206 protein-coding genes and 4 tRNA genes (2 of these 210 cut by a window edge) are annotated in these 225,944 nt (G+C 64.8%); 93 read left to right on the top strand and 117 right to left on the bottom strand.

All coding sequences use genetic code 11. From position 1 onward, the window contains the following. On the bottom strand, positions 1 to 515 hold the start of the coding sequence (locus JQ616_RS09470; RefSeq protein ID WP_212013895.1) for a glycosyltransferase. The gene continues 2,314 nt to the left of window position 1, outside the view; 515 of the gene's 2,829 nt are visible here — the first part of the coding sequence; it begins with the start codon at positions 513 to 515; its stop codon lies off the left edge, out of view. Positions 516 to 708: 193 nt separating this feature from the next. Further along, on the bottom strand, positions 709 to 1,311 hold the full coding sequence (locus tag JQ616_RS09465) for a beta-1-3, beta-1-6-glucan biosynthesis protein (protein ID WP_212013893.1): 603 nt from the start codon (positions 1,309 to 1,311) through the stop codon (positions 709 to 711). 245 nt (positions 1,312 to 1,556) lie between these two features. Between JQ616_RS09465 and JQ616_RS09460 the strand changes: the two genes are divergently transcribed. Beyond that, a complete protein-coding gene (locus tag JQ616_RS09460) occupies positions 1,557 to 3,185 on the top strand; it encodes a beta-(1-6) glucans synthase (protein WP_212013891.1) in 1,629 nt (542 codons plus the stop codon). Here JQ616_RS09460 and JQ616_RS09455 read toward each other — a convergent pair. Together JQ616_RS09455 and JQ616_RS09450 are read right to left on the bottom strand one after the other, a co-directional pair. Then, positions 3,145 to 3,525, bottom strand: coding sequence for a hypothetical protein (locus JQ616_RS09455; protein WP_212013890.1), 381 nt, complete (start codon positions 3,523 to 3,525; stop codon positions 3,145 to 3,147). The two genes, JQ616_RS09460 and JQ616_RS09455, sit on opposite strands and share 41 nt — an antisense overlap. Positions 3,526 to 3,621: 96 nt before the next feature. Continuing rightward, positions 3,622 to 5,022: a hypothetical protein gene (locus JQ616_RS09450; protein WP_212013889.1), complete on the bottom strand. Its 1,401-nt coding sequence runs from the start codon at positions 5,020 to 5,022 to the stop codon at positions 3,622 to 3,624. A 181-nt stretch (positions 5,023 to 5,203) separates the two neighbouring features. Between JQ616_RS09450 and glmU the strand changes: the two genes are divergently transcribed. Then, on the top strand, positions 5,204 to 6,562 hold the full coding sequence (gene glmU / locus JQ616_RS09445) for a bifunctional UDP-N-acetylglucosamine diphosphorylase/glucosamine-1-phosphate N-acetyltransferase GlmU (RefSeq protein ID WP_212013888.1): 1,359 nt from the start codon (positions 5,204 to 5,206) through the stop codon (positions 6,560 to 6,562). A gap of 172 nt (positions 6,563 to 6,734) precedes the next feature. After that, positions 6,735 to 7,529, top strand: a complete 795-nt coding sequence (locus JQ616_RS09440; RefSeq protein ID WP_212013887.1) for an adenylate/guanylate cyclase domain-containing protein — start codon at positions 6,735 to 6,737, stop codon at positions 7,527 to 7,529. A gap of 183 nt (positions 7,530 to 7,712) precedes the next feature. Here JQ616_RS09440 and JQ616_RS09435 read toward each other — a convergent pair whose 3' ends face one another. Next, complete coding sequence (locus tag JQ616_RS09435) at positions 7,713 to 7,967, bottom strand: hypothetical protein (protein ID WP_212013886.1); 255 nt, start codon at positions 7,965 to 7,967, stop codon at positions 7,713 to 7,715. A gap of 72 nt (positions 7,968 to 8,039) precedes the next feature. Next, entirely contained in the window at positions 8,040 to 9,254 is a 1,215-nt protein-coding gene (locus JQ616_RS09430) for a sensor domain-containing diguanylate cyclase (protein ID WP_212013885.1), read from the bottom strand. A gap of 217 nt (positions 9,255 to 9,471) precedes the next feature. Here JQ616_RS09430 and JQ616_RS09425 point away from each other — a divergent pair, with 217 nt between their 5' ends. The 5 genes from JQ616_RS09425 to JQ616_RS09405 all read left to right on the top strand — a co-directional run bounded on the left by JQ616_RS09425 (position 9,472) and on the right by JQ616_RS09405 (position 14,976). Then, positions 9,472 to 9,645 carry a hypothetical protein gene (locus tag JQ616_RS09425; protein ID WP_212013884.1) on the top strand — a complete coding sequence of 58 codons (174 nt, stop codon included), beginning with the start codon at positions 9,472 to 9,474 and terminating at the stop codon, positions 9,643 to 9,645. Then, positions 9,642 to 9,821 (top strand): hypothetical protein, encoded by a 180-nt coding sequence (locus tag JQ616_RS09420; protein WP_212013882.1) that lies wholly within the window; start codon positions 9,642 to 9,644, stop codon positions 9,819 to 9,821. Before JQ616_RS09425 ends, JQ616_RS09420 begins: the two co-directional genes overlap by 4 nt. Before the next feature lie 212 nt (positions 9,822 to 10,033). Continuing rightward, on the top strand, positions 10,034 to 11,860 hold the full coding sequence (gene glmS / locus JQ616_RS09415) for a glutamine--fructose-6-phosphate transaminase (isomerizing) (RefSeq protein WP_212013880.1): 1,827 nt from the start codon (positions 10,034 to 10,036) through the stop codon (positions 11,858 to 11,860). 95 nt (positions 11,861 to 11,955) lie between these two features. Beyond that, positions 11,956 to 12,738 (top strand): DUF502 domain-containing protein, encoded by a 783-nt coding sequence (locus JQ616_RS09410; protein ID WP_212013878.1) that lies wholly within the window; start codon positions 11,956 to 11,958, stop codon positions 12,736 to 12,738. Between the two features lie 138 nt (positions 12,739 to 12,876). Continuing rightward, positions 12,877 to 14,976, top strand: a complete 2,100-nt coding sequence (locus JQ616_RS09405) for a toll/interleukin-1 receptor domain-containing protein (protein WP_212013876.1) — start codon at positions 12,877 to 12,879, stop codon at positions 14,974 to 14,976. Positions 14,977 to 15,046: 70 nt separating this feature from the next. Here the strand turns inward: JQ616_RS09405 and recG are convergent, their stop codons facing one another. Beyond that, the gene (gene recG / locus JQ616_RS09400; protein WP_212013874.1) at positions 15,047 to 17,155 is read right to left on the bottom strand and encodes an ATP-dependent DNA helicase RecG; all 2,109 of its coding nucleotides are present in this window, start codon (positions 17,153 to 17,155) and stop codon (positions 15,047 to 15,049) included. Positions 17,156 to 17,298: 143 nt separating this feature from the next. On the opposite strand from recG, the gene JQ616_RS09395 reads away from it, so the two are divergent. Beyond that, entirely contained in the window at positions 17,299 to 17,589 is a 291-nt protein-coding gene (locus JQ616_RS09395) for a succinate dehydrogenase assembly factor 2 (protein WP_212013872.1), read from the top strand. Next, positions 17,586 to 21,104: a transcription-repair coupling factor gene (gene mfd / locus JQ616_RS09390; protein ID WP_212013870.1), complete on the top strand. Its 3,519-nt coding sequence runs from the start codon at positions 17,586 to 17,588 to the stop codon at positions 21,102 to 21,104. The genes JQ616_RS09395 and mfd overlap by 4 nt, the downstream gene beginning before the upstream one ends. A 121-nt stretch (positions 21,105 to 21,225) precedes the next feature. On the opposite strand, the gene JQ616_RS09385 is transcribed toward mfd, so the two are convergent. The 3 genes from JQ616_RS09385 to JQ616_RS09375 all read right to left on the bottom strand — a co-directional run bounded on the left by JQ616_RS09385 (position 21,226) and on the right by JQ616_RS09375 (position 25,867). Then, positions 21,226 to 22,452 carry a GGDEF domain-containing protein gene (locus tag JQ616_RS09385; protein WP_212013868.1) on the bottom strand — a complete coding sequence of 409 codons (1,227 nt, stop codon included), beginning with the start codon at positions 22,450 to 22,452 and terminating at the stop codon, positions 21,226 to 21,228. Between the two features lie 106 nt (positions 22,453 to 22,558). Beyond that, positions 22,559 to 24,112 (bottom strand): AMP-binding protein, encoded by a 1,554-nt coding sequence (locus tag JQ616_RS09380; RefSeq protein WP_212013866.1) that lies wholly within the window; start codon positions 24,110 to 24,112, stop codon positions 22,559 to 22,561. An 18-nt stretch (positions 24,113 to 24,130) separates the two neighbouring features. After that, positions 24,131 to 25,867 carry an extracellular solute-binding protein gene (locus JQ616_RS09375; RefSeq protein ID WP_249136678.1) on the bottom strand — a complete coding sequence of 579 codons (1,737 nt, stop codon included), beginning with the start codon at positions 25,865 to 25,867 and terminating at the stop codon, positions 24,131 to 24,133. Between the two features lie 373 nt (positions 25,868 to 26,240). Between JQ616_RS09375 and JQ616_RS09370 the strand changes: the two genes are divergently transcribed. Then, positions 26,241 to 27,077: an invasion associated locus B family protein gene (locus JQ616_RS09370; RefSeq protein ID WP_212013864.1), complete on the top strand. Its 837-nt coding sequence runs from the start codon at positions 26,241 to 26,243 to the stop codon at positions 27,075 to 27,077. Positions 27,078 to 27,414: 337 nt separating this feature from the next. Beyond that, the gene (locus JQ616_RS09365; protein ID WP_212013861.1) at positions 27,415 to 28,689 is read left to right on the top strand and encodes an MFS transporter; all 1,275 of its coding nucleotides are present in this window, start codon (positions 27,415 to 27,417) and stop codon (positions 28,687 to 28,689) included. A 47-nt stretch (positions 28,690 to 28,736) separates the two neighbouring features. Here JQ616_RS09365 and hspQ read toward each other — a convergent pair whose 3' ends face one another. Further along, on the bottom strand, positions 28,737 to 29,069 hold the full coding sequence (hspQ, locus tag JQ616_RS09360) for a heat shock protein HspQ (RefSeq protein ID WP_021081543.1): 333 nt from the start codon (positions 29,067 to 29,069) through the stop codon (positions 28,737 to 28,739). Between the two features lie 121 nt (positions 29,070 to 29,190). Here hspQ and JQ616_RS09355 point away from each other — a divergent pair, with 121 nt between their 5' ends. Then, entirely contained in the window at positions 29,191 to 30,144 is a 954-nt protein-coding gene (locus JQ616_RS09355; protein WP_212013859.1) for an AEC family transporter, read from the top strand. Here the strand turns inward: JQ616_RS09355 and JQ616_RS09350 are convergent. Next, on the bottom strand, positions 30,141 to 31,337 hold the full coding sequence (locus JQ616_RS09350) for a UbiH/UbiF family hydroxylase (protein ID WP_212013857.1): 1,197 nt from the start codon (positions 31,335 to 31,337) through the stop codon (positions 30,141 to 30,143). The two genes, JQ616_RS09355 and JQ616_RS09350, sit on opposite strands and share 4 nt — an antisense overlap. A gap of 133 nt (positions 31,338 to 31,470) precedes the next feature. Here JQ616_RS09350 and pcsA point away from each other — a divergent pair, with 133 nt between their 5' ends. The 3 genes from pcsA to JQ616_RS09335 all read left to right on the top strand — a co-directional run bounded on the left by pcsA (position 31,471) and on the right by JQ616_RS09335 (position 33,978). Continuing rightward, the gene (pcsA, locus tag JQ616_RS09345; protein ID WP_212013855.1) at positions 31,471 to 32,199 is read left to right on the top strand and encodes a phosphatidylcholine synthase; all 729 of its coding nucleotides are present in this window, start codon (positions 31,471 to 31,473) and stop codon (positions 32,197 to 32,199) included. Then, positions 32,196 to 32,921: a TerC family protein gene (locus tag JQ616_RS09340; protein WP_212013853.1), complete on the top strand. Its 726-nt coding sequence runs from the start codon at positions 32,196 to 32,198 to the stop codon at positions 32,919 to 32,921. The genes pcsA and JQ616_RS09340 overlap by 4 nt, the downstream gene beginning before the upstream one ends. An 82-nt stretch (positions 32,922 to 33,003) precedes the next feature. Beyond that, positions 33,004 to 33,978 (top strand): quinone oxidoreductase family protein, encoded by a 975-nt coding sequence (locus JQ616_RS09335; protein WP_212013851.1) that lies wholly within the window; start codon positions 33,004 to 33,006, stop codon positions 33,976 to 33,978. A 130-nt stretch (positions 33,979 to 34,108) separates the two neighbouring features. On the opposite strand, the gene JQ616_RS09330 is transcribed toward JQ616_RS09335, so the two are convergent. Next, on the bottom strand, positions 34,109 to 35,305 hold the full coding sequence (locus JQ616_RS09330; RefSeq protein WP_212013848.1) for an acetylornithine transaminase: 1,197 nt from the start codon (positions 35,303 to 35,305) through the stop codon (positions 34,109 to 34,111). A gap of 306 nt (positions 35,306 to 35,611) precedes the next feature. Here JQ616_RS09330 and JQ616_RS09325 point away from each other — a divergent pair, with 306 nt between their 5' ends. Beyond that, on the top strand, positions 35,612 to 35,908 hold the full coding sequence (locus tag JQ616_RS09325) for a hypothetical protein (RefSeq protein ID WP_212013847.1): 297 nt from the start codon (positions 35,612 to 35,614) through the stop codon (positions 35,906 to 35,908). A gap of 186 nt (positions 35,909 to 36,094) precedes the next feature. Next, positions 36,095 to 36,418, top strand: coding sequence for a potassium channel family protein (locus tag JQ616_RS09320; RefSeq protein WP_212013845.1), 324 nt, complete (start codon positions 36,095 to 36,097; stop codon positions 36,416 to 36,418). 413 nt (positions 36,419 to 36,831) lie between these two features. On the opposite strand, the gene JQ616_RS09315 is transcribed toward JQ616_RS09320, so the two are convergent. Together JQ616_RS09315 and JQ616_RS09310 are read right to left on the bottom strand one after the other, a co-directional pair. After that, the gene (locus tag JQ616_RS09315; RefSeq protein ID WP_212013843.1) at positions 36,832 to 37,998 is read right to left on the bottom strand and encodes an HlyD family secretion protein; all 1,167 of its coding nucleotides are present in this window, start codon (positions 37,996 to 37,998) and stop codon (positions 36,832 to 36,834) included. A 1-nt stretch (position 37,999) separates the two neighbouring features. Then, entirely contained in the window at positions 38,000 to 38,356 is a 357-nt protein-coding gene (locus JQ616_RS09310) for a DUF3302 domain-containing protein (protein WP_212013841.1), read from the bottom strand. Positions 38,357 to 38,707: 351 nt separating this feature from the next. Between JQ616_RS09310 and JQ616_RS09305 the strand changes: the two genes are divergently transcribed. Together JQ616_RS09305 and JQ616_RS09300 are read left to right on the top strand one after the other, a co-directional pair. Further along, positions 38,708 to 39,115, top strand: coding sequence for an MAPEG family protein (locus tag JQ616_RS09305; RefSeq protein ID WP_212013839.1), 408 nt, complete (start codon positions 38,708 to 38,710; stop codon positions 39,113 to 39,115). Between the two features lie 208 nt (positions 39,116 to 39,323). After that, a complete protein-coding gene (locus tag JQ616_RS09300; RefSeq protein WP_249136598.1) occupies positions 39,324 to 40,274 on the top strand; it encodes a hypothetical protein in 951 nt (316 codons plus the stop codon). A gap of 18 nt (positions 40,275 to 40,292) precedes the next feature. Here JQ616_RS09300 and rimO read toward each other — a convergent pair whose 3' ends face one another. Further along, entirely contained in the window at positions 40,293 to 41,618 is a 1,326-nt protein-coding gene (gene rimO, locus JQ616_RS09295; RefSeq protein ID WP_212013837.1) for a 30S ribosomal protein S12 methylthiotransferase RimO, read from the bottom strand. A 118-nt stretch (positions 41,619 to 41,736) separates the two neighbouring features. Here rimO and JQ616_RS09290 point away from each other — a divergent pair, with 118 nt between their 5' ends. The 3 genes from JQ616_RS09290 to JQ616_RS09280 all read left to right on the top strand — a co-directional run bounded on the left by JQ616_RS09290 (position 41,737) and on the right by JQ616_RS09280 (position 43,897). Further along, positions 41,737 to 42,327, top strand: coding sequence for an ANTAR domain-containing response regulator (locus JQ616_RS09290; protein ID WP_074130515.1), 591 nt, complete (start codon positions 41,737 to 41,739; stop codon positions 42,325 to 42,327). Next, complete coding sequence (locus JQ616_RS09285; protein ID WP_212013835.1) at positions 42,324 to 43,481, top strand: CmpA/NrtA family ABC transporter substrate-binding protein; 1,158 nt, start codon at positions 42,324 to 42,326, stop codon at positions 43,479 to 43,481. Before JQ616_RS09290 ends, JQ616_RS09285 begins: the two co-directional genes overlap by 4 nt. 263 nt (positions 43,482 to 43,744) lie before the next feature. Continuing rightward, the gene (locus JQ616_RS09280; protein WP_212013833.1) at positions 43,745 to 43,897 is read left to right on the top strand and encodes a hypothetical protein; all 153 of its coding nucleotides are present in this window, start codon (positions 43,745 to 43,747) and stop codon (positions 43,895 to 43,897) included. A 74-nt stretch (positions 43,898 to 43,971) separates the two neighbouring features. On the opposite strand, the gene JQ616_RS09275 is transcribed toward JQ616_RS09280, so the two are convergent. The 4 genes from JQ616_RS09275 to pxpB all read right to left on the bottom strand — a co-directional run bounded on the left by JQ616_RS09275 (position 43,972) and on the right by pxpB (position 47,179). Further along, entirely contained in the window at positions 43,972 to 44,403 is a 432-nt protein-coding gene (locus JQ616_RS09275) for a hypothetical protein (protein ID WP_212013831.1), read from the bottom strand. A 150-nt stretch (positions 44,404 to 44,553) separates the two neighbouring features. Next, positions 44,554 to 45,327 (bottom strand): LamB/YcsF family protein, encoded by a 774-nt coding sequence (locus JQ616_RS09270; protein WP_212013829.1) that lies wholly within the window; start codon positions 45,325 to 45,327, stop codon positions 44,554 to 44,556. An 89-nt stretch (positions 45,328 to 45,416) separates the two neighbouring features. Beyond that, the gene (locus tag JQ616_RS09265) at positions 45,417 to 46,451 is read right to left on the bottom strand and encodes a biotin-dependent carboxyltransferase family protein (protein WP_212013827.1); all 1,035 of its coding nucleotides are present in this window, start codon (positions 46,449 to 46,451) and stop codon (positions 45,417 to 45,419) included. Next, on the bottom strand, positions 46,448 to 47,179 hold the full coding sequence (gene pxpB, locus JQ616_RS09260; RefSeq protein ID WP_212013825.1) for a 5-oxoprolinase subunit PxpB: 732 nt from the start codon (positions 47,177 to 47,179) through the stop codon (positions 46,448 to 46,450). Before pxpB ends, JQ616_RS09265 begins: the two co-directional genes overlap by 4 nt. 214 nt (positions 47,180 to 47,393) lie before the next feature. On the opposite strand from pxpB, the gene JQ616_RS09255 reads away from it, so the two are divergent. Continuing rightward, positions 47,394 to 48,092 carry a ribonuclease activity regulator RraA gene (locus tag JQ616_RS09255; protein WP_212013823.1) on the top strand — a complete coding sequence of 233 codons (699 nt, stop codon included), beginning with the start codon at positions 47,394 to 47,396 and terminating at the stop codon, positions 48,090 to 48,092. A gap of 23 nt (positions 48,093 to 48,115) precedes the next feature. Continuing rightward, positions 48,116 to 48,520, top strand: a complete 405-nt coding sequence (locus JQ616_RS09250) for a (R)-mandelonitrile lyase (protein WP_146985948.1) — start codon at positions 48,116 to 48,118, stop codon at positions 48,518 to 48,520. A gap of 69 nt (positions 48,521 to 48,589) precedes the next feature. Here JQ616_RS09250 and JQ616_RS09245 read toward each other — a convergent pair whose 3' ends face one another. The 9 genes from JQ616_RS09245 to JQ616_RS09205 form a co-directional block, all read right to left on the bottom strand. Further along, positions 48,590 to 49,402: a DUF2147 domain-containing protein gene (locus JQ616_RS09245; protein WP_212013822.1), complete on the bottom strand. Its 813-nt coding sequence runs from the start codon at positions 49,400 to 49,402 to the stop codon at positions 48,590 to 48,592. Between the two features lie 178 nt (positions 49,403 to 49,580). Beyond that, positions 49,581 to 50,354, bottom strand: coding sequence for a transporter substrate-binding domain-containing protein (locus tag JQ616_RS09240; protein WP_249136597.1), 774 nt, complete (start codon positions 50,352 to 50,354; stop codon positions 49,581 to 49,583). A gap of 51 nt (positions 50,355 to 50,405) precedes the next feature. Further along, entirely contained in the window at positions 50,406 to 51,086 is a 681-nt protein-coding gene (locus tag JQ616_RS09235) for a hypothetical protein (protein ID WP_212013820.1), read from the bottom strand. Positions 51,087 to 51,166: 80 nt separating this feature from the next. After that, positions 51,167 to 52,591 carry an amidase gene (locus JQ616_RS09230; RefSeq protein WP_212013819.1) on the bottom strand — a complete coding sequence of 475 codons (1,425 nt, stop codon included), beginning with the start codon at positions 52,589 to 52,591 and terminating at the stop codon, positions 51,167 to 51,169. A 69-nt stretch (positions 52,592 to 52,660) separates the two neighbouring features. Next, positions 52,661 to 53,650 (bottom strand): hydroxyacid dehydrogenase, encoded by a 990-nt coding sequence (locus JQ616_RS09225; protein WP_212013818.1) that lies wholly within the window; start codon positions 53,648 to 53,650, stop codon positions 52,661 to 52,663. Between the two features lie 29 nt (positions 53,651 to 53,679). Further along, entirely contained in the window at positions 53,680 to 54,780 is a 1,101-nt protein-coding gene (locus JQ616_RS09220; protein WP_212013817.1) for an ABC transporter ATP-binding protein, read from the bottom strand. A gap of 4 nt (positions 54,781 to 54,784) precedes the next feature. Beyond that, positions 54,785 to 55,696, bottom strand: coding sequence for a carbohydrate ABC transporter permease (locus JQ616_RS09215; protein WP_212013816.1), 912 nt, complete (start codon positions 55,694 to 55,696; stop codon positions 54,785 to 54,787). Continuing rightward, positions 55,696 to 56,634, bottom strand: a complete 939-nt coding sequence (locus tag JQ616_RS09210) for a carbohydrate ABC transporter permease (protein WP_212013815.1) — start codon at positions 56,632 to 56,634, stop codon at positions 55,696 to 55,698. The genes JQ616_RS09215 and JQ616_RS09210 overlap by 1 nt, the downstream gene beginning before the upstream one ends. Before the next feature lie 116 nt (positions 56,635 to 56,750). After that, positions 56,751 to 58,091 carry an ABC transporter substrate-binding protein gene (locus JQ616_RS09205; RefSeq protein WP_212013814.1) on the bottom strand — a complete coding sequence of 447 codons (1,341 nt, stop codon included), beginning with the start codon at positions 58,089 to 58,091 and terminating at the stop codon, positions 56,751 to 56,753. A gap of 452 nt (positions 58,092 to 58,543) precedes the next feature. Between JQ616_RS09205 and JQ616_RS09200 the strand changes: the two genes are divergently transcribed. Continuing rightward, positions 58,544 to 59,302 carry a Spy/CpxP family protein refolding chaperone gene (locus JQ616_RS09200; RefSeq protein ID WP_433995961.1) on the top strand — a complete coding sequence of 253 codons (759 nt, stop codon included), beginning with the start codon at positions 58,544 to 58,546 and terminating at the stop codon, positions 59,300 to 59,302. A gap of 368 nt (positions 59,303 to 59,670) precedes the next feature. Here JQ616_RS09200 and JQ616_RS09195 read toward each other — a convergent pair whose 3' ends face one another. Genes JQ616_RS09195 through JQ616_RS09185 form a run of 3 tightly spaced genes read right to left on the bottom strand, consistent with a single transcriptional unit; the run spans position 59,671 to position 62,702 of the window. Next, on the bottom strand, positions 59,671 to 60,072 hold the full coding sequence (locus tag JQ616_RS09195) for a VOC family protein (protein ID WP_212013813.1): 402 nt from the start codon (positions 60,070 to 60,072) through the stop codon (positions 59,671 to 59,673). A 24-nt stretch (positions 60,073 to 60,096) separates the two neighbouring features. Further along, the gene (locus tag JQ616_RS09190) at positions 60,097 to 61,284 is read right to left on the bottom strand and encodes an acyl-CoA dehydrogenase family protein (protein ID WP_212013812.1); all 1,188 of its coding nucleotides are present in this window, start codon (positions 61,282 to 61,284) and stop codon (positions 60,097 to 60,099) included. 11 nt (positions 61,285 to 61,295) lie between these two features. Then, positions 61,296 to 62,702, bottom strand: coding sequence for an MFS transporter (locus JQ616_RS09185; protein WP_212013811.1), 1,407 nt, complete (start codon positions 62,700 to 62,702; stop codon positions 61,296 to 61,298). 218 nt (positions 62,703 to 62,920) lie between these two features. Between JQ616_RS09185 and JQ616_RS09180 the strand changes: the two genes are divergently transcribed. Further along, positions 62,921 to 63,220, top strand: coding sequence for a PilZ domain-containing protein (locus JQ616_RS09180; RefSeq protein ID WP_249136596.1), 300 nt, complete (start codon positions 62,921 to 62,923; stop codon positions 63,218 to 63,220). A gap of 86 nt (positions 63,221 to 63,306) precedes the next feature. Then, the gene (locus tag JQ616_RS09175) at positions 63,307 to 64,038 is read left to right on the top strand and encodes an adenylate/guanylate cyclase domain-containing protein (RefSeq protein ID WP_212013809.1); all 732 of its coding nucleotides are present in this window, start codon (positions 63,307 to 63,309) and stop codon (positions 64,036 to 64,038) included. Between the two features lie 146 nt (positions 64,039 to 64,184). Here JQ616_RS09175 and JQ616_RS09170 read toward each other — a convergent pair whose 3' ends face one another. Beyond that, positions 64,185 to 66,254 (bottom strand): ATP-dependent helicase, encoded by a 2,070-nt coding sequence (locus tag JQ616_RS09170; RefSeq protein WP_212013807.1) that lies wholly within the window; start codon positions 66,252 to 66,254, stop codon positions 64,185 to 64,187. A 124-nt stretch (positions 66,255 to 66,378) separates the two neighbouring features. Here JQ616_RS09170 and JQ616_RS09165 point away from each other — a divergent pair, with 124 nt between their 5' ends. Beyond that, on the top strand, positions 66,379 to 66,636 hold the full coding sequence (locus tag JQ616_RS09165) for a hypothetical protein (RefSeq protein ID WP_212013805.1): 258 nt from the start codon (positions 66,379 to 66,381) through the stop codon (positions 66,634 to 66,636). Between the two features lie 161 nt (positions 66,637 to 66,797). Here JQ616_RS09165 and JQ616_RS09160 read toward each other — a convergent pair whose 3' ends face one another. Together JQ616_RS09160 and JQ616_RS09155 are read right to left on the bottom strand one after the other, a co-directional pair. Next, positions 66,798 to 67,052, bottom strand: coding sequence for a hypothetical protein (locus JQ616_RS09160; protein WP_212013804.1), 255 nt, complete (start codon positions 67,050 to 67,052; stop codon positions 66,798 to 66,800). Between the two features lie 84 nt (positions 67,053 to 67,136). After that, complete coding sequence (locus tag JQ616_RS09155) at positions 67,137 to 67,337, bottom strand: DUF3072 domain-containing protein (RefSeq protein ID WP_249136594.1); 201 nt, start codon at positions 67,335 to 67,337, stop codon at positions 67,137 to 67,139. A 115-nt stretch (positions 67,338 to 67,452) separates the two neighbouring features. Between JQ616_RS09155 and JQ616_RS09150 the strand changes: the two genes are divergently transcribed. After that, positions 67,453 to 67,719, top strand: coding sequence for a hypothetical protein (locus tag JQ616_RS09150; protein WP_212013803.1), 267 nt, complete (start codon positions 67,453 to 67,455; stop codon positions 67,717 to 67,719). 127 nt (positions 67,720 to 67,846) lie between these two features. Then, a complete protein-coding gene (locus JQ616_RS09145) occupies positions 67,847 to 68,065 on the top strand; it encodes a hypothetical protein (RefSeq protein WP_212013802.1) in 219 nt (72 codons plus the stop codon). A gap of 14 nt (positions 68,066 to 68,079) precedes the next feature. On the opposite strand, the gene JQ616_RS09140 is transcribed toward JQ616_RS09145, so the two are convergent. Continuing rightward, complete coding sequence (locus JQ616_RS09140; protein ID WP_349629974.1) at positions 68,080 to 70,245, bottom strand: hybrid sensor histidine kinase/response regulator; 2,166 nt, start codon at positions 70,243 to 70,245, stop codon at positions 68,080 to 68,082. Positions 70,246 to 70,327: 82 nt separating this feature from the next. On the opposite strand from JQ616_RS09140, the gene JQ616_RS09135 reads away from it, so the two are divergent. The 5 genes from JQ616_RS09135 (at position 70,328) to JQ616_RS09115 (ending at position 82,401) form a co-directional block, all read left to right on the top strand. Then, the gene (locus JQ616_RS09135) at positions 70,328 to 76,618 is read left to right on the top strand and encodes a HAMP domain-containing protein (RefSeq protein ID WP_433995960.1); all 6,291 of its coding nucleotides are present in this window, start codon (positions 70,328 to 70,330) and stop codon (positions 76,616 to 76,618) included. 16 nt (positions 76,619 to 76,634) lie between these two features. Next, positions 76,635 to 78,128, top strand: a complete 1,494-nt coding sequence (locus tag JQ616_RS09130; RefSeq protein ID WP_212014768.1) for a sensor histidine kinase — start codon at positions 76,635 to 76,637, stop codon at positions 78,126 to 78,128. Between the two features lie 70 nt (positions 78,129 to 78,198). Further along, on the top strand, positions 78,199 to 79,356 hold the full coding sequence (locus JQ616_RS09125) for an HlyD family secretion protein (protein WP_212013801.1): 1,158 nt from the start codon (positions 78,199 to 78,201) through the stop codon (positions 79,354 to 79,356). After that, positions 79,353 to 80,966 (top strand): DHA2 family efflux MFS transporter permease subunit, encoded by a 1,614-nt coding sequence (locus tag JQ616_RS09120; RefSeq protein ID WP_212013800.1) that lies wholly within the window; start codon positions 79,353 to 79,355, stop codon positions 80,964 to 80,966. Before JQ616_RS09125 ends, JQ616_RS09120 begins: the two co-directional genes overlap by 4 nt. Before the next feature lie 91 nt (positions 80,967 to 81,057). Further along, positions 81,058 to 82,401 (top strand): PQQ-dependent sugar dehydrogenase, encoded by a 1,344-nt coding sequence (locus JQ616_RS09115; RefSeq protein WP_212013799.1) that lies wholly within the window; start codon positions 81,058 to 81,060, stop codon positions 82,399 to 82,401. 119 nt (positions 82,402 to 82,520) lie between these two features. On the opposite strand, the gene JQ616_RS09110 is transcribed toward JQ616_RS09115, so the two are convergent. After that, positions 82,521 to 82,778 carry a hypothetical protein gene (locus tag JQ616_RS09110; RefSeq protein WP_212013797.1) on the bottom strand — a complete coding sequence of 86 codons (258 nt, stop codon included), beginning with the start codon at positions 82,776 to 82,778 and terminating at the stop codon, positions 82,521 to 82,523. A 183-nt stretch (positions 82,779 to 82,961) separates the two neighbouring features. Between JQ616_RS09110 and JQ616_RS09105 the strand changes: the two genes are divergently transcribed. After that, complete coding sequence (locus tag JQ616_RS09105; protein WP_212014766.1) at positions 82,962 to 83,780, top strand: aminoglycoside phosphotransferase family protein; 819 nt, start codon at positions 82,962 to 82,964, stop codon at positions 83,778 to 83,780. A 12-nt stretch (positions 83,781 to 83,792) separates the two neighbouring features. Here the strand turns inward: JQ616_RS09105 and JQ616_RS09100 are convergent, their stop codons facing one another. Together JQ616_RS09100 and JQ616_RS09095 are read right to left on the bottom strand one after the other, a co-directional pair. Next, the gene (locus tag JQ616_RS09100) at positions 83,793 to 83,960 is read right to left on the bottom strand and encodes a hypothetical protein (protein WP_016847764.1); all 168 of its coding nucleotides are present in this window, start codon (positions 83,958 to 83,960) and stop codon (positions 83,793 to 83,795) included. 85 nt (positions 83,961 to 84,045) lie between these two features. Further along, complete coding sequence (locus JQ616_RS09095; RefSeq protein ID WP_212013795.1) at positions 84,046 to 84,516, bottom strand: winged helix-turn-helix transcriptional regulator; 471 nt, start codon at positions 84,514 to 84,516, stop codon at positions 84,046 to 84,048. Positions 84,517 to 84,662: 146 nt separating this feature from the next. Between JQ616_RS09095 and JQ616_RS09090 the strand changes: the two genes are divergently transcribed. After that, on the top strand, positions 84,663 to 85,583 hold the full coding sequence (locus tag JQ616_RS09090; RefSeq protein ID WP_212013793.1) for an alpha/beta fold hydrolase: 921 nt from the start codon (positions 84,663 to 84,665) through the stop codon (positions 85,581 to 85,583). Between the two features lie 22 nt (positions 85,584 to 85,605). Here JQ616_RS09090 and JQ616_RS09085 read toward each other — a convergent pair whose 3' ends face one another. Further along, on the bottom strand, positions 85,606 to 86,238 hold the full coding sequence (locus tag JQ616_RS09085; protein WP_212013791.1) for an SGNH/GDSL hydrolase family protein: 633 nt from the start codon (positions 86,236 to 86,238) through the stop codon (positions 85,606 to 85,608). A 203-nt stretch (positions 86,239 to 86,441) separates the two neighbouring features. Then, positions 86,442 to 86,531, bottom strand: a tRNA-Ser gene (locus JQ616_RS09080). Between the two features lie 84 nt (positions 86,532 to 86,615). Between JQ616_RS09080 and JQ616_RS09075 the strand changes: the two genes are divergently transcribed. Then, on the top strand, positions 86,616 to 87,086 hold the full coding sequence (locus JQ616_RS09075) for a low molecular weight phosphatase family protein (protein WP_249136591.1): 471 nt from the start codon (positions 86,616 to 86,618) through the stop codon (positions 87,084 to 87,086). Here the strand turns inward: JQ616_RS09075 and JQ616_RS09070 are convergent, their stop codons facing one another. Beyond that, entirely contained in the window at positions 87,087 to 87,512 is a 426-nt protein-coding gene (locus JQ616_RS09070) for an NUDIX domain-containing protein (protein ID WP_212013790.1), read from the bottom strand. An 863-nt stretch (positions 87,513 to 88,375) separates the two neighbouring features. Between JQ616_RS09070 and JQ616_RS09065 the strand changes: the two genes are divergently transcribed. Then, positions 88,376 to 89,305, top strand: coding sequence for a septal ring lytic transglycosylase RlpA family protein (locus tag JQ616_RS09065; RefSeq protein WP_212013789.1), 930 nt, complete (start codon positions 88,376 to 88,378; stop codon positions 89,303 to 89,305). Between the two features lie 18 nt (positions 89,306 to 89,323). Here the strand turns inward: JQ616_RS09065 and JQ616_RS09060 are convergent, their stop codons facing one another. Beyond that, positions 89,324 to 90,259: an alpha/beta fold hydrolase gene (locus tag JQ616_RS09060; RefSeq protein ID WP_212013788.1), complete on the bottom strand. Its 936-nt coding sequence runs from the start codon at positions 90,257 to 90,259 to the stop codon at positions 89,324 to 89,326. Between the two features lie 162 nt (positions 90,260 to 90,421). Between JQ616_RS09060 and JQ616_RS09055 the strand changes: the two genes are divergently transcribed. The 8 genes from JQ616_RS09055 to JQ616_RS09020 all read left to right on the top strand — a co-directional run bounded on the left by JQ616_RS09055 (position 90,422) and on the right by JQ616_RS09020 (position 98,441). After that, positions 90,422 to 91,681, top strand: a complete 1,260-nt coding sequence (locus JQ616_RS09055; RefSeq protein ID WP_212013787.1) for a D-alanyl-D-alanine carboxypeptidase family protein — start codon at positions 90,422 to 90,424, stop codon at positions 91,679 to 91,681. Between the two features lies 1 nt (position 91,682). Next, positions 91,683 to 92,369, top strand: a complete 687-nt coding sequence (gene tmk, locus JQ616_RS09050; RefSeq protein ID WP_212013786.1) for a dTMP kinase — start codon at positions 91,683 to 91,685, stop codon at positions 92,367 to 92,369. Then, on the top strand, positions 92,366 to 93,406 hold the full coding sequence (locus tag JQ616_RS09045) for a DNA polymerase III subunit delta' (RefSeq protein ID WP_212013785.1): 1,041 nt from the start codon (positions 92,366 to 92,368) through the stop codon (positions 93,404 to 93,406). The genes tmk and JQ616_RS09045 overlap by 4 nt, the downstream gene beginning before the upstream one ends. 87 nt (positions 93,407 to 93,493) lie before the next feature. Beyond that, on the top strand, positions 93,494 to 95,476 hold the full coding sequence (gene metG, locus JQ616_RS09040; RefSeq protein WP_212013783.1) for a methionine--tRNA ligase: 1,983 nt from the start codon (positions 93,494 to 93,496) through the stop codon (positions 95,474 to 95,476). 14 nt (positions 95,477 to 95,490) lie between these two features. Beyond that, a complete protein-coding gene (locus JQ616_RS09035; RefSeq protein WP_212014762.1) occupies positions 95,491 to 96,282 on the top strand; it encodes a TatD family hydrolase in 792 nt (263 codons plus the stop codon). Beyond that, the gene (locus JQ616_RS09030) at positions 96,279 to 97,085 is read left to right on the top strand and encodes an MBL fold metallo-hydrolase (RefSeq protein ID WP_212013781.1); all 807 of its coding nucleotides are present in this window, start codon (positions 96,279 to 96,281) and stop codon (positions 97,083 to 97,085) included. The genes JQ616_RS09035 and JQ616_RS09030 overlap by 4 nt, the downstream gene beginning before the upstream one ends. 149 nt (positions 97,086 to 97,234) lie before the next feature. Further along, positions 97,235 to 97,993 (top strand): nitroreductase family protein, encoded by a 759-nt coding sequence (locus JQ616_RS09025; RefSeq protein ID WP_212013779.1) that lies wholly within the window; start codon positions 97,235 to 97,237, stop codon positions 97,991 to 97,993. Continuing rightward, positions 97,974 to 98,441, top strand: coding sequence for a MarR family winged helix-turn-helix transcriptional regulator (locus tag JQ616_RS09020; RefSeq protein ID WP_212013777.1), 468 nt, complete (start codon positions 97,974 to 97,976; stop codon positions 98,439 to 98,441). Before JQ616_RS09025 ends, JQ616_RS09020 begins: the two co-directional genes overlap by 20 nt. Before the next feature lie 180 nt (positions 98,442 to 98,621). Here the strand turns inward: JQ616_RS09020 and JQ616_RS09015 are convergent, their stop codons facing one another. From JQ616_RS09015 to JQ616_RS09005, 3 genes are read right to left on the bottom strand one after another with little or no spacing between them, the layout of a single operon-like run. Beyond that, positions 98,622 to 100,271 carry an acyl-CoA synthetase gene (locus JQ616_RS09015; RefSeq protein WP_212013776.1) on the bottom strand — a complete coding sequence of 550 codons (1,650 nt, stop codon included), beginning with the start codon at positions 100,269 to 100,271 and terminating at the stop codon, positions 98,622 to 98,624. Positions 100,272 to 100,295: 24 nt separating this feature from the next. Next, positions 100,296 to 102,182: a TRAP transporter large permease gene (locus tag JQ616_RS09010; RefSeq protein WP_212013775.1), complete on the bottom strand. Its 1,887-nt coding sequence runs from the start codon at positions 102,180 to 102,182 to the stop codon at positions 100,296 to 100,298. Between the two features lie 22 nt (positions 102,183 to 102,204). Continuing rightward, entirely contained in the window at positions 102,205 to 103,224 is a 1,020-nt protein-coding gene (locus JQ616_RS09005) for a TRAP transporter substrate-binding protein (RefSeq protein ID WP_212013774.1), read from the bottom strand. Between the two features lie 400 nt (positions 103,225 to 103,624). Between JQ616_RS09005 and JQ616_RS09000 the strand changes: the two genes are divergently transcribed. The 3 genes from JQ616_RS09000 to JQ616_RS08990 all read left to right on the top strand — a co-directional run bounded on the left by JQ616_RS09000 (position 103,625) and on the right by JQ616_RS08990 (position 106,902). After that, positions 103,625 to 104,872 (top strand): DUF763 domain-containing protein, encoded by a 1,248-nt coding sequence (locus JQ616_RS09000; RefSeq protein WP_212013773.1) that lies wholly within the window; start codon positions 103,625 to 103,627, stop codon positions 104,870 to 104,872. Between the two features lie 352 nt (positions 104,873 to 105,224). Beyond that, positions 105,225 to 106,064 carry a tetratricopeptide repeat protein gene (locus JQ616_RS08995; RefSeq protein WP_212013772.1) on the top strand — a complete coding sequence of 280 codons (840 nt, stop codon included), beginning with the start codon at positions 105,225 to 105,227 and terminating at the stop codon, positions 106,062 to 106,064. After that, positions 106,024 to 106,902: a retroviral-like aspartic protease family protein gene (locus tag JQ616_RS08990; protein WP_212013771.1), complete on the top strand. Its 879-nt coding sequence runs from the start codon at positions 106,024 to 106,026 to the stop codon at positions 106,900 to 106,902. Before JQ616_RS08995 ends, JQ616_RS08990 begins: the two co-directional genes overlap by 41 nt. A gap of 188 nt (positions 106,903 to 107,090) precedes the next feature. Here JQ616_RS08990 and JQ616_RS08985 read toward each other — a convergent pair whose 3' ends face one another. Next, positions 107,091 to 107,897, bottom strand: a complete 807-nt coding sequence (locus tag JQ616_RS08985; RefSeq protein ID WP_212013770.1) for an enoyl-CoA hydratase/isomerase family protein — start codon at positions 107,895 to 107,897, stop codon at positions 107,091 to 107,093. 74 nt (positions 107,898 to 107,971) lie between these two features. Between JQ616_RS08985 and nthA the strand changes: the two genes are divergently transcribed. Genes nthA through JQ616_RS08970 form a run of 3 tightly spaced genes read left to right on the top strand, consistent with a single transcriptional unit; the run spans position 107,972 to position 109,634 of the window. Then, the gene (gene nthA, locus JQ616_RS08980; RefSeq protein WP_212013768.1) at positions 107,972 to 108,601 is read left to right on the top strand and encodes a nitrile hydratase subunit alpha; all 630 of its coding nucleotides are present in this window, start codon (positions 107,972 to 107,974) and stop codon (positions 108,599 to 108,601) included. Beyond that, positions 108,598 to 109,257, top strand: coding sequence for a nitrile hydratase subunit beta (gene nthB, locus JQ616_RS08975; RefSeq protein ID WP_212013765.1), 660 nt, complete (start codon positions 108,598 to 108,600; stop codon positions 109,255 to 109,257). The genes nthA and nthB overlap by 4 nt, the downstream gene beginning before the upstream one ends. Next, positions 109,257 to 109,634, top strand: coding sequence for a nitrile hydratase accessory protein (locus tag JQ616_RS08970; protein WP_212013764.1), 378 nt, complete (start codon positions 109,257 to 109,259; stop codon positions 109,632 to 109,634). The genes nthB and JQ616_RS08970 overlap by 1 nt, the downstream gene beginning before the upstream one ends. A 335-nt stretch (positions 109,635 to 109,969) precedes the next feature. On the opposite strand, the gene queC is transcribed toward JQ616_RS08970, so the two are convergent. Next, positions 109,970 to 110,698, bottom strand: a complete 729-nt coding sequence (gene queC / locus JQ616_RS08965) for a 7-cyano-7-deazaguanine synthase QueC (RefSeq protein WP_212013761.1) — start codon at positions 110,696 to 110,698, stop codon at positions 109,970 to 109,972. A 128-nt stretch (positions 110,699 to 110,826) separates the two neighbouring features. Between queC and mazG the strand changes: the two genes are divergently transcribed. Then, positions 110,827 to 111,687, top strand: coding sequence for a nucleoside triphosphate pyrophosphohydrolase (gene mazG, locus JQ616_RS08960; protein WP_212013759.1), 861 nt, complete (start codon positions 110,827 to 110,829; stop codon positions 111,685 to 111,687). A gap of 188 nt (positions 111,688 to 111,875) precedes the next feature. Here mazG and mgtE read toward each other — a convergent pair whose 3' ends face one another. The 9 genes from mgtE to dusB all read right to left on the bottom strand — a co-directional run bounded on the left by mgtE (position 111,876) and on the right by dusB (position 124,350). Further along, complete coding sequence (gene mgtE, locus JQ616_RS08955) at positions 111,876 to 113,246, bottom strand: magnesium transporter (RefSeq protein ID WP_212013757.1); 1,371 nt, start codon at positions 113,244 to 113,246, stop codon at positions 111,876 to 111,878. 153 nt (positions 113,247 to 113,399) lie between these two features. Beyond that, a complete protein-coding gene (locus JQ616_RS08950) occupies positions 113,400 to 114,575 on the bottom strand; it encodes an FAD-dependent oxidoreductase (RefSeq protein ID WP_212013755.1) in 1,176 nt (391 codons plus the stop codon). 35 nt (positions 114,576 to 114,610) lie between these two features. Beyond that, positions 114,611 to 116,005 carry a GTPase HflX gene (gene hflX / locus JQ616_RS08945; RefSeq protein WP_212013753.1) on the bottom strand — a complete coding sequence of 465 codons (1,395 nt, stop codon included), beginning with the start codon at positions 116,003 to 116,005 and terminating at the stop codon, positions 114,611 to 114,613. An 11-nt stretch (positions 116,006 to 116,016) separates the two neighbouring features. Beyond that, positions 116,017 to 116,265 (bottom strand): RNA chaperone Hfq, encoded by a 249-nt coding sequence (hfq, locus tag JQ616_RS08940; protein ID WP_006020546.1) that lies wholly within the window; start codon positions 116,263 to 116,265, stop codon positions 116,017 to 116,019. A gap of 367 nt (positions 116,266 to 116,632) precedes the next feature. Continuing rightward, positions 116,633 to 118,003, bottom strand: a complete 1,371-nt coding sequence (locus tag JQ616_RS08935) for a sigma-54-dependent transcriptional regulator (RefSeq protein ID WP_212013751.1) — start codon at positions 118,001 to 118,003, stop codon at positions 116,633 to 116,635. Between the two features lie 17 nt (positions 118,004 to 118,020). Next, complete coding sequence (locus JQ616_RS08930) at positions 118,021 to 120,546, bottom strand: sensor histidine kinase NtrY-like (protein WP_212013749.1); 2,526 nt, start codon at positions 120,544 to 120,546, stop codon at positions 118,021 to 118,023. A 178-nt stretch (positions 120,547 to 120,724) separates the two neighbouring features. Then, a complete protein-coding gene (ntrC, locus tag JQ616_RS08925; protein WP_050419700.1) occupies positions 120,725 to 122,167 on the bottom strand; it encodes a nitrogen regulation protein NR(I) in 1,443 nt (480 codons plus the stop codon). A 9-nt stretch (positions 122,168 to 122,176) separates the two neighbouring features. After that, a complete protein-coding gene (locus JQ616_RS08920; RefSeq protein WP_212013747.1) occupies positions 122,177 to 123,352 on the bottom strand; it encodes a two-component system sensor histidine kinase NtrB in 1,176 nt (391 codons plus the stop codon). Further along, a complete protein-coding gene (dusB, locus tag JQ616_RS08915; RefSeq protein WP_212013745.1) occupies positions 123,349 to 124,350 on the bottom strand; it encodes a tRNA dihydrouridine synthase DusB in 1,002 nt (333 codons plus the stop codon). Before dusB ends, JQ616_RS08920 begins: the two co-directional genes overlap by 4 nt. A 286-nt stretch (positions 124,351 to 124,636) precedes the next feature. Between dusB and JQ616_RS08910 the strand changes: the two genes are divergently transcribed. The 3 genes from JQ616_RS08910 (at position 124,637) to JQ616_RS08900 (ending at position 127,002) form a co-directional block, all read left to right on the top strand. Continuing rightward, the gene (locus JQ616_RS08910) at positions 124,637 to 125,833 is read left to right on the top strand and encodes a bifunctional 2-C-methyl-D-erythritol 4-phosphate cytidylyltransferase/2-C-methyl-D-erythritol 2,4-cyclodiphosphate synthase (protein WP_212013743.1); all 1,197 of its coding nucleotides are present in this window, start codon (positions 124,637 to 124,639) and stop codon (positions 125,831 to 125,833) included. Between the two features lies 1 nt (position 125,834). Beyond that, positions 125,835 to 126,437, top strand: a complete 603-nt coding sequence (locus JQ616_RS08905; protein WP_212013741.1) for a CinA family protein — start codon at positions 125,835 to 125,837, stop codon at positions 126,435 to 126,437. Between the two features lie 172 nt (positions 126,438 to 126,609). Continuing rightward, complete coding sequence (locus JQ616_RS08900) at positions 126,610 to 127,002, top strand: BA14K family protein (RefSeq protein ID WP_212013739.1); 393 nt, start codon at positions 126,610 to 126,612, stop codon at positions 127,000 to 127,002. 85 nt (positions 127,003 to 127,087) lie between these two features. On the opposite strand, the gene JQ616_RS08895 is transcribed toward JQ616_RS08900, so the two are convergent. The 3 genes from JQ616_RS08895 to lipA all read right to left on the bottom strand — a co-directional run bounded on the left by JQ616_RS08895 (position 127,088) and on the right by lipA (position 129,132). Further along, the gene (locus JQ616_RS08895) at positions 127,088 to 127,555 is read right to left on the bottom strand and encodes a type II toxin-antitoxin system RatA family toxin (RefSeq protein ID WP_212013738.1); all 468 of its coding nucleotides are present in this window, start codon (positions 127,553 to 127,555) and stop codon (positions 127,088 to 127,090) included. Further along, a complete protein-coding gene (locus tag JQ616_RS08890) occupies positions 127,555 to 128,094 on the bottom strand; it encodes an AAA family ATPase (protein ID WP_212013737.1) in 540 nt (179 codons plus the stop codon). Before JQ616_RS08890 ends, JQ616_RS08895 begins: the two co-directional genes overlap by 1 nt. 78 nt (positions 128,095 to 128,172) lie before the next feature. Next, complete coding sequence (gene lipA, locus JQ616_RS08885; RefSeq protein ID WP_212013736.1) at positions 128,173 to 129,132, bottom strand: lipoyl synthase; 960 nt, start codon at positions 129,130 to 129,132, stop codon at positions 128,173 to 128,175. Positions 129,133 to 129,264: 132 nt separating this feature from the next. Between lipA and JQ616_RS08880 the strand changes: the two genes are divergently transcribed. Further along, on the top strand, positions 129,265 to 129,870 hold the full coding sequence (locus JQ616_RS08880) for a DNA-3-methyladenine glycosylase (protein ID WP_212013735.1): 606 nt from the start codon (positions 129,265 to 129,267) through the stop codon (positions 129,868 to 129,870). A gap of 15 nt (positions 129,871 to 129,885) precedes the next feature. On the opposite strand, the gene JQ616_RS08875 is transcribed toward JQ616_RS08880, so the two are convergent. The 8 genes from JQ616_RS08875 to JQ616_RS08840 all read right to left on the bottom strand — a co-directional run bounded on the left by JQ616_RS08875 (position 129,886) and on the right by JQ616_RS08840 (position 137,933). Then, positions 129,886 to 132,753: a valine--tRNA ligase gene (locus tag JQ616_RS08875; protein WP_212013734.1), complete on the bottom strand. Its 2,868-nt coding sequence runs from the start codon at positions 132,751 to 132,753 to the stop codon at positions 129,886 to 129,888. Between the two features lie 161 nt (positions 132,754 to 132,914). Next, positions 132,915 to 133,664: a PopZ family protein gene (locus JQ616_RS08870; RefSeq protein ID WP_212013733.1), complete on the bottom strand. Its 750-nt coding sequence runs from the start codon at positions 133,662 to 133,664 to the stop codon at positions 132,915 to 132,917. A gap of 335 nt (positions 133,665 to 133,999) precedes the next feature. After that, the gene (locus tag JQ616_RS08865) at positions 134,000 to 135,382 is read right to left on the bottom strand and encodes a TolC family outer membrane protein (protein WP_212013731.1); all 1,383 of its coding nucleotides are present in this window, start codon (positions 135,380 to 135,382) and stop codon (positions 134,000 to 134,002) included. A 215-nt stretch (positions 135,383 to 135,597) separates the two neighbouring features. Continuing rightward, on the bottom strand, positions 135,598 to 136,263 hold the full coding sequence (locus JQ616_RS08860; RefSeq protein ID WP_212013729.1) for a protein-L-isoaspartate O-methyltransferase family protein: 666 nt from the start codon (positions 136,261 to 136,263) through the stop codon (positions 135,598 to 135,600). A gap of 122 nt (positions 136,264 to 136,385) precedes the next feature. Beyond that, a complete protein-coding gene (locus JQ616_RS08855; RefSeq protein WP_076859518.1) occupies positions 136,386 to 136,565 on the bottom strand; it encodes a hypothetical protein in 180 nt (59 codons plus the stop codon). A gap of 137 nt (positions 136,566 to 136,702) precedes the next feature. Beyond that, positions 136,703 to 136,777: transfer RNA gene (locus JQ616_RS08850), tRNA-Asn, on the bottom strand. 255 nt (positions 136,778 to 137,032) lie between these two features. Further along, complete coding sequence (locus JQ616_RS08845; protein WP_349629973.1) at positions 137,033 to 137,395, bottom strand: hypothetical protein; 363 nt, start codon at positions 137,393 to 137,395, stop codon at positions 137,033 to 137,035. A 52-nt stretch (positions 137,396 to 137,447) separates the two neighbouring features. Beyond that, positions 137,448 to 137,933: a DUF1772 domain-containing protein gene (locus tag JQ616_RS08840; RefSeq protein WP_212013727.1), complete on the bottom strand. Its 486-nt coding sequence runs from the start codon at positions 137,931 to 137,933 to the stop codon at positions 137,448 to 137,450. A gap of 91 nt (positions 137,934 to 138,024) precedes the next feature. Between JQ616_RS08840 and JQ616_RS08835 the strand changes: the two genes are divergently transcribed. Together JQ616_RS08835 and JQ616_RS08830 are read left to right on the top strand one after the other, a co-directional pair. Beyond that, positions 138,025 to 138,672 carry a TetR/AcrR family transcriptional regulator gene (locus tag JQ616_RS08835; protein WP_212013725.1) on the top strand — a complete coding sequence of 216 codons (648 nt, stop codon included), beginning with the start codon at positions 138,025 to 138,027 and terminating at the stop codon, positions 138,670 to 138,672. Between the two features lie 316 nt (positions 138,673 to 138,988). Then, the gene (locus JQ616_RS08830; protein WP_024584196.1) at positions 138,989 to 139,171 is read left to right on the top strand and encodes a hypothetical protein; all 183 of its coding nucleotides are present in this window, start codon (positions 138,989 to 138,991) and stop codon (positions 139,169 to 139,171) included. 43 nt (positions 139,172 to 139,214) lie between these two features. Here JQ616_RS08830 and JQ616_RS08825 read toward each other — a convergent pair. From JQ616_RS08825 to JQ616_RS08795, 7 genes are all read right to left on the bottom strand, one after another. Next, positions 139,215 to 139,288: transfer RNA gene (locus JQ616_RS08825), tRNA-Cys, on the bottom strand. Between the two features lie 54 nt (positions 139,289 to 139,342). Next, positions 139,343 to 140,068, bottom strand: a complete 726-nt coding sequence (locus JQ616_RS08820; RefSeq protein WP_212013723.1) for a tRNA-uridine aminocarboxypropyltransferase — start codon at positions 140,066 to 140,068, stop codon at positions 139,343 to 139,345. Positions 140,069 to 140,103: 35 nt separating this feature from the next. After that, positions 140,104 to 143,208: an efflux RND transporter permease subunit gene (locus JQ616_RS08815; protein WP_212013722.1), complete on the bottom strand. Its 3,105-nt coding sequence runs from the start codon at positions 143,206 to 143,208 to the stop codon at positions 140,104 to 140,106. Continuing rightward, entirely contained in the window at positions 143,205 to 146,333 is a 3,129-nt protein-coding gene (locus JQ616_RS08810) for an efflux RND transporter permease subunit (protein WP_212013721.1), read from the bottom strand. Before JQ616_RS08810 ends, JQ616_RS08815 begins: the two co-directional genes overlap by 4 nt. Positions 146,334 to 146,381: 48 nt before the next feature. Then, positions 146,382 to 147,839: an efflux RND transporter periplasmic adaptor subunit gene (locus JQ616_RS08805; protein ID WP_212013720.1), complete on the bottom strand. Its 1,458-nt coding sequence runs from the start codon at positions 147,837 to 147,839 to the stop codon at positions 146,382 to 146,384. Further along, positions 147,829 to 149,298: an efflux transporter outer membrane subunit gene (locus JQ616_RS08800; protein ID WP_212014758.1), complete on the bottom strand. Its 1,470-nt coding sequence runs from the start codon at positions 149,296 to 149,298 to the stop codon at positions 147,829 to 147,831. Before JQ616_RS08800 ends, JQ616_RS08805 begins: the two co-directional genes overlap by 11 nt. Before the next feature lie 134 nt (positions 149,299 to 149,432). Further along, positions 149,433 to 149,936 (bottom strand): hypothetical protein, encoded by a 504-nt coding sequence (locus JQ616_RS08795; protein ID WP_212013719.1) that lies wholly within the window; start codon positions 149,934 to 149,936, stop codon positions 149,433 to 149,435. On the opposite strand from JQ616_RS08795, the gene JQ616_RS08790 reads away from it, so the two are divergent. Continuing rightward, positions 149,914 to 150,948: a cysteine synthase A gene (locus tag JQ616_RS08790; protein ID WP_212013718.1), complete on the top strand. Its 1,035-nt coding sequence runs from the start codon at positions 149,914 to 149,916 to the stop codon at positions 150,946 to 150,948. The two genes, JQ616_RS08795 and JQ616_RS08790, sit on opposite strands and share 23 nt — an antisense overlap. Positions 150,949 to 151,057: 109 nt before the next feature. Here JQ616_RS08790 and JQ616_RS08785 read toward each other — a convergent pair whose 3' ends face one another. The 4 genes from JQ616_RS08785 to JQ616_RS08770 are packed head-to-tail and all read right to left on the bottom strand — an operon-like array spanning position 151,058 to position 155,573. After that, positions 151,058 to 151,798 carry an amino acid ABC transporter ATP-binding protein gene (locus JQ616_RS08785; RefSeq protein ID WP_249136587.1) on the bottom strand — a complete coding sequence of 247 codons (741 nt, stop codon included), beginning with the start codon at positions 151,796 to 151,798 and terminating at the stop codon, positions 151,058 to 151,060. An 11-nt stretch (positions 151,799 to 151,809) separates the two neighbouring features. After that, complete coding sequence (locus JQ616_RS08780; RefSeq protein ID WP_212013717.1) at positions 151,810 to 153,330, bottom strand: amino acid ABC transporter permease; 1,521 nt, start codon at positions 153,328 to 153,330, stop codon at positions 151,810 to 151,812. After that, positions 153,327 to 154,532: an amino acid ABC transporter permease gene (locus JQ616_RS08775; protein ID WP_212013716.1), complete on the bottom strand. Its 1,206-nt coding sequence runs from the start codon at positions 154,530 to 154,532 to the stop codon at positions 153,327 to 153,329. Before JQ616_RS08775 ends, JQ616_RS08780 begins: the two co-directional genes overlap by 4 nt. Before the next feature lie 24 nt (positions 154,533 to 154,556). Next, positions 154,557 to 155,573, bottom strand: a complete 1,017-nt coding sequence (locus tag JQ616_RS08770) for an amino acid ABC transporter substrate-binding protein (protein WP_212013715.1) — start codon at positions 155,571 to 155,573, stop codon at positions 154,557 to 154,559. 330 nt (positions 155,574 to 155,903) lie between these two features. Here JQ616_RS08770 and metC point away from each other — a divergent pair, with 330 nt between their 5' ends. The 5 genes from metC to JQ616_RS08745 all read left to right on the top strand — a co-directional run bounded on the left by metC (position 155,904) and on the right by JQ616_RS08745 (position 161,713). After that, positions 155,904 to 157,100, top strand: a complete 1,197-nt coding sequence (metC, locus tag JQ616_RS08765; protein WP_212013713.1) for a cystathionine beta-lyase — start codon at positions 155,904 to 155,906, stop codon at positions 157,098 to 157,100. A 287-nt stretch (positions 157,101 to 157,387) separates the two neighbouring features. Beyond that, on the top strand, positions 157,388 to 158,191 hold the full coding sequence (cpaB, locus tag JQ616_RS08760; RefSeq protein ID WP_212013711.1) for a Flp pilus assembly protein CpaB: 804 nt from the start codon (positions 157,388 to 157,390) through the stop codon (positions 158,189 to 158,191). A gap of 13 nt (positions 158,192 to 158,204) precedes the next feature. Next, on the top strand, positions 158,205 to 159,674 hold the full coding sequence (locus JQ616_RS08755; RefSeq protein ID WP_433995959.1) for a type II and III secretion system protein family protein: 1,470 nt from the start codon (positions 158,205 to 158,207) through the stop codon (positions 159,672 to 159,674). A gap of 30 nt (positions 159,675 to 159,704) precedes the next feature. Continuing rightward, positions 159,705 to 160,448 carry a CpaD family pilus assembly protein gene (locus JQ616_RS08750; RefSeq protein ID WP_212013708.1) on the top strand — a complete coding sequence of 248 codons (744 nt, stop codon included), beginning with the start codon at positions 159,705 to 159,707 and terminating at the stop codon, positions 160,446 to 160,448. Beyond that, the gene (locus tag JQ616_RS08745) at positions 160,445 to 161,713 is read left to right on the top strand and encodes an AAA family ATPase (protein ID WP_212013707.1); all 1,269 of its coding nucleotides are present in this window, start codon (positions 160,445 to 160,447) and stop codon (positions 161,711 to 161,713) included. The genes JQ616_RS08750 and JQ616_RS08745 overlap by 4 nt, the downstream gene beginning before the upstream one ends. A 27-nt stretch (positions 161,714 to 161,740) precedes the next feature. Here the strand turns inward: JQ616_RS08745 and JQ616_RS08740 are convergent, their stop codons facing one another. Together JQ616_RS08740 and JQ616_RS08735 are read right to left on the bottom strand one after the other, a co-directional pair. After that, positions 161,741 to 162,565, bottom strand: coding sequence for a tetratricopeptide repeat protein (locus JQ616_RS08740; protein WP_249136585.1), 825 nt, complete (start codon positions 162,563 to 162,565; stop codon positions 161,741 to 161,743). 143 nt (positions 162,566 to 162,708) lie between these two features. Next, positions 162,709 to 162,954: a PilZ domain-containing protein gene (locus JQ616_RS08735; RefSeq protein WP_021079298.1), complete on the bottom strand. Its 246-nt coding sequence runs from the start codon at positions 162,952 to 162,954 to the stop codon at positions 162,709 to 162,711. Positions 162,955 to 163,222: 268 nt separating this feature from the next. On the opposite strand from JQ616_RS08735, the gene JQ616_RS08730 reads away from it, so the two are divergent. Beyond that, complete coding sequence (locus tag JQ616_RS08730) at positions 163,223 to 164,905, top strand: Na/Pi cotransporter family protein (RefSeq protein ID WP_212013706.1); 1,683 nt, start codon at positions 163,223 to 163,225, stop codon at positions 164,903 to 164,905. Positions 164,906 to 165,028: 123 nt separating this feature from the next. Here JQ616_RS08730 and JQ616_RS08725 read toward each other — a convergent pair whose 3' ends face one another. The 7 genes from JQ616_RS08725 to JQ616_RS08695 form a co-directional block, all read right to left on the bottom strand. Then, on the bottom strand, positions 165,029 to 166,840 hold the full coding sequence (locus JQ616_RS08725; RefSeq protein ID WP_212013705.1) for a M23 family metallopeptidase: 1,812 nt from the start codon (positions 166,838 to 166,840) through the stop codon (positions 165,029 to 165,031). A gap of 146 nt (positions 166,841 to 166,986) precedes the next feature. Further along, the gene (locus tag JQ616_RS08720) at positions 166,987 to 167,325 is read right to left on the bottom strand and encodes a lipid-A-disaccharide synthase N-terminal domain-containing protein (RefSeq protein WP_212013704.1); all 339 of its coding nucleotides are present in this window, start codon (positions 167,323 to 167,325) and stop codon (positions 166,987 to 166,989) included. Next, the gene (locus JQ616_RS08715; protein WP_212013703.1) at positions 167,325 to 168,104 is read right to left on the bottom strand and encodes a glycosyltransferase family 2 protein; all 780 of its coding nucleotides are present in this window, start codon (positions 168,102 to 168,104) and stop codon (positions 167,325 to 167,327) included. The genes JQ616_RS08720 and JQ616_RS08715 overlap by 1 nt, the downstream gene beginning before the upstream one ends. Positions 168,105 to 168,173: 69 nt before the next feature. Continuing rightward, a complete protein-coding gene (locus JQ616_RS08710; RefSeq protein WP_212013701.1) occupies positions 168,174 to 169,019 on the bottom strand; it encodes a phosphatase PAP2 family protein in 846 nt (281 codons plus the stop codon). A 1-nt stretch (position 169,020) separates the two neighbouring features. Then, positions 169,021 to 170,763 (bottom strand): ArnT family glycosyltransferase, encoded by a 1,743-nt coding sequence (locus JQ616_RS08705; RefSeq protein WP_212013699.1) that lies wholly within the window; start codon positions 170,761 to 170,763, stop codon positions 169,021 to 169,023. Positions 170,764 to 170,845: 82 nt separating this feature from the next. Continuing rightward, complete coding sequence (pbpC, locus tag JQ616_RS08700; protein WP_212013697.1) at positions 170,846 to 172,960, bottom strand: penicillin-binding protein 1C; 2,115 nt, start codon at positions 172,958 to 172,960, stop codon at positions 170,846 to 170,848. Continuing rightward, positions 172,957 to 178,176 (bottom strand): alpha-2-macroglobulin family protein, encoded by a 5,220-nt coding sequence (locus tag JQ616_RS08695; protein ID WP_212013695.1) that lies wholly within the window; start codon positions 178,174 to 178,176, stop codon positions 172,957 to 172,959. The genes pbpC and JQ616_RS08695 overlap by 4 nt, the downstream gene beginning before the upstream one ends. Positions 178,177 to 178,466: 290 nt before the next feature. Here JQ616_RS08695 and JQ616_RS08690 point away from each other — a divergent pair. From JQ616_RS08690 to JQ616_RS08675, 4 genes are all read left to right on the top strand, one after another. Next, positions 178,467 to 178,543 (top strand) — tRNA-Arg (locus JQ616_RS08690). A 178-nt stretch (positions 178,544 to 178,721) separates the two neighbouring features. Beyond that, positions 178,722 to 179,447 carry a hypothetical protein gene (locus JQ616_RS08685; RefSeq protein WP_212013694.1) on the top strand — a complete coding sequence of 242 codons (726 nt, stop codon included), beginning with the start codon at positions 178,722 to 178,724 and terminating at the stop codon, positions 179,445 to 179,447. 1,578 nt (positions 179,448 to 181,025) lie between these two features. Next, the gene (locus JQ616_RS08680) at positions 181,026 to 181,433 is read left to right on the top strand and encodes a Zn-ribbon domain-containing protein (RefSeq protein ID WP_249136584.1); all 408 of its coding nucleotides are present in this window, start codon (positions 181,026 to 181,028) and stop codon (positions 181,431 to 181,433) included. A gap of 208 nt (positions 181,434 to 181,641) precedes the next feature. Next, positions 181,642 to 181,947 carry a hypothetical protein gene (locus tag JQ616_RS08675; protein ID WP_212013693.1) on the top strand — a complete coding sequence of 102 codons (306 nt, stop codon included), beginning with the start codon at positions 181,642 to 181,644 and terminating at the stop codon, positions 181,945 to 181,947. Here JQ616_RS08675 and JQ616_RS08670 read toward each other — a convergent pair. The 3 genes from JQ616_RS08670 to JQ616_RS08660 form a co-directional block, all read right to left on the bottom strand. Beyond that, entirely contained in the window at positions 181,944 to 182,579 is a 636-nt protein-coding gene (locus tag JQ616_RS08670) for a 2-dehydro-3-deoxy-6-phosphogalactonate aldolase (RefSeq protein WP_212013692.1), read from the bottom strand. The two genes, JQ616_RS08675 and JQ616_RS08670, sit on opposite strands and share 4 nt — an antisense overlap. Positions 182,580 to 182,589: 10 nt before the next feature. Continuing rightward, on the bottom strand, positions 182,590 to 183,504 hold the full coding sequence (locus JQ616_RS08665) for a 2-dehydro-3-deoxygalactonokinase (RefSeq protein ID WP_212013691.1): 915 nt from the start codon (positions 183,502 to 183,504) through the stop codon (positions 182,590 to 182,592). A 215-nt stretch (positions 183,505 to 183,719) separates the two neighbouring features. Beyond that, entirely contained in the window at positions 183,720 to 183,935 is a 216-nt protein-coding gene (locus JQ616_RS08660; RefSeq protein WP_212013690.1) for a hypothetical protein, read from the bottom strand. Positions 183,936 to 184,188: 253 nt separating this feature from the next. On the opposite strand from JQ616_RS08660, the gene JQ616_RS39630 reads away from it, so the two are divergent. Next, on the top strand, positions 184,189 to 184,320 hold the full coding sequence (locus tag JQ616_RS39630) for a hypothetical protein (RefSeq protein ID WP_283812628.1): 132 nt from the start codon (positions 184,189 to 184,191) through the stop codon (positions 184,318 to 184,320). 76 nt (positions 184,321 to 184,396) lie between these two features. On the opposite strand, the gene JQ616_RS08655 is transcribed toward JQ616_RS39630, so the two are convergent. Both JQ616_RS08655 and JQ616_RS08650 read right to left on the bottom strand, forming a co-directional pair. Further along, complete coding sequence (locus JQ616_RS08655; protein ID WP_212013689.1) at positions 184,397 to 184,684, bottom strand: hypothetical protein; 288 nt, start codon at positions 184,682 to 184,684, stop codon at positions 184,397 to 184,399. A gap of 142 nt (positions 184,685 to 184,826) precedes the next feature. Continuing rightward, a complete protein-coding gene (locus tag JQ616_RS08650; RefSeq protein WP_212013687.1) occupies positions 184,827 to 185,003 on the bottom strand; it encodes a hypothetical protein in 177 nt (58 codons plus the stop codon). Between the two features lie 186 nt (positions 185,004 to 185,189). On the opposite strand from JQ616_RS08650, the gene JQ616_RS08645 reads away from it, so the two are divergent. Both JQ616_RS08645 and JQ616_RS08640 read left to right on the top strand, forming a co-directional pair. After that, a complete protein-coding gene (locus tag JQ616_RS08645) occupies positions 185,190 to 185,414 on the top strand; it encodes a hypothetical protein (protein WP_212013685.1) in 225 nt (74 codons plus the stop codon). A 205-nt stretch (positions 185,415 to 185,619) separates the two neighbouring features. Beyond that, on the top strand, positions 185,620 to 185,976 hold the full coding sequence (locus JQ616_RS08640; RefSeq protein WP_212013683.1) for a DUF6481 family protein: 357 nt from the start codon (positions 185,620 to 185,622) through the stop codon (positions 185,974 to 185,976). Between the two features lie 56 nt (positions 185,977 to 186,032). On the opposite strand, the gene JQ616_RS08635 is transcribed toward JQ616_RS08640, so the two are convergent. Next, entirely contained in the window at positions 186,033 to 186,281 is a 249-nt protein-coding gene (locus JQ616_RS08635; RefSeq protein ID WP_212013681.1) for a pentapeptide MXKDX repeat protein, read from the bottom strand. Between the two features lie 317 nt (positions 186,282 to 186,598). Here JQ616_RS08635 and dctP point away from each other — a divergent pair, with 317 nt between their 5' ends. The 3 genes from dctP to JQ616_RS08620 are packed head-to-tail and all read left to right on the top strand — an operon-like array spanning position 186,599 to position 189,527. Then, positions 186,599 to 187,621: a TRAP transporter substrate-binding protein gene (gene dctP / locus JQ616_RS08630; RefSeq protein WP_212013679.1), complete on the top strand. Its 1,023-nt coding sequence runs from the start codon at positions 186,599 to 186,601 to the stop codon at positions 187,619 to 187,621. Further along, complete coding sequence (locus JQ616_RS08625; protein ID WP_433995963.1) at positions 187,621 to 188,172, top strand: TRAP transporter small permease; 552 nt, start codon at positions 187,621 to 187,623, stop codon at positions 188,170 to 188,172. The genes dctP and JQ616_RS08625 overlap by 1 nt, the downstream gene beginning before the upstream one ends. Then, the gene (locus JQ616_RS08620; protein WP_212013676.1) at positions 188,169 to 189,527 is read left to right on the top strand and encodes a TRAP transporter large permease; all 1,359 of its coding nucleotides are present in this window, start codon (positions 188,169 to 188,171) and stop codon (positions 189,525 to 189,527) included. Before JQ616_RS08625 ends, JQ616_RS08620 begins: the two co-directional genes overlap by 4 nt. 30 nt (positions 189,528 to 189,557) lie before the next feature. Here the strand turns inward: JQ616_RS08620 and JQ616_RS08615 are convergent, their stop codons facing one another. Further along, entirely contained in the window at positions 189,558 to 189,695 is a 138-nt protein-coding gene (locus tag JQ616_RS08615) for a hypothetical protein (RefSeq protein WP_212013675.1), read from the bottom strand. Between the two features lie 87 nt (positions 189,696 to 189,782). Next, positions 189,783 to 190,631, bottom strand: coding sequence for an SMP-30/gluconolactonase/LRE family protein (locus tag JQ616_RS08610; RefSeq protein WP_212013674.1), 849 nt, complete (start codon positions 190,629 to 190,631; stop codon positions 189,783 to 189,785). Between the two features lie 301 nt (positions 190,632 to 190,932). Between JQ616_RS08610 and JQ616_RS08605 the strand changes: the two genes are divergently transcribed. Then, the gene (locus tag JQ616_RS08605) at positions 190,933 to 193,140 is read left to right on the top strand and encodes a lytic transglycosylase domain-containing protein (protein WP_212013673.1); all 2,208 of its coding nucleotides are present in this window, start codon (positions 190,933 to 190,935) and stop codon (positions 193,138 to 193,140) included. A gap of 181 nt (positions 193,141 to 193,321) precedes the next feature. Here JQ616_RS08605 and JQ616_RS08600 read toward each other — a convergent pair whose 3' ends face one another. From JQ616_RS08600 to JQ616_RS08550, 11 genes are all read right to left on the bottom strand, one after another. Beyond that, a complete protein-coding gene (locus JQ616_RS08600; RefSeq protein WP_212013672.1) occupies positions 193,322 to 194,290 on the bottom strand; it encodes a tripartite tricarboxylate transporter substrate binding protein BugD in 969 nt (322 codons plus the stop codon). 78 nt (positions 194,291 to 194,368) lie between these two features. Then, on the bottom strand, positions 194,369 to 195,610 hold the full coding sequence (locus JQ616_RS08595; RefSeq protein ID WP_212013670.1) for a threonine synthase: 1,242 nt from the start codon (positions 195,608 to 195,610) through the stop codon (positions 194,369 to 194,371). A gap of 177 nt (positions 195,611 to 195,787) precedes the next feature. Next, positions 195,788 to 197,209, bottom strand: coding sequence for a dihydrolipoyl dehydrogenase (gene lpdA / locus JQ616_RS08590; RefSeq protein ID WP_212013669.1), 1,422 nt, complete (start codon positions 197,207 to 197,209; stop codon positions 195,788 to 195,790). Positions 197,210 to 197,226: 17 nt separating this feature from the next. Further along, entirely contained in the window at positions 197,227 to 197,469 is a 243-nt protein-coding gene (locus JQ616_RS08585; protein ID WP_212013668.1) for a hypothetical protein, read from the bottom strand. Beyond that, positions 197,470 to 197,646, bottom strand: coding sequence for a hypothetical protein (locus JQ616_RS08580; protein ID WP_212013667.1), 177 nt, complete (start codon positions 197,644 to 197,646; stop codon positions 197,470 to 197,472). 12 nt (positions 197,647 to 197,658) lie between these two features. Further along, positions 197,659 to 199,017: a pyruvate dehydrogenase complex dihydrolipoamide acetyltransferase gene (locus JQ616_RS08575; protein ID WP_212013666.1), complete on the bottom strand. Its 1,359-nt coding sequence runs from the start codon at positions 199,015 to 199,017 to the stop codon at positions 197,659 to 197,661. Between the two features lie 2 nt (positions 199,018 to 199,019). Beyond that, entirely contained in the window at positions 199,020 to 199,325 is a 306-nt protein-coding gene (locus JQ616_RS08570; protein WP_024583574.1) for a DUF5076 domain-containing protein, read from the bottom strand. Positions 199,326 to 199,330: 5 nt separating this feature from the next. Next, positions 199,331 to 200,719 (bottom strand): pyruvate dehydrogenase complex E1 component subunit beta, encoded by a 1,389-nt coding sequence (locus tag JQ616_RS08565; RefSeq protein ID WP_212013665.1) that lies wholly within the window; start codon positions 200,717 to 200,719, stop codon positions 199,331 to 199,333. Positions 200,720 to 200,764: 45 nt separating this feature from the next. Next, entirely contained in the window at positions 200,765 to 201,784 is a 1,020-nt protein-coding gene (gene pdhA, locus JQ616_RS08560; protein WP_212013664.1) for a pyruvate dehydrogenase (acetyl-transferring) E1 component subunit alpha, read from the bottom strand. A 159-nt stretch (positions 201,785 to 201,943) separates the two neighbouring features. Next, entirely contained in the window at positions 201,944 to 202,261 is a 318-nt protein-coding gene (locus tag JQ616_RS08555; protein WP_212013663.1) for an FtsB family cell division protein, read from the bottom strand. A 101-nt stretch (positions 202,262 to 202,362) separates the two neighbouring features. Next, positions 202,363 to 202,914 carry an NADPH-dependent FMN reductase gene (locus tag JQ616_RS08550; protein WP_212013662.1) on the bottom strand — a complete coding sequence of 184 codons (552 nt, stop codon included), beginning with the start codon at positions 202,912 to 202,914 and terminating at the stop codon, positions 202,363 to 202,365. 270 nt (positions 202,915 to 203,184) lie between these two features. On the opposite strand from JQ616_RS08550, the gene JQ616_RS08545 reads away from it, so the two are divergent. Then, the gene (locus tag JQ616_RS08545; protein WP_212013661.1) at positions 203,185 to 204,300 is read left to right on the top strand and encodes a D-alanine--D-alanine ligase family protein; all 1,116 of its coding nucleotides are present in this window, start codon (positions 203,185 to 203,187) and stop codon (positions 204,298 to 204,300) included. A 23-nt stretch (positions 204,301 to 204,323) separates the two neighbouring features. Here JQ616_RS08545 and JQ616_RS08540 read toward each other — a convergent pair whose 3' ends face one another. Then, positions 204,324 to 205,463 (bottom strand): zinc-binding dehydrogenase, encoded by a 1,140-nt coding sequence (locus JQ616_RS08540; protein ID WP_212013660.1) that lies wholly within the window; start codon positions 205,461 to 205,463, stop codon positions 204,324 to 204,326. Between the two features lie 48 nt (positions 205,464 to 205,511). Continuing rightward, entirely contained in the window at positions 205,512 to 206,795 is a 1,284-nt protein-coding gene (gene eno, locus JQ616_RS08535) for a phosphopyruvate hydratase (protein ID WP_212013659.1), read from the bottom strand. 179 nt (positions 206,796 to 206,974) lie between these two features. Here eno and queF point away from each other — a divergent pair, with 179 nt between their 5' ends. Together queF and JQ616_RS08525 are read left to right on the top strand one after the other, a co-directional pair. Then, complete coding sequence (gene queF / locus JQ616_RS08530; RefSeq protein ID WP_212013657.1) at positions 206,975 to 207,451, top strand: preQ(1) synthase; 477 nt, start codon at positions 206,975 to 206,977, stop codon at positions 207,449 to 207,451. 103 nt (positions 207,452 to 207,554) lie between these two features. Further along, positions 207,555 to 208,223 (top strand): hypothetical protein, encoded by a 669-nt coding sequence (locus JQ616_RS08525; RefSeq protein WP_157113474.1) that lies wholly within the window; start codon positions 207,555 to 207,557, stop codon positions 208,221 to 208,223. A gap of 1 nt (position 208,224) precedes the next feature. On the opposite strand, the gene JQ616_RS08520 is transcribed toward JQ616_RS08525, so the two are convergent. Then, positions 208,225 to 209,433, bottom strand: a complete 1,209-nt coding sequence (locus tag JQ616_RS08520; protein ID WP_212013655.1) for an MFS transporter — start codon at positions 209,431 to 209,433, stop codon at positions 208,225 to 208,227. Positions 209,434 to 209,448: 15 nt separating this feature from the next. Then, positions 209,449 to 210,306: a 3-deoxy-8-phosphooctulonate synthase gene (gene kdsA / locus JQ616_RS08515; protein ID WP_212013653.1), complete on the bottom strand. Its 858-nt coding sequence runs from the start codon at positions 210,304 to 210,306 to the stop codon at positions 209,449 to 209,451. Between the two features lie 166 nt (positions 210,307 to 210,472). On the opposite strand from kdsA, the gene JQ616_RS08510 reads away from it, so the two are divergent. After that, positions 210,473 to 210,808 carry a PAAR domain-containing protein gene (locus tag JQ616_RS08510; RefSeq protein WP_212013652.1) on the top strand — a complete coding sequence of 112 codons (336 nt, stop codon included), beginning with the start codon at positions 210,473 to 210,475 and terminating at the stop codon, positions 210,806 to 210,808. Positions 210,809 to 210,879: 71 nt separating this feature from the next. On the opposite strand, the gene JQ616_RS08505 is transcribed toward JQ616_RS08510, so the two are convergent. Continuing rightward, the gene (locus JQ616_RS08505; RefSeq protein ID WP_212013651.1) at positions 210,880 to 211,107 is read right to left on the bottom strand and encodes a hypothetical protein; all 228 of its coding nucleotides are present in this window, start codon (positions 211,105 to 211,107) and stop codon (positions 210,880 to 210,882) included. 120 nt (positions 211,108 to 211,227) lie between these two features. After that, positions 211,228 to 211,554, bottom strand: a complete 327-nt coding sequence (locus JQ616_RS08500; protein ID WP_212013650.1) for an NIPSNAP family protein — start codon at positions 211,552 to 211,554, stop codon at positions 211,228 to 211,230. Positions 211,555 to 211,807: 253 nt separating this feature from the next. On the opposite strand from JQ616_RS08500, the gene JQ616_RS08495 reads away from it, so the two are divergent. The 3 genes from JQ616_RS08495 to JQ616_RS08485 all read left to right on the top strand — a co-directional run bounded on the left by JQ616_RS08495 (position 211,808) and on the right by JQ616_RS08485 (position 214,627). Then, positions 211,808 to 212,482 carry a response regulator transcription factor gene (locus JQ616_RS08495; RefSeq protein ID WP_212013649.1) on the top strand — a complete coding sequence of 225 codons (675 nt, stop codon included), beginning with the start codon at positions 211,808 to 211,810 and terminating at the stop codon, positions 212,480 to 212,482. After that, positions 212,479 to 213,858 carry a sensor histidine kinase gene (locus tag JQ616_RS08490; protein WP_212013648.1) on the top strand — a complete coding sequence of 460 codons (1,380 nt, stop codon included), beginning with the start codon at positions 212,479 to 212,481 and terminating at the stop codon, positions 213,856 to 213,858. Before JQ616_RS08495 ends, JQ616_RS08490 begins: the two co-directional genes overlap by 4 nt. 103 nt (positions 213,859 to 213,961) lie before the next feature. Then, on the top strand, positions 213,962 to 214,627 hold the full coding sequence (locus JQ616_RS08485; RefSeq protein WP_212013647.1) for a class I SAM-dependent methyltransferase: 666 nt from the start codon (positions 213,962 to 213,964) through the stop codon (positions 214,625 to 214,627). 19 nt (positions 214,628 to 214,646) lie between these two features. Here the strand turns inward: JQ616_RS08485 and JQ616_RS08480 are convergent, their stop codons facing one another. Then, entirely contained in the window at positions 214,647 to 216,278 is a 1,632-nt protein-coding gene (locus tag JQ616_RS08480) for a CTP synthase (RefSeq protein ID WP_212013646.1), read from the bottom strand. Between the two features lie 167 nt (positions 216,279 to 216,445). Beyond that, the gene (gene secG, locus JQ616_RS08475; RefSeq protein ID WP_212013645.1) at positions 216,446 to 216,838 is read right to left on the bottom strand and encodes a preprotein translocase subunit SecG; all 393 of its coding nucleotides are present in this window, start codon (positions 216,836 to 216,838) and stop codon (positions 216,446 to 216,448) included. 205 nt (positions 216,839 to 217,043) lie between these two features. Between secG and JQ616_RS08470 the strand changes: the two genes are divergently transcribed. Together JQ616_RS08470 and JQ616_RS08465 are read left to right on the top strand one after the other, a co-directional pair. Then, positions 217,044 to 217,610, top strand: coding sequence for a helix-turn-helix domain-containing protein (locus JQ616_RS08470; RefSeq protein WP_212013644.1), 567 nt, complete (start codon positions 217,044 to 217,046; stop codon positions 217,608 to 217,610). Between the two features lie 3 nt (positions 217,611 to 217,613). Continuing rightward, entirely contained in the window at positions 217,614 to 218,150 is a 537-nt protein-coding gene (locus JQ616_RS08465; RefSeq protein WP_212013643.1) for a GNAT family N-acetyltransferase, read from the top strand. Here JQ616_RS08465 and tpiA read toward each other — a convergent pair. Then, complete coding sequence (gene tpiA / locus JQ616_RS08460) at positions 218,147 to 218,899, bottom strand: triose-phosphate isomerase (RefSeq protein ID WP_212013642.1); 753 nt, start codon at positions 218,897 to 218,899, stop codon at positions 218,147 to 218,149. The two genes, JQ616_RS08465 and tpiA, sit on opposite strands and share 4 nt — an antisense overlap. 252 nt (positions 218,900 to 219,151) lie before the next feature. On the opposite strand from tpiA, the gene JQ616_RS08455 reads away from it, so the two are divergent. From JQ616_RS08455 to moaC, 4 genes are all read left to right on the top strand, one after another. After that, positions 219,152 to 221,053, top strand: a complete 1,902-nt coding sequence (locus tag JQ616_RS08455) for a peptidylprolyl isomerase (RefSeq protein WP_212013641.1) — start codon at positions 219,152 to 219,154, stop codon at positions 221,051 to 221,053. Between the two features lie 70 nt (positions 221,054 to 221,123). Continuing rightward, positions 221,124 to 222,137: an anthranilate phosphoribosyltransferase gene (gene trpD, locus JQ616_RS08450; protein WP_212013638.1), complete on the top strand. Its 1,014-nt coding sequence runs from the start codon at positions 221,124 to 221,126 to the stop codon at positions 222,135 to 222,137. Positions 222,138 to 222,149: 12 nt separating this feature from the next. Further along, positions 222,150 to 222,971, top strand: a complete 822-nt coding sequence (gene trpC, locus JQ616_RS08445) for an indole-3-glycerol phosphate synthase TrpC (RefSeq protein WP_212013636.1) — start codon at positions 222,150 to 222,152, stop codon at positions 222,969 to 222,971. A 4-nt stretch (positions 222,972 to 222,975) separates the two neighbouring features. Beyond that, a complete protein-coding gene (gene moaC / locus JQ616_RS08440; protein WP_212013634.1) occupies positions 222,976 to 223,497 on the top strand; it encodes a cyclic pyranopterin monophosphate synthase MoaC in 522 nt (173 codons plus the stop codon). Positions 223,498 to 223,506: 9 nt separating this feature from the next. Here the strand turns inward: moaC and JQ616_RS08435 are convergent, their stop codons facing one another. Then, positions 223,507 to 223,671 carry a Flp family type IVb pilin gene (locus JQ616_RS08435; RefSeq protein ID WP_212013631.1) on the bottom strand — a complete coding sequence of 55 codons (165 nt, stop codon included), beginning with the start codon at positions 223,669 to 223,671 and terminating at the stop codon, positions 223,507 to 223,509. 359 nt (positions 223,672 to 224,030) lie between these two features. On the opposite strand from JQ616_RS08435, the gene JQ616_RS08430 reads away from it, so the two are divergent. Further along, positions 224,031 to 225,944, top strand: partial view of a bifunctional diguanylate cyclase/phosphodiesterase gene (locus JQ616_RS08430; RefSeq protein WP_212014754.1) — the 5' portion only. Its footprint extends 819 nt past the window's final position; only the first 1,914 of its 2,733 coding nucleotides appear in the window; its start codon is at positions 224,031 to 224,033; the stop codon falls past the right edge of the window.

Genomic DNA, 225,944 nt, shown 5'->3' with positions numbered 1-225,944 from the left:
TGAAGGCGCTGCGCCTCCTCGCGCAGGATCCGCTCGGATTCCTCAGGCGGCACGCCGATCTCCGGAACCGTTCCAAGGTTTTCCAGCGGGACCTGCTCGCCGCGGAACACGGTTTCGTTGCCGACCACGATGCCGATGACGTTGCTGTTGCGCTTGGCCAGGTTGATCGCGGCGTCGATCTCGCGATTGTTGCGGTTGGCGTCCTTGTCGATCCACGCGCCGACGGTGACCTTCATGCCGAACTCGGCCGCAACCGGAGGCACCAGTTCGTTGCCTTCGGTCGATGAATAGAGGCGGACCGCTTTCGTGAGCGTGGAGAGCTTTCTGAGGTCGGCGCGCACCTTCTCGGTGTCGGCAGCGACGTCAGCGACGGTATGGCCTGACTCGAACGGGGCGTAGGACAGGCTCGGCAGCGTGCCACGGAAATCGGGCGCCGACTGCTTCTCCTGAAAGAGACCCCACAGGGCGGCGTGGGCGGCGGTGACAAGCAACAGGACGGCGACGACGGCGCGCATCGCGGTTAAACCATACGGGGCCTGAGATTGAGGACTAAGCGAACCCGTCCCCTGGGTTCGACCAATATCACGGCGGAGGGAAAGATATCTCCGCCATCCGATTTAACAACTGGTGTGCCGCGATGGCGTTTTAAGGGCGCAAGCCGTTCCAGCCGCGAAAAAATCGCGGCCGGAGCCCGGTCGCGCGACGCGGCTATTTCGACGTCGGCGCGGGTGTGGCCGACGGGGTCGGCGCAGGCGAGGGCGATGCCGCCGGAGCGGGCGCGGCGTTGCCGGCGGTCGACGGTGCCGGGCTCGGCGCTGCGGCAGCTGCCGCGGCCTGCGGCTGGGCGCCCGGGTTGATCCAGCAGGCGTGGATCCGGCCGTCGAGGCTGCCGCGCACCTTGTCGTCGATCTGGGCGCCAAACCGGGTCAGGCAGCGGAACGCGGCCTGGACGTGGCCGCCGGGGCAGCCGAACCGGTCATAGAGGTCGAGATGGCGGAACGCGGTATCGAGGTCGTCGTTCCACATCAGGCGGACCACGCGGCGGCCGAGCCACACGCATTCCGGGTTGCCGGCCGGGCCGTTGATCGCCTGCTGGGCCTCGCCGAATTCCTCGACCTTGCGCTGGTTGGCCTCCCGCGCCGCGTTGGCATTGGCGTCGGCCTGGTTTCCAGACTGCTGTTTGGCCTGGTCGGGCGGATTGGGTGTGCCGCTCTGGGCGAACGCGCCGCCCGCCCCGACAAGGAGCGTAAGGCCGGTTACGGCAAGGTGGCGCAATGCGGTGTTCTTCAACTCAAGCAGCCGTCGACGCATGTATTCCCCGATAATGTTCCTGCCCCCGCGGGATCATCCTAACGGCTCGCGTGATGCCGTCCAAATAGGTCTCCAGTGCGGCGGAGACTCTGGCGGAGTCAGATGACTGGAATTTGGTATTTTGTCCAGCAAACTCACAACTTTATCGATCCGGCGTGAAACTGTCGCAGGACAACCATGGTATTGACCTAATCCCGCTCTTGGCAGATGGGCTGTGACCGGCTAATTCGACGGTCCCCCGGAGGATGGAACCGATTTCGCTTCGTACGCCACTGGCGCTTCTCCTGATCTCGCTCGCTGTGATTGCTTCCGTGTGGTGGTGGCTCGCCACGCCGATCACGCTCGCGCGCGCGCCGATCGATCCGGCCGCAAAGCTGCAATGCGTGTCCTACACGCCGTTCCGCGGTGCCCAGACGCCGCTTGATCCCACCACCCAGATTCCGGTCGAGCAGATCGAGCAGGACCTCGCAGATCTCGCCAAGGTCACCGATTGCGTGCGGACCTATTCGATCGAGAACGGCCTCGACCAGGTGCCCGGCGTGGCGGCCAAGGTTGGGTTGAAGGTGATGCAGGGCATTTGGCTCAGCAGCAACCGCTTCAAGAACCTGCAGCAGATCGCCATCGCAGTCCGCCTCGCCAAGGAATATCCTGGAGTCGTGACCTCGCTGATCGTCGGCAATGAGGTGCTGCTGCGCGGCGAGATGACGGCCGCCGATCTTGCCGGCAACATCCGCGCGGTGAAAACCGCGGCGGGCAATATCCCGGTCACCTATGCCGATGTCTGGGAATACTGGGTGAAGAACCGCGAGATTTATGACGCGGTCGATTTCGTCACCATTCACATCCTGCCGTATTGGGAGGACATTCCGGTCAAGGCCAAATACGCCGCGGCGCATGTCGACGATATCCGCAAGCGGATGGCGGTGACGTTCCCCGGCAAGGAGATCCTCATCGGCGAGACCGGCTGGCCCAGCGCGGGACGGATGCGGGAAGGCGCCCTGCCGTCGCGCACCAACCAGGCGCGGGTGGTGTCCGAGATCCTCGACCTCGCCAAGCGTGAGGGCTTTCGCGTCAACCTGATCGAGGCCTATGACCAGCCCTGGAAGCGCAAGCTCGAGGGCACCGTCGGCGGCAATTGGGGCTTGTTCGACTCGATCAAGCGGCAAGTGAAGTATCCGCCAGGCGTAGCGATCAGCAACTATCCCGACTGGAAGCTGCAGATGGCCGGCGGCATGGCGCTGTCGGTCGTCACCTTCCTGGTGGCCTGGCTGACGCTGCGGCGCCGGCCCTGGACGCCGCGGCCGTCGGCCTGGATCGCGGTCGGCATTTCGGCGACCACGGCAGGGACGCTGCTCGGGATCGCCGGCGACAAGATGTATTACGAGAGCTACGGCTTCAGCGGCTGGCTGCATTGGGGCGTGCTGCTCGCGGCAGGCATTGCCGCGCCGTTATTGACCGCGCATGCGCTGATCGCCGGGCGCTCGCTGCCGACCTTCCTCGAACTGGTCGGGCCGCGCGACTATCGCGGCAAGGGCATGTTCGGCGCGGTGCTCGCGATCGTGCTGGCGGCGACCACGGTGATCGCGGCCGAAACCGCGCTCGGTTTCGCCTTCGATCCGCGTTACCGCGATTTCCCCTATGCCTCGCTGACCATGGCCGTGGTGCCGTTCGCGTTGCTGACCATGCTCAACCGTCCGAAGGAAGGCGTCCGGCCGATCGCGGAATCCGTGTTTGCCGGTCTGCTGACGATCGCGGCCGCCTACACCATCTTCAACGAGGGAACGATCAACTGGCAGTCGGACTGGACCTGCGTGATGTTCCTGCTGCTGGCCGCTACGCTGTGGCGGGCGCGGGCCGCGCAAAGCCCAGGATAAACAGTCCGATCGCAAGCCCCGACAGCACGACGTTGTAGAGCACGATGCCGAGCCCCGCGGCGACCAGGCCGGCGGTGAGCAGCACGATCGACGGCCGCGTCAGATTCAGGAGCGCGATCACCAGCGCCGCGATTCCGAACACCGAGTTCTTGAACAGCACGGTCGAGAGCGCGCGCGCCTTGCAAAGCAGGCTCTGCGTGCCGGCGTCGCAGGCCAGCGCAACCGGCGAGAATTCGATGGCCAGATAGCGCACATAGAACGCGTAGCCGACGGTGACGAAGCCCACGACCATCAGGAACTGGACCTGATAGGGGGAGAGGCGGAACGGAGGTTTTGTCATCGCGGCACTATGGTCGGGAACGGGGTCGGGGACAAGGCTCGGTGCCAACAGCGAAATCGGTTGAGAATTTGTCCGCAATCCATTGGCTTAGCGTGATCATTGGCTATTGCGCCGGAACATCGAGGAGAGCGTCGAAGGCTCCGGCTTCTTGTCCTCGGCGACGGGCTGCTGCGGCGGCGGGGGCGCGCGCTTCGGCACGAACCGTCGGTGCGGCAAGGCCGGCCTGGCTGCGGCGGGCGGCTCGGTGAGGGCCAGCCGCTGGCCGTCATAGATCGCGGTCTCGCAGGTCCGCTGCACCAGGCTGAGGCCGGCGCAGATTTTGGCGGCGGTGCCGGCGTCGTTCAGCGGTCCGGCCACGAGGCGCAGCTGCATGCCGAGCCCGCTGCTGTTTTCCTTGATCACGATGATCGGCTTCAGCGCGGCCAGCGGAGCGTTGGCCTTGGACTTCAGCAGGCCGCGCCACAGCGCGCGCAGTCCATTGACCGAATTTGCGGTGCCGAGGTCGACGCCGAATTCGGTGCGCTGGATCTGCGCCTTCGGCGCGTCCGCCTCGTCCTCCGCATCGGCGTCGGGATCCGCCTTGATCACCGGCGGCGGGTTCGGCGCCACGCCGACATCGCTCGCGATCGGCGGCTTGGCCGTTTCGGCCGGCTTGCTCGCAGCAGGATCGAGTGATGCCAGCTGAGGCTTATCAGTCAGCGGCTTGTCCATGACCGGCATGGCGGACGGCGGCGCAGCGTCTTTGGTGTCCACTGCGCTGGACACAGCTGCGGTGCTCATTGGACTGGCAACGGACGGAGCGGCGGCCGAAGCCGGCGGCGCATTGTCGGAGGCTGGCGGCTTCTCCGCGCCGACTTGCGGCTTCGGCGCTGCGGGCACTGGTTTCTTGTCGGCGGCAGGCTTTTCAGCCGCAGCAACGGGCTTTTCGATCGCTGCGGGCGGCTTGCTGTCGGCAGGTGCCGGCACCTTGTCGGCCGTTGGCGGCTTGTCCGATGCGGCAGGCGGTGTTGTCGCAACAGCGGCGAGCGTCGGTGCCGAGGTTGCCTGTGCCGAACTGGTCGGCGTGGGCGGTGTACCGGGCGCTGGTGCCGACGGCGATGCGGCGGATGCTGGAGCCACCGGCTGCCTGGCAATCGTGCCGGTCACGGAGTCCATTCCTTGCTCCAGCGTCGTGACCCGCGAATAGAGCCGGTCGCGGTCGCCGTTGAGCGTATCGATCGCCGACGCCAGCCGACGGGTCTCGTTGTGGCTCTCCTTCGCCAATGTCTGCAACTGCTGGGCCTGGCGCGTGATATCGGACGCGGCAATCTGGTCGCGCTTCAGCGTCAGCGCCGACTGGTTGGCCATCACGGCGACGGTGACGGCGCCGACCGCAGCCATGCCCCACGACCCGAGCCGCCATAGCATGCGACGATCGAAAGCATCCTCCTCGGCCAAAAAGCCGGAGCTGCTCTCGGTGTCGAATTCCGCCGCCAGATTGTCGCGATCTTTGGCCAAAGCCCGCTTGGCCCTCCTCAAGGCCCGCCGAATCACGAGGCAAAGATTAACAGGAAATGGACCGGGAACTTGAATCCGGAGCGCCCCGGAGGCGAATCGGTTTCTTCTGGCGGGGAAAACAATTAAAGACGGCCTCGAACAAAGCCTGGCGCAGCGAACTGCGCGACATCGAGGATTGCGAATGACTGCGCGAACCAGCCTGACAGTGGTGCTTGCGGCCGGCGAGGGCACGCGGATGCGCTCGTCGCTGCCGAAGGTGCTGCACCCGGTGGCCGGGCAGACGCTGCTGGCGCATGTGCTCAATGCCGCCGCCTCCGGCGAGGGATCGCAACTCGCGGTCGTGATCGGCCCCGACCATGAGGCGGTCGCCGCCGAGGCACGCCGGGTGCGGCCCGACGCACAGACCTTCGTGCAGCGCGAGCGGCTCGGCACCGCGCATGCCGTGCTGGCCGCGCGCGAGGCGATCGCCCGCGGCACCGACGACCTCCTGGTCGCGTTCGGAGACACGCCGCTGATCTCGGCCGAGACCTTTGCGCGGATGCGCGCGCCGCTGCGCGAGGGCGCAGCGCTGGCGGTGCTCGGCTTCCATGCCGCCGACCCGACCGGCTACGGCCGCCTGGTGGTCGAGAACGGCAGACTGGTCGCAATTCGCGAGCACGCGGAGGCCAGTGCCGAGGAACGCAAGATCACGCTGTGCAATGCCGGCGTGATGGCGTTCGACGGCAGGACTGCGCTCGCGATCATCGAGAAGATCGGCAATGCCAACGCCAAGAGTGAATTCTATCTGACCGATGCCGTGACGATCGTCAGGCAACTCGGACTGGAGGCCGTCGTGATCGAGACCAGCGAAGACGAAGTGCGCGGCATCAACACCAAGGCGCAGCTCGCCGAGGCCGAGGCCGTGATGCAGGCGCGGCTGCGCAAGCAGGCGCTCGAGGCGGGTGTGACCCTGATCGCGCCGGAGACCGTCTATCTCGCCGCCGACACCAAGTTCGGCAAGGACGTCGTGATCGAGCCGTTCGTGGTGATCGGTCCGGGTGTCTCCATCGACGACGGCGCCGTGATTCATGCCTTCTCGCATATCGTCGAGGCCCGCATCGGCAAGCAGGTGTCGGTCGGTCCCTATGCGCGGCTGCGACCCGGCACTTCGCTCGGCGATGGTGCGCGGATCGGCAATTTCGTCGAGACCAAGGCCGCGACGCTCGAGGCCGGCGTCAAGGTCAACCATCTCTCCTACGTCGGCGACGCCCATGTCGGCGCCAATTCCAACCTCGGCGCCGGCACCATCACCTGCAACTATGACGGCTTCCTCAAGCACAAGACGCTGATCGGCGAGGGGGCCTTCGTCGGCACCAATTCGTCGCTGGTCGCGCCGGTGACGATCGGCAAGGGCGCCTATATCGGTTCGGGCTCCGTGATCACCAAGGACGTCCCCGACGATGCGATGGCGCTCGAGCGCAGCGAACAGTCGATCCGCGAAGGCGGCGCCGCGCGCTACCGCGCGGCGAAGCTGAAGGCAAAGGCGGCGAAGGGGAAGTAGGCGTTCGGCATCACGGCCATCTCGAGACTAGATCGCCGTCGTCCCGGCATTGGTGCTCGATCGATTGCGCAACTGCCGGCAGCCCGCGAACCACTCCTGTTGCCAACGCCGGAATGTCTGACTACGCTTGCGGTGGTAAGCCCCAAGCGCTCGTTCGACCGGCCGGACGCTCATGCCCAAATTCCTTCGCATCGGAGTCCATCAGTCGAACGTGTCCGGATACACGTCGAAGGCCTGGTGCATTCGACGCACCGGCTCGACGGTTCTCCTGAAATGGGGCGCGGTGGAGGTTCATGGCGCCGGAGCCGGGCGCAAGGTCTACTGGACGTTTCCACCGCAGGAAAAGACCATCCGCTGCCGCACGGTGCAGCGTGCCCAGGACTACACCAAGGCCGCCATCGCGCGACGGCGCAGCCATCGCTATGAACCTCTGACCGGAAGCATCGCGAACCGGCGCCGGACCGCAGACCGGGACTCACAGCTCAAGCAGGCCCTCGCCACGATCCTCTATGTCGATATCGTCCGATCCACCGAAAAGGCGGCGCGGCTCGGCGATACGCGCTGGGCGACGGTGATGAATCATTACTATGTCGCTGTACGCAGGGAGCTGAAGGCCATGCGGGGCAAGGAAGTCGTGACGACGGGGGACGGCCTGCTGGCAACGTTCCGCGCGCCGATCGCGGGGATCCGTTGCGCCACCGCGATCCGCGACGCCGTGCGCACGCTCGGGCTCGAGATCAGGGTCGGGCTGCACGCGGGCGAATACAAGGTGAGCGGGGCGGAGGTGATCGGTCTCGCGTTTCACATCGGCGCGCGTGTTGCTGCGAAGGCGCGGGCCGGCGAGGTGCTGGTCTCGAGCGCGGTGAAGGATCTGATGGCGAAGTCCGAAATCCGCTTCAAGGACCGCGGCGCGCACCAGCTCAAGGGCGTGCCCGAGCGCTGGCGGCTCTACCTGGTCGAGCATTGAGCGGAGCGAGGCAGCCCTCGGACGTCGCGGAACTCATCCGTGCCACGCGAACTATCCTCGCGTCATTCCGGTGCGACGCGTCAGCGTCGAGCCCGGAATCCATTGGACGTCAGAGCAAATGGTGAAATGGAGTCCGGGCTCTCGCTTCGCGAGCCCCGGAATGACGATGGGGAGAGGCCGTGCCTACCGCGCGGCCAGGATGCGCTGCCATAGCGTGCCGCCGAGCACCTTCCAGCCGAGATAGAAATACAACGCGATCAGCGCAAACAGCAGCAGCGCGGGAGCGCCGGTCAGGGCGAAGCCGTCTTTCGTGGTTTGGCCGGTAGCGATGCCGATGGCATAGCCGCCGCCGAAGAACACGGTGAGGAAATCAAGGAAGCCGGCCAGGCCGCGGCGCCAGAACGGTTTTGCGAGGGGCGGTGGTTGATCGCTCGGCATCGCTGAGTCCTCATTCGGGCTACGGGCAGGAATGACGGCAGGAAGGTCGCCCATCTGCCGCAAAGGCGCGACTCAGGTGAACGCGACCTCGATCCGGTTGTCGGCTTTTCCTGTGATCCGGCACGCCCGCGACAGCTCGTCGGCGGCGATGGCGAGCTTGAACTGATCGGGGATGCCGGACGTGGACAGCACCTCGATGGTCGCCGTCTCGCGCGACAGTCCACGCACCGTACAGTCGATGGTGGAATGGCCGGCATTGAAGCTGATCGTACCGGCCTTGAACACGCGCCGCGCGGTCGGCGCAATCGACGGCGCCCGATCCACCCAGGCGAGCGCCTGATTGCGGCCGCCCTGCTTGGCGCCGTACATCGCAAGATCGGCGTTGCGCAGCATGTCGTCGAAGCAGTTGCCGGGCGACAGCGCCGCGCCGCCGAGGCTGCAGGTGACGCGGATCGCGCCGGCCGGCGTCTCGACCCGGGTCGCAGCGACTGCTGCGCGCACCTTCTCGAGCACGCCCATCGCCTGGTCGAGCCCGGTGTGCGGCAACAGGATGCCGAACTCTTCGCCACCGAGCCGGCCGATCGTGTCCGAGCCCCGCAGCGCGCAACGTGCAGCATCCGCGACCGCCGCCAGCACCATGTCGCCGACGGCATGGCCGTAGGTGTCGTTGACCGACTTGAAGTGATCGACATCGAGCACGGCGCAGGCGAGTGGACTGGCGTGCCGTGTCGCCAGCGCGGTCAGCCGTTCACCTTCACCGCGGAAGGCACGCCGTGACGAACAGCCGGTGAGGCCATCCTGCATTGACAGATTGCGCAGCATCAGTTCGTCGACGGCAATGGCCGCAAGATCGCATAGCATGCCGACGGCGTCGGCATCGAAGTCGCGCGGGCTGGTATCCATCGCGCACAATGTCCCGACCACCGCGCCGGATATCTTGAGCTGCGCGCCGGCATAGAAGCGAATATGCGGCTTGCCGTGGACGAACACGTTGTCGGAAAGGCGCGGGTCGCGCAGCGTATCCGCGATGACGAGCGGATGGTCCTGCGCGATCGCAAGGTTGCAGAGCGCGGGTCCGCGCGCGGTCTCGCGGTCCTGCATGCCCTCGGAGGCCTTGAACCACTGCCGATGGCCGTCGATCAGCGTCAGCGTCGACATCGGCACGCGAAAGATTTTCCGGCACAGCCCGGTCAATCGGTCAAAAGCGAGTTCGCTCGGCGTGTCGAGGATGTCGAGTTCCGCGAGCACATCCAGGCGCTGCGTCTCACGATCGTGCGTGGTTTGCATCAGGGTACCTCCGGCGGCGGCACCCTCTCTGAAAGGCGTTAAAGACGCGTTGACGCGATCCAATCGGTTTGCCGTCGGCGGTTTCACGGGCCTTAGACAACGCCGACTAAGAGTGCTGCATGCAAAAAATTGCTGCTGTCTTTCTGTTCGGAATGTTTTGCAGTCTGGTTGCCTATGCCAGCGGCGAACGGCTTTATCAGTGGACCGAGACGGGCCATTGGCCGTGTATCGGAAGATGCTCGGAGGATCGGATTTCGTCTCTTACACCGACGATCCGTTCAGCTTTCTGCGCCTGTTCGGTTTGAATTTCTATCTGCTCAAGATGGGGTTGCTCGGCATGTTGATGGCGTACCGCGAAATGTGGCTCCGGGCGCAGGGATGGGAACCGTGAGCGACGGCCTGATCCGCTTCCTGGTTGAAGCATTGGTCGAGGCGGTCTTGACCAAGACCGGCCGAGGCCTGTGGGGTCTCTTCGGGCTGCGGCCGCACGACCTCGTGTCGATGTTCAGTGGAGTGATATTCTGGACCGTTGTGGGCATATTCGCTTACGCCAGGATGCATGGGTGAAGCTCAAAGCCCGGCTGCGGACGACCGTTGCTGCTACCGCACTCTTGCCAAAATAGTTAGCCCCGATTAACCAGCCTTTCGCGTCAACCTTGCCGCTTAAGATTGTCGCAATCGGCAATAATTATTGAGTATCTTGCGGCCGGCGATTCCCGTTAAGGGACCGTGTCGCTGCTTCGGCAAATTTTCGGCGATTTTTGGGGACATTGAACCGCATGTGCGGCATCGTCGGCATTCTTGGACGCGCTCCGGTCGCGGAGCAATTGGTGGATTCGCTCAAGCGGCTCGAATATCGCGGCTATGATTCCGCAGGGGTCGCGACGCTGGAAAACGGCGGCCTGGCGCGGCGCCGCGCCGAGGGCAAGCTGAAAAATCTCGAGGCCCGGCTCGAGGCCAAGCCGCTCGGCGGCCATACCGGCATCGGCCACACCCGCTGGGCCACCCATGGCCGGCCGACCGAGAACAACGCGCATCCGCACGCCACCGAACGCGTCGCCGTGGTGCATAACGGCATCATCGAGAATTTCCGCGAGCTGCGCGAGGAGCTCGAGGCCAAGGGTGCGGTGTTTGCGACCGAGACCGACACCGAGGTCGTGGTGCATCTGGTCGACGATCTGCTCAAGGGCGGCGTCGCGCCGGTCGAGGCGGTGAGGGCGGTGCTGTCGCAACTGCGGGGCGCCTTCGCGCTCGGCTTCATCTTCGCCGGCGAGGACGATCTGATGATCGGCGCCCGCAACGGCCCGCCGCTCGCGATCGGCCACGGCGACGGCGAGATGTATCTCGGCTCGGATGCGATCGCGCTCGGGCCGTTCACCGATACGATCAGCTATCTCGAGGACGGCGACTGGGTGGTGCTGAACCGCAAGGGCGCCACGATCTACGACAAGGACAACGCCATCGTCCATCGCGAGGCGATCAAGCACACCACGGCGACTGCGCTGGTCGACAAGGCGAATTATCGCCACTTCATGGCGAAGGAGATTCACGAGCAGCCGGAAGTGGTCGGCCACACGCTCGCGCGCTACGTCGACATGGCGACCGAGCGCGTCATGATGCCGGTCACGCTGCCGTTCGACTTCAAGGACATCCAGCGCATCTCGATCACGGCCTGCGGCACCGCGAGCTATGCCGGATTCGTCGCGAAATACTGGCTGGAGAAGCTGGCGCGGGTGCCGGTCGAGCTCGATGTCGCCTCGGAATTCCGCTACCGCGAGGCGCCGCTGCGCAAGGGCGACCTTGCGATCTTCATCTCGCAGTCCGGCGAGACCGCCGACACGCTGGCGGCGCTGCGCTACGCCAAGTCGCAGGGCGCCCACACGCTCTCGGTCGTCAACGTGCCGACCTCGACGATCGCGCGTGAGAGCGAGACCGTGCTGCAGACGCTCGCTGGTCCCGAGATCGGCGTCGCCTCGACCAAGGCATTTACCTGCCAGCTGATGGTGCTGGCCTCGCTCGCGGTCGCCGCCGGCAAGGCGCGCGGCGAACTCTCCGATGCCGACGAGGCCAAGCTGGTGCATGGCCTGGTCGAAATTCCGCGGCTGATGTCGGAAGCGCTGACCACTGAATTGCAGATCGAGAAGCTGGCGCGCGAGATATCGAAATCGCGCGACGTGCTCTATCTCGGCCGCGGCACCAGCTATCCGCTGGCGCTGGAAGGCGCGCTGAAGCTGAAGGAAATCTCCTACATCCACGCCGAGGGCTATGCCGCCGGCGAGCTCAAGCACGGGCCGATCGCCCTGATCGACGAGCACATGCCGGTTGTGGTGATCGCGCCCTACGACAAGGTGTTCGAGAAGACCGTCTCCAACATGCAGGAGGTCGCCGCCCGTGGCGGCAAGATCATCCTGATGACCGACGCCAAGGGCGCAGCGGAGGCCACCATCCAGTCGCTGGTGACGATCGTGATGCCCGACATGGGGGCGACCTTCGCGCCGATGGTCTATGCCGTGCCGGTGCAGCTGCTCGCCTATCATACTGCCGTCGTGATGGGCACCGACGTCGACCAGCCCCGGAATCTGGCCAAATCGGTCACGGTCGAATAGTCGCAAGCCGGGCCGGTACGCGGCCCTTCAAAAATGTGCTGGAATGGCTTAGCTGGGTGGTGGAGTACGGCCGCTTCGACGACCCTGGAACCGCAATGACCTCCGATCAAGTGCCTCCTGACCCGTCTGGCGAATTGCATCCGGACCACCCGCGCGGGCTGATGGCGCGTTTTCGCACCTACTTCCTGACCGGCCTCGTGGTGGCCGGGCCGGTTGCGATCACCCTGTATTTGACCTGGTGGTTCGTGAACTGGGTCGACAATCTGGTTCGCCCGTTCGTTCCGACGGCCTACCGGCCGGAAACCTATCTGCCGTTCGGGCTGCCCGGTTCCGGCCTGATCGTCGCGGTCATCGCGCTGACGCTACTTGGTTTCCTCACCGCCAACCTGATCGGCCGCACCCTGGTCGATCTGGGCGAGCGGCTGCTCGGCCGGATCCCCGCGGTGCGCGCGATCTATCGCGGCCTGAAGCAGGTGTTCGAGACGCTGTTCTCGGGCAACGGCTCGAGCTTCCGCCGTGTCGGCCTGGTCGAGTTTCCCTCGCCCGGCATGTGGTCGATCGTGCTGATCTCGCAGGCGCCGAACGCCGAGCTCGCAGCCAGCCTGCCCGGCGAGGAGGAGCATATCTCGGTGTTCCTGCCATGCGCGCCGAACCCGACCACCGGCTTCTTCTTCTACGTGCCGAAGAGCAAGATCATCGAGATCGAGATGAGCACAGAGGATGCCGCGACGCTGATCATGTCGGCCGGCGTGGTGCAGCCAGGCTCCACCGATCAGAAGCGCGCCGCGGCGCTCGCCGGCATGGCGAATGCCGCGCGCATTGCCAACCAGGCCTCGCTACAGCCCGCCACACAGCCGGCACCGGCGAAGGTAGAGTGAAGCGGTAAAGTACGCGGCGGCGGCTCGCCGACGTCGCGATCGGTCGATTCTCGTCCCGCGCCAGGCTGGTGCTGAAGCTCCGGCTGGGGCAGAATTCATTCGACCGATTCAGCAGCGACCGTACGCGGTAGTGCGAGAATGCCAGATGACCAGCAGTCGCCGATTGAAGTCACGCGTCAGGCGCTCTCCGACGTAGTCGCGACCTTGCGGGAGTTTCCGCAGGACTGCAGACTGGACTCGACTGTCCCACCCGGTTTGGATGGCGTTACGCTTTCCACGTTATTGAACTTTCCCGCCGCTGCCGAAGCGCTCAATCGCATGCGCAGGCGCTGGCCGCCAGGCTTCTACAGCCTATTCGTCGCCGTGAGTTCGCTGATTCCCCAAATTCTCCAGATGTATGGCTGGCGCCCCGACGCGCTGCGCCAGCCGGGCCGCGTCATGGCGGCAGCGCTGGCCGACCCAAACCTGCGTCAGCTGATCGTCACGACCGGACAGGTGGCGAACGAGATGCGCGAAGCCGACGTCGGCGAGCAGCGCGCCGAGCAAAATCCAATTATGTTCGGGATTGGAAGGACGCCGCAGACGTTGATGCACCATATCGCCGCCGAGGTCGTCGCACGTGGCACCCCGTTCGGCCGAATGTTGCAGGTCATGCTTGGTCCCGAATCCCCCAGCATCCTCGGAAACCCCAGCGAAAAGGGGATTGGCAATATGCAGCCGCACGAGTTTTCGCGGGTGGGGTGGCCTAAGCTGTCACATATCTCCGATCAGATCGAGATCGAGCACGAGCTCACAGCTGCGTCGGCGCCTGGCAACGCGGCTGCACAAGTCGCCAAGTGTATGGTTGGCCTCTGCTGGTCGATGGCAGCAATGGCAAGTCTCGTTCAGCCAGGCATCTTCATCGCCGAGGCCGACCCGCATTTGTCTTCGAACCGCAACGGACAGCTGACGATCTCGTATGGTCGCGGTACGCATCTTTTGATCAACTACCAGCCGGCATCGATGATTTCTGTCGTCGAGATTTGCCTTGCCGCTCTGGCCGAGCCGGATATCACGGCATGTGACCTGATGTGGATGGCTGCGGGAGCTGCGACGACAGAGTTCGTTCGGGCGGGAACAGGTGCCGACCCTGTCGCACCACGCAGCTCGCTCTATGACACGTTCCTCAGCCATCGCGGCCTCGATGCGAAGTCGAGGCTCGCACACGCGCTTCGTCAACATGGCGAGCCTCGCCGCGTCTTTCTCGACTGCCTCACAATGCCACACGGGGTGATCAATCGTGCCTTCGTCTTCGGAAGCCTCGCGCGATCGAAGTCGGTGATGGTGGTGGATACATCGAACTTCTCCGGCTCGGCATGGTGCCGAAAGGAATTGTGGTTCTCCGAGATCCTTGGTCGTCATGGACGGTTGCAACTAACGAGGGAAACGCTCGACAAGACGCTTGAGCTGTTGGCGCGGACAGATTCGTCAACAGAGGAATCCGAGCCGCGACATGGGGAAGAGGAGTTTATCTACCGGATCGCACCCCGAATTATGCGGGACTTCGATTATGAGCTGCGCGCGCCCAACCGCGCGAGCGCCAAAAGCAAGGGACTTGATGTTTCGTTGCTTGCGCCGGTCGAAGGGTTGATCGGGCGCGCTGACGTCGCTGCGTCGGTACTAGCCGAGACCGTCCTGGGCATGCTTCGCGAGGTTACTTCGACACCCGCAAGCGAGGAACGAAACGATCTTTGGTGCGCGGCATTACAGCTGACGCTTGCAGCAATTGGTCCTGAGGTGCGGGCACGTTCGAAAATGGAGGTGCGGGGCGGGGTCGATCGCTTGAACGCGCTGGTATCCCGTATTCTGAGCAAGGACATCCAGAACCACCCGGTCTTTCAGGCGGCTGCTCCGCGCTACCTCGCACTCGTGGCGTCGGTCGTCCTGATTGATCTCGCGGGATTCGCCCTTGACCAGATCGCGGTCGACGTCATCGAGAAGCTGACCAATGGGGTTGCCTTTCTGCACAACCAAACGCTCGTGCTCGATGTGCGTGACCCGGGCCCGAAACGCGATTTGCATTTCCGGCTTCTGATGGCGGCTATCCGCTCCAATTTAGGAGGGCTCACAATCCTGCAGACGGCGGCCGATCCCGTGCATGAACTCGAGATTGATGGCGAGACGCTTTCGGTACTGCCGTGTGTGACGCTCTATCCGGGCATGGAGGACCTGTTCGCGGAGGCGCACGGGTCTTCGTAAGAGGTCCGCTGGGCTGAGATCTGCTGCGACGGGATTGGTTGCTGACCAATCAACAAGGGGGCCTCGCCAGCTAGCCCGCGCCGATCAGCGGCACGGCCTCATCGCGTTCGTAGAGGTAGAGCAGGACGCGCAACGCTTCGCCGCGTTCACCCTTCAGCTTCGGATTGTCCTTCATGATCCGCAGCGCCTCGTCGCGGGCCTGGGTGATGAGCTGGCCATGCACCTCGGAGCGCGCGATGCGATAGCCGGGCAGGCCGCTCTGGCGGATACCGAGCACGTCGCCTTCGCCGCGCAGCTTGAGGTCTTCCTCGGCGATCCGGAATCCGTCCGTGGTCTCGCGGATCACTTTCAGCCGCGCCTTCGACATCTCGCCGAGCGGCTCCTTGTAGAGCAGCAGGCAGGTCGAGGCTTCCGAGCCGCGGCCGATGCGGCCGCGCAGCTGATGCAGCTGCGCGAGGCCGAAGCGCTCGGCGTTCTCGATCACCATGATGGTTGCCGCCGGCACATCGACGCCGACCTCGACCACGGTCGTCGCGACCAGCAGCCCGATCTCGTGCGCGGCGAATTGCGCCATCACGCGATCCTTCTCGGTGCCCTTCATCTGGCCGTGCACCAGGCCGACGCGATCGCCGAACCGCTGCTGCAGCGACTCGAACCGCTCGGTGGCGTTGGTGAGATGCTCGGTGCCCTCGGCTTCTGACTCGTCGACCAGCGGGCAGATCCAGTAGACCAGCTTGCCGGCGTCGAGCGCGCGGCCGACGCCGTCCATGACGTCCTCGATCCGGCTCATCGACACCGTGCGGGTTTCGATCGGCTGGCGGCCGGCGGGCTTTTCGCGCAGCTCCGAAACGTCCATGTCGCCGAAATAAGTCAGCACCAGCGTGCGCGGGATCGGCGTGGCGCTCAGCACCAGCACGTCGACGGCTTCGCCCTTCGACGTCAGCGCGAGGCGCTCGCGCACGCCAAAGCGATGCTGCTCATCCACCACGGCGAGCGCCAAGGCCTTGTAGATCACGTCGTCCTGGATCAGCGCATGGGTGCCGACGAGCAAGTCGATCTCGCCGGCCTCGAGCCGTGCCAGCAGCTCGCGGCGCTCCTTGCCTTTCTCGCGGCCGGTGAGAATGGCGACGCGCATTCCGGCACTTTCCGCGAGCGGCGCGATAGTCTTGATGTGCTGACGCGCCAGGATTTCGGTCGGCGCCATCAGCGCCGCCTGCTTGCCGGCTTCGGCGACGGCGGCGGCCGCGAGCAGCGCCACCACGGTCTTGCCGGAACCGACATCGCCCTGCACGAGGCGCAGCATCCGCACCGGCTGTTGCAGGTCGGCGATGATGGCCGCAACCGCGTCCTGCTGCGACTTGGTCAGCGCATAGGGCAGAGCATCGATGATCTTCCTGCGCAGATGGCCGTCGCCGGCGTTGCGCACGCCCGCCGGGCGGCGCAGCGTGGCGCGGATCAAAGCGAGTGCGAGCTGGCCCGCGAGCAGCTCGTCGAAGGCGAGCCGCGACCAGAACGGGCCGTCGGGCAGGATGTCGGTGAGCTCGACCGGAACATGGACGCGGGTCAGCGCCTCCCGGATCGGCGGGAAGTTGCAGCGGCGCAGCACCTCGGGGCTGATCCATTCCGGCAGCTCCGGCAGCTTGGTCAGCGCCTGCGCGATCGCCCGGCGGAGCGAGCCGATCGCCAGCCCCTCGGTCAGCGGATAGACCGGATCGATGCCGGAGAGCTTTGCAAAGCCGGCCTCGTCGACGACGCGGTCGGGATGCACGATCTGCGGGATGCCGTCATACATCGCCAGCGTACCGGAGACGTAGCGCTTCTCGCCGACCGGCAAGAGCTTTTCGACATAGCCGGGCTGGGCGCGGAAGAAGGTCAAGACCACATCGCCGGTGTCGTCGCTGGCATAGACCAGATAGGGCGCGCGCGAATTGCGTGGCGGAGGCGGGCGATGGCGGTCGACGGTGACCTCCAGCGTCACCATGGTTCCGACCACAGCGTCGCGGATCTTCGGCCGGGCGCGGCGGTCGATCACGCTCGCGGGCAGATGGAGCAGGAGATCGACCAGCCGCGGCGTCTCGCTGCGGTCGAGCAGATAGCGCAGCAGCTTGTCCTGCTTCGGGCCAACCCCCTGGAGGGTCGTGACCTGGGCAAACAGCGGATTGAGCAGGGCTGGGCGCATCGGTGTCCTTTACACACGACTCACGTCATGCGCGCAAGGAAACCCCAAAAGCCGGCGAATGAGGGCTGACATCGGGCACCGCCATCGCTATATCAAGCGCGCCCGGCACGTCCGGGCTTTTGGCGTTCGAATGGATTTGGGACATGACGGGATCGACACGATCGAGCCACGGGCTCGATGACCGCCGCAAGCGGCTTTTGTTTCGCTGCTGGCACCGCGGCACCCGGGAGATGGACCTGATCCTCGGCCGCTTTGCCGATGCCGAGATCGCCGGCCTGTCCGATCAGGAGCTCGGCGAGCTCGAGCATCTGATCGAGGTGCCGGATCCCGACCTCTATGCCGCGCTGACCGGCGACAAGGTGCTGCCGGCCGAATACGCCACTGCGCTGTTTGCCCGCATCAAGGCGTTCCGGGTCGCGGATCCCAGCGCATGAAGCAGCCGATGAAATCGCCGGCGGCGATGCTCGCGCCCGGCCGGGTGCTGACCATCGCCAATGTCGCCGAAGGCGCCGAGGGGCTGGTGATCTCCGATCTCGCGCGCGCCATCGCCGCGCAGCCGAAGCGATCGGCGGTCAGCCTTGCCGTGGTGTGCCGCGACGGTGCACGGATGCAGCAGCTCGCCCGCGCGCTGGAATTCTTCGCGCCTGATATCGCCGTGATGCAGGTTCCGGCCTGGGACTGCCAACCCTATGACCGCGTCTCGCCGCATTCCGGCATCCTGGCGCAGCGTCTCACCGCGCTGGCCAAGCTGTCGCGCCTGGTCGGTAGCGACAAGCCGATGATCGTGCTGACCACGGTGAACGCCGCCGTGCAGCGCGTGCCGGCGCGCGACCAGGTCGCAGCGCAAGCGCTGTCGGTCGCGCCCGGCAACGTGGTGCCGATGGACTCGGTGGTCGCCTGGCTCGAGCACAATGGCTACACCCGCTCGTCCACGGTACGCGAGCCCGGCGAATACGCCGTGCGCGGTGGCATCCTCGATCTGTTTCCGGCCGGCCTCGAGCAGCCGGTGCGCTTCGACTTCTTCGGTGACTCACTCGAGTCGATCCGCACGTTCGATTCCGAAACCCAGCGCACGCATTTGGACATGCGCGGCCTCGACCTGGTGCCGGTCTCGGAATTCCAGCTCACGACCGAGACCATCCGCCGCTTCCGCATGGGCTATGTCGCAGCCTTCGGCGCGCCCGGGCGTGACGACCAGCTCTATGAGGCGGTCTCGGAGGGACGGCGCCATCCCGGCATGGAGCACTGGCTGCCGCTGTTCCAGGAGCGGATGGACACGCTGTTCGATTATCTCGACGGCGCCACGATTGCGATCGAGCCGCAGGGCGAGGACGCCGCGCGCGAACGCTTCACGCAGATCGCCGACTATTACGACGCGCGACGCGAGGCGCTGGAGCATCCCGGCAGCGGCGCGATTTACAAGCCGCTGCCGCCGGACAAGCTCTATCTGACCGAGGCCGAGTGGACCAAGCTGCTCGGCGAGGCGCCGCTGGCGCGGCTCACGCCGTTCGCCGTGCCCGAAGGCACGCCGGACGTATTCGACGCCGGCGCGCGGCAGGGCCGCAATTTCGCGCCGGAGCGCGCCGACACCAATGTCAACGTGTTCGAGGCCGTGGTCGGCCATATCGGCGCGCTGCAGTCGCAACGCAAGAAGGTCATTGTCACGCTGTGGAGCGAGGGCTCGCGCGACCGCATGGGCGCGATGCTGCGCGACCACAAGCTGCTCAACACCACCAGCGTCAACACCTGGCGGATCGTGCAGGCGACGCCGCGCAACGAGACCATGCTGGCCGTGCTCGGCATGGAGTCCGGGTTCGAGACCGACGAATTCGCTGTCATCAGCGAGCAGGACATTCTCGGCGACCGCCTGGTGCGGCCGCGCAAGGCGAGCCGCAAGCTCGACAATTTCATCTCGGAAGTGACGAGCCTTGCGACCGGCGATCTCGTCGTGCACGTCGAGCACGGCATCGGCCGCTTCGTCGGCTTGCAGACGCTGGAAGTCTCCGGCGCGCCGCATGACTGTCTCGAACTGCATTATGCGGCGGAAACCAAGCTTTTCCTGCCGGTCGAGAACATCGAGCTGCTGTCGCGCTATGGCTCCGACAGCGCCAATGTCGAGCTCGACCGTCTGGGCGGCGGCGGCTGGCAGGCGCGCAAGGCGAAACTCAAGAACCGCATCCGCGAGATCGCGAGCGAGCTGATCAAGATCGCCGCCGAGCGGCAATTGCACGAGGCGCCGAAATTCCCGCTGCAACCGCATGTCTATGACGAGTTCTGCGCGCGCTTCCCTTATGACGAGACCGAGGACCAGTTGGGGGCGATCAATTCGACCTTGAAGGACCTCGAGATCGGCCGCCCGATGGACCGGCTGATCTGCGGCGACGTCGGCTTCGGCAAGACTGAGGTGGCCCTGCGTGCGGCGTTCGCCGTGGCACTGGAAGGCAAGCAGGTCGCGGTCGTGGTGCCGACCACGCTGCTGGCACGGCAGCACTCGCGGACTTTCACCGAGCGCTTCAAGGGCTTCCCGGTCAATGTCGCGCAAGCCTCGCGGCTGGTCTCGACCAAGGATTTGAACCAGACCAAGAAGGGGCTCAGCGACGGCAGCGTCGACATCGTCGTCGGCACCCACGCGCTGCTCGGCAAGGCCATCAAATTCAAGGATCTTGGCCTCCTGATCGTCGACGAGGAGCAGCATTTCGGCGTCAGCCATAAGGAGCGGCTGAAGCAGCTCCGCGCCCAGGTCCATGTGCTGACGCTGTCGGCCACCCCGATCCCGCGCACGCTGCAACTGGCGCTGACCGGCGTCCGCGAGCTCTCGATCATCGCCTCGCCACCGGTCGATCGCCTCGCGGTGCGCACCTTCGTCGCGCCGCACGATCCGCTGATGATCCGCGAGGCGCTGCTGCGCGAGCGCTACCGTGGCGGGCAGGCGTTCTACGTCGTGCCGCGGATCGAGGACCTCGCCGGCGTCAAGGATTTCCTCGACAAGAACGTGCCGGAGATGAAGGTCGCGGTCGCCCACGGCCAGATGCCGCCGACCGTGATCGAGGACATCATGTCCGCGTTCTACGACGGCAAGTACGACATCCTGCTCTCGACCACGATCGTGGAGTCCGGTCTCGACATCCCGAACGCCAATACGCTGATCGTGCACCGCGCCGACATGTTCGGCCTCGCCCAGCTCTATCAGCTGCGCGGCCGCGTCGGCCGCTCCAAGCTGCGCGCCTATGCGCTGTTCACGCTGCCGGCGCAGCAGAAAATCACGGCGCAGGCGGAGCGGCGGCTCAAGGTGCTGCAATCGCTGGAGACGCTGGGCGCCGGCTTCCAGCTCGCCTCGCACGACCTCGACATCCGCGGCGCCGGCAATCTGCTCGGCGAGGAGCAATCCGGCCACATCAAGGAAGTCGGCTTCGAGTTGTACCAGTCGATGCTCGAGGAGGCGATCGTCAACCTCAAGGCCGGCGTCGCCGAGCCCGCCGCCGACCGCTGGTCGCCGCAGATCACGATCGGCATGCCGGTCCTGATCCCCGAGGACTACGTCAACGACCTCAGCGTGCGGCTGTCGCTGTATCGGCGCCTTGCCGATCTCGACACCGACGAGGACATCGACGCCTTCGCTGCCGAAATGCGCGACCGCTTCGGCGTGCTGCCTGACGAAGTCCGCTACCTGTTCAAGGTCGCGGCGATCAAGGCCTATTGTCGCCGCGCCAATGTCGGAAAGGTCGATGCCGGACCGAAGGGCGCCGTGATCGCATTCCGCGACAACAGCTTTGCGCATCCGGAGCGGCTGGTGACCTTCATCCGCCAGCACGGCCAGGCGGCCAAGGTGCGGCCCGACATGAAGGTGGTGTTCTTCCAGGAGTGGGACACGCCGGAAGAGCGGCTCGCCGGCACGACGGAGATTTTGCGACAGCTCGCCAATCTCGCGGAGAGCAAGAAGGCGGCGTGACACAACTCTCTCGGCGTCATTGCGAGGAGCGGAGCGACGAAGCAATCCATCGTTCCGCGCGCAGGGATCGATTGCTTCGCTTCGCTCGCAATGACGATGCGGGTAGTTCGCTGTCGTAACGCTACGACGCCGCGCGCTCCGGCGCCGCGAACAGACGCCCCAGCAACGACAGCGCGGAATCACCCGGCATCAGCGTTGCGACGCTGACGGCCGGCTCGGCTCTGACGTCGCGGCGGCCGTTCTGGGTGTGGCGCATCACGCTGGCGAGGCGCCGCGTGATTGCCTGGGCGTTGCGCAGGTCGGTGCCGGCGAACGCCACCACCAGCGAGCGGTCATCGTATACCGCGCCGAAATCGGCCTGGCGCATCAGCCGGCTGATGATCCGCGCGCCGTCGAATTGCGCACGCGGCTGCGTGTTGTCGAAGGTGAACCGCGCCACCGAGAGCGCGCCGCCGCGCTCGGAGGTCTGGTAGACGGCGGTTGCGAAGTCGCGCTCGAACGCGGCCTTGGTGAGCAGGCCGGTGCGCGGATCGAGCAGGCCCTTGGCGTCGATCGCCTTGAGCATACGGCCGAGCCGCGCCTCGAAGGCGTGCTGGCGGATCATCGGCAGCGCCATGTCGGCGACGCGGGTCGGACCCGCGGTGACGATCTCGAGATTGGGCAGTTCGTAACGCGGCGCGAGCTCGCCCGAGGCAACGATCACCGGCAACGGGCGGAATCGGACATCCTCGGTCAGCACGGTCAGGAACGCATCCATCACGCGCGGCGTGAAGCCTTCGGCCAGCACGATACCGTCGATGTCGCGGCTTGAGAGATGCTTGGCGGCGGCCTCGATGCTGAGCGCACCGACCACGCCGGCGCGTTCGCCCAGCGCAACGGACAGCGTCGGGTAGGCGCCGCCGCGGCCGATCAACAGCGCAGTGGCTTCGCCGATGGGATCGATATCGGACATCGCGATCGGAGCCGGCGGCACCAAGCGGCGCATCACGGTCGCATGCAGCGCCCGAACCCGTAAGGACGCGTTGAGCCGGGCGACCAGGCGGTCCGGCATCCCCTTCTGCTGGAAGAACGCGATCACGGTGTCAGGCAGGGTGGTCGCCGGATCGATCGCGATCAGCGGCAGATAGGGCGCGCGGGCGGCAGCGCGCTTGGCCAGCCCCGCCAGGGTGACGAAGTCGACGCCCTCGGCGGCTGCGATGATCGCTGCCGGCTTGACCTGCTCGATAGCCCGTCCGACCTCGTTCCAGTCGGTGACCACGACCGGGAACAGCTTTGTCTCATCGAGGGCGGCGGCGAATGGCGGCTTTGCCGACGCCGATACGATGAGGACCGGACCTTGTTGAGACATTCGAACGCTCGAAACCAATGCTTCAGATCAGCAACGGCTGCGATGCTAGTGGGCATGGCTTAATGCGGCGTCAACACAATGCTAAGACTAACGCAATGATAAGATTTTAACTCATCCCGGCGCCGTTGCGGTCGCGAAACGCCTCGACCATCAATGGGTTAAGCCCAAGTTCTGTGAGGGCGTCGCGGGCTCGTGCATTGTCCTGCGCCCGTCCGGCCAGCCGGTGGCCGCTGAGGCGGTCCGGTAATGCCGTGAGCAGCGCGCCCTGGCCGAGGCGGCGTGACCACTCCTGCAACTCCCCGGCATGGAAACGATAGCCGCCGACGGTCATCACCCCCGACGGCGGCGCGGTGATGTTGATGGCGCCGGTCGCGCGATCGACCCGCGCGGCGTATTCGGTGTCGACGTAATCGCGCGGCGGCGGCGCGATCAGGGTGTCGGCGGGCGGTGGCGGCGGCGCATAGGCGGCGACCGGCACCATCGGGCCGCGCAGGCCGAGCGTGCCCTTCGGCGTCAACAGGATCTCGCCGGCGATCGATGCGCCGGGCGCTTCACGTGGCGCGCTGTGCGGACCGGGCTTGATCGCGGCCGGCGCGCCGTCCTCCGCGCTGCGGCGGGCGCCGAACAGCCCGGCCTCGCCGAACAGATAGACGTCGGTCAGGGTCACCCGCCGCGCGGTCCAGTGCGCACTGGAGGCAACCTGCTCCGGCGTGCGCCAGAGGCCGATCACGTTGCGCAACGAGGGCAGGCGCTCCGACAGGCCGCGCTCGTCGAGCCGCAACGCGAGCTGCGCGGGGGCGATCAGCGTGTCGCAGGCGTGGTCGTTGAACTGGGTCTCGAACGCGTCCTCGTCGAACGGGTGATGCATGACGAGCGTGCCGCCCGACAGCAGCCAGGTCACCAGCGATGCGCAGATGCCGGCAAACGACATCGGTGCGAATGCCGACATGATGGTCGCACCCTGCGGCAGGTCGCTCTCCAGCGACATCGCAAGCCCGCCGGCGATCAGGCCGAAATGGGCACGCGGCACCGGGCGGAAGCCGTCGCTGGTGACGTCGAAGGAGATCAGCGCCGGCTTGCGGCCGTCCTCGATCATGCGGCGCGTGGTCCGGGAGTCCTGCTGGATCGCCTCGTCCAGTGACGACATGCCTTCGGGCAGATCGGCTCCGAAGCCGCAAACGTGACGGATCGAGAACGCTTCCGCCGCGGCATTCATCGCGATGTCGGCATAGGAGACGCCGTCGATCTTGCTGCACGTGACGATCGCCCGCGCCGCGGTGCGGTTAAGGACGGACGTCAGCTCGGCCTGCCGCCACAGCAGCGGCAACGGCACCACCACCAGGCCGACGCGATGGGCGGCGAGGACGGTCAGGGCAAATTCGATCGTCGAGGGAAGCTGAACCGCGATCACCGAGTTGGCCGGCAACCCGATATCGACGAAGTGGGCGGCGATCGCCGAGATCGCGCCGTCGGCCTGGGCATAGGTCAGGCGCTTGTGGGTCTGGCCGGTGATGCGCTGCTTGTTGAGCGGGTCGACCAGCGCCAGCGCGTCGGGTTGCCGCGCCAGCGTGCGTTTGAACAGGGTATCAAGCGTTGGCGAGGTGATCGACTGGTTCACAGGTTCAACGTCGGTTGCATCGCTTCGATCGGACCGGGTCATGCCGCGTCGCCTGGTCGATCATCTGGATTGCGCGCCGGGCTTCTGCCACCAGGTCTCCGGCAGGTAGCCCGTCAGCGCATTGGTCGAAGGCCGTTCTATCCGATTCCAGCGCGCGTTCCATTGCTCTCCCGAGTTAAATAGGGGGATAGCGTAGAAGCCCGACATCAGGGCCCGGTCCAGCGCGCGCACCGCCGAGATGAAGGCGGGCTGCTCCCGCGCCGCCAGCAGAGCCGCGATCATGGCGTCGATCGCCGGATCCTTGGCGCCCATGTAATTCCTTGTGCCCGGCACGTCGGCCGCCTGGCTGCCCCAGTAGAACCACTGCTCGTTGCCCGGTGACAGCGACTGGTCCCAGCGAATGGGGACCATGTCGTAGTCATAGGCGACCCGGCGCTGCTCGAACTGCACCGCGTCGACCACCCGCACCGCGACGTCGATGCCGGCCCGCTTCAGGTCGCGCTGATAGGCAAGGGCAATCCGCTCATGCTCGCGGGTCGTGACCATGATCTCGAAGCGGAGCGGCGTCCCGGTCGATCGCTGCTTCAACACCGTGCCATCGAGCGCGTAGCCGGCGTCCGCCAGGAGCTTGAGCGCATCGCGGAGAACGGTGCGGTCGCGTCCCGAGCCGTCGGTGACGGGAAGGTGGTAGCGGCCCTCGAGGATGTCGGGGGCAATGTGCGACAGATACGGCTTGAGCAGGTCGCGCTCGCGATCGTCGGCGGGGCGGCCATAAGCGGACAATTCCGAACCGGCGAAATAGCCGCCCGAGCGCGAATACAGTTCAAAATAGTAATTGCGGTTGATCCATTCGAAATCGAACAGCATCAGCAGCGCCTGGCGCACCCTTACGTCGGCGAATTTCGGCCGCCTGGTGTTGAACACCAGATATTCGGATGGCGCCGGCGTGCCGATCTTGATCGGATCGCGGATCACGTCGCCGCTCTTGACCGCCGGGAAGTCGTAGCCCTCGTGCCAGCGCAGCGGCTCGGGCTCGGTCCTGAAGTCGTACAGGCCGCGCTTGAACGCCTCGAACTGGCCGTTGGCGTCGCGGTAATAATCGAGCCTGATCTCGTCGAAATTCCACATGCCGCGGTTCACCGGCAGGTCGCGCCCCCAGTAATCGGGGTTGCGGATGAAGGTCACGCTGGCACCGGGCTTGACGTCCGTGACGCGGTACGGACCGGTGCCGATCGGCGGCGCGAGCGTCGTCTCCTCGAATTTGGCGACGTCGGTGGCATGGCGCGGCAGGATCGGCATCAGGCCGAGAATCAGGGGCAGCTCGCGGTCCGCGACGCCGCCGAAATCGAACCGCACCGTGAGTGGGTCGAGCACCTCGGTCTTTGCGACTTTCGAATAATATTGGTGATGCAGCGGACGGCCGTGATCGCGCAGCAGCTCGAGCGAGAACACCACGTCGTCGGCCGTAACCGCGTGCCCGTCGGAGAACCGCGCGCGTGGATCGATGTGGAACGTCACATAGCTTCTGGCATCGTCGGTCTCGACGCTGCGGGCGAGCAGGCCGTACAGCGTGAACGGCTCGTCATTGTTCCGCACCATCAGGCTTTCGTAGACATAGCCGCGCTCATAGGCGTAGCCCCTGAGCTGCTGCACGGCGAGACCCCTGACGATCAGCGGATTGAGGCTGTCGAAAGTGCCTTCCCTGGGGCTCAGCACCAGGCGGCCGCCCTTGGGCGCGTCCGGATTGGCATAGGGCAGGTGGGTGAAGTCGGCCGACAGCGCGGGGGCGCCGTGCATCGCGAGGGCATAGCTCTCGGCCGCCGCCGCGGGGGCAAGCCCGCTCGCCAGCAATGCCAAGAGTGCCAAAACAAACGGCAAGACGAGCCGGTCGACGCGCCCGGGAACACGTGTGTGAGGTGCGGGATTTGATTCGCGAAACGCCACGTCCGAGGGTTTATCACAGGGCGCTGAAACCCGTCGTCACATAGGCGCAAATACGCTTGTCGGCATTGATCTTTCCGCGCGCCGCTGTATTGAAGGCGTGCAATTGGATAGGCGGGAACGCCAGTCACGTATCCGCCTCAATTGACTAGGAGACAGCCGCCCAAACGGCTATGTGTCGGCGCCTGCAGCGGTTTCGGGCGCTGCCGTTCAGAAAGGGTTTTCCGCAATGAATTTCCGTATCTTGGCCGCCCCGGTCCGGCCGCATGGGCGAATTGTTGCCCTGATGGCGGCGACGGCATTCTCTGCAGCGCTCCTGGTTCCTGCCGCTCAGGCCCAGCAGCCGGCAGCGCCCGCGGCACCGAAGGCAGCGCCCAAGGCGGCACCCAAGGCAGCTCCGAAGGCGGCGCCGGCTCCGGCAGCCCAGGCGCCAGCAGCCCCGGCACCGGCCGCAGGTCAGGCCCCCGCTGCGGCCGCCGGCCAGCAGCCAGCCCAGGATCAGCAGATCCAGCTGATCTACGCCCCCTGGACCAAGTTCTGCCTGAAGGGTCAGGAAGCCAACGCCAAGCAGGTTTGCTTCACCGGCAAGGACGGCCGCATCGAGTCGGGCCAGCCGGTGATCGCCGCCGTGATCATCGAGCCGGAAGGCGAGCCGAAGAAGATCCTGCGCGTCACGCTGCCGCTCGGCATGCAGCTCGTGCACGGCACCCGCATCATCGTCGACGGCAACCCGCCGCAGCAGGCGCCCTATGTGATCTGCTTCCAGAACGGCTGCATGTCCGACTATGAAGCAACCCCCGAGCTGATCGCCAACATGAAGAAGGGCCAGAACCTCGTGGTTCAGGCGATCAATTCGAACGGCGCGCCGCTGACGCTGCCGCTGCCGCTCAACACCGAGTTCGCCAAGGCCTATGACGGCCCGCCGACCGATCCGAAGGTGTTCGAGGAGAACTCGAAGAAGCTGCAGGAAGAGTTGCAGAAGCGCGCCGAAGAGCAGCGCAAGAAGCTGGAAGGCGCGGGCGGTGGCGCTGCGCCGGCAGCTCCGGCCAACCCGGCTGCCAAGTAAAACGTTCGATCACGCGTTCAAGAAAACGCGAGATCATCGCAATCGAAAAGGCGCCCGCGAGGGCGCCTTTTTTGTCATGCGATACCGACTGGCTGATGGCAGCCTGCTGCGCTGGTGATCGTGCGCATCGTGTGCGATGTTCAACCAAGGGTACAGTGGTTGCGTCGCGCCGTGAGCGCGGACCGTCAGTGCCTTATCCGGACAAATCCGGCGTCGCAGCACAATCATAAATCCGATACGGGAGGCCAGACGAAAGCGCGGTAAGCGCCTTCGATGCGCAGACGCGCGTGGTTGTTCGTGACCGCTGGCCGCCATTCGCAGTCATGGAAGTCGCGCAATGTCCCAGCAAGTCAGCACGCAGCGTCGGGAACCGCTCTCCCGGCTCACAGAGCCGCCGGTCGCCGCTCCTGCGGTCGATGCTGGTATCCGCGTCAACCAGGACAACGTCCCCGGCGCATTTCATCCGGGCATCGTCCATCTTGCGCTGGCGATGGGCGGGTTCGCGATCGGCATCGCCGAATTCGCGACCATGAGCCTGCTGCCGTTCTTCGCCCACGATCTCAACATCAGCGAACCCCAGGCCGGTCACGCGATCAGCGCTTACGCGCTCGGCGTCGTGGTGGGTGCGCCTGTCATTGCCGTGCTGTCGGCGCGCATGACGCGGCGGAATCTCCTGATCGCGCTGATGGGCTTCTTCGCGCTGATGAACGGCCTGTCGGGGCTCGCGCCCGACTATCACACCATGCTGGTGCTGCGCTTCCTCTCCGGACTGCCGCACGGCGCCTATTTCGGCATCGCCATGCTGGTCGCGGCATCGCTGGTGCCGATGGATAAACGCACGGCGGCGGTCGGCCGCGTGATTCTCGGCCTCACCATCGCGACTACGATCGGTGTGCCGCTGGCCAATGGGGTGGGGCAGGTGATCGGCTGGCGCTGGGCGTTCGCGATCGTGGCCGGCCTCGCGCTCTTGACCGCCATCCTGGTGCTGATCTTCGCGCCGCGCGATGCCGCCAACACCAATGCAAGCCCGCTGCGCGAATTGTCGGCGCTCGGGCGCAAGCATGTCTGGCTGACGCTGGCGATCGGCGCGATCGGTTTCGGCGGGCTGTTCTCGGTCTACACCTATCTGGCCTCGACCATGCTGGCGGTGACGCACACGTCTCCGGCGCTGGTGCCGGTGACGCTGTGCGTATTCGGCGCCGGCCTCACCGCCGGCAACCTCATCGTGCCGCGCTTTGCCGACCGCGCGCTGATGGCGACCGCGGGCGGGCTGTTGCTGTGGTCGGCCGCGACGCTGGCGCTGTATCCGCTGGCGGCCACCAATTTCTGGACGCTGAGCGCCGACGTATTCCTGATCGGGCTCGGCGGCGCGCTCGCCACCGTGTTGCAGACCCGGCTGATGGATGTCGCGGGCGAGGCGCAGAGCCTTGCTGCCGCGCTCAACCATTCCGCCTTCAACGTCGCCAATGCGCTCGGTCCGTGGCTCGGCGGAATGGCGGTCGCGGCAGGCTATGGATGGACGTCAACGGGTCTCGTCGGCGCGGGACTGGCGCTGGCAGGCTTTGTGGTCTGGGCGATTGCGGTGGCGCTGGCCAAACGTGAGGGCGTGTGAACGTGTCCGCGCGAATGCCGCAGCATTCGCCGGACCGGGGGCGCGCGTCAGTTCAGCGAGGGATTGCGCGGACGGTAGCCGCCCGACTTGTCCTTGATGAAGATCTCCGCCACCTGCGAATGTCGGATCGGCTCACCGGACTCGTCGGGCAGCAGGTTCTGCTCCGAGACATAGGCGACGTACTCGGTCTCCGAGTTCTCAGCGAGCAGGTGATAGAACGGCTGGTCCTTGTGCGGCCGCATGTCCTCGGGGATCGACAGCCACCATTCCTCGGTGTTGTTGAACTCCGGGTCGATATCAAAAATCACGCCCCGGAAGGAGAACACCCGGTGACGGACGATCTGCCCGATCTGGAATTTGGCGGTGCGCGCTTTGATCATGGTTCGTCGATAGACCAACATTGTGGCCGATGCTAGGGGCTAAGGCTCGAATTAACCCCCGGTTTACCGATTCCAGCCCTGCAAAAACGACCCGAAATCCGGCCGAGAAACTACTTTCAGAATGATCGATATCCTCAATCTGGCGTTGCCGTATTTCGGCTTGATCTTCATCGGCTACGCGTGCGGAAAAGCCAGGGGTTTGCCCGAGAGCGGGCTCGCCTGGATGAATTTCTTCCTGCTTTACGTTTCGTTGCCCGCGCTGCTGTTCGGGATCATGTCCAAGACCCCGTTTGCGGAGCTGAACAACCCGCCATTCCTGATCGCCACCACGCTCGGCACCGTGCTCGCGTTCTTCCTGGCGATGGTCGCGGGCAAGCTGATGGGACGCCTGACGCTGCGCGAGGCAACGCTCGCCGGCCTGTCGGGCGCCTACGGCAATATCGGCTATATGGGCCCGGGCCTCGCGCTCGCCGTGCTCGGCGCCAAGGCGGCGGCACCGACCGCGCTGATCTTCTGCTGCGACAGCATCTTCCTGTTCTCGATCGTGCCGCTGCTGATCGAGCTCACCGACCGCGACCATCCCTCGCTGCTGCACGCATTCGGCGTGGTGCTCAAGCAGATCGTCCAGAACCCGCTGATCATGTCGGCGGTGTTCGGCGCGCTGGTCGCCGCATTTCACATTCCGATCCCGGTCGCACTCGACCGCACCATCCAGTTCCTGCAGAACGCCGCCGCGCCGACGGCGCTGTTCGTGCTCGGCATCACCGTGGCGCTGCGGCCGTTCGAGCGGGTGCCGTGGGAGGTGCCCGGCGTGGTCGCGATCAAGCTCCTGATCCATCCGCTGCTGGCCTTCGGACTGATGCTGCTGTTCGGTCCGTTCGCGCAGCCCTGGGCCGCGACCGCGGTGCTGATGGCCTCGCTGCCGCCGGCGCTCAACGTGTTCGTGATCGCACGGCAGAACGACACCTGGATCGAGCCGGCCTCGGTCGCGGTGCTGATCGGCACCTTCGCTTCGGTGGTCACGCTGACCAGCGTGATGTGGTTCATCCAGAGCGGACGGCTGGTGTTCCCTTAGGGGGAAGACGACCGCCGCCAGGACGGCGCGAGGCCCTCGCGCATCGCGAGCCGCCGCAGCGGGCCGAACGCGCCGAGCAGATGCAGACCGGCAGCGCGTGCCGTCTGCACGCCGAGGAAGTCGCTGAGCAGCGAGCGGTTGGCGATGTCGATCGCCCAGGTTCGGCTGGCAACGTCCGGCCGCCGCGCCGCCTGGTAGCGCGCCAGTACGTTTGGCGCGCCGGGATCCTCGCCGCGGCCGATCGCCTGGCCCGTGATCTCGGCGATATCGGCGGCGTCGCGTAACCCCATGTTGAGGCCCTGCGCGCCGATCGGCGGCAGCACGTGGGCGGATTCCCCGACCAGCGCGATCCGGTCCTTTGCAAATTGCCGCGGCCGCTCGATCGCGAGCGGAAACACGTGACGGCCGGCCTGGACCTCGACGCGGCCGAGGATCGAATGCGACTGCCGCTCCGCCGCGGCTGACAACTCATCGTCGCCGAGCGCCTTGAGCCGTTCGGCCTCCTTGGGCGAGGAGACCCAGACCACGCTGGACCGGTTGCCAGCGAGCGGCACGAACACGCAGGGGCCGTGCTCGGTATGAAACTCGGTCGAGATGTTCTGATGCGGCCGGCTGTGCGTGATGTTGAAGGTGAGGGCGGACTGCCCGAGCTCACGGCTCGTCACCTCGATGCCGGCGGCCTCGCGCGACAGCGAATTGCGCCCATCGGCGCCGACCACGAGCCGGGCGCGAAGTGATGGGCCCTGCCGCGTCACCACGGTGACCTCGGCATCATCGGGCTGCACCGAGGCGGCCTCGTCGTCGAACCGGGTCAGCGCCGCCATCTCGGCGGCACGGTCCTCGAGGGCTGCGACCAGCGCGCGATTGTCGATGTTGAAGCCGAACTGCTCGCGGCCGATCTCGTCCGACGAGAACCGCACCTCCGGCGCGCGGATCAGGCGGCCGGTGTCGTCAACCAGGCGCATGGTCTTGAGCGCTGCGGCCTTGTCGCTGCAGCGCCGCCAGACGTCCAGTCGCTCTAGGATCTCGGTGGAGGCGCCGAGCAGCGCGGTGGTCCGGTTGTCGGCATAGGGCAGGCGGCGCGCCAAGAGCGCGGTCCGCGCGCCGGCGTCGGCAAGCGCAATCGCAGCCGTCAATCCGGCCGGGCCGCCGCCTATTACGATAACGTCATAATCCTGCGAGCTGTCGTTCATATCAGGACATTTGACATGCTTGGCCCGATTTTCAAGTCATCGGTAACCACCAAGAGTTTCCAACGCTTTGCGCGGCGGAACGCCGCAAGACCGCATATGCAAAGGGGGCCGATTCCTGATAGCACTTCGGCCGATGGAGCCCTCGAGCCAGCCCGATGCGTTGCCAGAACGGATGCGGACCGCCGCATTCTCCGTTCATATTTTCACGGCGCTCGGCGCCGGGGTCGCGCTGCTGGCGATGCTGGAAGCCGTGCGCGAGCACTGGGCCAACATGTTCGCCTGGCTCGGGGTGGCATTGATCATCGACGGGATCGACGGCCCGCTGGCGCGCCGGCTCGACGTGGTGCGGTTGCAGCCGAACTGGTCGGGCGAGGTGCTCGACCTGGTGGTCGATTTCGTTACCTATGTGTTCGTGCCGGCCTATGCGATCACCGCGAGCGGCATGCTGCTGCCGCTGGCCGCGCCGATCCTCGGCATCGGCATCGTGGTCTCCAGCGCGCTGTATTTCGCCGACCGCCGCATGAAATCCGACGACAATCATTTCCGCGGCTTTCCGGCGCTATGGAATGCAGCGGCATTCTATCTGTTCCTGTTGCATCTGCCGCCGGTGCTGTCGACCATCGTGGTCGCGATCCTGATCGCACTGACCTTCGCGCCATTCCACGTGCTGCACCCGTTCCGCGTGGTGCGGCTGCGCTGGCTGACGCTTTGGCTGCTCGGCGCCTGGGCGCTGCTCGGGATGTACACCCTCGCCAATGATTTCGTGGTCGGCCCCTCGATCACCTTCGGTCTCTGCGCCATTGCCGTCTACATCGTCGGCAGCGACACCGTGATCCGCCGGATGAAAGCCTTCAGAGCATGATGCAATTGATCACCAGCCCGGAAGCCTGGGCTGCGCTGTTGACCCTGACTGCGCTCGAGATCGTGCTCGGCATCGACAACGTCATCTTCCTGTCGGTGCTCGTCTCGCGGATCCCGCAGCCGCAGGCCAACCGTGCGCGGCAGATCGGCCTGCTGCTGGCGCTGGTGTTCCGCATCCTCCTGCTTAGCGTCCTGGTCTGGCTGATCGGACTGACGCAGCCGGTGATCACCATCTCGAGCGTCGCGCTGTCCTGGCGCGACATCATCCTGATCGGTGGCGGCCTGTTCCTGATCGCCAAGGCGACCCACGAGATCCACGCCGAGGTCGAGGCGCGTGACGCCGAGGAGCAGGACAAGCCGAGCCCCAACGCGTTCTTCTGGGTGATCGTGCAGATCATCATCATCGACCTGGTGTTCTCGCTGGACTCGATCATCACCGCAATCGGCATGGCGCAGGACATCGAGATCATGGTCGCGGCGGTCGTGATCGCCTGCGTGATCATGTACATCTCGTCCGGGCCGGTGGCGCGGTTCGTGGCGGAGCATCCGACCACCAAGATGCTGGCGCTGGCCTTCCTGGTGCTGATCGGCGTGGCGCTGGTGGCCGACGGTTTCAAATTCCACATTCCGCGCGGCTACATCTATTTCGCGATCGCGTTCTCGGCCGCGGTCGAGATGTTCAACGTGCTGGCCAAGCGCAACCGCAAGAAGCCGGCACACTAACCCGGTTCCAGGCGGCTTGGTTGACAAGCCAGCGCCGTTGGCCTTCGCTTGCCTGGCGCTGATATCTGAGGGGAGCGACGACATGACCAAGGCTGTGCGCGTGCACAAGGTAGGGGGCCCGGAAGTCCTGACCTATGAGGACGTCGAGGTCGGCCCGCCGGGGAACGGCGAGGTCCGGATCCGCCAGCATGCGGTCGGGCTGAACTTCATCGACGTCTATTTCCGCACCGGCCTCTACAAGGCGCCGGGCCTGCCGTTCATCGCCGGCAACGAGGCCGCGGGCGAGGTTTTGGCCGTCGGTCCGGGGGTGACCAATTTCCACCCCGGCGATCGCGTCGCCTATTACTACAACCTCGGCGGCTATGCCTCCGAGCGCGTCATCCCGGCCGACAAGCTCGTCAAGCTGCCCGACCACATCACCTATGAGCAGGGCGCCGTGCTGATGCTCAAGGGGCTGACGGTCTGGTACCTGCTGCACAAGACCTTCAAGGTCGAGCAGGGCCATCGGGTGCTGATCCACGCCGCGGCCGGCGGCATCGGACTGCTGGCCTGCCAGTGGGCCCACGCGCTCGGCGCGCATGTCATCGGCACCGTCGGCTCGAAGGCCAAGGCCGATCTCGCGCTCGCCAATGGCTGCGACCACGTCATCCTCTACAACGAGGAGAACTTCGTCGAACGCGTCAAGCAGATCAGCCGCGGCGAGCTCTGCGACGTGGTCTATGACGGCGTCGGCAAGACCACCTTCCCGGGATCGCTGTCGTGCCTGCGGCCGCGCGGCCTGTTCGTCTCGTTCGGCAATGCGTCGGGCCCGGTGCCGCCGTTCCCGCTCGCTGAGCTCAACAACCACGGCTCGCTGTTCGCGACGCGGCCGAAGCTCAACGACTATGTCGGCACCCGCAAGGAATTGCTCGAAGGCGCCGACACGCTGTTCGCCGCCGTGATCAATGGCAAGCTGCACGTGCCGATCAACCACGCCTATGCGCTGAAGGATGCGGCCAAGGCGCATATCGACCTGGAGAGCCGGGCGACCACCGGCGCGGCGATCTTGCGGCCGTAAGTCTCGCCGTCATTGCGAGCGAAGCGACTTGTCCGCCGAGTCCTTTGGCGAAGGCGGAAGCAATCCATCTTTCCACCAGGGATAGATGGGTTGCTTCGTCGCTTCGCTCCTCGCAATGACGTTCGGGGTGCTACGCCACCCGTCTGGCCGCACCGACCTTCGTCAGCACCGTGTCCAGGCAGTCAATGACAGCGGAAATCTCTTCCCGCGTGACGTTGAGCGCCGGCATGAAGCGCAGCGTGTCCGGCTGCGGCGAGTTGATCAGCACGCCGGCCGCAAACGCCTCGGCAACCACGGCCGCACCGATCGGCATCTTGAGGTCGAGTGCGAGCAGCAGGCCGCGGCCCCTGATCTCGCCGAGCCCATGCCGCGCCGACAGCCGCTGCAATTCGCGATCGAGCAGCAGCCCGGCATCAGCAACCGATTTCAGGAAATCGGGCTTGCCGATCTGATCGAACACGGCAAGGCCGGCAGCGCACATCAGCGGATTGCCGTTGAAGGTGCCGCCCTGATCGCCGTGATCGAAGCACGAGGCATGTTCGGTCGCGAGCAGAGCTGCGAGCGGCACGCCGCCGCCGATGCCCTTGCCGAGCGTCATGATGTCGGGTTCGATCCCGGCATGCTCGTAGCCGAACAGCTTTCCGGTCCGGCCCATGCCGGTCTGGATCTCGTCGACGATCAAGAGCAGGCCGCGCTGCTGCGTCAGCGCCCGCAACTCCCTGAGAAACTGATCCGTCGCGGGCCAGACACCGGCTTCGCCCTGGATCGGCTCCAGCATGACTGCCACCGTCGAAGCGGAGATCAGCTTCCGCACCGACTCGATGTCGTTCAGCCGGGCCTTCCGGAAGCCCGACACCTTCGGCTCAAACAATGGCTCGAACGCCTTCTTGCCCGAGGCCGACATGGTCGCGAGCGTGCGGCCGTGGAAGCCGCCTTCGAAGGTGATGATCTCGTGCGCGCCGTTCTTGTACTTGGCGCCAAATTTCCGCGCGAGCTTGATCGCGCCTTCATTGGCCTCCGCGCCAGAGTTGGCGAAGAACACCTGGTCGAAGCAGCTGTTCTCGACCAGCGCCTTTGCCAGTTTCAGGCTCGGTTCGTTGTAGAACGCCGGGCTCGGCGTCAGCAGCCGCCGGGCTTGCGCAGCCAGCGCGTCGGCTATCGCCGGCGACGAATGGCCGAGGGCGTTGACGGCCCAGCCCTGCACGAAATCGAGGTAGCGATTGCGGTTGCTGTCCCAGAGGTACGAGCCGGCGCCGCGCACGAACACGACCTCGGGGCGAGCGGTGATGTCCATCAGCGCGTCGAACGGTTGGGTGGCGTCTATCATATCGATCTCCTCTGGGGTCAGTGTGGGGAAAGGGCAAGCCGAAAAGCGAGAAGGCCGCGCTTTGGGGCGCGGCCTTCTCGAAAACCCTGGCTGATTTAGCTAATCAGCGGCGGCATCGGACACGGCGCGACCCATCATCGTCGTTGCGACGACGCTGGCAGATGGCGCGGCGGTTGGTCCGGTTCAGCTTCATGGCGCAGGGCCATACAGCCGAAGGGGCGGCGGTGTCAAGCCGGAGGTGATATCGCGCGCAACCGGCTCGCGGAGCGTGTTAAGGTGCGACGAGGCAATCTTGGAGGTGGCATCGTGATCAAGCTGCTGATCGAACGAGATCTTCCGGCCAATTTCGACGTGACCGACGACGCGCAGGCGGCGCGTCATGCGCGGATTGCGCTGGATGCCATCATCGCGACGAAGGGCAAGATGCACTGGATCTGCACCTATGCGACTGACGACCGCAAGCTGTTTGGACTCGTCGTGGTCGACAGCGAAGAGGTCATCGATGCCTATGTGCGCAATGCGGGCATCGGCAGCTCGGTGCGCATCCATCGCGTGCTGCGTACGCTCGACCCGGCACTCGCAGCTCCGGCGACGACCAACTAGGGCGCGTACTCATAAACTGGGCTGCCCGCTTACAGGAGCGAAGCAGACACTCAGACTGACATGAGGGATGTCGCCTTGTGACCCAAAGCTGACTTCTTTTGATATAGGTCAAGACCTCCGGAAAGTGTGTATCGGTACTTAAGCCCCACGGATGACATCCGTTATCAGAGCGTTTGGGGGCGAGGCATGGCAACCGATGCGGAGCTGAGACGGCGCTTTTTCCGGCATTTTTGGAATCACTTCCGCGTCGTTTGGCCGATCATGTCAGGTTTGGTCGCGTTCCAGCTGGCACTTGGCGCGGTGATCGGAGTCCTCGAACGCTGGTCGGTGAGCGAGATGATCTATTTCACGTTCGTGACCGCCCTCACGATTGGTTATGGGGATTTGGCCCCGAAGCGCATGAGCTCGCGGATGATAGCCTTGGCAATCGGCTTCTCCGGGATACTGCTGACCGCCCTTATCGCTGCGCTCGGCGTGCGCTCCCTGCAAGAGGCGGCCAAAGACGAATAGCCTGTCGGGTCACCGTGAGGAAGCGCCGTGAACTGCTCGCGCGAGCTGGCCCTTGCAAGTATCGTTCAGGCTCGCGATCGCGGATTTCAGGCAAACCGCAAATTCTGCCTCTTGCCGCTCAACGCTCGCGCACCGTTGCTTGATGGAGGCACTGCATTCCTTGTCAAACTCGTCAACCTCCGTGAACTTGGCAAGGGTCACCAAGCATGGAGTTGAGACCTCGTGAACATGCTCCCTCATACATCCAAGGAGGCGGCCATCTCCCGGTTCAATCCCGGGGCACAGCTTTCTGAAGTCGGCTATGCAAGCTCCAACGTCCAGCTTTTGCGCGATCGCACCTGATGTCCACAATGCCAAGATGGTGCCGATCGGCAGAATGATCCTTCTGAGCATGTCCAACACTCCATCCTCGGTCAATGGCCGTGGCCACCGCCACTGCCTTCGCCCTCTTCGGTGAACACGTAGTTTTCCCAACTGCGGATGCGGAGGAGGATCATGCGGAGCAACGACAGGCCCTCCATATGCTCGGTGTAGATGGCGATCTGACAAGCAGCCCCGAGGGGTAAGTTATAGCCGCTGACATCATCAGTCAGATTGATCGTGGCAAGAGCCCGGCCGCCCTCCGGAAGGCTGCCGACATCGATCAGCGTGCCCGAGGGCGGGAGCTGCCCGGTTGGAATGGCATCGATGACCGTTCCGACTTTGCCTCTGAAGACACGACCCGGAACGGCAGCAAACGCGACCTCCGCTCTATCGCCACTTTTGACGCGTTGCAGGGAGTTCTGCCAGAACGCACCCGTCAACGCCTTGTCCTTTGGATCGGTGTTGACGAATGCCATGACCGGCTTCAGGGGGATCGGGACCACGTACATGCCGGGCCGCAGCGTGACCTGGGTGACAAATCCGTGGGAAGGCGCACGCGTGACCGTTTGGTCGAGATCGAATTGAGCATCACTCAGTTCAGCGGCCAACCGGGCGACGGACGTGTTAACGCCGCCGATGTTCGATGTGTAAGCCAACCGCGCGCGATCCTCTTCGGCTTGAGCCCCGACCGTGCTTTGCTTCGCGGTATCGAGATTGCGTTGGTAGGTATCCAGCGTCGCTTGGGCTATCACTTGCTTGCTAAAAAGCTCGGCCTGACGGTCGTAATTGTCTTGCGCCAATTTTTGTTGCGCGGCGGCGCGATCCTTGTTTGCGGTGGCTTGATCGAGCGATGCTTTCAACTGGCGGACATTCTGTTCTGCTTCCGCAAGCGCGGCCTTCCTCTCGTCCACGACATACTGGTACGGCTTCGGATCGACCTTGAACAGAACGTCGCCTTCCTTAAGCGGCTGGTTTGGCGCAACCGGTACCTCGACTACGCGGCCTCTTACGCCGGGTATGATCGGAGTGACCGTAAAATAAATTCTGCCGTTCTTTGTGTAGGGATGATTGTAGTTCATGGCCAGCAGCAACAGCGAGATTCCGAATAAGCCCACCAGCACCGCGGTCATCAGCGTCCATTGATTGACGGGGATCTTGAAGATCTTGAAGATCGCGATGCACAACGCCACGTAAAGCAGGCAGAGCAGGATTTCCATGTCACTCACTCGTTCCTGTCTTGACCTTCACGGCAGCCTCGAGCTTGTCGAGACGCTCATGCAATTTCTTGATGTCGCCTTCCACGGCAGCTTCGGCGGCCGGCGATGAAAATCCCCATCCGCGCTCGGGACGATACGCCATGGCCCAAATCCAGAGGAACGGCCACAACACGTGCAGCATAAAGAGACTGACCCACCCGGCGGCATGAATGGCGTCTTCATGAGGATGGTGACGGGATCTCGCAATCTGCGCCGGAATGTCATGGATTGCGATGACGCCATAGAACATCATCACGATGATGAAGAGCAGCAAGCCCAACGCGAACCAGTTCAGGCCAGGATCAAGGTTATCGAACATCCGGCTGTCTCGCCCTCTGCATGCAAATGTCCGCCACGAGCCTGCGACACCGTCACCGATCTCCCCTTGATTCAGGTCAACGCGCTAAGCGGAAGCATTTCCCACAGCCAAGAATGGCTCAGCTGGACTGACCTATTTGCCGCGCGACTGAGTCTTCGAGCCACGAGCGAACATGTCTGCAATTGGCCCTTAGCCGACATACACAAGCGCGCCTCCTTTGTCCGCTTCTGACGGTAATGCTGACTTCGTTCGGCGAGCGGATTTATGAGTACACGCCCTGGTGTTTCATTGATTTTGACTCTTCGGGTGTAGCTGGACAGGCGCAGCGGAGTTTGTCGCGGGGGGGGCGCCATGAATAATCTCGATATCATTCGGCCCGCGATCGTGTTGGCGTTGTTCACGTTGGCGGTTTTGCTTCTGATGGGGATCAGGAGAGGCCTGTCCAAGGAGACGACCGCAGACGACTACCGGTTCGGCGAATCGCATCGGGTGCCGCCTTCGGTCAGCGTCGTCAACCGCAACTACATGAACCTGCTGGAATTGCCGGTCCTGTTCTACGCGGCCAGTCTCCTGATCCTCATCCTCCAGAGGTCCGACACCGTTTTTGTGGGACTGGCCTGGACCTATGTTGCGCTACGCATCGGTCACAGCGCTGTCCATCTGACGTACAACCGGGTCCTTCATCGGCTGCTGATTTTCGTGGCGAGCAATGTCGTGCTCGTCGTCATGTGGCTTCGCATCCTGTTCATGACCTGGTGAAGACAATCGACCGTCTGCTCACCGCAAATGGCTGCTGCCTGCTCGGCTCCTCTTGCCACAGCGGTGGCTGAGCGCGACTTCATCTCCGTACCTCACGGTGACGGTCTCGCCGACCTCCAGCAATGCAAGAGGAACAGGGGAGGTAAAAGGTTTTGCCGGTCGCGCTTGATCTGCTATTCCGGTTGTGGGAAATGCCCGGAGCAACCACTTGGCTGCATCGATCCAATTTCACGAATTCTGCGCGATCCCGACGCTGCCGGGTTTCTCGATCGTTAGGAAAGACGTGGCGAATGACGGTTCGCTACTATTCCTGTTTGCCGAAACGTCCGGCACCAAATCCCTGTTTGAGACCTACAAGCGAGGTATTGGGGAATTTCCGCGAACGCGAACAGAGGTGCCCGCGCGCCTTTGTCTCGTGAGAACGACGTCAGAAACTTCGCAGACGATCGAACTTCCCTCACTCAATTTGACCTTTCCCCACGTCGACATCTTCCCCGATGGGCGAGTCCTCGTCGCCGGGCCGCGATGCGCATGGCGGGGCGAAGGCGATTTCGACTTGAACGGTGCGATCATTCAGCCTGAGACCGGGACGACAACACGGATACTTCTGGGCGATGGCATAAGCTCCGCGCAGATCGACGGCCTGGGGCGAATCTGGGTCGGTTATTTCGACGAAGGCGTGTTCGGCAATTTCGGATGGGGTGGAATGAATGGGGCGGCGCCTGTCGGAGCCGCGGGGCTGGTTTGTTTTTCGGATTCGGGTGAGAAACTCTGGGAGTTTCCCGAGAGATCAGCTCGCGCGATCTCCGATTGTTATGCGCTCAACGTGTCCGGCACCGATGCCACGGTCTTTTACTATACCGATTTTCCGATCTGTACGATCGGCGAAGGCTACAAACTGACATTCCGCAAGACGAATCTGGCTGGTTGCAATGCACTTGCTGTCTCCGAAACCGAAGCTCTTCTCTCGGGCAAGTATAACGACCCGCCGGATGCCGCATATCGCGGCAAACTGACCCCACACGAGTTGTCCGATATCAAGCGACTGCGCATGATTATGCCGGATGGATCAGTCCGATCCGAAGGCCAGCTAACGGCGCGCGGCAACTCATTCTACCATTTCGACGCCGAAAAGGTCTGCTGTCTCAGCCTTGACTAGTGCGGCAGCGTATCCGCGTCAGAATCCCGCGACGCTGCCGTGCAGATCGTATTCGTCGGAGCGCTCGATCTTGGCGGTGACGATCTCGCCGACCTTGAGCGGACGACGACTGGTGAGATAGACGGCGCCGTCGATCTCGGGTGCATCGGCCTTTGACCGACCCTTGGCGACCGTCGGGCCGACCTCGTCGATGATCACCTGCTGGCGGGTGCCGACCTTGCGCTTCAGGCGTCGCGCAGAAATCTTCTGCTGCCGGGCCATCAGCGCATTCCAGCGCTCCTGCTTGACCTCGTCAGGCACGGCATTGCCAATCGCGTTCGACGTAGCGCCGGCGACCGGCTCATATTTGAAGCAGCCGAGACGGTCGATTCCGGCTTCATCGAGCCAGTCGAGCAAATAGGCGAAATCGGCATCGGTCTCGCCGGGGAAGCCGACGATGAAGGTCGAGCGCAGCGTCAGCTCGGGACACTGCTCGCGCCATTTCTGGATCCGCGCCAGCGTCTTCTCCTGTGCCGCCGGGCGCTTCATCGCGCGCAGCACGTCGGGGCTCGCATGCTGAAACGGGATGTCGAGATAGGGCAGCACCTTGCCCTCGGTCATCAGGCCGATGACCTCGTCGACATGCGGGTAGGGGTAGACATATTGCAGCCGCACCCAGGCACCGAGCTCGCCGAGCTCCTTGGCGAGGTCAAAGAATTTCGCGCGCACGCTGCGATCCTGCCACGAGCTCTCGGCATATTTCAGGTCGACGCCATAGGCCGAGGTATCCTGCGAGATGACGAGCAATTCCTTGACGCCGGCCTTCACCAGCTTTTCGGCCTCGCGCAGCACGTCGTTGGCCGGCCGCGACACCAGGTCGCCGCGCAGCTTCGGAATGATGCAGAAGCTGCAGCGGTTGTTGCAGCCTTCGGAAATCTTCAAGTACGCGTAGTGGCGCGGCGTCAGCTTGACGCCCTGCGGCGGCACCAGGTCGAGATGCGGGTTGTGCGCCGGCGGCAGCGCGCGGTGCACGGCGTCCAGCACGCTCTCATATTGCTGCGGCCCCGTGATCGACAGCACGCCGGGGTAGGCGGCCTCGATCTGCTCCGGCTCGGCGCCCATGCAGCCGGTGACGATGACCTTGCCGTTCTCGGCCATGGCCTCGCCGATCGCCGCCAGCGACTCCTGCTTGGCGCTGTCGAGGAAGCCGCAGGTGTTGACGATGACGATGTCGGCGCCATCATGCTTGCGCGCGAGCTCATAGCCTTCCGCGCGCAGCCGGGTGATGATGCGCTCGGAATCGACCAGCGCCTTGGGGCACCCCAAGGACACAAAGCTCACTTTCGGCGTGGCGGCCTCTTGCATATCTCTGAATCTGCCTGATTGATGGGCAGGAGCTAGTCCCAATTGCCGAGAATTACAACCCTTTCCCGGGCCTTCCGGCATGATATGGATGCGATTGCCGGGTTCTTAAGAGTTGTCGATGAGCGCTGAATCGTCTCCCAAGATCGTCATAGTCGACGAGAGCCCGATCCGTGCGGCCATCCTGGAGGAGGGACTTCGGGAGGCCGGCTATACGGACGTGGTCCATATCAGCGAGATGCAGAGCTTGCTCTCGCGGATCTACGCGCTCGACCCCGATATCATCGTCATCGACCTCGAGAACCCCAGCCGCGACGTGCTGGAACAGATGTTCCAGGTCAGCCGCGCGGTCCGCCGGCCGATCGCGATGTTCGTCGACCAGAGCGACGCGGCCTCGATCCAGGCCTCCGTGGAGGCGGGCGTCTCCGCCTACATCGTCGACGGGCTCAAGAAGGAACGGATGAAGCCGATCCTCGATCTCTGCGTCTCGCGCTTCAACGCCTTCGCCAAATTGCAGGACGAGCTTGACCGCACCAAGCATGCGCTGGAGGAGCGCAAGGTGATCGACCGCGCCAAAGGCATCCTGATGAAGGTGAAGGGGCTGACCGAGGAGGAGGCCTACGTGCTGATGCGCTCGACCGCGATGCGCGAGAAGAAGAAGATCGGCGAGATCGCGCAATCGATCCTGACGGCGTCGGAGCTGCTCAAATGACCACACCCTTGCGCATCGGGTTCATTCCGCTGGTGGACGCTGCCGCCCTGATCACCGCCGTCGACAAAGGCTTTGCCGCGACTGAGGGCCTCGACGTCACGTTGGTGCGGGAAGTGTCGTGGTCGAACGTCCGCGACAAGCTCAATATCGGCCTGTTCGACGCCGCCCATCTGCTGGCACCGGTTGCGATCGCCTCGAGCCTCGGGCTCGGCCACGTCAAGGTGCCGATCACAGCCCCCTTCAATCTCGGGCTCAACGGCAATGCCATCACGGTGTCGCCGGCGCTGCACGCGGCGCTGATGGATGAGCTCGACGGCGACCGCTTCGACCCGATGGCGACCTCGCAGGCGCTGGCCCGTGTGGTCGCGAAGCGGCGCAAGAGCGGGGCCGAGCCGTTGACCTTCGGCATGACCTTTCCGTTCTCGACCCACAATTATCAATTGCGGTTCTGGATGGCGGCCGGCGGCGTCGATCCCGACGAGGACGTCCAGCTCGTGGTGCTGCCGCCGCCCTACATGGCCGACAGTCTCGCCAACGGCCATGTCGACGCGTTCTGCGTCGGTGCGCCCTGGAATTCGATCGCGGTCGATCTCGGCATCGGCCACATCCTGCATTTCGTCTCCGACATCCTGCTCAGCGCGGTGGAGAAGGTGCTGGCGGTGCGCCAGAGCTGGTCGGAGAAGCATCCCGATGTCGTGGCGTCGCTGGTACGCGCGCATCTGCGCGGCGCCGAGTTCATCGAGCAACCGGAGAACCGCGGCGAGGTGGCGCGCATCCTCAGCTCACCCGAACGGATCGGCGTCGATGCCAGCGTCATCCAGCGCACGCTCGACGGCCGGCTGAAGATCTCGCCCGACGGCACCATGCGTGAGAGCAGCCGCTATCTGCTGGTCGGGCGCGAGGCAGCAGCGCGGCCCGATCCGGCGCAAGCGGCCTGGCTCTACGCCCAGATGGTTCGCTGGGGCCAGACGCCGTACCGGCCGGAGGCGCTGAAGGCCGCGATGGCCGTGTTCAGGCCCGACCTCTACGACGCCGCGTCAGGACGCCCGCCAGGCGCCTCCCACGCCATCGGCGCGTTCGCTGGTCCGCCGTTCGATCCGGTCGACGTCCCGGGCCATCTGGCGGCCTTCAAGATCGGGCGCTGGAAGCCCTGAACGCGGCGGAGCGGCCGCCACTGCTTTACCTCCGGCTACTTTGCATGGGGTTGTTTTCGAGATTTTCGGTACTTGCGGGACTGGCGCGGGTTCCCGGCGCCTCGAATTGCAACGAATAAGATTCTCGGGGCAACCCGCGAGGAAGAATATTCCTCTGGGAACCAGGTTCCCCGAGGGTGTGGCGTCACTATTTTTGCCACCCGCTTGAATTGCGTCGCGAACGATATTCCATATGCCCGAGAATGGGGCGTTGGAGATCGACCATGCGCGAGCTATCGGCGGAAGCCCGCCTGCACTTTTACGCGCGACACGTTTCAAGGAAGTCCGGGACCGGCGTTCACACCGCGGCGCTGTACAGCGCTTTTGCGGTCATCGCAGCCATCGTGTTCGGCACGCTGTCCGTCCACCCGTTTTGAGGCCCTGAGAGAACTGCAAAACCGCCGTCTGATGTCCTCAGGCGGCGGCTTTGTTTTGGCTGAATGCTGATGGCTCAGTAGCCGTAGCCGCGACCATACCCGTAGCCATAACCATAACCATAACCACCACCGCCGCAGGTGTTGCAGGTCTGCTGAACCGGCGCGTAGTACGAATAGCCCGGCGAGACCATCTGGGTGTGCTCCTGCGTGGCGTATTGCGGCGCGATGCGCTCATAGGCGACGCCTTCAGGCGCGACCATCACCGTCTTCGGCACCATCACGGTACGATACTGCGCCGGCGTACGATGCGCGATGACGCGGCCCGGCGACACCATCACGGTTTCCTGCACGGTGCGATATTGCGGCGGCACCGTCTGCACTTGGTAGCAGGTCGTGCAGGGCTGGGGCGGCGGCGTATAGCAGCTGTAGCAGCCGGCGGACGCGGCGCCGGTGAAGGCGACGGTGGCAACCGCGGCAATTGCGAGGGAGAGGCTGGTGCGGAACATGCTTTGGTACCCAATTTCCTGAGAGGACAATCAAAGGCTCGGAAGCTGCACCTAGCAATCAAACGGCAAGTTTGGGTTTAAGAAGACTCTTAACGGAATCTAAAAGGGCCGGCGCGGCGGCCGGCCCTTGCTGACTGATGTGTGGATGCCTCAGTGCGCAGTCTTGAACGGCGCAACCGTGATGCCCGCCTGCTTCAGCGCTGCGCGCAGATCGCGCGCGATCTCGACGGCGCCATGCGTGTCGCCGTGGATGCAGACGGTATCGGTCTGCATCTTGATCACCTTGCCGGTGACCGAGACAACCGCGCCATCCTGCACCATCCGCACCACGCGCTCGGCGATCGCCTTGGGATCGTGCAGCACTGCGCCCGGCTTCTTGCGCGACACCAGATTGCCGTCGTCCTCATAGGCGCGGTCGGCGAACACTTCATGCGCCATCCGCAGATTGGCAGCTTCGCCCGCGCGCACCAGCTTCGAGTTGGCGAGCACAACGAAGATGAGATTGCGGTCGACCGCCTTGATGGCATTGGCGATCGCCCTTGCGGTCATGTCGTCCTCGCAGGCGACGTTCGAAATCGCGCCATGCGCCTTCACATGGGTGACCTTGTGGCCGGCCGCGGTCGCGATCGCCTGCAACGCGCCGATCTGGTAGGCGATCAGGTTCTCGATCTCCGACGATGTCAGTCCCGGCATCGGGCGGCGGCCAAAGCCATGCAGGTCGCGATAGCCGGGATGAGCACCGACACTGACGCCGCGCGCCTTCGCGAGCTCGACTGTCTTCCTCATGATGTCTGCATCGCCGGCATGAAAACCGCAGGCGACGTTGACCGAGGTCGCAAGCTCGATCATCGCGGCGTCATTGCCCATTTCCCAGGGCCCAAAGCTTTCGCCGAGATCGCAATTGAGGTCGATGGTTGAGGTCATGACATCAGATCCGATTATTGTTCGTGTTGGCTCTACTGCTTGAGCATGATCTTGTCGGAAAACCGCTTCGCACTTTTCCGGATCATGCTCTATGGCACTGCAACTTGCCAGGTCGCGGCGTCCATTGCGCTGACGGCCTGACCTGCGACGTTTGCATCCCTCAACGCCTCGATGTTGAGACCGAAATCCTCGATGCCGCGGAGGCGGTCGGGCAGAGACCGCAGCAGTTCGTGGAACGTCTTCGCTTCCGCCTGCGCCTCTGCCATCGTTACCGCCTTGAAGCGGAACGGCCGGCCGGCCGAGATCTGCGCGAAGCGGCCGAAATCGGCCGTGATCACGGTCGCGATCTTCGGATAGCCGCCGCTGGTGCCGCGGTCGGGCATCAGCACGATCGGCTGGCCGTTGCCGGGCACCTGGATGCTGCCGTTCACAGTGCCGTCGGAGACGATGTTGTGGCCATCGCGATGTTTTATCACCGGGCCTTCGAGCCGGTAGCCCATGCGGTCGCTGGTGGCCGAGATCTTCCACTCGCTGTCTGTGAACAGCTTCTTGTTGTCTTCGGCGAACTCGTCGTCCTGCGGGCCGAACAGGATGCGGATCGGCGCGTCGGCGGCTGCCGGCAATTCGATGCGGTGCTCGGGCGAACCACTCGCGGCTTGTGTCTTCAATTCGTCGCCGCTTTGTAGCGGCCGCGTGTAGGGGCTGCCGAGCCCGGCGCGGGCATTGACGGCAAGACTGCCGAACATCGGCTCACCTTCAATGCCGTGCTCGATCGCGAGATAGCTGAACGATCCGCCGCGCGCGAAGCCAAGGTTGAGCGTCTCGCCATCTGCGAGCGTCGCCGAACTGTCGAACGCAACCGGCCGACCTCCGATGTCAGCATTGCGCGGCGCGCCGGCGAGCCCGACGCGCACGGCGCCGCCGCGCGCGGTAAACGTGGCGCCGAACGGGCCGATCTCGACCGCGGCAGCGAAGGGCTGATTGCCGACCAGCGTGTTGGCGGCGGCCAGCGACAGCCGGTCCATCGCGCCGCTCGGCACCAGGCCATAGCGCTGCGAGCCTGGACGACCCGCGTCCTGCACCGAGCTTGCGGGACCAATCGAGGTGACGACGAGCTTGCTCATGGCGTCACCAGTTCTGCGACGAATTCGCCGGCCTCGGCGGCGCGGTCCTGTTCGGCAAAGGTCTTGGCGTCGATCGCCGTGAAGGTGATGGCATCGCCCGGCTCCAGCAGGAAGGTCGGGTCGCGATGCAATTGGTAGGTCCTCACGGGAGTGCGGCCGAGCAGGTGCCAGCCGCTCGGACCGGCCAGGCACTGCACGCCGGTCTGGATGCCGCCGATCGAGATGGTGCCGGCCGGGGTCAGCAGCCGCGGGTCCTTGCGCCGAGACATGTGCAGGAATGTCTCCAGCCCGCTGAGATAGGACCAACCCGGCGTGAAGCCGATCATGGCGACGCGATAGTCGCCGGCGACGTGGCGCGCGACGATGTCATCCGGCGTGGTGTGGAGTGCCTTCGCGACATCCTCGAGGTCGATGCCGTGCTCGCCGCCATAGGTCACGGGAATACGCCAGCGCCGCGTTCCGGTCTCGGTCGGCAGCGCCCTGGCGGCGCGTGCCAGCAACTGCTCGCCGAGCGCATCGAAGCCGATATGCACGGGATCGTAATGCACCAGCAGCGAGCGGTAGGTCGGCACGGTCTCGGTAATGCCGGCGATCGGCTCGGCCGCGATCACGCGGTCGAGCGCAAGCACCCGCCGGTTGGCGGCGTCATCGATGGTGCGGCTGAATTCCACCGTGACGGCGCTGTCGCCGCTCGGCAAAAGGCGGGGAGGACTTAAGGGTTCGGCCATTGGATCAAGCAGGCTTCGGTCGCCATCAAGCTAGCGTGTTTCGAGGCAAAACGGAATTCGCTTCGTGCAAAATGATGCAGCAACTTCAATAAATTAATCAGCACGCCGGCGATAAATTCAGATGATCGCAGGATTTTCGTTCAGCCCTTGACGCAACGCCTTTGCCCGGCAACATGCGCCGGTCTTTTTCCTCCCATCGGAGCAAGCTTTCCAGATGTCACTGTCCACTGAGGCGATCGCGACGCTGTCGCACGTGTCCACCGCCACCATCACCACGGTCCTGCTCAAGAAGGGCCTGCGCAACATCTGGATGCGCGGCACCAAGCCGCTGAAGCCCGGACAGAAGCGGCTGGTCGGACCCGCCTTCACGCTGCGCTTCGTGCCGGCCCGCGAGGACCTGGCGACGCCGGAATCCTGGTCGTCGCCGATCTCGACCCGCACCGCGATCGAGGCGATGCCGGCGGGCTGCATCGCCGTGGTCGATGCCATGGGCATCACCGATGCCGGCATTTTCGGCGACATTCTCTGCGCGCGCATGGTCAAGCGCGGGGTGACGGCACTGATCAGCGACGGCGTGGTGCGCGACGTCGAGGGCGTGCTCGGCACCGGCCTGCCGGTGTGGTGCGACGGCTACGCCGCGCCGCCGTCGGTCGCAGGCCTGACCTTCGTCGGCTGGGGCGAACCGATCGGCTGCGGCGGCGTTGCCGTGTTTCCGAATGACATTGTCGTGGCCGACCAGGACGGCGCGGTGCTGATCCCGCAGGCATTCCTCGATCACGTGCTGGCCGAAGGGCCGGAGCAGGAACGGATGGAAGCCTGGATCGTCAACGAGGTGAACAATGGCGCCCAGCTGCCCGGCCTCTATCCGATGAATGCCGAGACCAAGGCGCGCTACGCCGCGACCAAGAAATAACGTCAAGAGAGGGAGGTAACCCCATGGATATCCACGTTTCCGGCTCGCGGCCGACCCGCCGCGCGCCGAAGGAGAACTTCACCGGCAGCGTGCTGCAGGACCCGATCAACATGGCGCCGGCACCGGCACGGCTGAACGCCTCGCGCGTGTCGTTCGAGCCCGGCGCACGCACCGCCTGGCACACCCATCCGCTCGGGCAGACGCTCTATGTGATTTCGGGCATCGGCCGCGTGCAGGCCAAGGGCGGCCCGATCCGGGAAATCCGCCCCGGCGACGTGGTCTGGATTCCGCCGAACGAGAAGCACTGGCACGGTGCGTCGCCTGATAACAGCATGACCCATATCGCCATGCAGGAGGCGCTCGACGGCGTCTATTCGACCTGGATGGAGCACGTCACCGACGAGGAATATAACGGCAAGGTCGGCTGATACGCAGCTGCGAGCTCAAACGAAAAGCCCCGCTCCTGAGCGGGGCTTTTGCTTTTTGCGCGGCGTCGATCAGTTCGTCCGCGTCCAGGTCTGGCCACCGCAGAACATGCCGCCGAATGCGCAACCCTGGACACGCAGCGTGTCCGGGCTCTTCATCGCGATGGTGGAATCGTAGCTGCTGCCGCTGTTCGGATCGAAGATGCGGCCGCTCCATTTGTCCTTGCCGGGCTTCATGTTGATCAGAACCTGCTCGCCATTGGCGTTCGACTTCTTGTCGACCGAGTAGCCGCAGAGATTGGCGCCGCATTGCTCGATGCGGACCTTGCCTTCCTTCTCTTCGGTCAGCCAAAGGCCGAGCGGCGAATTGGCAGCTTGCACCGGGTTCGCTGCCGGCTTGGGTGCAGGCGCGTTCGGCGGAGCGGCACCAACAGTTGGCGCGGTGACGAGCTTTGCCGCCGGCGCAGCGTCCTGCTGCACAGCGGGCGGAGCGGGTGGTGGTGACGGTGTGGTCGCTGCTGTCGCCGAAGGTGGCAGCGGCGCGACGGCTGCGTTGGCAGGTGCAGTCGTTGCCGCTGGTGTCGGGGCAGCAGTCTGATCAATGGTCGCCGCAGCAGGCGCTGGCGCCGCAGCGGGTGGAGCAGCCGGCGCGGCTTGAGAGTCCGTCTTGGCTTCCTTCGGAGCCGTCTCGCGCTTCTGCTCGGCGTCCTTGCTCCTGACACGCTTGGTGTGGCGGCCGGTATTGTCGTAGACGCCGGGGATCGAAACCGTGCCGCGATCGGGATCGATGCGGATGGTGCGGCCGCCGTAGTCGAATGTGTATTGCGCCTGCGCTGCGGCCGTGCTCGCGAGCACAAGCGTGGCGATCGCCAGAAGCTTTCTCATCTCGACCTCCGCCGCAGGGAACCCGGTTCGCAAGGCTATCCGGTGACCGCCTCGCTGAACGTGTCCCAAATCACGGTCAGAACATGAGTCGTGCCCTCGCGGTTGAGGTTCAAATCCCTGGATCGCGGTCTGGTTTCAGGCCATGCAGCAAATTATGCGCGTGTGTGTTTGACGCCGGCTATTCGAACCACGCGGCATAGATCTTTGCGTAGCTGCCATCTTCGCGCGCGATATGAAGCCACTGGTCGACGAACGCTTTCAAGGCGACGTCGCGCTGCATCCAGTAGGCTTTTTCGGCGAAGTCGAACGGCTTGTCGGGATGCACGGCGCAGAGCACGCCGGGATGCAGCTTCTGCTGATAGCGCGTCTCGGACGCGTCGGTCATCATCAGGTCGGCATCACCCTTGGCGATCTCGTCGAAGATCCTGGTGTTGTCGTTGAATACGCGGATGTCGGCGGCCTTCACATGGGCGCGTGCGAAGCGCTCATTGGTGCCGCCGGGGTTGACGATGACCCGGGTGCCGGGCTTGTCGATCTCGGCGATGGTGTCGTACTTGCCTTGGTCAGCGCAGCGCGCGATCGGTGTCTTGCCTTCGCGCATGATCGGGGTCGAGAACAAGCCCTTCTTCTGCCGGTCGTAGGTGATGGAGATGCCGCCCATCGCGATGTCGAAATCGTCGGCTTCAAAATCCTTCATCATCTGCGGCCAGGATGTCGGCACGAACTCGACCTTGACGCCGAGCGCCTTGCCGAGCGATTGCGCCATATCGACGTCGAAGCCGCGGAACGTCGTGGTCTCCTTGTCGAGCGCGGTGAAGGGCAAATAGTCGCCGGTCATGCCGACGCGCAGCGTGCCGCGCTTGACGATTTCATCGAGCCGGGACGGCGTTGACTGCGCATGCGCAGCGGACAGGAGCAAGGTGAGAGCGAGTCCGACGAGCGCGCGAAACATCGAAATTATCTCCATCCGTGTTTTTTGCGATGCCTACGAGCGCGTGGTGTCTCAGGCTTCGTTGTTGTCCTTGCGCGCCTGAAGGGCGGTCGCGGTGCGGCTGATGATCTCGTGCCTGAAATGCTCGAAGCGGCGGCGCGCTTCGGCCTCGCGATCGTCGACGAATTTGATCGCGGCGTCCCTGTCCATCGGGCCGTTGACCAACGGGGTCGATCCTTCGCCGACGGTTTCGTCGACAAAGTATCGGCCGCCGTCCTCGCGCACCGTCCAGCGAAAGCGCAGCGCGGCCATCGGACCTGGGCCTGACTTAGAATAGCCGTTGGCCTCGATCGGTTGGGGCGGCGGGATCGGCTCCGGCTCGCTCGGCTCTGGCTCGCTCAGCGCCGCTTCGACCGCTGCGGGTTCGACGACCTCAGGTTCGCGAGCCTCGGGTTGGCTTGGCTCCGGCTGTTCGGCAGGCTCGGACTGTTCAACCGGCGGCGGCTCGACCGCCGAAGGCGCGGCCGGTGCGGCCTCGGTGGATACGGTCGTAATGGACACGGTCTCCACGGTAACGATCTCCACCGATGTCGGTAGGGGCGGCGGCATCGCGATGGAGACCGGCCGCTCCTCGGCGGGCTCGGCTGCCTTGTCCGACGTCTTGTCGGATGATTTGGCCTTCTCGGGAGGCGTCGTCGTCTGATCGAGAATGCTCGCGATCGCGGCGAGCGCATTGTCGGTCGGGTCACTCACGGTTCGGCCTCCCAGGCATGACGCCGACGGAATCGCGCCGACGCCGTTCCTATCTACCTGATCTGACTATCCTTTGTCAGCTAGGCGCAGACCGGCGGGCGCCGGTCCTTCCAGGGCCGGACCTGTTCGAGCTGGCCGGCGAGGCGGAACAGCAGGCCTTCCTCGCCGAGCTTGGCTGCGAACATCATGCCGAGCGGCAATCCGGCCTTGTTCCAGGCCAGCGGCACCGACATCGCCGGCTGGCCGGACATGTTGAACATCGAGGTGCCCGGCATGTAGCGGCGCAGCACCGGCGCAATGTGGGTGAGGTCCTCGGACATCGTGTTCAGCTCGCCGAGGCGAAGCGGCGGCGCGCACAGTGTCGGGCTGAGGAAGATGTCGCAGCCCTCGAAGAATGTCGCGAGCCCGCGCGAGATCTGGAATGCAGCAAGCTGCGCCGCGACGTAATCGGCCGGGGTCATCTTGGCCGAGTTCTGACCGCTGGCGAGCGTCAGCCGCTCGACATCGTCCGACGTCAGCGTGCGCCCGACGCGCTGCTCGAGCAGGCGGATCGTCAGCGCTGTGTTGCCGCCGACGATCGTCGTCATGGTTGCTGCCGGATCGGCCGCAAGCGGCGGGGCTCGCTCCTCGACATGATGGCCGAGGCCCGCCAGCAGCTTGGCGATGTCGCGGACCGAAGCGGCGATCTCCGGATCAATGGCGTCGCCATAGGGCGACTTGTCGGTGAAGCTGATGCGCAGATGACCGGGATCGCGGCCGACTTCCTGCGAGAACGGCCGCTCCGGCGCCGGTGCGACGTAGAGGCTCGACGGCTCGGGCCCGTGGATCGCATCCATCATGACCGCGCTGTCGCGGACGCTGATGCTCAGCACATGGCCGACGGAGAAGCCGCCCCAGCCTTCGCCGCGATCCGGACCGCAGGGGTTGCGGGCGCGCGTCGGCTTCATGCCGAATACGCCGGAGGCGGAGGCGGGGATTCGGATCGAGCCGCCGCCGTCACTGGCATGTGCGACGGGAAGGATGCGTGCAGCGACCGCTGCACCGGCGCCGCCCGACGAGCCGCCGGAGGAGTGTTCAAGATTCCAGGGATTGCGGGTCGGACCGAACAGACGGGATTCCGTGGTCGGCATCAGCCCGAATTCCGGGCTTGAGCTTTTACCAAAGATCGTAAGCCCGGCGTCGAGGAAGCGCTGCGCCAGCGTGCCGTTGTGGTCGGCGACGAAGTCCTTCAGCAGGCTGGCGCCAGAGGTGGTGCGTGTGCCCTCGAGCAGATCGAGATCCTTGAGCAGGAACGGCACGCCGGTGAAGGGGCCATCAGGCAAACCCTTGGCGATCTGGCGCTCGGCGTAGTCGTAATGCTTGACGACAACCGCGTTGATCTTCGGGTCGACCGCGGCCGTGCGGGCGATCGCCTCGTCGAGCAATTCCTTCGCGGTCACGTCCTTCTTGCGGACGAGCTCGGCGAGACCGACCGCATCGTAGTTGCCGAATTCCTTGAAAGCCATGTGCATGCTCCGCATCGCCGGGCCGATCTTGCGGGATCGGCCACAGCGCAAGTGAGGAAGGCTGAAAGCTCAGCCGAGGACGTCCTGGTTGATCACGTTCTGGCGCAGCGGTTTGCCGTCCAGCACGCTCAGGATATTGCGCGCGGTCTGCTCGCTCATGCGATCGACCGCCTCGACGGTCACACCCGCCACGTGCGGTGCCATGATCACGTTGGGCAAAGCGTGCAGCGGCTGGCCGACCGGCGGCGGCTCGACCTCGAACACGTCGAGGCCGGCACCGGCGAGCTTGCCCGACACCAGCGCGTCGTGCAGCGCCTTCTCGTCGACGATGCCGCCGCGGGCGGTGTTGATGAGATAGGCGGTCGGCTTCATCAGGCGGATCCGCGCCGCGTTGAACAGGCCGACGGTTTCGGGATTCTTCGGGCAATGGATCGTGACGAAATCCGCTCGCGGCAGCGCCGCCTCCAGGCTCGGCACCGCCTCGCAGCCGGCCGCGGTGATCTCGCTCGCGGGCTTGTAGGGATCGTACACCAACACGTTCATTTCCATCGCCAGGCAGCGCTTGGCGGTGCGGGTGCCGATGCGGCCAAAGCCCACGATCAGCACGGTCTTGCCGTAGAGATCGAACGGCAGCACGCCGAGGCGGCTCGCCCAGGTGCCATCCTTGACCATCGAATGCATTTCCTGCGCGCGCTTGGCCAGCGTTAGCATCATGAACAGGGCCTGCTCGGCGACCGACGGCGAGTTCGCGGTGCCTGCGACCATCAGCGGCACCTTGCGGGCAGATAGCGCCGGCACGTCGACGGCGTCATAGCCGACACCGATCCGGGTCACCACCATCATGCCCTTGGATGCTTCCAGCTCGGCTTCGCCGAACCGGGTGGCGCCAAGTGCGACGCCATGGACCGGCGCGTGCTGCTCCAGCATCGCCTGAAAGTCCTTGGCCGAGATCAGGTTGGGAAATTCGATGAGTTCTACGTCGTCCCGCTCGTTGAGGAGCACCCGCGCTCCGGGAGACAGAGTCTGGGTGATGAAGATCTTCTTCTTGTTGGTGGCCATTTCCTGCCCTTGAGGTATCTTGTACGCCGTCAAAGGACGGCGCCGGTCACCTCGTTTAGCAAATGCATATTGTTGAGGTCCACAGCCAATCGGAGCGGGCTGCCATCCTGGGCGCCGGCATTGGGACTGACCCGACCGCAGACCTGGCTGCCCTCTAGCGTGAAATAGACCAGGGTCTCCATGCCCATCGGCTCGGTGACGTCGAGCATCGCATCGAACGGTTCGACGCCGGGCTCGGCATGCGGCCGCGCCTCCAGGACATGCTCGGGCCGGATCCCCAGCAACAATTTGTCGCTGCGCGAGAGCGCCTGGTAGCGGGCGGCGCGCGCCGGCGGCAGCGTGAAGGCGAGCCGGTCGGTCAGCCGCACGTTGAGCTTGCCGCCGACATCCTCGAGCCGGCACGGCACGAAATTCATCGCGGGCGAGCCGATGAAGCTTGCGACGAACTTGGTCGCCGGCTTGTGATAGAGCTCATTGGGCGTACCGATCTGCTCGATCTTGCCGTGGTTCATCACCACCACGCGGTCGGCCAGCGTCATCGCCTCGACCTGGTCGTGGGTGACGTAGACCGTCGTGGTGCGGACCTTCTGGTGCACCTTCTTGATCTCGATCCGCATCTGCACGCGCAGCTTGGCGTCGAGGTTGGAGAGCGGCTCGTCGAATAGGAACACCTTCGGATTGCGCACGATCGCCCGTCCCATCGCGACGCGCTGGCGCTGGCCGCCGGAGAGCTGCTTCGGCTTGCGGTCGATCAGGTCGGTGATGTCGAGCATGCGGGCGGCTTCCGTCACCCGGCTCTTGATCTCGGCCTTGGGGTAGTTCTTCAGCCGCAGCCCGAACGACATGTTCTCGGCGACGGTCATGTGCGGGTACAGCGCATAGTTCTGGAACACCATCGCGATGTCGCGATCCTTCGGCGGCACGTCGTTGACGACGTCGCCGCCGATCATGATGTCGCCGTCGGAGATGTCCTCGAGGCCGGCGATCATCCGCAGCGTCGTCGACTTACCGCAGCCGCTCGGACCAACCAGCACCACGAACTCATGGTCGGCGATGTCGAGGTCGATGCCGCGCACCGCCTCGACCTCGTCGTAACGTTTCACCACCTTGCGCAAGCTGACGTCGGCCATAAGTTCAACCCTTTGTCGCACCGGCGGTCAGGCCGGCAATGTAGTAGTCCATCAGGAAGGCGTAGATGATCAGCGGCGGCGCAGCGCCGAGCAGGGCGCCGGTCATGATCTGTCCCCAGTTGAAGACGTCGCCCTTGATCAGGGTGGTGATGATGCCGACCGGCAGCACCAGCTGGTCGGTCGAGGTGGTGAACACCAAGGGATAGAGGAACTGGGCCCATGACACGGTGAAGGCGAAGATCGTCGCCGCGATCAGGCCCGGCAGCGCGACCGGGATGAAGATCCGGGTCAGCGTCTGGAACCAGCTCGCGCCGTCGATGATCGCGGCCTCGTCGAGCTCCTTCGGGATCGAGGCGAAATAGCCGATCATGATCCAGGTGCAGAACGGCACCGTGAGCGTCGGATAGATGAACAGCAGAACGTACCAGCGATTGACGAGCTGTATGCCGGTCCAGTCGCCGAACACCGCGAACATCTTGAACAGCGGAATGAACAACAGGCTGTCGGGGATCAGATAGGTGAGGAACACTCCGGTCGCGAGCGTCGCCGAGCCCCAGAACTTCATCCGCGCCAGCGCAAAGGCCGCCGGCACGCTGATCAGCATCGTGATGGTGACCACGATGATGGAGACCCAGGCCGAATTCCAGAAGAAGCGCAGGAATTGGTTCGACGTCAGGAGCTCAATGTAGTTGCTGAATGTCGGATGGTAGACCCACCACGGATTGGTCGCCGCTGAAATCTCCGCGCTGCTCTTCAGCGACGTGATCAGCATGTAGAACGGCGGTACCAGCGAGAAGATCGCAAACAGCGTCAGGAAGAAATAGGACCAGCGCAACGCCCAGGTCCGATCGCGGCTCATGCTGCCGTATTTGACCTTGCGGGTCGGGCCCGATTTGTCGATCGTCACCGTGCTCATCAGGATTCATTCCCGCGTTTGGTGATGTCGCGCAGGATGAAGATCGCCGCGACCGCGAGGATCGGCACCATGAACAACGAGACGCTGGCGCCGAGCGGAATGTCGCTGCCCTCGATGCCGACGCGGAACGCCCAGGTGGCGAAGATATGGGTGTGGTCGAGCGGCCCGCCCGCGGTCAGGATGCGCACGATGTCGAAATTGGCGAAGGTCACGATCAGCGAGAACAGCGTGGTGATCGCGATGATGTTGCGCATCATCGGCAGGGTCACGTACCAGATCCGCTGCCACCAATTGGCGCCGTCGATCGCGGCCGCTTCATAGAGCTGCTCGGGCACCGATTTCAGCGCCGCCAGATACATGATCATGAAGAACGGCGCGCCGTACCAGACGTTGACCAGGATCACCGAGAAGCGCGCCCACATCGCGTCGCCAGTCCACGGGATCGGCCCGATGCCGAAGAACGACAGTGTGTAGTTGAAGGCGCTGTAGGAGGGGTCGAACAGCCACAGCCAGGCCAGCGTGCTCATGGCCGGCGGGATCACCCATGGCACCAGCAGCATGCCGCGCCACTTGCGCTGCTTGTTGGCTGGGACGTTGTGCACGAAATGCGCGACGATGAAGCCGATCAGCGCCTTGAAGACCACCGCGGAGATCGCGAAAATGCAGGATTGCTTGACCACCAGCCAGAAGGTTTCGCGCTTGAACAGGAATTCGAAATTGCCGAAGCCGACGAACTTCGTCATCGCCTTGTTCAGCGTCGCGAGGTGCACCGAGTAGATTGCCGGATAGATCACCAGGATGGCGATCAGGAGGATCAGCGGCAGGGTCATCAGGAACGCCGACATCGACTTGCGCCGCAGCGCATTGCGAAGCCCGACGCGCCTTCGTCTTGTCTGAGCCGCAGCTGCGCGGTTGGGTTGGAATGCGACATCAACCATAACGCTGGTCCCTCGCGCGGGTTGGTTGCAGTTCGTGCCGGCTTTGCGGCTGGGATGTGGCAGCGAGAACTCGCACGGCCGGCCCGATCGGCCGGCCGTGCGGGGCTCGCTTGTCGTCAGCTTCGCATGAAGCCTTCACACTCGCCCTCGGCCCAGGCGAGGGTCTTTTCCATGCTCTCACCCTGATAGTATCGCAGGCACATCTTGGTCAGAGTGGCCTGGAAGTAGATCTGCTGAGCGATCTTGGGCGGCGCCGGCGAGGCCGCTATCGACAGCGTTTGGTGCTTGTAGGGGTTCGGGTAGTGGTAGAGCGTGCCCTTCGGCGGCCCTTCCTCCGCCCAGACCTTCAACGTCGTGAGCTTTTCGTAGGCCGGCAGATCATAGCCGCCGCTCGCGACCACCATCTTCTCGATCGATGCAGGTTGCGACAGGTAGGACAGCAGGCTCTTTGCCGCCTCCTTGTTCTTCGAGAACGACCAGATCGACCAGAAGAACGGCAGATAGGGTGCGAAGCGGCCCTTTGGCCCCGCCGGGAACCCGTGCGTCCAGCATTGCTCCGCGACTTGCGGCGCATCGCGCTTGGCAACCGCCCACGCGCTCGGCGGGTTCAGGATCATCGCGCCTTTGCCTGCGACCAACCATTTGTTGTTGGAGGCGTCGTCCCATGCGGCAACATCGGGCGGCAGGAAGGCGATCAGCTTCTTGTAGTAGTCGAGCGCCTGGCGCACCGCGTCGGTCTTGACGGTGAGGTTGCCCTTGGCGTCGACCAGTTGGGCGCCGAACGACTGGAAGATCGCGCCGGCCGTGTCGACATTGTCGCTGGTCTCGCCGAGACCGATGCCGAACGGGAAGCCGGCCTTGTGACAGGCTTCAGCCGCCTTGAGGAACGTATCGAGGGTCCAGTTGTCCGCCTTCGGGGGGCTTCCGGCCGGATACATCTCCTGCACGTCGATGCCGGCATACTTCTTCATCAGGTCGATGCGCGAGCAAGGGCCCTTGATCTGGCTGCCGACGCTGGCGGGAACGCCGAGCCATTTGCCGTCGGCCTGGCCGAGATATTTCACCGTGCCGTTGACGTCGCCGTTCAGCTTGATGAGCGGGTCCATGATGTCGTTGACGGGCTCGAGCAGCTCGGCATTGGCCTGCGGCCACCAGGTCGGCATCTGGAAAATATCGTGACCGGATTTCGCCTGCGCTTCGGCGGCGATGGTCACGATGTTCTTGTTGCCCTGGCTGGTGATGTAGTCGAGTTGGACCTCGACCTTCTCCTTGGCAGCCCATTCATTGACCAGCTCGGTGGAGGCGCTGTTCGCGCCCGGCACCCAGTGATCCCAGAAGCCCATCGAGAGCTTTCCGGCTGCGTAGGCGCCACGGACGTAGGGGGCTGTGATGAGCGCCGCCGATGACAGCGCTGTCGCTGCAACGAATTCTCGGCGCGAAAGCTTCTTCCGTGACATGGCAATTCCCTCCCTGGTCGCCAACGGACAAAAGACTTTTGAATCCCGTTGTTGTTTTTGTGCGTCGCGTTCGCGCGACGTCGGGGGATTTCGTTCACACCAATCAGAACAGAATTGCTTGCGGCTGTCGAGAAACGAGATGCCTATGCCACGTAGTACTAACGTTGTGGTCAAATTGCAGGCAGTGTCGTCAGCGCCATCGCAATTGCAGGCGCTTTCCTGCGCTTCTCGCAATCATGCTGCGACGCACGCGAGATTTGGCACAGCCGCGTTCGCAGGCGGTGCGCGGTTGAGCCGCAGGTTTCCGGCGAGGCTCGATCGAGCTGTGTTCCGTCATGTTGATGCCCCGCGCGACCGATAGACTTGCCGAAGCTGGAAACGATAAAGTCCGGATTCGACGAACTACCCCCGCATCAAACGTGCAATCCACCATCGATCACGGAGATCCGATCATGCTCATCCCGGTAGCGAAGCTGCGAGCACAATGGAGGTTGTGCGCCGCGGTTGGGGCCGCCACCGTCACGCTGCTCGCAGTGCCTCATATGGTCGATGCACAGATCGTGCAGGGCGTCGAGAAAGGCGCGCGCGAGGGAAACAAGGCCGCCGGACCGGTCGGTGGCGTTCTGGGTGGCGCGATCGGCGGTGTGGTCGGGGTGGTGACCGGTGTGACCGGGGTGTTCACCGGCAACAATGCCAACAACGCCAACCCGAATGCCGCCGGAGGCAACAATGCACAGACACCGGCGGCCGGCGCCAAGCAGGGCGCCAAGGCCAGCAAATCGGCCAAGGCCGCCGCCAAGGACAAGGGCGGCAAGCAGGCGCCGACCGTGCTGACCCAGGCGGGCGCACCGCAGCTCACGGCCGAACAGATCGTTGCCAACAGCGACGCCAACATCGAGCGGATCAAGAAGGAACTCAACCTCACGCCGGAGCAGGAGAAGAATTGGGCCGGCTTCAACAGTGCGATGCACTATCTCGGCCACAATGGCGCCGATCGCCTCAACCTGCGCATTGCGCGGGCACAACGCGATCCACCCGATGACATCATCGAGCAGATGCGCAACGAGGCCCAGTTCCTCAACGACCGCGCGGGCGATCAGCGCAACGTTGCCGACGCCGCCGAGCCGCTCTACGCCAGCCTCGACGACAAGCAGAAACAAATCTTCATCAACGAAATGGTCCGCCTGAGCCACGAACGTGGGCTCGACTAGAGCCATTTCCGTTCCGATCGGAACGAGAGCTGTCGGCTCTTGTTCTGACGCGTTCTCATTACGCGAACGGAGATCCACTTCGCTCGAAAGCACTCGAAGGAGCTGTCTCCGGCGAAGTGGGGACGAATAGCCGGGCCACCATGCCCTGGGGTAGGTTAAAGGCGCAGCACCCGGCTATTCTGCCGCAGCGGCGCGGCCCGGTTAATTCGTCATTCAATGTTGAAGAAAAACGGACCGGATCACGCCCGAGTGATGGCCGAGTCGGGGCCTTGTCGGGAACCGATTGCGCGACTTGAAAACTGGCCGGCAAACGCGCCGACCAATTGTCGAGCAGATCAGTTCAGCGCGGCGGCTTAGCCCTTGTCGGCTCAGCTCTTCGGGAAGTTCAGCTCCACGCCGACGCCGTCTGGATCGTAGAGGAATATCTGGGTGTCGCCGGTGCGCGGCACGATCTGCTCGCGGAAGCTGACATTGCTGGCCTGGAGACGCTTGCGTACGCCGTCGACGTCGGTGGCGGCAAAAGCGATGTGGTCGAGGCGGCCGGTGTCCTCATATTTCTTCTCGGTGCCGCGCACCACGATGCCGTCGCGCGGCTTGCGGGTGCCCATCAAATGGACCGTGGCCTGGCCGCCGGAATAGAGCCAGTAGCCCGGAAAATCGAGCGGCGGTCGATCGCCATTCTCCAGCCCGAGCACGTCGCAATAGAACCTCTTGGTCTTCTCCAGATCCTGCGGCTCGATGGTGAAATGCTGCAGTCCGCCCAGTGGCATGGTTCTTCTCCTTGAGAATTGAGATTAGACGAAGCTGAGGTCGGCCTCGACGCCGAGCATCCAGGCGCCGACGGTCTCGAAATGGCTGAAGCGGCCCTGCAATTGCTGGGTCACGGTGTGGATGTCGCGGAAGCGGCGCTCCAGCGGATGGCCGTCGAAGATCGCGGTGGCGCCGGCGGTGTTGTAGGCGAAGTCGACAGCTTCCTTGGCCTTGTGGATGGCGTGCGTCGCGGCCATCCGGATCGTCATGCGCTGTGCGACCGTGATGCTGTGGCCGGCGACCAGATCTTTCCAGATGTCGGCCATCGACTGCAGCAGGAAGGTGCGGGCGGCGCGCAGATTGACTTCGGCCTGGGCGAGGCCGGACTGCACCACCGCATTGTCGCGCAGCGTCTTCGTCATTCCGCGCGGCACCTTGTTGCGGGCGACGTCGACGAAATTGTCCAGCGCGCTGCGGGCGATGCCGCTGGCAACGCCCGCAAAGCCGATCTGATAGCAGGTGTGGTTACTCATCCGGTACAGCGGACCGTTCTCGCGGCACTCGCGGTCGAACTCACGGATGATCGAATGATCCGCGCGGACGAAGAAATCATCCAGTGCGAACTGGTCGCTCGCCGTGCCACGCAGCCCGACCGTATTCCAGATGTCGGTCCATGCGACGTCTTGGGTCCGCACCAGCATGGTGCGCTCCAGTTGCTCACCATTGGCGTCGCGGCGCGGCGAGCCGTCCGCGGCGTAGATCGGGCAGTGGGCGCCGAGCCAGGTGGCATGCCGTCCGCCCGAGGCAAACGACCAGACCCCGGTGACGCGATAGCCGCCCTCGCATTCGACCGCCTTGACCTTCGGGCCGGGACCCCAGGCCAGCACGGCACGCGGGTCGGCAAACACCTCCTGCGCGACCGGCAAATCGAGATAGGCCGCCGACATCGCGCAGCCGCCGGCCTGGCTCAGGCACCACGCGGTCGAGGCGTCGGCCTTGGCGATGGCTTCGATGACATGGAAGAAGGTGACGGGATCGGTCTCGATCCCGTCGGTCGAACGCGGCAACAGCAGCCGGAACAGCCGCGCCTCATGGAGTCGGTCGAGCAGATCGGGCGGCAGGCGGCGCGTCGTTTCGATCTCGTTGGACGCCGCAGCAACCGCGTCCCTGACGGCCTCGGCGCGGGCGATCACGTCACGATCGCCCGCAAGATCGGCTGAAGTCACGTTCATGTCCGTCTCCCTCAGGCGCGCCGGATGGTGGCGGAGGCCGCGACGTCAGCCGTCACGTTGAGCTCCTTGTCGATCTGCTCGATCGACTTGCCGCGGGTCTCGAGCCCGAAGAACAGATAGACGGCGCCCGCCATCAGGAACCAGCAGCCGAGATAGACGAAGGCGGTCGGGATCTGGGTCAGCGGCACATCCGGCTTGAGGTAGTTGTTCGAGCCGACGATCAGGGCAAGCCCGACCGGCCCGATGATCTTGCCGATGCCGCCGAAGCCGTAAGCCGAGCCCATGCCCGTAGTGCGCAGATGCGACGGCCAGACCTCCGCCGCATAGGGCCCGACGATCGCAAAGCCGCCGTCGGCGAAGAAGAAGGCGGCCCCCAGCAGCAGCCAGAACGCCGACATGCCGAACAGCGTGGCGTCGTAGTGATAGCCGGCAATAATCGTCAGGGCGCCGGCACCGAGGCCGAGCAGGCCGCCGGCAACGCGACGTCCCAGCAGTTCCGAGAACCAGGAGAACGATATCCGGCCGAGGAAGCCGGTGACGCTGAGCAGGATCATCATCTTGGCGGCCTCCTGCGGCGTGACCTTCAGGAGCAGCACGAACAATGCGGGCGCCCACAGCGTGATGCCGTAGACGCCGGTCTGGGCGCCGGCATTGCCGAGCCAGGACACGATCAGGCTGCGCGGATATTTGAACAGGTCGAACCAGCTGGTCTTGACCACTGGACCTGCGTCGGCCGCGCTCGGCAGGGGCAGTTCGGACGGCTCGACCTGGAGCGCCCAGGCGAGCGACTTGCGGGCTTCCTCATAGCGTCCTTGCCGGCACAGCCAGCGCGGCGATTCCGGAACCCAGAGCCGGACCAGCAGCACCAGGACCGCCGGCAGCACGCCGATCGCAAACAACAGCCGCCACTGGTCGGTGCCCATGATCGCTCCGAGCACCGCGCCGAGGCCGACGCCGAGCGGGATCACGCAGGTGACGAGCCCGCCGACCCAGCCACGCTTGTGCGAGGGCATGAACTCCTGCACCAGCGGCAGGTCGACGCAATACAGGCCGCCGACGCCGGTGCCGACGAAGAAGCGCAGGATCGCCAGATAAACCCAGCCATTGTCGGGGGTGAAATAGAGCAGGCCGGTCGCGATCGAGAAGTTCAGCACCGTGCCGATGAAGACGATGCGGCGCCCGATCCGGTCGGCGAGCCAGCCCCAGAGATAGGCGCCGAGGATGGCGCCGATACCCGAGCTCATCAGCACCGTGGCCGACTGGCCGAAAGTGAGTTTCCAGGGCCCGATCAGGAAGGCGAGCACGAAGCCGATCAGGAAGTAATCGAAGAATTCCAGCGCATCGCCGATGATGGCGGCCGCAAGGATCTTGATCTGGTTGCCGGTCAGAGTCGTCCGGCGATCGAGAATCTCGAACATGGCGCGTCTCCCCATGGCGCCTGTTCATTGTTCTTGGAGCGTGCGTCGCGCCAGCGCATCGCCCATGAGATGAAGCTATCCTTGCGTCGCCGCGAACGGCAAGCCCGCGCCGACGCGGACCTCATCTGCACGGACGCGATAAGCAATTCGGCCTACTGCTACGCACAAATCCTGGTGCGAAAGCCCGAAGTGAGCAGCAGCAGCCGTTGACTCCGGCAATGCCGATCGCCCACGTTTGCGTGAACAAAGCTTGGGGGGCAAGCCGGGTGGACGAAAAGCGCAGGCATCCGCGAACCGAGGTCAATGAACCCGGCTATGTCTCGTCGGGCGGTTCGGTCATGCACTGTACGATCGTGAACATCTCTCCGGACGGAGCGGCCATCGAGGTCGAGAATCCGGCCTTCGTCCCGCACAGATTCCGCCTGGTGATGGCCAACGACGCTTCTGTCGTCCACGAGTGCCAGGTGATCTGGAGCAAGAAGACGCGGATTGGCGTGAGTTTCATCAAGCCGGCCTGAGCGCGGCAATCTGGGTTGGGGACGCCCATGGTCGGCCGTGCTAGGGTGAGGTGGGTTTCGTTGCTGGAACAGCAGGTGATACGCCGATGACTCCGGAACCTGCATCGATCTGCCTCGGCTGCTGGCAAAACCTGCACATGCCGATCCCGCTGCGCGGCCCGCTGTCGGCGCCGTTCCGCCTGTTCGGCGTCAAGCCGAGCCGCATGAACCCGAACGTGTGCACGATCTGCGAGATGGCGTTCTCGAAGATCATGAAGGCACGCGCCGTGACCATCGACGCCACCATCCTGTTCGCCGATCTGCGCGGCTACACCACGCTGACGCAGACCATCGGACAGGACGGGCTGACTTCGCTATTGGATGCGTTCTACGACGACTGCGCCGCTGCGATCTGGCGTTACGACGGCATTCTCAACAAGACGATCGGCGATGCCGTGTTCGCGATCTTCAATTTTCCGGTGCGGCGCGACGATCACGCGATGCAGGCCCTGCTGGCCGCGCGCGACATCCAGCGCCGTTTCCAGGACAGGCGCGACGCGCTGGCGCGGACGATCGGCGCCGGCGACATCGAGCTCGGTATCGGAATCGGAATGGATAGCGGTGACACCAATTTCGGTGAGTTCGGCCAAGCCCATCGCGACCTGACGGCGGTCGGCACCGTGGTCAATCGCGCGGCACGCGCCCAGGCGATCGCGAAATCCGGCGAGATCCTGGTCACATCAGCCGTGCGGGAACGAACCCGTGACATGGTCACGGCAGCCGGCTCAGATTACACGCTGAAGGGCTTCGACCAGCCCGTCACATTGTTTCCTGCGTGAATTGACGCGGCGCAAAAAAAGACGGCTCCAGTGCGGAACACCGCGCCGAAGCCGTCTGGGATGGTCGTTTGCCGATTACGAACAGCTCCTCAACGCGAGGCCGGCGGCTTCGTTCCGGGTTACTTGAAGAATCTTTCGGGCCGGCGTCAGCGCCACATCCCGCGCATCCGGGCGCCGATGTCGATCGGCGGCGCTCGGTTGGCGGAAGCGGCTTGCGCGGCGGCGGCCCGCGGCCAGCTGGTCCGCTCAAACATCGGCAGCAGCCGTTCCGGGATGAAGCGGGTGCGTGAGGCGTACATGTGGCGGTCGCCCTTGGCTGTCTGGCCGTGGACGAAGAAGCGCTGCGGCACCATCAGATGCAGGTCGTCCTTGGCGCGGGTCATCGCGACATAGAGCAGGCGGCGCTCCTCCTCGAGCTCCGCCGATGTGCCGGCACCGAGATCGGAGGGCATGCAGCCGTCGACCACATTGAGCACGTAGACCGATTTCCATTCCTGCCCCTTGGCGGAGTGGATGGTCGACAGGATCAGGTAGTCCTCGTCGAGCAGCGGCACGCCGGCCTGATCGCTGGTGGCGTCGGGCGGATCGAGCGTCAGCTCGGTGAGGAAGCGTTCGCGTGACGGATAGCCACTGGCGATCTGCTCGAGCTGGATGAGGTCGGCGCGGCGTACCTCGCTGTCCTCGTGGATGCGATCGAGATGCGGCTCGTACCAGAGCCGCGCGCGCTCGATGTCGACAGGCCATTCCGAGTAGCGGAGGTTCTCGATCGCCTCGACGAACAGCCGCCAGTCGGCGCCGGCGCGCGGCGGGGCGGGCAGCGCCGCAAGTGCGGCAATCGGATCGGCGGCTTCAGCCATGTGGTCGAGCACGCGCTGCGCCGAGGCCGGCCCGACGCCGGGCAACAGATGCAGGATGCGAAAGCCGGCGACCCGGTCGCGCGGATTGGCGGTGAAGCGCAGCAACGCCAACATGTCCTTGACGTGCGCAGCATCGAGGAATTTGAGGCCGCCGAATTTCACGAACGGGATGTTGCGGCGGGTCAGTTCGACCTCCAGCGGTCCGCTGTGCGACGAGGTGCGGAACAGCACCGCCTGGTGCTTCAGCAGCGCGCCTTCCTCACGGTTGGCCAGCACCTGCTCGACGATGTAGCGCGCCTGATCGGCCTCGTCGCGGATGGTGACCAGCAGCGGCTTGCGGGTCGAGGTCCGGTCGGTCCAAAGATTTTTGGTGAAGCGCTCCTTGGCGAGCGAGATCACGCCATTGGCGGCCGACAGGATCGGCTGGCTCGAGCGATAGTTGCGATCGAGCGTGACGATTTCGGCCGCCGGGCTGAACTGGGTAGGAAAGTCGAGGATGTTGCGCACGGTGGCGGCACGGAACGAATAGATCGACTGGGCGTCGTCGCCGACCACGGTGAGCCCGCGTCCCGCAGGCTTGAGCGCGAGCAGGATCGAGGATTGCAGGCGGTTGGTGTCCTGATATTCGTCGACCATCACGTGATCGAAGCGGCCGCCGATCTCCTCGGCAAGCGTGGTGTCCGTCACCATCTGGGCCCAGTAGAGCAGCAGGTCGTCGTAATCGAGCACGTTCTGGCGCTGCTTGGCTTCGACATAGGCCGCGAACAATTGCTTCAACTCGCCGGCCCAGCCGGAGCACCACGGGAAGAACTGCCCGAGCACGGCCTCGATCGGCATCTCCGCGTTCACGCAGCGCGAATAGATCGCAAGGCAAGTGCCTTTGGTCGGGAACCGGCTTTCGGTGCGGGAGAAGCCGAGATCGTGACGAACCAGGTTGATCAGGTCGGCGGAGTCCTCGCGGTCATGGATCGTGAAGGCCGGGTCGAGCGCGATCCGCTCGGCGAATTCGCGCAACAGCCGCGCGCCGATGCCGTGAAACGTGCCGGCCCAGTTCAGCGCATCGGTCATGACCGAGGCGCGATCGCCGAGCACGCGTCGCGCGATCCGCTCGACGCGGCCGGCCATCTCGGCGGCTGCCCGACGCGAAAAGGTCATCAGCAGGATACGGCGCGGATCGGCGCCGGCTAAGATCAGATGCGCGACGCGATGGGCGAGGGTGTTGGTCTTGCCGGAGCCGGCGCCCGCGATCACCAGCAGCGGCGCGCCCACGATGCAATCCTTGCCGACGCCATGCTCGACGGCGCGGCGCTGCTCGGAATTGAGCGCATCGAGATAAGCTGTGTTGGCAAGGTCAGGCACGAATCACCCCCATGAAACGCTAGATGAAACGCTAACAGACATTGCGATTCCGTGGGGCCGGTGCAGCGGCGCGGGAGCGGAGAAATTAGATTGACATTAACGCCGCGCGGCGCACAACCGCGCCATGGGTGACGTTTCCAAATCCGACACGCCGCTGAAGGCGACATTCAAGGTGCGGCTCAACGGCGAGACGGTGACGCTCGCGACCGTCGGCCAGGCTCACCGTTTCATCAGCAATCTCAGCGCCGTCGAATGGATGGAGTTCCGCTCACTGCATGACGACGCGTTGGTTGCGCTGGAGCGCGCGGCCGGGAACGCGATGCTGACGGTGCAAGCCACCAACGCGCTGCGGACGCTGTTCGTCCGCGCAAAGCTACTCTGAAAAGAAATGGGCCGCCTTGGCCCTCCGAGGCGGCCCGAAAGTGCGGCCGATGCGCATTGCGCACCCAGCCGTCGCGTGTACCGCCGTTACCTTGTTTGCGGCCATAACGGAGAGGGCCTTACGCAGCGACCGCCGATTCGGCTGTAGCTGCAACAGCACAATCAGGGGCCAACGTCGTCGGCGAGCCGGTCATACACAAGGGCGGAGCGCATGTTCATCGTTGCGATCCTCAGATAGCTCGGTTCGCGCATGGCGTTGTTGAACATCATGATCGCGGTCTTCCAGTAGCCGCGCTCGCGCTGATCGAGGCTCAGCGCAGATAGATAGTCCGCGGCATCGCCGACGGTTGCGAGCGTACGACCGTCCTTCAGCACGATCGGGAACGCCAGCGGCGACCGCTTCTCCAACTCCAGCACGTGACGTTCCCCCCAAGGCGAAGCAGCAATAGCAGAACTGGCTGCGCCGCCATATCGAAGCCTTGAGGGAGGTGGGGCGGCGGCTCAGAAAGAATCCGCCAGCGCGATCTCGGCCTTCAAGGCGTCGATGCGCCGGTCGGCTTCCTCGGACGTCAGGTCACGTGCGTACTGGTTGGGCTGATAGGCCTCCTCGGCGAGGCTCCTCAACCGGAGCCCCTGGGCACGGGTCATCAGCCCGCCAAGGCGCTCCGCAACCCCGCCATATCTCACCGCTGCCATGCTCATCGCTCACCTCGCTTGCTGGATCGTGACTTGACAATATGTTCTATTTTTGTTCTAACAAGCCATGGACAACAAAATCAATGAAATTCGCCGGAAGATCAGCACGTTGCGGGCTGAGATGACCCTGGTCGAAGCGTCGATCCGGGATCAGGTCAATCACGACCTCGATTGCAGCGAAGCGTCATACCGGCTGATGGCGATGCGCGCCGAAGTGACCGAGCTGATTGGCCGGTGGAAGGCTGCCGGCGGCGGTGACCAGCTCCCGACGGTCAGGGAGCGGCTGAGCCGAAGCTACGCCGATCGTCCCGCTGCGACGCTCAAGTCGGACGGGAGCAAGCCCGGCAAGGGGAGGCCCGCAGCAGGCCAGAGCCATGCGCGAACCTGATCCGGACCGGGTGCAGCCAGGCATCTGGCACGGTCGCGCATCTGAATAGGTTTCCGGGCTGGAACCCGAACCGCGGGATCTGCATTTTCTTGTGGTGAGAGCCAACACCATAGCATCGCCCAGCGCCATGATCGCCGATCCGACCGCGCCACCGCGGGCATCGATGAATGACGATCGCAGTCCGCTGCTGACGCTGATCGCCTGCATCAGCTGCGTCAGGACGATGCGGCTTGAGAGCAGCTCTCCGGGGAACGAGGGCAGGGATATTCTCCAATACCGCTGCGAGCAGTGCAGCCGCATTGAACGGGTGCTGTTGGTGCGGCGAACCTGGCCGGCGGACCGCTAGCCCTCAATTTGGACTTACGAGCGCGCTCTCGCCTTTCTCGGCGCATCTGCAGGTGGATCGATCGCGCCCGACGCGTTCCCGGATCGTTGCCCCGTCAGCTTCGAGAGTTCGCGGCTAAGATCGTGAATGTGGTACGGCTTGCGCAGCACTGGAAAGTCGGACCGCACGTCACGCGCACTCTCGCTGTAGCCTGTCGTCAGCAGGATCGGCAGATCGGGCTTCCTGTCCCGGATCGCGCGCGCCAGCTTCAACCCATCCATCCGGCCGGGCATCACAATGTCGCTGAACACCACATCGATCCCGTTCGCGTCGATTTCCGACAAGGCCGCCTCTGCGTTCGACGCCCAGCGCACGGTGTAGCCGAGCTGCTCAAGCAGGCCGGTGCTCGCATCGGCGACGGCTGGATTGTCCTCGATCAGCAGGACCGTGGCGGAGCCGTGCACGCTGTTGCCCGCGGTCGTACCCGTCGCAGCCGCGGTCCCGCGCGGGAGGTAGATGCTGACCTGCGTGCCCTTGCTGAGCGTGCTTGTGATCTCGACCCGGCCGTCGGCCTGGTGCGCGAAACCGTGGACTTGGGACAGCCCAAGTCCGGTCCCTTTGCCGACCGGCTTGGTGGTGAAGAACGGATCGAACACCTTGCTCAGCACATCCTGGGGAATGCCTTCTCCGGTATCGGCGACGCTGACAGCCACCTCTGTGGTTTCGGGTACGTTGCGGGCCGTGACGGTCAGCGTACCGCCGCTAGCCATCGCGTCCCGTGCGTTAACGACAAGGTTGATCAGCGCGGTCTCAAATTCGGTCGGGTCGACGAAAACCGGCCAGAGATCCGGATCAAGCTCCATGTTAAACTCGATCGCGCCGCCGAGCGCGCTGCTCAGCACTTCACGCACCGCGCTGATCCTGTCGGCGACATCGATGGTCTGCGGGTTGACGCTCTGGCGGCGCGCAAAGGTGAGCAGCTGGCTGGTCAGGGATGCAGCGCGCTCGGATGCGGTTTCGATCGCGCTCAGTGCAAGCCGGCCGCGCTCGCTCGTCACCTCGCGCCTGATCCGGTGTAGATTGCCCGAAATGATCATCAGAAGGTTGTTGAAGTCGTGCGCCACGCCGCCGGTCAATTGGCCGAGCGCATCCATCTTCTGCGCTTCCGCAAGCTGACGCTGTACCTGATCGAGCTTCTGTTGCGCCTCGCGCCGTTCGGAAATGTCGCGCGTAATCTTGGCAAAGCCGACCAGATTGCCGTCGCTGTCGCGGATCGGATCGATCACGACGCTTGCCCAGAAGAACGAACCGTCCTTGCGGACCCGCCAGCCATCCTCTTCGTAATGCCCGGTCTCTTCCGCAATCTTGAGTGCGCGGGCCGGCTTGCCCGCGGCCTGATCAGCCGGCGTGTAGAACCGCGCGAAGCTCTGGCCGATGATCTCGCCGGGCGAATAGCCCTTGATGCGTTGGCCGCCGGCGTTCCAGTTGGCGACGATGCCGGCCGGTGTCAGCATGTACAGCGCGTAATCGGTGACGTTGCTCACCAGCAGGCGGAACTGGCTTTCGCTGGCCTCGAGATCCGCGCGAGCCTGCAGGCGCTCGGTGATGTCGCGGGTGACCATGGCGTAGCCGACCAGCTTGCGCTTCTCGTAGATCGGATCGATCACCACCGAAGCGTAGAAGAGCGATCCGTCCTGGCGGACGCACCAGCCCTCGGCCACGGCATGCTTTTCCTTTCGCGCCATCTGCAGGGCCTCCGCGGGAAGACCCGATGCGCGATCCTCTTCAGGATAGAAGACCGAGAAGTGCTGGCCGAGGATTGCCTTGGCCGGATAGCCGGTGATGCGCTCGGCGCCCTTGTTCCAGTGGATCACCCGCCCATCGGGGCCGAGGGTGCAGATCGCATAATCAATCGCCCCTCCGGCCAACAGCCGGAATCTGCGCTCGCTCTCGAAAATGCCCCGCTTGAGCTGGTCTGATTTCTTAATCATCACCAATCCTGCCAACGCCCGGAACGTTCCGGCGAGGCCAATGTTCCAATGCGACCAGATCTGCCGATGACGGCCAAGCAATACGATCGGCTTACGCAACCGCGCAAAAAGTTCCAACCCGGATCGGAACTTTTGGTTCCATTCACCATTAAAGTACTCGGTTTGCGTCACAAATCCCGGGTTTGGCGTTTTCCCGCTTGAATCAATCAAGGGCAGTCATTCTTATGGTCACACTGGCTTTTCCGAGTCCTTGGATCCTTGGGAATCTTGGCCAGCGCGTAGGGGAAATTCCATGACCGATCTCGGTTCGCCGCCTCGTCCCCGTGCTGATACCCGCCGCGCCCAATCATCCAACGGAAGCCTCGATTCCTCGCACGATCTGCTGCAGTCCCTGCAAGCGATGCGCGGCGGCGACTTCTCGGTCCGGATGCGCGGCGACTATCTCGGGATCGACGGCAAGATCGCGGACGCCTTCAACGAAATCGCGGCTGCCAATGAGCGCATGGCACAGCAACTGGCGCGCGTCGGACAAGTGGTCGGCCGCGAGGGACAGACCCGCCAACGCGTCAATTTCGGCCTCGCCAGCGGCGCCTGGGCCGACATGGAGAGTTCGGTCAACACGCTGATCGACGACCTGCTGTGGCCGACCCGCGAAGTCACCCGCGCGGTCGCCGCGGTGGCGCAGGGCGACCTGCTGCAAACCGTGCAGCTCGACGTCGAGGGCAGGCCGCTGCGCGGTGAATTCCTGCAGTCGGCGAACATCGTCAACACGATGATCAAGCAGCTCTCGGTGTTCACCTCGGAAGTGACGCGCGTCGCCCGCGAAGTCGGCACCGAGGGCAAGCTCGGCGGCCAGGCCCAGGTGCCGGAGGTGACCGGCGTCTGGAAGGACCTGACCGAGAGCGTCAACTCGATGGCCAACAATCTGACCGGCCAGGTCCGCAACATCGCCGAGGTCACGATCGCCGTCGCCAACGGCGACTTGTCGAAGAAGATCACGGTCGACGTCCGCGGCGAGATCCTGCAGCTGAAGGAAGCCATCAACACGATGGTCGATCAGCTGCGTTCGTTTGCATCGGAAGTGACGCGCGTGGCGCGCGAGGTCGGCACCGACGGCAAGCTCGGCGGCCAGGCGATCGTGCCCGGCGTCGCCGGCACCTGGAAGGACCTCACCGACTCGGTGAACGCGATGTGCGGCAACCTGACCGCCCAGGTCCGCAACATCGCCAACGTGACCACGGCGGTGGCGCGCGGCGACCTGTCGCGCAAGATCACGGTCGATGTCAGCGGCGAGATCCTCGAGCTGAAGGACACCATCAACACGATGGTGGACCAGCTCAACTCGTTCGCCTCGGAAGTGACGCGCGTGGCGCGCGAGGTCGGTACTGAAGGCAAGCTCGGCGGCCAGGCCCAGGTGCCCGGCGTCGCCGGCACCTGGAAGGATCTGACCGACAACGTCAACTTCATGGCGTCGAACCTGACCGCCCAGGTCCGCAACATCGCCGACGTCGCGACCGCGATCGCCGGCGGCGACCTGTCCAAGAAGATCACGGTGAACGTGTCGGGCGAGATCCTTCAGCTGAAGGAAACGCTCAACACCATGGTCGACCAGCTCAACGCGTTCGCCTCGGAAGTGACGCGCGTGGCGCGCGAGGTCGGCACCGAAGGCAAGCTCGGCGGCCAGGCCAACGTGCTCGGCGTCGCCGGCACCTGGAAAGATCTCACCGACAACGTCAACTTCATGGCCTCGAACCTGACCGCGCAGGTTCGTAATATCGCGGGTGTGACCACCGCGGTCGCCAATGGCGACTTGTCGAAGAAGATCACGGTCGACGTGCGCGGCGAGATCCTCGAGCTGAAGGACACCATCAACACGATGGTGGACCAGCTCAACGCCTTCGCGGGCGAAGTGACGCGCGTGGCGCGCGAAGTCGGCACCGAAGGCAAGCTCGGCGGCCAGGCCGAGGTGCGCGGCGTCGCCGGCACCTGGAAGGATCTCACCGACAGCGTCAACTCGATGGCCTCGAACCTGACCGCGCAGGTCCGCAACATCGCCGAGGTCGCGACCGCGGTGGCGAAGGGTGACCTGTCGAAGAAGATCACAGTGAACGTGTCGGGCGAAATCCTTCAGCTGAAGGAAACGCTCAACACGATGGTGGACCAGCTCAACGCCTTCGCGGGCGAAGTGACGCGCGTGGCGCGCGAGGTCGGCACCGACGGCAAGCTGGGCGGCCAGGCCGAGGTGCCCGGCGTCGCCGGCACCTGGAAGGATTTGACCGACAGCGTCAACTCGATGGCCGGCAATCTGACGGCTCAGGTCCGCAACATCGCCGAAGTCGCGACCGCGATCGCCGGCGGCGACCTGTCGCGCAAGATCACGGTCGACGTGCGCGGTGAGATCCTTCAGCTGAAGGAGACGCTGAACACGATGGTCGACCAGCTCAATCGCTTCGCCGGCGAGGTGACGCGCGTGGCGCGCGAGGTCGGCACCGACGGCAGCCTCGGCGGCCAGGCCAACGTGCCCGGCGTCGCCGGCACCTGGAAGGATCTCACCGACAACGTCAACTCGATGGCCGGCAATCTGACTGCCCAGGTCCGCAACATCGCCGAGGTGACCACCGCCGTGGCGCGCGGCGACCTGTCGCGCAAGATTACGGTGGACGTGAAGGGCGAAATCCTCGAGCTGAAAAACACCATCAACACGATGGTCGACCAGCTCAACGCCTTCGCCGGCGAGGTGACGCGCGTGGCGCGCGAGGTCGGCACCGAAGGTAAGCTCGGCGGCCAGGCCGAGGTGCCCGGCGTCGCCGGCACCTGGAAGGACCTGACCGACAACGTCAACTTCATGGCGTCGAACCTGACCGCCCAGGTCCGCAACATCGCCGAAGTCGCGAGCGCGATCGCCGGCGGCGATCTGTCCAAGAAGATCACGGTGGACGTCCGCGGCGAGATCCTGCTGCTCAAGGACACCCTGAACACGATGGTCGAGCAGCTGCGCTCGTTCGCCGCCGAAGTGACCCGCGTGGCGCGCGAGGTCGGCACCGAAGGGCGGCTCGGCGGTCAGGCCGTGGTGCCCGGGGTCGGCGGCACCTGGAAGGATCTGACCGACAACGTCAACCTGTTGGCTGCGAACCTGACCACCCAGGTCCGCAACATCGCTGAAGTCACCACGGCCGTGGCGCGCGGCGACCTGTCGCGCAAGATCACGGTCGACGTGAAGGGCGAAATCCTCGAGCTGAAAAACACCATCAACACGATGGTCGACCAGCTCAACGCATTCGCGGGCGAGGTGACGCGCGTGGCGCGCGAGGTCGGTACCGAAGGCAAGCTCGGCGGCCAGGCCGAGGTGCGCGGCGTCGCCGGTACCTGGAAGGACCTCACCGACACCGTCAACGTCATGGCGGCCAACCTGACCGAGCAGGTGCGCGGCATCGTCAAGGTGGTGACCGCGGTCGCCAATGGCGACCTGAAGCAGAACCTGACGGTGAAGTCGAAGGGCGAGGTGGCCGCGCTCGCCGACACCATCAACAACATGACCGAAACGCTTGCGACCTTCGCCGAACAGGTCACCAGCGTGGCGCGCGAAGTCGGCGTCGAAGGACGGCTGGGCGGTCAGGCTAACGTGCCCGGTACCGCTGGCACCTGGAAGGACCTCACCGGCAACGTCAATTTGCTGGCGGCCAACCTGACCTCGCAGGTGCGCGCGATCGCGGAAGTCGCGACCGCGGTGACCAAGGGCGACCTGACGCGCTCGATCCAGGTCGACGTGCGCGGCGAAGTCGCCGAGCTCAAGGACAACATCAACACCATGATCGGCAACCTCCGTCTCACCACGGAGCGCAACACCGAGCAGGACTGGCTGAAGACCAACCTGGCGCGTTTCACCAACATGCTGCAGGGTCAGCGCGATCTCGCGACCGTCGGCCGCCTGCTGCTGACCGAGCTGGCGCCGCTGATCAACGCGCATATGGGCGTGATCTACCAGGTCGACAATCCCGAGAATGCCCAGCTGCGCCTGCTGTCGGCCTACGCCGGCGACAGCAGCAATCCGCATCCCCAGATCGTCCAGTTCGGCGAGGGACTGATCGGTCAGTGTGCGCTCGACAAGCGCCAGCGCCTCGTCTCCGACATTCCCGGCGACGCGGTACCGATCAATTCGGCGCTGATGCGGATCATGCCGAAGAACCTCGTCGTGTTCCCGGTGCTGTTCGAGAACCAGGTCAAGGCGGTGATCGAGCTGTCCTCGATCTCGTCGTTCACGACCTCGCAGATCACCTTCCTCGAACAGCTCACCGACAGCATCGGCATCGTGCTCAACAGCATCGAGGCCACGATGCAGACCGAAGCCTTCCTCAAGCAGTCGCAGACACTCGCCGGCGAATTGCAGACCCAGCAGAAGGAATTGCAGCAGACCAACGACCAGCTCGAGCAGAAGGCGCAGCAGCTCGCCGAACGCAACGTCGACGTCGAGCGCAAGAACCAGGAAATCGAGCAGGCCCGCCGCGCGCTGGAAGAAAAGGCGACCGAGCTGTCGCTGACCTCGAAGTACAAATCCGAGTTCCTCGCCAACATGTCGCACGAGTTGCGCACGCCGCTGAACTCGATCCTGATCCTGGGCCAGCAGCTCACCGAGAACCCCGACGGCAACCTGACCGGCAAGCAGGTCGAATTCGCCCGCACCATCCACGGCGCCGGCACCGACCTCTTGAACCTGATCAGCGACATTCTCGATCTGTCCAAGATCGAGTCCGGCACGGTGACGGTCGACGCCGAGGAGATCCTGACCTCGAGCCTGCTCGAGACCGTCGGGCGACCGTTCCGGCATGAGGCCGAGAACCGGCATCTCTCCTTCAGCATCGATGTCGACGGCAATCTCGCGCGCAGCATGGTGACCGACTCCAAGCGGCTGCAGCAGGTGCTGAAGAACCTGCTGTCGAACGCGTTCAAGTTCACCGCAGATGGCGGCGTCAGCCTCACCGTGTCGGCCGCGCTCGGTGGCTGGAGCGCCGAGCATCCAATCCTCAACGCCGCGCCCGCCGTCGTGGCGTTCGAAGTGTCGGATACCGGCATCGGCATTCCCCAGGACAAGCAGAAGCTGATCTTCGAGGCGTTCCAGCAGGCCGACGCCGGCACCAGCCGCAAATACGGCGGCACTGGTCTTGGATTGGCCATCAGCCGCGAGTTGGCGGGCCTGCTCGGCGGCGAGATCCATCTGCGCAGTGCAACCGGCAAGGGCTCAACTTTCACGCTTTATCTGCCGCTGAAATATGCCGGACCATCGGCCGCGTTGCGGCCGCAGGCTCAGCCGATACAAATGCCGCACACCTCGGCGCCGTCGCTGCAGGCGGCAGGCGTGCAGGAACGTGTGATCGAGCAGCTTCCGGACGACCGGCTCGATCTCGAGCCCGGCGACACCATCCTGCTGATCGTCGAGGACGACCCGCATTATGCGCGGGTGCTGATCGATCTGGCGCGCGACAAGGGCTTCAAGGTGCTGGTCGCAAGCCGAGGCGCCGAGGCGCTTGACCTCGCCAAGCAATTCCAGCCGAGCGCGGTGTCGCTCGACGTCTTCCTGCCCGACATGCTGGGCTGGACCGTGCTGAGCCAGCTCAAGCACAATCCGCTGACCCGGCACATCCCGGTCCAGATCATTACCCTCGACGAGGATCGCCAACACGCATTGGCGCGCGGCGCATTCTCCTTCGTCAACAAGCCTACCACGACGGAAGGCGTCAGCGCGGCGCTGTCGCAGATCAAGGAATACGCGAGACCGCGCCGCAAGCGGCTGTTGATCGTGGAAGACAATGCGGCGGAGCAGCTCAGCATCACCGAGTTGCTCGGGCACGAGGACATCGAGATCGTGACCAGCGCCACCGGAGCGGGGGCGCTGTCGACCTTGCGCGAACATCCCTGCGACTGCGTCGTGCTCGATCTGCGGCTGCCCGACATGAGCGGCTTCGACGTGCTGGATCAGATCCGCAAGGACGAGACGCTGTCCAATATTCCCGTTGTCGTGTTTACGGGCCGGGAACTTTCGGCAGAGGAGGACGCGGAACTGCACACCATGGCGCGCAGCATTGTCGTCAAGGGCGTGGAGTCGCCGGAGCGTCTGCTCGACGAAACGTCACTGTTCCTGCACCGTGTGATCACGGAATTGCCCGTCGAAAAACAGAGGATGCTGGAGAAGCTCAACAGTTCCGACGAGGATCTGATTGGCAAGACCGCGCTCCTGGTCGACGACGACGCCCGCAACATCTTCGCGCTGTCGAGCGTGCTGGAGCGGCGAGGTATGAAGGTGTTGACTGCGACAACAGGTCACGAGGCGATCTCGTTGGTCGCGTCCAATCCGAAGATCGCGATCGTGCTGATGGACATCATGATGCCGCAGATGGACGGTTACCAGACCATCGGCGCGATCCGGCAAGATCCCGCCTTTGCGCGGCTGCCGATTATCGCGCTGACCGCGAAGGCGATGAAAGGCGACCGCGAGAAATGCCTGGAGGCAGGCGCATCCGACTATCTGGCGAAACCCGTGAACACCGAGCAACTGCTGCTGGCGATCCGCATGTGGCTGCACCGCTGATCGGCGATCGAACATGATGGACCATGAAAAGGTAAACATCCTTCTGGTCGATGACCAGCCGGCCAAGCTGCTGGCCTATGAGGTCATCCTGAAGGAGCTCGGCGAGACGCTCGTCGCGGCGTCGTCGGGCCGCGATGCGCTCGAGTTCCTGCTCAAGAACGAAGTCGCGGTGATCCTGGTCGACGTCTGCATGCCTGAGCTCGACGGCTTCGAGCTCGCGGCGATGATCCGCGAGCATCCGCGCTTCCAGAAGACCGCGATGATCTTCATCTCGGCAATTCAGGTCAGCGATATCGACCGGCTGCGCGGTTACGAGATGGGCGCGGTCGATTACGTCCCGGTGCCTGTTGTGCCCGAGGTGCTGCGGGCCAAGATCCGCGTGTTCGCCGAGCTCTACCGGAAGACACGGCAGCTCGAACGCCTCAACGCCGAGCTCGAGGACCGCGTCCGTGCGCGCACCGCCGAGCTCGAACAGTCGACCACCCGGTTGGTCGAAAGCGAGGCGCGTCGCAGCATGGCGATTGCCGCGGGTAAAATGGGTTCGTGGGACTGGGACTGGGTCAACGGCGACTGGATGTGGGACGAGGGCCAATACAAGATCTTCGGCGTCGATCCCAAGACCTTCGCGCTGACATCGGACAACATCCAGGGGCTGTTTCATCCCGAGGATGTCGAAGAGCTGCGGCAAGCCTGGGCCGGGTTCGGCAACGGGCAGACCTCCTATGAAGCGGAATTCCGCGTCATGCGACCGGATGGCGAGGTGCGCTGGTGCGTCGGCACGGCGGCGGCGACCAGCGACCGGAACGGCAGGGTGGTGCGGGTAAGCGGCGTGACCGTCGACATCACCGATCGCAAGAAGGCCGAGGAACGGCAGAGCCTGTTGACCCGCGAGGTCGACCATCGTGCCAAGAACGCGCTCGCGCTGGCGCAATCGATCGTGCGGCTGACGCGCGCGCAGAACGTCACCGCCTATGTGCGGGCGGTCGAGGGCCGCATCACGGCGCTGGCGCGGGTTCACACCGTGCTGTCGCTCTCGAGCTGGCAGGGGGCTGAGATCCGACGGCTGGTGACCGAGGAGATCGCGCCTTATTCCGAGGCCGGGCAGATCCAGATCGCGGGCGCCGAGGTACAGTTGCAGCCCGCGACCGCGCAGACATTGGCGCTGGCGCTGCACGAGCTCGTCACCAACTCCGCCAAATACGGCAGCCTGTCGGTGCTGCCAGGCCGGCTCGCGATCACCTGGGAAGTGCAGGACGACACGCTGATCCTGGCCTGGGTGGAGTCCGGCGGGCCGCCGGTGACCAAGCCGAAACAGAAGGGCTTTGGCACACGGAGCGTGATCGCCAGCATCGAGACCCAGCTCGGCGGACGGGCCGATTTCGATTGGCACGTCGAGGGCCTGGTGTGCCGGCTGACAGTTCCCCTCAAGGTGCTTGTTGGAGATACTCCGGCTTTCCGCGACCCCTCGACCGCCGGACGCAAGCCCATGGTCAGTTCCAGGGCCGTTTAGCAGGAACCGAGCGTCCGGCGCTGCGGTTAACGAGGGCTGATCGCTCCCGTTCGTAGCCTGAGGTGCTGCCGTGGATGCCCAAACCCGAGAGCGCGGGCCGTCCGTTGAGGAACCGCGGCAGCCTGAACACGCTCCAGAGCAAAAGGCGCGGCCGGACCGCGTATCGTCCGCGCAGCCGGACACCGACCGCAAGCCGTCGATGCGCGACCGGCTGCGCGAACACTGGATTCTTGCCACAGCCGGCGCCTGTCTGCTCCTGCTCGCGCTCGTTGGTGGCGGCGCCTACTGGCTCAACATCCGGCACTATGAATCGACCGATGACGCGTTCGTCGCTGCGCGCAGCTTTGCCGTCGCGGCAAAAGTCGGCGGCTATGTCGTCGAGGTCCCCGTTACCGACAACCAGCACGTCAATGCCGGCGATCTCCTCGCGCGGATCGATGAGCGCGACTACAAGATATCAGTCGATCAGGCCAGCGCGCAGGTCGCGGTCGCCGAGGCCAACATCGCCAACGTCCAGGCGCAGATCGACAGCCAGCAGGAGCAGATCAAGGAAGCCAAAGCGCAGGCGCAACAGGCCGACGCGCAACTGAAGTTTGCCGAGCAAGAGGCCGCCCGCGCCCAAGATCTCGTCGAGAAGGGGGCAGGCACGGTGCAGCGCCAGCAGCAGACACGCTCCGACCTCGACGCTCAACAGGCCAATGCGAGCCGTGCGAGGACGGCAGTGACCGCGGCCGAGCTCGGCGTCAAGACGCTCGACGCGCAACTCAAGAGCAGCAAGGCATCGCTGGAGCAAGCGCAGACGCAGCTCGATCAAGCCAAGCTGAACCTGCAATACACCCGCATCACTGCGGCGCAGTCCGGGCGCATCGTCAAGCTGAGCGGCGCGGTCGGCACTTTTGTCGCGCCGGCACAGAGCGTCATGATGCTCGTGCCTGATGAGGTCTGGATCACCGCCAACTACAAGGAAACGCAACTCACCGACATGCGCCCGGGCCAGCCGGTCGAGATCAGGATCGATGCTTATCCGGGACGCAAGCTCACCGGTCACGTGGCTTCGGTTCAGCCGGGCTCGGGCACCGCGTTCAGCCTGCTGCCGGCCGAGAACGCGACCGGGAATTTCGTCAAGGTGGTGCAGCGCGTTCCCGTGAAGATCGTGGTCGACAACTGGCCTGACGATGTGCCGGTCGGGCCGGGCATGTCGGTCGTGCCCTGGACCAGGGTGCGATGAGCGATGTCGCCGCAGGCGGCGGCGCGGCCTGGTCGCCGGAGCGCTCGGCTGCCGGCGGACACAATCCCTATCTGATTGCCTTCGTCGTCTCGATCGCGACGTTCATGGAGGTGCTGGACACCACGATCGCCAACGTCGCCTTGCGCCACATTGCAGGCGGGCTCGCCGTCGGCATCGACGAGAGCACCTATGTCATCACCAGCTATCTCGTCGCCAACGCCATCGTGCTGTCGATCTCCGGCTGGCTGTCGACCGTGATCGGCCGCAAGCGGTTCTACATGATCTGCGTTGCCACGTTTGCCTTCGCCTCGCTGCTGTGCGGTTTGGCCTGGAGCCTGGAGGCGCTGGTTCTGTTCCGGATCATCCAGGGCCTCGGCGGGGGCGGGATGGCGACCAGCGAGCAGGCGATCCTCGCCGACTCGTTTCCGCCGGCCAAGCGCGGCCAGGCCTTTGCGATTTACGGCGTCGCGGTGGTGGTGGCTCCCGTGATCGGACCGACGCTCGGCGGCTGGATCACCGACACCTATACCTGGCACTGGATCTTCCTGATCAATGTGCCGATGGGCCTGATCTCGCTGTTCCTGGTCGGGACCTTGGTCAAGGAGCCGTCCGGCGCCGAGGAGGAGCGCAAGGAATTGCTCAAGGGCGGCCTGCGCGTCGACTATATCGGCTTCGTGCTGGTCGCGATCGGGCTCGGCTCGCTTGAATTCGTGCTGGACGAAGGTCAGCGCAAGGACTGGTTCGGGTCCGACATGATCACGGGCTTCGCATTGGCGTCGGCGGTTTGCCTGATCGCGCTGATCCCCTGGGAGCTGACGCGCAAGGATCCGATCGTCGACCTGCGCCTGCTCGGACGGCGTCAGTTCGGATCATGCTTCCTGGTGATGCTGTGCACCGGTGCGGTGCTGATCTCGTCGACGCAGCTGATACCGCAATTCTTGCAGACCGAGCTGAATTATACCGCGCTTCTTGCCGGGCTTGCGTTGTCGCCCGGCGGCATCGTCACGCTCATCCTGATGCCGGTGGTTGGCAGCCTCATCAGCCGCGTGCAGCCGAAATATCTGATCGCACTCGGCGGCTGCATTGTCGCGTTCTCGATGTGGCATCTGACCGGGCTGAACGGCGACATCACCTATGGCTATGCGGCGCTGGCGCGCATCTTCCTCTCCGCGGGGCTTCCGTTCCTGTTTCTGCCGGTCACGACCGCGTCCTATGACGGCGTTCCGCCGGACAAGACCAACCAGGCCTCGGCTCTGATCAATGTCGCCCGCAATATCGGAGGTTCGATCGGCGTCGCGCTGGCCCAGACGGCGCTGGCGCAACGCCAGCAATTCCACCAGAGCCGGCTGATCGAGCACGCCGCGCCGTCCGACCTCGCGTACCAGCAGACCATTGACACGATGACGCGCTATTTCCAGGCGCAGGGGTCGAATGCATCGGATGCCGCGGCTCAGGCGATCGCCTGGGTGGGCCAGACCTTGCAGCGGCAGGTCGATCTCCTTGCTTACATCGACGTGTTCTGGATGCTTTCGATCATCGGCCTCGTGATGATCCCGCTCGCCTTGATCATCAAGCCGGTCGATCTCACGGCATCGCGCAAAGGACATTGAGGGACACGAAAGCAGACGACATTGTGAATGCGGACAGCGGTCGAACCGCGCTATGAATTGCGTGGCTGATTGGATTTCACGCGAGGAGCATATGCATAAAGCAAAACTTGCCGGCGCTGGTCTGTCGGTCCTCATCCTCGCAGCGATCGGTATCACCCGGGCAGGCGCCGAGCCGGTGCTCAAGGGCGCGGAGGCGTTCGGCGACTGGCAGCGCGACAAGCCCGGCACGGTGCGCCTGATCACACCGCAGGACTTGCCCAGACCGGGTGCTACGGCCTCCAGCAGCAATTCGTCGCGCGTGATGCAGAGGCCTGCCTCCGCGGTGCCGCAGGTGCCGGCGGGGTTCAAGATCGAGCTGTTTGCGAGCGGGTTGAGCGGCCCGCGCATCATCCGGACCGCACCCAATGGCGATATCTTCGTTGCGGAAACCGGCCCCGGCCGCATCCGCGTCTTGCGCAGCGAGAGTGGCGCCAGCAAGCCTGCTACCAATGAAGTCTACGCCACCGGATTGAACCGGCCGTTCGGCGTCGCGTTCTTCCCGAGCGGCGATAATCCGCAATGGCTCTATGTCGCCAACACCGACAGCGTCGTGCGCTTTGCCTATCGCAACGGCGATCTCAAGGCGCAGGGAAAGCCCGAGACGGTCGTCGCCAATCTGCCGCATGGTTATGGCCACTCCACGCGTGACATCGTGTTCACGCCTGACGGCAAGCGGATGCTGGTGTCGGTCGGCTCCGCCGGCAACGCAGGCGAGGGGCTTGGCCAGCCGCCTGGCGGCATCGAGGCCTGGAGCCGCGACCACGCGCTTGGTGCAGCGTGGGGAGCCGAGACCGACCGCGCCGCGGTGCTCGCCTTCGATCCCGACGGCAAGAACCAGAAGCTGTTCGCCACCGGGATCCGCAACTGCGTGGGGCTCGCGATCCAGCCCGGTAGCGGCACGCCCTGGTGCTCGACCAACGAGCGCGACGGCCGCGGTGACAACCTCGTGCCTGACTATGTGACGCGGATCCGCGAGGGCGCGTTCTATGGCTGGCCCTGGTACTATATCGGCGCCAACGAGGACCCGGCCCATGCCGGCGCGCGTCCCGATCTGAAGGACAAGGTCACTGTCCCCGATGTGCTGTTGCAGGCGCACTCCGCCTCGCTTGGCCTGACCTTCTACACCGGCGGCAACTTTCCGTCCGAGTATCGCGGCGATGCCTTTGCCGCCGAACATGGTTCGTGGAATCGATCCAAGCGCACCGGCTACAAGGTCATTCGCATTAGACTGAAGGACGGCGTGCCGACCGGCGAGTATGAGGACTTCGTCACCGGCTTTGTCATCGGCGACAATGAGGTCTGGGGCCGCCCGGTCGGCGTGACCGTGGCGCGCGACGGCGCACTCTTGGTCTCCGAAGATGGCAACGGCACGATCTGGCGCGTCAGCCACGACTAAAGCGCGATGAGATCAGGCTGAAGCGTCATCGCGCTTTAGATTCTTGTTTAAGCATGATCTTTTCGGAAAACCGCTTCGCACTTTTCCGGATCATGCTCTAGCCGTTCGATCGGCTGCCGCTATCCCAGTCCGTCCTTGAGGCCGTATTCCTCGTAGATCGTGAGCGGGTCGGTATCCGGAGACAACCGGCACTTGGCCTGCGCCAGATGCAGCGTGACGGCGCCGGCCTCGCATCTCGCGGTCAGGATTTTCCGGACATCCTCCATATGCGCGCGCGGCTGATGCCTTGACGGCAGCTGTTCAAGCGCAACCAGCGCCGTGGCCAAGGCCTCCGTGACCACCCACTCGTCGTGTCCGGTTATTCCCTTTCGCGGCATCGCCACATCCTCCGTCATACCGGCTGCGACATTGTAGCGCGAGAAGGGTGGGGGCTGTCATCAGCCAACATGGGCAGGGTCGCAGGAAACTGCCGCGATGCGCCGCAGGGAACCAGCATGGCAACGCGCGCAGGCTATGATTAGAACGGCGGTCACGTGCCTTCATCCCAATCAGCCAGCCAGATGTTCGAACCCTATCTCTCGGCCTGGAGCCTCGTGCCCGACGGCGATCCGATCGTAACCCATGCTGCACGGTTGCTGCCGGTGCGGCGGCACGGTGAGCCGGCCATGCTCAAGCTCTCGCACGAACCGGACGAACGCCTCGGCGCCCTGGTGATGCAATGGTGGGATGGAGATGGTGCGGCGCGCGTCCTTGCCCGTGACGGCGAGGCGCTGTTGCTCGAACGGGCGATGGGTTCGGCCTCCCTTAGCGAAATGGCGCGAACCGGCCGCGATGACGAGGCCTGTAGAATTCTCTGCGCAACCGCCGAGCGGCTTCATGCCCCGCGCGGGAAACCACAGCCGGACCTGACGGCACTCACGTCCTGGTTTCGCGAGCTATGGCCCGCAGCGAGGACGCATGGCGGCATCCTGAACCGATCGGCCGAGATCGCTGAAGCGCTACTCGGCGATCAGCGCGAGATCGTGGTGCTGCATGGCGACCTGCACCATGACAATGTGCTGGACTTCGGCGCGCGGGGCTGGCTCGCGATCGATCCGAAGCATCTCGTCGGCGAGCGCGGCTTCGACTTCGCCAACATCTTCACCAATCCGGATCTTGCCGATCCGGCGCGGCCGCTCGCAACCGAGCCCGGACGGTTTGCACGGCGTCTCGACGTTGTCGTGGAAGCAGCGCGGCTCGATCGCCGACGCCTGCTGTCATGGATCGTCGCCTGGACCGGCCTGTCGGCGGCATGGTTTCTCGGCGACGGTGACCCGCTCGCCGAAATCGACCTGAAGATTGCAAGGCTTGCCGCAGCCGAGCTCGACCGGATGGCGTAGGGCGCGCAGCGGCTATGCCGCCGCGGCGCTCGCTCCACTCAGCGACACGCTCAGGATTCGCCACTTCGATATGTCGAAGAAGTAGGCGGCCTTGATGCGCGCGGAGGCGGGATCCGGCGCTTGAATCGCCGTGTGGAATTGCCGCGTGCCATCGCTCAGCGAAATCCGGAATGTCTGCATTGGTCGAACCTCCACGCGCCGATGCTGCGGCAAGGAGGGTTAAGATCCGGTTGCTGTCGGCGACGCGCGAACGTTGCGTCGCTTGTTATGCGGTCGCGTTTGAGCGCAACGCCGGCGGCAGCTGCACCATCGTGTCTTCGGCGCCAACGACGCGTCCGTCCTGGGCGCGCAACTCGAGCCGCCGCACCGGCAGCCCGTTCTTCTTGTCGACCAGCAGCACATGCGCCTCGTCGGGGTCGAAGAAGAAATCCTCGCCCCATTGCCGGAGCGCGACCAGGAGAGGGAAGAGCCCGCGTCCTTTCTCGGTCAGCACATATTCCTGATACGGGCTGCCGTCGGCCGCGGGCACCGTCTCCATGATGCCGTGCGCGAGAAGATTGCGCAGCCGGGCCGAGAGGATGTTCTTGGCAAGCCCGAGGCTCTTCTGAAATTCGCCGAACCGGCGCAGCCCATCGAACGCATCGCGGACGATCAGAAGCGACCACCAGTCGCCAATCGCATCCAGCGGCCGGGCCACGCCGCACAAGGACTCGCTGTGGCTCACTCTCTTGGCCATCGTGCTTCGCCTGACGTTTCCTGGTGTCGCGGGTCGATCGGCCCGGCGTCACAGCCGCGTCCTATCGTCAGCCCGATATATCGGTTGCAAATTAAAACCTCAAGCGATACACGGTGGTTTCAAGTTAAAACCTCATGAGGTTCGCCATGATCCAAGCCGACGCCACGTTCGACGGCAGCTTTCCGTTCGCGCCGCATTTCAGCGCGGCTCCGGGCTTCCAGATGCACTATCTCGACGAAGGCCCGCGGGACGGCGAGGTGGTGCTGTGCCTGCACGGCGAGCCGACCTGGGGCTATCTGTTCCGCCACCTGGTGCCGGTGCTGAGCGCAACCCACCGTGTGGTCGTTCCGGATCACATGGGGTTCGGCAAGAGCGCGACGCCGGCGCAGCGCAGCTATTGGCTGCAGGACCATGTCGACAATCTCGAAGCGCTGGTCCTCGCGCTCGACCTCACCGGCATCACCCTCGTCATGCATGATTTCGGTGGCCCCGTCGGCATGGGGTTCGCCGCGCGCCATCCGGATCGGATCCGGCGCATCATCTCGGCCAACGGGCCGACGCCGTTCGGGCAGCGCGACCTGTTCGAGCGTGTCGTCGCAAACGCCGAGGTCTCGCCCTGGTTTCAATGGATCGCCAGAGCCGAGGCGAATGGTGAGCTCGAGCCGGTGCTTGGACAGCTCGGCTTCAACATCCTGAGCACGCTGAAACTCAACGGCTTCGAGAACAACGCCGTCATCACCGACGCCTGGCTCGCGGCCTACGGCGCGCCCTTCGCGCGTCCAGCCGATTGTCTCGGCGCGATCGGGTGGGCCAAGGGCTTTGCCACCGGTGCACACACATTCGCGGCGCCCGATCCCGCTGCCGACCGTTTGATCCGCAGCAAGCCCGCGCTCGCGATCTGGGGCGAGGCGGACCGCACGCTGCGCGCCGAGCATTTCCTGCCGCTGTTTTCCGCGATCTTCCCGGCGGCCCCGGTCAGGCGTCTTGCCGGTGTCGGGCACTACTGCTTCGAGGATGCCCCGCAGGAGCTCTCCGGCCTGATCGCGGAGTTCGTCCGGCAGACGTGAGACGTGTCCGATCGAAGGCGCATCACATGGTGCATTCCGCCGAGATCGCTGCCTCGAGCGCCGGCACCCAGGCCTTGTACGCGGCAGCGGTGAAGTGAATGCCGTCTGACATCTTCGCGCCGGACGGCAGATGCGGGTCAATGAAGCGAATGTTGCGCGCGACTGCGGCCACTTCGATCGCCTGATTGGTCGCGCCGTCGGCCGCGACGGCAATCGCCACCAACGGTCGCGTCGACAGCGGCTTGACGGTATCGATGAGGTCGGCGAAGTCGCGTTGCGCCGTTGGCGATCCGGCATCGTTCGCGCCGACTGCGAGGACGAGCAGGAACGCGCCCTGGTCCTCCAGCAGACGCGGGGCAAGCTGCTTTGCATCCCGGATGGTCTGACCGCCAACGCCGGCATTGATCACCGGACGTCCGCAAAGCTGCCGCGGCAACGGAGCCATTTCAGTGATGCTGTCGCCAAGCACCACGATCGGTGCTGTCGCACCGGTGAGCGCGGCCCGGATCATGAATTCGCGCACCGCGGCATGATCGTGAAAGCGATGTTGGGACACCTCACCAAAGCGAGTGCGCATCCGCTGCAGTTCAGTGAAGGAAGCGACAAAGCCAACCAGAAAAATGATGGCCAAAACCCAGGGAAGCGCGCGACGCATTGCGTCTCGGACGTAGCATCGCGGCGAAAGCCCAAGCAATGTTTGGAAACAACCGCAACGTTCACGTTTCGCGGAACGCGCTTCCAAAGAGGTTGCCGGATACAGCAGCGCGCAGCCCGTTACCGTTTGGTGCGGCCATCCATTTGATGTTGGGTGATCGCGTTGGCAGCGGCTCTGCGCCCATAGGAGTCGTGCGCAGAGACTGGCGGAAGGGGTGGGATTCGAACCCACGGTACCCTTGCGGGCACGCCGGTTTTCAAGACCGGTGCCTTAAACCACTCGGCCACCCTTCCGGATCGATCTGATCAGGCCCTTACCGTAGGGCGGCGCCGAACGCAACGCGAACTTGGCAAGAACACTGGTGTCGGATAGGTCGTTTGCTCGGTTCACCGGCAGCCAACAGACTGAATTTGAACATGAAGCGTGTCCTTTTCCTTTGCACCGGCAACTACTACCGAAGCCGATATGCAGAGGAGCTGTTCAACCACCTTGCAATGACCGAAAACCTGCCGTGGCGCGCATTCTCCAGGGGCGCGGCCGAACGGGGTTCGCCCGACAATGTCGGGCCAATGTCAGTCTTCGCCGATGACCGCCTCCGCGCGGAGGGCATCGTTCCGGAAGGCGCAACGCGCTATCCGCAGCCCTGTTCGTTGGCCGATTTCGACGGTGTCGACCTCGTGATCGCGCTCAAGGAGGCGGAGCACCGTCCGCTGATCGAGCGCCGGTTCCCTGAAGTCGCCGACAGGGTGACGTATTGGCACGTCGACGATATCGATGTTGCCCATCCCGTGGTCGCGCTGGCGATGCTCGACGATCTCGTCCGCGAGTTGGTGTCGTCCCTCGGATGATCACGTGCGATTCAGGAAGATCGCCAGCGCATACTCCGCAGGGCGCGCGAGCAAGCCGCTGATCCGTTCGAGGTCGTCGATGGCGACGATCTCGAGGCGGCCTTCGGTCACGGTCAGCTGGTCGACAGGCACGTCGCGGGCGAGGAACACCTCGCCGTGCAAGGTACCGCCTGGGGTTACATGATCCGGTCCGGAATACCGGCCGATCAGCTCGAACCGCTCAGGCGGCAGATAGTAGCCAATCTCCTCGTGGATCTCGCGAACGACGCATTCCAGGAAGCTCTCGGCACCTTCGCGCCGGCCACCAAACAGGCTGATCTTTCCGCGGTCGGAAACGTGGGGGAGGTCGTCACGCCGCTGCAGGAGCAGCCGGCCATCCGTGCTGATGAGGAGCGCGGACGTTCCCTCTCTTACCGGGCCGGTCATCCGTCAGTCGTCTCCCTGCGAACGTGCAGCGTGCACGATGCGTGAGGCCGGGAGAAGACAGCGCATCCGCCATGCCGACGCGATCTCGGGCAAGACAGGTCGCAGATCGCCGGGCTTATGCCGGACCGGTATTATGGGGATTTCGGGATTGGCGCCGACCACCGGTCGGCGAGGGATGCCTGTCGTCGCGCGAGCGCGGATCGCGCCCAGAGCATCGCGCGTTCAGCCGAATGCGAACGCCAGCAGGCTGGAGCACAGCAGCACGAGGCTTGCTGCGGTCAGGGTTAGGAACCCGTCGGAGACCAAATCGTGATTACGCATGATACACCTGCTTTCAACCGATGCTCATCCGAATTGATTAAAGCTTTCCGAACTTCACTCCTGGAAAGAGGTGACGCGTCCTTCCGCCTTTCAACGGACCGTCAGGCCCGGTACCGATAGCCTTCCACGGCATGCGCCAAGAAGATCGCCGCACTCACCAGGCCCATCACCGCTGTAACCGTCTCGATCATCGCAAACTTCCTTTGCGCCCCACGCGGAGGAGAAAACGATTGCAGCCTTGCACAGTCAAAAAGATTCAATTGTTGGAATCCAAGATGCCCCCCGACTGATGATTTGCTGCAACAGTGTGTCTGATCGCGGGACAGGCGAGGGCGTTTTGCAGGGAATGCGGTCCGTAGAACGACGGAGGAGGCGCAACAGACCATTCACCAAGACGCCACCGCCGGACGGCTCTCCCCATTTCCGCCGTGTTCCGGTTGCGATATCTTCACCATCCGGTGCGGAGGTGGGCCGCACAGTGACAGAATCGTTCCCAGCGCTTCGAAGTAGGTGCGGGGCCGGCAGAATGGTACTTGGGGCAGATGGGGACTAGACGGCCAGATTCGATGATCCGGACGGCGCGCAGCGCCGCTGCGGTGGCGACGTGCCTCGTCCTCGCCAATTGCGCCAACACAAACCTCGCCAGCCGGGTCGATCCCAAATACGGCGTGTCGTCGAGCCCGCGGGTCGTGGCGCTGGGCGATCCCGTGCCGAAGGGCGGCGGCACCTATCGCGTCGGCAAGCCCTATGTCGTGGCCGGCCGCACCTATGTGCCGGAGGAAAACGAGAACTACCGCGCCGAGGGCATGGCGTCCTGGTACGGCGATGATTTCCACGGCCGCCTGACCGCCAATGGCGAGGTGTTCGACATGGGCTCGCTCACGGCCGCCCATCCGACATTGCCGATGCCGAGCTACGCGCGGGTCACCAATCTCAGCAACGGCCGGTCGCTGATCGTCCGCGTCAATGACCGCGGCCCGTATCACGGCAATCGCCTCATCGACGTCTCGAACAAAGCCGCCGAACTGCTTGATTTCAAAGGCAATGGCGTCGCCCGCGTCCGCGTCGAATATGTCGGCCGGGCCCCACTCGAAGGCTCCGACGACCGCCAGCTGATGGCGACGTTGCGCACCGGCACGCCGGCGCCGTCACCGTCGATGGTCCGTGTCGCCTCGGCACGTCCATTCTTGCCCGAAATGTCGTCCTCGTCGGGCCGGGTCCGCGGCGATGTCCCGCTGCCCGAAGGGCGGCCGTACAGCCTCGGCAACACCCAGGCCGACTACGCTTCGGCCAACGCGACGTCCGAAATGTCGGCCTCGAGCCGGTCGCACCGCCGCGTCGCGAACAATCAGCGCGAAGTCTCCTACGAAGGCGACCCGCGCTATGCGGCAACCCCGAGCCCGGCAGCCGCCTATGTGCCGATCGACGCGCGTGGCCCCGCCGAAGTGCTGAGCGGGCGCGGGCTCTACTGAATCAAATACTTCCTCTGATCACTTCAGAAACGCGATCAGCGCCGCGTTGACCTCGTCGGGGCGTTCCTGCTGGATCCAGTGGCCGGCGCCCTCGATGATCAGCTTCTGCTTGAGGTTCGGCAGCACGCGCTCCATGTCCGCGACCCGCTTGGCGCCGATCAGCCCGGTGATGACCGAATCGTTCGAGCCGGCGATGAACAACGACGGCTGATGGATCTGCGCGTCCTGCCAGGGCGCGGTCAGCTCCCAGTTGCGGTCGAGATTGCGGTACCAGTTCAGGCCGCCGCGGAAGCCGGACTGCCGGTAGCCCTCGGCGAATTCGGCGATGTCGGCCTCGGTGATCCAAGCCGGCAGCGGCATCCCGGTCGGCAGCTTGCCGAGGAAGCCCTTGGCTTCGTCGACGAACATCGAGCTCGGGTCGGAGACGCCGCGCCCGAGCACCAACCGCATGGTGTGGGCGATGTCGCGCTCGAACTCGGCCTCGGCCACGCCTGGCGGCTGGAAGTACTGCCAATAGAAATTGGTGATGCCGCTTTCGCGCAGGGTTTCCAGCGGACGGCCGCGGCCGCGGAACGGCGGGGGCACGCTAAGGCCGGCAACTTTGGTGAAGACATCAGGACGGAACAAAGCCGCGTGCCAGGCGACGGGCGCGCCCCAATCGTGGCCGACGATGACAGCCTGCTTCTCGCCGAGTGCAGCGACAAGTGCGACCATGTCGCCGACGGTGTCGAAGATCGTGTAGGCGCCGACGTCAGCCGGTGCGCCGGTCCGGCCGAAGCCGCGCATGTCGGGGGCCGCGACCCGAAAGCCTGCCGCGGCGAGCGCTGCGATCTGGTGCCGCCACGAATAGGACAGTTCCGGCCAGCCGTGACAGAGCACGACCAAGGGGCCTTCGCCTACCTCGCGCACGAACATGTCGATGCCGTTGGCGGAAATGGTGCGGGAGGATGACATTCGCGTTTCCGCCTTGTTTGCCGGTTCTGCTGTCGCTAGCTGGTTCCGAAGATACGGACGTTCATTGCCGCCGGCAATCCAGCCGGTCGTGCACAAGCGCTGAAACCTCAGTTGTTTGCGGTACTTCCAGCTGTTAGAACGCAGTCTTTCAGGACATCGCCGATGCCAGCCCCAACCGCAGTTCCCCGCACGTTATCAGCTCGCGCCGGGCGGTACTGGCGCGGCCTGGTCGCGGCTGCGGTCGCGCTGGCGATCGGCTGCGGCGGCGTGGTCTACGCCGCCAACAACAGCGTCCAGGGCGCCAAGAAGGAAGAGGGCGGGTTCGACGGCGATGCGCCGACCGCGATCCTGGTCGAGGCTTCCTCGGGCAGCGTGCTGTTCGAGAAGAACGCCGACGAGCTGCGGGCGCCGTCCAGCATGATGAAGCTGATGACCGCCGAGGTGGTGTTCGACGCCATCAAGAAGGGCGACATCAAGCTGACGGACGAGTACCGGATCAGCGAGAACGCCTGGCGGCGGGGCGGCGCGCCATCCGGCACCTCGACGATGTTCGCGGCGATCAACAGCAAGGTCTCGGTCGACGACCTCCTGCATGGCGCGATCATCCCGAGCGGCAACGATGCCTGCATCGCGCTCGCCGAAGGCATTGCCGGCAACGAGCATACGTTCGCGACCGACTTCATGACCAAGCGCGCCCGCGAGCTCGGCATGACCAAGTCGACGTTCGGCAATTCCAACGGGCTGCCCGATCCCGCCAACAAGATGACGGTGCGGGAACTCGCGGTGCTGGCGCGGCACATCATCCTGACCTACCCGGAACGGTACAAGCTGTTCGGCGAGAAGGAATTCACCTGGAACAAGATCCGCCAGCAGAACCGCAATCCGCTGCTGAATGCCTTGCCGGGCGCCGACGGGTTGAAGACCGGCTACACCAAGGAGGGCGGCTACGGCATGGTCGGCTCGGCGGTGCAGAACGACACGCGGCTGATCGTGGTGGTCAACGGCCTCGAGGATTCCGAAGATCGCGCCACCGAAGCCAAGAAGATGCTGGAATGGGGGTTCCGCAGCTTCGAGACCCGGGTCCTGATCGCGGCCAATCAGCCGGTCGGCTACGCCCGGGTGTTCGGCGGCGAGAGCCGCTCGGTCAAGCTCGTGAGCCCCGATCCGATCAAGGTGATGGTGTCGAAGAACGGCAACGACAAGCTGCTCGCGCGCGTCATCTATAATGGCCCGGTCAAGGCGCCGATCACGGCCGGCCAGAAGATCGGCGTGGTGCGCGTCTGGCGCGGCGCCAATGTCGCGGTGGAGACGCCGGTCTACGCTGCGGACGCAGTCGGCACCGGATCGACGATGCGCCGTGCGCTGGACGGTGCCCAGGAGCTGGTGATCGGAATGTTCCGCGCAGGCGTCGAGAAGCTCTGACATGGCGGAAGCAGCACTCCAACGGCCGAGCTTGCGCGGTCGCTTCATCACCTTTGAGGGCGGCGAGGGGTCCGGGAAATCGACCCAGATCCGCAAGCTCGCCGAGCGGCTCGATACCGCCAAGCTGCGCGCGATCGTGACCCGCGAGCCCGGCGGCTCGCCCGGCGCGGAGATCATCCGTCACCTCGTGCTGTCAGGGATGGGCAAGCTGCTGGGGCCCGAGGCCGAGACGCTGCTGTTCGCCGCCGCGCGCGACGACCATGTCCGCACCGTGATCCTGCCGGCGCTGAACCAGGGCATCTGGGTGCTGTGCGATCGCTTCTTCGATTCCACCCGCGCCTATCAGGGCCAGCTCGGGCAGGTGTCGGCCGGCCTCGTCAATGCCATGCAGCGCGTCACCATCGGCGATCTCAAGCCCGATCTGACCTTCATCCTCGACGTGCCGGTCGAGATTGGTTTGCAACGCGCCGCCGCGCGCCGCGGCAACGCGACCGCCGATCGCTTCGAGGCCGAGGGCATCAAGTTCCATCAGGATTTGCGCGACGCGTACCGCCGGATCGCGGCCGAAGACCCGGAGCGCTGCATCCTGATCGACGCCACCCCCGATCCGGACACGGTCACGGCCAGCATATGGGCCGCGCTGCGCGAGCATCTGCGTGCAACACTCACGGCGGACAGTCCGGCATGAGCGCGCGCAAGGTCGAACAGGAGAGCCCGGCTCGCCATCCGCGCGAAACGTCCGATCTGTTCGGGCACCGCGAGGCGGAGAGCACCTTGCTCGATGCCTATCGCAGCGGGCGGATTCCGCACGCCTGGCTGATCGGCGGCGCGCAGGGCATCGGCAAGGCGACGCTGGCCTACCGCATGGCGCGCTTCGCGCTGGCGTTCCGCAATCCGAAATCGTCCCAGGTCCAAGCGGCGCCGACGCTGCGGGTCGATCCCACAGATCCGGTGGCGCGGCAGATCACGGCGGGCGCCCATGGCGGGCTCCTGGTGCTGGAGCGCGGCCTCAACGACCGCGGCGTGATGCGCACCGTGATCACGGTCGACGAGACGCGGGAGACGATCTCGTTCTTCGGCTCGACCGCCGCGGTCGACGGCTGGCGCGTCTGCATCGTCGACACCGTCGATGAGCTCAATCCCAACGCTGCGAATGCGCTGTTGAAAATCCTCGAGGAGCCGCCGCAGCAGTCGCTGTTCCTGCTGGTCAGTCACGCACCGTCGCGGGTGCTGCCGACCATCCTGTCCCGCTGCCGCAAATTGCTGCTGCGACCACTGGAGACCGATGATGTCGTGCGCGCAGCCGCTGCCGCAGCCGATATCGACGCTGAGGATCCCGCGCTGCTGGAAGCCGCGGCAGCCTCAGAGGGCAGCGTCGGGCGGGCACTCTCGCTGCTCGGCGGCGACGCGTTGAAGCTGCAGCAGCGCACGGCCGCGCTGCTGGCGACGTTGCCGAGCGTCGATCCGCGCGAGCTGCACGCGCTGGGCGACGCGCTCGGCACCAGCGACCGCGTCGCGCTCGCCGCCTTCATCGACAGCATCGACCGCTGGATGAGCGAGCGCATGCGCACCGGCGACGTCAATGCCAATCTGCCGCGCCTTGCACGGCTGGCGGAGGTATGGGAAAAGATCGTCCGCGCCGCGCGCGATACCGAAGCCTACAATCTGGAGCGCAAGCCGCTGGTTTTCTCGGTGTTTTCGATGCTCGCGGACGCGACCCGATAGACACATCGTCTCACAACACGTCGGTCTGAAAACATCTGTCTGACGACACTCCCGACAATCTCGTTTCGATCTGCAAAGGATTCCGTGGTGGCGCCCGCTAAGAAGAAATCGTCGAAGAAGTCCAAGAAGACGAAGAAGGCATCGCCCGCTCGCGCGACCCGGAAAACCGCGGCGAAGTCACGCGCGGCCAAGAAGGGTGGGCGCGTCACCAAGACGGCGAAGAAGGCCGCCAAGGCCAAGACGGGAGTCAAGAAGTCGGCAGCGAAGAAGGCTGCCAAAAAGACCGTGAAGAAGGCTGCGAAAAAGACGGCCAAGAAGACGGTCAAGAAAGCTGCCGCCAAGGCCACCAAGGCCGCGCCGAAGCAGGCAGCCGCAGCGACCGTCGCACCGGTTGCGAAGAAGCCCGCTCCGCCGAAGGCTCCGGCTGCCGAGAAGGCGCCGAGACCGGCAGCGGTTCGCGCGCCGAAGCCGCCCAAGGCCGCAAAGCCCGCCTCGGCGGCTTCCGCATCCGCTTCGGCTCTCCCCGCAGATCGCGGCAACGCCTACTACATCACGACCGCGATCGCCTATCCGAACGGCCAGCCGCATATCGGTCACGCCTATGAGGCGATCGCGACCGATGCGCTGGCGCGCTTCCAGCGGCTCGACGGCAAGGATGTGTTCTTCCTGACCGGCACCGACGAGCACGGCCAGAAGATGATCCAGACCGCGCAGGGCGAGGGGATGACGCCGCACGATCTCGCGACCCGCAACGCCGCGCGATTCAAGGAGATGGACGAGCGGCTCAATGTCTCGTTCGACCGCTTCATCCGCACATCTGAACCTGCTCACCACAAGTCGGTACAGGAAATCTGGCGCCGCATGCAGGACAATGGCGATATCTACATCGACGCCTATGCCGGCTGGTACTCGGTGCGCGACGAGGCCTATTACGCCGAGGATGAGACCACGGTCGGCGAGGACAATGTCCGTCGCGGCCCGCAGGGCACGCCGGTCGAATGGGTCGAGGAGAAGAGCTATTTCTTCAAGCTCTCGGCCTACCAGGACAGGCTGTTGCAGCTCTATGAGAGCCAGCCCGATTTCATCGGCCCGGACTCGCGCCGCAACGAGGTGATGAGCTTCGTGCGCGGCGGGCTGAAGGATCTCTCGATCTCACGTACTACCTTCGACTGGGGCGTCAAGGTTCCCAACGACCCCGAGCATGTGATGTATGTCTGGGTCGACGCGCTGACCAACTACATCACCGGCGTCGGCTATCCCGACGAGAGCGACAAGCATTGGCGCTACTGGCCGGCCGACGTGCACATCATCGGCAAGGACATCATCCGATTCCACGCGGTGTACTGGCCGGCCTTCCTGATGTCGGCCGGCATCCCGTTGCAGAGGCGGGTCTATGCGCACGGCTTCCTGTTCAACAGGGGCGAGAAGATGTCGAAGTCGGTCGGCAATGTGGTCGATCCCTTCAATCTGGCCAACCAGTACGGCGTCGACCAGGTGCGCTACTTCTTCCTGCGCGAGGTGCCGTTCGGCCAGGACGGCAACTACAACCACGAAGCCATCGTCGCGCGTATCAATGCCGATCTTGCCAATGATTTCGGCAACCTGGCGCAGCGCTCGCTGTCGATGATCGCCAAGCAGCTCGGCGGCGTGCTGCCGGAGCCCGGCGAATTCAGCGACAACGACAAGGCGATCCTGGCGCAGGCCGACGCCATGCTGGAGACGTCGCGGACCGCGATGGCCACGCAGCAGATCCATCAATGGCTCAATACGGTCTGGGCCGTGGTCGCCGAGGCCAATCGCTATTTTGCCGGCGAGGCGCCGTGGGCGCTGGCCAAGACCGATCCGGCTCGCCAGAAGACGGTGCTCTACGTTACCGCCGAAGTCGTGCGCCAGATCGCGATCATGGCGCAGGCCGTGATGCCGGAGTCCTGCGCGAAGATGCTCGACAGCCTCGGCATCCCGGCGGATGCGCGCGGCTTCACGGCGATCGCGGAGCGGATCAAGCCGGGCACGGCGCTGCCGGCGCCGGTCGGCGTGTTCCCGCGCTACGTGGAACCGAAGACCGAATGAGCGGTTCGAAATTCATGCTGGTCGACAGTCACTGCCATCTGGATTTTCCTGACTTCGCCGATGATCTCGACGGGATCGTCGGACGCGCCGAAGCGGCCGGCATCGGCCGCATGGTCACGATCTCGACCCGGGTGAAGCGGCTCGGCGGCTTGCTTGCGATCACGGAGCGCTTTCCCGACGTCTACTGCTCGGTTGGCACCCATCCGCATCATGCCGACGAAGAGGACGGCATCCCGGCCAGCGAGCTGATCGAGCTGACCAGGCATCCGAAGGTCGTGGCACTCGGCGAGGCCGGGCTCGACTATTTCTATGAGCACGGTTCGCGCGAGGCGCAGGAGCGCGGCTTTCGCGCGCACATCGCGGCTGCCCGCGAAACCGGCTTGCCGCTCGTGATCCACACCAGGGAGGCCGACGAGGATTGCGGCCGCATCCTGGAGGACGAGGTCGCGAAGGGGCCGTTCAAGGCGGTGCTGCACTGCTACACCGGCGGGCGCGAGCTCGCGATGAAGGCGATCGCGCTTGGGCTCTCGATCTCGTTCACGGGCATCCTGACCTTCAAGAAGTCCGAAGCGCTGCGCGCACTGGCGGCGGAATTGCCCGCGGACCGCATCATGGTCGAGACCGACGCACCGTATCTGGCGCCCGGCAAATTCCGCGGCAAGCGCAACGAGCCGTCCTATGTCGTCGAGGTCGCCAAGGTGCTCGCCGAAACCCGCGGCGTCTCCCTGGAGGAGATCTCGCGGCAGACCACCGAAAACTTCTTCCGGCTGTTCTCCAAGGTGCCGGCGCCGAAGGTTGCTGCATGACGCTGACACTGACCATTCTGGGCTGCGGCTCGTCCGCCGGCGTGCCGCGCCCGGCGCTCGGCTGGGGCGCCTGCGATCCGAACAATCCCAAGAACCGTCGCCGCCGCTGTTCGATCATGGCCGAACGCACCATGGAGCACGGCACCACGCGGGTCGTGATCGATACCGCGCCTGACCTGCGCGAGCAGCTGATCGACGGCAATGTCGAGCATATCGACGCGGTGTTCCTGACCCATGAGCACGCCGACCAGACCCATGGCATCGACGATCTGCGCTCCGTGGTGCTGCACCAGCGCCGCCGCATCCCGGTCTACTTCAACCAGTCGACCGCCAAGGACATCATGGCGCGGTTCTCCTATTGCTTCATCTCGCCGGAGGGTAGCGACTATCCGCCGATCCTGACCCGGCATTCGATCGAGGCCGGCGAGAGCCACACGGTGCAGGGGAAGGGCGGTCCGCTGAAGCTCGAGGCCTTCCTGGTGCGGCATGGCAACATCCCCGCGCTCGGCTACCGCATCGGAGACGCCGCATACTCGCCCGATCTGCACGACATTCCCGAGGAGAGCTGGCCGGCGCTGCAAGGTCTCGATCTCTGGATCGTCGACGGCCTGCGTTACGCGCCCCATCCCAGCCATTTCAGCGTTGCCGATGCGCTATCGTGGATCGAGCGCTTCAAGCCGAAGCGCGCCGTGATCACCAACATGCATTCCGACCTCGACTACGAGGTGCTGCGGCAGAGCCTGCCGGCCGGCGTGATCCCGGCCTATGACGGCATGCGGCTGACGCTCGATCGGGCGGGCTGAACCTCACATCGTCTAGAGCTGGTCGGACCTCGCGCACCGCCGGGTGGGCGCGGTTCCGCTCGTGACAATCGCCCCGACCCTGCAGCCGGGCATTGACGTTTTGCGCATTGTCGATATCGTTATGATCATAACAATATCGGGAGGCCTCAATGACGGACGCTGCGGCAGCGCGGGATTACACCGATCGCACGCGATATGACGCACTGATGGACGTCGTGAAGAACCGGCTGACGACCCGGGCCTTCGACTCCAGTTACGTGATGCCGCCTGAGCATTACGACATGATCCTGGAAGCGGCGCGGCACGCACCGTCGGGCGCCAATGCCCAACCCTGGCACTTCATTGCCGTCACCGACCAGAACCTGAAGAACCGGATCACGGAGTATTTTCGCGAGGAGCAGGTCGCACGCGCGCGGCTCAAGATGAAATTCCCGACACCCGATTATCGCGGCCTGGCGTCGGCGCCCGGCTTCATCGTGGTCGCCAGCGACTTCCGCTGGGTCAAGGCGTTTCCCGTGCTCAATGACGGCTCCGATCTCGACAAGATGTACAAGGAAAATGCCGAGCGCATTCTGCTGCAGAGTGTGGCGGCGGCGACCATGTCGGCGCATCTCGCAGCGGCGGCCCTTGGCTATAACGTGTGGTGGGTGACCGCGATCGGGCAGGAGAAGGCGCAGCAGGCGATGAAGCCGCTGCTCGGCATCCCTGAGGAACTATCCGTGCTCGATATCATGTGCTTCGGGCCGCCGGCCAAGCCGCCGTACAAGCGCTGGAAGAAGAGCCTTTCCGAGATCAGCAACTGGAACAGGTTCGATGATCAGCACTTCATGACGGAAGCAGAGATCGACGAATGGGTGTCAACTCAACGCCACAAGGTGATGTACCGCGATGCCGAGAACGTCGACTAAGGCAGCGGCGCCAGCCAGGCGCCTCGCGTCGGACTACCGGCTGGAGGACCAGGTCGGCTTCCTGCTGCGCCGGGCCTATCAGCGCGCGTCGTCCAATCTGGTGGAGCGAATCGGATCGTATGATCTGACCGCTCCGCAATATGCGACGCTGGCCCGGCTCTACGAACGCGGTGCGCTGTCGCAGAATTTACTCGGGCGGCTGGTGGCGATGGAGCCGGCCAATATCCGCGACGTCGTGCTGCGGCTGAAGAAGCGGCGGCTGGTTGCGACCCGGCGCGATCCGACCGACAAGCGGCTGATCCTGATCGACCTGACCGCGGCCGGCACCGCGCTGATCGAGCAGTTGATCCCGATCGAGATCGAATGCACCGCAACGACGTTGGCGCCGCTCAAGGCGAACGAGAGGAAGCAGCTCTATGATCTGCTCGGCCGCCTAGCCGATGGCTGAGCCGGCGCCACATATTCGCTGTCGTCCCTGCCTAGTGCGCTATTGCGCACGGGAGCAGGGACCCATAACCACAAGGCATCGTGGTTGAAGCGAGCTGTCGCTCCAGCGTTGCAACACAATCGGCATTCGTGGTTATGGGTCCCGGGTCAAGCCCGGGACGACAGCGGGCATGTGGCGCCGTCAGGCCGAAATCGCCTTGGCCGATCCGACCTGGTTGCGCAGCAGGAATTTCTGGATCTTGCCCGTGGATGTTTTCGGGATCACGCCGAACACCACTGATTTCGGCGTCTTGAACCCCGACATGTGCTCGCGGCAATAGGCGATGATCTCGGCCTCGGTCGCCTTGGCGCCGTCCTTGAGCTCGATGAAGGCGCAGGGCACTTCGCCCCATTTCGGATCGGGCTTGGCGACCACAGCCGCAAACAGCACGGCCGGGTGCTTGTAGAGGACATCCTCGACCTCGACCGATGAGACATTCTCGCCGCCGGAGATGATGATGTCCTTGGAGCGGTCCTTGATGATGACGTAGCCGTGCTCGTCGAGCACGCCGAGATCGCCGGTATGAAACCAGCCGCCGGCGAAGGATTCCTGCGTTGCCTTCTCGTTCTTCAGATAGCCCTTCATCACGATGTTGCCGCGGAACATGACCTCGCCGATGGTCTCGCCGTCGCGCGGCACCTCGCGCATGGTCTCGGGGTCGAGCACCGTGACGCCTTCTTGCAACGGATAGGAGACGCCCTGACGCCGCTTCAGCTGCGCGCGCGCATCCGCCGACAGTTCGTCCCAGCCGGGTTGCTCGGCACAGACCGAGGCGGGGCCGTAGACTTCGGTCAGTCCATAGACATGGGTCAGCCTGATGCCGATGCTTTCAGCCCCTTCGAGCACCGCAACCGGCGGCGCCGCACCCGCGATCAGCCCCACGACGGGCTTTGCCTTGCCGGCCTTCGGCGCGTCAGGCGCGTTGATCAGCGTGTTGTAGACGATCGGCGCGCCACACATGTGGGTGACGCCGTGCTTCGGGATCAATTCGAAGATCTTGGCCGGATCGACCTTGCGCAGGCAGACATTGACGCCGGCAGTCGCCGCGATGGTCCAGGGGAAGCACCAGCCGTTGCAGTGGAACATCGGCAGCGTCCAGAGATAGACCGGATGCTGGCCGAGATTGCCGGCGAGGATGTTGCTGACGGCGTTGAGATAGGCGCCGCGGTGATGGGTCACGACGCCCTTGGGGTTGCCCGTCGTGCCGGAGGTGTAGCTCAGCGCAATCGCATTCCATTCGTCGGCCGGCGGACGCTCCACAAACGCCGGATCGCCTGATGCGACCGCCGCCTCATATTCGATCTCGCCGATCCGCTTGCCGCCGGCGAACGCCGCGTCATCGACGTCGATCACGAACGGTTTTGCACCCTGCATCAGGGTCAAAGCTTCCGCGATCACGCCCGAGAATTCCGGATCGACCAGGATGATCTTCGCACCGCCATGATCGAGCTGGAACGCGATCGACGCCGCGTCGAGCCGGATGTTGAGTGCGTTGAGCACCGCGCCAGTCATCGGCACCGCGAAATGCAGCTCGTTCATCGCCGGGATGTTCGGCAGCATCGCCGCGACGGTGTCGCCATGGCCGATGCCTTGGCCTGCGAGATAGGACGCGAAGCGCTTGCAGCGCTCGTAGGTCGCTTTCCAGGTGAAGCTGCGGCCTTCATAGACCGCGCTGAGATGGTCGGGATAAACAGCGGCCGACCGCGCCAGGAAGCTCAGCGGCGTCAGCGGTACGTAATTGGCGGGCGTCTTGTCCAACCCGATCGAGTACTGGTTCTGAGCTGCACTCATGGCTCTATCCATCCGCAAGGTGCTTTAGAGGAAACCAATCGATATCCAGGGGAAGACGGCGACGATGATCAGGCCGATCAACAGCGCCAGCATGTAGCCCCAGATCGGCCGGATACCCTCGGCCGGATCGACGCGCCCGATGGCGCAGGCGGCATAATAGCCGACGCCGAACGGCGGCGCGAACAATCCGATTCCCATCGCCAGGATGATGATCATGGCGTAGTGCACCTCGTGGACGCCGACCTGGTGCGCAATCGGAAACAGCAGCGGCCCGAACAGCACGATCGCCGGAATGCCCTCCAGCACGCTGCCGAGGATCACGAAGGCCAGGATCGAGACCGCTATGAAGGTCGCCGACCCGCCGGGCAATCCCGCCATCGACGCCGCCAGCGCCCGGGAGAAGCCGGACTGGGTCAGGCCCCAGGCCATGCCGGTCGCGGTACCGATGATGAACAGGATCGCACCCGACAGGCACGCCGTGTCGATCAGCATCGGCACCAGCCGCCGCCAGTTGAACTTGCGGTAGATCAGAAGCCCGATGACGAAGGCGTAGACGATGCCGATGGTCGAGACCTCGGTCGCGGTGGCGATGCCTTCGACCACGGCGTAGCGGATCACGAAGGGCAGGGCCAGTGCGGGCAGGGCGAACACGAACGCCTTGCCGATCTCGCTGCCGGAGGCGCGCTGCACGTGGCTGAGATCCTCGCCGCGGTAGCGCCACCACACCAGCCCCGACAGCGTGATCGCCAGCACCACGCCCGGCAACAGGCCGCCGGTGAACAGCGCCGAGATCGAGACGCCGGTGACCGAGCCGATCGTGATCAGCACCAGGCTCGGCGGAATGGTTTCGGTCTGGGCGCCGGTCGCAGCGAGCAGGGCGACCAGATCACCCGGTCTGGCGCCGCGCTCCTTCATTTCCGGAAACAGCACCGGCGCGACCGCGGCCATGTCGGCGGCCTTCGACCCGGAGATGCCGGAGACCAGGTACATGGCGCCGACCAGCACGTAATGCAGGCCGCCGCGGACATGCCCGAGCAGGCTCGCCAGGAACGCGACCATCGCGCGCGCCATGCCGGTCATCTCGATCAGGAGGCCGAGGAAGACGAACAGCGGCACCGACAGCAGGATCAGGTGGCTCATGCCCTCGTCCATCCGGCCGACCAGCACCATCAGCGGCGTCCGCGTCGTCAGCGCCAGATAGCCGAAGATCGCCATGCCGAAGGCAAAGCCGATCGGCACGCCCGCGAACACGCAGAAGCCGACCACGCCGACGAAGAAGATGATCAGATTGAGATTGCCGAGCGGCCGCAGCATCGGCTGCGCCAGCCAGAATACGCCGATCAGGGCGACCACGGTGAGCGCGGCCAGCAGGAAGGTTTTGAAACTGCCGACCCGCGCCAGCCGCAGCAGCGCGAACAGCGCCATCAGGCAGGTGCCGACCGGCAGCGCCGCCGCGCGCCAGGTGTTGGAGATCTGCAGCGCCGGCGTGGTGATGAAGCTTTCCTCATACGCGTATTCATAGGCCGGATGCACGATCAGGATCAGGAACGCCAGTGCGGCGCAGGTCGCGACCACATCCAGATAGGCCCACAGCCGCGGTCCGGCGCTGGCGACCAGCGCCGTCATCCGCATGTGCTCGCCGCGGCGGAACGCGACCGCCGATCCCAGCATGGCCAGCCACAGGAACAGGATCGACGCCAGCTCGTCGGACCAGATTAGCGGCGCGTGCAGCACGTAACGCGACACCACGCCGGCGAACAGGATGACGACCTCGGCGACCACGAGGATCGCCGCGGGAATTTCCACCAGCAGCCCGAGCGCGGCTTCGATGGAACCGAGAACGGAGCGGCGGCGAGGGGGCTGTGACGCCGCCTCGCCGGCCACGGCCGGCGTCATCTCGACATGCGCCATGGCAAGCCTCCCGCTTGATCGATCAGGACAGTTTGCCGACGGACTTCTCAAGCAGATCCCAGGCCTTCTCGCCGTACTTGCCCTTCCACTCGGCGTAGAAGCCGGCGGCCCGCAACTTGTCACGGAACGGCCCGACCTCGGGCTGGTTGAACACGAGACCCTTGCCGGTAAGCTCCTGCTTCACCGTGGCGTTAAGCTTCTCGGTGTCCTCGCGCTCCTTGACGGCCGCCGCATTGACGTTCTTGGCAACGATGGTCTTGATATCAGCAGGCAGCGCCGCCCAGGCACGACGGTTCATCAGGAACCAGAAGCCGTCCCACATGTGGTTGGTCATCGAGCAGTACTTCTGCACCTCGTACAGCTTCGCGGCCGAGATCAGCGCCAGCGGGTTTTCCTGGCCCTCGACGATCTTGGTCTGCAACGCAGAATAGACCTCGCTGAAATTGATCGAGGCGGGCGATGCATCGAACGCCTTGAACATCGAGGTCCACAGCGGCGACACCGGCACGCGGATCTTGAAGCCCTTGAGATCGTCCGGGCCGGTAATCGGCTTGGTCGACGACGTGGTCTGGCGGAAGCCGTTGTCCCAGATCTTTTCCATGACCTCGAGGCCGGCCTTGTTGATCTCGCCGCGCACATAGGCGCCGAGCTCGCCATCCATGGCCTTCCAGACCGTGGGATAGTCAGGGAATGCGAAACCGATGCCGTTGATCGAGGCGGCCGGCACCAGGGTCGCCAGGATCAGGCCGGACAGCGTGAAGAACTCGACGCCGCCGGAGCGCACCTGGCTCAGCATGTCGGTATCGGAACCGAGCTGGCTGTTCGGGAACACCTGGAGATCAAACCGGCCGTTGGTCTCGGTCTTGATCGCAGCCGCCATCTCCCGGGCGCGCGCCACGAACGGGTGCGACTCCGGCAGGTTGTTGGCGAACTTGTAGGAGAACTCGGCCGACTGGGCGCGCGCGACATACGGCGCGCCAATTCCGCCCAGGACGGCGGAAGCGGCGGAAACCTTCAGCAGCGTGCGTCGTGAAAAGCTCATTGGTGTTGCTCCCTCGAGAGGCTTGTTGTTGTTCTGAGATGCCATCCTATACGGACCTGATGCTGTGGGGTCACCAGCGATCTCTGCACAGCTGGGGCTTATTGCAGCGTCCGTACGCCGCGGCAATATCGGCTTTCTGACGAGACGAGCGCGCGAGGTTCGCCGTGCTGCTACGACTAGGCGATCCATGGTCGGGATCCGTCAGGACAGGCGCCAAGCTGCGGTCCTGTGCGAAGATTTCCCACTAAATATCTGATCTAATTGTAGATATAAATATTCCATAATATACCTTATGCGAATTACGGATATGGGCAGCCGGGATCGCTTGACGCCGGGCTTGGAGCGTTTGCTTGATAGTCTGCCCCCGACTCAACGACGCCATAGCGAGGTTTGCAGACCGATGGCCCGACGTACCGGCAGCGCTGATCTTCCCCTCCACGGTGGACGCGTGCCGCCATGGCTGGCGCAGCGCATGGCGACGCTGGGCGCCATCATCACGCAGGCCGTGGTCCACCATTACGGCCGTGACGCATTCCTGCAGCGGCTCTCACATCCGTTCTGGTTCCAGTCGTTCGGCGCCGTGATGGGCATGGACTGGCATTCGTCTGGTATCACCACGAGCGTCATTGGCGCGCTGAAGCGCGGGCTGGCGCCGATGCAGGACGAGCTCGGCATCTACGTCTGCGGCGGCCGCGGCAAGCATTCGCGGCGGACGCCGGACGAGCTGTCGGCGCTGGGCGAGCGGACCGGCTTCGACGGCGTTGCCCTCACCCGCGCCAGCCGTCTGGTCGCCAAGGTCGACAGCGCCGCGGTCCAGGACGGTTTCGAGCTCTATCTGCATGGCTTCTTCGTCACGGCCGACGGCAAATGGACCGTGGTCCAGCAAGGCATGAGCGACAGCAAGCGGCAGGCGCGACGCTATCACTGGCATTCCGAAGGCCTGCGCAGCTTTGTCGACGAGCCGCACAGCGCGATCGACGGCCCATCGCAAGGTGAGATCGTCAATCTCACCGACCACCGCGCCGACGGCTCGCGCCAGGCCCAGCTCGACTTGTTGGCTGTGCTCGGTCCCGACGGCATCTCGCGTCAATATGCCGAACTGACCGAGAAGATAGAGGCGCAGGGCGATCTCCTGCACTTGATCATGCCGGCCCACCACGATGTGCGCTCCAGCGATGTCTTCATCCGCCGCCTGCACGGCACCCTCGCCGCCGCCGCCGAGCGCGGGCCGCTGGACTTCCCCGAGCTGCTGCTGTCGCCGGGCGTCGGCGCCCGCACCGTGGAGTCGCTCGCGATGGTCGCCGAGGTCGTGCACGGGACGCCGTATCGTTTCCGCGATCCGGCGCGTTTCTCGCTCGCGCATGGCGGCAAGGACCGCCATCCGTTTCCGGTGCCGATCAAGGTCTATGACGAGACCATCGGCGTGCTGAAATCGGCGGTGCAGCAGGCAAAGCTTGGCCGCGACGAGGAGTTGCAGGCGTTGAAGCGGCTCGACGATCAGGCCCGCAGGCTCGAGCGGACCGCGACCGGCCCATCCTTCGATGCCTTCGTGGCCAATGAGCGCGCGCGTTCGCCAAGCCTCGGCGGCCGCTCGGTATTCGGCTGGGAGGCCGACCTCGCCGGCCGCGACGGCATCACCAAGCGCTAGACCATCGAACGTAATGGCCCTGCCCACACCATCCTAGATATCTCGTTAGCGTGATTGGGGCGAGCGTGGATTGGCGTTCGGCTGGGCAGCGACCAGCAGGGACACCTCGGCAGCTGTGTTCAGGTCCAGACCGCGCCCTCGCCTAGCCGCCATGCCTCCGCTGGGACGGGCGAAGGGATGCCGTGGCGGGCTCGGTTGTGCCCGTCCCGCGGGATTTCTTAATCAACCGAGAGTTTTCGCCTTGGCAACGCACATCTTCCTGAGCATCCGGCGTTGGCAGGGGCGAGCCGAACGGATAGGCTTGGGTCTTTGTAGCGAAACACTTTTTAGTTCGTCTCACAGGGGGGGTGCGGTGAGGCTGATTTATCTCTCCGTCGGACTCTTGATTGGATTTAGTGGGTCCTCTGCTTGCGCCGCCGAGAAGCCAGTCGTTGAACTTCTAGCAGCCTGCGACCGAGCTGCGGCTCATCCATTTGATAGCACGCGCCCAGCGGGAGTTGCCGGCGTCAGTTTTGAAAAGATCGTCGCAGAGGTCGCGATCGATGCATGCGAACGTGCGGCGAAGGCGGCCCCAAACGATCCCCGGATCGCCCTGCAGCTTGGTCGGGCATATCAGGCCGCCAAAAACGTTGATGCGGCCCGGCGGCAATACGCCAAGGCGTTCGAGGGTGGCAGCGTTCAAGGTGCGGCCAGCCTGGCGTCGCTTTATCTGATTGGAGAGAGCGGCATCCCGAAGGATGACGCCGAAGCGCTCCGCCTCTCGAAATTCGCTGCAGATCACGGGAACGCGCAGGGTCAAAACGACCTTGGAGTTCTTTATCTAGGGGGACACGGCGGGCTGCCCCAAAATGATAGTGAAGCCGCCCGTCTTTTTAGGCTTTCCGCAGATCAGGGCTTCGCGTCAGCGCAATATAATCTCGGCAGATTATATCAAACGGGACGGGGCGGCTTGGCCAAAGATGATTACGCGGCCGCCCGTCTATACAGAACGGCAGCAGAGCGTGGTAACGCTTTCGCGCAAGTCTATCTCGGGATCTTTTATCTCGAGGGACGCGGCGGAGTCACCAAAGATGAACGTGAAGCGGGCCGACTGTACAAATTATCGGCTGACCAAGGTAACGCCCTTGGCCAGGTGAACCTCGGGTTTGCCTATGAGCGTGGGAGCGGGCGGGCTAGCAAGAGACGATCGTGAAGCTGTGCGTCTCTACAAATTGTCAGCTGAACAAGGCAACGATCAGGCGCAAACTAACTTGGGCGCGGCGTATTTGCGCGGCTCCGGTGGCTTAACCAGGGACGAGACCGAAGCAGTACGGCTTTATAAGCTCGCAGCAGAACACAGGAATGCGCAGGCGCAGGCGAATCTAGGACTTGCCTATTTGGGTGGAGTCGGAGGACTGCCGAAAGATGTTGTCGAGGCTGTACGTTATTTCAAAATGTCTGCAGAGGATGGCAACGCTCAAGGTCAGGCAAATCTGGGAGCTGCATACGAGCGCGGCGATGGCGGGTTATTAAAAGATGAGCGCGAAGCCGTCCGCCTGTACAGGCTAGCCGCAGATCACGGAAATCGTTTTGCCCAGGCGGCACTGGCCCGTCTCGGCGTCCTTTGGCCCGCGGCACCTCAGATAGTGACCGAACTATCCGCGGGCGACGCGCGCGTGAGGATGGTTTCAGGCAATGGGACCTTTTACGTGCCCGCTCTCATAAACGACACCCTGAAGTTAAACTTCGTTGTTGACAGTGGAGCCTCTGACGTTTCGATCCCAGCCAATGTTGCTCAAACATTGATGAGGACCGGCACGATCAACGAAAGCGACTTTACTGGATCCGCAAACCATCGCCTTGCTGATGGTTCGATTGTCTCATCGAGGACATTTATCATCAGATCTTTGAAGGTTGGAGATCGAACGGTGACCAATGTTCGCGCAAGCATCGCACGCGCCAATGCCCCTTTGCTGCTTGGACAGTCCTTTTTGAATAGGTTCAGGTCTTGGTCGCAGGACAACGTAAACCACGAACTTGTCCTTCAATGAGGTCTCACAATCAAGGATGACTCTCATCGATGCGTGCATCATGCATGCATCCCCGTGCGTGCCTTGGCCTCAGCTTCGGCTTGGCTCTGCATAGAGCATCGAGTCGACATCGAGCGCGGCCGGCTTATAGACGGGGACCTTCCCCAGGTACTGGAACGCCGAGCCGCGCTTGTCGATCGGGACACCCGTCAGTGCCCCCTGAAGCGTGGTTTCCGCCGTCCGAGGAAAGCCGCAACGCCCTCCTTGTGATCGTCGGTGAGGCTCGCCAACGCGAACTGGTCGAGGTCCATATGGCTGGCGAGATCGTCGAGCGCATGCGCCAGGCGGTTGACCGTCAGCTTGGTCATCGCCACCGAAATCGGCGGCTGGGCCGCGACCTTGGCCGCGAGTGCCATTGCAGCGTCAAACGATTTGCCGGGATCAGTCACCTGCTCTACCAGGCCCCATTCGTAGGCTTCCTCGGCCGAGATCCGGTCGTCGGCCAGGATCACGGCCTGCTTGGTGCGTGCCGGGCCCATCAGATGCAGCATGCGCGGTACGCTCTGCCAGCTCATGTTCATGCCGAGCGCGATCTCCGGCACCCGCAGATGCGCATCGCGCGCCATGACGCGGAAATCCAGCGCGACCGCGAGCGCCACGCCGCCACCGACGCAAAAGCCCTCGATCGCACCGATCGTGACCTGCTCCATCTCCTGCCAGGCGCGCGTCAGGCGCGGGCCGAGCTTCAGGTGACGGCGCAGCGTGCCCATGTCCATGGTCGCGCGCGAACGCCCCTCGGCGTCCTTGAGGTCGAAGCCGGCGCTGAACGCTTTGGCGCTGCCGGTCAGCACCACCACAGAGGTCGCGCCATCGTCCTCGAAACTGCGTGCCGCATCCGTCAGCTGCCGCAGCGCCTCCGGCGACAGCGCGTTGATACCGTCGCCGCGGTCGAACCGTACCACGGCGATGCGGCCCTCCGGTCCGAGGCCCTTCTCGATCGTCACATCGTCAACCACGCATACCTCCCTGCTCGCATTGTTGTGTACTGCCTGCCTCGACATAGCACGGCGGTTTCGCCTATTCTCTGGGCATGAGCGAACATGATCACCACCACCACGATCACCACCATTCCGAACTGTCGGAGACCGAACTGCGCGTCCGCGCGCTGGAATCGATCCTGACCGAGAAGGGCTATGTCGAGGCTGCCGCGCTCGACGCCATCGTGCAGGCCTATGAGACCAAGATCGGGCCGCATAACGGCGCCCGGGTTGTCGCCAAGGCCTGGAGCGATCCCGCCTTCAAGCAGGCGCTGCTCGAGGATGCCTCCAAGGCGGTCGGCACGCTCGGCCATGTCAGCCGGGTCGGCGACCATCTGGTCGCGATCGAGAACACGCCTGGCCGTCACAACATGGTCGTCTGCACTTTGTGCTCCTGTTACCCCTGGGAAATGCTCGGGCTGCCGCCGGTCTGGTACAAGGCCTCGCCGTACCGCTCGCGCGCGGTCAAGGATCCACGCGGCGTGCTCGCCGATTTCGGCGTCAGCCTGCCGAAGGAGACCGAAATCCGGGTCTGGGATTCGACCGCGGAAACGCGCTTCCTGGTGCTGCCGATGCGGCCCGCGGGCACCGAGGGCTGGAGCGAAGACCAGCTCGCCGAGCTCGTGACGCGCGATTCGATGATCGGCACCGGATTCCCGAAAACGCCGGGAGCTCCGTCATGAATGGCGTCCACGACATGGGCGGCATGGACGGGTTCGGCAAGGTCGAGCCCGAGCCGAACGAGCCGATGTTCCATGAGGAATGGGAATCGCGGGTGCTCGCAATGGTCCGCGCGATGGGCGCGGCCGGCGCGTTCAACATCGATGCCTCGCGCTTCTATCGCGAGACCCTGCCCCCGCAGGTCTATCTGTCGAGCTCCTATTACAAGAAATGGTTCCTTGGGCTGGAAGCCCTGCTGCTCGACAAGGGCTATATCTCCAAGGACGACGTCGCATCCGGACATTCCGTCGCGCCGGCGAAATCGCTCAAGCACGGCACGTTCTCGATGGCCGATGTCGAGCGCATCATGGTGCGCGGCAAGTTCGGCCGCGCAGCGCCAGGACCGGCGAAGTTCAAGGCCGGCGACCGGGTCCGCGCGAAGAACATCCACCCCGCCACCCACACGCGGCTGCCGCGCTATGTGCGCGGTCATGTCGGCGTGGTCGAGCGCGATCACGGCTGTCATGTGTTTCCCGATACGGTCGCGAACGACGCTGGCGAGCATCCGCAATGGCTGTACACCGTCGTGTTCGATGGACGCGAGCTGTGGGGACCGGACTCCGACCCGACTATCAAGGTCTCGATCGACGCGTTCGAGCCATATCTGGAGGCCGTGTGATGGATGCCGGCGCCGCGGCGCGCGCGACCAGCGCCGTCTCCAGCATTCCCCGCGACCAGGACGGACCGGTGTTCCGCGCGCCGTGGGAAGCGCAGGCCTTCGCGATGGCGCTGACGCTGCATGACCGCGGCGTGTTCACCTGGCCCGAATGGGCCGCAGCGCTTGCCGATCAGATCAAGCGCGCGCAGGCCGCCGGCGATCCCGATACCGGCGAGACCTATTACCAGCATTGGCTGGCGACGCTCGAGCACTTGGTCGCCGCCAAGGGCGTCACGACATCGGAGACGCTGCATCGCTATCGCGACGCCTGGGACCACGCCGCCGACCGCACCCCGCACGGCCAACCGATCGTACTGACGTCGGCGGATTTTAGGTAGAGGCGCTTTCCTTTCGCCTCGTTCGCATTGTCGAAGAGCCTTGTTCGGCGTCATCACCCGCGAAAGCGGGTGATCCAGTATTCCAGAGACAGCAGTGCTCGAGCCGAGGGGGCGCGGCGTACTGGATCGCCAGGTCGAGCCGGGCGATGACAGCTGTAGTTATTTCGGAATAATGGAAAAATACGACTGAGTTGCCCGACGTGTCAAGTGGTCCGTGTCCAACGCCGACGGCCGACGGCTACTGTGCATGGGGTTGTTTTTCGATATTTTGGCGGAGCGCCCCCGCGACACGGCGTTGGATGCGATCGCTGCGCCAGCTTGTGCCGTCAGACAACTCAGGGATTGCCGCCACTCCCCTGCGCGACATACTCCCGCCAGCCCTTGGCGCGCAGGCTGCAAGCCGGGCATTCGCCGCAGCCATAGCCCCAATCGTGCTGCGCGCCGCGTTCGCCGAGATAGCAGGTGTGGGAGTGCTCGCGGATCAGATCAACCAGCCCTGCTCCGCCGAGTTCGTGCGCGAGCCGCCAGGTCGCGGCCTTGTCGAGCCACATCAGCGGCGTGTGCAGCTCGAAATCCCTGGCCATGCCGAGATTGAGCGCCGACTGCAACGCCTTGATGGTCTCGTCGCGGCAATCCGGATAGCCGGAATAGTCGGTCTCGCACATGCCGCCGATGATGTGGCGGATGCCGCGCCGGTAGGCCAGCGCCGCGGCGAAGGTGAGGAACACGAGGTTGCGGCCCGGCACGAAGGTGTTGGGCAATCCGTCGGCGCCCATTTCGATGGCGACGTCGCGGGTCAGCGCGGTGTCGGAGATATCGGACAGTGTCGGGATCGCGAGCGTATGGCTGTCACCGACCTTAGCCGCCCAGTCGGGCCGCACCTGCTTGATCCCGGCCAGCAGCCGGTCGCGGCAATCGAGTTCGACGGCATGGCGCTGGCCGTAGGAGAAACCGAGCATCTCGACGCGGGCAAAGCGCGACAGCGCCCAGGCCAGACAGGTGGTGGAATCCTGGCCGCCGGAAAACAGCACCAGCGCCGTGTCGGAAGTGTTCTGATCGGTCATGGAACGGGCTTTAGCATCCCTTGGCCGTACGGCCAATCGGTGGACAGCGCCGTTATTCCGGCGCGTTTTGCTGGGATCGACAGGGTCGATTTGGCATAACGGCCAGACCTCTCATACAGCGGTGCTCCATGACCCCTTCCCGCGACATTTCCCGCCTGATCGAGATCATGGCCGCGCTGCGCACGCCGGTGACCGGCTGCCCATGGGACCTCGAGCAGGACTTCCAGACGATCGCGCCCTACACGATCGAGGAGGCCTATGAAGTCGCGGACGCGATCTCGCGCGGCGATCTCGACGATTTGCGCGAGGAGCTCGGCGACCTGCTGCTGCAGGTGGTGTATCACGCCCAGATGGCGGAAGAGCAGAACGCCTTCGCGTTCGGCGATGTGGTCGAGGCGATCACGAAGAAGATGATCCGCCGTCACCCGCACGTCTTTGCCGACAAGGACGGCAATATCCAGCCCGCCGGCGTCAAGAGCGCCTGGGAACGCATCAAGGCCGAGGAGAAGGCGGAGCGCGCCGCGCGGCGGCCGCCGGAGGATACGGCGCACAAGTCGCTGCTGGCGAGCGTGAAGGCGGGCCTGCCTGCCCTGACGCGCGCGATGGAGTTGCAGCGCAAGGCGTCCACCGTTGGCTTCGACTGGAACGACCCGCGCGCGGTGCTCGCCAAGATCCGCGAGGAAGCCGACGAGATCGAGGCCGCGCTCGACCGCAACGACAAGGCCGAGATCGCGGAAGAGACCGGCGACCTGATGTTCGCGCTGGTCAACCTCGCCCGCCACGTCGACGCCGACCCGGAAACCGTGCTGCGCGCAACCAACGCCAAGTTCGAGCGGCGCTTCGCCTATATCGAGACGGCGCTCGCGGCCAAGGGCCGCCCGCTCGAGGGCGCGACGCTGGAGGAGATGGACGCGCTGTGGAACGAGGCGAAAACCGCCGCCACAACCACCGCTGTCGTCCCTGCGAAAGCAGGGACTCATACCGCGTGATCTATCAATAGGCCGCCGGCGACGGTCCCGCGCTAGTCATCGACCAGCAAAGTTATTGTGTGGAACTGCGACCAAGCGCAATAACTATGGCCGGTGGTTATGGGTCCCTGCTCCCGTGCGCAATTGCGCACTAGGCAGGGACGACATCGAATACGTGGAGGTGCCGCGTCAAAATACGCAGCTTCCGCCTACAACAGCGTCCCGTGCAGGATGACCGCAGCAACGCCGAAATAGATCACGAGTCCCGTCACGTCGACCAGCGTCGCGACGAACGGCGCGGACGCGCTGGCGGGATCAAAGCCGATGCGCTTGAGGATGAAGGGCAGCATCGAGCCGCACAGCGAGCCGAAGGTGACGATGCCGACCAGCGCAGCGCCGACGGTGGTGGCCACCAGCACCCAATGCGGGCCGTAGTCGAACAGGCCGAGCGTCTGCCAGAGCGTGATCCTGACAATGCCGATCACGCCCAGGATGGACCCGAGCACGATGCCGGTCGGCAGTTCACGAATGGCGACACGCCACCAGTCGCGCAGCCGCACCTCGTGCAGCGCCAGCGAGCGGATCAGCAGCGAAGTCGCCTGCGAGCCGGAATTGCCGCCGGAGCTCATGATCAGCGGGATGAACAGCGTCAGCACGATCGCCTTCTCGAGCTCGCTCTGGTACGACTGCATCGCGGTGGCGGTCAGCATTTCCGACAGGAACAGGGCGCACAGCCAGCCGGCGCGCTTCTTGATCATCTCGCCGAACCCGATCCGCAGATAAGGCTCATCGATCGCCTCCATGCCGCCGAACTTCTGGGCGTCCTCGGTGGATTCCTCGACGATGGCGTCGATGACGTCGTCGACCGTGACAATGCCGAGGATATGGCCGGGGCCGTCGACGACGGCGACGGCGAGCAGATCGTAGCGCGAGATCAGCCGCGCCGCCTCCATGCGATCGGCTTCGGGAGCAATCATCAGCGGCTTGCGCGCCGGTGCCGCGGTTAGCACATTGGCGTGCGGATCGGCCGAGATCAGCCGGCGCAGCGGCACCGCCTGGATCAGGGTCTTCTTGACCGGGTCGATCACGAAGATCGAATAGACGGTCTCGCGGGTGCGCTCGACCATCCGGATGTGATGCAGCACCTCGGCGATGGTCCAGCTCGACGGCACGCTGACGAACTCGGTCGTCATGATGCTGCCGGCGCTGCGCTCGGGATAGGCCAATAGCCCCGAGATGACGTTGCGGGTGTCCGGATTGAGGCCGTTCAGCAGCGTGGTGCGCAGCGGCTCGACCAGCTCCTTGAAGATGTCGGCGGCGCGGTCGTCGGAGACACTCGACAGCAGCGACACCGCGGTATCGGTCGGCAGCTCGGCCAGGATCTCGCAGGTGTTGTCGAGCCCGGGCAGGTCGAGCACCTCGATCGCCTTCTCTGACGGCAGCGATCGCAGCAGCTGCGCGGCCTCTTCCGGCTCCCGGGCATTGAGCGCGTCGACGATTTCGGGGGCCCGTGCATGGGCGAGATCACCGTTCTGGCCGGCGAGCGTGTCGTGGGTGATGGTTTCGCTGGTGTCCTGCATCGATCGGCCTCGGCTTTGCGTCCAGCAGCGCAATGAACCAAGGCGGCGCAGATTTCAAACGGAAAGTGCGGCCGCACGTCGCAGTCGTGTCCAAGTGAGGCCGCGTCACGGCGCCGTCACATTTCGGAAGAATGCGACCGCCGGTGACGTTGATCAGGCCCGGCTGAACAGCTTTGCCGCGTCCTCCACCGCTTGCCGTGCGGCGGCGACATCAGGCATTTCGTTGTCGTCGTTGAAGCCGAAATAATCGTTCTCGCCGACCGGCTGGACCACGATCCCGTCGCGCCGGCCAAGGACGCTGAGGTTGCGGTAGAACACGCCATAGTTGACGTCCGGCTGGGGAATGAGCCAGGCGATCTGGCCGCGCACCGGGACGATGCTCTCGTCACGAAACAACGCACGGGCGCCATAACCGGTGCAATTGAGGATGACCTTCTCGGGGATTTTCGACAGATCCGATGGCGCGTGCAGTTCGGTCGGCACGAAGCGGCCTCCCGCCCCCTGAAATTCCGCTTCGAGGTGGTGGTAGAGATCCGTGACGTTGTAAGTCAGCGAAGCGCTCTTCCAGGCATAGGGCGCGGGAAACGGATTTGTCCCGGCGGCCTGCAAGTCCCATCGCGGCGTCAGCGTCCTGACGCGGTCGCGCAGTTCGAGGAATTTCTTCGTGCCCTCACCCGACGCGTGCTGGCGGCGGTGTGGACGCCCCTCGGCGTCGGGGGCTTCGTCGGACAGCAAATAGCGATCCGTCCATTCGATCGGATTGCCGGCCAGGCCGAGATAGCTTTGATGGGTCGCAAAGGTGGCGCGCGCCATCCGCTCCCAGCGGTCGGCGAAATCCGGCGCGACGTCAGCCTCCATCGCGATCCGTGAATCCGGCGACCAGTCCCCGGTCGCACGCGCCGAGCGCACCTGGGGGAAGCGCTCCTTGGCGTAGATCGTGACCGTCGCGCCCATCCGCTGGGCCGTGATCGCGGTCGTCAGGCCGATCGCGCCGGCACCGACGACGGCAATGTCGCGCGCGCTCAATTGCAGGGCGAGCGGCACCGCCTCCTGCGCGGCGCCCCAGGACAGCGACCAGCCGCTTCCGCCGTGGCCGTAATTGTGAACGACATATTTCGCGCCGACCCATTCCGCCTCGATGCGCGGACCGGCAGCGCGGAACGGGCGCAGGCAGACCGTGACTCGAAACATGCGGTCGGCGCGTGCGAGAACCGGCCGCAGCGCGGGCGCATCGGCAAAGCCCGCGCCTTCAGCGGCCAGGCGCGTTGAAATTCCGGCGACCGCAGCGCTCGCCAGACCGCTGCCGAGAAATGTACGGCGATTGAGCATCGATCCCCCCGGTCGCAACGCCGCCCTGCCGGGCGTTACGTCTCGTGCGGAAGAGCATCGAATCGTGACATCACGATGTCGCGCTTGGTTTCGTCGACGCGCACCGTCATGTCGAACCGCTCGCCGTTGAGCTGCTTGTTCAGGACCTCGGCATTGCGATGCAGCCAGCTGATGCCGGCGCCGTCGGAGGCGTCGATCGACAGCTGCAAGGTCATGCGCTTGGCCGCGAGGCGATCCTCGATCGCGGCCAGCAGCGCGTCGATCCCCTCGCCTGTCGCGGCCGAAACCAGGAAGCATGGCCGCTCCGGCGGACGGCGCGCCGCAATGTTGCGCAGATTGTCCCGCTCCTCCTGATCAAAGCGGTCGATCTTGTTCCAGACCTCGATGATGCGCTGGCCGCCATCGGCGTCGGGATCGATGCCGAGCTGGCGCAACACGCCCTCGACGTCACGCTCCTGCGCTTCGGCATCTTCATGCGAGATATCGCGGACATGCAGGATGATGTCGGCTTCCAGCACCTCCTCCAGCGTGGCGCGAAACGCGGCCACCAGCTGGGTCGGCAGATTGGAGATGAAGCCGACCGTGTCCGACAGCATCGCCTTGCCGCCATGCGGCAGGTTGAGCGCGCGCAGGGTCGGATCCAGCGTCGCAAACAGCATGTCGGCGGCCTGCACGTCGGCACGCGTCAGGCGATTGAACAGCGTCGACTTGCCGGCATTGGTGTAACCGACCAGCGCCACCACGCGATACGGCACGCGCTGGCGGCCGGCACGATGCAGTCGCCGCGTCGCCTGCACCTTCTTCAACTCGCCTTCGAGCTTGGTGATGCGCTCGCTGATCAGGCGGCGGTCGGCCTCGATCTGGGTTTCGCCGGGGCCGCCCATGAAGCCGAAGCCGCCGCGCTGGCGCTCGAGATGGGTCCACGACCGCACCAGGCGGCTGCGTTGATAATTGAGATGGGCGAGCTCGACCTGCAGCGCGCCTTCCTTGGTCTTGGCGCGGCGGCCGAAGATTTCCAGGATCAGGCCGGTGCGGTCGAGCACCTTGGTGCTCCAGGCCTTCTCGAGGTTGCGCTGCTGGATCGGCGACAGCGCGCAATCCATCACCACGAGCTCGACCTCGTTGCTGGCGACGAGGCCGTTGATCTCCTCGACCTTGCCCTTGCCGAGATAGGTTGCAGGCCGGATCTGGCTGATCGGCGCGACAACTGAGTCGACCACGGTGAGCTCGATCGCCGCGGCAAGGCCGGCGGCCTCCTCGATCCGGGCTTCATAGTCGCGGACAGAGGATTCCGTTTGCGCATCGCCGTCGCCGCGGCGCATGCGCAGGTACGGGCCGATGACGATCACCCGCCCGCTGCTGCCGTTCCCCGCCGCCCCGGGCCTAGACTTGGTCCGGTCGGCGCCCCCTTCACGATTGAAGGGTTCCAATCAGTTCACTCTCAAGCCGGTGCGTCCTCACCACCTTCGAACAGCTGAATCGGAGCGCCGGGCATGATGGTCGAGATCGCGTGCTTGTAGACCAGCTGCGAGTGACCGTCGCGCCGCAGCAGCAAGCAGAAATTGTCGAACCATGTGACAATGCCCTGCAGCTTCACTCCGTTGACCAGAAATATCGTCAGTGGCGTCTTGGTTTTACGAACGTGGTTCAGGAAGGTGTCTTGTAGATTTTGTGCGCGGTCTGCCGCCATTGTTTTTGTCCCGCAAGCTTGTGCTTCTTTTTATTGAACCGGTTGCGACTCTCTGACGGAGCCTCCTCCGGCTGCCCGTCTGCCCTGAGATCCCCCTCTGGCAGGCGTAGCGGTAGGATTAGAGGCTACGCGCGGTTTTTAGGCAAGCCGGTTCGCGCAGCAGTCGGTAGGAACACGGTGGCAATTCTAAGAAAGGGCGAGGAAAGAGACGAATATTCTCGTGGAGAGTGGATAAATCCCCGGTTGTACCGGCTCCGCGCTCGCCTCGCCGGCCACCCCGCCCGGTCCTGGGCAGACCCCGGTATCCCCGGCGGGATCGCCGGGGCGTCGCTCCTGGCCGAACAGCCTCAGCCGTCAGGCTCGAGGGTCAGCCGACCCCGAGCGCCTTCAGCTTGCGATGCAGCGCCGAGCGCTCCATGCCGACAAACTCCGCGGTGCGCGAGATATTGCCGGAGAAGCGGCTGATCTGGGCGATCAGGTAGTCGCGCTCGAACACCTCGCGCGCCTCGCGCAGCGGCAGGCCCATGATGTGCTCGCCATTGTTGGAGGTCGGCATCGCCGGCACCATCGAGCCGACGTCCTGCGGCAGCATGTCGGCGGTGATGATCGCCTCCGGGCCGCCACCCGCCAGGATCATCACGCGTTCGACGTTGTTGCGCAGCTGGCGGACATTGCCCGGCCAGACATGCGACTGCAGCACGGCCATCGCGTCCTGCCCGATCTGCCGCTTCGGCAGGCCGGTGGCCGCCGAAATCTGGTCCATGAAATAGTCGATCAGCTCGGGGATGTCCTCGCGACGCTCCGACAGCGGCGGCACCCGGATCGGCACCACCGAGAGGCGGTGATAGAGATCCTCGCGGAAGCGGCCCGCGGCGATCTCCTCCTCCAGATTGCGCGCCGTCGACGAGATGATGCGGACGTCGACATGCACCTTGCTGGTGCCACCCTGACGCTGGAAGGTCTGATCGACCAGCACGCGCAGGATCTTGTTCTGAGTCTCGCGCGGCATGTCCGCGATCTCGTCGATGAACAGCGTGCCGCCATGCGCTTCCTCGAGCGCGCCGGCCTTGCGTTGCTGCTCGCCATTCGCGCCTTCGATGCCGAACAGCTCGATCTCCATGCGCTCCGGCGTGATCGCGGCGGCGTTGATCACCACGAACGGCCCCTCGGCGCGTCCGGAGGCATGATGCAGCGTCCGCGCGGCGAGCTCCTTGCCGGCGCCGGACGGGCCGACGATCAGGATGCGGCTGTTGGCCTTGGCGGCGCGATCGATGGTCTGGCGCAGCTGGTTCATGCAGGCCGAGCGGCCGGTCAGCACGCTCGCCGCCGGAGCCAGCTGCTTCAGCTCCTTCACCTCGCGCTTCAGCCGCGAGGTCTCCAGCGCCCGGGTCGCGACCAGGATCAGCCGGTCCGACTTGAACGGCTTCTCGATGAAGTCGTAGGCGCCGCGCTTGATCGCGGCGACCGCGGTCTCGATGTTGCCGTGGCCGGAGATCATCACGACCGGCAGATCGGCGTTGTCCTTCTTGATCTGCTCGAGCAACTGCAGGCCGTCGAGCTTGGAGCCCTGCAGCCAGATGTCGAGGAAGACCAGGCTCGGGCGGCGGTTGGCGATCTCGGCGAGTGCCGAGTCGCTGTCGCGCGCGGTGCGCGTCGAAAACCCCTCATCGTCCAGGATGCCCGCAACGAGGTCGCGAATGTCAGCTTCGTCGTCGACAATCAGAATGTCACTGGCCATGGGTTACACCTGCGTTGTCAGTCGCCCGTCGCGGCTTTGATTTTTGGCTGTTGCGCATCTGGCTCTTGATTATTTGGTTCGGGACTATCGGGTTCTTGGATCGGTTGTTGGCTTGGTTCTTGGATTTTTGGTTCATTGTTGGTCGCCTGTGCCGGGCCGTTGGTCGGCTCTTCCGGCGGATTTTTTTCACTGTCGGGATCGATTTCGTCCGGTTTTACGGCCGGCTTCTGGTCCTTGCTCTCGGGTTTCGTCTCCAGCTTCGCCTCGGGCTTGGTCTCAGGCTTGGTCTCAGGCTTGGCCGCCTGGCCTGTGACGGAAAAGCGCAGCCGCATCCAGGCACCGCGCTGGCCCTCGCGGAAATCGGAGGCGTCCTTGAGCTCGATGCGGCCGCCATGGTCCTCGAGGACGCGGCCGACGATCGCAAGTCCAAGACCGGTGCCCTTGGCCCGCGTCGTGACATAGGGTTCGAGCAGGCGCGAACGGGCAACCTTGGGCAGGCCGATGCCGTTATCGACGACGTCGATCAGGATGTCGTCATTCTCGCGCTGCGCCACCACGTCGATGCGGCCCTTGCCGAGCTCCTCGGGCGGGACCTGCTCGATCGCCTCGGTGGCGTTCTTGATGATGTTGGTCAGCGCCTGCGAGATCAGGCGGCGGTCGAACTGCGCCGGCAGCGGCGACTGCTTGATGTCGGCCTCGATATCGAGATCGGGATGCGCGACCTTCATCAGGAACACGGCCTGGCGCACTACGTCGGCGACGTCTTCGCCCTCCATCACGGGCTTGGGCATCCGCGCGAAGCGCGAGAACTCGTCGACCATGCGCCTGATGTCGTCGACCTGGCGCACGATGGTATCGGTGCACTGCTCGAAGATCGACTTGTCCTTCTCTTCGGTGATGGTCTTGCCGAATTTGCGGCGGATGCGCTCGGCCGAGAGCTGGATCGGGGTCAGCGGGTTCTTGATCTCGTGGGCGATGCGGCGGGCGACGTCGCCCCAGGCCGAGGTGCGCTGCGCCGAAACCAGTTCGGTGATGTCGTCGAGCGTGATGATGTAGCTGTCGCGCGACTGGCTGGTCTGCTCGGCTGACACCCGAACCGACAAATTGCGCTCATTGCCGTCGCGCAGGATCGTCACCTGCCCCTGCACCAGCCGCTGCGTGCCTTCGCGCGCGGTCTTCATCATCTCGTCGAGCTCAGGCAGCACGTCCGAGAGCGGATGGCCGAGCGTCTCCGACTCGGCATGCCCGATCAGCTTCTCCGCAGAGCGGTTGAGGATGCCGACGCTGCCTGAGGCGTCGACCCCGATGATGCCGGCGCTCGCCGACGACAGCACCGCTTCGATGAAGCGGCGGCGACTGTCGATGGTCTCGGAGGCATCGACCAGCTCATTGCGCTGGGTGCGCAGCTCCTGCGTCATCTTGTTGAAGGTTTCGCCGAGCAATGCGAGGTCGCTCGCCGATTTGTTGACGGGCACCTGGACGTTGAGATTGCCGGTTGAGACCTCGCTTGCAGCGCCCATCAGCTGTCGGATCGGCGACACCAGGCCGTTGGCGAAGTTCAGCCCGATCAGCACCGAGGCCATCAGGATGGTCAGTGCGATCACCGCGAACATCAGCGCGAAGGCGACCTGGATGCCGAGCCGGCGGGTCTCGAGCTGGGCATATTCGGCGGCGCTGGTCTGGGTCTGCTTGAGCTGGGCGACGACGGCCGGATCGAGCAGCCGCGCCACGTAGAGGAAGGTGTCGTCGAAGGTCTTGAGACGAACCACGGAGGCGACATAGCTCTCCGGAAACACCGAAATCTCGGGATCAGTATCGTTGACCTTGCTGAGGAAGTCCGGCGGCGGCAGCGCGTAGCTCAGGTTGATCCCGGTCTCGGCGCTCTCCAGGATGTGGCCGTCCTTGTCCATCAGCACCACGACCGGCAAGTTGCGCGCGGCCGCGGCGGCGGTCAGGAACTCGCGGAACGAGAGGCGGTCCTGGTCGTAGAGCGGGGTCAGGCGTGCGCGGGAGATGTCGTTGGCCATCCCGAGGATGTCGCCGCGGATCAGCTGCGCATGCTCCTGCATGTAGGCGCTGGCAATGGTCAGCGAATTCTGGATCACCTCCTTGGTGGGGCCCGAGAACAGCCGGTCGAGACCACGCTCGATGGTGACGTTGGCCACGATCGAGACCAGCACGGCCGGCAACACCGCGATCACCGAGAACAGGCCGACGATCTGCACATGCAGCCGCGCCGCCGCCCGGCCGCGCCGCCTCGCCTGCACCATCTGCCAGACTTCCCGGACGATGATCCCGACCAGCAGCAGGATAGTGCCGGCGTTGATCATCAGGAACGAGCGGACCACCTCGGGCGTCGGCTCGATCGGGGTCAGGTTGGTCAGCACCACGAAGGTGAGGAAGCCGGACAGCAGCGCGAGGGCGATGGCGAACGGCGCCAGCCAGCGCCGCAAGGGGAAGCCACGCGCCTCCGCCCCTGCCTCTGCATTGGGCCCGGCCGGGGACGCGTGTAACGTTGAAGCGGTTGTCTCTGCGCTGGTCATACCGGCAATTGAGCTGAGTGCGATCGCCCGCGGGAATTGCGAACTGATGCAATCATATCACAATGTTGCCGAATTGCGACATTTCCGCGGCGCAAACCGAGGCGCGACGCCGTGTCCTCAAAACCATTTGTGACTACTCAATAACGGTAGCGGGGCTGGTAGCCCCGCCCCGTCACCCCTACCCGCCGCTCCGGTAGACCTGGATATCGAGGTCGCGGATCTTCTTGCGCAGTGTGTTGCGGTTCAATCCGAGCAAATCGGCGGCCCGGATCTGGTTGCCGCGGGTCGCTGCCAGCGCGGCGGTCAACAGCGGGATCTCGATCTCCTTGAGGATGCGGTGATAGAGGCCCGGCGGCGGCACGCCATTCGGGAAGCCGGAGAAGTGCGAGGACAGATAGGCCTCGACCGCGCCGCCGAGATTGTCGACGCCGACGGTGGCGGTGCTGCCCGAGGTCACGGCGGGCGGCGCCAGCTCGCCATCGATCACGGACGACGTAATGACGTCCTGCGGATAGAGCGCGGCCAGCCGCCGGGCGAGGTTTTCCAGCTCACGGACATTGCCCGGCCAGCGGTGCTGCTTGAGCCGCTCCAGCGCCTGGGCGTCGAGCTTCTTCGGCGGCAGGCCGTCCTTCTCGGCGAGCGAGAAGAAGTGCCGGATCAGGTCGGGTAGATCCTCGATACGCTCGCGTAAGGGAGGCAGCCGCAGCGGCACCACATTGAGGCGGAAGAACAGGTCTTCGCGGAACAGGCCCTGCTGGATCAGGATACGCAGGTCCTTGTTGGAGGCCGCGACGATGCGGACGTCGGTCTTGATCGGGGTGCGGCCGCCGACGGTGGTGTATTCGCCCTGCTGCAGCACGCGCAGCAGCCGGGTCTGCGCCTCCATCGGCATGTCGCCGATCTCGTCGAGGAACAGCGTGCCGCCCTCGGCCTGCTCGAAGCGGCCGGAGGCGCGGGTGTTGGCGCCGGTGAAAGCGCCGCGCTCATGGCCGAACAACTCTGACTCAATCAGGTCACGCGGGATCGCCGCCATGTTGACCGCGACGAACGGGCCGTTGCGGCGCCGGCCGTAATCGTGCAGCGCGCGGGCGACCAGCTCCTTGCCGGTGCCCGACTCGCCCGAGATCATCACGGTGAGATCGGTCTGCATCAGCCGCGCCAGCACGCGGTAGATTTCCTGCATCGCCGGCGAGCGGCCGACCAGCGGTATCGAGTCGAACTCGCCGTCGTCGGCGGGGCTCGAGACCCGCTCCTTCGGCTCGGCCAGCGCGCGGCCGACGATGGTGATCAGCTCTTTCAGATCGAACGGCTTCGGCAGATATTCATAAGCGCCGCGCTCGGAAGCGCGGATCGCGGTCATGAAGGTGTTCTGCGCGCTCATCACGATGACGGGCAGATTGGGCCGCATCTTCTTGATCCGCGGCAGCAGATCGAAGGCGTTCTCGTCGGGCATCACCACATCGGTGATCACGAGATCGCCCTCGCCTTGGCTGACCCAGCGCCACAGCGTGGCGGCGTTGCCGGTCAGGCGAACCTCATAGCCGGCGCGCGACAGCGCCTGGTTCAGGACGGTCCGGATGGCTGTGTCGTCGTCAGCGACAAGTATGCTACCTGCAGGCATTGGTGTTCCTCATCGTGCATCCTGAGAGGCAGGCGAGGACGTACCCGGAACGTCATCGCGGTTGCTTTGGTCGAGTTGCTTGGCGGCGCTGTACATCGGCATCAGCACGCGGAAAGTGGTTTTGCGCGGCTGCGACTCGCATTCGATGATGCCGCCGTGATCGCCGACGATCTTGGCGACCAGCGCGAGGCCGAGCCCGCTGCCGGTCTGCTTTGTCGTGACGAACGGATCGAACAGGTTCGGCAGCAGGTCTTCCGGCACGCCTGAGCCGTTGTCCTTGACGCAGAATTCGAGCGGCAGCGAGACCCGCGATTTCTTGCCCGGCACCGACAGCCGCACGCCCGGCCGGAACGCCGTGGTGAGGTGGATTTCGGCATCGGTGCCAAGATCGGCGACCGCTTCGGCCGCGTTCTTCACCAGATTGAGGAACACCTGGATCAGCTGGTCCTGGTTGGCGAGCACCGGCGGCAGCGACGGATCATAGTCCTCGATGAAGCGCACGTTGCGGGCGAAGCCGGATTGCGCCAGGCGCTTCACATGGTCGAGCACGGAGTGGATGTTGACCGGGCCGCGCGCCACCGGGCGGTCATCGCCGAACACTTCCATACGGTCGACCAGCGTGACGATGCGGTCCGCCTCGTCGCAGATCAGCCGCGTCAGCAGCCGGTCTTCAGACGATGCCTGCTGCTCCAGCAGCTGCGCGGCGCCGCGAATGCCCGACAGCGGATTCTTGATCTCGTGGGCGAGCATCGCAGCCAGCGCGATCACCGAGCGCGCGGCGCTGCGATGGGTGAGCTGGCGGTCCATCTTGTCGGCGATGGTGCGCTCCTGCAGCATCACCACGATGTGCCCCGGCCGCTCGGTCAGCGGCGCGACGTGCAGGTCGACCTGGCGATCACCGCCGATCCGCGGCGTGCCGAGATCGACCTTGTATTCGTTGACCGGTGAGCCGCTGGTGCGCACCTGCTCGATCAGCGCCAGCAGCGGGCTACCGAACGGCACCAGCTCCTTCAGTGACTGCCGGCGCAGAAATTGAGCCGAGATCTCGAAAAAGGACTCCGCGGCGATATTGGCATCGACAATCCGTCCGTCGGGCGCGACCAGCAGCACCGGATTGGGCAGCGCGTTGAGGATGGCCTCGCCATCGGTCGGCACGGGCCGGCGAAACTCCATGGCTGACGTCATGCGGCAGCACTCCAGGCAAAATCGTCGTAGGCGTCTTCGAGCGCGCGATGCACGCTGGACGGCTCTTCCGAAGTCAGGATCGCCTGCCGCCAGGTCTTCAAGGTCGCCGCCGGCGCGCAGCTATAGGCGGCTGCGGTCTCCAGCGCCCAGCCGAGATGCTTGCGTGCATGCTTGAGGCCGATGCGCAGGCCGTAATGGCTGCACACCTCGTCATAAAGCGCGCGAACATGCTTGAGCTGCTCGGCGAGCGACGGCGTGGCCTCGGCGATCCCGGTCTCCAGGCGGCGGCCGATCTGGCCGGGCAGCCAGGGCTGGCCCTGCGCGCCGCGGCCGATCATCACGGCGTCGGCGCCCGACTTCTCCAGCGCACCCACGGCCTTGTCGAACGAGGTGATGTCGCCATTGACCACGACCGGGATCGTGACAGCGTCCTTGACCGCGCGCACCGCATTCCAGTTTGCGTCACCCTTGTAGAACTGGCAGCGGGTGCGGCCATGCACGGTGATCATCTGCACGCCTGACGCCTCGGCGCGGCGCGCCAGTTCGGGCGCGTTGAGTGAGCGGTCGTCCCAGCCGAGCCGCATCTTCAGCGTCACCGGCACCTTGACCGCCGAAATCGTCGCGTCGATCAGCGTCACCGCATGGTCGAGATCGCGCATCAGGGCCGAGCCGGACTGACCTCCGGTCACGTGCCGTGCCGGACAGCCCATGTTGATGTCGATGATGTCGGCGCCGGCGCCTTCGGCGACCCGTGCACCCTCCGCCATCCAGCGGGTCTCGCAGCCGGCCAGCTGGACCACATGCGGCCCGATCCCGGCTGCCTCACAACGCAGCTTCGACATCGGCTTGCCGTTCACCAGATCATCGCTGGCCGTCATCTCCGAGACCACCAGACCGGCACCCAAGGCGGCCGCGAGTCGCCGGAACGGCGCGTCGGTGATCCCTGACATGGGCGCGAGAAGAACCCGGTTGGCGACAGCAATGTCGCCTATCTTCAATGGGTTACGAGGAGTACTTTGCACGCCGGTCACAGCCGTCTCGTCGTTCTGTCAGCAACGCCATTGCAGCTGACGTGGTCCATTCTGCGCACAATTCTTGTGCAGTCAAGGCTCATGCCTACGGTTTAGACATTCCTATCACCGACGCAAGTGCACTGCAACAAAATCTGCTTTTCCCACAGTCATCGCAAACGCTCTGTTTTTGCGCAGCGGTCATGCTAAGGGCTGTGCGCGCGGCGATATCAGCCGTTCCCCTCATCCCCGATTCGTCTGTCATTGGTTCAAAATGCCGCAGCCTGAGCGTACCGCAGCCATCCTCGTCGCAGCCGGCCGTGGACTGCGCGCCGGCGCCGGCGGACCCAAGCAATACCGGACGATCGGCGGCCAGACGGTGATCTACCGGGCCATGGAGGCGTTCTCCGGACATCCGGACGTGTTTGCGGTGCAGCCGGTCGTCAACCCTGATGACGCCGCGCTGTTCGATGAAGCGGTCGCGGGCCTGCGCCATCAGCCGCCGACGCCAGGCGGCGCGACCCGGCAGGCCTCGGTGCATGCGGGGCTCGAGGCGCTGGCGGCCGAGAAGCCCGACATCGTTCTGATCCATGACGCCGCACGTCCCTTCGTCACATCGGCCGTGATTTCCCGCGCGATCGCCGCCGCCGGCCGGACCGGCGCCGCGATCCCCGTGATTCCCGTTACCGATACGATCAAGGTCACCGGCGACGCCGGCGATGTCGAGGCGACGCCGGAGCGCGCACGCCTGCGCATCGCGCAGACGCCGCAGGCTTTTCGTTTCGACGTAATCTTGGAGGCGCATCGTCGCGCTGCGCGCGAGGGCCGCAGTGATTTCACCGACGATGCGGCACTGGCTGAATGGGCGGGATTGACCGTTGCGACGTTTGAAGGCGATGCTGCCAACATGAAACTGACCACCCCCGAAGACTTCGTGCGCGAGGAAGCGCGGCTCGCGAGCCAGCTCGGTGACATCAGGACCGGCACCGGCTACGACGTGCACGCCTTTGGCGACGGCGACCATGTCATGCTCTGCGGCGTGCGGGTGCCGCATACACGCGGCTTCCTGGCTCATTCTGACGGCGATGTCGGGCTGCATGCGCTGGTCGACGCCATCCTCGGCGCACTGGCCGACGGCGACATCGGCTCGCATTTCCCGCCGAGCGACGCCAAGTGGAAGGGCGCCTCCTCCGATCAGTTCCTGAAATACGCCGTCGAGCGCGTCACAACGCGCGGCGGACGGATCGCCAATCTCGAAGTGACGATGATCTGCGAGCGGCCGAAGATCGGCCCGCTGCGCGACACCATGCGCGCCAAGATCGCGGAGATCTCCGGCGTTCACATCTCGCGCGTGGCGGTCAAGGCGACCACCAGCGAGCGGCTCGGCTTCACCGGCCGCGAGGAAGGCATCGCGGCGACCGCGAGCGCGACGATCCGCCTTCCCTGGGACGACAAGAGCTGGAGTGCCTGACATGGGCGGCAGCGACGCTCGTGCCCTCTCCCGCTCGCTGCTCGACCTGTGCCGGATGCGCAAGCTGACCATCGCGACTGCCGAGTCCTGCACCGGCGGCCTGGTCGCGGGCGCGCTCACCGACATCCCCGGTTCTTCCGACGTGATCGATCGCGGCTTCGTCACCTATTCGAACGAGGCCAAGCGGGTGATGCTCGGCGTCAAGGCCGCGACGCTCGAGACATTCGGCGCAGTGAGCAAGGAAACCGCGACCGCGATGGCGATCGGCGCGCTGGAAAAGGCCGGCGTCGACCTAGCGGTCTCGATCACCGGGATCGCGGGCCCCGGCGGCGCGACGCCGGGCAAGCCGGTCGGCCTGGTGCATTTTGCAGTCGCCGCGCGCGACGGCCGCATCCTGCATCGCGAGCAGCGCTTCGGCGCGATCGGCCGCAGCACGGTGCGGCAACGCTCCGTGGTCGAAGCACTTCGTATGCTGATCGAGCTCGCCCGCCCGCCGCAGGCCGCCAAGCCGCGCCGCGAAGCCGCCAGCAGCCGATTGCGGCCACGGGTCGCCCGTTCGCCGCGCAGCCACGCCGCGAAACGGCGGCGGCCGCCGCGCGGATAGGCCGACGAGAGTCGAATCACACCAAGGCCGACGTCACACTGCCCTTCAGTCAACTGCGACCCAGTGCCGCCTATCTCAGGTGGAACTAGGACGTCAGCGCGCCGTTTTCTGTTGATCCAACTCTGCCGTTTCAACTGTTCTTCGAACGGCAAAATCCCACAACAAGGAGAAAATGATGAAGTTGGGAACTTTGATCGTGGCCGCAATCAGCGCTGGCGCCATGACGCTGTCGACTGTCGCCCCCTCATTCGCCGCCCCGCTCGCGCCTACACGGCTGCAGGACCAGCCGACCTCCGTCGAACACGTGCAGTACTACCATCACGGGCATGGCGGTCCGCGTTACGGCTATCGCGGCGGCTACCGTGGCGGATACCACCACCACGGTGGCGGTAACGGTGCTGCGATCATTGGCGGGCTTGCGGCCGGTGCGATCATCGGCGGCGCCATCGCGGCCAGCCAGGCCAAGGCCAACAACGACGCCTATTGCTCGCAGCGTTTCCGCTCCTACGACCCGGCGTCGGGCACCTACATCGCATCCGGCGGCGTGCGTCGTTCCTGCCCGTAAGTCGGCGAAACGCGCCTGCGCATCGTCTGTCATGCCCGGCCTCGTGCCGGGCATCTGCGTTCCCACAGGAAGACGAGGCGGTTCGCTAAGTTGAGAGCTGAGGCTTGCCGTAGACCTGGTCCGCGCGCTTCTCGAACGCCGCTGCGAAGCGTGAGAACGCGGCGTCGAACATCGAGCCCATCAGCATCGCCAGCATCCGGCTCTTGAATTCGTAATTCAGGAAGAAGCCGACATCGCATTCGGTCTCCGACTTCGGCTCGAAGCTCCAGCGATTTTCCAGATTGCTGAACGGGCCGCGCAGATATTCGACCAGGATCTTCAGATTGGGCCGGTCGAGCGTCACCTTGCTGGTGAAGGTTTCCTTGACCAGCTTGAAGGAGACCGTCATGTCGGCCACCACGATTTCGGTGCCATCGTCCTTCGGCGTCCGCTGGCGGACCTTGAGCGCCTGGCACAGCGGCACGAATTCCGGATAGCGCTCGACGTCAGCGACCAGATCGAACATTTGAGATGCGGTGTGGCGAACCCGCCGCTTGCTTGAGAATCGTGGCATCAGTTAATACTCGCACGGTTTTGCCGGCGTGCGACGCTCTCCAGATAATCGTCCGCCTGCACCCGATCGGTGAAGCAGACCAGCGCTTGATCGGCGCGCAATCCCTTGAAATAGTCGAGCAACCTCGGCCGCTGCTGCTGGCGATAGGTCCAGACGTAGCGGAAGAATTCCAGATCGATCTTCTCGGGGCAGCCTTCGGCCATCTCGGGGCGAACCTGGCCATAGCTGCCGGCAATGCGCCTGAAGATGCCCAGCATGCAGGTCGATCGCGGCAGGTCGAACCAGATGATCGTGTCGGAGAGCTCGCGGCGCAGCTCACCTGCGCCATACCGCATGTAATTCCCGTCCATGATCCATCGCGGCTCGCGCGCAGCCGCGATCATGCGGTGCTCGAATTCGTTCTTGTCGGATTCGACCCAGCCCGGCTTCCAGAACAGCGCGTCGATCGACACCGTCGGGACGCCCGTCATGGCGGACAGCCGCCGCGCAAATGTCGACTTGCCGGATCCCGACGATCCCATCACCAGAACGCGCTGCATTGTCCCGTCCAAAGGCTCAATCAAGGCTCGATCAAGCAACGGCGCGTGACGGCGCCGGCTCACCGCCGTTTACAAAATCTAGCGGCCGCGGGCCGTGCGGGCCGCCTGCAGTTTGGCAAAATCCTCGCCGGCATGATGCGACGAGCGTGTCAGCGGGCTCGCCGACACCATCAGGAAACCCTTGGTATAGGCAACGCGCTCGTAGCCGGCGAACTCGTCCGGCGTCACGTAGCGCATCACCGCATGATGCTTGCGGGTCGGCTGCAGGTACTGGCCGATGGTCAGGAAGTCGACCTCGGCCGAGCGCAGATCGTCCATCACCTGCAGCACCTCGTGCCGCTCTTCGCCAAGGCCGACCATGATGCCCGACTTGGTGAAGATGGTCGGGTCGATCTCCTTGACCCGCTGCAAGAGCCGGATCGAGTGGAAATAGCGGGCACCGGGACGTACCGTCAGATAGCGCGACGGCACGGTTTCCAGATTGTGGTTGAAGACGTCGGGCTTGGCGGCGACCACGCGCTCGAGCGCGCCGTCCTTGCGCAGGAAGTCCGGCGTCAGGATCTCGATCGTGGTGGTCGGGCAGCGCGCGCGGATGGCGCGGATCACTTGCGCAAAATGCTCGGCGCCGCCGTCGGCGAGATCGTCGCGATCGACCGAGGTGATGACGACATGGGCCAGTCCCAGCTTGGAAACCGCCTCGGCAACGTGTTCGGGCTCAATGGCATCGAGCGCGCCGGGCATGCCGGTCTTGACGTTGCAGAACGCACAGGCGCGGGTGCAGGTGTCGCCCATGATCATGAAGGTGGCGTGCTTCTTGTCCCAGCACTCGCCGATATTGGGGCAGCCCGCCTCCTCGCACACCGTGACGAGGCCGTTCTCCTTCACGATCTTGCGGGTATCCGCATAGCCACGCGTGTTCGGCGCGCGGACCCGGATCCAGTCCGGCTTCGGCGGCGATACGGCATCCGGCCGGTTCACCTTTTCGGGGTGACGCGGGCGGAGCTGAGAGGTGGAGATGGTGTCGACGATGGTGACCATATGTGCCTGCAAGTCGCGAGAAACCATAGCTAATCGGTGTTGATGCGGCTCGCAACCCGCCCTGCGACCCTAGCAGATCAGCCCATATATTGGCAGTGTTGCGGTCCGTTCCACGCCGATTCCTACCCCAAAATGGCTCAAAATCCCCGATCGACCCGTGCGGCCACGCCGCGCCTCGGCAAGGCGCTGAAGCGCTCCTTCTTCGACCGCAACGTGCTCGAGGTCGCGCCCGACCTGATCGGCGCGACCTTCCTGGTCGGCGGCGTCGGCGGCATCATCACCGAGGTCGAAGCCTATCATCACACCGAACCGGCGGCGCACTCCTACAACGGCCCGACCCCGCGCAACCAGGTGATGTTCGGCCCGCCCGGATTCTCCTACGTCTACCGCTCCTACGGCATCCACTGGTGCGTCAATTTCGTCTGCGAGCAGCCGGGCTCGGCCAGCGCCGTGCTGATCCGCGCGCTCGAGCCGACCCATGGGCTCGCCGCGATGCGGCGGCGGCGCGGGCTGGAAGACGAGCGCGCGCTGTGCTCCGGCCCCGGCAAGCTCTGCGAGGCGCTCGGCATCACCATCGCGCACAGCGAATTGCCGCTCGACCGCCCGCCGATCGCGCTGCATGCGCGGCTGGAAGCGCCCGAGATCGTCACCGGAATACGGATCGGCATCACCAAGGCCGTCGAGCTGCCTTGGCGCTACGGGCTCAAGGGATCGAAATTCCTCAGCAAGCGGTTCTAAGCGTCACAGCGCCCGCTATGACGCCCGCTTCAGCAATTCGATCGCCTCGAGGATCTTGGCCCGGCGCTCCTGCGCAGCGGCGCGCTTTTCTTTCTCTTCCTCGACCAGCTCTTCCGGCGCGTTGGCGACGAACTTTTCGTTGGAGAGTTTTGCGTCGACCCGCTTGATGTCGGCGTCGGCCTTGCCGAGCTCCTTCTCCAGCCGCGCCCGTTCGGCCGCGAGATCGATCACGCCTTTCAGCGGCAGCGCGACGACTTCGCCGCGCACCAGCAGCTGCATGGCGCCTTCCGGCGCGGCGTCCGCAAACGAAATGTCCGACAAGCGCGCGAGGCGCTTGATGGTGTCGTTCCAGCGCTGCGCGCGGTCGCGTGTCTCGTCCGACGTCGTCACGATCACCAGCGGCGTCAGCGTCGACGGCGGGATGTTCATTTCCGCCTTCACCGAGCGCATCGCGGTGACGAGATCGACCACCCAGCCGATTTCGGCCTCGGCTGCGGGATCGCTGAATTCATCGGCGTCGAGCGCGGCAATCACGGGCGGAATGATCGGATCGACCACTGGACCTGCGGTCGCGATCGCTGCCAGCTGCTCACCGGTGACGCCCGACTTGCGCGGCCAGGGCGCCAGCACCAGCAGGCCGTCGCGCTTCGCCGTCACGGCCCACAGCTCTTCGGTAATGAAGGGCATGAACGGATGCAGCAGCTTGAGGATCTCATCACGCGTCCAGGCGATCATGGCGCGGGTCTCGGCCTTGGCCGCGCCCTCCTCGCCCATCAGCACCGGCTTTGCGAGCTCCAGATACCAGTCGCAGAACACGTTCCACACGAAGCGGTAGATCGCCCCGGCGGCGTCATTGAAACGATGGTCCTCGATCGTCTCGGTCACTTCGCGGGTGACGCGCGAGGTCTCGTGCGCGATCCAGCGGTTCAAGGTCTCCTTGGCGCCCTTCGGGTCGAAACCATCCGGCTTCACGCATTCGTTCATCTCGGCGAAGCGGCAGGCGTTCCAGAACTTGGTCGCGAAATTGCGGTTGGTCTCGACCAGATGCGGCGACAGGCGGATGTCGTGGCCCTGCGCGGCCTCGCGGGTCAGCGCGAAGCGCAGCGCGTCGGCGCCGTATTCGTCGATCACGCCGAGCGGATCGATGACGTTGCCCTTCGACTTCGACATCTTGGCACCCTTCTCGTCGCGGACGAGGCGGTGGATGTAGACGGTCGAGAACGGCGCCTGCTTCATGAAGTGCAGGCCCATCATCATCATCCGGGCGACCCAGAAGAAGATGATGTCGAAGCCGGTCACCAGCGTGTTGGTCGGGTAGTAGCGCGCGACCTCCGGCGCATCGTCCGGCCAGCCCAGCGTCGAGAACGGCCACAGCGCCGACGAGAACCAGGTGTCGAGCACGTCTTCATCGCGCGTGATGAAGCCCTCGCGCTTTGCGGGATCGGTGGCCATCTCGTGGCCCTGCTCCGGCGTGATGACTTCCTGCTCGACGTAATAGCCAAGCGCGTTGCCGACCGCCTCTTCCTCGGTCTCGGCGACGAACACCTTGCCGTCCGGTCCGTACCAGGCCGGGATCTGATGGCCCCACCAGAGCTGGCGCGAGATGCACCAGGGCTGGATGTTCTCCATCCACTCGAAATAGGTCTTTTCCCAGTTCTTCGGCACGAAGGTGGTTTCGCCCGAACGCACCGCCGCCATCGCCGGCTGCGCCAGCGTGTGGGCGTCGACATACCACTGGTCAGTCAGATACGGCTCGATCACCACACCGGAGCGGTCGCCATGCGGCACCATGTGGGTGTTGGGCTCGATCCGCTCGAGGAAGCCGAACTCCTCCAGTCGCGCCACGATCTTCTTGCGCGCGGCGAAGCGCTCGATGCCGTGAAACTCTGCGGCGAACTCGTCGGCACCCGCCGGCAGACCGCGCAGATAGTCCTCGTTGTCGTTGAGGCTGAGGCAGCCTTCCTGGTCGAGCACGCTGATCTGCGGCAGGCCGTGGCGCTTGCCGATCTCGAAGTCGTTGAAGTCGTGCGCAGGCGTCACCTTGACCGCGCCGGAACCCTTCTCCGGATCGGAATAGTCGTCCGCCACGATCGGAATCTTGCGGCCGACCAAGGGCAGGATGACGTGCTTGCCGACCAGATCGGTGTAGCGCTCATCGTCCGGATGCACCGCGACCGCGGTGTCGCCCAGCATCGTCTCGGGGCGCGTCGTCGCGACCACGATGAACGACTTGGGATCCTCGGGATTGAAAGTCCGGCCCTCGATCGGATAGCGCAGGTACCAGAGATGGCCCTTGACCTCGACCTGCTGCACTTCGAGATCCGAGATCGCGGTGAGCAGCTTCGGGTCCCAGTTGACCAGACGCTTGTCCTTGTAGATCAGGCCCTGCCGGTGCAGCTCGACGAACACCTTGACGACGGCGCGCGACAGGCCCTCGTCCATGGTGAAGCGCTCGCGCGACCAGTCGCAGGACGCACCGAGGCGCTTCAGCTGGTTGACGATGGTGCCGCCGCTCTCGGCCTTCCACTGCCACACCCGCTCGAGGAACTTGGCGCGGCCCATGTCGCGCCGCCCCGGCTCCTGCCGTTCCATCAACTGGCGCTCGACCACCATCTGGGTCGCGATACCGGCGTGGTCGGTGCCAGGCTGCCACAGCACGTCGCGGCCGCGCATCCGCTCGAAGCGGCACAGGATGTCCTGCAGCGTGTTGTTGAGCGCATGGCCCATGTGCAGCGAGCCGGTCACGTTCGGCGGCGGGATCACGATGGTGAAAGGCGCGGCGTCCTTGCGCTCAGGCCGGCCGGCTTTGAACGCCCCGCTCTCCTCCCAGATCCGGGCCATGCGGAGCTCGATATCGGTTGGCTGGTAGTTTTTCTCGATCATGACAATGCGCTGTGGACCATGGGGGAAAGGTTAGAAAGCCGCCGGAGCGCACCGAGTCAACCGGACCGGTACGTCAAAACGGCGTTTTGGGCGTTTTGGGCATTTGGGGGCTGAAATGAAGGCCGCCAGCCCTAGCGGCCAGCGTTGCCTCCAGCGCGGAGCTAGCGCCCCCGGGAGACCCGCTCGATCTCGGCCTTGACGATCCGCTCGACCAGCCCCGGCAGGTTGTCGTCCAGCCAGGACTTCAGCATCGGCCGCAGCATCTCCTTGACCAGATCCTCCAGCGTCCGAGCGTTGTTGCTCAGCACGGTGTTGGCGAGCGAGTTGAAGGCGGACTCGACCGCCCGCATCGTGGTTCCGGAGATGATCTGCTGCATCGGCGCGGGCTCGATTGCAGGCGGCTCCCGGAACGGCTCCCGAACAGGTTCCTGCGCCCTGCTGCGGGCTTCGGTGAACTCGACATCGTCCTGTGGCTCGACCTTGCGGAACGACGCCGCAGGGGCCGGATCCGGCAGCGCCATGTCGTCGGTGAGCTCGAACACATCGGCTTCGGGCTGGGGCTCTGGCTGCGGCGACGGCCTGATCTCGGCCGCAGGCGTCGCCTCGTCGAGACTGGCGAGCAGCGAGTCGATGTCGTCCTGACTGTTGCTGGCCGGTGCCGGCGCAGGCGCAGGCGGCGGTGATTTCGGCGCGGGTGCGGCGGCCTTCGCGGCCGGTGGCGCTGCGGGCGGCGGGCTCTTCATTGCGGGCTTGGCGGCGGGCGGCGGCTCGACCTTCGGCGGCGGCGGTGCGGCGGCTGCCGCAGGCTTCTCGGCGGCACCCGGCTTCGCCTCGTCGTCGGCAATGATGCGACGGATCGACGCCAGGATCTCCTCCATCGAGGGCTCTTGGACCTTCGCAGGTTGCGTCATCTCCGACTCCACATCGAAACTTATTTTACATCAAGCCCGAGAGGATTCGCCGGTTCCGATGATGCGGGCGGAGATTTTCACGGCTCCCGCCCGACTTGTCCCCAGATCAAGCCCGCCCAAGGCTTTGTGCAAGCTTCGTGTCGCCCAACGCAGCGTGATCAAAGGTGGCGTCGCACCCGTCATCACGCTACGCCGGCGCGCCGCGAATCGGCTTGCTGCCCGATAAAACGGTATGTCAGGCCAATTATCGATTGCAAGCAAACGCGCCAGTCTGTGGTCCTGATTAACTCAGAACCACAAACATGGCGCGACAAGCGATGATGAAGTGAAGGTGTTTAGCGGCCGTCGGGCGTGCGCACGCCGGCCCAGTTGTCACGAACCTGCTGGTAATGCACGCTCGGATCATAGACGCTGGTGGCGAGGCCCATCACCTGCGGCGACAGACGGCCGATGAAGTTCAGCACATTGTAGGACGCGACGACGCGATCGTGCTGCGCCGTGACCAGCGCGTTGCGCGCGTTGACGAGCGCTTGCTGCGCGTTGAGCACGTCGAGCGTGGTGCGCTGGCCGGCCTTGGCTTCTTCGCGCACGCCGTTCAGTGCGATCTCAGACGCGGTCACCTGCGCTTGCGCCGATGCCACCTGCGACTTGCCGGCGACCAGCTGGCCCCACGCCGTGACGACGTTGGCGCGCGCCTGATCGCGGGTCTGTTCCAGAACCAGGCGCTGCTGCGCCAGCGATTCCTTGGACTGCCGGATCAGCGAGTATTCCGCGCCGCCCTGATAGATCGGCAGCGACAGCTGAACCCCGACCGAAGCGTTGAAGAGTCGGTACACGGTCAGCTGCGTTTCGTAGCCCTGGCTGACTGATGCCACCAGCCCAACCGTCGGCAGCAGCGCACCCTCGGCAACCTTGGTCTGCAGGTAGTTGATGTCGACGCCGTACATCGCCGCGGTGACGTTCGGGTTCTGGGTCAGGCCGAGCTCGACGGCGGCCGAGAGCGACGCCGGCAGGTACCGGTCCACCGGCGAGCCCGGCGCGGGATTCTGCGGCTCGACGCCGATAATGCGACGGTAGTTCGATCGCGTCGTCGTAAGGTTGGATTCCGCGGTCAGCTGCTGGGTCTTGCCCGCCGCAAGCTGCGCCTCGGACTGCGCAACGTCGGTCCGCGTCACTTCACCGACGTTAAAGCGGTCCTGGGTCTGCTTCAGTGTCTGTTCCAGCACGCGCGTGTTGCTGCGCTGGACCTCGACGATGGCAGAGTCGCGAAGATAGTCCATGTAGATGGTGGCCGCGCTCAGCAGCACGGACTGCTCGAGCGCGCGCAGAGCTTCGCGTGCCGACGACACCTGGCTCTCGGCGGCGCGCACCTTGGGCGCGTTCTGCGCGTTGTAGAGCGACTGGTTGGCGGTGATGCCGACGGTGCGCTGCCTGCTGACGCCGGACAATGCCGGGGTTCCCGGCGACAATTGCTCATCGGTGTATTGTCCGCCCGCAGTTGCGGTCAGCGAGACTTTCGGGCGGTAACCCGAGAGCGCTTGCGGAACGTTTTCGTCCGTCGACCGCACCAATGCACGTTGTGCGTTCAGCTGGGGATTGTTCTGGTATGACCGCACCAGAGCGGACTCGATAGTTTCGGCGAGCGCGGGCACGGGGCCCATCTCCGCCAACAGAAGGACGGCAGTCGCAGCCGCGGTGATAACCTTCACCCCACGCATCCCCGGTAATCCAATCATTGTAGTCGCCGTCTCCCTCACGCAAGTCAGTCCGGCGGTCGCTTCAGACGAAGTGAGTCCCGCCTCACCTTAGTCCGCAGCTAAGGGCAACGGAACTACCCCGCAACGGAACGCGGTCGAAACTCTTCACGTGGGGCAAACGGGCCACACTTCTGATTCGGAACGGGATTTTATCAGCCAGTGCGCCGCGATAGCGGTCAGAAGACGAAGGCGGGAACCCGCTCGAACCCGGGCAGGACGGGGGCCGTGGCGTCAAACAGCTCGCGATGCCCGAAATCCCCGTGGGAATGGGTCACGAGGGTCGCGCGCGGCGGCGGTGTCAGGCCGAACACCCCGACCAGCCGGCCTCCCTCCTTGAGCTGGCCAAACAGCCCGGTGGGGAGAACCTCGGTCGCGCCATTGAGGACGATGACGTCGAACGGCGCGCCCGCGGCATCGCCGTCGGCGGCCGCAGCGGTCCTGACCGTCACATTCTGGATGCCGAGCTGGGCGATCGCCGCGGTCGCTTTTGCGGCCAGCGCCGAATCGCTCTCGGTTGCGCTGACTTCGGCGGCAAAGCGCGCCACGACGGCGGCGGCGTAACCGGTTGCGCAGCCGACCACCAGGACGCGGTCAGTGGCCTTGATCTCGGCGGCCTGCAACATCCTGGCGAGCAGGGCCGGCGTAATCAGGCACCGCCTGGCCGCCCCACCCTCGGACACATCGAGATCGAGATCGAGATAGGCGAGCGCCTGCTTGCCGGTCGGCACGAATACCTCGCGCGGCACGGCCAGCATGGCTTCGAGAATACGATCATCGGTGACGTCGCTCGGACGCACCTGACCATCGACCATGTACTGGCGCGCGGTCGAAAAACCGGTCATTGGCGGGACCCTGCAAATCGCGGCATTGCCGCTGGAGAAGCTCGAACAGGGCCATCTTTTGGAACAGGCTCCGCCAAAACGCAACACGCGTTGGCGTGCAGGACGTGCTCCGCGGCGCGCGCCTATTCGATCGTGACGGCAAGCCGGCCGATCAGGCGGGCCACTTCGTCAAGATGCTCGGAATCATGCTCCTCGACGGCCTTTGCGAGCAGGCGAACGCACTCGTCATCACTGATGCAGGGCGCATCGTTTGGAACGAGTGTCGGCTGCGGCATCGACAGGTCGATCAGGTTAATGGCCATCAAAATCACCTCTCAAGACCCGGCAAGACGAAGTGTCGACGGCTATTGAGTCGATTTGACGACGTTTTTGGTTCTGCTGGTAACAGACCACAGGCTTGTGATTGGCGATGTGGGATGTCGATGGGGCCAGCAAAAACTGGCTCCCCGGGCTGGATTCGAACCAGCGACCATTCGATTAACAGTCGAATGCTCTACCGCTGAGCTACCGAGGAATAGGCGAACAAAACGTTCGCGAGCGGGCAGCGTATAACAAAGCCTTTCGGGCTTGCAAAGAACCAAATGGGCCTCCGGCCAAACTTTAGCGGGACACGGTAAACCTCTGCTTCGCAAGGGTTTGCCGGCGCTCCAGGGCGACGCAACTGCGTCCCGGCTGTCCCGCTATCGGCGCTGCGGGCGTCCGGAGCACGGCCGGCGCGGCCCATTGCGCCGCGCCCTTGATTCCTGCCCGGGGCATGTCCGACCCGACATCACTCGGCGATGAACGAGGTGGTCTTGGTGCCGGGGTCGTAGCGCAGCCTCAGAACGTTGAGCTTGCAGAGATTGACGTTCTTCCACAGCACCGATTCATCGTAGTTCGCCCAGTCGACCTTGATGTTCCAGACGCAGCCTTCGTCGTCATTGCCGAACGCGACATAGGCGGTGTCCTGATTCTTCAGCGTGCCCTCGAGCTCGTTCTCCCATTCGTCGGGTCCGTTGAAGCCGAGAAACTTGATGGCGTATCCGGTCTCGTTGACGACAGAGACGTTGCGATTGTCGGCGGCTGACGCCGGCGCAGTGACCAACGCCAATCCCAGCGCAAGCAATGCCCGCACATCGGCGTGAGGCGTCACCTCCGACCGCACCGCACGAGTACAAATCGTGCACAAAATGCGAAGCGCATCGCTATCGTGCCGCGATGGCGGCGATGAACAGGGCGGTCGCCGCGAGCGAGGCAACGGTCCGCACGTGGTTCCAGAAGGTCCAGTCGGTCAGATAGCGCGCCCAGACCGGCGCGGCTGCGCTGCTCGCGGGATCGGTGGCCGCGAGCTGATCGTTCAGCGGCACGTTGAAGACGGCAGTGACGACGAACATCCCGACGACATAGAGGACGCCGCCACCAATCATCGCCAGCGCGCCCGGCTCCTGCCAACGCAGCGCGCCAAGCACCACCAGCACGGCGCAGGACAGCGTGGTGCCGAGGAAGACCGGCATGAACAGCGAGCGGACAATGTCGACATCGATCGCGTTCATTGCCGAGATGCCGGCAGCCTGATCGATGCGGCCCAGCGCAGCCATGACGAAGGCCGAGAACGCGAAATAAACCCCGGCAAGCAGGCCGCAACCGAGCGCAGAAAACCACAGCAAGCCCGAGGTCAGCACATGACGCATCGTTTCACCTCCAAATGCGAGAAGTACTCGTATTTGCGAAATGCGATAAACTCTCGTATTAGAGACGTCAACCCGTTTGTGGAGGACAGCGATGGCGAAACGAAAGGCCGCGAGCGTGGTGGACGCCGCCCTGCCCGGGCTGGCGCGGCTAGCCCCGACGCAGCAGCGCAGCCGCGATCGCTTCGAGCGCATCCTTTCTTGCGCGACCGAGATCATGGCGGAAAAGGGCAGCGAGGCGCTCCGCATGAGCGACATCGTCGAACGCAGCGGCGTCGCATTCGGTTCGCTCTATCAATATTTCCCGGACAAGGCCGCGATCATCGGCACGCTTGCAGAGCGTCATAATGCCGTCGGGCGCGATTGCGTCAGGCGCGACCTGTCCGCGGTCACAGCCGCGCGCGATCTGCATCCTGCGCTCTGCCGGATCGTCGACAGCTACTACGAGATGTTCATGCGCGAGCCGGTCATGCGCGACATCTGGCAGGCGACGCAGGCTGATCGCGCCCTGCAAAAGCTCGACGCCGACGACATGGCCGTGCTCGCGGGCCTGTTGTCCGATGCGATCAAGCGCGTCGCGCCCGGCATGCCGGCCGCGACCCTTGCCACGCTCTCGGGACTGACGATGACGCTGATCGCGGCCGCGGTGCGTCACGCCATCACGCTGCCGCCGAAGAAGGCGCGGCAGGCGCTGACGCAATTCAAGGCCATGCTGCCGCGCGACCTCAGCGGGCTGGCATGACGGTCATCGGGAATTTCCTCTGCGCAGAGGCAATAGACAGTAGCCGTAACGTTGTCGCCACTGTCACGTCTCCCTAAAATTCCTGCGATATTTGACTGCTATGAATAGCGCCGGAAGTCCCGGAAGAGTTTTTCGAAACTTGTGATTTGTCTCACACGAGGTGCGGCCATGCCGACCTAGGTTCCCCCGCGGGGTCATCAGCGATTTATTAACCAAACAGGGCGCCATCGTTCTTTTCATAAAATTCGAACGAATCGCTCAATCCGGACCGAAGACAGTTTTGCGACCATCACGCTCTCGAACCTCGGAGAGCGCGATGAGCGAAGTCGAATTTGATCTGTTGCTGGACGCCGTGCGTACGGCAATCGCGCCCATTGCTCAGGAGGATTTCGTGGCTCAGCCCTCGCCTCGCATTCAGCCGCCACCGCGTGCCGCCAATGACAACCAGGCGCCGTGGCCGCTGATCCCGTTTCCCGAAGGTTGGTACGCCGCAAGCTAATGCGGCTTCTCATTTATCGGCTGCAAGCCATTGATGAGATGAGTGGAGGCCACGACCAGAATTGAACTGGTGTACACGGTTTTGCAGACCGTTGCGTAACCACTCCGCCACGTGGCCCCTTGCGGCGCACTTCATATACGCCCTCTCTGCGATAGGCAACCAAGCCCGCAGCTATCGCCGGCGCTTCCGGTAGTCCCGTTTCTTGGGTTTTGGCGCCAATTCCGGTGCTTTTGCCTGGACTTCGCGGAATCTCGCAAGCATCCGCTCGAAACTATCAGTTAACGTTGCGGCGATATCGGGCCGCTTTTCCAGCCCGGCCAGCAAGATCGCGGCCGCCTCGATGGTGGACAAACCGTCGCGCCGCGGTTCCCGGCGCAGCTTGCCGTAGCGCGAGGGCCGTTTCGGCCCGAGAATCACCCGCTGGCACTTCAACATCCAGGCATTGCGCCACCACAGCGCCTTGGCCTGGCTCCAGGTGCCATCGAGCAGCACGATCCCCTCGATGTCGGACAGGATCGCGCGCTGGTGTGGTTCGAGCTCTCCCTTGCGGTTGATGGCGACGATCTCCGCGTCGGTATCAAGCTCCTCGACCTTGGCCGAGCCGAGATAGAGCACCGCCCAGCGTGACGGATCGGGCACCGGCCGGCCGAGCGCCTTGGCAAGGCTCGGCCAGGACAGTCCGATCCGCACCACGGCGTTCTCGAAATGCTGCGCCAACAGCCGCGCGGTACCGAGCGCCCTGTCCTGCTCCTGTGGATGGATCAGGATCAGGAGTTGGATGCGGCTCTCGATCGGGCTGACGGTATCGCAAATGCACAGCGGCAATGGCTTGCCGCAATGCGCGCACTCCTCGATCTCGGCGGTAACGTCGGTCTTTACTTCGGTCGGGTCGGACATGGCTCCGCTATACGCCCGCAATCACACAAATCAAACTATTCCGCCGGGGCGTGCACGCCCGATGGCTCGCGGCGCTGGCGCAGCCGGTCGATCAAGAGATAGATCACCGGCGTGGTGTAGAGCGTCAGGATCTGCGACACGAACAGGCCGCCGATGATGGTGATACCGAGTGGCCGGCGCAGCTCGGTGCCCGGGCCGGTCGCGATCACAAGCGGGATGCCGGCGAACAATGCGGCCATGGTCGTCATCAGGATGGGACGAAAGCGCGCCCGGCAGGCCTCGAAAATCGCATCCCGCGACGACAGCCCCTGATGCCGCTCCGCGTCGAGCGCGAAGTCGACCATCATGATGCCGTTCTTCTTGACGATGCCGATCAACAGGATGATGCCGACGAAGGCGATCACGGTCAGCGGCGTGTTGGTCACCTGCAGCGCCAGCAGGGCGCCAAGGCCAGCCGAGGGCAAGGTCGAGATGATCGTGATTGGATGCGCCAAGCTCTCATAGAGCACGCCGAGCACGATATACATCGCGATCAGCGCGCCAAGGATCAAGAGCGGCTGCCGCCCGCTGGTCTTGTTGAAGTCCCCGGCATTGCCGTCGAAGCTGCCGCGAATACCCTCCGGCATGTGCAGCTCGTTGACCGCCTGCTGGATGTTGGTGGTCGCGACCTCGAGCGGCACGTCGGGCAGCAGGTTGAACGACACCGTGGTCGAGGGAAAGCCGCCGGAGTGGAAGACCGCGAGCGCCGACAGCCCGCGCTGGTAGTGCACGAGGGCCGATAGCGGCACCTGAACGTCATTGGCGCCGGCGACATAGATGCGTTCGAGGTTGGACGGGTCGCTCTGGAATTTTGGATCGATCTCGAGCACCACCACGTACTGGTTGCGCTGGGTGTAGATGTACGAGATCTGCCGCTGCGAGAACGCATTGTTGAGCGCGTTGTCGATGTCCTGCACGCGGACACCGAGGCTGGAAGCGGTCTTGCGATCGATCACCAGGTTGAGCTGCAGGCCGCCGGGATCGCGATCGGAGGACACGTCGGTGATGCCCTCCACCGTCTCCATCCGCTTGGCGACCAGCGGCGCCCATTTCTGCAACAGCTCGAGATCGGTCGAGGCGAGCGTATACTGGTAGTCGGAATCGCTCTGCCGGCCGCCGGTGCGGATGTCCTGGGCGGCGAACATGAACAGGCGGATGCCCGGCACCATGAACAGGTTACGGCGCAGCCGGTCGATCACCTGCGCGGTCGACATGCCTCCCCGCTCCTCCGGCGGCTTCAGGCTGATGTACATGACACCGCGGTTGGAAGTGGCGCCGCCCGGGCCGCCGCCGGAGCCGACCGACGAGCCGATGCCGGCAACGGCCGGATCGGCCATCACGATGTCGGCGAGCCGCTGCTGCAACTGGAGCATCGCCTGGAACGAGATATCCGCCGACGCCCGTGTCGAGCCGATCACAAAGCCACTGTCGTCGGTCGGGAAATAAGCCTTCGGTGTCTTGACGTAGAGCACCACCGTCAGCGCGACAGTGGCGAAGAACACCACCAGGGTCAGGAAAGGATAGCCGAGCACGATGCGCAGGGTCGAGGCATAGAACGCCACCACCCGCGACAGCGTGCCCTCGATGGCACGGTCGTACCAGGTGGCGTGATCCGAGGTCGCCTCCTTGATGTAGTGCGCGCAGATCATCGGCGTGATCGTCACCGACACCAGGGTCGAGACGATGATGGCAAAGGTCAGGGTCAGCGAGAACTCGCGAAGCAGCCGGCCGACGATCCCGTCCATGAAGATCAGCGGCGTGAAGGCCGCGATCAGCGACAGCGAGATCGACAGCACCGTGAAGCCGATCTGCTTGGCGCCTTCGACCGCGGCCGGATATGGCGCCATGCCCTGCTCGAGATTGCGGTACATGTTCTCGATCATCACGATGGCGTCGTCGACCACGAAGCCGACTGAGATCGCGAGCGCCATCAGCGATAGATTGTCGATCGAGAAGCCGGCGAGCCACATCCCGGCGCAGGTGCCGGCCAGCGCCAGCGGCACCGAAACGCCGGCCGCGATCGTCGGCACGATCCGGCGCAGGAACACGAACACCACGACCATCACAAGCACCGCGGTCGCCAGCAGCGTGAACTGCATGTCCTCGACGCTGGCGCGGATCGTTCCGGTGCGATCGACCAGGGTCGAGATCTCGACGCCGGCCGGGATCCACTTCTTCAGTTCCGGCAGCAGCCTGCGGACGCTGTCGACAGTATCGATGACGTTGGCGTCGCCCTGCTTGGTGATCTGGATCAGCACCGCCGGCTGCTTGTTGAACCAGGCGATCGAGCGCGAGTTGCGGACGGAATCCTCGACCTCGGCGACGTCCGAGAGGCGAACGAAATTGCCGTTCGAGCTCTTGATGATGATGTCGCGGAACTCGGCCGCGGTACGCATCTGCTTGTTGATCGAGAGCGTCTCGCTCAGCCGGTCGCCATTGAAGATGCCGACGGGGCCGAGCGGATTGGCATTGATGATCGCGGTCCGGACGTCGTCGGTCGCGATCCCGGCATTCGCCAGCGACACCGGGTTGATCGCGATGCGCACTGCCGGCTGGTCGGCGCCGCTGACGGTCACCTCACCCACCCCGGGCACCTGCGAGATGCGTTGCGCCAGCACGGTGTCGGCGACGTCGTACATCGCACTGGTCGAAATCGTCTTCGAGGTCAGCGCCAGCACGAACACCGGCGCCGCAGCCGGATTGGCCTTGCGGAACTTGGGCAACGACGGCAGGTCGCTCGGCAGATCGGCGAGCGAGGCGTTGATCGCGGCCTGCACGTCACGCGCGGCGCGGTCGATGTCGCGGCCGATCGAGAACTGCACCTGGATGCTGGTGGTGCCGAGCGAGCTCGTCGAGGTGATCTGGTCGACGCCCGAGATGGTGCCGAGCTTGCGCTCCAGCGGTGCGGCGACAGTCGCGGCCATGACAGACGGATCGGCGCCGGGCCGCGACGCCGACACCCGGATGGTCGGGAAGTCGACATTCGGCACCGACGACACCGGCAGGAACTCGTAGGCGACGATCCCGACCAGGAACAGCCCGATCGCCAGCAAGGTGGTGCCCACCGGCCGGCGGATGAAGGGCTCCGAGATCGAGATCACTGCATGCCCTCGGTGGCACCCGCGATCGGCGGCCCGCCCCGGCCCGGCTCGGGCACGGCGCGTTCGATCCGGCGATTGAGCCGGTCGAGCGCGAGATAGATCACCGGCGTCGTGTAGAGCGTCAGCAGCTGGCTCAGCAGCAGGCCGCCGATGATCGAGATGCCGAGCGGGAAGCGCAGCTCGGCGCCGGTGCCGCTTTCGATCGCGAGCGGCAGCGCGCCGAACAGCGCCGCCAGCGTCGTCATCATGATCGGCCGAAAGCGCAGCAGGCAGGCCTGCACGATGGCGTCATAGGACGACATGCCCTGGTGCCGCTCGGCCTCCAGCGCGAAGTCGATCATCATGATCGCGTTCTTCTTGACGATCCCCATCAACAGGATGATGCCGATCAGGCCGATCACCGAGAGGTCCTGCCCGCACAGCATCAAGGCGAGGATGGCGCCGACGCCGGCCGAAGGCAGCGTCGAGAGAATTGTAATCGGGTGGATGTAGCTCTCATAGAGCACGCCGAGCACGATGTAGATCGTGATGATCGCGGCCAGGATCAGCCAGGGCTGTCCGGCCAGAGAGCGCGCGAATTCGGCGGCGTCGCCGGAATAAATCCCGACGATGCTGCCGGGCATTCCGATCCGGGTCTCGATCGCCTTCACCGCCACCACGGCGTCGCCAAGCGCCTCCCCCGGCGCCAGGTTGAAGCTCAGCGAGACCGACGGGAATTGGGCCTGGTGCGAGATCGCAAGCGGTGCAGTGGTGCGGACCAGCGTCGCCACCGCCGACAGCGGCACCTGTGCGCCGCTGGCGCCGGGCAGATAGAGCTTGTCGAGCACCGACGGGTCGCGCTGGTACATCGGCAGCGCCTCCAGCACCACGCGGTACTGGTTGGCCTGGCCGTAGATCGTCGAAATCTGCCGCTGCGCAAAGGCATCGTTCAGTGTATCGGTGACGCCCTGCAGATTGACGCCGAGCTGGCCGGCGCGCTGGCGGTTGATGTCGAGTGCGGCGCGCAGGCCGCCGTCCTGCGCTTCCGACGAGACATCGCGGAAGATCGGGTCGCGCCGCATCTCGGCGACCAGCTTCTGCGCCCATTGCGAGACTTCGGCGGCATCGGTTGCGGTCAGCGTGTATTGGTATTGCGAACGGCTCGACTGTGTCGAGATCTGTACGTCCTGCACCGGCTGGAAGTAGACGGTCATGCCGGGCACCGTCGCGATCTTCTGCTTGAGGCGTTCGATCACCTTGACGACGCCGTCGCGCCGCTCGTCGAGCGGCTTCAAGGTCATCACCAGGCGGCCGACATTGGTGGTCGGATTGACCGAGCCCGATCCGATCACCGAGACCACGCCGACCACGTCCGGGTCGGCCTTGATGAGGTCGGAGACTGCGGCCTGCCGGCGCTGCATTTCCGCGAACGAGACGTCCGGACCGGCCTCGGTCACCGCCGTGATCGAGGAAGTATCCTGCAGCGGCAGGAAGCCTTTCGGCGCCAGCACATACATGATCAGCGTCAGCGCGATGGTCGCGAACGTCACCAGCAGCGTCGCGCGCTGGCGCTGCAGCACCCAAAGCAGCGTGCGGTGATAGAACTCGACCATCCGGTCGATGAAGCGGCTGACCGCGGCCAGGCCCGGGACCGCCATCTCTTCATGGATGTTCTTGAGCAGCCGCGAGCACATCATCGGCGTCAGCGTCAGCGAGACGATCGCCGAGGTCACGACCGCGATCGTCAAGGTCAGCGCGAACTCACGGAACATGCGGCCGACGAGGCCGGACATGAACAACAACGGGATGAACACCGCGATCAGCGACACCGTCAACGAGATCACGGTGAAGCCGATCTCGCTGGCGCCCTTCAGCGAGGCTTCCATCACGGTCTCGCCGTCTTCCATGTGGCGGACGATGTTCTCGATCATGACGATGGCGTCGTCGACCACGAAGCCGGTTCCGATGGTCAGCGCCATCAGCGACAAATTGTCGAGGCTGAAGCCGGCGAAATACATGATGCCGAAGCTCGTGATCAGCGACAGCGGCAAGGCGACGCCGGCGATCAGGGTCGCGCGCAGCGACCGCAGGAACAAGAGCACCACCAATGTCACCAGCACGACGCTCAGGATCAGCGTGAACTGCACGTCGTGGACCGAGGCGCGGATCGTCACGGTGCGGTCGGACACGATGGTGAGCTTGACGCCGGCCGGGACCGCCCGCTGCAATCGCGGGATTTCGCCGCGGATATGCTTGACCACATCGATCACATTGGCGCCGGGCTGGCGCTGGATATCGATGATGACCGCCGGCGTCCCCTGGTACCAGCCGCCGGTGCGGTCATTTTCCAGCCCGTCGACGATCTGTGCAACGTCGCCGATCGTGACCGGCGAGCCGTTGCGATAGGCGATGATGATCGGCCGGTAGGCATCGGCGGCGGCGATCTGGTCGTTGGCGGCGATGGTGTAGGATTGCTGGGCGCCGTCGAGTGAGCCCTTCGGCCCCGACACGTTGGCGCCGGCGATCGCGTTGCGCAGATCCTCCATCGCGATGCCATAGGCTGCAAGCCTTGCCAGATCGGCCTGCACGCGCACGGCAGGCTTCAAGCCGCCGAGGATCGAGACCCGGCCGACGCCGGAAATCTGGCTCAGCCGTTGGCCCAGAATCGTGTCGGCGAGATCGCTCATCGCCCGCAGCGAGATCGTGTCCGACGTGAGCGCCAGGGTCATGACCGGCGCGTCGGCAGGGTTCACCTTGGCGTAGACCGGTGGGTACGGCAGCGTCTTCGGCAGGATGCCGGCCGCGGCATTGATCGCGGCCTGCACGTCTTGCGTCGCGCCATCGATGTCGCGGTTGAGGTCGAATTGCAGCGAGATCTGGCTGACGCCGAACGAGCTCGTCGAGTTCATCGACGACAGCGACGGGATCTGGCCGAGTTGCCGCTCCAGCGGCGCCGTGATCAGCGAGGCCACCACGTCGGGGCTCGCGCCGGGCAATTGCGTCGTCACCTGCACGGTCGGAAAATCGACCTGCGGCAGTGCGGAGACCGGCAGCGCCCAATAGCCGAGCGCGCCGCCGATCATCAGCGCAATGCCGAGCAGCGAGGTGGCGATCGGTCGGCGGATGAACGGTTCGGAGACGCTCATGGTTGCGTGCTCGCTGATAGATCGGACATTACGAGGTCAGGATGCCGGTCATGGCTGCGCCTTCGGTGCGCCGCCCGACTGTTCGCTCCCTGCCGCCGGTGCAGGCGCCGGTCCGGCCTGTCCCTTCTGATCGCCCTCGCCATGCTCGCGCCGGCCGCGGTGCTCACCGTTCTTGCCCTGCCCGTCCTGCTTGCCGTCCTTGCTTTGGCCGTCGCCCTGAACGCCCCCTTGCGCGCCGCGCTTGCCATCGGGATTGCGGCTGCGCTTGCGCGGCGCGAGATCGGCGGCCGGCGGCCCGTCGTCCTTGCCGACGATGACTTTGGAACCATCGGCGAGATTGGCAAAGCCCGTCGTCACGACCCGGTCCGACGTGGTCAGGCCGCTGGCGATCACCGCCTCATGTTCGTTCTGCTGCGTGACGGTGACCGGCTTGGCGGTGACGACATTATCCGCACCGATCACGTAGCTGAACGTGCCGGCCGGTCCGCGCTGCACCGCCGAGGTCGGCACCACGATGGCCTGCGGCAGGGTCTCGACCTTGAGCCGCACATTGACGAACTGGCCGGGCCAGAGCTGGTAGCTGGCATTGGGGAGTTCGGCTTTCAGCTTCAAGGTGCCGGTGGTCGGATCGACCTGGTTGTCGATGCCGGTCAGCTTGCCGGTGTCGATCACGGTGACGCCGTCATTGCCGAACACATCGACCACAAGCGGGCCCTTCGCGGCGGCGGCGTTGACGCGCATGATCTGCTGTTGCGGCAGACTGAACCACACCGCGATCGGCTGCAGCTGGGTCAGGATCACGAGCCCGGTGGTGTCGGAGGCGTGGATGATGTTGCCCTGGTCGACCTGGCGCAGGCCGGCGCGCCCCGCGATCGGTGCGACGATCTTGGTATAGCTCAGCGTCGCCGCCGCGTTGTCGATCGCCGCCTGATCGGCCTTGATCAGGGCCTCCTGCTGCGCGACCAGCGCGCGCTGCGTATCGGCCTGCTGCTTGGAGCCGGCATTGGTCGACGCCAGCTGTTCATAACGGGCGAGGTCAAGCTTCTGGTTGGAGAGCAGCGCAACGTCCTGCGCCTTCTTGGCGACGGCCTGGTCGTACTGCGCCTGATAGATCGCGGGATCGATCTCGCCCAGCACGTCGTCCTTCTTGACGTCCTGGCCCTCGACGAAATTCACCTTGAGCAGCTTGCCGTCAACCTGCGAGCGCACTGTAACCGTATTCAGCGCCCTCACCGAGCCGACGCCGTCGAGATAGACCGGCACGTCATGCACCTGCGGCGTGGCCGCAAGCACCGGCACCGGCAAATCGGGCCGTGCGCCCGCCCCGCGCCCGCCGCCTCCGCCCTGCTTGGGTTGGAAAGCGAGCCAGCCGAGATAGCCGAGCCCGCCCAGGATCACCAGCGTGATAAGCAGCGACACCATGCGCCCGAGCAAGCGCGAGACCAGACTGCGCTTGCGCGGCGCGGTGCTTTTCTCGTCGTCCGTGGAGTCGGGCTTAAAGAGCATCGACCGGTCTTTCCATCTTCGGTTCCCAGGCGCCCCCCAAGGCCTGATACAGACTCACGATCGCCAATAACCGGGCCAGCTGGGCCTGGGAATAAGCATCTTCCGCCTGGAACAGGGTCAGCTGCGTGTTTAGCACAGTTACGATGTCGGCGGTGCCGGCCTTCAGCTGCTGCTCGGCCAGATCGAAGGCGCGCCGCGACGACGACAGCACGTCGCGTTGCAGCTGCAACCGCCGCGTGGTCTCGCGGATCGCGACCAGTGCATTGTCGACATCGGTGAACGACTGCACGACGGTCTTGCGGTAGGTCTGCAGCAGTTCGTCCTGCTTGGCCTTGTTGTATTCGAAATTGCCGAGGATCCGGCCGCCATCGAAGATCGGCTGGGTCAAGCCACCGACCAGGTTGAAGAAGGCCGCATGCGGCTGAAACAGCGAGACCAGCGCCTGGCTCTGGTAGCCGCCGGTGCCAGTCAGCTGGATGCTCGGAAAGAACTGCGCCCGCGCGCTGCCGACATTGGCGGTGGCGGATGCAAGCTGCGCCTCCTGCCGGCGGATATCGGGACGCTGGGTCAGCAATTCCGACGGCAGGCCCGGCGTGACGCGCGGGATCGCAACTGAATTGAGCGAGCCGCCGGCGACGCGCACGCTTTCCGGCGGCCGCGACACCAGCACGGCGAGCGCGTTGATGTTCTGGTCGAGCGTCTGTCGCAGCGGCGGCACCAGCGCGCGCTGGTTGGCGAGCACGCTCTCTTGCTGGGCGACATCGAGATCGGAGCCGGTGCCGGCCTTGAAGCGGTCCTTGATGGCGTTGAGGATGCGCTCGGCGCTGGCGATGTTACGCTGCGCGGTGCGCAATCGGTCCTGGGTGGCGAGCACCGTGAAATAGGCGTTCGCAACGCTTGCGAGCGTGGTCAGCGCCACCACCTCGCGGTCGAAGCGGTTGGCAACCGAGGTCTCCTCGGCGGCCTGCGCGGCGTCGCGGTTCTGGCCCCAGAAGTCGAGCTGATAGCTGGCGCTCAACGACGCGCTGTAGTTCACCACCTCGCGCCCGCCATTGGTGAGGCCGCTGGCGCTGGAGCCGGAGGTGCGCGAATAGGTCTCCGATCCGTTGAGATTGACGGTCGGCAGCAGTGCCGCGCCGGCCTGCCGCGCCAGCGCGTCGGCCTGGCGGAAGCGCGCCACCGCCGCGGCGATGTCGAGATTGACGGTCTGTGCCTCCTCCATCAGCTGGGTCAACTCCTTGGAGCGGAAGCCCCGCCACCAGTCGAGCGTCGGAAGCGCGTCGCCCGGCCGGCTCAGGCGGGCAGCCTTGTAGCCCTGCGGGACGTCGAGCGCCGGATCGGGGATGTCCTGGGTCAGGATGCATCCGGCGGAGCCCGCGACCAGGCCGAGCGCGACCAGCGAGCGTCCCGCGAGCCGTCCCAGGCGGAAAGCGAGGCCGGACCGGCCTCCCGGCACCATCACGGACGCGGGATGGGTCACACCCGTTCTCCGCCCAAGCCGGACTTCGCCCGAGGCGCACGAATAATGCGTTCAGCGATGGTCTGGGTGACGTTCACTGGGTGATGCTTTCAATGAAACCTGACTGTCCCATCCTACCCTTGGGATGGTGGGGCGGACAGCCCCGTCACGATTGCGCGACGTCGCATCCCCTGCGATTCGTGGCCACCCCGGATTTCGACTTTTCCCTGCTTTTTAGGGCATTTCCGCGCATTTCGCCCCCTGCCGGAAGTCACCATTCTTACCAAGATTTCATGGGGATTTCTCAGCCCCTGTTGCCCCAAATCCGCAAGGATGGCCGAAGCCGCGCCGATCTCGCGGTGACGCGCGATGCGGCGGAGGTTCTGAACCAGCCCGCCGCGCACATCCGACGGCAAACCGCCGGCCGCAGAGCGATTCTGCCAGGTGAGCCAACCGCCGCAAAACCCAGTTCTCTCGATGCCGGTTCGATCCGCGCGCATCGGGTAGCGCATGGTGAACTCGCCATTTGCCGCAGTGCGAAAGCCCTTCCCTTTTTCGGTCAGCACACTAGGTTCGCGGCAAGCAAGACACAGACCGGCAAAGAAATTCCCCGACATGGCATTCAACAAAGACGTCATTGAAGCGATCGGCAACACCCCGCTCATCAAGCTGAAACACGCATCCGAACTGACCGGCTGCACCATTCTCGGCAAGGCCGAATTCATGAATCCGGGCCAGTCGGTGAAGGACCGCGCCGGTAAATGGATGATCCTGGAGGCCGAGAAACGCGGCGTCCTGAAGCCGGGCGGCCTCGTGGTCGAGTCGACCGCCGGCAATACCGGCATCGGGCTTGCGGTCGTCGCCAGCGCGCTGGGCTATCGCACGCTGATCGTGATCCCGGAGACCCAGAGCCAGGAGAAGAAGGACTTCCTGCGGCTGTGCGGCGCCGAGCTGGTCGAGGCACCGGCGCTGCCGTTCTCCAATCCGAACAACTATCAGCATCTCGGCAAGCGGCTCGCCGACCAGCTGCGCAAGACCGAACCGAACGGCGTGCTGTTCGCCGACCAGTGGAACAACCTCGACAATCCCAAGGCGCATTACGACTCGACCGGCCCGGAAATCTGGCAGCAGACCAACGGCAAGATCGACGGCTTCATCTGCTCGGTCGGCACCGGCGGCACACTGGCCGGCATCAGCCGTTACCTGAAGGAGCAGAACAAGGACATCGTCACCGCCTGCGCCGATCCGCACGGTTTTGCGATGTACGAATTGTTCAAGCACGGCGAACCCAAGATGACGCCGGGCAATTCCATCACCGAAGGCATCGGACTCGGCCGCGTCACCCCGGTGGTCGAGACCGCCAAGGTCGATACGGCGTTCCTGGTGTCCGACACGGACGCCGTGACGGTGATCTACGAATTGCTCGAGCACGAGGGCCTCTGCCTCGGCGGTTCGACTGGCGTCAACATCGCCGGCGCGATCCAGCTCGCCAAGCAACTCGGGCCCGGCAAGACCATCGTCACGATCCTTGCCGATTCCGGCAGCCGCTATCTGTCGAAGCTGTTCAATCCGGAGTTCATGCGCTCGAAGAACCTGCCGGTGCCGGAGTGGCTCGAGAAGCGCAGCAAGATCGAGCTGCCGTTCGTCTGAGGCGAGCAACAGCTTGGTAGGGTAGGCAAAGCAAGGCGTGCCCACCAATTCTTGCACTGCTCGTGATGGTGGGCACGGCGAAAAGAAGCGCCTTTGCCCACCTACGTCATCACCGCAAGATCTGGCTGAGGAACAGCTTCGACCGCGCATGCTGCGGGTTGGCGAAGAATTCCTGCGGCGTGTTCGACTCGATGATCTGGCCGGCGTCCATGAACACGACGCGGTTGGCGACCTCGCGCGCGAAGCCCATCTCATGGGTCACGACCAGCATGGTCATGCCTTCCCTGGCGAGATCGACCATGGTGTCGAGCACCTCCTTGACCATTTCCGGGTCGAGCGCCGAGGTCGGCTCGTCGAACAGCATCACCTTCGGGTTCATGGTCAGCGCGCGGGCGATCGCGACGCGCTGCTGCTGGCCGCCCGACATCTGGCCGGGAAACTTATTGGCCTGATGCGGGATCTTGACCCGCTCGAGGAACTTCATGGCGGCCGCCTCGGCATCCTTCTTCGGGATGTTGCGCACCCAGATCGGCGCCAGCGTGCAATTGTCGAGCACGGTGAGATGCGGAAACAGGTTGAAGCTCTGGAACACCATGCCGACCTCGCGCCGCACCTCGTCGACCCGGCGCAAATTCGGGCCGAGCTCGATGCCGTCGACCGTGATCTCGCCCTCCTGGAATTCCTCCAGCGCGTTGATGCAGCGGATCAGAGTCGACTTGCCCGAGCCGGACGGGCCGCAGATCACGATGCGCTCGCCCTTACCGACCTCAAGGTTGATATCGCGCAACACGTGGAAGTCGCCGTACCATTTGTTGAGCGTGGAAATGTTGACGATCGGGGTTGTGGACATGGTGACCTTGTTCAGTGGCGGCGGTGGGCATTGAGCCGGTTTTCGACGAACAGCGAGTAACGCGACATTCCAAAGCAGAACACGAAATAGATCAATCCGGCAAAGGCAAAACCGGTGAAGGCCGTGGTCGGCGTCGACCATGCCGGGTCCGAGAACGATGCCCGCAGCGAGCCCAACAGATCGAACAGCGCCACGATCGACACCAGCGAGGTGTCCTTGAACAGCGAGATGAAACTGTTGACGATGCCGGGAATGACATAGCGCAGCGCCTGCGGCAGCACGATCAGCGACGTCGTCTTCCACCAGGACAGGCCGAGCGCCGATGCCGCCTCCGCCTGGCCCCGCGCCACCGCGGCCAATCCGCCCCTGATCACCTCGGCCATGTAGGCGCCGGTGAAGATCGCCACGCCGATCAGCGCACGTAGCAGGCCGTCGACCGAGAAATTGCCCGGCACGAACAGCGGCAGCATGTAGGTCGCGAAGAACAGTACCGTGATCAACGGCACCCCGCGCCAGAATTCGATGAAGGCGATCGAGAAGATCCGGATCAGCGGGATGCTCGAGCGACGGCCGAGCGCGAGCGCAATCCCGATCGGCATCGAGGCGACGATACCGGTGATCGCGATCACCAGCGTCACCAGCAAGCCACCCCACAGTCGGGTGTCGACGATCGGAAAGCCGCCCCGATCGAGCCCCATCAACTTGATGCCAACGGCGATCCCGGCAAACGTCAGCAAGCTGCCGATCAGGACCTTGCCGCCGGTCCGCATTCCGCCGCCGAGCACGAACAGCACGGCGGAGACGACCGCGGCGGTGACGACGAAATCGCTCCAGACCGGCAGCGACGAGGCCTGCAAGAGATCGCGCAGCCAGGTCAGCGGATAGATCAGCCAATGAATCACAACGCCGGCCAGCACGAGCAGCTTGCCCAGCACCCACAGCAGCGGGGCGATCGCCGAACTCTTGCTGAGATTGACCAAGAGATCGCCGGCGCCGCCGATGCTCTGCTCGAACAGCTGCAACAGGCCGGCGGTCCAGCTCACGCCGAACCCCGCGATGCCGCCGCCGTGCAGCAGGAAGAACGCCACCACGGGAAGCGCGAAGAAGAACAGGCCGGAGTTCACGCCCTTGGCCGGCAGGCGCGGCATCAGCAATGGCAACAACAGCGCGGCGCCGAGCCCATAGGTCAGATTGACCCGCCAGCGCTGCGCTTCCGGATAGAAGCCATAGATCAGTTGCGTCAGCTTGGCCTGAATATAGGGCCAGCAGGCGCCGACCTCATGCCCGGCCTTTTCGGTCAGGCAAGCGGTGCGATCTTTGCCGGTCCAGACCGCGTCGACCAACAGGAACCTGAGCGCGGGGATAATGAGGTACCAGGCCAGCAACAACCCGAGGATCGTCAGCAGGATGTTGCCCGGCGAATTCAACAGCCGCGTGCGCAGGAAGCCGATGAAGCCGGTGGTCTTCGCCGGCGCCGCACGCTCGGCGACCAGATCCTGCCGGACAAAGGACGAGGCGGAGATATCGGTCATGCCGCCATGCTCCGGTTGATCCGCCAGCCGTAGATGCTCATCAGCGCGCTCGTCGTCAGCGACAGCAGCAGGTAGACGCCCATCGTCATGGCGATGATCTCGATCGCCTGCCCGGTCTGGCTCACCGCGGTGCCGGCGAACACCGAGACGAGATCGGGATAGCCGATCGCTACCGCCAGCGACGAGTTCTTGGTGAGATTGAGATACTGGCTGGTCAGCGGCGGCACGATGACGCGCATCGCCTGCGGCACCACGATCAGCCGCAGCGTCGCGGCACGGCTGAGCCCGAGCGAGGAGCCCGCCTCCATCTGCCCCTTGTGCACCGACATCACGCCGGCGCGGACGATCTCGGCAATAAATGACCCGGTGTAGGTCGACAACGCGACCGTCAGCGCGACGAATTCGGGGATGACGCGCGCGCCACCGGCGAAATTGAAGCCTTTCAGCTGCGGCAGCTCGAACGTCAGCGGCCAGCCGAAGACCAGCATCGAGATCAACGGCAGACCTACGAGGCAACCCAGCACATAGGGCCAGATCCGGATCATCTGCCCGCGCTGGAACAGAGCGCGCCGCGCGAAGTGCCGCAAGCCGAGCGCCACGACGATGCCGACCGCCAGCGCAGCCAGGAATGGATAGAGCCCTGGCTCACTGACCGGTTGCGGCACGATGAGCCCGCGATTGTTCAGGAAGAACGTGCCGAAGATCGAGATGCTCTGCCGCGGCGCCGGCAGCGCCGCGAGCACGGCAAGATACCAGAACAGGATCTGGAATAAGAGCGGCAGGTTCCTGACGATCTCGACGTAGATACCGCCGATCCGCGACAGCACACCGTTCGGCGACAACCGGCACAGCGCCACGATGAAGCCGATCGCGGTGGCAAAGACAATGCCGATCACCGAGACCAGAACCGTGTTCAACAGACCGACGAAGAACACTCGCCAGTAGGTGTCGGAATTGTTGTAGGCGATCAGGCTCTGATTGACGTCAAAGCCGGCATTGTAGTTGAGGAAGCCGAAGCCCGACGCAATGTGCTGGGTCTCCAGATTGGTGCGCGCGTTGGCGACGACCTCATAGGCGATCCAGGCCAGGATCGCGGCGAAGGCGATCTGCGCCGCCACTCCCTTCCAGCCGGTCTTGCCGCCAAGCGCACGCTTCAGCCTGAGGGCAAGTTGCAGCGGTGGTTTGCGGGGCGCGATGCTCATCGCCGCAGCCGTCGGCCGGATCGATCAGCGGATCGGCGGCGCGTACTGGATACCGCCCTTGTTCCAGAGATTGTTGACACCACGGGCGATGCCGAGCGGCGAGCCGGTGCCGACATTACGCTCGAAGGATTCGCCGTAATTGCCGACCGCCTTCACGATCCGCACCACCCAGTCCTTGGTGAGACCGAGCTGTTCGCCAAGATTACCGTCGGTGCCGAGCACCCGCTTCATCTCCGGCTTGTCGGATTTGAGCATCGTGTCGACGTTCTTCTGGGTGATGCCGAGCTCCTCGGCATTGATCATCGCAAACAGCGTCCACTTCACGATATCGAACCACTGGTCGTCGCCGTGGCGCACCATCGGCCCCAGCGGCTCCTTGGAAATGATTTCCGGCAGCACGATGTGATCGGCCGGGTTCGCAAGCTTCAGGCGGCTGGCATAGAGCCCCGAGGCATCATCGGTGAAGACGTCGCAGCGTCCGGACTCATAGGCCTTGACGGCCTCGTCAATGCTGCCGAACGCGATCACCTCGTACTTCATGTTGTTGCCCTTGAAGAAGTCGGCGAGGTTCTGCTCCGTCGTGGTGCCGGTCTGCACGCAGACCGACGCGCTGTTCAATTCCATCGCCGAATTGACCTTGAGCGACTTCTTCACCATGAAGCCCTGCCCGTCATAATAGGTCACGCCGGTAAAATTGGCGCCGAGCGAGGTGTCGCGCGAGACCGTCCAGGTGGTGTTGCGCGACAGCACGTCGATCTCTCCGGACTGCAACGCGGTGAAGCGATCCTTCGCCGACAACGGCACGAACTTGACCTTGGTCGGGTCGTCGAGCACCACGGCGGCAATGGCCCGGCAAACGTCGACATCGATCCCGGTCCAGTTCCCCTTGTCGTCCGGCGACGAGAAGCCCGGCAGGCCCTGGCTGACGCCGCAGGACAGCTGGCCCCGATCCTTGACCGTCTTGAGGGTTTGCGCCGAGGCCTGGCCCGACAGGGCGGCGGCGGCAACGGCAAGAAAAACAGCCAGGGATGCGCATTTCATGGGCAGGGCCTTTCAGGGTCGTCCGTTGGACGTTTGCTTTGTGATCGCCTCGCGCGCTTCACGGGCCATCCCAATGATCCAATGCAGCAAAGATGCTGGTCCGACCGGCAGTTTGACGTGCAAAACGGTCAGGCAACGGATCGTAGGTCGCGGCAGGCCCCTCAACGTGCGGCGACTGGTAGTTGCGCCGCATCACATAGCGACTGACGAGCCGGGTCAAGGGGTTGACGCATGTCTTCTGCGTCCTGTTAGTAACACCTCCCGGCGTAGCCCCGTCGTCCGACGCGGTGCGGCTGCGGCAAAAAATCCAAAGTCCAACGGCAGCGATCCATGACCTCCTCTGACGGCTCCACGCCCTCCCGCCCGCAAGACATCGCGACCCGCCTGGTCACGGCCGGCCGCGACACCAAGGCCCAGAAGGGCTTCGTCAATCCGCCGGTGTTTCACGGCTCGACCGTGCTCTATCCGACCGCGGAAGACCTCCACGCCCATCGCGCCGAATACACCTATGGCCGCCACGGCACCCCGACCACCCGGGCACTGCAGGACGTGCTGATGGCACTGGAGGGCCCGCAATGCGCCGGCGTCGGGCTCGCACCGTCAGGCGCGGCCGCCATCAGCACCACGTTGCTCGCCGTGCTGAAGGCCGGTGACCACCTGCTGGTTTGCGACAATGCGTACCGGCCGACGCGCAACGTCTGCAACGGCATGCTGGGCAAGCTCGGGATCGAGACCACGTATTTCGACCCGCTGATCGGCGCCGGCATCGAGAGCCTGTTCAAGCCGAACACCCGCGCCGTGCTGCTCGAGGCGCCCGGATCGCAATCCTTCGAGATGCCCGACCTTCCCGCCATTGCGGCGGTGGCCCATGCCCGTGGCGCGCTGGTCATCGACGACAACACCTGGGCGACGCCGCTCTATCATCGCTCGCTCGAGCAAGGCGTCGACATCAGCATGCAGGCCGCGACCAAATATATCGGTGGCCATTCCGACATCATGTTCGGCACCATCTCGGCCAACGCGAAGGCATGGCCGTTGATTGCAGAGGGTATCCGCCTGCTCGGCGTCTGCGCCGGCCCCGACGACGTCTATCTCGCGCTGCGCGGCGTGCGCACGCTGTCGGTGCGGCTCGCGCAACATCATCGCTCCGGGCTCGAGATGGCGCGCTGGCTGGCCGCACGGCCTGAGGTCGCGCGCGTGCTGCACCCTGCTCTGGAAACCGATCCGGGTCATGCGATCTGGAAGCGCGACTTCACCGGCGCCTCCGGCCTGTTCAGCATCGTGCTAAAGCCCGTTCCGCAAACCGCGGTCGATACCATGCTCAACGCGCTCACGTTGTTCGGCATGGGGTTTTCATGGGGCGGCTTCGAGAGCCTCGCGATCCCGTTCGACTGCAACGACTATCGCACGGCGACCAAATGGGCGCCGGGCGGACCGACGCTGCGGCTGCATATCGGGCTCGAGAACACCGACGACCTCAAGGCCGATCTCGATCGCGGGTTTGCGGCGTTGAAGGCGGCACTCTGATCTTCGGCGCCGGCTGCCGCGTCAGACGAGATTAACCACGACCGACGCGCCCTGACGCGGCGCTGCGACCAAGGTCGCGCGCGCTGGAGTACGTGCGATCTCCGGGATTCTGCGGAGATGCGAGCGATGCCGATAACTCGCCGTTCACCATCCCCACCAATCCCTTAATTGTCCGGACGTTCCATCAAGTTCCCTTATACTTTTGCGGCCGTAGTGATGCTCCGGGAAGGGCTGTCAGTGCCGCAAGGAACGTGACTGCCCGACGTTCAGGGCATTCAGACAATCGCATGAAGACGGCACGCATCGTGGTCCTCGGCATCGCCGGCGTCGCAGGCCTCGCGGCCATGTATCTCGCGAGCGTCGGCGATAAAAAACCGGCGCCGGTCGCGCCGCCAGTGGCGCAACTACCGACCGTCGAAGTGCTGGTGGCGAAGTCCGACATCGGCCTCGGCCAGTCGGTCAAGGCCGAAGACCTGCAATGGCAGCGCTGGCCGGCTGAAACCGCGAGTGCCGCGTTCATCCGCCATGACACCAATCCCGACGCCATGAACGACGTGATCGGCTCGATCGCGCGCACGCCCTTCATCATCGGCGAGCCGATCCGCGAGCAGAAGCTGGTCAAGGCCAATGGCAGCGGCTTCATGGCTGCGATCCTGCCCTCCGGCATGCGCGCGATCTCCACGGAAATTTCGCCGGAGACCGGCGCCGGCGGCTTCATCCTGCCGAACGACCGCGTCGACGTGATCCTGTCGCGACGCGACAAGAATCCCGATCAGGTCCAGGGCAGCCGCGACATCATCACCACCGAGATCCTGCTGTCCAACGTCCGCGTGCTGGCGATCGACCAGGCGCCGAAAGAGAAGGACGGCAACAACTCCCTCGTCGGCAAGACCGTGACCCTCGAGCTCAAGCCCGAGCAAGCCGAGACGCTGGCGCGCGCCCGGCAGAGCGGCACGCTGGCGCTGGCGCTGCGCAGCATCGCCGACGTCAACGAGAAGACAGACGAGACCACAGACCAGGCCCCGAAACGGGGCGAGAGCATCAAGGTGGTGCGCTTCGGCATCCCGAGCTCTCAGACGACACAGAAGTGATGGGGGCTTCACTATGACAATGGCTGCAAAACAACTGGCGACACGGACCACGCTGGTCCGATCGCTGTCATTCTCGGCGGTCACCGCCCTGATGCTGATCCCTGCCCTCGCCAGCGCGACCGATCCCGACAAGAACGCGGATGTCGCAGTGACGAGCAGCATTGCCGCCAAGACGCGGTTCGTCTCGCTCGGGGTCGGCAAGTCTGTCGTGGTCGACCTGCCCCGCGAGGCCAAGGACGTACTGGTCGCCGATCCCAAGATCGCCAACGCCGTGATCCGCTCGGCGCAACGCGCTTATATCATCGGCGCGGCGGTCGGCCAGACCAACGTGGTGTTCTTCGACGCCGACGGCAACCAGGTCGCCTCCTACGACATCGCGATCAAGCGTGACCTCAATGGCATGCGCGCCGCGCTGAAGCAGATGCTGCCGGGCGTCCAGATCGAGGGCGTCGGCGAAAGCGTGGTTCTGACCGGCACGGTAGCGAGTCCGGTCGAAGCCCAGCAGGCCGGCGACATCGCCGCGAAACTGGTCGGTAGCGCCGACAAGGTGGTCAATTCCATCGTGGTGCGCGGCCGCGACCAGGTGATGCTGAAAGTCACCGTCGCCGAAGTCCGCCGCGACGTCGTCAAGCAGCTCGGCGTCGATCTCAGCGCCAACATGAACTACGGCACCGCCGCGGTGGTCTTCAACAACGCCAACGCCTTCACCGCCAACAACGGCGCGCTTGCCCCGAGCAACGTGCTGACCGGCGCCGCCCTGAACAAGCTCGGTGTGCCGACCGTCACCGCGACGCTGCGCGCGATGGAGAGCGCGGGCGTGGTCAAGACGCTGGCCGAACCCAACCTCACCGCCATCTCAGGCGAGTCGGCGACCTTTGTTTCGGGCGGCGAGTTTCCGATCCCGACCGGCGTCACCTGTCAGACGACGACGTCGGGCACGATCGGCAATTGCGTGCAGACCGTCAGCTTCAAGAAGTTCGGCATCTCGCTCAATTTCACCCCGGTGGTGCTGTCCGAGGGACGCATCAGCCTGAAGGTGATGACCGAGGTTTCCGAAGTCTCGATGGACAACGCCCTGACCGGCGGCCAGAACGGCACGACCATTCCCTCGATCAAGACCCGCCGCGCCGACACCACGCTGGAAGTGCCCTCCGGCGGTTCGATCGCGATGGCCGGCCTGATCCAGGAGCAGACCAAGCAGGCCGTCAACGGAATGCCGGGCGTCGATCAGATCCCGGTCCTCGGCCAGCTGTTCAGGAGCCAGGATTTCGTCAACAACGAGACTGAGCTCATGGTCATCGTGACGCCCTACGTGGTGCGCGCGGTCGCCCAGAAGGAATTGTCCCGTCCGGATGACGGATTTGCTCCGGCCTCCGATGCGCAGTCGGCGCTGCTGGCGCGCGTCAATCGCATCTACGGCGTTGCCGCCCGTGCTGAGCCGATCGGCGCCACGCCGGTCAATTTCGGCTTCATCATCGACTGAGGCGCGGACCTGAAGGGGTTGGGGGATCCTATGATGATACGCAACACACAAGCCGGTCATATCAGAGCGCTGATGCTGTGCGGCGCCCTGGTCACCAGCGCGATCGCACTCGGCGGCTGCAATCTGACCGGCGACAATGTCGTCACCGGCACCGTGCCCGACGACTACCGGCAACGGCATCCGATCGCAATCACCGAGGGCGAGCAGTCGATCGTCGTGTTCGTGAGCCGCACCCGCGGCAATCTCACCGAAACCCAGCGCGACGACGTCATGGGGCTTGCCCGCTCCTGGCGCCGCGAAGGCACCGGCGCGATCGCGGTCGACGTACCGGCCGACACCTCGAACGCGCGCTCGGCGCAGGCGGTGTACCAGGATATCCGCGGCGTACTGGCGTCGATGGGCGTGCCCGCCCACGCCATCACCAGGCGCTCCTATCACGTCGACGACCCGCGCGCGCTCCCGACCATTCGTCTCAGCTACCCGAAGATGGCCGCGGTCGCCGGCCCCTGCGGCGTCTGGCCGACCGACCTTGGCCCCTCGATCTACAATCCGAGCTACAACGAGAACAAGCAGTACGAGAATTTCGGCTGCGCCACGCAGCGCAACCTTGCCGCGATGGTCGCCAATCCGTCCGACCTCGAGCAGCCGCGGACCGAAACCGCGGCCTACACGCCGAGGCGATCGGTCGCGTTCCAGAAATACAGCAAGGGCGAGTCGACCACGACCACCTACCCTGAAACCGATAAAGCCAAGCTGAGCGACGCAGGGAAATGACCGAACCACAACACGAGCCGCAGCACGCCAACGACCACATCGCGCCGGCGCCGCGGATTTCGGTGCAGGCCTTCTGCGCCAGCGTCGCCACCGCCGCGAGCGCGCGCGCCGCAGCCGACGACCGCCGGCTCGCCAAGGCTCACCTCTCCGTCCACATGGGCGGCATCGCCGCGGCGATCGACACCTATCACAAGGCGCCGACGCCCAACGTGATCATGTTGGAGACCGAGCCGGACAGCGATTTCCTCGCCGGCCTCGACGAGCTCGCCACGGTCTGCGATCCCGGCACCCGTGTCGTCGTGCTCGGCACGCCGGGTGAGACTGCGCCGTATCGCGAATTGGTCCGGCGCGGCGTCAACGACTACGTCATCGGGCCGGTCAAGGTGCTCGACATCGTCCGCTCAATCTGCAGCCTGTTCTCATCCTCGGAATCGGTCTCGGTCGGCCGCCTGATCGCGGTTGCGGGCGCCAAGGGCGGCGTCGGCGCCTCGACCATTGCCCACAATGTTGCCTGGACCATCGCGCGCGACCTCGGGCTGGATTCGGTCGTCGTCGATCTCGACCTTGCCTTCGGCACCGCGGGCCTCGACTACAATCAGGATCCGACGCAGGGCATCGCCAACGCGGTGTTCGCGCCCGAACGTCCGGACAGCGCCTTCATGGAACGCTTGCTCGCAAAATGCAGCGACCATCTCAGCCTGCTGGCGGCGCCGGCCACCCTCGACCAGGTCTACGATTTCGGCGCCGAAGCATTCGACGCCATCTTCGACACGATGCGCATGACCACATCCTGCATCGTGCTCGACGTCCCGCACCAATGGACCGCATGGACCAAGCGTGTGCTGGTGGGGGCCGACGACATCCTGATCGTCGCCGAGCCCGACCTTGCCAACATGCGCAACACCAAGAACATGATGAACCTGCTGAAGGCCGCGCGTCCGAACGACCGGCCGCCGCTCTACTGCCTGAACCAGGTCGGCATGTCGAAGCGCCCCGAGATCGAGGTCAAGGACTTCGCCAAGACAATCGACAGTCAGCCGATTGCGACCATCCCGTTCGATTGCAGGCTGTTCGGCGAAGCCGCCAACAACGGTCAGATGATTGCGGAAGTCTCCGCGCGCCATCGCACCACAAGGACGTTCCTGCAGATCGCGCAGCGCCTCACCGGTCGCCCTGACCTCGCCGAAGCGCGTGAATCGTTCCTGTCGCCGATCCTCAAGAAGCTGCAGTCGCGCGGCAGCAGTGGGCGCCGGGCCGCGGGTTAGCCCGCCGGAATCTCGTCTGAAAACGCTTTAGTCGCGGTGGTTGGCGGCGACCGGAATCTTGTCGGTATCGGTCCGGCTCGCGTCCCTCCGCGCCAACAGCCGCTTCAGCGCGGCAACATTGGCCGAGCCCTGCTCCGGCGGCAGATCGGCCTTCATGATCGCTTCAGCATCGGCCTGACGGCCCTGCAGGCCGATCACGACGGCAAGATTGGTTCGCACCCGCATGTCGTCGGGAGCACGCTCCCGAGCATGACGCAGCGTCTCCTCAGCCTTCGGCAGGTCCTTCGACAGCAAATAGGACAGGCCGAGATTGGAGAGCACCGACGGATCGTCAGGCACGATCTTCAGCGCGCTCGCATAATACTGGCGCGCCTCGTCGTGACGATCGAGCTGATCGAGCACGGCGCCCTGTGCCGACAGGATGCGCCAATCCGGATCCTCCGGGGTGTGGGCGCGCCCGAGCACATCGAATGCCTGCTGGAAATTGCCATTGTCGGCGAGCGCCCGTCCGTAACCTGCGAGCAGCGCCTTATTGCTGGGCTGCGCCAGCACCGCCTGCTCCATGACGGCGACGGCCTGCGCGCGCTGGCCGGTAGCGCGCAGCGCCCGGGCGTATTTCAGGGCGGCTTCGGTGTCTTTCGGATTAGAGCGGACCCGCTCGTGGTAAGTCGCAATGTCGCGCCGCGGATCGGCCGGGGCCGGTGTGGCCTCCGCCGTATCGCCCAATGACCCGGTGATGTCGGACGGCCCCGAGGTCTGACAGGCGGCAAGCCCGATCAGCAGGATCACGGCAGATACCGAGCCGGCGAGCTGGCGCACGCGGCCTAAAGGTCGGGAAAGCTTCTCAGACATTGACGGGACTCGGAACAGCGAATGTTCCGGGATGCTCACAGCTTAACCCTAAGTTCCGGTTAAGGATGCCATCATCCGCCGTCATCCGGCCAAGAAGCGGTGCCGGATGCCGGGCGGATCGCCAGCCTGGCGGCTCGGCTGGATCAGTCGACGAACTGTGCGCCGAATTCGTGCCCGATCCGCCAGGCCAGACGGCACTGACGCGGGCTGCCCGACGACAGGATGATGGTGAATTCCGGCGGAATCTCCAGATATTCGGCGATCACCTTGACGCCCCCCGCCGAGATGTCGGTGATCATGCAGTCACGCGGCAACGACCCCGTGCCCAGTTGAATTTTGGCGACGCTCCGGCACTCGCGACGTTCGCTCTTGCGGCGATTCACAAACATTCTGATCCCCACGCCTTTCTGGGCAGCTTTCCTGGCTGGACAGCTCTCTCGTTGCTAACGTCATAGCGGGGAAAGATTGGAAACTGCCTAGCGGAACCAATCGCAATTGAGCGGACGTTTTCGAGGTTCATTTACCAGCCCGAACCGTCGCCCCTTCCCCAGCCGTATCCAACGGGAACAATCCAACAGGAACAAAAGTGGTTGATCCCGGGTCATTTGGCGATAGCGTGACCCCTTCGACTCGAATTTGCCGGGATATCCAAGACTTATGGGAAGCCTTGTTCTGCTTGATCTGATGGGGGGCGTCGCGCTCCTGCTGTGGGGCCTGCACATGGTCCACAGCGGAATTCTGCGGGCCTTCGGGCCCGATTTGCGGCTGTTGCTGGCGCGGGCGCTGAACAACCGGTTCACCGCCCTCGGCGCCGGCCTCGGCCTCACCGCCCTGCTCCAGAGCTCGACCGCAACCGCGCTGATCACCAGTTCCTTCGCCGCCGAGGAGATCGTCAGCCTGGTGCCGGCGCTCGCGATCATGCTCGGCGCCAATATCGGCACCACACTGATCGTGCAGGTGCTGTCGTTCAACGTGGCGGCGGTGGCGCCGGTGCTGTTCATTGTCGGCCTCGTCGCGTTCCGCAGCGGGCCGCGCTCCCGGATCAAGGATCTCGGCCGCGTCTCGATCGGGCTCGGGCTGATGCTGCTCGCGCTGCACATCCTGCTCGACACGATGGCGCCGGCCGAGAATGCGCCGGGCGTGCGCGTGTTCCTGAACGCGATCACCGGCGATCCCGTGCTCTGCATCCTGATCGGCGCGGTCGTCACCTGGCTGGTGCATTCCAGCGTCGCCAGCGTGCTGCTGGTGATGTCGCTGGCCTATTCGCAGTTCATCTCCCCCTATGCTGCGTTCGCGCTCGTGCTCGGCGCCAACCTCGGCAGCGCCGTCAATCCATTGCTGGAAGGCGCCCGGCGCGACAATCCGGCGAGCTACCGGCTGCCGGTCGGCAACCTGGTCAACCGCGTCGTCGGCATCTTGCTGGTGGCGCCGTTCCTGCGGCCGATCACGGAAGCCATCTACGCCTGGCAGCCCGATCTCGCCAAGGCGACCGCGCTGTTCCACATCGCCTTCAACGTCGCGACCGCGCTGCTATTCATCGGCGTGCTCGACCAGATGGCGCGGCTGCTCGAGCGTCTGCTGCCCAAGCGGGCGCAGACGACCGATCCATCGCGGCCGCGCTACCTCGACGAGAGCGCGCTGGAGACGCCCTCGCTCGCGCTGGCCGATGCGGCGCGCGAGGTGCTGCATATGGGCGACTACACCGAGGCGATGTTGCGCAAGGTGATGGCGGCAATGATGACCAACGATCGCGCCCTGGTTGACCAGGTGTCCAAGATGGACAACACCGTCGACCGGTTGAACGAGGCGATCAAGCTTTACGTCACCAAGCTGACCCGCGGCAGCCTCGACGAGCGCGAGGGCCAGCGCGCCATGGAGATCGTCTCGTTCGCGATCAATCTCGAGCATATCGGCGACATCATCGACAAGAATCTGAGCGAGCTCGCGACCAAGAAGATCAAGCACCGCCTGCAATTCTCTGCCGAAGGCGCCGAGGAATTATCTGCCTTCCACAAGCGCACGATCGACTCGCTGCGGATGGCGTTTGGCGTCTTCATGTCCGGCGACGCCAGCGAGGCACGCAAGCTGCTGACCGAGAAGGCGGAGCTGCGCGCCGCCGAATTGGCCGCCGTCGAGCGCCATCTCGAGCGCCTGCGCGAAGGCCGGCCGGAGACCATCGAAACCACCTCGCTGCATCTCGACGTGCTGCGCGACCTTCGCCGCATCCACTCGCATATCTGCTCGGTCGCCTACCCCGTGCTCGATGCCGCCGGCGAGACCGCAACCGAGCGCGAGAACGCGGCGGACGCGGCCGAGCTTCCGGCGCCCGGGCGGCTCTGATCGAACCAGCTGCGATCTGCGCTAGAGCGTTTTCGAGCGAAGTGGCTACCGGTTCGCGTGAAGAAAACGCGTCAAAACAAGAATCTAGAGCTCCGTTCCGATTCCATCGGAACGGAAAAGGCTCTAGGTCGGCGGCCGGTGTTCGGAGCCGGGATGCCGCTGAGGAGCGGCGGAGGCCGCGGCGAGCTGGTCGATGCTGTCGCGCTGGCGATCGAAAACTCCAAGCAGCTCTCCTTGCAGCAGCCGGCCGCCTGACAATTTCATCCGAAGCGGATCGACATTGCGGCCGTTGATCCGCACCTCGTAATAGAGATGCGGTCCGGTCGAGAGCCCGGTCGATCCGACATAGGCAATCGTCTCGCCCTGTCGGACGCGGTCCCCGATCTTCAGCCCGGGCGGAAAGCTCGCGACATGGGCATAGGTCGTCTCATAACCGCGATCGTGAAGCACGCGGATATATTTCCCGTAGCCGCGTTCGTAGCCTTCGATCTCGACGACGCCAGCGCCCGCGGCCGCGATCGGCGAACCATAGGGCGCTGCATAGTCGACGCCTTCATGGAAGCGGCGGTCGCCGAGCACCGGATGGATGCGCCAGCCAAAACCGTCACCGAGACGCCCGCTGACGACCGGCTTCCGCAACAGGAATTTAGTGATGGACTGTCCATCCTCATCATAGAAATCGGAGCTGCCGTCGTCCGGTGCCGTGAAGCGATAGTACCGCCGCGTCTGTCCGCCCGCTGTCAAATCGATGAAGACCAGCTCCGGCTGGCCGATGTCGTTGGGCGCATAGATGATCTTGGCCGCGTCGGCATCGCCGAGCGGCGCGTCGAGGTCGAAATCGCGGCCACACAGCCGCATCAGCTCGGCAACGATTCCCTCGTCGACGTGATTGGAGCGCGTCAGCGCGTTGAGGCCGTCGCGCAGCGTCTCGCCGGGAACGGCGTGGGTGTCGATCGACTGACGCAGCAAGCTCCCGCTCCGCGAGGAGGCGTCCGGCTGCTCGGGCACGATAGCCTGGTATTGACCGCCATCGGTACGACCGACGGCGGATACACTGGAGTCCGCCCGTTCGATCGACACTTTCGCGACATGACTGCGCGGCGAGCCGCTCTCTCCGTCCTGTTCGACGATCGTGATCTTCTCGCCGCCGGACAGTGCCGCTTGAGTGCCGGCCGGGGGGAAAGCGGCAAGCACGGCCGGCGCGTCCTCCGCAGCCGCAGTCAATGCCCGCAGAATCGCCGACAGCGTGTCGCCGGCGCGCGCGATGATGACATGCCGATGGTGGCTAGGCGACGCAGTAGATTTCGGCAGATTGGTGACGTTGACCGCGTCACCGATCGGAGCAGCCGGATGCGGCGTGTCTTCATCGGCGGCGTAGGCGCTGGTGTTGCCCGGCAGCCCACGGCGTGACGGACCTGCCCGGATGATGGACGGCAACTCCGACAGCGCAGCGCTTGGCGCGCTCGCTCGCTGCTGGTCCTTGCCGTCTGCTGGTACATCGCGAGCGCGGTCTTGCTGCGGTTCGGGATCGATCTCCGCAAGCCGCGCGGACACGCGGGTAAATGGACGGACCGCGCCGGCGTCGCTCAGCTGCTCGATCCTGAGTGCAGAGCGATTGCCTTGCGAGCCCGGCTTCCGATCCAGCCGGTCGCCGCGCCGTGCCTCATCAACCACCTGTGCCGTAAAACGCGGAAGCGAGACGATCGGCAAGACTGCGAATCGTGCGTGATAGCCGAAAGTTCCACGAAGCGCGCCACCGAGCAGCGCGACCGCGGCGGCACCAATCAGAACCGTCCCCGCCATCCAGCGCAGACTGATCGTGCGCCGATCCGGCAACTCGCCGTCGCCGGTCAGCGGCGGCTCGTCAATCAGCGGGACATCGCGGGCGCTCGATGATTGACCGCCTGCTTTCGTCGCTTCGCCACGGCCGGTCATCAACGCCCCTCATCCGTTGGCGCAGGGACTCGGGATGCCGCCACGCCCACGGCAAGCCGTAGATGCCATACGCCTTGGGGCGATTGTTTGACCGCCGTTCAGATTCGGCCGCAATTGATTGTCGGCGCTGAGGACGATCGCGACGATCAGTTGTCGAGTGTCTTCGAAGCGCGCCCGCGGTTCTTCACGATCAGCATGATGTTGCGGATGTAGATCAGCGTCGCGAGGCCCTGACCGATGATGATAACCGGCTCGCGCTTGGCGAGCCCGTAGATCAGCGTCATCAAGCCGCCGCCCATCGAGAAGAACCAGAACGCCATCGGCACCACGCTCTGGCCGGCGCGCTCGCTGGAAATCCACTGCACGAGAAAGCGCGCGGTGAAGAACAGCTGCGCGATGAGGCCGAACGCCAGCCAGAAGTCGAACTTGGCGACGAACACCTCGTAGAAATAGGCGCTCAGCGCCTGGCCAAATTGAATCAGCATCACTTCACCTCGGTGCCGCGCGTCACTTCAGCGACATCTGTCACCTCAGTGACCGCCGGCGTCGGCTTCTTGCGGCGGATCAGCCACCACACACCGGCGAGATCCATGATCCCGATCCAGAGCCGGTCGAAAAATCCGTAATTCGAGACGCCGGAATGGCGTGGGCGGTCGACGACATCGACATAGGCAATCGCAAATCCCTCGCGGCGGACCAGCGCCGGCAGGAAGCGATGCAGCCCGTCGAAATAAGGCATCGCCAGGAACACATCGCGCGGAAACGCCTTCAGGCCGCACCCGGTATCGCGCGTGCCGTCACTCAAGATGATGCTGCGCACCGCGTTGGCGATGCGCGATTGCAGCTTCTTGAAGCCGGTGTCCTTGCGGCCGACGCGCTGGCCCGCAGCAAGACCGACGCGGCCATTGCCGCTCTCGACCGCCGCGATCAGGTTGGGCAGGAAGGCCGGATTGTTCTGGCCGTCACCGTCCAGCGTCGCCACGATCGCCCCGCGCGCGGCGCGCACGCCGCTGCGCACGGCGGCCGACTGGCCCGAAGAGACAGCATGGCGGAGCTGCCGGAGATTGGGCCGCTGCGCCATGATCGTGCTCAGCCGTTCGCCGGTGGTGTCGGTCGAACCGTCATTGACGTAGACGATCTCGTAGGCCCAGCGCCCGTCGAGCGCGGCCGCGATCTCGGCGATCAACGGCGCGATATTGTCCGCCTCGTTGCGCACAGGCACGACGATGGAAACGGCGACCGGCGTCTGGTCGGAAACAGGCAATTCGGCACTCGTGGTTGATGTGGTGTTCGCGGCTGGAACCCGCCCGATCCGGCCGCCGGGCGACCGCTTTTATGGGGCGAAAGCGCTCCTCGCAACCCCTTTGAGGCGCCCTTCCGACGGTCCCGGCAACGCCAAAACGCTGCCATCGCGATCAATGGCGAAAGCAAGGCGGCGGGCGGCGAACCAGTAGCGCACGGCCATGGCGCCGATCACGCCGACCAGCGCACCGGCCACAACGTCGCTCGGATGATGGGCCAGCAGCACGAGCCGCGTCGCGATGATGATCAGCGCATAGACCAGCATCGCGGCTCGCGCGCGCGGCCACACCGCCGAGACGGCGAAGGCCAGCGCAAACGCTGTGATCGAATGTCCCGACGGAAAGCTCGCATAGGCCTCGGTGCCGGCGAAGTGCTGGAAATTGAAGGCATTGGCCTTGCCGCCGACAAACGGTCGCCCGCGGCCGACGACCCACTTGAGCACCTCTCCCACCGCCACCGAGAACGCGACCGAGAGGAACAAGTATTGCAGCCTCGTTCCGAGGCCGAGCAAGGTGGCGCGCGGCACGCCGCGCAGCGCAGGTGCCGCCAACGCGACAGCAATCAGCACCAGGCCGAGCGCGCTCAGCACATACTCGTCCTTGCCGAAATCGGTCAGCACCTTCACCCACCAGAGACCCGGCGTGCCGCGCGGTGGCATCAGGCTGATTTCGGCAACATCGACCGCATACATCAACGTGATGATCACGACGCCGGCGATGACGACGAGCCACAGCACGTGGCGCGCCGAGCGCCGCGCCGCCTCGGCCCGCCGCGAATGCGACGGCGCGCGCACCAGCTGGGCAAGGGACAGCCAGACCAGTGTCAGCAATCGTCCGAAATAGTTGGCGGATTCCGGGTTGGCTGGCGGCGCCGGCATGTCACTCCGTGCCTTCGGAACGGAAGATCGCGATCGAGACCGCCTTGCCCTGCGAGATGTTGTAACCGTCGATGCGCACCGGCGCGTTGTAGCGCAGACCGATCGCCTCGGCGCGCTGCACGAAAGCGCGCTCCGAGCGCTGCTCGACCAGCGCGAAGCGGCAGGAGCCCTGCCCGAGGAAATCCGCGGCGCCCGAGCCGTCGGTGAGCAGCGTCGAGGTATCGGTCATGAACACGAGGCTCGGTTCATGAAAACCGGCAGCCGCCGCCTTCGGGCCGACGCAGGTCACGTTACGCAATGCGCGTGCGACCTCCTGACTCGGAAACACCGTGGTGAGCCGCGGCAGCACCACGCCATAGGTTGCGCCTGCCATCAATGCCGCGGCGATCACCGCATTGAGCAGCGAGCGCTCGGCACGGCTGTCCTCGAACATCCACCACGCGATCAGGCCGAACACCATCGCCACCGCGAACAGCGGCCAGGCCGGAAACACCGGCTGATGGATCGCCTTGATCGCGCCGACGATCACCAGCACCGCGCCAAACGCGGGGATGGCGAACCACCACGCCGCACCACGGATCAGCCAGGAGCGCGACAGCACCCGCCGCTCCAGCGCGCCCACGGTGAGGATCGCGATCGCCGGATACAGCGGCAGCACATAATGCGGCAGCTTGGTCAAGACGGCCTCGAATACAATCCAGGACGGGACCAGCCAGGCCAGCAGGAACTGGGCGCCCGGCTCGCGCCGCGCGCGCCAGATCGCCGGCGCCGCCATGCCGGCCAGCGGTGCACCGGGCCAGAACGTGATCCAGAACAACAACAGATAGAGTCCGGGCGGCGCGCCGTGGGATTCCTGAGCACCAAGCTTGCTCAGCATGTCGCCGCCGACCGAGTCCGCGAAAAAGGCATCACCTGCGCGCAGGAAGATCAGCACGAACCACGGCAGCACCAGCACCAGGGTCCACATCAGGCCCCAGACCGGGCGCATGCGCCAGAACCAGGCGGCTGAACGATCAAGAATCGCGAGCCCGGCCATCGCAAGGCCGACGAACATCAGGATCAGCGGCCCCTTGAGCAGGATGCCGACCGCCAGCGCGGTCCAGAAGATCGCAGGCGGTCCCCATGATGGACGCGCCGGATCCTCACCGCGCTGCCAGGACAGATAGACCCGTGCCATCGCGCCCATCGCGGCGGTAACCGTCAACAGCAGCATCGCATCGGTCTTGGCGAGCCGCGCCTCGACCCCAAGCAGCACGCAGCTTGCCATCATCAAGGCGGCGAGCACGGCGCCCTGTCGCGTCACGAAGGCGAGCGCCGTCCAATAGGTCAGTAAAACGGCGCCGATGGCGCCGATCAGGGATGGCAGGCGGTAGACCCAGATGCGGACCTGGGCCCGCGGCACCCCGAGCGCGGAGATCGTCTTCAGCGCCGCCGCCTGCATCCAGTAGATGCCGACCGGCTTCTTGTAGCGGACGTCGTCCTGGAAGCGGATGTCGACGAAGTCGCCGCTCTCGACCATCTGCTTGGTCGCCTGGGCAAAGCGAACCTCGTCGCGGTCGATCGGCGGGATAGTGAAGAAGCCCGTCAGGAACAGGACCAGACAGGTCAGCGTCAGGAACAGGATCGAACGCCATTGGCTGGCCGTTGCGAACTCGAACGCCATGAACAGCCTGCGGCTGGAATGCGCAGGTTTTACAGACTGTTGCCCTGCTCCGAAGCGCCGGGGTTGGAGGCTATCCACCATGGGTTTCGCATACGATGAAACCGCACCGCAAACAACCGTGCTGTTCCGCTTTCCAACGGTGCCGTTCCGCTTTCCCGCGCGATCATTGCACGCGGATCACAACGGTATCCGCGGCCCCCGTGGCGTCGATCACGGTGAGCCGCGCAAAGCCCGGCCCGGGTGGCTCGATCAGGCGCTGGCGCCGGCTGTCGATGTCCCCGGCTGAGACACCATTCACCAGGACCGTCAACGGCAGCACGCCGCCGGCGACCTTGACCGGCATCGGCGCATTGCGACCGCCCTCGGATTGATCGACGTCGATGCGCGAGCCGTTCAGCGGAAACTGGATATGCGGCGCCTGGTCGTTGCCGCTGCGGACCAGTTCGCCGAGCGGCCGGAACCGGCGCAGCGGCGGCGGCAGCTTCGCATTGGAGGCGACCAGCACGCCGCGCGGCGGCTTCGGTAATGCCGCCGGGATCTTGCCAGTGCGCGCAAAGGCGTCAAACAGGATCGGCGCCGCCGCGGTGCGGCCGACCAGACCCGGCACCGGCGCGCCGTCCGGACGGCCGACCCAGACCCCGATCGTGATGCGGCCGTCGAAGCCGACCGACCAGGCATCGCGATAGCCGTAGCTGGTGCCGGTCTTGAATGCGATCCGGTTGTGCACACCATTCTCCGGCGGTGGCGTGCCGAGCAGGACGTTGCCGACCTGCCAAGCCGCAGCCTGATCCATCAGCCGCATGGTGTCGCGGCCGTCACTGGCCTGCATGATCTCGCGCAGCGGCTTGGTCGCGCCGAGCCGTGCCAGGCCGGAATAGAGCTGGGCAAGATCCTGCAGCATGATGCCGACGCCGCCGAGACCCATCGCAAGGCCCGGTGTTTCGTCTTTCGGCAGCACCAGACCGGTGCCGGCCTGCTTCAGCCGTGACGACAGCCGGCTCGCACCGACCCGGTCGAGCAGCGCGATCGCCGGCACGTTCAGCGACAATTGCAGCGCCTTGCGGATCGGCACCGTACCCTGGAACGTCATGTCGAAATTTTCCGGCGCGTAGGTGCCGAAGCGGATTGGCCGATCCTCAATCAGGCTGTCGGGATGGACAAAGCCGTCCTCGAAAGCCAGGCCGTAGATGAACGGCTTCAGCGTCGAGCCCGGCGAGCGGACGGCGCGCGTCATGTCGACCTGTCCGGCTCGCCGCTCGTCGAAATAATCCGCCGAGCCAACGCGCGCGAGCACGTCGCCTGATTCATTATCGACCGCGATGATCGCGACCGAGACGTCGGGCCCCTGCGCAATGGCGCGGTCGCGTGCCAGCGCCTCCAGATTCCGTTGCAGCGTCGCGTCCAGCGTCAGCTTGATGACCGGCGCATCCTTCATCGTCGCGATCGCCTGATCGGACGAATGCGGCGCCAGCATCGGGATCTGCTTGCGCATCTTCGGGACCGCGGTCGCCCTAGCCTGCGAGGCATCGTCCTTCGACACCACGCCGTCCTCGACCATGCGGTCGAGCACGCGATCGCGCGCGGCATGGGCGGCCTCGGGGAAGCGGTCGAGCCGGCGCCGCTCCGGCGATTGCGGCAAGGCGACCAACAGCGATGCCTCGGCGAGCGAGAGCCGCTTCGGCTCCTTGCCGAAATAGGCGATCGAGGCGGCGCGGATCCCCTCGAGATTGCCGCCGAACGGCGCCAGCGCCAGATAGAGATCGAGGATCTGGTCCTTCGAAAGCTGCTGCTCGAGTTCGACCGCCCGCACCATCTGCCGCAGCTTTGCGTAGACCGAGCGCTGGTGCCGCGGCTCGATCAGCCGCGCCAGCTGCATCGTGATGGTCGAACCGCCCGAGACGATATGGCCGCGGGTCAGCAGCTGCAGCGCGGCGCGCGACAGCGCCAATGGATCGACACCATGATGCTCGTAGAAGCGCTTGTCCTCATAGGCGAACAACAGCTTCAGATAACCGGGATCGACCGCCGTCTTCGCATCAACCGGCAGCCGCCAGCGTCCGTCCGCCATCGCATAGGCACGCAATAGTTTTCCATTGCGATCGACGACCGTGGTCGAGACTTGCTGCGCCTGCATGATCGGCAGTGGACCGAGCGAGACCACCCAGCCGGCGAAGGCGCCGGCTGTGATCAGCGTCGCGACGGCGCAGATCGCGAGGACGGTCTTGATCCGTCGCCAGCGCGATCCGCGTTCCGGTGCTGTCTTCAACGTTGCACTCATTTCGCCGGCTTCACCTCAACCGAACCGGTACCGCTGCGGCCGTAGCGCGAGGGGTTGTACATGTCCTCGACATAGGCCTGCGGCAGCACATATTTGCCCGGCGACACCGCGCGCACGACATAGGCGACCGTGAACACCGACTTGTCGTTGGCGGCCCGGTCGATCGCCGCGGTGAAGCGGTCGTCGCGGAACTCGGTGTTCTTTGCCTCGACACCATCCTCGATCCATTCCAGCGTGCCGGAATCGCCCGATGACACCAGGTTCGGGTTGTCGATCTCGAGCCCGGCCGGCAGATAGTCGGCCACCATGATGTGACCGAATTCCGGCTTGGCTTCCGTCACCTTCAGGACAACCGCGAAGCGGTCATTCTGTTTCGCCTTGCTGACATCGGCCGGCTTGCCGTCGAACGTGAAATAATTGCGCTCGATCTTGAAGCCGTTGGACGCGGCAGGCTCCGGCGTCACCGGCGAGCCCGATACCGAGATCACCGCCTGCACCGGCGCATCGCCGGTGTTGGTGATCTTGAGCGGCTGGCCCGTCATCTCCTCGGCCTTGTAGCTGCGGTAGACGGCGGTCTTGACCGCCTGGCCGTTGATCTCGAGCGCCATCGTCTCCTTGGCGAGCGCGCGTGCCGCGAGCACCATCCACGCATTCTCCTGCGTCGAGGTGTAGGGCGACAATCCCCGCGCCGCTTCGACCCGCAACACAGCCTGCGTCAGCGTGGTGCGCGGCGCATTGCCCTCGCCCGCAAGCGAGACCAACGCCGCAGCGTCGCGCAGCGCCGAGCCGTAGTCGACCCGGCCGAACTCGATCACCGGTTTGGGGTTCAGTGCGTCGAGCGCCGCACCATAGACCCGCTCGGCCCTCGCCTTGTCGCCGACCAGCGCCAGCGCCGCAGCGAGCTGTGCCTTGGAGATCGGCGTCGCCAGATTGTTCAGCTTGGTGTCGGCGAGATAGCGCAGGTCACCGATCGGCGCGGCGCCATTGCGCGCAAGCACGTAGAGGCCGTAGGCCAGATCGCGGCCGCCGTCCTTCTCCGGCTCGTTGGCATTGACCACCGAGTTCCTGACGCGGTCGAGCGCGCTCTTGAACAGCACGTCCGGCACCGCAAAGCCCTTCTCGCGGGCCCGGGTCAGGAAGTCGGTGACATAGGCGTCGAGCCAGGCGTCGTCGCCGCCCGCCGACCACAGGCCGAACGAACCGTTGGAGCCTTGTCGCGCCAGCAGCCGCTCGATCGCGTCGCGGATGCGCTGATCGACCGCGGTGTCCATCGCCAGATGGGCGCCGGCGGCGAGATCGTTGACATAGAGCAGCGGCAGCGCGCGGCTCGTGATCTGCTCGGAGCAGCCATAGGGATAGCGGTCGAGCGCCTTCAGGATGCTCGCCGCATCGAGCGCGGTCGACAGGCTCGCCGAGACCGAGACGCTGCCGGTGCCCGGCACCAGATCGGAGAACATGTCCGAGGTCAGCGTCAGGCTCTCGCCCTTCGCCAGCGTGCGGATCGAGCGGCGCGCCAGCACTTGCGTGGCCGGCTTGACGTCCAGCGCATAATGCCGCGCCAGCGTCAGTCCGTTCGGTCCCGATATCGCGACGTCGAACTCGGCACGCCCGGCGCCGCCGGCCTCGAGGCCGAGCGACAGCGATGAGCGCTGCTTGGCGGCGAGCTTCACCGTCGTGCTCGAATTGCCCGAGGCCTTGATCGGGCCGCTCGACTTGACGCTCACGGCGTAGTCGCCAGCGGGGCCTTCGACATTGTCGATATCCATGCTGATGGTGCCCTTGTCACCGGTCAGCAGGAAGCGCGGCAAGGTCGCGGTCACGACCACTGGGTCGCGCACGATCACGTCGGTCGTGGCGCGGCCGAGCTTGGTGGCGCTCCATGCCACCGCCATCACCCGCGCGGTGCCGGCGAAGTCGGGGATGTCGAAGCTCACTTCCGCGGTGCCGTCGGGGCCGACCGTGACGATGCCGGAATACAGCGCCAGCGGCTTCTGCGTCGGCGGCGAGCCCTGCAACTCGGCGCCGGCCGCGTCACCGCCGCTGCGGATCTGGCCCTGCGTACCCTGCATGCCGTCGATCAGCTGGCCATAGAGGTCGCGGATCTCGGCGGTCAGGCGGCGCTGGCCGAGATAGTAGTCGTCCGGCGCAGGAGGCTTGTAGTTGGTGAGGTTGAGGATGCCGACATCGACCGCGGCCAGCACCACCTTGGCGTCCTCGCCGGGATTGAGCCCGCCGAGCTTGACCGGGATCTTCAGCGTCGAGCCGGGCCGCACCAAGGCGGGTGGCGACAGTTCGACAGCCAGCGTTCGCGTCTTCTTGTCGATGCCGAACCATTTCAGCCCGATCGCGCGGCCCGGCATGCGCCCGGCGGCCGCATCAAGCGGACGACGCAGCGTCGTCATCACATAAGCGCCGGTGCCCCAGTCCTTGCCGATGGGCAGCTTGACCTGCTGGGTGCCTTCCTTGACGTCGACGCTTTGCGTCGTCAGCAGGCGGTCGCCGAGCACGTAGACCGTGAGCTTGCCGGCGGTACGGGCATTGACCGACACCGTCATGGTATCGCCCGAAGCATATTCCGGCTTGTCGATCGAGGTTTCCAACAGATCGGGCGTGTCCGCGCTGCCGTCGGAATACCAGCCGACATCGAACTGCACCGAGGTCACCGGACCATCGGCGTCGGTCGACTTGACGTCGAGCCGATAGCGGCCGGGCTGCGGCTGGAAGGTCAGGCGCATCGGCTTGTCGGCCGCGAGGTTGACATCGCCGTCGGCAACGCGGCGGGTCGACTTGACCGGTTCATAATTCCACGACGAATTCTGCCGGTACCATTGGTAACGCGACTCCAGCTTCAACAGCTCGTAGCGCAGCCCGTCGCGCTGCAATTGCTTGCCGTCGGGCGCAACGAACACGACGTCGAACTCGGCCTTGTCGCCCTCGGCGACGCTCTTGTCGCCGAACAGCGGCTTGACGCCGATCAGCGACGCGCCAGGGGCCACCGGCAGCACGATCTTGCGCTCGACCGAGCGGCCGCCGGTCTCCGCCATGCGGATGAAGATCTGGGCCTCCTGCGGACGGGTCGAGGCCGGCACCTTGTCGAGCTTGACCGGGAAGGTCGCCGCGCCATTGGCATCAGCCTCCGGCAAGTCCTCGATCGGGGTCCGCTCGTTGCTCGCGGTCTGCTCGTCGTCGACGCCGAACTGGTAGCCGGCATAGCCGGGCCGGCCATTCGCCGCCGGTGCGACCAGCATGTCGCCCTCGAGCTGCAGGCCCGAGGCCGGCGCGCCGTAGAGGAAGTGGCCGGAGACCTCAAGTTCCACTGGAACTTCAGCTTTGATCACCTTCTCCTTGCTGGTCAGATCGAATTCGACCCGCTCGGGGATGTAATCCTCGACCATGAAGGTGGTCTCGCCGACCGACGAGCCCTTGGGATCGGTGAAGACGCGCGCGCGCCAAGTGCCGGTCGGCACCGCGGAGTTGAGCGCCACCGCCAACATCCGGCCGCCGGCGCCCTGGTCGGGCAGCACGGCGCGGCGGAATTCGACGCCGTCGGGCCGCTCGATCACCATGGTCAGCGGCGTCCCGGTCAGGGCGTTGCCCTGCCCGTCGCGCAGCAGCGCGGTCAGATAGACGGTCTCGTTGGAACGGTAAACGCCGCGCTCGGCGTAGACGAAGGCGTCTGCGCCGGCCGGGATCGCCCGACCCGCAACGCCGCGGTCAGTGAGGTCGAAGGCGTTGGTCTTGAGGCTCAGGAAGGCATAGTCGGCCTTCTCGCCGGTCACCGTGAGCAATGCCGGCGACAGTCCACCCTCGCCCCGCGCCAGCCCCTGCTCGAACAGCACATGGCCCGCGGCGTCGGTCTTGCGCGTGGCCAGGATCTCGTTGTTGCGGGCGACCAGCTTCACCTCGGCATTGGCGACCGGTTCAGTTGAAGCCAGCGAGTTGACGAAGACGTGGATACCGTCATTGCCGGAGAATGCCGACAGGCCCATGTCCGAGACGATGAACCATTGCGTCGCCAGCGTGCCGTCGTCATCGCTGCCCGGCCCCTTGGCCGCCGCGGTCATGACATAGACGCCAGGCTGCAGGTCGCCGAGCGCCTGGTCGACCGGGAACGCCGTGACGACGTCCTGGTTCAACGTGGTCGCGGTCGCGAGCTCGCCGGACCACACCTTGACACCGCGCTGGTCGCCGAGATCGGACAGCTGGTAGCGGCTCAGCGTGCTCTGGAAGTCAGAGTCGATCACCGTGTTGATCAGATTGCGGTCGCCGATCCGGAACACGTCGACCGTGACCGCCGGGGTGTTGACGCTGACCACCGGGATACCGCGCTGCCCGGTCCGTGGCAGCACGTAGGCCCGTCCGGTGAATCGGACGAACGGCTTGCGATCGCGAACATAGATGTTGAACTCGGCCGATTTCGGCAGCGTCTCCTTGACGGTCGACGGCAGGCCGGCGCGCAGATTGATGTTGTAGCGCTCGCCGTGCTTCAGCCCGTCGACGCAAAGCTGCTGGCCCTCCGCCGACAAAGCCGGCTTGTCGGTGCCGGCCAGCGCGAGATACGGCGCGAAGTCGACGCGCTTGGCCAGTTCCTCGGAGAACTGGAAGCAGGCCCGCGGCGAGGCCGCGTCGGAATCGACGGTATAATCGAGCAGCCGGAAGCCGTGCTCGTCGCGCATCTTCTCATACTGGCCGCGGACTTCGGCCACCTCGCGCATGTCGAGCGACATCCGCAATGCATCCAGCGCCGGGCGCCACAGCTTGCGCTCGGCAAGCGCCTTGCCGAGCACCGCCAACGCGTCGGCCTCCTCGCCCGCGTTGCCGGCACGCTGATAGGCGATATAGGCGGCGGTCGAGGCGCGCTCCATCAGGAAGGTCTGTTCGCTGGAGCTGGCCGAGCGGATCTGGAACACGGTTTTGGCGAGCCGCAGCCAGTTGGCGCCGTCCTCCGGCGCGGTTGCCGCGATCTGGCCGAGGATCGTGAGCCCGCCACGGAAGTCATTGCGCTTGAAGGCCGCGTCCGCGTCGGTGCGCAAAGTCGCGGCCGACTTGTTGACCGCGCCGGCCTCGCTCTTGATCTGGGCCTCCAGCTTGATCGCGGAATCGGCAAGGTCGTCGCGCTTGAACGCCTTGTCCGCAGCTTGGGCGCTCACTTGGGCGCCCACCAAGCCGAGCGCCAGCGTGGCGCAAATTGCGGCGGCACGAACCAATCCGATCATGATGGAGCTCCTGAACGCCCCGCGGTCGACCGCCGCGTTGGGGACAAAAATGCGCGAAATGGTGACGGAGTGAAGGCACGGACATGAACGGACGAAAACGTCGCAGCTCGCATTGCCGACATTCCTTCGGCCAGCCCTGGCGGCCGCGTCAACGGCGGCTCGGCGGACTGGACAGGCCAATGCAGGACGAGGACCCCTGCTCGCCTTTGTCGCTCGACCACAAAAATCGGTTCGGGCGGGCTGGGCGGAAAAGCGGATTTTTCATAATGGCGGTGCTACAAGGCCGGCACGGTCCCGTAGCTCAACTGGACAGAGTAGCGGATTTCTACTCCGCGGGTTGCAGGTTCGAATCCTGCCGGGATCGCCAAGGCCCCAATCACGCGCTGAAATCACTCGGCAATTTACCCTAAAGCGACCCACTTTTTGGAACGTCTGTTCTGGTGGGGCACATCGGCTTGCAGAGCGTCCGTGACGCGTGTTGCCGTGCGCACATTCGAATGCCGCGACCGGCATCTGCAGCCGCAACTGGGTCTTGGTGCCGTCGCATGATTCGGAGACAGCGACTGCGCCAGCCATTGCTGGAAGGGTCTATCGCGGCAGCGGCCTGGATTGCTCGCGCGGCAGTCGCGAGATACGCTTCGCGCCATTTCAAGGTAAAATACATTTCCGCGGTGGCAGGTTTGGGATTTCGACAGATCGAGCACGGCCCTCGCTCGCAGCCGCATCGTTCCGAGGCGCGCCTTTTCGATCCCGCACTGGGCTGGGTCATGCCGATCGGATGCATGATCGCCGCCGTCGCACCATTCGACGCGATTTTCGACGCTATAACATTCGGAAGCACACTTGCCCGCGTTGTGTTGCTTGCCGCGGTGGCCTGGGTCGGCTGGCTGGCGGCTTCACGATCAGGATGCGGTCTCCGCATCCAGGGGCACGGCGCCGGCAGCCCAATTATAATCAGCGCGGCGGCTGCGCTGGCGGTCGCCATCTATGTCGCGGTGCTGGACGGCTATTTTTTCAGAGCGTCGCTGCGGCGAGAAGTCGTCGAGATTTTCCAGCTACCGACATATGTGCGGATCATCGTCTTCATGATGCGCGCCTTCCTCGAGAATCGCCGCGGCAATGGTCCTCGCACAGTGCGTCAACATCGCGATGAACGTGGCTGTTCTGGAGCCGGTGACGGCTCCGCTCCTTTTCTACGACGCAATCCGCTACGTCGCGCCCGGCGTGCTCTGGGCCTGGCTGTATCTCCGCTTCGGCTTCGTCTCGGCTGAGGTGGCGTCCGTCGGATGCCACCTGTTTCTGCAGCCCATGTTCGGCGCTCTATTCCCGGCGTGAAGGACGCTCAAAACGAAAGACCCGCGAGCGCCGAAGCCCCGAGGGCCTTCGTCAGAACGCCGGCAACTTGGAGAAAAGCGGTACCCCGGACCTCGTCGCCGGTCACGCCTTGTCTGCTCGATCAGCTCCTGAATGCCGGCATTGCGCGCGAGGAAGCCGGAGGAGCGCGGATCCGCGTCCTATGATCGCCAGACGTCCCCTCGATGAAACCATTTTCCGCAAGCCGCGAAGCCGGCCGGAAACAAACCCGGCCTAGCGTCCTAGCATTGGACCAAAGGGGATTCGGTCATGTGGGATTTCATCAACGAATTGTATCGGGATTTTTGCCTGGCGCGCCTGCACGAGATGCGGAAGCTCGAGCATCATATTTGATCAGGCGGAGCATGAAGAGCGATCAGCCCCTGGCGGGCGCCATCCTGACTGCGATGGCGATCGCGACGGTGGTCTGGGCGACGATCGGACCGCCACCCGGGCACAATAAGGTCAGCAGCCAACACCCGATGGTCGCCAGACGCTAGCCCCCGTAAGACTCCGGTGTCGTCGAACCTTGATGCCGCTCCTGCAGACAGACTATCACTGGGATTGCGGGCCCAGATTGGAACAGGGCGCCGCCGGGACAATAGATTTCGAGCCCGGCGGCGTAGTTTTCAGGACACGTCCATCATTGGTGACCCCAACGGCCTGGCGTTGCCAGGACCGCGCGTTGGGGTTTGCCCTGTTTGCTGTGCGGCTCCGAAGTTCACTTGCCTGAGCAAGCCATTCGACCATCAATCCAGTATCGACGTGGCGACCGAGACGACGATGTATCGCCGCTGACTGATCGTCGCTTACCTGGTGGCCTTTGCACGCGGCCGGTGTGCACCAACCTGCAAAATGCACAACGCCGCCCGCTTGAAATATATGCGGACGGCGTCGGCCCTAGCCCCAGGAAGGTCATGCAAAATCCTGACAGCCTCAAGTGTGCACACTTTGTGCCAAGGCGCATGTCCCAAATTGGCTATCACGAGGCCGCCAGCCAACCCGGATCGAACTTGGCTTGTCGCGACATGCGGTGGTTCGCATATCGATACCGCCGAACAGCAATCGAAGACTGGCGACAGCGTGCAGGCGCGACATGCGGCGCACGAAAGCACAACGCCGCCCGCTTGAAATATCTGCGGACGGCGTTGGCATCGGCCCAGGTGGTGCAACATCCTGATGGCGCCAGATCTGCACGTCCTCGATCAACGATCATGGCCCATATGGGCTATTTTGCTGGTGAGAAACAAAGGTAGGTTAAGCGCTGAGGCGTCGGTGACGGTGCCTCACGACCAAAGTGTCAACTTGGCCTCGGCGTGGCCCACGCGCTGAGGCCTTTCTTTTGGTGTTCACGGCTTTTGTGTTCACCGTCCGCCCTGAAATCGCGCTCCGTTATTTCTCATTCAGCGCACGACTCCATTCCGTAGTTCTCCGTGCGTGAACAAAGTTCCGACGCCATTTGAACAGCGAGACGCTCTATCCGTGAGATCGCAGATTTGAATTCCGCCGCGATCGCCAGCGATAGGCTTCGCGATTTCTTAATCCGGAATTGCTTCCTCAAGGAGATTGTAAGCCCGCTCATTGTTCGTCGATATTTCGGGATCGATATGGAAGACTCCGTCCAGATCCGCTGCACACGGTGCAAGAACGTCTTTCGCGACCGAGCCAAGCGGTTGCAAAACGGTTATTCGCGCCAGTGCCCAAGCTGCGAGATCGTCCTTTTCTTCGACGAGGACTCGCACGATGCCAACATCAAGCGCGCGATGCGAATGGCGCGGCGCGCACGCAAGGACATGCGCGAGAGCGAGAGTGTGAGCGCAAGAAAGACCGCGGCCGTTCCCCGGCAGTATGGCGGCCGCTCGCGATCGAACGCACGAAGCAGCGAAGACCAGGACGACGATTGAGTTTGGCGCTGCCGGCCGCTCTCCCGCCCTGCCTTCAATTCGGCGAGCATCTGTCAGTCCGCTTGCGCTTGATCACATCCCGGACGCTGCGATCGATCCCGTGCGGAGCCGGAACGCTGCTCAACGAACCGGATGGTGTGGGCCGGCACAAGAATTTCGTCAGGAATGACCGTGTAAGGAAGATGATCCAACGCCCGGAGAGGACGTCATGCGGAACCTGAACACTGTCCTGAGCAAGCTGAACGACCGCCTGCTGCGGCTGGAAGGCGAATTGTTCGTCTTGCGATCGATTGCGCGCGCCGCCCTCACCTCCGGTGATGAATCTGCCGGCCGCACCCGCAAGCTGCTCGAGGGCGCCAGGCTCGCGCTGACAGACGAAGCCGAACGGCCGCTCGATGCGGCGACGGAAAAATACGTCGCCGCCGCGATCGCGATGGTCGAGGAATTGCTCGAAGATCCCCGCAAGGCAGCGCCGCTGTTCCGGGTCATCGACGGCGGTAAGCGGGACGATTAGCCGGCGCCCTGCACGGCCCTGTCATATGCATCGATCGTCAGCTTGGCCCGGACAGCGATTTCCGCGGCCGTCATGCCCGGCTTGTAAAGGCTGCTGCCGAGACCGAATGCACGGATCCCGGCCTTCACATACTCGGCAAAATTCTGGTCGGAGACGCCGCCCACGGCGGCGATCATCATATCTGGCGACAGCACGGCGCGGATCGCCGTGATACCGGAGGCACCGAGCACGCTCGCCGGAAAGAATTTCAGGCCCGAGGCCCCCGCGCGTGCCGCCAGCAACGCCTCCGTCGGCGAGAACACGCCGGGCAGCGTGACCATCGCGTGATCGCGGGCGCGGGCCAGCACGTCGACATCGACATTCGGCGATACCATGAGGCGGCCGCCGGCGTCATGGAGACGATCGACATCTGCCGCCGTCAGCACCGTGCCGGCGCCGATCAGCACATCGGCGGGCGCGCGCTTCGCTGCAATCTCGATCGAACGGAACGGCTCCGGCGAGTTCAACGGAATCTCGATCGCCGTCATGCCCGCCTCGATCAGCGTCCTGACGATATCAGACGTTTCTTCGGGCTTGATGCCGCGCAGGATCGCGACCAGCGGACGCTGCATCGGCGGAAACGGAATGCTCATGCGTTGATCCTCACTTCTTCCAGATCGCCGACGCGGCGACGGCAAGGCCGCGGCGCACCGCCTCTTCCGCATCCATGACATTGAACGGAATCGAAAGCGCTTCGAGCGCCATCTGATAGAGCCGCTGCAACCGGCCGGACGCAATCAACGTCACCGGCGTCGCGCGCTCGCGCTCCGTCAGCCCGGCGGCCAGTTCGATGCCGATCAAGGTGCCCGAGATCGTCTCACGCGCGGCCTGCGCGCTGCCGCCGAACAGCAGCTGCCGCGATCGCACTCGAAACAGCAGATTGGCCGCGAGCGCCGGTGCGGCGAACGCCTCGGCGACGGCCGCGCGGAACGCATCGCCATCGACCGCCTGCTCCGCGCCGGCGACGGCGTGCGCCAGGATGGTGTCGCGCGCCACCACGCTGAACAACTCCCCGGTCATGAAGGTCGCAAAGCATTCGACCGTTCCGCCGCGCATCCGCACCCATTTGGAATGCGTTCCTGGCATGCAGACATCGGCCGCAACGGCCTTGTCCAGACCAAGCGCACCGAGCAACTGGGTTTCCTCGCCGCGCATCACGTCGGGCGCCGCGGCATCGCGCTGTGCAATCCCGGGCAGGATCCGGATGTCACGCGCCTGCCCGCTGACCGCGACAGCGCCTTTGAGGATGTCGGAGAGATGCGCAGGTGTATCGATATAACCGGCCTCGACCCAGCCCTGCCGCGCGCCCGCCATGCCGCAGATCACGACAGGCAGATCGGCCGTGACGCCGAGCGCATCGAGATGCGATTGCAGCACGCCCGCAAAGCCGGTCTTGGCGACTGCCGTCATGCCCTCATCGCTGCGGCGTTCGCCGAGCACCTGGCCGCCGGCCTGCATCAGCCAGAGCCGGAAGCTGCTGGTGCCCCAATCGACCGCGACATAGGAAGGATCGCTCATCGCGTTCGGTTCCACGCTCTCAGTTTCCGGCGCGCCGACTGCGCCGCTGCCCAGTGGCGATAAAGGCGTTCATCGCGCCGTGCAAGACGCGCAATTATCGCGACGCCACGCGGCAAATCCCACCGGCACCATGCGGCTTGGAGCCATCGAATTCGGAGATTGGGCCACACGCCGCCGCGGGCCGGCAAGCCTTCAGAGGCATCGGCGCCGTGCGATTACCGCGCGCCCTTCAGCGTGCAGGAGGTCGTGCAGGTCGTGACGTTGCCGTGGTCACACTTGATGCAGGCATTGACGCACTGATCCATGGCCTTGGGATTGTACTGACTATAAAGATTGGCCGCGCAGCTGTTGGTCGATCCCGTGACCTCCGGGTCGGGCCAGCAACCGGACAGCAAAAGTGCTGCGGCACTCAAAATGGCGACCTTGCGCATAAGGCCTCCTGCCACGCTCTATCCAAGTGACTTTGCGAGTAACCTTGATGGGTTAGGTTAAATTCCGGTTTCAATTGCGACCTTATCCGGAAGCAGTATTGCTTATCCACCGGACATTTCCCCAAGGTCCGGGCCCACACCGGCAAGGCCGTCAGGCGACCCCGCCTGGCGGCTTTGTTGCCCAGCAATGCGCAAGGATACCAACAAGATGGCCCGAAAGCCGCGGTGGTCGTTCAAGGAGGACCGACGACTGATGGAACTGGCACGTTCCTCCAAATCGTTGGAAGAGGTCGTGAAGGCCACCGGCCGCTCGCCCGAGCGAATCAAGAAGATGGCGATGCGCCTCGGCCTGTCGATCAAGTCGCGCGGCACCTCCAAGAAATAATTGGAAACGCAGCCGCCGCGGCCCGCCGGTGAGAGCGTTCCGAATCCGCGCAAGCGAACGCGTCAGAAAGCAAGATCTAAAGTTCCGGCGGACAATCGTCCTTCGCCCGCACCGGGATCGCCTGGACCTCGGCCGCTGGCCTGACGCCTCCTTCAGCCTTCGCCTCCCGCTCGGTCTCGGTGGTTCGGCTGCATGTTGTGAGCACGAACGCCACCCGGCTGCATTGCCACGCCGGCCCGAGGGCCGCGCTGGACACCGGCTCGGGCGACGCCAGCGCCAGGGAGAGATACGCTACCAAAACGGCACCCGCCGCACCTGCGGCAGCCAGCGCCGCGCCCTTTCCGGACCACAGCTTGGATATCATGGCTTTGGTTCCCGCCGATCTCTGGGATTCGATCGGGCACCCCGCCTGTCCGCCTGTGACTGGAATCACAACCGGCACCAAACAGATCAGCCCTGATCTTTGGGGTGGATGTGGGATCGATATTGCACTGCCACAAGATGGGTCAGCGTGCCGGCTCGATCACGTTACAGTTGGTCCGGCCCGACATCAGGCAGTCCTGCATCTTGCTCGCCGCCGTCAGGTCATGCGCAAGCCAAAGTCCGACCGCGAGCATGACTGCGGCCACCAGCAGTCCGATCAGCGCGCCCCGGCGGCTGCCTCCGTCTTCGGGTTCGCTCATCCTCGTTTCGGTTCCCAGTTGCAACGCGTGCATCATGACGATTTGCACGGTTGGGTGCGATCAATTCTGCAACAGTTGCACAGCGAAATGCTTGCTCGCAGCAATAAGCACTGCAATTCCGTTGCGGGCTGTCACGACTCGCGAAACACTGTTCGCAGAAATGGAGCGCGTGTGCGGGGCGTGCCAGTGAGCGAACAGCAAGCAACGACCTACGACTATCAGCGTTACAGGCAGCTGCTCTCGGAAGCGATCGACGAGACCAGCAGGCTGCGGCTGATCAGCCTCCTGATCTCCGAAAAGGCCCGCGACAGATTGGAATCCCAGCGCGCCTCCGACCGGAGCGCGATGACCGCCGAGACGGTCGCCAAGGTGCTCGGCAACGGGCGGCGTGAGCAGTTTCAGCGCGGCTAGACGCTGCGGCAGATTCGGTGACCAACCACTCACCACGCCGGCGGCCTAGCGGGGCAGTCAACACCACCCACCATTTGCTATCAGCTCATATCACCCTTGCTCCACAACCATCCGTTCGCCACTGGCAATTTCGCCGCCGTTCACTTATTGAAGCCCCGAACCAACCCCATCCATCACCCGAACAGAAAGCAGCAAGGCTTCCTCTATGAGTGGCTTCAAGGAACCGGGTTTTGCCGACCGCCAAAAGGCGGCGCTGCAGGCGCGGCAAAACCTCCTCAACAAGTTTCGCTCCCAGCCGGGAGCCGATGATCCGACCGTGAAGGCCCGTGCCGAGGAGCGTGCGGCGATCGCCGAACGCCGCACCAAGGCCAAGGAGGCCCGTGAAGCCGAGAAGGCCGAACAGAAGCGCCTCGAGGAAGAGGCCGCTGCAGCCGAGGCCGCCCGCATCGCGCGCGAGAAGGAAGAGGAAGCCGCCCGCGAGGAGGCGCTGCTCGCGGATCAGAAGGCCAAGCGCGACGCGCGCTATGCGGCTCGCAAGGAGCGCGGCAAGAAGAAGCGCTAAGGCTCAACCAGGCCCGCCACGCCGGCGGGCCTGCCAACGATGAGCGGTGGCGGCGGTCAGTTCTTCTTCATGCCGTCGTCTTTCTTCATCATCGCGCCGCCGTCCTTCTTCATGGCGTCGTCCTTCTTCATCATGCCACCGTCCTTCTTCATGGCATCCTTGGACATCGAATCCTTGGACATCGTGCCTTCCTTCTTCATCGCGTCGTCCTTGCCCATCTTGTCCTGAGCAAAGGCGGCGGGCGCCAACGCAAGGCTGAACGAGAGCAGCGCGGCGGAAAGGCCGAGGCGGGTGTTGGTGGTCATGATGATGATCCCTTGTCTGGTCGAATGTGAGCGCGACGACTTGCCGCTCTCTGCTCGACGCACTTGCAACGCCCGTTGTTACCTCCAATAACAAATTCTTGAAGCTGCACGGCGCGTGCCCGCGCGGGTTGAATGGCGCCGCAGCACCGGCGCGGCAGTGTGCGCCGCAACAACAGCAAGACTTGCTGCTGCCTGTCGGCTCGCACTATCAGGGCGCCTCGAACTATCAGACTAGAGAAAATTCACGCGAAGACCGGCTAAGCTAAGGCTCCGCGCCGGCCTAACAGCCACTCAAGAAGCTCTTCAGGGAAACAACCATGCTCTCACGCCGCCACGTCCTCGCTTCCGCCCTCGCCGCCCCCGCCGTGCTGCGGATGGGCATCGGTACCGCGCATGCCGCGACCACGCTGAAGATCTCGCACCAGTTTCCCGGCGGCACCATCGACAAGGGCGACTTCCGCGACCGGCTGTGCCGGATGTTCGCGGCTGAGGTCGCCAAGCGCTCGGGCGGCGACCTCACCGCCGAGGTCTATCCGAACTCCTCGCTGATCAAGACCAACGCGCAGTTCTCCGCGATGCGCAAGGGCGCGCTCGATCTCAGCCTCTATCCGATGCCCTACGCCGGCGGCGAATTGCCGGAGACCAATATCGGCCTGATGCCAGGCCTCGTCACCACCTACGACCAGGGCCTGCGCTGGAAGAAGGAGCCGGTCGGCAAGGCACTGACCGACTTCCTCGCCGACAAGGGCATTCTCCTGATCTCCTGGGTCTGGCAGGCCGGCGGCGTTGCCAGCCGCTCCAAGGCGATCGTGGCGCCGGAAGACGCCAAGGGCCTCAAGGTGCGCGGCGGCTCGCGCGAGATGGATATGGTGCTGCAGACCGCCGGCGCCGCCGTGCTGTCGGTGCCCTCAAACGAGATCTACGCCGCGATGCAGACCGGTGCCTGCGATGCCGGCATCACCTCCTCCACCAGCCTGATCTCGTTCCGCCTCGAGGAGGTCGCGAAGTCGCTGACCTCGGGCGCCGGCGCCTCCTACTGGTTCATGCTGGAGCCGCTGATGATGTCGAAGGCAATCTTCGACAAGCTGCCGAAGAACCAGCAGGACATCATCCTCGCGGTCGGCACCGAGCTCGAGGCCTTCGGCCGCAAGGGTGCGCAGGACGACGACGCCGAAGTCGCCAAGGTCTACGAGAAGGCCGGCGCCAAGGTCAGCGCGCTCGATGCCGCCACCGTCGGCAAGTGGCGCGACATCGCGCGCGACACCGCCTGGAAGGACTACGGCGCCAAGACGGCGACGGCCGCGAACCTGCTCAAGCTCGCGAGCGACGTCGCCGCATGATGCACGGTCCGGTCGCGGATCAAGCCGAGACCTCGAGCGTGGCCACCGGCAATACACCTGTGGCCCTGCTCGGGCGTGCGCTGTCCGTCTGCAACAACATCATCGTGGTGTTCGCTGCGCTCGCCCTGATCGCGGCCTGCGCGATCCTGAGCTACAGCGTGCTCGGCCGCGCCCTGTTCCACAGCCCGAACTACTGGCAGGACGAGGCCGCCGTGTTCCTGCTGGTCGGTGCCACCTTCATGACCTCGGCCTATGTGCAGAGCCAGCGCGGCCATGTCAGCATCGAGGCGTTCGTCGGCCTGCTTTCGCCGCGCGCCAACAGCATCAGGCTGTGGCTGGTCGATGTCGCGAGCCTTGCGTTCTGCACCTTCTTTGCCTGGAAGTCCTGGACGCTGGCACACGAGGCCTATGTCGACGGCCAGGTGTCCAACTCGATGTGGTCGCCGCCGCTCGCCATCCCCTATGGCCTGATGGCGCTCGGCATGACGCTGCTCTGCGTGCAGCTGCTGTTGCAAATCCTCGTTCCGTTGACTGGTGGCGCGCGCCGATGACCGTGTTTGGTATTGGTATCTCCTACGGGCTTGCCACCCTGTTCGCGATGTTCTCCGGCATGCCGATCGCATTCGCGCTTGGCGCGGTCGCGGTCGTGTTCATGGCGATCTACATGCCGGCGGCTTCGCTCGATACGGTGACGCAGAACGTCTACGAGGAGATGGCCTCGATCACCCTGCTGTCGATCCCGCTGTTCATCCTGAAGGGTGCGGCGATCGGCAAATCGCGGGCCGGCCAGGATCTCTACTCGGCGTTGCATGCCTGGCTGCACCGCGTGCCCGGCGGCCTCGGCGTCGCCAACGTGTTCGCCTGCGCGTTGTTCGCGGCGATGGCCGGCTCCTCGCCTGCGACCTGCTCGGCGATCGGCTCGGCCGGCATTCCGGAGATGCGCAAGCGCGGCTATTCCGGCGGCTTTGCCGCGGGGATCATCGCCGCCGGCGGCACGCTCGGCATCCTGCTGCCGCCCTCGATCACGATGATCCTGTTCGCGGTCGCCGCCGAAAAATCGCTGGGGCGACTGTTCCTCGCCGGCATCGGCCCGGGACTGCTGCTGGTGTCGTTGTTCGGCCTTTACGCCGTGTTCCGCTTCCGCAAGGAATACGCCATGGCCAAGGCCGCCTATGAGGCGACCGGCAAGGATGCGCCTATCCTGCAGCGCGACGAGTTCACCATGGCCGAACGTTTCAGCGCACTGCCGCGCGTGATCCCGTTCGTGCTGCTCTTGACCGGCGTGATGATCGCGCTCTATGGCGGCTACGCGACACCGTCCGAAACCGCAGGCCTCGGCGGCCTGCTGGCGCTCGGGCTGATCGCTGTGATCTACAGCGTGTGGACACCCAGCGAGCTGTCGCCGATCCTGAAATCGACTATCCGCGAGTCGACCATGCTGATGCTGATCATCGGCATGTCGCTGCTGTATTCCTACGTGATGAGCTATCTGCACATCTCGCAGTCGGCCGCGGAGGCGATCGTCGCGATGCATCTGCCGCGCTGGGAGCTGCTGTTTGCGATCCTGGTGATGGTGATCGTGCTCGGCTTCTTCCTGCCGCCGGTCTCGATCATCCTGATGACCGCGCCGATCATCCTGCCGCCGCTGCGCGCAGCCGAGTTCGACATCATCTGGTTCGGCGTCGTGATGACCATCGTGATGGAGATGGGCCTGATCCATCCGCCGGTCGGCCTCAACATCTTCGTCATCCGCAACGTCGCCCCCGACATCCCGCTGAGCGAGGTGATCTGGGGCACGCTGCCGTTCGTGCTGCTGATGATGTTCGCGGTGCTGATGCTGTGCTTTTTCCCGGAGATCTCGACCTGGCTGCCGAACCTGGTGATGGGGCCGGACGGCGGGCGCTAGCTCGTCATCGGGGGGCGTGCGTAGCGGTTCTTAGGCCGCCTCCTGTTCCCTTGCCGCCAGCGCCTGCTCGATCCGGCGGATCAGCACCGCTGTCGGACGTCCCTCGCGCTGCAGCCGGCGCAGCTCGTTCCACAGCCTGATGATTTCGCGGTCGCGCTCGACGTCCATGGCGGCGCCTCCTGAAGCGACCAATATGAACAAAAAGGGAACGAAACACAAGCCCCGGGATGCCTGCGGGCGATGCCGGCAGCCGGTTCAGGGATAGCCGTCACCAGCCGTATCGACCTCGACAACATCGATCCGCGACACCGATTTGCCCTTCCGCAACTCCTCATAGGACGTCTCAGCGCTGAGGCAGAACAGCGTCCTGCGCTCCGCACCGCCGAGCGCACAGGCCAGCGCGCGGCGGCCGGGTACGTTGATGCGCGCGCACTCGACACCGTCGCGGCCGATCCGGACGAAGGCGTCTTCCGTGAATGAGGCGACCCAGACCGCGCCATCGGCGTCGAGGCAGATGCCGTCGGGATCGCTCATGTGACCGAGCCGTCCGCGAAGGCTCAAGGCGCCATCCGGCGCGATGTCGTAGTCGGCAAGACCGGCGCCATCCATTTCGGCGACGACGAGCCGCCGGTGGTCGGAGGAAACGGCAATGCCGTTGGGAAAGCGCAGACCGTCCGCGACGACGCGGGCGCTGCCGTCGGGCATCACCAGGATGATCCGGCCGACGGCGCCGCGGCCCTCCGGCGGCGGCAGATTGAAGCCGAGATCACCGACCCAGGCGCGCCCCTGCCCGTCGACGATCATGTCGTCGATCGTGCCGGCCGCGACCTCGGAGAGGTCGGCATAGAGCGACAGACCCCGGTCGGAAAACCGCAGCAGTCGTTTCCTGAACATCGTCAGCATGACGATGTCGCCATCAGGCAGCACCCCGAGGCCGCACGGCGTGTCGTCGGTCACCGCGGCATGCTCCTGCAAGTCGCCGGACGGACTGATGCTGAGCAGCGTCCGCGCCATGCAGTCGACGAACCAGAGCCGCCCGCGATGCCAGCGCGGGCCCTCGAAATAGCGGCCACCGTCAAGGATGGTCGTGAGGCCAGCCGTCATGACGCCCCAGCCGGCAATGAATGATCGGTCCGTGACATCTTCAACCCCAGCGCAGCACCTTCTACGAAGATACATCTCCGGTGGAACCCGGCAAAGTGCGGTGCCGCCTGTCCGCTTTCACCCGTAAAAACCCCGGTTCCCTCGGGTTCCGTGCGTCATATTCCATATTTCGCCGCGTTTCCCTGTTGAGTTGCAGGCGCATTAACGCTCGAGAATCGAGGGTAGTGGTAATCTGCGGCGGTTGTGCCGCCGTATGACGCGTTCTGTTTGTGCCTCATGGTTTCTCAGGGGGGACCAGGGAATGAACCGTTGCCTACGTCCGCTGGCGTGCTTCGCCACCGCCGCCGCGCTCGCGCTGCTTCCCGTTAAAGCAGACGCCAAGTCGCATCACCAACACCAGGCCAAGAGCGGCCACGGCGACAAGAAGGCGCATGGCGCCAGGGCGACGCGCGAGAGTGCGTCCGGCAAGCGCCGGCACGCCAGGCATGGCGCCGACAAACACAAATCCGCCAAGGCCAAATCCGTTCCGTCCAAATCGGCTGAGACCACGCAGGCAGAACCGGAGAAACCCGCCGGACCGCAATTGTCGGGCGATCTCGCCATGGTCAGGGACGCGATCCTCGCCGCGCGCCGGGGCAAGACCAACGACGCGACAGATATTCAGGCCAAGATCACCGACCCGGTCGGGCGCAAGCTCGTCGAGTGGTATCTGCTCCGCCATTCGGAATCGAATGCGCCGTTCAGCCGCTATGCGGCGTTCATCACCGCCAACCCGGACTGGCCGAGCGTCACGCTGTTGCGCAAACGCGCTGAAGCGCGGATGTGGCAGGAGCGCAGCGATCCGGCCACGGTGCACGGCTTCACCCTCGACCAGCCGATCAGCGCCAAGGGCAAGTTCGCCCTCGCCCGCACCCTGCTCGCCGAAGGCAACCGCGACGGCGCCACCCGGCTGGTGCGCGAGGCCTGGCGTTCGGAGGAATTGCTGGACCGCACCGAGAGCGACGCCTACGACGCGTTCAAGGACCTGCTGACACGCGACGATCATCGCGCGCGCATGGACAAGCGGATCGGCGCCAAGGATCTCGCCGGCGCCCGGCGCGCGGCCCAGCACCTCGGCAGCGACGAGCTCGCGATCGTGAAGGCTTGCGGGGCGGTCCGCGGTCAATCCAGCAAGGCCGAGGACACGCTCAACGACGTGCCGGCCGATGCCCGCAGCGATCTCGGCTATACGCTGTGCCGGATCCAGTTTCTGCTTGCGAAGAACCGGATCGACGATGCGGCGCGCGTGACGATCGCGGCGGCGCCCGAGACGATGGCGCAACAGGACACCGACCAGTGGTGGCGCGAGCGGCGCATCCTCTCCCGCAAGCTGCTCGACCAGGGCGAATACCAGGCGGCCTATAACGTGATCCGGGGCGCGACGGCGCCGGACAATCCCTATTACCGCTCCGACATGCACTTCATGCGCGGCTGGATCGCGCTGCGCTATCTCGACGACGCCAAGACCGCCGCGGCGCATTTCGCGCATATCGACGAAGGCCAGACCAACCCGACGGTGCTGGCGCGCGCCGCCTATTGGCGCGGCCGCGCCGCCGAGGCAGTCGGCAACACCGTGGCGATGCGGGCCGATTACCAGGCCGCAGCGAGGTACCCCACCGCCTATTACGGCCAGCTCGCGCTGGCCAGGCTCGGCAGCGATGGTGGCGTCGAGTTGCGCGCCCCCTCGCCGGCCGCCAGCGCCGGCAGCATGGCGGCCGACGAGCGCGTGCGCGCCGCCGACATGCTCTATGCGATCGGCGAACCGGATATCGTGCTCTATTTCGCAGCCGACCTCGCCGAGGAAAGCACCGATGTCGGCATGCTCGAGGCACTCGGCGAGCTCACCGGCCGCCATAACGATGCCCGCGCCATGCTGCAGATCGGCAAGATCGCGCTCGGGCGCGGCTTCGCTTTCGATCATTACGCCTTCCCGGTGATCGGCATTCCCAAGCACACCCCGATCGCCCCGGATATCGGGCGCAGCATGACCTACTCGATCGCGCGCACCGAAAGCGCGTTCGACCAGCGCGACAAATCGGCGGCCAACGCCGTCGGGCTGATGCAGGTGACGCCCGAGGCTGGCCGCGACACCGCCAAGCGCTTCGGCGTCAGCTATGACTGGAGCCGGATGGTGTCCGATCCGGTCTACAACACCCAGATGGGCGCGGCCGAGCTCAGCGCGCTGCTGTCGGAATATCACAACTGCCACATCATGACCTTCGCCGGCTACAACGCGGGCCGCGGCCGCGTCCGCGACTGGATCAAGGCCTATGGCGACCCGCGCGATCCCAAGGTCGATCCGGTCGACTGGGTGGAGCGGATCCCGATCTCGGAGACGCGCAACTACGTGCAGCGCGTGATGGAGAATTTCGCGGTCTATCAGGCGCGGTTCGAGGACGCCGGCGCGGCGCTGGCCAAGAACGGCGAACGCGTGGTGACGCAGGAGAGCAACGCAGCGCCGGCGCAGTGAGATAAACCCGCCGCAAGAGCGCAACGTCGTCCCGGCGAAAGCCGGGACCCATAACCACCGCTATCGGTTGGTTGAAAATCGTCGGGCCGCATGCCCTTTGCCAAGGCCGCGGAGTATGGGTCCTGGCCCCCGTGCGCAATTGCGCACCAGGCCCGGACGGCGTGAAAGAAAGCGCGCGCCTTCAATCCACCTTGACGTTGGCAGCCTTGATCATCGGCCACCACTTCGCGATTTCCGCCTTCTGCCAGGCGCCGAGCGCTTCCGGAGTGAGCTGGTCCTTCGGTGGCATCTGCAAGCCCAGATTTTCGAGCTGCTTCTGCACCGCCGGGTCGGCCATCGCCGCGACCGCCGCGGCGTTGAGCTTGGCCACGATCTCCTTCGGCGTCCCCTTGGGGACCCAGAGGCCGGACCACAGCGTCATGTGGAAACCCGGCAGGCCGGCCTCGTCGACCGTCGGAACCTCGGGTGCATTCGGCACGCGCTTGGAATCGGTCACCGCATAGGCGCGGATGTTGCCACCGCGGACCTGGTTGATCGAGTTCGAGGTCTGGTCGACGATGATGTCGATCTGGCCGGCGACGAGATCGTTCAACGCAGGTCCGGTGCCGCGATACGGCACGTATTGCAGCTTGATGCCGGAGACGTTCTCGAAATACAGCCCGGCGATATGGCTGCCGCTGCCGGCGCCGGCGGTACCCGCCGTCGGCGGCTCCGGCCGGGACTTCAGCCACGCCAACAGCTCCTTCAGCGATTTCGCCGGCACCGCGTTCTTGCTGACGATGATCATCGGATTGCTCGGCAGCAGCACCACCGGCTCGAGATCGGTGACGAGATCGTAGCCGAGCTTGTAGATCGCGCCATTGGCGACGTGCGTACCCAGATGGCCGAACGAGACCGTGTAGCCGTCAGGCGCCGCGCGCACTGCGCGGCCGACGCCGATCGAGCCGCCCGCGCCGGTCACGTTCTCGATCAGCAGCACCTCGCCGAGCGACTGCTTCATGTGCTCGCCGAGGATTCGCGCCATCGCATCCGAGGGGCCGCCGGCCGCGAACGGCACCACGATGGTGATCGGGTGCGCGGGCCAGGTTTCCGCGGATACGGTTCTCGTGAACGCCAACATCGCCAGCACGGCCAGCACCAGCTTCCGCATCACGCGCTCCCTCAATCTTCTTTGTCGTATCATTTTCGAAGGGCCACCTTTCGACAAGATGGCCCTTCGGATGAGGCGTCAGAACTGCGAGAAGTCGATCGGCTTGTGCCGATCCAGCGCGCGGGTGATCGGCGGCAGCGGGTATTTCAGGCCGCTGGCACAATTGAACAGCATCACGCGGTCGCTCTTGGAAACGCGGCCGTCGGCGAGGCTCTCCTTGTAGGCGGCATAGGTCGCAGCCCCCTCGGGGCAGAGCAACAGCCCCTCCTCGCGCGCGACCTCGTTGAGGGCGGCGCTGATCTTGTCGTCGTCGACCGCGATCGCAAAGCCCTTGCTCTCGCGCACCGCGCGCAGGATGAGGAAGTCGCCGATCGCCTGTGGCACGCGAATGCCCGAGGCGATGGTATGAGCGTCCTCCCAACGCGCCGCATGCTCGGTGCCGGCTTCATAGGCCCGCACCATCGGCGCGCAGCCCGATGCCTGCACCGCGACCATGCGCGGGCGCTTGCTGCCGATGAAGCCGATCTTCTCGAGTTCGTCGAACGCCTTCCACATGCCGATCAGGCCGGTGCCGCCGCCGGTCGGATAGAAGATCACGTCGGGCACGTCCCAGCCGAGTTGCTCGGCGAGCTCGAGCCCCATCGTCTTCTTGCCCTCGATCCGGTACGGCTCCTTCAGGGTCGAGGTGTCGAACCAGCCGACCTTGGCCTTGCCTTCGCCGACGATCTTGCCGCAGTCGTCGATATAGCCGTTGACGCGATAGACGGTGGCGCCCTGCAGCTCGATCTCGCTGACATTAACCTCAGGCGTATCCGCCGGACAGAAGATCGTGGTCTTGATCCCGCAGGAGGTTGCATAGGCAGCGAGCGCCGCGCCGGCATTGCCGTTGGTCGGCATCGCCATGTGCTTGATGCCGAGCGCCTTGCCCATCGACACCGCCATCACCAGTCCGCGCGCCTTGAACGAGCCGGTCGGCAACCGTCCCTCGTCCTTGACGATGATCTCGCCGCCGCCGAGCTTGGCGCCGAGCCGCGGCAGCCGGATCAGCGGCGTCGTGACTTCGCCGAGGCTGACGATGTCCTGGCATTTGCGCACCGGCAACAACTCACGATAACGCCACAAATCGGCTGGACGCTGGGCCAGCGCGTCCTTGGTCAGCGCCTTCTTCACGCCGGCGAGGTCATAGCGCACCAGCAGCGGCTTGCCGGCCTTGGAGAGGTTATGGACCTGGTCGGCCGCATAATGATCGCCCTCCATCGCGCATTCGAGATGGGTCACGAAGGTCGGACGTTCGATGGTGAGGTTGTCGTTGTCTTTCACGAGATTCTATCCTTCTTGTTCTTCGTGATGTCTTCACTGCCAGACCCGTCACCCTGAGGAGCGCGAAGCGCGTCTCGAAGGGCGACGAACCCCGCTGTTAGATCCGGGCCGTGCATTCTTCGAGGCTCGCTCCGCTCGCACCTCAGGATGACGGGATTCAGCGACGTATCCCGAGCTTCAGATATTCAACACCCGCCCGTAAGCGTCGAGCACCGCTTCCTTCATCATTTCCGACAGGGTCGGATGCGGGAATACGGTGTGCATCAATTCCTCTTCCGTGGTCTCCAGATTCATCGCGACCACATAACCCTGGATCAGCTCGGTGACTTCAGCGCCGATCATGTGCGCGCCGAGCAGCTGTCCGGTCTTTTTGTCGAAGATCACCTTGACCAGGCCCTGGTCCTCGCCGAGCGCGATCGCCTTGCCATTGCCGACGAACGGGAAGCGGCCGACGCGGATCTCGCGGCCGCCTTCCTTGGCCTTGGCTTCGGTGAGGCCGACGGAAGCGACCTGCGGGTTGCAGTAAGTGCAGCCCGGGATCATCAGCTTGTCCATCGGATGCGGGTGCAGGCCCTTGATCGCCTCGATGCAGATCACACCCTCATGCTCGGCCTTGTGCGCGAGCATCGGCGGGCCCGCGACGTCGCCGATCGCGTAGATGCCGGGAACGTTGGTCTTGCCGAGACCGTCGATCACGATGCAGCCGCGATCGGTTTTGACGCCGAGCTTTTCCAGCCCGAGCCCTTCGATGTTGCCGACCACGCCGACGGCCGATATCACGCGCTCGAATTCCTTGGTCTGCGGCTGGCCCTTGCCGTCGTCGATGGTCGCGACCACGCTGTCGGCCTTCTTCTCCAGCTTCGTCACCTTGGTCGAGGACATGATCTTGATGCCCATCTTCTCGAAGCGCTTGCGCGCGAGACCGGCGATCTCGGCATCCTCGACGGGCAGGATCTGCGGCAGCACCTCGACGACCGTCACGTCGGCCCCCATGGTGTGGAAGAACGAGGCGAACTCGATGCCGATCGCACCGGAGCCGACCACCAGCAGCGATTTCGGCATCCGCTCCGGCACCATCGCTTCGAAATAGGTCCAGATCAGCTTCTTGTCGGGCTCGAGCCCGGGCAGCACGCGCGGCCGTGCGCCGGTCGCGACGATGATGTGCTTGGCCTGGTAGGTGCCCTCGCCGCTAGCGCCCTTCGGAGCCTCGACCGCCGACTTCTTCACCGTGATCTTGCCGGGCGCATCGATCGTGGCGTCGCCCCAGATCACCGTGATCTTGTTCTTCTTCATCAGGAAGCCGACGCCGTCATTGAGCCGCTTCGAGACGCCGCGCGAACGCTGCACCACGGCCTTCGGATCGAACGAGACATTGTCGGCCGACAGCCCGTAATCCTTGGCGTGCTGCATGTAGTGGTAGATCTCGGCCGAGCGCAGCAGCGCCTTGGTCGGGATGCAGCCCCAGTTCAGGCAGATGCCGCCGAGATAGGATTTCTCGACGATCGCGGTCTTGAAGCCGAGCTGCGCGGCGCGGATCGCGGTGACATAGCCGCCGGGGCCGGAGCCGATGATGATGACGTCGAAGGATGTGTCGGCCATGGCGGCTCCCGTTCAACTCAATTTGTGGCGCCGCGCGCGCGGCTTCTTGCGATCAACGACCTGACCAGCCATTCGAGCCCGATCACCATGGCCATGATGGCCAGGGCCGTCAGCGCGATCGGCTGGGCGATGTTCCGCGCCAGCTGCTCGCCGGCGAAGAACGCGGAGTGCAGTAAATCTAACCCGACCGGATTGCACACCAGCGCGGCCGACAGCAGCAGCGAGATCCAGGGCCAGCGCGTGCGGGCCAAGCCGGCCATTCATCGGTACTCCTGCCATACCGCACCGAGGAATACGGTCCACACCACGGCGAGCACGGCTGCGCCGATCATCATGATCCGGAACTGGAACGTCGAGATCAGGTCGCGGTTGACCGCGACCAGCAGCGCAACGGCGATGGCGACGAGCAGGACGTACGGACCGACGATCGCGTACATGGCCGATGCCCGTCACACCATCATCATCACGGGGTTCTCGATCAGCTGCTTGAAGGCGCCGATCAACTCCGCACCGAGCGCGCCGTCGATCGCGCGGTGATCGCACGACAGGGTGACGCTCATCATGTTCGCGATCTCGATCTTGCCGCCGCGCACGACGGGACGCTCCTCCGAGGAGCCGACCGCGAGGATCGAGGCGTGCGGCGGATTGATCACCGCGGTGAAGTGATTGATGCCGTACATGCCGAGGTTGGAGACCGCGGTGGTGCCGCCCTGGTATTCCTCCGGCTTCAGCTTGCGGGCGCGGGCGCGGGCGGCGAAATCCTTCATCTCGTTGGAGATGGTCGACAGCGTCTTGGTCTCCGCCTTGCGGATGATCGGCGTGATCAGGCCGCCCGGCATCGCCACCGCGACGCCGACGTCGGAATGCTTGTGCTTGAGCATGCCGCCTTCGGTCCAGCTGACGTTGCAGTTCGGGATCTTCTGCAGCGCGACCGCCATCGCCTTGATGACGAAGTCGTTGACCGAGATCTTGTAGAGCGGCTTCTTCTCCTTGTCCTTCGGCGCAGCCGCATTGATCTCCTCGCGCGCGGCAAGCAGCTTGCCGATGTCGCAGTCGATCGTGAGATAAAAGTGCGGAACGTTCTGCACCGAGGCGGTGAGACGCTGTGCGATGGTGCGGCGCATGCCGTCATGCGGCACGACCTCGTAGGAGCCCGGCTCGAACAGCGCCAGGATCTGCTTGTCGGACATCGACGGCGCGATGCTCGGCCCCGCGGCGGGCGCAGCCGCCGGCGCCTTCAGGCCCTTGCCCGACTTGGCATCGTCGACGTCGCGCGCGATGACGCGGCCATGCGGGCCGGTGCCGGTGATGCGACCGAGATCGATGCCGGCCTCTTTCGCCAGCCGGCGTGCCAGCGGCGAGGAAAACACACGCGCGTGGCCGTTGGCTTGCGCGGCCGGTGCCGCGGCCTGAGGCGCGGCTGCGGGCGCTGCGGCCGGCTTCGGTGCAGGCGCTGCTGCCGCAGCGGGAGCTGCCGCAGGCGCGGCCGCGGGCTTCGGTGCCTCGGCGGGCTTGGACGCAGGTGCGGCGCCCGCTCCGGCGCTGGCGGCCGCCTTCACGTCCTCGCCGTCACCGGCCATCACGGCGATGACGTCGTTGACCGGCACGTCCTGGGTGCCCTCGGGCACCACGATCTTGGCGATCGTGCCTTCGTCGACCGCTTCGACTTCCATCGTCGCCTTGTCGGTCTCGATCTCCGCGATCACGTCGCCGGACTTGACCTTGTCGCCCTCTTTCTTGAGCCACTTGGCGAGGTTGCCCTTTTCCATCGTCGGCGACAGCGCGGGCATGAGAATATTGATCGGCATTGTCAGTGACCTTGTTGCGATCGCGGTTTGGTTTGGCCCATGTCGGTCGGCCGGGCGATTTCGGCTTCGAACATCTCGACGATGCGCGCGAGCGCCTCGTCTTCGGTGTATTCGCTCTCGCGCGAATAGGCGCGCGCGGCGTGGCGGGCGATGTCGACGAGCATCAGCCCCCACATGTCCGGCTCCTCGAAGGCGCGCTGGAACGCGATCGAAAGGCCGCCATCCACCACGAAGGCTCGCAGCACCTCAATGGCGTCATCGCGGCCCATCACGTCGGGCGGCAGCGGCTGCTCCTTGGGACCGGCCATCGGCGTTACCGGTAGGACACGGCCTTGGCGGCCGCGACCACCTCGGCGACGGACGGCAGAGCGAGCTTTTCCAGGTTGGCCGCATAAGGCATCGGCACATCCTTGCCGGAGACGCGCGCGACCGGCGCATCCAGATAGTCGAAGGCATGCTCCATGATGCGCGCGGCGACCTCGGAGCCGACGCCGCTCTGCTGCCAGCCCTCCTCCACCGTGACCGCACGCCCGGTCTTCTTCACCGAGTTGATGACGGTCTCGGTATCCATCGGACGGATGGTGCGCAGATCGATCACCTCGGCCTCGATGCCTTCCTTGGCAAGTTCGTCGGCGGCCTTCAGCGCATAGGACATGCCCATCGCCCAGGAGACGATGGTGACGTGATTGCCGGCGCGGGCAATCCGCGCCTTGCCGATCGGCACCACGAAATCGTCGAGCTTCGGTACCTCGCCGGTGTGGCCGTACAGCATCTCGTTCTCGAGGAAGACCACCGGATTGGGATCGCGGATCGCGGCCTTGAGCAGGCCCTTGTAGTCGGCGGCCGAGTACGGCGCGACCACCTTCAGGCCCGGTACCTGCGAGTACCAGGCGGCGTAGTCCTGGCTGTGCTGCGCAGCGACGCGCGCAGCGGCGCCGTTCGGACCGCGGAACACGATCGAGCAACCCATCTGACCGCCGGACATATAAAGCGTCTTGGCCGCGGAATTGATGATCTGGTCGATCGCCTGCATGGCGAAATTCCAGGTCATGAACTCGACGATCGGCTTCAGCCCGGCCATCGCGGCGCCGACGCCGACGCCGGCAAAGCCGTGCTCGGTGATCGGCGTGTCGATCACGCGGCGGGCGCCGAATTCCTGCAACAGGCCCTGCGTCACCTTGTAGGCGCCCTGATACTCGGCAACTTCCTCGCCCATGATGAAGACGTCGCCGTCGCGGCGCATCTCCTCGGCCATAGCATCGCGCAGCGCCTCACGAATGGTCTGGGTGACCATCTCGGTGCCCGCGGGAATCTCCGGATCGGGCAGCGCTTCGCTGACCGGCGCGGCCGGCGCCTTCGCCGCGGGCTGCGGCGCTTCCGCCTTGGCTTCGGCAGGCGCGGCCTCGGCGGCCTTCGGCGCCGGAGCGGCTGGCATCTTGGCGAGGTCGGCGGCGCTTTCGCCGTCGGCCAGGATGGTCGCGATCGGCGTGTTCACCGCGACGTCGGCGGTGCCTTCCGGAATCAGGATCTTGCCGAGCGTGCCTTCGTCGGTGGCCTCGACCTCCATCGTCGCCTTGTCGGTCTCGATCTCGGCGATGACGTCACCGGACTTGATGGTCTCGCCTTCCTTTTTCAGCCATTTGGCGAGGTTGCCCTTCTCCATGGTGGGCGACAGCGCAGGCATCAGCACTTGAATGGGCATATCAGCTCCCGAAATCGGTCTTGAGATTCGTCTGCGCGGGTGGGATCAGCGGTAGATGTCGGTGTAGAGCTCGGACGCATCGGGCTCCGGATCGTGCTGGGCGAAGTCGGCGGCCTCGTTGACGATCTCGCGCACCTCGGCGTCGATCGCCTTCAGGTCCTGCTCGCTGACGCCGGACGCCAGCAAGCGGTTGCGCACCTGCTCGATCGGGTCCTGGTCGTGGCGCACCTTCTCGACTTCCTCGCGCGTGCGGTACTTCGCCGGATCGGACATCGAATGGCCGCGGTAGCGGTAGGTCTGCATCTCCAGGATGATCGGACCGTTGCCGCCGCGGCACCAGGCGGTGGCCTCATCGGCGGCGGCCTTCACCGCACGCACGTCCATGCCGTCGACCTGCTTGCCGGGGATATTGAAGGAGACGCCGCGCTTGGAGAAGTCCTGCTGGGCTGACGCGCGCGACACCGAGGTGCCCATCGCATAGCGATTGTTCTCGATCACGTAGATCACCGGCAGCTTCCACAGCTCGGCCATGTTGAAGCTCTCGTAGACCTGGCCCTGGTTCGCCGCTCCGTCGCCGAAATAAGTCACGCTGACGTTATCATTGCCGCGATAGCGATTGGCGAACGCAAGACCGGTGCCGAGCGACACCTGCGCGCCCACGATGCCGTGACCGCCGTAGAAATGCTTCTCCTTGCTGAACATGTGCATGGAGCCGCCCTTGCCGCGGGAATAGCCGCCGCGGCGGCCGGTCAGTTCGGCCATCACGCCGCGGGATTCCATCCCGCAGGCCAGCATGTGGCCGTGATCGCGGTAGCCGGTTATGACCTCGTCGCCCTGCTTCAGCGCCATCTGCATGCCGACCACGACGGCTTCCTGGCCGATATAGAGATGGCAGAAACCGCCGATCGCACCCATGCCATAGAGCTGACCGGCCTTCTCCTCGAAGCGCCGGATCAGCAGCATGTCCCGCAGGGCCTTGAGCTCCTGCTCCTTGGAGAATTCCGGCGGCGAGCCAGCCTTCTCCTGCCCTGATTCCTTTGCGACGGTTTTCTTGGGTGTGGCCATGGCAATTCCGGGTGAGAGAAGTCGAAGAACCCTCTCTAACCCAACTCAAATCGGCTTGGAAGGATTGCGTTCGCCCGATGGAATTTTGCTATGCCGCACTGCAGCGCGGCGCGACATTTTTGTGATAGCGCGCGAGCGTTTTTGAAATTTGAGAACGCGTCAGTTCGGCTTGTTGATCCGGACCAGATCACGCGGGTTGACGTAGTCGAGCTGGAAGCGCACGCGCTCGTCCAGCATGTCGGGATCAACCCGGTCCGACCGCAACAGCGACACCCGCTGCTCGCCCTCGGCCCGCTCCTTCTTCAAGCGCGCCAACTCGGAGGTCAGCGCGATGATTTCCTGGTCGAGCTCCTGCCGCGCATTCAGGCCGTATTTGCCGGTGTAGGCGTTGACGCCGAAATAGCCGACCATCAGCGCCGCCAGCGTATAGAGGGCGAGACCGGACAGAATCGATTTGAGGCGTGTACGGGAAACCATGGCCGCGAACATGCGGCCATGGAGTTAACGAACGCTAAACGAGCGCGTTTTCGAGCGAAGTGGATACCGGTTCGCGTGAAGCAAACGCGTCAAAAAAGAGCTTAGCCGTTCTGCTTCGCGATGAAGGCGGCAAAAGCGTCGAGATATTGCTGCAACACGCCCTTGAGCGACTCCTTGGTCAGCTCGCCCTTGTCGTCGAAGGCGTCGCCGACGCCATTGAGATAGGCTTCCGGCTGGCCGAGGATCGGCCCGGAAATGCCCGGCAAGATGTTCTGCAGATGCTTCACCGCGCTGACGCCGCCGAGCGGCCCGGGCGAATTGCCGATGATGCCGACCGGCTTGCCGAGGAAGGAGCTCTTGCCGTAGGGCCGCGAGGCGACGTCGATCGCGTTCTTCAGCACGCCCGGGATCGAGCGGTTGTATTCGGGGGTCACGAACAGCACGCCGTTCGACTTCTGCAGCTTCTCACGGAAGGCAAGCCAATCCGCCGGCGGAGCCGCCTCGAGGTCCTGGTTGAAGAAGGAAATGCCCTGAAGCGTCGTGACGTCGAGCTTCAGCGAGGCGGGCGCGAGCTTGGCCAGCGCATTGGCGATCTTGAGCGAGAAGCTCTCCTTGCGGATGCTGCCGACGACGGTGACGATGTTATAGGCCATTACAGATTTCCCCTCGGGTTACGCGTGAAACTGGCCAACCTCACCTACCGGCGCGCCGAGAAACATGCAAGTGCATGGATCACGCAATTCCGGAAACGCATCGTTCACGAAATTGGACCGAACGGCCCGAGGCTCCATCGCTCGCGCAATGGCCAGCACGATTCCGCCCGAACGCCGTGGCGGACCAGCCCGGGGCCAATTGTCGACACCTTCGTCCAACCATAATGCGTTCCGATTCCACGCAGCATCCGGTCGACCGAAGAGCAGGCCATGACAGAGCGCAAGATACGGGTTGCTATCCTGTTCGGCGGACGATCCGCCGAGCATGACGTCTCACGGGCATCGGCGGCCAACGTGCTTCGCTCGCTCGACCCGGATCGCTACGACGCCACGACGATCGGCATCACCCGGGATGGCCGCTGGATCGCGGTTGGCACGGGCAACGGCGCCGGCACCGGCGGCAGCGCATTGACCATTCCCCCCGACGGACCGCAACTCGCGCTGCTGCCGGGAGGCCAGGGCCGCACGCTTGCGCTGGGAAGCGGCGCTGCAGGCGTTCAGGAATTGCCGGCATTCGATGTCGTGTTCCCGGTCCTGCATGGCCCGAACGGCGAGGACGGCACGGTGCAGGGTGCGCTGGAGCTGTCCGACGTGGCCTATGTCGGCTCGCGCGTGATGGGCTCGGCGGCCGGCATGGACAAGGACATCGCCAAGCGCCTGTTGCGCGAGGCGGGATTGCCGATCGTCCCCTTTGTCGTGATGTCGGCCGCGGCGCCCGTCAGCTATGACGATGCCGTCGGCGCCCTCGGATCGCACGAAGTGTTCGTCAAGCCCGCCAACATGGGATCATCGGTCGGCGTGTCGAAGTCGCGCAATGCGGAGGAGTTCGCGGTCGGCTGCCGATTGGCGTTCCGCTTCGACGCCAAGATCCTGATCGAGCGCTGCGTCGCGCCGATCCGGGAGGTCGAGTGCTCCGTGCTCGAGGATGCCGAGGGCCGCATCCGCGCCTCCGAGCTCGGCGAGATCGTTCCCTCCGACAAGCACGGCTTCTACTCCTACGATGCCAAGTATCTCGATGCGGATGGCGCCCTGCTTCAGGTGCCGGCCAACGTTCCCGCTGCCGTCGCCGATCGCATCCGGGAGCTTGCGATCAAGACGTTCGGCGTGCTCGGCTGCGAAGGCATGGCGCGGATCGACTTCTTCCTCCATGGCGAGCAGGCGTTCGTCAACGAGGCGAACACCCTGCCCGGCTTCACCAATATCAGCATGTATCCGCGGCTGTGGGAGGCCAGCGGCCTGCCGCAATCCGAGTTGATGGATGTCCTGATCGGCCATGCCCTGGAGCGTCACAAGCGCTCCAGGAGCCTGGCATATGACCGCGAGTAGCGGATGGCTTCTCGCGCGCGCCGTCACGCACCCTTGTTCGGATTGATCAGGAATTTCTCGCCGGTCGCGCGCTTGCCGTAGACGGCGATGTTGTCGAGCTGCAGGGTCTCCTGCAACGACACCACCTTGGTGTAGTGGCTGGCGAAGGTCGTCTTCAGCTCGGCCACCACGCGCTGCCGCAGCTTGTTGCCGGCCTCGGGGCCGATCTTCATCAGGAACGGGAACAGCAGCCAGCCGCCGACGCCCCAGGCCATGCCGAAGCCGCGCGGCAGCTCGATCGAGCGATTATCGAGACTGCCGTAGACATAGACCTGCTTGTGCACGTTCGAGCCGTAGCGGCTGTAAGCCTTGGCGGTCTTGTTGATCGCGGTCTCCATCGCGACCAGGATCTGGCCCGCGAGCTTGCCGCCGCCGATCGCATCGAAGGCGATGGTCGCGCCGGTCTCGACCAGCGCGGCGGTGAGCTTGTCCATGAAATCGGACGCGCTGGAATCGACGACATGCCTGGCGCCGATCTTGTGCAGGATCTCGGCCTGCTCCTTGTTGCGCACGATGTTGACGAGGCCGATGTCGTCCTTGAGGCAGATCCTGTTGAGCATCTGACCGAGGTTCGACGCCGCCGCCGTGTGCACCAGCGCCTTGTGCCCCTCGCGCCGCATCGTCTCGGTCATGCCGAGCGCAGTCAGCGGATTGACGAAGCAGGATGCGCCTTCCGCCGGCGTGATGCCGTCGGGCAAGGGCAGGCATTCGCCCACCCGCAGCGTGCGGTATTGCGCATACATCGCGCCGCCGATCATCGCGACGGTGCGGCCCATCAGCGCCTTCGCCGCATCCGACGAACCGGTCCGGATCACGACGCCGGCACCTTCATTGCCGACCGGCATGGATTCGTCGAGCCGCGCGGCAAGGCCCGGCAATACCGCTTCCGGCACCCGCGCGGTCACTACAGGCAAGTCCTTGCTGCCGGAGACCTTGGCCGCCGACATGTCGGCGGGGCCGATCAGGAGACCGAGGTCGGACGGATTGATCGGGGTCGCCTCGACCCGGACCACGACCTCGTCGGGTCCGGGCTCGGGGGTCGGGACATTGACCAGAGACAATTCCAGTTCGCCGCTCTTCTTGAGCAGCGAACGCAGTTGCAGACCGCTCTTGCCGTCGCTCATCCCGACCTCCCTTTTTTGCGTTTTATTCAGTCCCGATCAGTTGGGGCGCTAGCCCAGCGCCTTCAAGGCCGCCCTGCCCGCGTATTTCGCCTGCGTGCCGAGCTGCTGCTCGATGCGCAGCAGCTGGTTGTACTTGGCGGTGCGGTCGGAGCGCGCCAGCGAGCCGGTCTTGATCTGCCCGCAATTGGTGGCGACCGCGAGATCGGCGATCGTGGAGTCCTCGGTCTCGCCGGAGCGATGCGACATCACCGCGGTGTAGCCGGCCTTGTAGGCCATCTCGATCGCCGCAAGCGTCTCGGTCAGCGTGCCGATCTGGTTGACCTTGACCAGGATCGAATTGCCGCGGCCGTTCTTGATGCCGTCGGCAAGCCGCGTGACGTTGGTGACGAACAGATCGTCGCCGACCAGCTGGCACTTCTTGCCGATCGCATCCGTCAGCTCCTTCCAGCCGTCCATGTCGTCTTCCGACATGCCGTCCTCGATGGTGACGATCGGGTAGCGACCGACCAGATCGGCGAGATACTTCACCTGCTCCGAACGCGAACGGGTCTTGTTCTCGCCGCCATAGACATAGGCGCCTTCCTTGAAGAACTCGGTCGAGGCGCAGTCGAGGCCGAGCACGACGTCGTCGCCCGCCTTGTAGCCGGCCTTGCCGATCGCGTTCATCACGAACTCGAGCGCGGCGTCGGCCGACGGCAGGTTCGGCGCGAAGCCGCCCTCGTCGCCGACATTGGTGTTGTGGCCGGCTTTCTTCAGCTCGCCGCGCAGCGTGTGGAAGATCTCCGAGCCGCAGCGCAGCGCTTCGGCGAACGAGGTGGCGCCGACCGGCAGGATCATGAATTCCTGGAAGTCGATCGGGTTGTCGGCATGCACGCCGCCATTGATGATGTTCATCATCGGCACCGGCAGCGTCCGCGCCGAGGTGCCGCCGACATAGCGATACAGCGGCATGTCGAAGGATTCGGCGGCGGCCTTGGCGCAGGCCAGCGAGACGCCGAGGATGGCGTTGGCGCCGAGCCGGCTCTTGTTCGGCGTGCCGTCGAGATCGATCATGATCTGGTCGATCGCGACCTGGTCCTCGACCGAGTGATCGGCGAGCGCCTCGAAGATCTCGCCATTGACCGCGGCGACGGCCCTCTGCACGCCCTTGCCGAGATAGCGCGACTTGTCGCCGTCGCGCAGTTCCACCGCCTCATGCGCGCCGGTGGAGGCGCCCGACGGCACCGCCGCGCGGCCGATTGACCCATCCTCCAGCACCACATCGACCTCGACCGTGGGATTGCCGCGGCTATCAAGGATTTCGCGGCCGATGATGTCGATGATGTCAGTCATGAGAACCTCTTATGGCAGTGAGGGGGTCGGATGGCGGTGCTTCTACCGCAATGCATCGAGGGGGAAAAGGCCGCCTGACGGGCTCCCGACGTGGCCCTACTTTGCATGGGGTTGTTTTGCAGGAAAACCGGTTTCCACTTTTCCGGATCATGCTCTATGAGACCCGGACGGAGACCCCAATGGCAAAGAAATCCAGCAAATCAACGACCTCCCCCGGCCTGCAACTCGGCCGTGCGGTTGAATGGCCCAACAGCCCGGAAAAGGCGCAACTCGACCGCGTGCCCAATCCGCAAGCTGGTACCGATTATCTGGTGCGCTTCACGGTGCCGGAATTCACCTCGATCTGCCCGGTGACGGGCCAACCGGATTTCGCGCATCTGGTGATCGACTATGTGCCGGGCCGCTGGCTGCTGGAGTCCAAATCGCTGAAACTGTTCGCCGCGAGCTTCCGCAACCATGGCGCCTTCCATGAGGACTGCACGGTCATGATCGGCAAGCGGATATCAGACGAGATCAAGCCGAAATGGCTGCGCATCGGCGGCTACTGGTACCCGCGCGGCGGCATCCCGATCGACGTGTTCTTCCAGACCGGAAGGCTGCCGAAGGGAATCTGGGTTCCCGACCAGGGCGTCGCGACATATCGCGGGCGGGGTTAGACGTTCGCGGTAAGCACACAAATCAAAATCTGACCTTTACCTTCGCTTCAAGCCTGCTTTGCTAGGGTCGTGTGCACCTTCTCATACGACCCACAGGCCACACGTGAATGACAGTTCCAACTCGGCTAACTTCAACGCCCGTCAACTTCGCTTTTGGCTAGCGACCCTTTCGCCGGGCGATCTGTCCGTCAATGAAGGCGCGGCGGCGCGCCCCGGAAGCGTCATGATCACTGGGGTCGGAAGTCCCAATGACGCGTTGTGGTCGCAGATGGAAGGTGCAGGTTGGGCAAACCGGATCACGGTCGATGATCCGTCCATGGCTAACGTGGCAAGCACCTTCGCTTTCACCGAGGCGGGCGCGCGCGCCGTGACGAAGGCTCTCGCTGAACTCGTCTCCTGGAATGCGCAGATCATGGCGCTATTCAACGGCTTCGACTCGTCGGAGCACGTGCAGCAGCTCTGCGGCGTCTTCAGCCGGTTGACCCTTCGAACGGCGGCGCAACTCGCCATCGCACAAAAATCGACGCCCGCAACCGAGGACGGTCTAGCTCGGCAGCGCGACTGCATCCTCGCTCTGGACGAGATCAGTAAGGGCGTTCGTATGGCGGGGCAGTACATCATCGAGGCCCTTGCGCTTGGTCCGGACATCGACGTTGGCCGGGTCCGCTTGGAGCGCTCCGCCGCGGCCCTGCACTATGCTGAGCAATGTCTGACGGAAAGGGCGACCGAGGTCCTTGCTGTGCAGTCCGGCCGTTCCTTGCCGCCCTCCTGAGCTACGCCTCGACGTCCGGCCGCGCGGCAGCATCGGCCGGCCGCGTCTGCTTCAAAAATCTCGCGCAGATGAAGCCGAGCACCACCATCACCGCCCCCGCCGAGACCAGCGTTGCGGTCTTGCCGGCGTGTTGAAGCCCAAAACCGTAGGCGATCGGGCCGACGGTCTGGCCCATGAAGAAGAAGAACGAGTGCAGCGACAGCGCGGTGGCGCGCGCCTCGACCGACAGCTCGCTGGCGAACACCTGCAGGCAGCCGTGGATCATGTAGAAGCCGAGGCCCATCACCATGAGGCCCGCCATCTGCAGCTTCCAGTGCGGCCCGAAGGCGACGCCGACCAGCTGGATCGCAACCAGCGTCGCACCAACGATCATCATGCCCCTCACGCCCATCCACGGCAGCAGCCGCGACACCGTCAGCGTGTAGAACAATCCGCCGATGGCAAAGCCCGCGATCACGATGCCGGCGATCGACAGCGAGGTCTCGCCGAGCTCGAACAGGAACGAGGCGATGAAGGGAAACAGCCCGAGCACGCAACAGCCTTCGACGAAAACAGCCGAATAGCAGATCCGCGCATTCGGGTTGGTGAAGATGGTGCGATAGCCGTGGCGCAGCGCCTTCAGGCTGGTGCGCGGCGGCCGGTTTAGTTCGGCGCCGCGGAAGCCGGCGGCAACTGCGAGCGCAACGATGATCACGAGGCCGCCGAGCACCGCGAGCACGCCGCGCCAACCGAGGAAATCGCCGATCAGGCCGGAGGCGGTCGCGCCGAGCAGATTGCCGGTCATCGAGCCCGCCAGCGTTCGCCCGATCGCGAGCTGCCGCTTGTCCGGACCAACGAGGTCGCTGGTCAGCGACAGCGCCACCGGAAACACCCCGCCCGAACCGATGCCGGCGAGGATGCGGGTCACGAACAGCATCGGGAACGAGGTCGAGAGCGCGCCGAGGATATTGGCGACGCCGAGCAGCCCGAGGCAGATCGTCATCAGCCGCGCCTTGCCGAACAGATCGGCGGCGGCGCCGATCGCCGGCTGGACCGCGGCAAAGGTGAAGGCAAACACCGCGGCAAAGCTCGCCGCGGTCGCGATGCTGACGCCGAAATCATCCGCAACATGCGGCAGCACCGGATCGAGCGCGCGCACCGACAGGCTCGCCGCGAAGGTCGCCAGCGTGATCACGTTGAGGGCCGGCGGCATGCCGCTCTTTGCGGTCATGTCGTCATCCGCCGGTCAGGCTACCGTCTTCGCCAGCGCGTCGAACTGCATCAGCCGTTTGACGAGGGATTCGAAATCACGGAGCGGCACCATGTTGGGTCCGTCCGATGGCGCGTGATCCGGATCGGGATGGGTCTCGATGAAGACGCCGGCGACACCGACCGCGACCGCGGCCCGCGCCAAGACCGGCACGAACTCGCGCTCGCCGCCCGACGAGGTGCCCTTGCCGCCCGGCTGCTGCACCGAATGGGTCGCGTCGAAGATCACAGGCGCGCCGGTGGTGCGGGCAAGGATCGGCAGCGCGCGCATGTCTGACACCAGCGTGTTGTAGCCGAACGATGCGCCGCGCTCGGTGACCAGCACATTGGCATTGCCGGCGCCGGTGATCTTGCTGACCACATTCGCCATGTCCCACGGCGCCAGGAACTGCCCCTTCTTGACGTTGACGACCTTGCCGGTCGCAGCCGCAGCCAGCAAGAGATCGGTTTGCCGGCACAGGAAGGCCGGGATCTGCAGCACGTCGACCGCCTGCGCCGCTTCCGCGCACTGGTCGGGTTCATGCACGTCGGTCAGCACGGGTAGCCCGAGCGAAGACCGGATCTCCGCGAAGATCGGCAACGCCTGCTTCAGCCCGATGCCGCGCGCGGCCGACGCGCTGGTGCGGTTCGCCTTGTCGAACGAGGTCTTGTACACCAGACCGATTTTCAGCCGGGTCGCGATCTCCTTCAGCGCGGACGCCACTTCAAGCGCATGCGCGCGGCTCTCGAGCTGGCACGGACCGGCGATGATCGAGATGGGCAAGGCGCTGCCGAACTTGGCCGATCCGATGGCAACGATCGGCGCGGCGGCTGGCGCGGAAACTTGATTGGTCAAAATGCTGCATCCTTTTGGTCGGCGACCATGCAATCCCGCGCGGAAGGGATCAAGCCATCCCGCACGATGAGGGGGTTGCACTGACGCCGTGGGTGCGCCGTGCTATCACAATCCTGCCCCAACGGGGGCTATAGACTGACGCGGAACAGATTCCTACGAGGACGACATGCGTATTTCGCTCGCGATCGGAGCCGTGGCCGTCCTGTCGGTGCTGCCCACGCTGGCCTATGGCCAGGCCAGCAGCCAGCCCGGGGTCGTCACCAGCGGCGCCACCGGCGTCACCATCAACGGCAAACCGGCGGCGCGCAGCGGCGACACCACCAGCAATGGCGGCCCGCTGGTCGAAGGCGTCCCCAACGTCCTGATCAACGGCAAGCCGGCGGTCGTGATGGGCGATCGCACGCATTGCGGCGGCAAGACGACCTCAGGCAGCCACGGCGTCTTCATCAACGGCAAGCCGATGGTCCGCGAAGGCGATCAGACATCCGGCTGCGCGCAATAGGGTCCGGACTCATAACGCGGCGACACGGCAAGAGCTTGCAGCGCGGACGTCCGTGGGCGGCCCCCTCGCGATCATTCGTCACGGTGCCGTGGCCAAGGCCCTCCATTTTCGGTCAGTATGTTTGATCGCGCGGCGTCCAGCAGCGATGCGTAGTTTGGCTTGAACGAGTTCACTTCGGATCGCTCGAGCGCGCAGTAGAAGCCGTTCAATGCCCAGATTTCGGCATCGTGGAGGCCGAGATCAACCAAGCGCCTGCCCTTCTCATCCTCAATGAGCCTGCCCAACAGATCAAAGAGCACCAACCGAGTGTCGTCAGGCAGGGTAATGGTTCGCTCAGGGGATTCCCTCGATATCGGATTTGGCAATCCCGCCTCCGTTGCTGGAACCGACAACCGATAGCTGGTCGTCGCGGCGATGCGTCACTTGACCGCTGAGAACGACGTCGGCACCAGCAGCTGATTGACGATGTTGAGAACGATCTGGCCGTCCTCCTCGGTCTTGGCGCGCGCGGCGATCCATTCCGGATCGGTCGCGAACGCGGTCCACTTCTTCTCGCGCTCGGCGAGCGATTCCCAGGCCAGCAGATAGGTCAATTCCTGGTTGGATTCGCCGACCAGCGTCGTGAAGAAACCGGCCTGCCTGATGCCGTGCTTGTCCCAGAGCTTGAGCGTGATGGTCTCGAAGCGCTTGAGCAGCGCCGGCAGCCGGCCCGGCAGGCAGCGATAGACGCGGGTCTCGTAGATCATTGGCGGTCCTCCCAGATTTGTTGCGCAGCGGTTATAACCAGCGCGTTCCGGACTGTCTTGAGGGGGTGACAACATGGCACCCCTGCTCGCGGCAGGCGGCCATTTCCGCAATGTTGTTGCAATGTTACTTGCTCAAAGCATGATCCGGAAAAGTGCGAAGCGGTTTTCCGAAAAGACCATGCTCAAACAAGAGGCTAAAGCGCGACCTCATCGCGCTTTAGTGCCGGCCGTTCGGGATCTGGACCCAAAGCAAATGCGGATATTGCTGGTTGAAGACGAGGCCGAGATGGCGGCGGCGTTGTCACAAGCGCTGAAGGGCTACGACATGGTGGTCGACCATGTGCCGAACCTGGCCGAGGCCGAGGAAGCGATTTCCGCCGACGTGCACGGCGCGGTCCTGCTCGACCGCCAGCTTCCGGACGGCGACGGGCTCTCGCTGATCCCGAAGCTACGCGCCAAGGCGGACGGCGTGCCGATCATCGTGCTGACCGCGCGCGGCGACCTTGCCGACCGCATCACCGGCCTCGACTCAGGCGCCGACGACTATCTGGCCAAACCCTTCGCGGTCGAGGAGCTGCTGGCGCGGCTGCGCGCCGTGCTGCGCCGGCCCGCCGGCGTGCAGCTCGAGATCATCAAGGCCGGCCGCGTGGCGTTCGATTGCAGCCATCGCGAGGCCAGCGTCGACGGCCGTCCGCTCGAGCTGCCGCGGCGCGAGCTGCTGGTGCTGGAGACCTTGCTGCGCCGCATGGGCCGCACCGTGCTGCGCGCGACGCTGGAGGAAGCCGTCTACAATTTTGAGGACGAGATCCAGTCCAACGCGCTCGACGCCCACGTCTCGCGGCTCAGGCGCAAGCTCGCGGACAGCGATGCCGGCGTCGAGATCCATAGCATCCGCGGCGTCGGCTATCTCTTGAAGCAGACGTCATGAGCGAACAGGCCGATCACTATTGCCTGCGCTCGCAGCTGAGCTGGCGCCTGGTGACGCTACAGGCACTGCTGCTTGCCATGTTGATCGTTTGCCTGATCAGCGCGTTGTGTGCCACCGGCTTCCTGATCGTTCCGCGCGATGAAGATCATGTCATTTCCATCGTGCAGGGCGCGGTCGCACGCGATGGCAAAGGCGACCTGATCTTGCGTCCGACGGCTGAACTCCAGAAGCTTCGTCACGATACGCCCGACCTCTGGTTCCTGGTGCGCGACCGCCAAGGCCGTTCGCTGACGGAAGGCGCGGTGCCGCCAGAATTTGCCAGGATCGGTGATGCACTCGACCAGATCAGCCAGGCGCGGCTCGGCTGGCAGATGTTCGAGGATGATCCGCGCAAGCCGCCGGCGCGACTGAAGCGTGTCAATTCCGACGCCGGCCCGGTGCAGGTGCTCACAGCCACGCAAGGACCAACGTCGAGCGCCAAGACCGCGCTTGCCACGACGCTGGCATTCCTCGCGATTGCCCTGCCCGGCCTTTTCCTCATGGCATGCGCCACCTTCATCGCGACGCCGATGGTGGTGAAGCGTGCCTTCGCCGGTCTCGATACCACCGCCGACGAAGCACGCCGGATCGATTTCCGCCAGCGCGGCAGCCGGCTGTCGGCCGATCATCTGCCGCTCGAAGTGGCGCCGCTGGTGAGCGCCATCAACGACGCGCTGAAGCGGCTCGACGATGGTTATTCGCGCCATCAGCGCTTCGTGGCCGACGCGGCGCATGAATTGCGGACGCCGATCGCGATCCTCAACACGCGGCTGGAATCGCTGCCCGCGGGGCCTGAAAAAACCCGACTGCTCGAGGATTCGGCGCGGCTTGCGACATTGGCCGAGCAGCTGCTCGACATCCAGCGCTTCGACCAGTGCCGCAATCCGTTCGTGCGTGTCGATCTCGTCGCAGCCGCGCGTAACGTCGCCGCCGATCTCGCGCCGCTGGCGATCGCGGCCGGCTACGAATTGTCGCTCGAAACCGCAACCGACCAGGTCGAGACGCTCGGCGATCGCGCCGCGCTGGAACGCGCGCTGACCAATCTCGTGCAGAACGCCATCCAGCATGGCGGCCGCCGCGGCACCATCACCATTCACGTCGGCAGCGCCGCGACCATCGACGTATCGGACGAAGGCGACGGCATTCCGCAGGACCAGCGCGCTCGGATCTTCGATCCGTTCTACCGGCTCGCACCGCTCGATCGCGGCGCCGGTCTCGGGCTGAACATGGTGCGCGAGATCGCAAGGCTGCATGGCGGTCACGTCTCCGTGCTCGACGGGCCGAAGGGCGGCGCGTGCTTCCGCCTCACATTACCGCCGGCGCCGTTGGTGTCGTAACGCGCGCAACATCGCGCAATGTTCTCGCAATGCAGCTCCCGCAAACAACGCATCACGCTTCGCCATCGAGTCGAAGCGCTGCGACACTTTGCTGGGAATCCCAATGGCACATGATCTCCTGTCTTTCTTCACGGCGTGGATGGCAGCCCCCGGCCGCGTCGGCGCCATCGCGCCCTCGGGCGCAGCGCTCGCCGAACTGATCACGCGCGACATCACCGCCGACACCGGCCCGGTGCTTGAGCTCGGTCCGGGCACTGGCGCCTTCACCTATCAGCTGTTGAAGCGCGGCGTGCGCCAGCAGGATCTCACGCTGATCGAATACGGCTCGGATTTCATGCGCCTGTTGCAGCTGCGTTTTCCCGGCTCGCGCGTGCTGTGGATGGACGCAGCGCGGCTGGCCTCGGAACGACTCTACGACGGCGCGCCCGTCGGCGCCGTGGTCAGCGGACTGCCGCTGCTCAACATGTCGCCGCGCAAGGTGATGGCGATCGTCGGTGGCGCATTCAGCTATATGCGTCCCGGCGGCGCGTTCTATCAATTCACCTACGGCATGCGTTGCCCTGTGCGGCGGCCGATCCTCGACCGGCTCGGCCTGCGCGCCACGCTGGTCGACCGCGCCATCCTCAACGTGCCGCCGGCCGCGGTCTACCGGCTGACGCGGCGCCCGCAATACAGGTTGATGACGCGCGACGTCGCGCCGACGGCCGGTGCAGATGTCTTGCCGATCAAGAAAGAACGTCGGGCCAGCGAAGACTGCGCCGTCGTGTGACGGCGCAGCTGATTGCCGCTTAGACCAGCCGGCTCTGCTTCGCCGCCGCCTCGATGAACGATGCGAACAGCGGGTGCGGTTCGAAGGGGCGCGACTTCAGCTCGGGATGGAACTGGACGCCGATGAACCAGGGATGGTCCTCATACTCGACGATCTCCGGCAGCACACCGTCAGGCGACATGCCGGAGAAGCGCAGGCCGTGCTGCTCGAGGCGGTCCTTGTAGGCGGTGTTGACCTCGTAGCGATGGCGGTGCCGCTCGGAGATTTCGGTCGCGCCGCCATAGACCTGCGAGACCCGGCTGCCGCGGTTCAGAGCTGCGGGATAGGCGCCGAGCCGCATGGTGCCGCCGAGGTCGCCAGTCTGCGAGCGCTTCTCGAGCTCGTTGCCGCGCAGCCATTCCGTCATCAGGCCGACCAGCGGCTCCTTGGTCGGGCCGAACTCGGTCGAGTTGGCCTCCTCAATGCCGACCAGATTGCGCGCAGCTTCGATGACCGCCATCTGCATGCCGAAGCAGATGCCGAAATACGGCACGTCGCGCTCGCGCGCGAACTGCGCCGCGCGGATCTTGCCCTCGGCGCCGCGCTGGCCGAAGCCGCCGGGCACCAGGATGCCGTTGACATGTTCGAGGAACGGCGCCGGGTCCTCGTTCTCGAACACCTCGCTCTCGATCCAGTCGAGATTGACCTTCACCTTGTTGGCGATGCCGCCGTGGGAGAGCGCCTCGATCAGCGATTTGTAGGCGTCCTTCATGCCGGTGTACTTGCCGACGATCGCGATCGTCACCGCGCCTTCCGGATTGCGGACGCGCTCGTTGATCACGTTCCAGCTCTGCAGCGCCGGCGGAATCTTCGCGGTGATGCCGAACGCCGCCAGCACCTCGTCGTCGAGGCCGGCGGCGTGATAGGCCTCCGGCACCGCGTAGATGTTGTCGACGTCGCGCGCCTCGATCACGGCGCTCTCGCGCACGTTACAGAACAGGCCGAGCTTGCGCCGCTCTTCCTTCGGGATTTCGCGGTCGGTGCGGCACAGCAGGATATCGGGCTGAATGCCGATCGAACGCAGCTCCTTGACCGAGTGCTGCGTCGGCTTTGTCTTGAGTTCGCCGGCACTTGGAATGTACGGCAGAAGTGTCAGGTGAATGTAGACAGCATGATCGCGCGGCAACTCGTTCTTGAGCTGGCGGATCGCCTCAAAGAACGGCAGGCCCTCGATGTCGCCAACGGTGCCGCCGATCTCGACCAGCACGAAATCGTACTCGTCGTTGCCCGACAGCACGAATTCCTTGATCGCGTTGGTGACGTGCGGGACCACTTGGATCGTGGCGCCGAGATAATCGCCGCGGCGCTCCTTGGTGATGATGTCCTGATAGATGCGCCCGGTCGTGATGTTATCGGCCTTGGTGGCCGGACGACCGGTGAAACGCTCGTAATGGCCGAGATCGAGATCGGTCTCGGCGCCGTCGTCGGTCACGAACACTTCGCCGTGCTGATACGGCGACATCGTTCCGGGATCGAGGTTGAGATAGGGATCGAGCTTGCGAAGGCGGACTTTGTAGCCCCTAGCCTGCAGCAAAGCGCCGAGCGCCGCTGAAGCCAGACCCTTGCCGAGCGAGGAGACCACGCCGCCGGTGATGAAAATGTACCGCGCCATGGGACTTTACCTTTAAGCCGCTTCCTGCGATTCGCAAAACGAATCAGCTGTTCCCGGCAAACAAATCACCGGGCTGTGGGTTACGTTAAACTGAGAGCGATTTCAGAGCATTAATGGGGGTTTTGGATGCAGGATGCCAGCGGTGCATCCTGCATGGCCACCCTGCTTTATTGCGACCGTGGCGCCTGCGGACCGCTCGGGGCCTGCTGGCCCTGCTGCTCGTCGGTCTTCTTCAGCGAATCGAGGATGCCACCGGAGGTCGGGGGCGTCAGCGGCGTGCCGCCGGCCGGCTGGGTCTGCTGCGCCGGTGCGCCGGTGCCGATGATCGAGCTCGGCTTGCGGTCGTAGCCCGCATACCAGGACAGGAACAGGCTGGTCAGGAAGAAGCCGACCGCAAGGATCGCCGTGGTCCGCGTCAGCAGATTCGCGGTGCCGCGGCTCGACATGAAGCCGGCACCGCCGCCCATGCCGAGGCCGCCGCCTTCGGATTTCTGCAGCAGCACGGTGCCGATCATGACGGCGACGATCATGAGATGAATGATGATAACGACAGTCTGCATCGCAAGCCTTCCGTCACAAGCCGCCAAGCGGCCAGACAAACGGCGCTATCGGCTTTGCGGGTTTCGTGAAAGTCGCGCCCTGTTACACGATTGCACCGGGCATTGTCACCCCCGAGATAGTCGCAACGGCTGACATCACAAGCAGCATCGACGGCGCTCGCCTGGGCTCTTGATCGGAACCGGTCATTTCTACTATAATAGACAAATGGATATTTTAGTAGACGATCTGAGCCAGCGCCTGGCTCAACGGATCAGGCTCGAGCGCGACGGCCGCGGCTGGTCGCTGGCCGAGCTTGCCGAACGCGCCGGCGTCTCAAAGGCCACGATCAGCAAGATCGAGCGCGCCGAAGTCAGCCCGACCGCAGTCGTGCTGGTGCGCCTTGCCTCGGCCTTCGACCTCACGCTGGCAGGCCTGATGCTGCGCGCCGAGGGCGGGGGCGAACGGCTGTCGCGCGCCGCCATGCAGCCACTCTGGCGCGATCCGGAAACCGGCTATCTGCGTCGCCAGGTATTCAGCCGCCCCGACCATCCGGTCGAGCTGGTGCGGGTCGAATTGCCGCCGAAACAATCCGTTACCCTGCCCGCCTCGTCCTACGCCCACATCCGCCAGCTGGTCTGGGTCTTGGGCGGCAGCCTCGTCATCACCGAAGGAGGCACGCGCCATGTGCTCGCCACGGGCGATTGCTTCGGCTTCGGCCCGCCCGCGGAAACCACCTTCGCCAATGAGACCAACGCCGGGTGCACCTATGTGGTCGCCCTGGCCCGGAGCTGATCCATGCCGCAGTTTTCGATCAAGCCACTGGCCGACGAGCCCCGGATTCGCAACGCGCTCAGCGAGCTGTTGATCGAGACCGTCGCCAGCGGCGGCTCCGTGAGCTTCATGCATCCGCTGTCGCCGGACGATGCCAATGCGTTCTGGCAGGACTCGCTTGGCACCGCCGCGCGCGGCGAGCGAATCGTGCTCGGTGCGTTCGACGGCGATGATCTGATCGGCACCGTGACGCTGCTGCTCAAGCTGCCGCCGAACCAGCCGCATCGCGCGGAGATCGCCAAGATGATGACGCGCGTCAGTCACCGCCATCGCGGAGCCGCGACAGCTTTGCTACGCGCCGCCGAGCAGCTCGCGATCGAGCACGGACGCACGCTGCTGGTGCTCGACACCGCCGTCGACGAGGGCGCCGCGCCGCTCTACGAGCGATCAGGCTTTCAGCTCAGCGGCATCATCCCGGATTACGCGCTGAAGCCGCACGGCGGCCTCACGGGGACGATGATCTACTGGAAGCGGATCGGCGCCGCCGCTGCGGCCGCCTAACAACCCGCGGCGATTGCCAGGAAGTCCGACGCCTTCAGGCTGGCGCCGCCGACCAGCGCGCCGTTGACGTTGGCGACGGCCATCAGCTCGGCCGCGTTCGACGGCTTCACCGAGCCGCCGTAGAGGATCCTGATCCGGTTTCCCTCGGCCTTGAAGCGATCGGTGAGCTGACCTCGGATAAACCGATGAACTTCCTCGACATCCCCTGTTGTCGGGGTCAGGCCGGTGCCGATCGCCCAGACCGGCTCATAGGCCACCACCAAGTTGGCCGCGGTCGAGCCCTCGGGCAGCGAGCCCGCAAGCTGGGTGCCGCAGACATCGAGCGTCTTGCCGGCATCGCGCTGCTCGCGCGTCTCGCCGATGCAGACGATCGCGGTCAATCCGGCGCGCCAGACGGCCTCCGCCTTCTGCCGAATCAAGCCGTCGGTCTCACCATGGTCGGCGCGCCGTTCGGAATGGCCGACGATGATGGCGACCGCGCCGAGATCCTTGAACATCTCCGCCGAGAGGTCGCCGGTATGGGCGCCCGATGCCTTTGGATGACAATCCTGGGCGCCGACGGCGACCTTCGAGCCGCGCGCCTTGTCGGCGAACGCCCCGACCAACGTCGCCGGCGGACAGACCAAAAGATCGGCCTTGGCTGCGACATTGCCGGCGCCGGCCAGCATCGCGTTGAACTCGGCAAAGGAGGATTTTAGGCCGTTCATTTTCCAGTTGCCGGCGATCAGCGGCCGGATGGCATCGGTCATGTCGGATTTCCCATCTTCTAAGCGTCGTCATGCGCTATCAGAGCCGCGCGACGACTTCCAGAGCGCGGCTTGACGCCGGCGGCGCGGCGCATGACCGCTTCAATCCGCCCCCTCACCCATGGTTGCGGGGGGGCTTCGGCCACTTTATAAGCGTTTTCAATTCGGTGACGCCCTGCTGCCGGACGAAAAGTCCCGACTTTTGGTCCCATTTGGGCACGACCCGGTTCCCCTCCTGTAAAACAAGTTGGACCCATGCTTCGAGGAATGCGGAAAGCCTCATCAAACTGGCTCGGCAAGACGATTATGGCCGTGGTGATGGGCGTTTTGATCGTCAGTTTCGGAATTTGGGGCATTGCCGACATCTTCAAGGGGTTTGGCCAGTCGACCTTCGCCAAGGTCGGCGGGACGGAGATTTCGGCCGAGCAATTCCGCCAGATCTATACCGACCGGTTGCAGCAGCTTGGCCGCCAGTTCGGCCGTCCGCTGACCCCGGACCAGGCGCGCGCCTTCGGCATTGACCGCCAAGTGCTGCAGCAGACGCTCGCGGAAGCCGCGCTCGACGAGGAAGCGCGCCGCATGGGCCTCAACCAGTCCGACGCCGAGGTGCTGCGCACGATCTACAACGATCCGAACTTCAAGGGCCTCAACGGCCAGTTCGATGCACAGCGCTTCCAGGCCGTGATCCGCAACTTTGGCTACACCGAAGGCCGCTACATCGCCGAGCAGCGCCGCGTCGGCCTCAGGCGGCAGATCGCCGGCACCGTCTCGTCCGGGATCGAGCCGACCAAATCGATGGTCGAGGCGCTGACCCGTTTCCAGAACGAGCAGCGCTCGATCGACTTCGTGACGCTCGGCGCCGCGCAGGCCGGCACCATCGATGCGCCCTCGCCCGAGGCGCTCGCCGCCTATTTCGAGGACCACAAGGTTCAGTTCCGCGCGCCCGAATACCGCAAGATCGCCTTCGTCGCGATCACGCCCGAGGAAATCGGCAAGTGGGAAACGGTGTCGGATGAGGAAGCGAAGAAGCTGTTCGAGGAGCGCAAGGACCGGCTCAGCAAGCCGGAGAAGCGCGAGGTCTCGCAGATCGTATTCCCGGACGCCGGTGAGGCGCAGGCCGCCCGCGCTCGCATCGCCTCGGGCACCTCGTTCGACGACATCGCCAAGGAGCGCAACCTCAACCCGGCCGACGTCAATCTCGGCCTGGTCGCAAAGTCGGCAATCCTTGACCCCGCGGTCGGCGATGCCGCCTTCGCGCTGCCGGCAGGCGAAGTCAGCCAGCCGGTGCAGGGCCGCTTCGGCATTGCGCTGGTCAAGGTCGGCAAGATCGAGCCGGGCGTGACCCCGACCTATGAGAGCATGGCCCAGCAGGTGAAGAGCGAGATCGCCGCCGAGCGCGCCCGCACCAAGGTCGCCGAGCTGCGCGACAAGATGGAAGACGAGCGCGGCGGAGGCTCCAGCGTCATCGATGCGGCGCAGAAGCTGAAACTGACCGCCGTCACGATCGACGCGGTCGATCGCTCGGGGCGTCTGCCGAACGGCCAGGTCGCGTCAAACATTCCGCGCGGCCTCGACGTGGTGTCGCAAGCCTTCAACAGTGATGTCGGCGTCGACAACGACCCGATCTCGTTCAACAACGGCTATGTCTGGTACGACGTGCTCGGCATCACGCCGTCGCGCGAGCGCACCCTCGACGAGGTCCGCGACCAGGTCGAGGCCAAATGGCGCGAGGACCAGATCTCCGCCAGGCTGCGTACCAAGGCGACCGAGATCGTCCAGAAGCTCGACGGCGGCGCCAAGCTCGCCGACGAGGCAACTGCGGCCGGCGTCAAGGTCGAGACCGCGGCGAACTTCCGCCGCGAGGCAACGCCGCCCAACGTGCCGGCCGGCGTGATCGCGGCTGCATTCCGCACCGCCAAGGACGGCGACGGCCAGACCTCTGTGGCCGGTGGCAGCCAGTGGGTGGTGTTCCGCGTCACCGACGTCACGGTGCCGCCGGTCGACTTCGCCTCCAACGAGGTCAAGCAGCTCACCGAGGCGCTGCGGCGCTCACTGAGCGACGAGCAGGTCGCGCAATATGTCAGCAAGATCGAGGCCGATATCGGCGTGACCGTCAACCAGGCAGCCTTCGCACAGGTGACAGGCGCGAATAATTGAGCATGATCTGGACAGCGCGACGGCGCGCAGTCCGGAGATCAAGCTCCAACAACAGACCCTGAGCCAGCGAATGGACGACCTGAAATCGATCATCGGAAAAGTCGCCACCGGCGCCACGCTGACGCGTGAAGAAGCGGCATCCGCCTTCGACAGCATGATGTCGGGCGACGCCACGCCCTCGCAGATGGGTGGGCTGCTGATGGCGCTGCGGGTGCGCGGCGAGACCGTCGAGGAGATCACCGGCGCGGTGACCGCGATGCGCGGCAAGATGCTGCCGGTCAAGGCGCCGGCCGAGGCCGTCGACATCGTCGGTACCGGCGGCGACGGCTCCGGCTCGGTCAACGTCTCGACCTGCGCGGCCTTCATCGTGGCCGGCACCGGCCTGCCGGTTGCCAAGCATGGCAACCGCGCGCTGTCGTCGCGTTCGGGCTCGGCCGACGTGCTGGCCTCGCTCGGCGTCAAGATCGACCTGACGCCCGAACAGGTCGGGCGCTGCGTCAAGGAGGCCGGCATCGGCTTCATGTTCGCGCCCGCGCATCATCCGGCGATGAAGAATGTCGGCCCGACCCGGGTCGAGCTCGCCACCCGCACCATCTTCAACCTGCTCGGGCCGCTGTCGAACCCGGCCGGCGTCAAGCGGCAGATGGTCGGCGTGTTCTCGCGGCAATGGGTGCAGCCGCTGGCACAGGTGCTGAAGAACCTCGGCTCCGACACGGTCTGGGTCGTGCACGGCTCCGATGGCCTCGACGAGATCACCCTCACCGGCCCGACCTTCGTTGCCTCGCTCGAGAATGGCGAGATCAGGACATTCGAAGTGACCCCCGAGGACGCCGGCCTTGGCCGCGTCGGCGGCGAGGCGCTGAAGGGCGGCGATGCCGATGCCAATGCGATCGCGCTCTCCAGCGTGCTGAACGGCAAGCCGAGCGCCTATCGCGACGTCGCTTTGCTCAACGCCGCCGCGGCGCTGATCGTTGCCGGCCGAGCCAAGAACCTCAAAGAAGGTGTGGCGATCGGCGCCCAGTCGCTCGACAGCGGTGCTGCCGCGGCGCGGCTCAAGCATCTGGTCGCGGTTTCCAACGGTTGAGCGTGTAAAACGATGTCCGACATCCTGACCAAGATCGAGGCTTACAAGCGCGAGGAGATCGCCGCCGCCAAGCGCGCGCGTCCGCTCGCCGAGGTCGAGGCGCAGGCAAAATCGGCGTCAGCCCCGCGCGGCTTCGTCCGCGCGCTCAGGGACAAGCACGCACGCGGCGACTACGCATTGATCGCGGAAGTGAAGAAGGCCTCGCCTTCGAAAGGGCTGATCCGTGCCGACTTCGATCCGCCGGTGCTCGCAAAGGCCTATGAGGCCGGCGGCGCAGCGTGCCTGTCAGTGCTGACCGACGCGCCCTCGTTCCAGGGGCATCTCGACTTCATGGTCGCAGCCCGCGCGGCAACCAATCTGCCGGTGCTGCGCAAGGATTTCATGTTCGACACCTATCAGGTCGCAGAAGCGCGCGCCCATGGCGCCGACTGCATCCTGATCATCATGGCCGCGCTCGACGACGTCGTTGCCAGGGAGCTCGAAGACGCTGCACTGTCCTACGGGATGGACGTGCTGATCGAGATCCACGACCGCGCCGAGCTCGACCGCGCCTTGAAGCTCCGTTCGCCGATGATCGGCGTCAACAACCGCAATCTGCGTACCTTCGAGACCACGCTCGCGACCAGCGAGGCGCTGGCGCCGCTGATCCCGCGCGACCGCCTGATGGTCGGCGAGAGCGGCATCTTCACCCCTGACGATCTCGCCCGCCTCGAGCACGTCGGGATGTCGACCTTCCTGGTCGGCGAAAGCCTGATGCGCCAGCAGGACGTCACCGCGGCGACCCGGACCCTGCTGACGCGGCCGACCGCACCGCGCGCCACCGGCACCCGCTGACGCGATGGAGCGGAAGATCAAAGCCAAGAGCAAGGCCGAGCCGACCGGCACGGCCCTCACCCATATCGACGCCAAGGGCGACGCCCGCATGGTCGACGTCTCGGCCAAGCCCGCGACCGAGCGGATCGCCGTCGCCGAGGGCCGCGTCCTGATGAGCAGGGCCACGCTGGCGCTGATCGAAACCGGCCAGGCCAAGAAGGGCGACGTACTGGCGACCGCGCGGATCGCCGGCATCATGGCGGCGAAGCGGACCTCGGATCTGATCCCGCTCTGCCACCCGCTGGCGCTGAGCAAGGTCACGATCGATATCGTAACCGACCGCAAGCTGCCCGGCTGCATCGTTCGCGCCAGCGTCAAGGTGACCGGGCCGACCGGCGTCGAGATGGAGGCGCTGACCGCGGTTTCGGTCGCCTGCCTGACGATCTACGACATGATCAAGGCAGTCGAGCGCGGCGTGCGCATCGAAGGCATTCATCTGATCGAGAAGATCGGCGGCAAGTCCGGGCACTATCGCGCGGGCGCGTGATCGCCGGCGCTATTTCAACGAGCCGCTGATCGAATTGAAGGTGCCTGAAAGTTTGATGCCGACGCCCTTCACCGCCGCAATGATGGCGATGGCGATGCCGGTTGCGATCAACCCGTACTCGATCGCGGTGGCTCCGGTCTCGTCGGCACAAAAATTCTGCACAAGCTTTTTCATAATGACACTTTCACGCACTGAACTGCGAGCAACCGCACGCAAACAACGTGCCGAGCACGACATTGTGCCGCGTCATGGACTTAGATCGTAAACGGATGGTTGAACCGACCTCGCACGCGGCAAAGGATTCCGCGCATCGCATTTTCGTAGGCAGAATCTGCAGTCTCGTTCTCGGAACTTGTTGTCCCGATATCAGTCAGCTGCGCTAGCGCAGGAGACGGTATCGCCCGCCCATTCGCGCAACCATTCGTTAACCAGTCTCGCTAACCGCTGCTCCATTTCGTTTGGATACGACTTTCGCGGGACGGAGATACACGAAACCTACTTCCGGGTGAAACGCGGGGATGCGATTGCGTCAGATGAATCCAAACGGCAGTGCCTCGTTCAACATCACCGGGGTGATCGGCAGCGGTCCGATCCGCTGGCTGATCCTTGGCGGCGCCGTGCTGATGGCCGCGATCGCGATCGGCGCCACGCTGATGGCGGAGAATTTCCGCGAGCGCGCGTTGCACAACAGCGAGCGCGAGCTCGAAAACACCGTGCTGCTGTTGGCGCGGCATTTCGACCAGCAGCTCGATGATCTCGAGGTGGTGCAGCGCGACCTGATCGCGTTCATGCGCGACAACGGGATCGCGACCCCCGAAAATTACAAGCGCCGGATGTCGGCCGCCGACATCCACGCCATGCTCAAGTCCAAGATGGACGCGCTGTCCAATGTCGGCAGCCTCAACGTGTTCGACGCCGACGGACTGCTGATCAACAGCTCGGGTGCCTGGCCGCTGCCGCAGGCCTCGATCGCCGATCGCGACTACTTCAATATCTTCAAATCCAGCCCCTACTCTCCCGACATGATGGTCGCGCCGGTGGTCAGCCGCGTCAGCGGCAACTGGACCACCGCCATCGTCCGCAAGGTCACCGGCCCGCATGGCGAGTTTCTCGGCGTGGTCGGCCGCGGCATCGAGCCGGCGACGTTCGAGAAATTCTTCGCAACCGTTGCGCTCGGCGAAGGCGCTGCGATCTCGATGCACCATCGCGACGGCACGCTGCTGGCGCGCTATCCCCATGTCGAGGAGATGATCGGGAAGAATTTCCGCACCGGCCCGGCCAGCCAGCAGCAGGTGTTCGAGCAGCCAGCGAGCACTTCGCGGCTGACCAGCCCGGTCGACGGCAAGGACCGACTGGTGTCGTCGCGGGCGTTGACCAAATTCCCGATCGTCGTGGTCGCGACAACCACCACGGAAGCGGCGCTTGCCAACTGGCGCGAGCAGATCGGCATCCTGATCGCGGTAACCAGCATCTCCGTGCTGGCGATCGCGATCCTGCTGACGCTGGTGGTGCGCAAGCTGATGCAGCAGCATCGCGCCCAGCAGCAGCGCCTCACGCTGGAGAAGCTCCGGCTCGACACCGCCGTCAACAACATGACCCAGGGACTGCTGCTGTTCGATGCCGCGCAGCGCCTGGTGATCTGCAACAAGCGTTATATCGAGATGTACGCCCTGTCGGCCGACGTCATCAAACCCGGCTGCAGCTTCCGCGACGTCATCGTGCATCGCCACCTCACCGGCTCGTTCCAGGGCGATGTCGAACGTTACGTCAACCTCGTGCTGCGCGACGTCGGCGTTCGCAACACCATGGTGATCACGACGCCCGACGGGCGCTCGATCCAGATCGTCAACGAGCCGCTCGCCGACGGCGGCTGGCTTGCCACCCACGAGGATGTCACCGAGCGCCGCCGCGCCGAAGAGCGCATCACCCATCTTGCGCACTACGATGCGCTCACCGACCTGCCGAACCGCGCCCTGTTCCACGAGGAGATCAAGCGCGAGCTGCTGCATGTCACACCCGACAGCCAGCTTGCGGTGCTCTACATCGACATCGACGAGTTCAAGGGCGTCAACGACTCGCTCGGCCACATGGTCGGCGACGAGTTGCTCAAATCCGTCTCCCGGACGCTGAGCGGCGTGATCGGCGACGGCGATTTCGTCGCCCGCCTCGGCGGCGACGAATTCGCGATCGTGCAGACCGGCGTGAAGAGCGAAGTCGAGGTCACCGACCTGGTCGCGCGCATCTACGAGGTGATCCGCTCGCCCTATCAATGCCTCGGCCACCAGGTCACGACCGACGCCAGCATCGGGATTGCGCTGGCGCCAAAGGACGGCACCGATCTCGACCAGATCATGAAGAATGCCGACCTCGCGATGTATGCGGCGAAGTCGGCCGGCCGCCGCGTCGCGCGCTTCTTCGAACCGGCGATGGATGCCGACGCCCGCGCC

Source organism: Bradyrhizobium tropiciagri (assembly GCF_018130545.1).
GTDB lineage: Bacteria > Pseudomonadota > Alphaproteobacteria > Rhizobiales > Xanthobacteraceae > Bradyrhizobium > Bradyrhizobium tropiciagri_A.
This window is presented reverse-complemented; position numbering and strand designations above follow the sequence as displayed.

What these genes read in the sequence shown, in the direction of transcription:
- JQ616_RS08470 (WP_212013644.1), top strand. Translation starts at nt 217,044, where the DNA reads ATGGATATTTTAGTAGACGATCTGAGCCAGCGCCTGGCTCAACGGATC.
- eno (WP_212013659.1), bottom strand. Translation starts at nt 206,795, where the DNA reads ATGACTGACATCATCGACATCATCGGCCGCGAAATCCTTGATAGCCGC.
- lpdA (WP_212013669.1), bottom strand. Translation starts at nt 197,209, where the DNA reads ATGGCCGACACATCCTTCGACGTCATCATCATCGGCTCCGGCCCCGGC.
- JQ616_RS08455 (WP_212013641.1), top strand. Translation starts at nt 219,152, where the DNA reads ATGCTTCGAGGAATGCGGAAAGCCTCATCAAACTGGCTCGGCAAGACG.
- hspQ (WP_021081543.1), bottom strand. Translation starts at nt 29,069, where the DNA reads ATGATCAAAGCGCGCACCGCCAAATTCCAGATCGGGCAGATCGTCCGT.
- JQ616_RS08950 (WP_212013755.1), bottom strand. Translation starts at nt 114,575, where the DNA reads ATGCTCAATCGCCGTACATTTCTCGGCAGCGGTCTGGCGAGCGCTGCG.
- JQ616_RS08635 (WP_212013681.1), bottom strand. Translation starts at nt 186,281, where the DNA reads ATGACCACCAACACCCGCCTCGGCCTTTCCGCCGCGCTGCTCTCGTTC.
- JQ616_RS09460 (WP_212013891.1), top strand. Translation starts at nt 1,557, where the DNA reads ATGGAACCGATTTCGCTTCGTACGCCACTGGCGCTTCTCCTGATCTCG.
- JQ616_RS09045 (WP_212013785.1), top strand. Translation starts at nt 92,366, where the DNA reads ATGAGCGCGCGCAAGGTCGAACAGGAGAGCCCGGCTCGCCATCCGCGC.
- JQ616_RS08500 (WP_212013650.1), bottom strand. Translation starts at nt 211,554, where the DNA reads ATGATCTACGAGACCCGCGTCTATCGCTGCCTGCCGGGCCGGCTGCCG.
- JQ616_RS08820 (WP_212013723.1), bottom strand. Translation starts at nt 140,068, where the DNA reads ATGTCCGACCCGACCGAAGTAAAGACCGACGTTACCGCCGAGATCGAG.
- JQ616_RS09250 (WP_146985948.1), top strand. Translation starts at nt 48,116, where the DNA reads ATGGATATCCACGTTTCCGGCTCGCGGCCGACCCGCCGCGCGCCGAAG.
- JQ616_RS09355 (WP_212013859.1), top strand. Translation starts at nt 29,191, where the DNA reads ATGATCGATATCCTCAATCTGGCGTTGCCGTATTTCGGCTTGATCTTC.
- JQ616_RS09215 (WP_212013816.1), bottom strand. Translation starts at nt 55,696, where the DNA reads ATGAGCACGGTGACGATCGACAAATCGGGCCCGACCCGCAAGGTCAAA.
- JQ616_RS09100 (WP_016847764.1), bottom strand. Translation starts at nt 83,960, where the DNA reads ATGCAGACATTCCGGATTTCGCTGAGCGATGGCACGCGGCAATTCCAC.
- queF (WP_212013657.1), top strand. Translation starts at nt 206,975, where the DNA reads ATGGCAAAGAAATCCAGCAAATCAACGACCTCCCCCGGCCTGCAACTC.
- JQ616_RS08935 (WP_212013751.1), bottom strand. Translation starts at nt 118,003, where the DNA reads ATGGCCAGTGACATTCTGATTGTCGACGACGAAGCTGACATTCGCGAC.
- mazG (WP_212013759.1), top strand. Translation starts at nt 110,827, where the DNA reads ATGACCCCTTCCCGCGACATTTCCCGCCTGATCGAGATCATGGCCGCG.
- JQ616_RS09115 (WP_212013799.1), top strand. Translation starts at nt 81,058, where the DNA reads ATGCATAAAGCAAAACTTGCCGGCGCTGGTCTGTCGGTCCTCATCCTC.
- JQ616_RS09035 (WP_212014762.1), top strand. Translation starts at nt 95,491, where the DNA reads ATGCTGGTCGACAGTCACTGCCATCTGGATTTTCCTGACTTCGCCGAT.
- JQ616_RS08710 (WP_212013701.1), bottom strand. Translation starts at nt 169,019, where the DNA reads ATGCCGGCGCCGCCAGCCAACCCGGAATCCGCCAACTATTTCGGACGA.
- JQ616_RS09280 (WP_212013833.1), top strand. Translation starts at nt 43,745, where the DNA reads ATGCGCGAGCTATCGGCGGAAGCCCGCCTGCACTTTTACGCGCGACAC.
- JQ616_RS09200 (WP_433995961.1), top strand. Translation starts at nt 58,544, where the DNA reads ATGCTCATCCCGGTAGCGAAGCTGCGAGCACAATGGAGGTTGTGCGCC.
- JQ616_RS08785 (WP_249136587.1), bottom strand. Translation starts at nt 151,798, where the DNA reads ATGTCCACAACCCCGATCGTCAACATTTCCACGCTCAACAAATGGTAC.
- recG (WP_212013874.1), bottom strand. Translation starts at nt 17,155, where the DNA reads ATGCGCCCAGCCCTGCTCAATCCGCTGTTTGCCCAGGTCACGACCCTC.
- JQ616_RS09375 (WP_249136678.1), bottom strand. Translation starts at nt 25,867, where the DNA reads ATGCACGGCGCCCCCGCGCTGTCGGCCGACTTCACCCACCTGCCCTAT.
- JQ616_RS09225 (WP_212013818.1), bottom strand. Translation starts at nt 53,650, where the DNA reads ATGGCCACCAACAAGAAGAAGATCTTCATCACCCAGACTCTGTCTCCC.
- JQ616_RS09245 (WP_212013822.1), bottom strand. Translation starts at nt 49,402, where the DNA reads ATGAGAAAGCTTCTGGCGATCGCCACGCTTGTGCTCGCGAGCACGGCC.
- JQ616_RS08495 (WP_212013649.1), top strand. Translation starts at nt 211,808, where the DNA reads ATGCGGATATTGCTGGTTGAAGACGAGGCCGAGATGGCGGCGGCGTTG.
- nthA (WP_212013768.1), top strand. Translation starts at nt 107,972, where the DNA reads ATGAGCGAACATGATCACCACCACCACGATCACCACCATTCCGAACTG.
- JQ616_RS09105 (WP_212014766.1), top strand. Translation starts at nt 82,962, where the DNA reads ATGTTCGAACCCTATCTCTCGGCCTGGAGCCTCGTGCCCGACGGCGAT.
- JQ616_RS09180 (WP_249136596.1), top strand. Translation starts at nt 62,921, where the DNA reads ATGCCGATCGCCCACGTTTGCGTGAACAAAGCTTGGGGGGCAAGCCGG.
- JQ616_RS09465 (WP_212013893.1), bottom strand. Translation starts at nt 1,311, where the DNA reads ATGCGTCGACGGCTGCTTGAGTTGAAGAACACCGCATTGCGCCACCTT.
- JQ616_RS09110 (WP_212013797.1), bottom strand. Translation starts at nt 82,778, where the DNA reads ATGCCGCGAAAGGGAATAACCGGACACGACGAGTGGGTGGTCACGGAG.
- lipA (WP_212013736.1), bottom strand. Translation starts at nt 129,132, where the DNA reads ATGGTCACCATCGTCGACACCATCTCCACCTCTCAGCTCCGCCCGCGT.
- moaC (WP_212013634.1), top strand. Translation starts at nt 222,976, where the DNA reads ATGGAGCGGAAGATCAAAGCCAAGAGCAAGGCCGAGCCGACCGGCACG.
- JQ616_RS09120 (WP_212013800.1), top strand. Translation starts at nt 79,353, where the DNA reads ATGAGCGATGTCGCCGCAGGCGGCGGCGCGGCCTGGTCGCCGGAGCGC.
- JQ616_RS09030 (WP_212013781.1), top strand. Translation starts at nt 96,279, where the DNA reads ATGACGCTGACACTGACCATTCTGGGCTGCGGCTCGTCCGCCGGCGTG.
- JQ616_RS08745 (WP_212013707.1), top strand. Translation starts at nt 160,445, where the DNA reads ATGACCGAACCACAACACGAGCCGCAGCACGCCAACGACCACATCGCG.
- JQ616_RS08615 (WP_212013675.1), bottom strand. Translation starts at nt 189,695, where the DNA reads ATGGACGTCGAGCGCGACCGCGAAATCATCAGGCTGTGGAACGAGCTG.
- JQ616_RS08840 (WP_212013727.1), bottom strand. Translation starts at nt 137,933, where the DNA reads ATGCGTCATGTGCTGACCTCGGGCTTGCTGTGGTTTTCTGCGCTCGGT.
- glmS (WP_212013880.1), top strand. Translation starts at nt 10,034, where the DNA reads ATGTGCGGCATCGTCGGCATTCTTGGACGCGCTCCGGTCGCGGAGCAA.
- JQ616_RS08800 (WP_212014758.1), bottom strand. Translation starts at nt 149,298, where the DNA reads ATGGTGCCGGGAGGCCGGTCCGGCCTCGCTTTCCGCCTGGGACGGCTC.
- JQ616_RS08775 (WP_212013716.1), bottom strand. Translation starts at nt 154,532, where the DNA reads ATGAGCATCGCGCCCCGCAAACCACCGCTGCAACTTGCCCTCAGGCTG.
- JQ616_RS09230 (WP_212013819.1), bottom strand. Translation starts at nt 52,591, where the DNA reads ATGGCTTTCAAGGAATTCGGCAACTACGATGCGGTCGGTCTCGCCGAG.
- JQ616_RS08750 (WP_212013708.1), top strand. Translation starts at nt 159,705, where the DNA reads ATGATGATACGCAACACACAAGCCGGTCATATCAGAGCGCTGATGCTG.
- JQ616_RS09060 (WP_212013788.1), bottom strand. Translation starts at nt 90,259, where the DNA reads ATGTCATCCTCCCGCACCATTTCCGCCAACGGCATCGACATGTTCGTG.
- JQ616_RS08880 (WP_212013735.1), top strand. Translation starts at nt 129,265, where the DNA reads ATGGCTCAAAATCCCCGATCGACCCGTGCGGCCACGCCGCGCCTCGGC.
- JQ616_RS09410 (WP_212013878.1), top strand. Translation starts at nt 11,956, where the DNA reads ATGACCTCCGATCAAGTGCCTCCTGACCCGTCTGGCGAATTGCATCCG.
- JQ616_RS08970 (WP_212013764.1), top strand. Translation starts at nt 109,257, where the DNA reads ATGGATGCCGGCGCCGCGGCGCGCGCGACCAGCGCCGTCTCCAGCATT.
- JQ616_RS08855 (WP_076859518.1), bottom strand. Translation starts at nt 136,565, where the DNA reads ATGGCCATTAACCTGATCGACCTGTCGATGCCGCAGCCGACACTCGTT.
- JQ616_RS09240 (WP_249136597.1), bottom strand. Translation starts at nt 50,354, where the DNA reads ATGTTTCGCGCGCTCGTCGGACTCGCTCTCACCTTGCTCCTGTCCGCT.
- pxpB (WP_212013825.1), bottom strand. Translation starts at nt 47,179, where the DNA reads ATGGCCGAACCCTTAAGTCCTCCCCGCCTTTTGCCGAGCGGCGACAGC.
- JQ616_RS08550 (WP_212013662.1), bottom strand. Translation starts at nt 202,914, where the DNA reads ATGGCCTATAACATCGTCACCGTCGTCGGCAGCATCCGCAAGGAGAGC.
- JQ616_RS39630 (WP_283812628.1), top strand. Translation starts at nt 184,189, where the DNA reads ATGGAACTGGCACGTTCCTCCAAATCGTTGGAAGAGGTCGTGAAGGCC.
- JQ616_RS09340 (WP_212013853.1), top strand. Translation starts at nt 32,196, where the DNA reads ATGATGCAATTGATCACCAGCCCGGAAGCCTGGGCTGCGCTGTTGACC.
- JQ616_RS09285 (WP_212013835.1), top strand. Translation starts at nt 42,324, where the DNA reads ATGACCACACCCTTGCGCATCGGGTTCATTCCGCTGGTGGACGCTGCC.
- JQ616_RS09010 (WP_212013775.1), bottom strand. Translation starts at nt 102,182, where the DNA reads ATGGCGCATGTCGAGATGACGCCGGCCGTGGCCGGCGAGGCGGCGTCA.
- JQ616_RS08705 (WP_212013699.1), bottom strand. Translation starts at nt 170,763, where the DNA reads ATGGTGGATAGCCTCCAACCCCGGCGCTTCGGAGCAGGGCAACAGTCT.
- ntrC (WP_050419700.1), bottom strand. Translation starts at nt 122,167, where the DNA reads ATGCCTGCAGGTAGCATACTTGTCGCTGACGACGACACAGCCATCCGG.
- JQ616_RS08480 (WP_212013646.1), bottom strand. Translation starts at nt 216,278, where the DNA reads ATGGCGCGGTACATTTTCATCACCGGCGGCGTGGTCTCCTCGCTCGGC.
- JQ616_RS09270 (WP_212013829.1), bottom strand. Translation starts at nt 45,327, where the DNA reads ATGACCTCAACCATCGACCTCAATTGCGATCTCGGCGAAAGCTTTGGG.
- JQ616_RS09185 (WP_212013811.1), bottom strand. Translation starts at nt 62,702, where the DNA reads ATGTTCGAGATTCTCGATCGCCGGACGACTCTGACCGGCAACCAGATC.
- pdhA (WP_212013664.1), bottom strand. Translation starts at nt 201,784, where the DNA reads ATGGCCACACCCAAGAAAACCGTCGCAAAGGAATCAGGGCAGGAGAAG.
- JQ616_RS08660 (WP_212013690.1), bottom strand. Translation starts at nt 183,935, where the DNA reads ATGCGCAAGGTCGCCATTTTGAGTGCCGCAGCACTTTTGCTGTCCGGT.
- nthB (WP_212013765.1), top strand. Translation starts at nt 108,598, where the DNA reads ATGAATGGCGTCCACGACATGGGCGGCATGGACGGGTTCGGCAAGGTC.
- JQ616_RS08555 (WP_212013663.1), bottom strand. Translation starts at nt 202,261, where the DNA reads ATGGTTTCCCGTACACGCCTCAAATCGATTCTGTCCGGTCTCGCCCTC.
- JQ616_RS08655 (WP_212013689.1), bottom strand. Translation starts at nt 184,684, where the DNA reads ATGATATCCAAGCTGTGGTCCGGAAAGGGCGCGGCGCTGGCTGCCGCA.
- secG (WP_212013645.1), bottom strand. Translation starts at nt 216,838, where the DNA reads ATGCAGACTGTCGTTATCATCATTCATCTCATGATCGTCGCCGTCATG.
- tmk (WP_212013786.1), top strand. Translation starts at nt 91,683, where the DNA reads ATGGCGGAAGCAGCACTCCAACGGCCGAGCTTGCGCGGTCGCTTCATC.
- JQ616_RS08490 (WP_212013648.1), top strand. Translation starts at nt 212,479, where the DNA reads ATGAGCGAACAGGCCGATCACTATTGCCTGCGCTCGCAGCTGAGCTGG.
- JQ616_RS09175 (WP_212013809.1), top strand. Translation starts at nt 63,307, where the DNA reads ATGACTCCGGAACCTGCATCGATCTGCCTCGGCTGCTGGCAAAACCTG.
- JQ616_RS08910 (WP_212013743.1), top strand. Translation starts at nt 124,637, where the DNA reads ATGCCGCAGCCTGAGCGTACCGCAGCCATCCTCGTCGCAGCCGGCCGT.
- JQ616_RS08900 (WP_212013739.1), top strand. Translation starts at nt 126,610, where the DNA reads ATGATGAAGTTGGGAACTTTGATCGTGGCCGCAATCAGCGCTGGCGCC.
- JQ616_RS09155 (WP_249136594.1), bottom strand. Translation starts at nt 67,337, where the DNA reads ATGAGCATGGCAGCGGTGAGATATGGCGGGGTTGCGGAGCGCCTTGGC.
- JQ616_RS08830 (WP_024584196.1), top strand. Translation starts at nt 138,989, where the DNA reads ATGAGCGAAGTCGAATTTGATCTGTTGCTGGACGCCGTGCGTACGGCA.
- JQ616_RS08580 (WP_212013667.1), bottom strand. Translation starts at nt 197,646, where the DNA reads ATGTACGCGATCGTCGGTCCGTACGTCCTGCTCGTCGCCATCGCCGTT.
- glmU (WP_212013888.1), top strand. Translation starts at nt 5,204, where the DNA reads ATGACTGCGCGAACCAGCCTGACAGTGGTGCTTGCGGCCGGCGAGGGC.
- JQ616_RS08670 (WP_212013692.1), bottom strand. Translation starts at nt 182,579, where the DNA reads ATGAGCATTCCGTTTCCGCCGATGCAGCGTCCGCTGGTCGCGATCCTG.
- JQ616_RS09130 (WP_212014768.1), top strand. Translation starts at nt 76,635, where the DNA reads ATGGACCATGAAAAGGTAAACATCCTTCTGGTCGATGACCAGCCGGCC.
- JQ616_RS09305 (WP_212013839.1), top strand. Translation starts at nt 38,708, where the DNA reads ATGAATAATCTCGATATCATTCGGCCCGCGATCGTGTTGGCGTTGTTC.
- JQ616_RS08755 (WP_433995959.1), top strand. Translation starts at nt 158,205, where the DNA reads ATGACAATGGCTGCAAAACAACTGGCGACACGGACCACGCTGGTCCGA.
- cpaB (WP_212013711.1), top strand. Translation starts at nt 157,388, where the DNA reads ATGAAGACGGCACGCATCGTGGTCCTCGGCATCGCCGGCGTCGCAGGC.
- JQ616_RS09095 (WP_212013795.1), bottom strand. Translation starts at nt 84,516, where the DNA reads ATGGCCAAGAGAGTGAGCCACAGCGAGTCCTTGTGCGGCGTGGCCCGG.
- mgtE (WP_212013757.1), bottom strand. Translation starts at nt 113,246, where the DNA reads ATGCAGGACACCAGCGAAACCATCACCCACGACACGCTCGCCGGCCAG.
- JQ616_RS09070 (WP_212013790.1), bottom strand. Translation starts at nt 87,512, where the DNA reads ATGACCGGCCCGGTAAGAGAGGGAACGTCCGCGCTCCTCATCAGCACG.
- JQ616_RS09205 (WP_212013814.1), bottom strand. Translation starts at nt 58,091, where the DNA reads ATGTCACGGAAGAAGCTTTCGCGCCGAGAATTCGTTGCAGCGACAGCG.
- JQ616_RS08695 (WP_212013695.1), bottom strand. Translation starts at nt 178,176, where the DNA reads ATGATCGGATTGGTTCGTGCCGCCGCAATTTGCGCCACGCTGGCGCTC.
- JQ616_RS09255 (WP_212013823.1), top strand. Translation starts at nt 47,394, where the DNA reads ATGTCACTGTCCACTGAGGCGATCGCGACGCTGTCGCACGTGTCCACC.
- JQ616_RS08725 (WP_212013705.1), bottom strand. Translation starts at nt 166,840, where the DNA reads ATGACCGGCCGTGGCGAAGCGACGAAAGCAGGCGGTCAATCATCGAGC.
- JQ616_RS08605 (WP_212013673.1), top strand. Translation starts at nt 190,933, where the DNA reads ATGAACCGTTGCCTACGTCCGCTGGCGTGCTTCGCCACCGCCGCCGCG.
- queC (WP_212013761.1), bottom strand. Translation starts at nt 110,698, where the DNA reads ATGACCGATCAGAACACTTCCGACACGGCGCTGGTGCTGTTTTCCGGC.
- JQ616_RS08810 (WP_212013721.1), bottom strand. Translation starts at nt 146,333, where the DNA reads ATGAGCGTCTCCGAACCGTTCATCCGCCGACCGATCGCCACCTCGCTG.
- JQ616_RS08465 (WP_212013643.1), top strand. Translation starts at nt 217,614, where the DNA reads ATGCCGCAGTTTTCGATCAAGCCACTGGCCGACGAGCCCCGGATTCGC.
- JQ616_RS08650 (WP_212013687.1), bottom strand. Translation starts at nt 185,003, where the DNA reads ATGAGCGAACCCGAAGACGGAGGCAGCCGCCGGGGCGCGCTGATCGGA.
- JQ616_RS09370 (WP_212013864.1), top strand. Translation starts at nt 26,241, where the DNA reads ATGAATTTCCGTATCTTGGCCGCCCCGGTCCGGCCGCATGGGCGAATT.
- JQ616_RS08520 (WP_212013655.1), bottom strand. Translation starts at nt 209,433, where the DNA reads ATGACCGCAAAGAGCGGCATGCCGCCGGCCCTCAACGTGATCACGCTG.
- JQ616_RS08675 (WP_212013693.1), top strand. Translation starts at nt 181,642, where the DNA reads ATGCGGAACCTGAACACTGTCCTGAGCAAGCTGAACGACCGCCTGCTG.
- JQ616_RS09385 (WP_212013868.1), bottom strand. Translation starts at nt 22,452, where the DNA reads ATGTCTCAACAAGGTCCGGTCCTCATCGTATCGGCGTCGGCAAAGCCG.
- JQ616_RS09220 (WP_212013817.1), bottom strand. Translation starts at nt 54,780, where the DNA reads ATGGCCGACGTCAGCTTGCGCAAGGTGGTGAAACGTTACGACGAGGTC.
- JQ616_RS08990 (WP_212013771.1), top strand. Translation starts at nt 106,024, where the DNA reads ATGAGCGTGGGAGCGGGCGGGCTAGCAAGAGACGATCGTGAAGCTGTG.
- metC (WP_212013713.1), top strand. Translation starts at nt 155,904, where the DNA reads ATGACCTCCTCTGACGGCTCCACGCCCTCCCGCCCGCAAGACATCGCG.
- JQ616_RS08435 (WP_212013631.1), bottom strand. Translation starts at nt 223,671, where the DNA reads ATGAAAAAGCTTGTGCAGAATTTTTGTGCCGACGAGACCGGAGCCACC.
- JQ616_RS09455 (WP_212013890.1), bottom strand. Translation starts at nt 3,525, where the DNA reads ATGACAAAACCTCCGTTCCGCCTCTCCCCCTATCAGGTCCAGTTCCTG.
- rimO (WP_212013837.1), bottom strand. Translation starts at nt 41,618, where the DNA reads ATGCAAGAGGCCGCCACGCCGAAAGTGAGCTTTGTGTCCTTGGGGTGC.
- JQ616_RS09290 (WP_074130515.1), top strand. Translation starts at nt 41,737, where the DNA reads ATGAGCGCTGAATCGTCTCCCAAGATCGTCATAGTCGACGAGAGCCCG.
- JQ616_RS09435 (WP_212013886.1), bottom strand. Translation starts at nt 7,967, where the DNA reads ATGCCGAGCGATCAACCACCGCCCCTCGCAAAACCGTTCTGGCGCCGC.
- JQ616_RS08875 (WP_212013734.1), bottom strand. Translation starts at nt 132,753, where the DNA reads ATGATCGAGAAAAACTACCAGCCAACCGATATCGAGCTCCGCATGGCC.
- trpD (WP_212013638.1), top strand. Translation starts at nt 221,124, where the DNA reads ATGGACGACCTGAAATCGATCATCGGAAAAGTCGCCACCGGCGCCACG.
- JQ616_RS08510 (WP_212013652.1), top strand. Translation starts at nt 210,473, where the DNA reads ATGCGTATTTCGCTCGCGATCGGAGCCGTGGCCGTCCTGTCGGTGCTG.
- JQ616_RS09145 (WP_212013802.1), top strand. Translation starts at nt 67,847, where the DNA reads ATGATCGCCGATCCGACCGCGCCACCGCGGGCATCGATGAATGACGAT.
- JQ616_RS08895 (WP_212013738.1), bottom strand. Translation starts at nt 127,555, where the DNA reads ATGCCACGATTCTCAAGCAAGCGGCGGGTTCGCCACACCGCATCTCAA.
- JQ616_RS08720 (WP_212013704.1), bottom strand. Translation starts at nt 167,325, where the DNA reads ATGCTGATTCAATTTGGCCAGGCGCTGAGCGCCTATTTCTACGAGGTG.
- JQ616_RS08485 (WP_212013647.1), top strand. Translation starts at nt 213,962, where the DNA reads ATGGCACATGATCTCCTGTCTTTCTTCACGGCGTGGATGGCAGCCCCC.
- JQ616_RS09085 (WP_212013791.1), bottom strand. Translation starts at nt 86,238, where the DNA reads ATGCGTCGCGCGCTTCCCTGGGTTTTGGCCATCATTTTTCTGGTTGGC.
- JQ616_RS08905 (WP_212013741.1), top strand. Translation starts at nt 125,835, where the DNA reads ATGGGCGGCAGCGACGCTCGTGCCCTCTCCCGCTCGCTGCTCGACCTG.
- JQ616_RS09055 (WP_212013787.1), top strand. Translation starts at nt 90,422, where the DNA reads ATGCCAGCCCCAACCGCAGTTCCCCGCACGTTATCAGCTCGCGCCGGG.
- JQ616_RS09165 (WP_212013805.1), top strand. Translation starts at nt 66,379, where the DNA reads ATGGGTGACGTTTCCAAATCCGACACGCCGCTGAAGGCGACATTCAAG.
- JQ616_RS08600 (WP_212013672.1), bottom strand. Translation starts at nt 194,290, where the DNA reads ATGCGGAAGCTGGTGCTGGCCGTGCTGGCGATGTTGGCGTTCACGAGA.
- JQ616_RS09000 (WP_212013773.1), top strand. Translation starts at nt 103,625, where the DNA reads ATGGCCCGACGTACCGGCAGCGCTGATCTTCCCCTCCACGGTGGACGC.
- trpC (WP_212013636.1), top strand. Translation starts at nt 222,150, where the DNA reads ATGTCCGACATCCTGACCAAGATCGAGGCTTACAAGCGCGAGGAGATC.
- JQ616_RS08835 (WP_212013725.1), top strand. Translation starts at nt 138,025, where the DNA reads ATGGCGAAACGAAAGGCCGCGAGCGTGGTGGACGCCGCCCTGCCCGGG.
- JQ616_RS08740 (WP_249136585.1), bottom strand. Translation starts at nt 162,565, where the DNA reads ATGTCTGAGAAGCTTTCCCGACCTTTAGGCCGCGTGCGCCAGCTCGCC.
- JQ616_RS08865 (WP_212013731.1), bottom strand. Translation starts at nt 135,382, where the DNA reads ATGCGTGGGGTGAAGGTTATCACCGCGGCTGCGACTGCCGTCCTTCTG.
- JQ616_RS09275 (WP_212013831.1), bottom strand. Translation starts at nt 44,403, where the DNA reads ATGTTCCGCACCAGCCTCTCCCTCGCAATTGCCGCGGTTGCCACCGTC.
- JQ616_RS08540 (WP_212013660.1), bottom strand. Translation starts at nt 205,463, where the DNA reads ATGAGCGACGGCAAGAGCGGTCTGCAACTGCGTTCGCTGCTCAAGAAG.
- JQ616_RS08770 (WP_212013715.1), bottom strand. Translation starts at nt 155,573, where the DNA reads ATGAAATGCGCATCCCTGGCTGTTTTTCTTGCCGTTGCCGCCGCCGCC.
- JQ616_RS09090 (WP_212013793.1), top strand. Translation starts at nt 84,663, where the DNA reads ATGATCCAAGCCGACGCCACGTTCGACGGCAGCTTTCCGTTCGCGCCG.
- JQ616_RS09135 (WP_433995960.1), top strand. Translation starts at nt 70,328, where the DNA reads ATGACCGATCTCGGTTCGCCGCCTCGTCCCCGTGCTGATACCCGCCGC.
- JQ616_RS09330 (WP_212013848.1), bottom strand. Translation starts at nt 35,305, where the DNA reads ATGATAGACGCCACCCAACCGTTCGACGCGCTGATGGACATCACCGCT.
- JQ616_RS08860 (WP_212013729.1), bottom strand. Translation starts at nt 136,263, where the DNA reads ATGACCGGTTTTTCGACCGCGCGCCAGTACATGGTCGATGGTCAGGTG.
- JQ616_RS08665 (WP_212013691.1), bottom strand. Translation starts at nt 183,504, where the DNA reads ATGAGCGATCCTTCCTATGTCGCGGTCGATTGGGGCACCAGCAGCTTC.
- JQ616_RS09430 (WP_212013885.1), bottom strand. Translation starts at nt 9,254, where the DNA reads ATGCAAACCACGCACGATCGTGAGACGCAGCGCCTGGATGTGCTCGCG.
- JQ616_RS08565 (WP_212013665.1), bottom strand. Translation starts at nt 200,719, where the DNA reads ATGCCCATTCAAGTGCTGATGCCTGCGCTGTCGCCCACCATGGAGAAG.
- JQ616_RS08610 (WP_212013674.1), bottom strand. Translation starts at nt 190,631, where the DNA reads ATGACGGCTGGCCTCACGACCATCCTTGACGGTGGCCGCTATTTCGAG.
- JQ616_RS08735 (WP_021079298.1), bottom strand. Translation starts at nt 162,954, where the DNA reads ATGTTTGTGAATCGCCGCAAGAGCGAACGTCGCGAGTGCCGGAGCGTC.
- JQ616_RS09020 (WP_212013777.1), top strand. Translation starts at nt 97,974, where the DNA reads ATGCCGAGAACGTCGACTAAGGCAGCGGCGCCAGCCAGGCGCCTCGCG.
- JQ616_RS08870 (WP_212013733.1), bottom strand. Translation starts at nt 133,664, where the DNA reads ATGACGCAACCTGCGAAGGTCCAAGAGCCCTCGATGGAGGAGATCCTG.
- JQ616_RS09265 (WP_212013827.1), bottom strand. Translation starts at nt 46,451, where the DNA reads ATGAGCAAGCTCGTCGTCACCTCGATTGGTCCCGCAAGCTCGGTGCAG.
- JQ616_RS08640 (WP_212013683.1), top strand. Translation starts at nt 185,620, where the DNA reads ATGAGTGGCTTCAAGGAACCGGGTTTTGCCGACCGCCAAAAGGCGGCG.
- JQ616_RS09320 (WP_212013845.1), top strand. Translation starts at nt 36,095, where the DNA reads ATGGCAACCGATGCGGAGCTGAGACGGCGCTTTTTCCGGCATTTTTGG.
- JQ616_RS08890 (WP_212013737.1), bottom strand. Translation starts at nt 128,094, where the DNA reads ATGCAGCGCGTTCTGGTGATGGGATCGTCGGGATCCGGCAAGTCGACA.
- JQ616_RS08570 (WP_024583574.1), bottom strand. Translation starts at nt 199,325, where the DNA reads ATGGCCGGTCCCAAGGAGCAGCCGCTGCCGCCCGACGTGATGGGCCGC.
- dctP (WP_212013679.1), top strand. Translation starts at nt 186,599, where the DNA reads ATGCTCTCACGCCGCCACGTCCTCGCTTCCGCCCTCGCCGCCCCCGCC.
- JQ616_RS08790 (WP_212013718.1), top strand. Translation starts at nt 149,914, where the DNA reads ATGGCATTCAACAAAGACGTCATTGAAGCGATCGGCAACACCCCGCTC.
- JQ616_RS09335 (WP_212013851.1), top strand. Translation starts at nt 33,004, where the DNA reads ATGACCAAGGCTGTGCGCGTGCACAAGGTAGGGGGCCCGGAAGTCCTG.
- JQ616_RS09405 (WP_212013876.1), top strand. Translation starts at nt 12,877, where the DNA reads ATGCCAGATGACCAGCAGTCGCCGATTGAAGTCACGCGTCAGGCGCTC.
- pcsA (WP_212013855.1), top strand. Translation starts at nt 31,471, where the DNA reads ATGGAGCCCTCGAGCCAGCCCGATGCGTTGCCAGAACGGATGCGGACC.
- JQ616_RS09065 (WP_212013789.1), top strand. Translation starts at nt 88,376, where the DNA reads ATGGGGACTAGACGGCCAGATTCGATGATCCGGACGGCGCGCAGCGCC.
- JQ616_RS09015 (WP_212013776.1), bottom strand. Translation starts at nt 100,271, where the DNA reads ATGAGTGCAGCTCAGAACCAGTACTCGATCGGGTTGGACAAGACGCCC.
- JQ616_RS09310 (WP_212013841.1), bottom strand. Translation starts at nt 38,356, where the DNA reads ATGTTCGATAACCTTGATCCTGGCCTGAACTGGTTCGCGTTGGGCTTG.
- JQ616_RS08805 (WP_212013720.1), bottom strand. Translation starts at nt 147,839, where the DNA reads ATGCTCTTTAAGCCCGACTCCACGGACGACGAGAAAAGCACCGCGCCG.
- tpiA (WP_212013642.1), bottom strand. Translation starts at nt 218,899, where the DNA reads ATGACCGATGCCATCCGGCCGCTGATCGCCGGCAACTGGAAAATGAAC.
- JQ616_RS08730 (WP_212013706.1), top strand. Translation starts at nt 163,223, where the DNA reads ATGGGAAGCCTTGTTCTGCTTGATCTGATGGGGGGCGTCGCGCTCCTG.
- JQ616_RS09005 (WP_212013774.1), bottom strand. Translation starts at nt 103,224, where the DNA reads ATGAGCTTTTCACGACGCACGCTGCTGAAGGTTTCCGCCGCTTCCGCC.
- JQ616_RS09210 (WP_212013815.1), bottom strand. Translation starts at nt 56,634, where the DNA reads ATGGTTGATGTCGCATTCCAACCCAACCGCGCAGCTGCGGCTCAGACA.
- JQ616_RS08780 (WP_212013717.1), bottom strand. Translation starts at nt 153,330, where the DNA reads ATGACCGATATCTCCGCCTCGTCCTTTGTCCGGCAGGATCTGGTCGCC.
- JQ616_RS08625 (WP_433995963.1), top strand. Translation starts at nt 187,621, where the DNA reads ATGCACGGTCCGGTCGCGGATCAAGCCGAGACCTCGAGCGTGGCCACC.
- JQ616_RS09350 (WP_212013857.1), bottom strand. Translation starts at nt 31,337, where the DNA reads ATGAACGACAGCTCGCAGGATTATGACGTTATCGTAATAGGCGGCGGC.
- JQ616_RS09380 (WP_212013866.1), bottom strand. Translation starts at nt 24,112, where the DNA reads ATGACCCGGTCCGATCGAAGCGATGCAACCGACGTTGAACCTGTGAAC.
- JQ616_RS08585 (WP_212013668.1), bottom strand. Translation starts at nt 197,469, where the DNA reads ATGGCCGGCTTGGCCCGCACGCGCTGGCCCTGGATCTCGCTGCTGCTG.
- JQ616_RS08575 (WP_212013666.1), bottom strand. Translation starts at nt 199,017, where the DNA reads ATGCCGATCAATATTCTCATGCCCGCGCTGTCGCCGACGATGGAAAAG.
- JQ616_RS08920 (WP_212013747.1), bottom strand. Translation starts at nt 123,352, where the DNA reads ATGACGTCAGCCATGGAGTTTCGCCGGCCCGTGCCGACCGATGGCGAG.
- JQ616_RS08620 (WP_212013676.1), top strand. Translation starts at nt 188,169, where the DNA reads ATGACCGTGTTTGGTATTGGTATCTCCTACGGGCTTGCCACCCTGTTC.
- JQ616_RS08685 (WP_212013694.1), top strand. Translation starts at nt 178,722, where the DNA reads ATGATTCGGAGACAGCGACTGCGCCAGCCATTGCTGGAAGGGTCTATC.
- pbpC (WP_212013697.1), bottom strand. Translation starts at nt 172,960, where the DNA reads ATGAGTGCAACGTTGAAGACAGCACCGGAACGCGGATCGCGCTGGCGA.
- JQ616_RS08545 (WP_212013661.1), top strand. Translation starts at nt 203,185, where the DNA reads ATGACAGAGCGCAAGATACGGGTTGCTATCCTGTTCGGCGGACGATCC.
- JQ616_RS09150 (WP_212013803.1), top strand. Translation starts at nt 67,453, where the DNA reads ATGACCCTGGTCGAAGCGTCGATCCGGGATCAGGTCAATCACGACCTC.
- mfd (WP_212013870.1), top strand. Translation starts at nt 17,586, where the DNA reads ATGAAGCAGCCGATGAAATCGCCGGCGGCGATGCTCGCGCCCGGCCGG.
- JQ616_RS08930 (WP_212013749.1), bottom strand. Translation starts at nt 120,546, where the DNA reads ATGACCAGCGCAGAGACAACCGCTTCAACGTTACACGCGTCCCCGGCC.
- JQ616_RS09395 (WP_212013872.1), top strand. Translation starts at nt 17,299, where the DNA reads ATGACGGGATCGACACGATCGAGCCACGGGCTCGATGACCGCCGCAAG.
- JQ616_RS09315 (WP_212013843.1), bottom strand. Translation starts at nt 37,998, where the DNA reads ATGGAAATCCTGCTCTGCCTGCTTTACGTGGCGTTGTGCATCGCGATC.
- JQ616_RS09440 (WP_212013887.1), top strand. Translation starts at nt 6,735, where the DNA reads ATGCCCAAATTCCTTCGCATCGGAGTCCATCAGTCGAACGTGTCCGGA.
- JQ616_RS08795 (WP_212013719.1), bottom strand. Translation starts at nt 149,936, where the DNA reads ATGACGTCTTTGTTGAATGCCATGTCGGGGAATTTCTTTGCCGGTCTG.
- hfq (WP_006020546.1), bottom strand. Translation starts at nt 116,265, where the DNA reads ATGGCGGCAGACCGCGCACAAAATCTACAAGACACCTTCCTGAACCAC.
- JQ616_RS09365 (WP_212013861.1), top strand. Translation starts at nt 27,415, where the DNA reads ATGTCCCAGCAAGTCAGCACGCAGCGTCGGGAACCGCTCTCCCGGCTC.
- JQ616_RS09190 (WP_212013812.1), bottom strand. Translation starts at nt 61,284, where the DNA reads ATGAACGTGACTTCAGCCGATCTTGCGGGCGATCGTGACGTGATCGCC.
- JQ616_RS09025 (WP_212013779.1), top strand. Translation starts at nt 97,235, where the DNA reads ATGACGGACGCTGCGGCAGCGCGGGATTACACCGATCGCACGCGATAT.
- JQ616_RS09195 (WP_212013813.1), bottom strand. Translation starts at nt 60,072, where the DNA reads ATGCCACTGGGCGGACTGCAGCATTTCACCATCGAGCCGCAGGATCTG.